The 230686-nt window shown below is 65.8% G+C and carries 191 protein-coding genes and 2 pseudogenes (2 of these 193 only partly in view); 95 read left to right on the forward strand and 98 right to left on the reverse strand.

Going from position 1 to position 230686, the window contains the following annotated elements; all coding sequences use genetic code 11:
• Positions 1 to 333 carry the end of a TetR/AcrR family transcriptional regulator gene (locus HL666_RS06795; protein WP_172113729.1) on the forward strand. 348 nt of this gene lie to the left of the window's left edge, so only the last 333 of its 681 coding nucleotides appear in the window; its start codon lies off the left edge, out of view; the stop codon is at positions 331 to 333.
• 71 nt (positions 334 to 404) lie between these two features.
• Here the strand turns inward: HL666_RS06795 and HL666_RS06800 are convergent, their stop codons facing one another.
• The 4 genes from HL666_RS06800 to HL666_RS06815 all read right to left on the reverse strand — a co-directional run bounded on the left by HL666_RS06800 (position 405) and on the right by HL666_RS06815 (position 4276).
• Positions 405 to 620, reverse strand: a complete 216-nt coding sequence (locus HL666_RS06800; RefSeq protein ID WP_172113728.1) for a hypothetical protein — start codon at positions 618 to 620, stop codon at positions 405 to 407.
• Positions 621 to 658: 38 nt separating this feature from the next.
• Positions 659 to 1771 (reverse strand): DUF2336 domain-containing protein, encoded by a 1113-nt coding sequence (locus HL666_RS06805; protein WP_172113727.1) that lies wholly within the window; start codon positions 1769 to 1771, stop codon positions 659 to 661.
• Between the two features lie 207 nt (positions 1772 to 1978).
• Complete coding sequence (locus tag HL666_RS06810; protein WP_246741479.1) at positions 1979 to 2761, reverse strand: hypothetical protein; 783 nt, start codon at positions 2759 to 2761, stop codon at positions 1979 to 1981.
• 315 nt (positions 2762 to 3076) lie between these two features.
• Positions 3077 to 4276, reverse strand: coding sequence for a TrmJ/YjtD family RNA methyltransferase (locus HL666_RS06815; RefSeq protein ID WP_172180539.1), 1200 nt, complete (start codon positions 4274 to 4276; stop codon positions 3077 to 3079).
• A 292-nt stretch (positions 4277 to 4568) separates the two neighbouring features.
• On the opposite strand from HL666_RS06815, the gene HL666_RS06820 reads away from it, so the two are divergent.
• From HL666_RS06820 to HL666_RS06840, 5 genes are all read left to right on the forward strand, one after another.
• Positions 4569 to 5783 carry an NADP-dependent isocitrate dehydrogenase gene (locus HL666_RS06820; RefSeq protein ID WP_172113724.1) on the forward strand — a complete coding sequence of 405 codons (1215 nt, stop codon included), beginning with the start codon at positions 4569 to 4571 and terminating at the stop codon, positions 5781 to 5783.
• A gap of 347 nt (positions 5784 to 6130) precedes the next feature.
• Positions 6131 to 6640, forward strand: a complete 510-nt coding sequence (locus HL666_RS06825) for a DUF3455 domain-containing protein (RefSeq protein WP_172113723.1) — start codon at positions 6131 to 6133, stop codon at positions 6638 to 6640.
• Positions 6641 to 6739: 99 nt separating this feature from the next.
• The gene (locus tag HL666_RS06830; RefSeq protein ID WP_172131026.1) at positions 6740 to 7513 is read left to right on the forward strand and encodes a hypothetical protein; all 774 of its coding nucleotides are present in this window, start codon (positions 6740 to 6742) and stop codon (positions 7511 to 7513) included.
• A gap of 320 nt (positions 7514 to 7833) precedes the next feature.
• Positions 7834 to 9675, forward strand: a complete 1842-nt coding sequence (gene ilvD / locus HL666_RS06835) for a dihydroxy-acid dehydratase (RefSeq protein ID WP_172180541.1) — start codon at positions 7834 to 7836, stop codon at positions 9673 to 9675.
• Between the two features lie 218 nt (positions 9676 to 9893).
• A complete protein-coding gene (locus HL666_RS06840) occupies positions 9894 to 11618 on the forward strand; it encodes a caspase family protein (protein ID WP_172180543.1) in 1725 nt (574 codons plus the stop codon).
• A gap of 162 nt (positions 11619 to 11780) precedes the next feature.
• Here HL666_RS06840 and HL666_RS06845 read toward each other — a convergent pair whose 3' ends face one another.
• Positions 11781 to 12563 carry a hypothetical protein gene (locus HL666_RS06845; RefSeq protein ID WP_172180544.1) on the reverse strand — a complete coding sequence of 261 codons (783 nt, stop codon included), beginning with the start codon at positions 12561 to 12563 and terminating at the stop codon, positions 11781 to 11783.
• Positions 12564 to 12784: 221 nt separating this feature from the next.
• Between HL666_RS06845 and HL666_RS06850 the strand changes: the two genes are divergently transcribed.
• Positions 12785 to 13072 carry a DUF3303 domain-containing protein gene (locus HL666_RS06850; RefSeq protein WP_172180546.1) on the forward strand — a complete coding sequence of 96 codons (288 nt, stop codon included), beginning with the start codon at positions 12785 to 12787 and terminating at the stop codon, positions 13070 to 13072.
• Between the two features lie 214 nt (positions 13073 to 13286).
• Positions 13287 to 14096 (forward strand): hypothetical protein, encoded by an 810-nt coding sequence (locus tag HL666_RS06855; RefSeq protein ID WP_246741480.1) that lies wholly within the window; start codon positions 13287 to 13289, stop codon positions 14094 to 14096.
• Between the two features lie 46 nt (positions 14097 to 14142).
• Here HL666_RS06855 and HL666_RS06860 read toward each other — a convergent pair whose 3' ends face one another.
• The 6 genes from HL666_RS06860 to HL666_RS06885 form a co-directional block, all read right to left on the reverse strand.
• Positions 14143 to 15342: an adenylate/guanylate cyclase domain-containing protein gene (locus HL666_RS06860; protein ID WP_172180548.1), complete on the reverse strand. Its 1200-nt coding sequence runs from the start codon at positions 15340 to 15342 to the stop codon at positions 14143 to 14145.
• Between the two features lie 191 nt (positions 15343 to 15533).
• Positions 15534 to 16874: a carbohydrate porin gene (locus HL666_RS06865; RefSeq protein ID WP_172113716.1), complete on the reverse strand. Its 1341-nt coding sequence runs from the start codon at positions 16872 to 16874 to the stop codon at positions 15534 to 15536.
• A gap of 1126 nt (positions 16875 to 18000) precedes the next feature.
• Positions 18001 to 20958: a bifunctional [glutamine synthetase] adenylyltransferase/[glutamine synthetase]-adenylyl-L-tyrosine phosphorylase gene (locus tag HL666_RS06870; RefSeq protein ID WP_172180549.1), complete on the reverse strand. Its 2958-nt coding sequence runs from the start codon at positions 20956 to 20958 to the stop codon at positions 18001 to 18003.
• Positions 20955 to 22415 carry a sensor histidine kinase gene (locus HL666_RS06875; protein WP_172113713.1) on the reverse strand — a complete coding sequence of 487 codons (1461 nt, stop codon included), beginning with the start codon at positions 22413 to 22415 and terminating at the stop codon, positions 20955 to 20957. Before HL666_RS06875 ends, HL666_RS06870 begins: the two co-directional genes overlap by 4 nt.
• The gene (locus HL666_RS06880) at positions 22399 to 23079 is read right to left on the reverse strand and encodes a response regulator transcription factor (protein WP_172131114.1); all 681 of its coding nucleotides are present in this window, start codon (positions 23077 to 23079) and stop codon (positions 22399 to 22401) included. Before HL666_RS06880 ends, HL666_RS06875 begins: the two co-directional genes overlap by 17 nt.
• A gap of 258 nt (positions 23080 to 23337) precedes the next feature.
• Positions 23338 to 24918 (reverse strand): Do family serine endopeptidase, encoded by a 1581-nt coding sequence (locus HL666_RS06885; protein WP_172180551.1) that lies wholly within the window; start codon positions 24916 to 24918, stop codon positions 23338 to 23340.
• A 1579-nt stretch (positions 24919 to 26497) separates the two neighbouring features.
• Between HL666_RS06885 and HL666_RS34695 the strand changes: the two are divergent.
• Positions 26498 to 27180 (forward strand): annotated as a pseudogene (locus tag HL666_RS34695) (HD domain-containing protein); the annotation flags it as partial.
• A 36-nt stretch (positions 27181 to 27216) separates the two neighbouring features.
• Positions 27217 to 28941, forward strand: coding sequence for an ATP-binding protein (locus HL666_RS06895; RefSeq protein WP_446471655.1), 1725 nt, complete (start codon positions 27217 to 27219; stop codon positions 28939 to 28941).
• Positions 28942 to 29131: 190 nt separating this feature from the next.
• On the opposite strand, the pseudogene HL666_RS06900 reads toward HL666_RS06895, so the two are convergent.
• From HL666_RS06900 to HL666_RS06950, 11 genes and pseudogenes are all read right to left on the reverse strand, one after another.
• Positions 29132 to 29452: pseudogene (locus HL666_RS06900) on the reverse strand (methyl-accepting chemotaxis protein); the annotation flags it as partial.
• Positions 29453 to 29775: 323 nt separating this feature from the next.
• The gene (locus HL666_RS06905) at positions 29776 to 31119 is read right to left on the reverse strand and encodes a methyl-accepting chemotaxis protein (protein WP_172113711.1); all 1344 of its coding nucleotides are present in this window, start codon (positions 31117 to 31119) and stop codon (positions 29776 to 29778) included.
• A gap of 214 nt (positions 31120 to 31333) precedes the next feature.
• Positions 31334 to 31822: a cytochrome c-type biogenesis protein gene (locus HL666_RS06910; protein WP_172180556.1), complete on the reverse strand. Its 489-nt coding sequence runs from the start codon at positions 31820 to 31822 to the stop codon at positions 31334 to 31336.
• 5 nt (positions 31823 to 31827) lie between these two features.
• A complete protein-coding gene (locus HL666_RS06915) occupies positions 31828 to 33807 on the reverse strand; it encodes a heme lyase CcmF/NrfE family subunit (RefSeq protein WP_172180558.1) in 1980 nt (659 codons plus the stop codon).
• Complete coding sequence (gene ccmE / locus HL666_RS06920) at positions 33804 to 34319, reverse strand: cytochrome c maturation protein CcmE (RefSeq protein WP_172180559.1); 516 nt, start codon at positions 34317 to 34319, stop codon at positions 33804 to 33806. Before ccmE ends, HL666_RS06915 begins: the two co-directional genes overlap by 4 nt.
• A gap of 28 nt (positions 34320 to 34347) precedes the next feature.
• A complete protein-coding gene (gene ccmI / locus HL666_RS06925; protein WP_172180561.1) occupies positions 34348 to 35448 on the reverse strand; it encodes a c-type cytochrome biogenesis protein CcmI in 1101 nt (366 codons plus the stop codon).
• Between the two features lie 156 nt (positions 35449 to 35604).
• Positions 35605 to 35874 carry a hypothetical protein gene (locus tag HL666_RS06930; RefSeq protein ID WP_172113706.1) on the reverse strand — a complete coding sequence of 90 codons (270 nt, stop codon included), beginning with the start codon at positions 35872 to 35874 and terminating at the stop codon, positions 35605 to 35607.
• 109 nt (positions 35875 to 35983) lie between these two features.
• Positions 35984 to 37450: a hypothetical protein gene (locus HL666_RS06935; protein WP_172180563.1), complete on the reverse strand. Its 1467-nt coding sequence runs from the start codon at positions 37448 to 37450 to the stop codon at positions 35984 to 35986.
• A 111-nt stretch (positions 37451 to 37561) separates the two neighbouring features.
• Positions 37562 to 38938, reverse strand: coding sequence for an ATP-binding protein (locus HL666_RS06940; RefSeq protein WP_172131038.1), 1377 nt, complete (start codon positions 38936 to 38938; stop codon positions 37562 to 37564).
• Between the two features lie 61 nt (positions 38939 to 38999).
• Complete coding sequence (locus HL666_RS06945) at positions 39000 to 39674, reverse strand: response regulator transcription factor (RefSeq protein ID WP_172113703.1); 675 nt, start codon at positions 39672 to 39674, stop codon at positions 39000 to 39002.
• Positions 39675 to 39955: 281 nt separating this feature from the next.
• On the reverse strand, positions 39956 to 40108 hold the full coding sequence (locus HL666_RS06950) for a hypothetical protein (protein ID WP_172113702.1): 153 nt from the start codon (positions 40106 to 40108) through the stop codon (positions 39956 to 39958).
• Positions 40109 to 40368: 260 nt separating this feature from the next.
• Between HL666_RS06950 and ku the strand changes: the two genes are divergently transcribed.
• From ku to HL666_RS06965, 3 genes are all read left to right on the forward strand, one after another.
• Complete coding sequence (ku, locus tag HL666_RS06955) at positions 40369 to 41340, forward strand: non-homologous end joining protein Ku (RefSeq protein WP_172180565.1); 972 nt, start codon at positions 40369 to 40371, stop codon at positions 41338 to 41340.
• Positions 41341 to 41740: 400 nt separating this feature from the next.
• Positions 41741 to 42742, forward strand: a complete 1002-nt coding sequence (locus tag HL666_RS06960) for a LysR family transcriptional regulator (protein WP_172180963.1) — start codon at positions 41741 to 41743, stop codon at positions 42740 to 42742.
• A 399-nt stretch (positions 42743 to 43141) separates the two neighbouring features.
• A complete protein-coding gene (locus HL666_RS06965; protein WP_172180567.1) occupies positions 43142 to 44644 on the forward strand; it encodes a porin in 1503 nt (500 codons plus the stop codon).
• Between the two features lie 168 nt (positions 44645 to 44812).
• Here the strand turns inward: HL666_RS06965 and HL666_RS06970 are convergent, their stop codons facing one another.
• Positions 44813 to 44977 (reverse strand): Flp family type IVb pilin, encoded by a 165-nt coding sequence (locus HL666_RS06970; protein WP_172113699.1) that lies wholly within the window; start codon positions 44975 to 44977, stop codon positions 44813 to 44815.
• A gap of 385 nt (positions 44978 to 45362) precedes the next feature.
• Here HL666_RS06970 and HL666_RS06975 point away from each other — a divergent pair, with 385 nt between their 5' ends.
• From HL666_RS06975 to HL666_RS06990, 4 genes are all read left to right on the forward strand, one after another.
• Positions 45363 to 46895, forward strand: a complete 1533-nt coding sequence (locus tag HL666_RS06975) for a thymidine phosphorylase family protein (RefSeq protein ID WP_172180569.1) — start codon at positions 45363 to 45365, stop codon at positions 46893 to 46895.
• A gap of 46 nt (positions 46896 to 46941) precedes the next feature.
• Positions 46942 to 48534, forward strand: coding sequence for an MBL fold metallo-hydrolase (locus HL666_RS06980; protein ID WP_172180571.1), 1593 nt, complete (start codon positions 46942 to 46944; stop codon positions 48532 to 48534).
• 277 nt (positions 48535 to 48811) lie between these two features.
• Positions 48812 to 50929: an OmpA family protein gene (locus tag HL666_RS06985; protein ID WP_172180573.1), complete on the forward strand. Its 2118-nt coding sequence runs from the start codon at positions 48812 to 48814 to the stop codon at positions 50927 to 50929.
• A gap of 12 nt (positions 50930 to 50941) precedes the next feature.
• Positions 50942 to 52501, forward strand: a complete 1560-nt coding sequence (locus HL666_RS06990; RefSeq protein ID WP_172180575.1) for a helix-hairpin-helix domain-containing protein — start codon at positions 50942 to 50944, stop codon at positions 52499 to 52501.
• A gap of 18 nt (positions 52502 to 52519) precedes the next feature.
• On the opposite strand, the gene HL666_RS06995 is transcribed toward HL666_RS06990, so the two are convergent.
• Positions 52520 to 54103, reverse strand: coding sequence for an MDR family MFS transporter (locus tag HL666_RS06995; protein ID WP_172180577.1), 1584 nt, complete (start codon positions 54101 to 54103; stop codon positions 52520 to 52522).
• A 179-nt stretch (positions 54104 to 54282) separates the two neighbouring features.
• Positions 54283 to 54795 carry a YcgN family cysteine cluster protein gene (locus HL666_RS07000; protein ID WP_172112148.1) on the reverse strand — a complete coding sequence of 171 codons (513 nt, stop codon included), beginning with the start codon at positions 54793 to 54795 and terminating at the stop codon, positions 54283 to 54285.
• Between the two features lie 350 nt (positions 54796 to 55145).
• On the opposite strand from HL666_RS07000, the gene HL666_RS07005 reads away from it, so the two are divergent.
• From HL666_RS07005 to scpC, 5 genes are all read left to right on the forward strand, one after another.
• A complete protein-coding gene (locus HL666_RS07005; RefSeq protein ID WP_172131047.1) occupies positions 55146 to 57425 on the forward strand; it encodes a transglycosylase domain-containing protein in 2280 nt (759 codons plus the stop codon).
• 15 nt (positions 57426 to 57440) lie between these two features.
• Positions 57441 to 58022 (forward strand): DUF1214 domain-containing protein, encoded by a 582-nt coding sequence (locus HL666_RS07010; RefSeq protein ID WP_172112146.1) that lies wholly within the window; start codon positions 57441 to 57443, stop codon positions 58020 to 58022.
• Entirely contained in the window at positions 58019 to 58603 is a 585-nt protein-coding gene (locus tag HL666_RS07015) for a DUF1254 domain-containing protein (RefSeq protein WP_172112145.1), read from the forward strand. The genes HL666_RS07010 and HL666_RS07015 overlap by 4 nt, the downstream gene beginning before the upstream one ends.
• Positions 58604 to 58724: 121 nt before the next feature.
• The gene (locus HL666_RS07020; RefSeq protein WP_172131048.1) at positions 58725 to 59228 is read left to right on the forward strand and encodes a CYTH domain-containing protein; all 504 of its coding nucleotides are present in this window, start codon (positions 58725 to 58727) and stop codon (positions 59226 to 59228) included.
• Positions 59229 to 59334: 106 nt separating this feature from the next.
• Positions 59335 to 60825: a succinyl-CoA:acetate CoA-transferase ScpC gene (gene scpC, locus HL666_RS07025; RefSeq protein ID WP_172112144.1), complete on the forward strand. Its 1491-nt coding sequence runs from the start codon at positions 59335 to 59337 to the stop codon at positions 60823 to 60825.
• Here the strand turns inward: scpC and HL666_RS07030 are convergent.
• Complete coding sequence (locus HL666_RS07030) at positions 60803 to 61660, reverse strand: MBL fold metallo-hydrolase (protein WP_172131049.1); 858 nt, start codon at positions 61658 to 61660, stop codon at positions 60803 to 60805. The genes scpC and HL666_RS07030 overlap by 23 nt on opposite strands.
• A gap of 103 nt (positions 61661 to 61763) precedes the next feature.
• Between HL666_RS07030 and HL666_RS07035 the strand changes: the two genes are divergently transcribed.
• Positions 61764 to 62660, forward strand: coding sequence for a LysR family transcriptional regulator (locus HL666_RS07035; protein ID WP_172131050.1), 897 nt, complete (start codon positions 61764 to 61766; stop codon positions 62658 to 62660).
• On the opposite strand, the gene HL666_RS07040 is transcribed toward HL666_RS07035, so the two are convergent.
• Together HL666_RS07040 and HL666_RS07045 are read right to left on the reverse strand one after the other, a co-directional pair.
• Complete coding sequence (locus HL666_RS07040; protein ID WP_172180965.1) at positions 62657 to 63406, reverse strand: hypothetical protein; 750 nt, start codon at positions 63404 to 63406, stop codon at positions 62657 to 62659. The two genes, HL666_RS07035 and HL666_RS07040, sit on opposite strands and share 4 nt — an antisense overlap.
• 29 nt (positions 63407 to 63435) lie before the next feature.
• Complete coding sequence (locus tag HL666_RS07045; RefSeq protein ID WP_172112141.1) at positions 63436 to 63624, reverse strand: hypothetical protein; 189 nt, start codon at positions 63622 to 63624, stop codon at positions 63436 to 63438.
• Positions 63625 to 64020: 396 nt separating this feature from the next.
• Between HL666_RS07045 and HL666_RS07050 the strand changes: the two genes are divergently transcribed.
• On the forward strand, positions 64021 to 64986 hold the full coding sequence (locus HL666_RS07050; RefSeq protein WP_172112140.1) for a DUF2336 domain-containing protein: 966 nt from the start codon (positions 64021 to 64023) through the stop codon (positions 64984 to 64986).
• 4 nt (positions 64987 to 64990) lie between these two features.
• Here the strand turns inward: HL666_RS07050 and HL666_RS07055 are convergent, their stop codons facing one another.
• From HL666_RS07055 to HL666_RS07065, 3 genes are read right to left on the reverse strand one after another with little or no spacing between them, the layout of a single operon-like run.
• The gene (locus HL666_RS07055; RefSeq protein ID WP_172112139.1) at positions 64991 to 65341 is read right to left on the reverse strand and encodes a DUF1491 family protein; all 351 of its coding nucleotides are present in this window, start codon (positions 65339 to 65341) and stop codon (positions 64991 to 64993) included.
• A 50-nt stretch (positions 65342 to 65391) separates the two neighbouring features.
• Complete coding sequence (locus HL666_RS07060) at positions 65392 to 66090, reverse strand: peptidoglycan-binding domain-containing protein (RefSeq protein WP_172180579.1); 699 nt, start codon at positions 66088 to 66090, stop codon at positions 65392 to 65394.
• Positions 66083 to 67843 (reverse strand): PAS domain-containing sensor histidine kinase, encoded by a 1761-nt coding sequence (locus HL666_RS07065; RefSeq protein ID WP_210261773.1) that lies wholly within the window; start codon positions 67841 to 67843, stop codon positions 66083 to 66085. The genes HL666_RS07060 and HL666_RS07065 overlap by 8 nt, the downstream gene beginning before the upstream one ends.
• A 462-nt stretch (positions 67844 to 68305) precedes the next feature.
• Between HL666_RS07065 and HL666_RS07070 the strand changes: the two genes are divergently transcribed.
• Both HL666_RS07070 and HL666_RS07075 read left to right on the forward strand, forming a co-directional pair.
• On the forward strand, positions 68306 to 68767 hold the full coding sequence (locus HL666_RS07070) for a DUF5330 domain-containing protein (protein WP_172180582.1): 462 nt from the start codon (positions 68306 to 68308) through the stop codon (positions 68765 to 68767).
• 73 nt (positions 68768 to 68840) lie between these two features.
• Positions 68841 to 69266 (forward strand): SufE family protein, encoded by a 426-nt coding sequence (locus HL666_RS07075; protein WP_172180584.1) that lies wholly within the window; start codon positions 68841 to 68843, stop codon positions 69264 to 69266.
• Positions 69267 to 69275: 9 nt separating this feature from the next.
• On the opposite strand, the gene HL666_RS07080 is transcribed toward HL666_RS07075, so the two are convergent.
• Both HL666_RS07080 and HL666_RS07085 read right to left on the reverse strand, forming a co-directional pair.
• Positions 69276 to 69692 carry a Ros/MucR family transcriptional regulator gene (locus tag HL666_RS07080; RefSeq protein ID WP_172112134.1) on the reverse strand — a complete coding sequence of 139 codons (417 nt, stop codon included), beginning with the start codon at positions 69690 to 69692 and terminating at the stop codon, positions 69276 to 69278.
• A gap of 200 nt (positions 69693 to 69892) precedes the next feature.
• Positions 69893 to 70813 carry a hypothetical protein gene (locus HL666_RS07085; RefSeq protein ID WP_172180585.1) on the reverse strand — a complete coding sequence of 307 codons (921 nt, stop codon included), beginning with the start codon at positions 70811 to 70813 and terminating at the stop codon, positions 69893 to 69895.
• Positions 70814 to 71256: 443 nt separating this feature from the next.
• Between HL666_RS07085 and HL666_RS07090 the strand changes: the two genes are divergently transcribed.
• Together HL666_RS07090 and HL666_RS07095 are read left to right on the forward strand one after the other, a co-directional pair.
• Positions 71257 to 72909 (forward strand): glycosyltransferase family 39 protein, encoded by a 1653-nt coding sequence (locus HL666_RS07090; protein ID WP_172112132.1) that lies wholly within the window; start codon positions 71257 to 71259, stop codon positions 72907 to 72909.
• A gap of 105 nt (positions 72910 to 73014) precedes the next feature.
• Positions 73015 to 73794, forward strand: a complete 780-nt coding sequence (locus HL666_RS07095) for a class II aldolase/adducin family protein (RefSeq protein ID WP_172112131.1) — start codon at positions 73015 to 73017, stop codon at positions 73792 to 73794.
• 122 nt (positions 73795 to 73916) lie between these two features.
• On the opposite strand, the gene HL666_RS07100 is transcribed toward HL666_RS07095, so the two are convergent.
• The 6 genes from HL666_RS07100 to groES all read right to left on the reverse strand — a co-directional run bounded on the left by HL666_RS07100 (position 73917) and on the right by groES (position 78301).
• The gene (locus tag HL666_RS07100; RefSeq protein ID WP_172112130.1) at positions 73917 to 74381 is read right to left on the reverse strand and encodes a hypothetical protein; all 465 of its coding nucleotides are present in this window, start codon (positions 74379 to 74381) and stop codon (positions 73917 to 73919) included.
• Positions 74382 to 74533: 152 nt separating this feature from the next.
• On the reverse strand, positions 74534 to 75076 hold the full coding sequence (locus HL666_RS07105; protein ID WP_172180587.1) for a hypothetical protein: 543 nt from the start codon (positions 75074 to 75076) through the stop codon (positions 74534 to 74536).
• A gap of 86 nt (positions 75077 to 75162) precedes the next feature.
• On the reverse strand, positions 75163 to 75612 hold the full coding sequence (locus tag HL666_RS07110) for an Hsp20 family protein (protein ID WP_172180589.1): 450 nt from the start codon (positions 75610 to 75612) through the stop codon (positions 75163 to 75165).
• 216 nt (positions 75613 to 75828) lie between these two features.
• A complete protein-coding gene (locus tag HL666_RS07115; RefSeq protein WP_172112127.1) occupies positions 75829 to 76059 on the reverse strand; it encodes a hypothetical protein in 231 nt (76 codons plus the stop codon).
• Between the two features lie 257 nt (positions 76060 to 76316).
• Positions 76317 to 77939: a chaperonin GroEL gene (gene groL / locus HL666_RS07120; protein ID WP_172180591.1), complete on the reverse strand. Its 1623-nt coding sequence runs from the start codon at positions 77937 to 77939 to the stop codon at positions 76317 to 76319.
• Positions 77940 to 77986: 47 nt separating this feature from the next.
• Positions 77987 to 78301: a co-chaperone GroES gene (groES, locus tag HL666_RS07125; RefSeq protein ID WP_172112126.1), complete on the reverse strand. Its 315-nt coding sequence runs from the start codon at positions 78299 to 78301 to the stop codon at positions 77987 to 77989.
• A 219-nt stretch (positions 78302 to 78520) separates the two neighbouring features.
• Between groES and HL666_RS07130 the strand changes: the two genes are divergently transcribed.
• Together HL666_RS07130 and HL666_RS07135 are read left to right on the forward strand one after the other, a co-directional pair.
• A complete protein-coding gene (locus HL666_RS07130; RefSeq protein WP_172180593.1) occupies positions 78521 to 79615 on the forward strand; it encodes a trypsin-like peptidase domain-containing protein in 1095 nt (364 codons plus the stop codon).
• A 150-nt stretch (positions 79616 to 79765) separates the two neighbouring features.
• The gene (locus tag HL666_RS07135; protein ID WP_172180595.1) at positions 79766 to 80983 is read left to right on the forward strand and encodes a GGDEF domain-containing protein; all 1218 of its coding nucleotides are present in this window, start codon (positions 79766 to 79768) and stop codon (positions 80981 to 80983) included.
• A gap of 7 nt (positions 80984 to 80990) precedes the next feature.
• Here HL666_RS07135 and HL666_RS07140 read toward each other — a convergent pair whose 3' ends face one another.
• The 5 genes from HL666_RS07140 to HL666_RS07160 form a co-directional block, all read right to left on the reverse strand.
• Positions 80991 to 81737 carry an SDR family oxidoreductase gene (locus HL666_RS07140; RefSeq protein ID WP_172180597.1) on the reverse strand — a complete coding sequence of 249 codons (747 nt, stop codon included), beginning with the start codon at positions 81735 to 81737 and terminating at the stop codon, positions 80991 to 80993.
• Positions 81738 to 81763: 26 nt separating this feature from the next.
• Positions 81764 to 82600, reverse strand: a complete 837-nt coding sequence (locus tag HL666_RS07145; RefSeq protein WP_172112122.1) for an alpha/beta fold hydrolase — start codon at positions 82598 to 82600, stop codon at positions 81764 to 81766.
• A 123-nt stretch (positions 82601 to 82723) separates the two neighbouring features.
• Complete coding sequence (locus HL666_RS07150; protein ID WP_246739211.1) at positions 82724 to 83671, reverse strand: helix-turn-helix transcriptional regulator; 948 nt, start codon at positions 83669 to 83671, stop codon at positions 82724 to 82726.
• A gap of 154 nt (positions 83672 to 83825) precedes the next feature.
• The gene (locus HL666_RS07155) at positions 83826 to 85229 is read right to left on the reverse strand and encodes a M20/M25/M40 family metallo-hydrolase (protein ID WP_172180599.1); all 1404 of its coding nucleotides are present in this window, start codon (positions 85227 to 85229) and stop codon (positions 83826 to 83828) included.
• 113 nt (positions 85230 to 85342) lie between these two features.
• A complete protein-coding gene (locus HL666_RS07160; protein WP_172112120.1) occupies positions 85343 to 86953 on the reverse strand; it encodes a helicase HerA-like domain-containing protein in 1611 nt (536 codons plus the stop codon).
• A 334-nt stretch (positions 86954 to 87287) separates the two neighbouring features.
• On the opposite strand from HL666_RS07160, the gene HL666_RS07165 reads away from it, so the two are divergent.
• From HL666_RS07165 to HL666_RS07215, 11 genes are all read left to right on the forward strand, one after another.
• The gene (locus tag HL666_RS07165; protein WP_172112119.1) at positions 87288 to 87533 is read left to right on the forward strand and encodes a hypothetical protein; all 246 of its coding nucleotides are present in this window, start codon (positions 87288 to 87290) and stop codon (positions 87531 to 87533) included.
• A gap of 37 nt (positions 87534 to 87570) precedes the next feature.
• Positions 87571 to 87978 (forward strand): DUF4332 domain-containing protein, encoded by a 408-nt coding sequence (locus tag HL666_RS07170; RefSeq protein WP_172112118.1) that lies wholly within the window; start codon positions 87571 to 87573, stop codon positions 87976 to 87978.
• A gap of 79 nt (positions 87979 to 88057) precedes the next feature.
• A complete protein-coding gene (gene folP / locus HL666_RS07175) occupies positions 88058 to 88915 on the forward strand; it encodes a dihydropteroate synthase (protein WP_172180601.1) in 858 nt (285 codons plus the stop codon).
• Positions 88912 to 89280 carry a dihydroneopterin aldolase gene (gene folB / locus HL666_RS07180; protein WP_009028138.1) on the forward strand — a complete coding sequence of 123 codons (369 nt, stop codon included), beginning with the start codon at positions 88912 to 88914 and terminating at the stop codon, positions 89278 to 89280. The genes folP and folB overlap by 4 nt, the downstream gene beginning before the upstream one ends.
• Before the next feature lie 5 nt (positions 89281 to 89285).
• Positions 89286 to 89777 carry a 2-amino-4-hydroxy-6-hydroxymethyldihydropteridine diphosphokinase gene (folK, locus tag HL666_RS07185; protein WP_172180967.1) on the forward strand — a complete coding sequence of 164 codons (492 nt, stop codon included), beginning with the start codon at positions 89286 to 89288 and terminating at the stop codon, positions 89775 to 89777.
• Positions 89778 to 89877: 100 nt separating this feature from the next.
• Positions 89878 to 91740, forward strand: a complete 1863-nt coding sequence (locus HL666_RS07190) for a methylmalonyl-CoA mutase subunit beta (protein ID WP_172180603.1) — start codon at positions 89878 to 89880, stop codon at positions 91738 to 91740.
• 2 nt (positions 91741 to 91742) lie between these two features.
• The gene (locus HL666_RS07195) at positions 91743 to 92207 is read left to right on the forward strand and encodes a GFA family protein (protein ID WP_172112114.1); all 465 of its coding nucleotides are present in this window, start codon (positions 91743 to 91745) and stop codon (positions 92205 to 92207) included.
• A gap of 20 nt (positions 92208 to 92227) precedes the next feature.
• Positions 92228 to 94384: a methylmalonyl-CoA mutase gene (gene scpA / locus HL666_RS07200; RefSeq protein ID WP_172180605.1), complete on the forward strand. Its 2157-nt coding sequence runs from the start codon at positions 92228 to 92230 to the stop codon at positions 94382 to 94384.
• A 201-nt stretch (positions 94385 to 94585) separates the two neighbouring features.
• On the forward strand, positions 94586 to 95359 hold the full coding sequence (locus HL666_RS07205) for an RsiV family protein (protein WP_172112112.1): 774 nt from the start codon (positions 94586 to 94588) through the stop codon (positions 95357 to 95359).
• A 35-nt stretch (positions 95360 to 95394) separates the two neighbouring features.
• On the forward strand, positions 95395 to 96384 hold the full coding sequence (meaB, locus tag HL666_RS07210) for a methylmalonyl Co-A mutase-associated GTPase MeaB (RefSeq protein ID WP_172180607.1): 990 nt from the start codon (positions 95395 to 95397) through the stop codon (positions 96382 to 96384).
• Positions 96381 to 97037, forward strand: a complete 657-nt coding sequence (locus HL666_RS07215; protein ID WP_172180609.1) for a pyroglutamyl-peptidase I — start codon at positions 96381 to 96383, stop codon at positions 97035 to 97037. Before meaB ends, HL666_RS07215 begins: the two co-directional genes overlap by 4 nt.
• A 43-nt stretch (positions 97038 to 97080) precedes the next feature.
• Here the strand turns inward: HL666_RS07215 and HL666_RS07220 are convergent, their stop codons facing one another.
• Positions 97081 to 97368 (reverse strand): GlsB/YeaQ/YmgE family stress response membrane protein, encoded by a 288-nt coding sequence (locus HL666_RS07220; protein ID WP_172112175.1) that lies wholly within the window; start codon positions 97366 to 97368, stop codon positions 97081 to 97083.
• A gap of 227 nt (positions 97369 to 97595) precedes the next feature.
• Between HL666_RS07220 and HL666_RS07225 the strand changes: the two genes are divergently transcribed.
• Positions 97596 to 98972, forward strand: coding sequence for a TIGR03808 family TAT-translocated repetitive protein (locus tag HL666_RS07225; protein ID WP_172180611.1), 1377 nt, complete (start codon positions 97596 to 97598; stop codon positions 98970 to 98972).
• Positions 98973 to 98985: 13 nt separating this feature from the next.
• Here the strand turns inward: HL666_RS07225 and HL666_RS07230 are convergent, their stop codons facing one another.
• The 6 genes from HL666_RS07230 to HL666_RS07255 form a co-directional block, all read right to left on the reverse strand.
• On the reverse strand, positions 98986 to 99852 hold the full coding sequence (locus HL666_RS07230; RefSeq protein WP_172180613.1) for a DMT family transporter: 867 nt from the start codon (positions 99850 to 99852) through the stop codon (positions 98986 to 98988).
• A gap of 70 nt (positions 99853 to 99922) precedes the next feature.
• Complete coding sequence (locus tag HL666_RS07235; RefSeq protein ID WP_172180615.1) at positions 99923 to 100519, reverse strand: TetR/AcrR family transcriptional regulator; 597 nt, start codon at positions 100517 to 100519, stop codon at positions 99923 to 99925.
• A 141-nt stretch (positions 100520 to 100660) separates the two neighbouring features.
• Positions 100661 to 101284 carry a TIGR03809 family protein gene (locus HL666_RS07240; protein ID WP_172180617.1) on the reverse strand — a complete coding sequence of 208 codons (624 nt, stop codon included), beginning with the start codon at positions 101282 to 101284 and terminating at the stop codon, positions 100661 to 100663.
• 486 nt (positions 101285 to 101770) lie between these two features.
• Positions 101771 to 103444 carry a S8 family serine peptidase gene (locus HL666_RS07245; RefSeq protein ID WP_172180619.1) on the reverse strand — a complete coding sequence of 558 codons (1674 nt, stop codon included), beginning with the start codon at positions 103442 to 103444 and terminating at the stop codon, positions 101771 to 101773.
• A gap of 27 nt (positions 103445 to 103471) precedes the next feature.
• Positions 103472 to 104320, reverse strand: coding sequence for a hypothetical protein (locus HL666_RS07250; protein WP_172112105.1), 849 nt, complete (start codon positions 104318 to 104320; stop codon positions 103472 to 103474).
• A complete protein-coding gene (locus HL666_RS07255) occupies positions 104317 to 104886 on the reverse strand; it encodes a sigma-70 family RNA polymerase sigma factor (protein ID WP_008961196.1) in 570 nt (189 codons plus the stop codon). The genes HL666_RS07250 and HL666_RS07255 overlap by 4 nt, the downstream gene beginning before the upstream one ends.
• A gap of 315 nt (positions 104887 to 105201) precedes the next feature.
• On the opposite strand from HL666_RS07255, the gene HL666_RS07260 reads away from it, so the two are divergent.
• The gene (locus tag HL666_RS07260; protein ID WP_172112104.1) at positions 105202 to 106350 is read left to right on the forward strand and encodes a GGDEF domain-containing protein; all 1149 of its coding nucleotides are present in this window, start codon (positions 105202 to 105204) and stop codon (positions 106348 to 106350) included.
• 11 nt (positions 106351 to 106361) lie between these two features.
• Positions 106362 to 107471 carry a DUF2336 domain-containing protein gene (locus tag HL666_RS07265; RefSeq protein WP_172180621.1) on the forward strand — a complete coding sequence of 370 codons (1110 nt, stop codon included), beginning with the start codon at positions 106362 to 106364 and terminating at the stop codon, positions 107469 to 107471.
• A gap of 17 nt (positions 107472 to 107488) precedes the next feature.
• Here the strand turns inward: HL666_RS07265 and HL666_RS07270 are convergent, their stop codons facing one another.
• Positions 107489 to 108127, reverse strand: coding sequence for an NrsF family protein (locus HL666_RS07270; protein ID WP_172112102.1), 639 nt, complete (start codon positions 108125 to 108127; stop codon positions 107489 to 107491).
• A gap of 2 nt (positions 108128 to 108129) precedes the next feature.
• On the reverse strand, positions 108130 to 108675 hold the full coding sequence (locus tag HL666_RS07275; RefSeq protein ID WP_172112101.1) for a sigma-70 family RNA polymerase sigma factor: 546 nt from the start codon (positions 108673 to 108675) through the stop codon (positions 108130 to 108132).
• 335 nt (positions 108676 to 109010) lie between these two features.
• Here HL666_RS07275 and HL666_RS07280 point away from each other — a divergent pair, with 335 nt between their 5' ends.
• The 4 genes from HL666_RS07280 (at position 109011) to HL666_RS07295 (ending at position 113397) form a co-directional block, all read left to right on the forward strand.
• A complete protein-coding gene (locus HL666_RS07280) occupies positions 109011 to 109385 on the forward strand; it encodes a hypothetical protein (protein ID WP_172112173.1) in 375 nt (124 codons plus the stop codon).
• A gap of 74 nt (positions 109386 to 109459) precedes the next feature.
• Positions 109460 to 110239, forward strand: a complete 780-nt coding sequence (locus tag HL666_RS07285) for an enoyl-CoA hydratase (protein WP_172112100.1) — start codon at positions 109460 to 109462, stop codon at positions 110237 to 110239.
• A gap of 318 nt (positions 110240 to 110557) precedes the next feature.
• Positions 110558 to 111976, forward strand: coding sequence for a TolC family outer membrane protein (locus HL666_RS07290; protein WP_172112099.1), 1419 nt, complete (start codon positions 110558 to 110560; stop codon positions 111974 to 111976).
• A gap of 461 nt (positions 111977 to 112437) precedes the next feature.
• A complete protein-coding gene (locus HL666_RS07295) occupies positions 112438 to 113397 on the forward strand; it encodes an amidohydrolase family protein (protein ID WP_172131071.1) in 960 nt (319 codons plus the stop codon).
• Between the two features lie 588 nt (positions 113398 to 113985).
• Here HL666_RS07295 and HL666_RS07300 read toward each other — a convergent pair.
• Complete coding sequence (locus HL666_RS07300; protein ID WP_172112097.1) at positions 113986 to 115065, reverse strand: AI-2E family transporter; 1080 nt, start codon at positions 115063 to 115065, stop codon at positions 113986 to 113988.
• A gap of 1270 nt (positions 115066 to 116335) precedes the next feature.
• On the opposite strand from HL666_RS07300, the gene HL666_RS07305 reads away from it, so the two are divergent.
• From HL666_RS07305 to HL666_RS07335, 7 genes are all read left to right on the forward strand, one after another.
• Positions 116336 to 117511 (forward strand): transporter substrate-binding domain-containing protein, encoded by a 1176-nt coding sequence (locus HL666_RS07305; RefSeq protein WP_172180623.1) that lies wholly within the window; start codon positions 116336 to 116338, stop codon positions 117509 to 117511.
• A 14-nt stretch (positions 117512 to 117525) separates the two neighbouring features.
• On the forward strand, positions 117526 to 118149 hold the full coding sequence (locus HL666_RS07310) for an ANTAR domain-containing response regulator (protein WP_172131072.1): 624 nt from the start codon (positions 117526 to 117528) through the stop codon (positions 118147 to 118149).
• Positions 118150 to 118389: 240 nt separating this feature from the next.
• Positions 118390 to 119265, forward strand: coding sequence for a nitrilase family protein (locus HL666_RS07315; protein WP_283814778.1), 876 nt, complete (start codon positions 118390 to 118392; stop codon positions 119263 to 119265).
• A 47-nt stretch (positions 119266 to 119312) separates the two neighbouring features.
• The gene (locus tag HL666_RS07320; protein ID WP_172180627.1) at positions 119313 to 120473 is read left to right on the forward strand and encodes a substrate-binding protein; all 1161 of its coding nucleotides are present in this window, start codon (positions 119313 to 119315) and stop codon (positions 120471 to 120473) included.
• A 76-nt stretch (positions 120474 to 120549) separates the two neighbouring features.
• On the forward strand, positions 120550 to 121386 hold the full coding sequence (locus HL666_RS07325; protein WP_172180629.1) for a branched-chain amino acid ABC transporter permease: 837 nt from the start codon (positions 120550 to 120552) through the stop codon (positions 121384 to 121386).
• Between the two features lie 46 nt (positions 121387 to 121432).
• Positions 121433 to 123193 (forward strand): branched-chain amino acid ABC transporter ATP-binding protein/permease, encoded by a 1761-nt coding sequence (locus tag HL666_RS07330; RefSeq protein WP_172131076.1) that lies wholly within the window; start codon positions 121433 to 121435, stop codon positions 123191 to 123193.
• Entirely contained in the window at positions 123190 to 123891 is a 702-nt protein-coding gene (locus HL666_RS07335; RefSeq protein WP_172180630.1) for an ABC transporter ATP-binding protein, read from the forward strand. The genes HL666_RS07330 and HL666_RS07335 overlap by 4 nt, the downstream gene beginning before the upstream one ends.
• On the opposite strand, the gene HL666_RS07340 is transcribed toward HL666_RS07335, so the two are convergent.
• The 6 genes from HL666_RS07340 to HL666_RS07365 all read right to left on the reverse strand — a co-directional run bounded on the left by HL666_RS07340 (position 123888) and on the right by HL666_RS07365 (position 136189).
• The gene (locus HL666_RS07340; RefSeq protein WP_172112089.1) at positions 123888 to 127010 is read right to left on the reverse strand and encodes an efflux RND transporter permease subunit; all 3123 of its coding nucleotides are present in this window, start codon (positions 127008 to 127010) and stop codon (positions 123888 to 123890) included. The genes HL666_RS07335 and HL666_RS07340 overlap by 4 nt on opposite strands.
• Positions 127011 to 127051: 41 nt before the next feature.
• Entirely contained in the window at positions 127052 to 128299 is a 1248-nt protein-coding gene (locus tag HL666_RS07345; RefSeq protein ID WP_172180632.1) for an efflux RND transporter periplasmic adaptor subunit, read from the reverse strand.
• A gap of 830 nt (positions 128300 to 129129) precedes the next feature.
• Positions 129130 to 129858 (reverse strand): hypothetical protein, encoded by a 729-nt coding sequence (locus HL666_RS07350; protein WP_246741481.1) that lies wholly within the window; start codon positions 129856 to 129858, stop codon positions 129130 to 129132.
• Positions 129859 to 129959: 101 nt separating this feature from the next.
• Positions 129960 to 133574, reverse strand: a complete 3615-nt coding sequence (locus HL666_RS07355) for an error-prone DNA polymerase (RefSeq protein ID WP_172180634.1) — start codon at positions 133572 to 133574, stop codon at positions 129960 to 129962.
• 337 nt (positions 133575 to 133911) lie between these two features.
• Positions 133912 to 135501, reverse strand: a complete 1590-nt coding sequence (locus HL666_RS07360) for a Y-family DNA polymerase (RefSeq protein ID WP_172180636.1) — start codon at positions 135499 to 135501, stop codon at positions 133912 to 133914.
• Positions 135401 to 136189 (reverse strand): ImuA family protein, encoded by a 789-nt coding sequence (locus HL666_RS07365; RefSeq protein WP_172180637.1) that lies wholly within the window; start codon positions 136187 to 136189, stop codon positions 135401 to 135403. Before HL666_RS07365 ends, HL666_RS07360 begins: the two co-directional genes overlap by 101 nt.
• 184 nt (positions 136190 to 136373) lie before the next feature.
• Between HL666_RS07365 and HL666_RS07370 the strand changes: the two genes are divergently transcribed.
• Positions 136374 to 137612 carry a putative DNA modification/repair radical SAM protein gene (locus HL666_RS07370; RefSeq protein ID WP_172180639.1) on the forward strand — a complete coding sequence of 413 codons (1239 nt, stop codon included), beginning with the start codon at positions 136374 to 136376 and terminating at the stop codon, positions 137610 to 137612.
• 109 nt (positions 137613 to 137721) lie between these two features.
• The gene (locus HL666_RS07375; RefSeq protein ID WP_172180640.1) at positions 137722 to 139200 is read left to right on the forward strand and encodes a UdgX family uracil-DNA binding protein; all 1479 of its coding nucleotides are present in this window, start codon (positions 137722 to 137724) and stop codon (positions 139198 to 139200) included.
• Between the two features lie 68 nt (positions 139201 to 139268).
• Here HL666_RS07375 and HL666_RS07380 read toward each other — a convergent pair whose 3' ends face one another.
• The gene (locus tag HL666_RS07380; protein ID WP_172112082.1) at positions 139269 to 140438 is read right to left on the reverse strand and encodes a M20 aminoacylase family protein; all 1170 of its coding nucleotides are present in this window, start codon (positions 140436 to 140438) and stop codon (positions 139269 to 139271) included.
• A gap of 185 nt (positions 140439 to 140623) precedes the next feature.
• Between HL666_RS07380 and HL666_RS07385 the strand changes: the two genes are divergently transcribed.
• The gene (locus HL666_RS07385) at positions 140624 to 142243 is read left to right on the forward strand and encodes a GMC family oxidoreductase (RefSeq protein ID WP_172131084.1); all 1620 of its coding nucleotides are present in this window, start codon (positions 140624 to 140626) and stop codon (positions 142241 to 142243) included.
• A 436-nt stretch (positions 142244 to 142679) separates the two neighbouring features.
• Here the strand turns inward: HL666_RS07385 and HL666_RS07390 are convergent, their stop codons facing one another.
• Positions 142680 to 143852: an acyltransferase family protein gene (locus tag HL666_RS07390; protein ID WP_172112080.1), complete on the reverse strand. Its 1173-nt coding sequence runs from the start codon at positions 143850 to 143852 to the stop codon at positions 142680 to 142682.
• 223 nt (positions 143853 to 144075) lie between these two features.
• Here HL666_RS07390 and HL666_RS07395 point away from each other — a divergent pair, with 223 nt between their 5' ends.
• The 4 genes from HL666_RS07395 to HL666_RS07410 all read left to right on the forward strand — a co-directional run bounded on the left by HL666_RS07395 (position 144076) and on the right by HL666_RS07410 (position 146789).
• Positions 144076 to 145020, forward strand: coding sequence for a metallophosphoesterase family protein (locus HL666_RS07395; RefSeq protein WP_172112079.1), 945 nt, complete (start codon positions 144076 to 144078; stop codon positions 145018 to 145020).
• Between the two features lie 11 nt (positions 145021 to 145031).
• A complete protein-coding gene (locus tag HL666_RS07400; RefSeq protein ID WP_172112078.1) occupies positions 145032 to 145358 on the forward strand; it encodes a cupredoxin domain-containing protein in 327 nt (108 codons plus the stop codon).
• 97 nt (positions 145359 to 145455) lie between these two features.
• Positions 145456 to 146007, forward strand: coding sequence for a sigma-70 family RNA polymerase sigma factor (locus HL666_RS07405; protein WP_172112077.1), 552 nt, complete (start codon positions 145456 to 145458; stop codon positions 146005 to 146007).
• The gene (locus HL666_RS07410) at positions 146007 to 146789 is read left to right on the forward strand and encodes an anti-sigma factor family protein (RefSeq protein WP_172131118.1); all 783 of its coding nucleotides are present in this window, start codon (positions 146007 to 146009) and stop codon (positions 146787 to 146789) included. The genes HL666_RS07405 and HL666_RS07410 overlap by 1 nt, the downstream gene beginning before the upstream one ends.
• Before the next feature lie 377 nt (positions 146790 to 147166).
• Here the strand turns inward: HL666_RS07410 and hpnO are convergent, their stop codons facing one another.
• Positions 147167 to 148558: an aminobacteriohopanetriol synthase HpnO gene (gene hpnO / locus HL666_RS07415; RefSeq protein ID WP_172112076.1), complete on the reverse strand. Its 1392-nt coding sequence runs from the start codon at positions 148556 to 148558 to the stop codon at positions 147167 to 147169.
• 101 nt (positions 148559 to 148659) lie between these two features.
• Here hpnO and HL666_RS07420 point away from each other — a divergent pair, with 101 nt between their 5' ends.
• Positions 148660 to 149286 (forward strand): DUF2147 domain-containing protein, encoded by a 627-nt coding sequence (locus HL666_RS07420; protein WP_172134228.1) that lies wholly within the window; start codon positions 148660 to 148662, stop codon positions 149284 to 149286.
• Between the two features lie 74 nt (positions 149287 to 149360).
• On the opposite strand, the gene hpnN is transcribed toward HL666_RS07420, so the two are convergent.
• On the reverse strand, positions 149361 to 151952 hold the full coding sequence (hpnN, locus tag HL666_RS07425; RefSeq protein ID WP_172112074.1) for a hopanoid transporter HpnN: 2592 nt from the start codon (positions 151950 to 151952) through the stop codon (positions 149361 to 149363).
• Positions 151953 to 152430: 478 nt separating this feature from the next.
• Between hpnN and ispH the strand changes: the two genes are divergently transcribed.
• Positions 152431 to 153357 carry a 4-hydroxy-3-methylbut-2-enyl diphosphate reductase gene (ispH, locus tag HL666_RS07430; RefSeq protein ID WP_172180642.1) on the forward strand — a complete coding sequence of 309 codons (927 nt, stop codon included), beginning with the start codon at positions 152431 to 152433 and terminating at the stop codon, positions 153355 to 153357.
• 34 nt (positions 153358 to 153391) lie between these two features.
• The gene (gene hpnH / locus HL666_RS07435) at positions 153392 to 154540 is read left to right on the forward strand and encodes an adenosyl-hopene transferase HpnH (protein ID WP_172180643.1); all 1149 of its coding nucleotides are present in this window, start codon (positions 153392 to 153394) and stop codon (positions 154538 to 154540) included.
• A 271-nt stretch (positions 154541 to 154811) separates the two neighbouring features.
• Here the strand turns inward: hpnH and HL666_RS07440 are convergent, their stop codons facing one another.
• The 5 genes from HL666_RS07440 to HL666_RS07460 all read right to left on the reverse strand — a co-directional run bounded on the left by HL666_RS07440 (position 154812) and on the right by HL666_RS07460 (position 159347).
• A complete protein-coding gene (locus tag HL666_RS07440) occupies positions 154812 to 155576 on the reverse strand; it encodes a phosphorylase (RefSeq protein ID WP_376698580.1) in 765 nt (254 codons plus the stop codon).
• Between the two features lie 349 nt (positions 155577 to 155925).
• Positions 155926 to 157176 carry a hydroxysqualene dehydroxylase HpnE gene (gene hpnE, locus HL666_RS07445; RefSeq protein WP_172180645.1) on the reverse strand — a complete coding sequence of 417 codons (1251 nt, stop codon included), beginning with the start codon at positions 157174 to 157176 and terminating at the stop codon, positions 155926 to 155928.
• Positions 157176 to 158015, reverse strand: a complete 840-nt coding sequence (hpnD, locus tag HL666_RS07450) for a presqualene diphosphate synthase HpnD (protein WP_172112069.1) — start codon at positions 158013 to 158015, stop codon at positions 157176 to 157178. Before hpnD ends, hpnE begins: the two co-directional genes overlap by 1 nt.
• Positions 158012 to 158890 (reverse strand): squalene synthase HpnC, encoded by an 879-nt coding sequence (gene hpnC, locus HL666_RS07455; RefSeq protein WP_172112068.1) that lies wholly within the window; start codon positions 158888 to 158890, stop codon positions 158012 to 158014. Before hpnC ends, hpnD begins: the two co-directional genes overlap by 4 nt.
• Before the next feature lie 223 nt (positions 158891 to 159113).
• Positions 159114 to 159347, reverse strand: coding sequence for a hypothetical protein (locus tag HL666_RS07460; protein WP_172112067.1), 234 nt, complete (start codon positions 159345 to 159347; stop codon positions 159114 to 159116).
• 477 nt (positions 159348 to 159824) lie between these two features.
• On the opposite strand from HL666_RS07460, the gene HL666_RS07465 reads away from it, so the two are divergent.
• On the forward strand, positions 159825 to 160319 hold the full coding sequence (locus HL666_RS07465; protein WP_172134224.1) for a hypothetical protein: 495 nt from the start codon (positions 159825 to 159827) through the stop codon (positions 160317 to 160319).
• Positions 160320 to 160600: 281 nt separating this feature from the next.
• Here the strand turns inward: HL666_RS07465 and HL666_RS07470 are convergent, their stop codons facing one another.
• Positions 160601 to 162958, reverse strand: coding sequence for an efflux RND transporter permease subunit (locus tag HL666_RS07470; protein ID WP_172180646.1), 2358 nt, complete (start codon positions 162956 to 162958; stop codon positions 160601 to 160603).
• Positions 162959 to 163349: 391 nt separating this feature from the next.
• Entirely contained in the window at positions 163350 to 164936 is a 1587-nt protein-coding gene (locus HL666_RS07475; protein WP_172112064.1) for a B12-binding domain-containing radical SAM protein, read from the reverse strand.
• A 440-nt stretch (positions 164937 to 165376) separates the two neighbouring features.
• On the opposite strand from HL666_RS07475, the gene HL666_RS07480 reads away from it, so the two are divergent.
• The 10 genes from HL666_RS07480 to lepB all read left to right on the forward strand — a co-directional run bounded on the left by HL666_RS07480 (position 165377) and on the right by lepB (position 177180).
• Entirely contained in the window at positions 165377 to 167113 is a 1737-nt protein-coding gene (locus HL666_RS07480; RefSeq protein WP_172180648.1) for a methyl-accepting chemotaxis protein, read from the forward strand.
• A gap of 105 nt (positions 167114 to 167218) precedes the next feature.
• Positions 167219 to 167839, forward strand: a complete 621-nt coding sequence (folE, locus tag HL666_RS07485; protein ID WP_172112062.1) for a GTP cyclohydrolase I FolE — start codon at positions 167219 to 167221, stop codon at positions 167837 to 167839.
• A 205-nt stretch (positions 167840 to 168044) separates the two neighbouring features.
• Positions 168045 to 168590, forward strand: a complete 546-nt coding sequence (locus HL666_RS07490; protein WP_172112170.1) for a sigma-70 family RNA polymerase sigma factor — start codon at positions 168045 to 168047, stop codon at positions 168588 to 168590.
• The gene (locus tag HL666_RS07495; protein WP_172112061.1) at positions 168587 to 169237 is read left to right on the forward strand and encodes a ChrR family anti-sigma-E factor; all 651 of its coding nucleotides are present in this window, start codon (positions 168587 to 168589) and stop codon (positions 169235 to 169237) included. The genes HL666_RS07490 and HL666_RS07495 overlap by 4 nt, the downstream gene beginning before the upstream one ends.
• Before the next feature lie 158 nt (positions 169238 to 169395).
• Complete coding sequence (locus HL666_RS07500) at positions 169396 to 169998, forward strand: RNA polymerase sigma factor (protein ID WP_172180650.1); 603 nt, start codon at positions 169396 to 169398, stop codon at positions 169996 to 169998.
• A gap of 8 nt (positions 169999 to 170006) precedes the next feature.
• Positions 170007 to 171533 carry a cryptochrome/photolyase family protein gene (locus tag HL666_RS07505; protein WP_172180651.1) on the forward strand — a complete coding sequence of 509 codons (1527 nt, stop codon included), beginning with the start codon at positions 170007 to 170009 and terminating at the stop codon, positions 171531 to 171533.
• Between the two features lie 112 nt (positions 171534 to 171645).
• Positions 171646 to 172929 (forward strand): sodium:proton antiporter NhaD, encoded by a 1284-nt coding sequence (gene nhaD, locus HL666_RS07510; RefSeq protein ID WP_172112058.1) that lies wholly within the window; start codon positions 171646 to 171648, stop codon positions 172927 to 172929.
• A gap of 13 nt (positions 172930 to 172942) precedes the next feature.
• Positions 172943 to 175024, forward strand: a complete 2082-nt coding sequence (locus HL666_RS07515; RefSeq protein ID WP_172134221.1) for a PQQ-dependent sugar dehydrogenase — start codon at positions 172943 to 172945, stop codon at positions 175022 to 175024.
• 319 nt (positions 175025 to 175343) lie between these two features.
• The gene (locus tag HL666_RS07520; protein WP_246741482.1) at positions 175344 to 176231 is read left to right on the forward strand and encodes an SMP-30/gluconolactonase/LRE family protein; all 888 of its coding nucleotides are present in this window, start codon (positions 175344 to 175346) and stop codon (positions 176229 to 176231) included.
• Between the two features lie 148 nt (positions 176232 to 176379).
• Positions 176380 to 177180 (forward strand): signal peptidase I, encoded by an 801-nt coding sequence (lepB, locus tag HL666_RS07525; RefSeq protein ID WP_172112056.1) that lies wholly within the window; start codon positions 176380 to 176382, stop codon positions 177178 to 177180.
• 458 nt (positions 177181 to 177638) lie between these two features.
• On the opposite strand, the gene HL666_RS07530 is transcribed toward lepB, so the two are convergent.
• From HL666_RS07530 to HL666_RS07545, 4 genes are all read right to left on the reverse strand, one after another.
• Positions 177639 to 178019, reverse strand: coding sequence for a hypothetical protein (locus tag HL666_RS07530; protein WP_172112055.1), 381 nt, complete (start codon positions 178017 to 178019; stop codon positions 177639 to 177641).
• A 102-nt stretch (positions 178020 to 178121) separates the two neighbouring features.
• Complete coding sequence (locus HL666_RS07535) at positions 178122 to 179000, reverse strand: transglutaminase family protein (protein ID WP_172112054.1); 879 nt, start codon at positions 178998 to 179000, stop codon at positions 178122 to 178124.
• Positions 178997 to 181528 carry a circularly permuted type 2 ATP-grasp protein gene (locus HL666_RS07540; protein WP_172180653.1) on the reverse strand — a complete coding sequence of 844 codons (2532 nt, stop codon included), beginning with the start codon at positions 181526 to 181528 and terminating at the stop codon, positions 178997 to 178999. Before HL666_RS07540 ends, HL666_RS07535 begins: the two co-directional genes overlap by 4 nt.
• Before the next feature lie 30 nt (positions 181529 to 181558).
• Positions 181559 to 184873: a transglutaminase family protein gene (locus HL666_RS07545; RefSeq protein ID WP_172180654.1), complete on the reverse strand. Its 3315-nt coding sequence runs from the start codon at positions 184871 to 184873 to the stop codon at positions 181559 to 181561.
• Positions 184874 to 185303: 430 nt separating this feature from the next.
• Between HL666_RS07545 and HL666_RS07550 the strand changes: the two genes are divergently transcribed.
• Positions 185304 to 185501, forward strand: coding sequence for a hypothetical protein (locus HL666_RS07550; RefSeq protein WP_008964013.1), 198 nt, complete (start codon positions 185304 to 185306; stop codon positions 185499 to 185501).
• A 184-nt stretch (positions 185502 to 185685) separates the two neighbouring features.
• On the opposite strand, the gene HL666_RS07555 is transcribed toward HL666_RS07550, so the two are convergent.
• The 4 genes from HL666_RS07555 to hpaR all read right to left on the reverse strand — a co-directional run bounded on the left by HL666_RS07555 (position 185686) and on the right by hpaR (position 190001).
• On the reverse strand, positions 185686 to 187209 hold the full coding sequence (locus tag HL666_RS07555) for a D-arabinonate dehydratase (protein ID WP_172180656.1): 1524 nt from the start codon (positions 187207 to 187209) through the stop codon (positions 185686 to 185688).
• 113 nt (positions 187210 to 187322) lie between these two features.
• Entirely contained in the window at positions 187323 to 188102 is a 780-nt protein-coding gene (locus tag HL666_RS07560; RefSeq protein ID WP_172112050.1) for an HpcH/HpaI aldolase family protein, read from the reverse strand.
• Positions 188103 to 188232: 130 nt separating this feature from the next.
• On the reverse strand, positions 188233 to 189318 hold the full coding sequence (locus tag HL666_RS07565) for a malate/lactate/ureidoglycolate dehydrogenase (RefSeq protein WP_172180657.1): 1086 nt from the start codon (positions 189316 to 189318) through the stop codon (positions 188233 to 188235).
• A 167-nt stretch (positions 189319 to 189485) separates the two neighbouring features.
• Positions 189486 to 190001, reverse strand: coding sequence for a homoprotocatechuate degradation operon regulator HpaR (gene hpaR / locus HL666_RS07570; protein ID WP_172112048.1), 516 nt, complete (start codon positions 189999 to 190001; stop codon positions 189486 to 189488).
• Positions 190002 to 190118: 117 nt separating this feature from the next.
• Here hpaR and hpaH point away from each other — a divergent pair, with 117 nt between their 5' ends.
• The 5 genes from hpaH to HL666_RS07595 are packed head-to-tail and all read left to right on the forward strand — an operon-like array spanning position 190119 to position 195431.
• The gene (gene hpaH, locus HL666_RS07575) at positions 190119 to 190925 is read left to right on the forward strand and encodes a 2-oxo-hept-4-ene-1,7-dioate hydratase (RefSeq protein ID WP_172180659.1); all 807 of its coding nucleotides are present in this window, start codon (positions 190119 to 190121) and stop codon (positions 190923 to 190925) included.
• A 24-nt stretch (positions 190926 to 190949) separates the two neighbouring features.
• Positions 190950 to 191342, forward strand: a complete 393-nt coding sequence (locus HL666_RS07580; protein WP_172112046.1) for a 5-carboxymethyl-2-hydroxymuconate Delta-isomerase — start codon at positions 190950 to 190952, stop codon at positions 191340 to 191342.
• Between the two features lie 15 nt (positions 191343 to 191357).
• Entirely contained in the window at positions 191358 to 192896 is a 1539-nt protein-coding gene (gene hpaE, locus HL666_RS07585; RefSeq protein WP_172180660.1) for a 5-carboxymethyl-2-hydroxymuconate semialdehyde dehydrogenase, read from the forward strand.
• Between the two features lie 12 nt (positions 192897 to 192908).
• The gene (locus tag HL666_RS07590; RefSeq protein ID WP_172180662.1) at positions 192909 to 193781 is read left to right on the forward strand and encodes a fumarylacetoacetate hydrolase family protein; all 873 of its coding nucleotides are present in this window, start codon (positions 192909 to 192911) and stop codon (positions 193779 to 193781) included.
• A 15-nt stretch (positions 193782 to 193796) separates the two neighbouring features.
• Positions 193797 to 195431: a thiamine pyrophosphate-dependent enzyme gene (locus HL666_RS07595; RefSeq protein WP_172180663.1), complete on the forward strand. Its 1635-nt coding sequence runs from the start codon at positions 193797 to 193799 to the stop codon at positions 195429 to 195431.
• Between the two features lie 6 nt (positions 195432 to 195437).
• On the opposite strand, the gene HL666_RS07600 is transcribed toward HL666_RS07595, so the two are convergent.
• From HL666_RS07600 to HL666_RS07610, 3 genes are all read right to left on the reverse strand, one after another.
• On the reverse strand, positions 195438 to 196667 hold the full coding sequence (locus tag HL666_RS07600) for an MFS transporter (RefSeq protein WP_172180665.1): 1230 nt from the start codon (positions 196665 to 196667) through the stop codon (positions 195438 to 195440).
• Between the two features lie 74 nt (positions 196668 to 196741).
• A complete protein-coding gene (alkB, locus tag HL666_RS07605) occupies positions 196742 to 197395 on the reverse strand; it encodes a DNA oxidative demethylase AlkB (RefSeq protein WP_172112041.1) in 654 nt (217 codons plus the stop codon).
• A gap of 5 nt (positions 197396 to 197400) precedes the next feature.
• Positions 197401 to 198144 (reverse strand): 2OG-Fe(II) oxygenase, encoded by a 744-nt coding sequence (locus tag HL666_RS07610; RefSeq protein WP_172180667.1) that lies wholly within the window; start codon positions 198142 to 198144, stop codon positions 197401 to 197403.
• A 287-nt stretch (positions 198145 to 198431) separates the two neighbouring features.
• Between HL666_RS07610 and HL666_RS07615 the strand changes: the two genes are divergently transcribed.
• The gene (locus HL666_RS07615; protein ID WP_311975702.1) at positions 198432 to 199133 is read left to right on the forward strand and encodes a transglycosylase domain-containing protein; all 702 of its coding nucleotides are present in this window, start codon (positions 198432 to 198434) and stop codon (positions 199131 to 199133) included.
• 197 nt (positions 199134 to 199330) lie between these two features.
• On the opposite strand, the gene HL666_RS07620 is transcribed toward HL666_RS07615, so the two are convergent.
• On the reverse strand, positions 199331 to 200683 hold the full coding sequence (locus HL666_RS07620; protein ID WP_172180668.1) for an amidase: 1353 nt from the start codon (positions 200681 to 200683) through the stop codon (positions 199331 to 199333).
• Positions 200684 to 200689: 6 nt separating this feature from the next.
• Positions 200690 to 201013, reverse strand: a complete 324-nt coding sequence (locus HL666_RS07625; RefSeq protein WP_172180670.1) for an AtuA-related protein — start codon at positions 201011 to 201013, stop codon at positions 200690 to 200692.
• 191 nt (positions 201014 to 201204) lie between these two features.
• Here HL666_RS07625 and HL666_RS07630 point away from each other — a divergent pair, with 191 nt between their 5' ends.
• From HL666_RS07630 to HL666_RS07650, 5 genes are all read left to right on the forward strand, one after another.
• Entirely contained in the window at positions 201205 to 201618 is a 414-nt protein-coding gene (locus HL666_RS07630; RefSeq protein WP_172180671.1) for a Zn-ribbon domain-containing OB-fold protein, read from the forward strand.
• 4 nt (positions 201619 to 201622) lie between these two features.
• The gene (locus tag HL666_RS07635) at positions 201623 to 202762 is read left to right on the forward strand and encodes a thiolase C-terminal domain-containing protein (RefSeq protein ID WP_172112035.1); all 1140 of its coding nucleotides are present in this window, start codon (positions 201623 to 201625) and stop codon (positions 202760 to 202762) included.
• Positions 202763 to 203041: 279 nt separating this feature from the next.
• On the forward strand, positions 203042 to 203956 hold the full coding sequence (locus HL666_RS07640; protein ID WP_172180673.1) for an SDR family oxidoreductase: 915 nt from the start codon (positions 203042 to 203044) through the stop codon (positions 203954 to 203956).
• A 127-nt stretch (positions 203957 to 204083) separates the two neighbouring features.
• Positions 204084 to 205199 (forward strand): SMP-30/gluconolactonase/LRE family protein, encoded by a 1116-nt coding sequence (locus tag HL666_RS07645; RefSeq protein ID WP_172180674.1) that lies wholly within the window; start codon positions 204084 to 204086, stop codon positions 205197 to 205199.
• 684 nt (positions 205200 to 205883) lie between these two features.
• A complete protein-coding gene (locus tag HL666_RS07650) occupies positions 205884 to 206132 on the forward strand; it encodes a hypothetical protein (RefSeq protein ID WP_172180676.1) in 249 nt (82 codons plus the stop codon).
• A gap of 433 nt (positions 206133 to 206565) precedes the next feature.
• Here HL666_RS07650 and ppc read toward each other — a convergent pair whose 3' ends face one another.
• The 3 genes from ppc to HL666_RS07665 form a co-directional block, all read right to left on the reverse strand.
• Entirely contained in the window at positions 206566 to 209349 is a 2784-nt protein-coding gene (ppc, locus tag HL666_RS07655; protein ID WP_172180678.1) for a phosphoenolpyruvate carboxylase, read from the reverse strand.
• A 138-nt stretch (positions 209350 to 209487) separates the two neighbouring features.
• A complete protein-coding gene (locus HL666_RS07660; RefSeq protein ID WP_172180680.1) occupies positions 209488 to 211032 on the reverse strand; it encodes an acyl-CoA synthetase in 1545 nt (514 codons plus the stop codon).
• A gap of 177 nt (positions 211033 to 211209) precedes the next feature.
• A complete protein-coding gene (locus tag HL666_RS07665; protein WP_172180682.1) occupies positions 211210 to 212019 on the reverse strand; it encodes a crotonase/enoyl-CoA hydratase family protein in 810 nt (269 codons plus the stop codon).
• Positions 212020 to 212121: 102 nt separating this feature from the next.
• Between HL666_RS07665 and HL666_RS07670 the strand changes: the two genes are divergently transcribed.
• A complete protein-coding gene (locus HL666_RS07670) occupies positions 212122 to 212997 on the forward strand; it encodes an SDR family oxidoreductase (RefSeq protein ID WP_172112028.1) in 876 nt (291 codons plus the stop codon).
• 129 nt (positions 212998 to 213126) lie between these two features.
• Positions 213127 to 214707: a fatty acid--CoA ligase gene (locus HL666_RS07675; RefSeq protein WP_172180684.1), complete on the forward strand. Its 1581-nt coding sequence runs from the start codon at positions 213127 to 213129 to the stop codon at positions 214705 to 214707.
• A 313-nt stretch (positions 214708 to 215020) separates the two neighbouring features.
• On the opposite strand, the gene HL666_RS07680 is transcribed toward HL666_RS07675, so the two are convergent.
• Positions 215021 to 216295 (reverse strand): acyl-CoA dehydrogenase family protein, encoded by a 1275-nt coding sequence (locus HL666_RS07680; RefSeq protein WP_172180686.1) that lies wholly within the window; start codon positions 216293 to 216295, stop codon positions 215021 to 215023.
• A gap of 166 nt (positions 216296 to 216461) precedes the next feature.
• Between HL666_RS07680 and HL666_RS07685 the strand changes: the two genes are divergently transcribed.
• Positions 216462 to 217241: an enoyl-CoA hydratase-related protein gene (locus tag HL666_RS07685; protein ID WP_172112025.1), complete on the forward strand. Its 780-nt coding sequence runs from the start codon at positions 216462 to 216464 to the stop codon at positions 217239 to 217241.
• Between the two features lie 247 nt (positions 217242 to 217488).
• On the opposite strand, the gene HL666_RS07690 is transcribed toward HL666_RS07685, so the two are convergent.
• The 3 genes from HL666_RS07690 to HL666_RS07700 are packed head-to-tail and all read right to left on the reverse strand — an operon-like array spanning position 217489 to position 219655.
• Positions 217489 to 217875 carry a DUF6285 domain-containing protein gene (locus HL666_RS07690; RefSeq protein WP_172180688.1) on the reverse strand — a complete coding sequence of 129 codons (387 nt, stop codon included), beginning with the start codon at positions 217873 to 217875 and terminating at the stop codon, positions 217489 to 217491.
• Positions 217875 to 218864: a phosphotransferase family protein gene (locus tag HL666_RS07695; protein WP_172180690.1), complete on the reverse strand. Its 990-nt coding sequence runs from the start codon at positions 218862 to 218864 to the stop codon at positions 217875 to 217877. Before HL666_RS07695 ends, HL666_RS07690 begins: the two co-directional genes overlap by 1 nt.
• Positions 218861 to 219655 (reverse strand): enoyl-CoA hydratase/isomerase, encoded by a 795-nt coding sequence (locus HL666_RS07700; RefSeq protein WP_172112022.1) that lies wholly within the window; start codon positions 219653 to 219655, stop codon positions 218861 to 218863. The genes HL666_RS07695 and HL666_RS07700 overlap by 4 nt, the downstream gene beginning before the upstream one ends.
• A 168-nt stretch (positions 219656 to 219823) precedes the next feature.
• Between HL666_RS07700 and HL666_RS07705 the strand changes: the two genes are divergently transcribed.
• Both HL666_RS07705 and HL666_RS07710 read left to right on the forward strand, forming a co-directional pair.
• A complete protein-coding gene (locus HL666_RS07705) occupies positions 219824 to 220603 on the forward strand; it encodes an SDR family NAD(P)-dependent oxidoreductase (protein WP_172112021.1) in 780 nt (259 codons plus the stop codon).
• A 168-nt stretch (positions 220604 to 220771) separates the two neighbouring features.
• On the forward strand, positions 220772 to 221605 hold the full coding sequence (locus HL666_RS07710) for an alpha/beta fold hydrolase (protein WP_172180692.1): 834 nt from the start codon (positions 220772 to 220774) through the stop codon (positions 221603 to 221605).
• Positions 221606 to 221720: 115 nt separating this feature from the next.
• Here the strand turns inward: HL666_RS07710 and HL666_RS07715 are convergent, their stop codons facing one another.
• Entirely contained in the window at positions 221721 to 222014 is a 294-nt protein-coding gene (locus tag HL666_RS07715) for a hypothetical protein (RefSeq protein WP_172112019.1), read from the reverse strand.
• A gap of 185 nt (positions 222015 to 222199) precedes the next feature.
• On the opposite strand from HL666_RS07715, the gene HL666_RS07720 reads away from it, so the two are divergent.
• On the forward strand, positions 222200 to 222811 hold the full coding sequence (locus HL666_RS07720; RefSeq protein WP_172112018.1) for a flavin reductase family protein: 612 nt from the start codon (positions 222200 to 222202) through the stop codon (positions 222809 to 222811).
• Between the two features lie 232 nt (positions 222812 to 223043).
• Here HL666_RS07720 and yghU read toward each other — a convergent pair whose 3' ends face one another.
• A complete protein-coding gene (gene yghU / locus HL666_RS07725; protein WP_172180694.1) occupies positions 223044 to 223919 on the reverse strand; it encodes a glutathione-dependent disulfide-bond oxidoreductase in 876 nt (291 codons plus the stop codon).
• 181 nt (positions 223920 to 224100) lie between these two features.
• On the opposite strand from yghU, the gene HL666_RS07730 reads away from it, so the two are divergent.
• On the forward strand, positions 224101 to 225612 hold the full coding sequence (locus HL666_RS07730; RefSeq protein ID WP_172180696.1) for an acetyl-CoA acetyltransferase: 1512 nt from the start codon (positions 224101 to 224103) through the stop codon (positions 225610 to 225612).
• A 33-nt stretch (positions 225613 to 225645) separates the two neighbouring features.
• Here HL666_RS07730 and HL666_RS07735 read toward each other — a convergent pair whose 3' ends face one another.
• The 5 genes from HL666_RS07735 to HL666_RS07755 all read right to left on the reverse strand — a co-directional run.
• Positions 225646 to 225984: an antibiotic biosynthesis monooxygenase gene (locus tag HL666_RS07735; protein ID WP_172112015.1), complete on the reverse strand. Its 339-nt coding sequence runs from the start codon at positions 225982 to 225984 to the stop codon at positions 225646 to 225648.
• A gap of 116 nt (positions 225985 to 226100) precedes the next feature.
• Complete coding sequence (locus tag HL666_RS07740) at positions 226101 to 227216, reverse strand: J domain-containing protein (RefSeq protein ID WP_172180698.1); 1116 nt, start codon at positions 227214 to 227216, stop codon at positions 226101 to 226103.
• 39 nt (positions 227217 to 227255) lie between these two features.
• Entirely contained in the window at positions 227256 to 228218 is a 963-nt protein-coding gene (locus tag HL666_RS07745; protein WP_311975703.1) for an MBL fold metallo-hydrolase, read from the reverse strand.
• 303 nt (positions 228219 to 228521) lie between these two features.
• Positions 228522 to 230213, reverse strand: a complete 1692-nt coding sequence (locus tag HL666_RS07750) for a methyl-accepting chemotaxis protein (protein ID WP_172112013.1) — start codon at positions 230211 to 230213, stop codon at positions 228522 to 228524.
• A 251-nt stretch (positions 230214 to 230464) separates the two neighbouring features.
• On the reverse strand, positions 230465 to 230686 hold the 3' portion of the coding sequence (locus HL666_RS07755) for a methyl-accepting chemotaxis protein (protein WP_172180974.1). The gene runs 1407 nt beyond the window's last position; only the last 222 of its 1629 coding nucleotides appear in the window; its start codon lies off the right edge, out of view — the gene reads right to left on this strand; it ends in the stop codon at positions 230465 to 230467.

Consider the following 230686-nt stretch of genomic DNA (forward strand, 5'->3'; position numbering starts at 1 on the left):
AGCGAGGAACGCTTCTACGGCTGCCCCTTCATCAATGCGGTCGGCGAGCATGACAAGGACCAGAAGCAGTTCCGCACCATCGCGATGCGCCACAAGAAGGTAGTGCTGGCGCATATCGAGAAGCTTGCCCGGGACATGGGCGCCGTGGAGCCCGAGAGCTTCGCGCACCAATTGGCGCTTCTGATCGATGGCGCGATCGTCGCGGCGATGGTGTCGCGCAATCCGGAGGTCGCCGACACGGCGGGCCTCGCCGCCAGTGCGCTGTTCGAGCCCGCGAAGCTGAAGGCGGGGAAGCGCGGCAGCAAGACGGATCCGCAGCTCGCCGCCGTCTGAGCAGACTTGCTCTTGCCTACTTCGTCTGCCTACTTCGTCTGCCTATTTCGTTTGCCTGTTTCGTCGTCGCGCTAGCGGAAGTAGTCGATCACCAGCTTCTGGTCGGCGTGGTCCGCGACGGCGCCATTCAGGCTTGCGTCGATCACGCGCCGGCAGGCTGCGACGGTTGCCTCATCGCCGAGCTCATTGGCCGCTTCGAGCACATGCCAGGCCGCATCGACCGCCGCACGGTCCGCAGGCGCATCGCGACGAACGAGCCCTCGCCCACCGCGAGATTGGAATCCCATGCCATTCATCCGCGACCACCTCGTCCTTGGCTTCCCGGTCAATGCGCGAGCGCGCGCTGCTCGCGTCCGCCCTTGGCGGAGTTCTTGCGCGACTGATAGAAATCGATGACGCTGCGCGACGCCTGCACGTCGAGCCGCGCATAGTCGCGCTCCAGGTCCTGCAGCTCGCCCGCCGTGATGCGGTGATCGCGCGCGCCGAGAAAGGCGAGCGCCATCGTCGTGTCCCAGCCGAAATGCAACGCCTTGGCCAGCATCAGCAGCATCTCGCGGTTGCGGTCGAACAGAGCCCGCTCGACGACGTCGACCGGAAGGCCCGACAGCAGCGCGAGGCCGATCGTCACCTCCTCGACCTTGTGCGCGGTCGCATATCCGGCAATGCTGCTCTCGTGCAGATTGCCGAGGCGATGCTGGATCGAGACAGTGCGCTTGGCGACGAAGTAGTTGCGTGAACCCGGGCCGAATTTCGATTGCAGGTCGCCCGCGATGTTGGCCACCGAGCTGTGGATCTCGCCGAGCAGCTCCGGCCGCTCCCCTGCCAGCCGCTTGCCGACGTCGTCCGAAGCCTTGGCGATCAGTTGCTGGAACAGGTGACGCGGGATGTCGAGCCGCCGGCCGAGGTGCTCGGCGAGGATCGAATCGTTCTCTGCCCGCTGCACCATGTGCAGGAAACCGGCACCGGAAAACTGTGCGCCGTGATTGCGCGCCACCGCCGTGGCGACGTCCCGATTGCCGCGCGTCGCCAGCACGTCGGTGACCGCCGGGCTCAGCGTCTTGCGCTCGGCGATGGCGAGCAGATGCTCCTGGCTCTTGGTGCTGGCGTTCTCGACCAGCGTGGCATCGTCGAGACGTTCGGATTCGCGCAGCACCGGGCCGGCGACCCAGATCTCGTCATCGAAGGCGAGCTTGCGGATGACGCTGGCCGGTGAATATTCGATCCTGGCGAGACGATCAGCGAGTTTGGCACGCGCTTCGACCTCGATCTCATCGGCCAGCCGGCCGATGACCTCGCCGAAGGTGGCGATCTCCTCCTCGCAGTACCGTCCCGCGATCAGCAGGTCGGTCGCATGCCAGAGCGCGCGCTCCCGGCTGTCGGCGGTCCCCCGCGCGATCGCATCCTCGAGGTCCCGCAACACCGATCTGGTTTCGTTCATGATGAAAGGCCGCACCGCTGCAAAGATGGAAGGGCAATGCGCAGATCATACCGTTCGAACCCGAGCGTTCCGTAACCCGCGCCGTGCGGATTTGACCGGGCATTTTCACTCAAATGCGCACGCGCGCGTTAAGCATGCGGCCGGCAATCAGGTCGCCGCGGGACTTGCCGGGCCTATTGTTCTTCCCGCGCGAGCGACGCATGACGCTTACGGCATGACACGGAGCGCGCGCGTCTCCGCCTCGGCGACCGACCGTTCGCGCGATGTCCAAGGACATTCGGCGACAGCCCGGTCGATCAATTGCATGGCGTCACGCTCGCGACTCTGGTCGAGCATCAGCTCGCCGGCGAAGAAGCTCGCCTCGCAACGCCGTGCCTTGCGCCTGGCAGGAGCACCGCGATCTGCCGCCGCAAGCACAGCCTCTGCCGTCTCCTGCCCGAGGAAGAGGCGGACGATCGGTGCCGGCCATTTGCTCATGTCGAGCCGCTTCGCGTGGTCGGCGAGCTCGCTCGGCAGGCCGGCGCGGCGGCGGGCCAGATCCAGCCACAGGGCCGCCTCGGCATTGTTGGGATCGATCTCGCTGAGCCATCTGAAGTCGTCCTGCGACTGCTCCAGGAGACCTGCCTGGAAGCTTGCGATGCCCAGCGCGCGATAGGCCTTCGCCCGGTAGCCGTTGCGGCCGAATGCCCGCCCGAAACCCGACCCCGGCTGCGGCTCGCTCTCGCGCAGATCAGGAGCCGCGCGATCGAATGCGGCAAGAAGACCGGCCGAGGACTGCTCGATGACGATCTTGTAGTCGTCGATCGCATGCTCGACATCTCCCTTGCTGAAGTAGGCGCCGGCACGCGCGAAACGGGCTTCGATCACCTGCGGCGTCGCCGGCTTGCCGTGCTCGATCACGACGGTGCATCCAGCGATGCGCTCGTCGGCGCCGAGATCAGCCGCGGTCGTGCAACGCTTCGCGGCCGCTGCGTGGGCGCTTGCCGACAAGCCGAAGACCGAACCGATGATCAACGCACAACACAAAAACGAATGCCATCGTCGCGTAGCCATGAACGCCCCCTTAGATCTTGCTCTTTGTGCTGCGATCTAATCAGAACCGATCGGATGAGCCACAATCTGCAATTGCGTTCACCAAACATCGTTCAGCACGTGTAAACGGGATCGCAGACTCGGGCGAGCGGGCGCGAGATGAAGTTGCCAGGGCCGTGTGAGCCACGCGACAACTCAATCGACGATTGCGCGTGATGGACGGACGCGCGGAGCCCTTGGTAGCCGCCACGCGGCTCGCGATCAGCGGCTCGGCTACTTGGTCTCGGCGATCAGCCCCTGCAACCGCACCAGCTCGGCTTCCAGATTGCTCTCGACATCAGCCGCCTTCACCTCGGTGACGCGATAGTCGCGGCTTTCCAGCCAAGCCCGCCGTGCGCTGCGGTCGGCGACCACGCCCTCGCTCTCGTCACTCCCCACCAGCTCGATCGCGAGGCGGTGGATGAAGGAGACGAAGTCGGGGATGTGGCGGCCGACCGGGGTCTGGCGCTTGAACTGGCCGGCGAAGCGGCGGTCGCGCGACAACGCATGCCACAACGCGCGCTCGGCGTCGGTCGGGTTGCGGCGGAGCAGCCGGGCGAGCCCGCGCAGCGAGCCGCGCGAATCCGGCAGGTTGGCGACCGTGCCCTGCTCGGCGATCAGCGCCCGCAAGCGGGTCGCCTGCTCGCTGTCGAGCACGCCGCCCTTGGCCGGCCCCTTGCGCCCCTCGGCGATCGCCATGATCACACCGTGCAGCGTGTGGATGTCCTGCCGGCTCGGCTCCATGCGGAAGAAGATGTTGCGCAAATTGACCAGCATGGTCTCGCGCTTCTCGGCCGGCCGGAGGAATTCGACCCGATCGAGTTCGCGCACAAGGTTCTCGAAGAACGCCTCCATCTGCCCCTGGCTGGAGCGCTCGGAGCGTTCGGGCATCGCGAACGGCAGCGCGCCCGCGGTCACCAGCTTGAACCATTCGTAGCCCATCAGCAGCACCGCCTGGGCGAGGTTGAGCGAGGCGAAGCCCGGATTGACCGGATAGGTGACGATGCGGTTGGCGCGGGCGACCTCCTCGTTGGTGAGGCCCGCCCGTTCGCGGCCGAACAGGATGCCGGCCCGGCCGCCGGCCGCGATCTGGCCCTGCATCTCCCTCGCGGCCGCCTCCGGCCCCATTACCGGCTTGGCCTGGTCGTGGGAGCGCGCCGTGGTCGCGAATACCAGATCGAGATCGGCGATCGCCTCCGGCAGGGTGTCGAACAGACGGACATGATCGATGATGTGGTCGGCCCCCGCCGCGGCGCGCTGGGCCGCGATGTTCGGCCAGCCGTCGCGGGGATTGACCAGGCGCAGCTCCGACAGCGCGAAATTGCCCATGGCGCGCGCGGCCATCCCGATGTTCTCGCCGAGCTGCGGCTCGACCAGGACCACCACCGGGCCTGCGATCTCAAGTCCCACCTTCGTCTTGTCGGTGCCCGACACGATTGCCCCTCAACTTCCACGTCACGTTAACAGCGCCGGCGTGGCGCCCTGCCCGATCCGTTGGCCCGGCTGCCGGGAATTCTCAAGTAAAATAACTGGCTTAGCCAAGAATTTTACGGTTTGCGCAAAACGGGAGGGGGCGAGGCGTCGATGGCATGGCAGGGCTACGAAAATCGGCACCGGGCGCCTACCGGCTCGGCTTCCGCCCGCGATGCAGCAGTGCTATGACGCGCTTGATTTCACAAGCGCTTTCCATTCCTGGCGCGCTGTTCCCAAGAAGGCCCCATCGATCATGGCAAAAATCAAGGTGACCAACCCGGTCGTCGAGCTCGACGGCGACGAGATGACCCGGATCATCTGGCAGTACATCAAGGACAAGCTGATCAACCCCTTCCTTGACATCGATCTGCAGTATTTCGACCTGGGGATGGAGAGCCGCGACAAGACCAACGACCAGATCACGATCGATGCCGCCAACGCCATCAAGAAGGTCGGCGTCGGCGTCAAGTGCGCCACCATCACCCCGGACGAAGCCCGCGTGAAGGAGTTCGGCCTCAAGGAGATGTGGAAGTCGCCGAACGGCACCATCCGCAACATCCTCGGCGGCGTCGTGTTCCGCGAACCGATCATCTGCAAGAACGTGCCGCGCCTGGTCCCCGGCTGGACCAAGCCGATCATCATCGGCCGCCACGCCTATGGTGACCAGTACCGCGCCACCGACTTCAAGTTCCCCGGCAAGGGCGTGCTGACGATGAAGTTCGTCGGCGACGACGGCACGGTGATCGAGAAGGAAGTCTTCAAGGCTCCCGGCGCCGGCGTGGCGATGGAGATGTACAACCTCGACGAGTCGATCTACGACTTCGCCCGCGCCTCGCTCAACATGGGCCTCGCCAAGAACTATTCGGTCTATCTGTCGACCAAGAACACGATCCTGAAGGTCTATGACGGCCGCTTCAAGGACATCTTCCAGGAAGTGTACGACAAGGAGTTCAAGGACAAGTTCGAGGCCAAGAAGATCACCTATGAGCACCGCCTGATCGACGACATGGTCGCCGCGGCGCTGAAATGGTCGGGCGGCTATGTCTGGGCCTGCAAGAACTATGACGGCGACGTGCAGTCCGACACCGTGGCGCAGGGTTACGGCTCGCTCGGCCTGATGACCTCGGTGCTGATGACGCCGGACGGCCAGACCGTCGAGGCCGAGGCCGCCCACGGCACGGTGACCCGCCACTTCCGCGAGCACCAGAAGGGCAAGGAGACCTCGACCAATTCGATCGCGTCGATCTTCGCCTGGACGCGTGGCCTGTCGCACCGCGCCAAGCTCGACAACAACGCCGAGCTTGCCAGGTTCGCCACCACCCTGGAGAAGGTCTGCGTCGACACCGTCGAGTCCGGCTACATGACCAAGGACCTCGCGCTCCTGGTCGGCGCCGACCAGCGCTGGCTGTCGACCACCGGCTTCCTCGACAAGATCGCCGAGAACCTGACCAAGGCGATGGCGGCGTAAGTTTCGCCACTTTCGCCTTTCGGTTTCACCAATTTGCCACGGGCCGCGCCACAAGCGCGGCCCGTTTTCATGTGCAGGCCCCGAGGACGTGCCATGCAGTCCAAGCCCCGGCGGCAGTGCGCCTCCTCTCCCCGTTCTTCACACCGCAAAGGGCGGGAGGTTGCAGCGCGCTTGCTGACCGAGATTGCCACAATCAACAGCGGCCATCGTCACCGCGGGTATGAGGACATTTTGCCCACGTACACGCGCGTGATCTCACTTCCGCCTTCGCGATCACCAACGATCAGCGAGGCCGTGCCATAAGCGCGACCCGTTTCCGTTTTTGGTTGTCTTTGAGGGAATTCACCATGCGCGAGATCCCGACGGTGTCGCTGTTGTTGCTGCTTTGCGCTCTGGGCGGCGCTGCCCAGGCGGCCGAAACTGCGATCCCCGATGCCCTGATCGCGGCTGGCGAGAAGCCGGCGCTGACGCTGCACGCCGAGGGTGCCCAGGTCTACGAATGCAAGACCGGCCAGGATGGCAAGCTCGCCTGGGCCTTCCGCGAGCCGATCGCCACCCTGTTCGCGGACGGCAAGACCGTCGGCCGCCATTACGCCGGCCCGAGCTGGGAGCATCAGGACGGCTCGATTATCGGCGGCCGTGTGGTAGGGACCGCGGTCGGCGCCAGCGACAACGACATCCACTGGCTGAAGCTCGCCGTGGTCTCGCATCGCGGCGGCAAGGGCGTCCTGTCCGAGATCACCGCGGTGCAGCGGATCAACACCTCGGGCGGCAAGCTCGAGGGCGCCTGCGAGACCGCCGGACAGCTCCGCAGCATCGCCTACGCCGCCGACTACGTCTTGCTGCGCAAGGAGTGAGCGAATGGGACCGCGCCTCGCCGGAAGAGCACGCGCGCATGTCCCAGGTCCGGCGACCCTATGCGCCTCGATCCCGCCGCAAGCCACGGAGGGGGGCTGATGACGTCGCCGCTCACCGACTGGCCGCGTCCGCATTACGTTGCGGGCGGCCCCAATGCCTTCCTCTGCTATGTCGTCTATGGCTGGGTCGACATCGATCGCCCGTTCTCACGGGGGACCTATCGATCGCGCGGCCTCCCCGAGGGCCTCGATCTCATGGGCTACGGCCCGACCGTCCAGCCCATGGTGGTGTCGCGCTTTCGCACCGGCTACGCCTGGGGCAGGCTCGTCGCACAGGATCCTGATCTGGCCGCGGTCGTCGCCGCCCAGGACTTCTGCCTCGTCGTCAGGGGCGACGTCACCGATCCGCCGACGCTGAGCTATTTCCGCGACGTCATCGGTCTCCTGACCTTCTGCCTGGATGCCGGCGGGGTCGCGATTTACGACCCGCAGATCCTGAAATGGTGGAGCCCGGCAGAGTGGCGGGCGCGGGCGTTCGGCGTCGGACATTGCGAGCCGCGGCAGCACGTCGTCACATTCGTCTCGCCGGAGCAGGACGGCAGCGCGTGGTTTCACACCCGCGGCATGCGCAAGTTCGGCCGTCCGGACGTCAGCATCCACGGCGTCCGCGCGGAGCACCGCGCCGCCATCATCGACCTCGTCAACCGCTTCATCGACCTGCTGGCCTTCGGCGGCCTGGTGCACGACGGCCAGGAGATCCGCATGAGCACGCTGCCGGCCGGGATGACCTGCTGGCGTCGGGGCTCGGAGGAAGACCCTTCCTTCAGCAACGAGCATCTCGAGATCGAGTGGCCCGGCGGCAAGAGTTGTTAGCCACGCGCTGCTAGCCCCAACCTCCTCAGCGCGCAGATGCGCGGACGCGGCAATCACCAGGAATAGCAGCGGCCCCAGCTGAAGCGCTCGATCAGCGCCAGCACTCCGATCAGCATGAAGAAGACGCCGGCCAAGCGGCACCTCCGGCAGCGCGACGAGGCCCCCGGCCCTGCCCCCAAGGCATCCCGGAACAGCAAAATTTAGGGTCGAATCGTCAAGGACTTCGCTGTATGCCTCCGGCATCTTTTGCCGCCCGTCCGGCCGTCGCGGCCAGCCGCCCCGCCTGCCGGACCAACGTTGCCAGTCCCGAGGAACCGCCGATGCCCGCCTATCGCTCCCGCACCTCCACCCATGGCCGCAACATGGCCGGCGCCCGCGGCCTGTGGCGGGCCACCGGCATGACCAACGAGGATTTCGGCAAGCCGATCATCGCCGTCGTCAACTCCTTCACCCAGTTCGTGCCGGGTCATGTTCACCTCAAGGACCTCGGCCAACTGGTGGCGCGCGAGATCGAGAAGGCCGGCGGCGTCGCCAAGGAGTTCAACACCATCGCGGTCGATGACGGCATCGCGATGGGCCATGACGGCATGCTGTACAGCCTGCCGTCGCGCGAGCTGATCGCCGACAGCACGGAATACATGGTCAACGCGCATTGCGCCGACGCCATGGTCTGCATCTCCAACTGCGACAAGATCACCCCCGGAATGCTGATGGCCGCGATGCGGCTCAACATCCCCGCCGTGTTCGTCTCGGGCGGACCGATGGAGGCCGGCAAGGTCAACATTCAAGGCAAGCTGCGCAAGGTCGACCTGATCGACGCCATGATCACGGCCGCCGACGACAAGGTCTCGGACGCCGACGTTGAGGTGATGGAACGCTCGGCATGCCCGACCTGCGGCTCCTGCTCGGGCATGTTCACGGCGAACTCGATGAACTGCCTCACCGAGGCGCTCGGCCTGTCGCTGCCCGGCAACGGCTCGGTGCTCGCCACGCATGCCGACCGCAAGGGCCTGTTCGTCGAGGCCGGCCACCTGATCGTCGACCTCGCCCGCCGCTACTACGAGCAGGACGACGCCTCCGTGCTGCCGCGCAACATCGCCAACTTCAAGGCGTTCGAGAACGCGATGAGCATGGACATCGCGATGGGCGGCTCGACCAACACCGTGCTGCATCTGCTCGCCGCCGCGCATGAGGGCGAGATCCCCTTCACCATGACCGACATCGATCGCCTGTCCCGCAAGGTCCCCTGCCTGTGCAAGGTCGCGCCGGCCGTGGCCGACGTGCACATGGAGGACGTGCATCGCGCCGGCGGCGTGATGGGCATCCTCGGCGAGCTCGCCCGCGCCGGCCTGCTGCACACGGAATTGCCGAGCGTGCATTCGGCCTCGCTGGCATCAGCGCTCGAGCGCTGGGACATCCGCAGCACGGCCAGCGAGAGCGTGAAGAACTTCTACATGGCCGCGCCCGGCGGCGTGCCGACCCAGATCGCCTTCAGCCAGGACCGCCGCTATCAGGAGCTCGATCTCGATCGCGAAAAGGGCTGCATCCGCGACATCGACCACGCCTATTCCAAGGACGGCGGCCTCGCCGTGCTGACCGGCAACATCGCGCTGGACGGCTGCATCGTGAAGACCGCCGGCGTCGATGCCTCGATCCTGAAATTCGCAGGCCCCGCGCGCGTGATGGAGAGCCAGGACGCGGCGGTCGAGGCCATCCTGACCAACAAGATCAAGGAAGGCGACATTGTCGTCATCATCTATGAAGGCCCGCGCGGCGGCCCCGGCATGCAGGAGATGCTGTATCCGACGAGCTATCTGAAGTCGAAGGGCCTCGGCAAAGCCTGCGCGCTGATCACCGACGGCCGCTTCTCCGGCGGCACGTCGGGCCTGTCGATCGGCCACGTCTCGCCGGAAGCCGCCGAAGGCGGCCTGGTCGGCCTGGTGCAGGACGGCGACCGCATCGAAATCGACATCCCCAACCGCACCATCCATCTCGCGGTGTCCGACGCCGAGCTGGCCCAGCGCCGCGCCGCGATGGAGGCCAAGGGCGATCGGGCGTGGAAGCCCAGGACGCGCGCCCGCAAGGTCTCGACCGCGCTGAAGGCCTATGCGGCATTCGCCTCCAGCGCCGCCAAGGGCGCGGTGCGTATCGTCAAGGATTGACCACGACTACTTAGTTCCTGACGGAAACGACATCCCCCGGGCGGCGGCCGGGACGAACGCAATCGACGCGAGGAGATGGATACGGACATCTCCTCGCAAGTCTGATCCTCGCAAGTCTTATCCTCGCAAGTCCGAGGCAGCGCATAAGGCGCATCGCTCCGACCTTGCTTTGCCGTCATTGCCGGATAGTCTGAGATTTCAGCGAGTCCGGGGCTATTATGACGGCATTTCGTTACCTATTATTTGTCCTGATCCTCATCGGTAGCGGCAGCACGGCCGCACATGCGGAGAAGCGCCTCGCGCTGATCATCGGCAATTCGGCCTACAAGAGCGTTGCCCGGCTATCGAACCCCGCCAACGACGCGAAGCTCGTCGGCGACATGCTCCGCAACGCCGGCTTCGAGCGCGTCGACGTCAAACTGGATCTCGGCGTGCAGGAGATGCGCCGCGCCTTGCGCGAGTTCGGTGCCCGGGCGCGCGAGGCCGAGGTCGCGCTGATCTACTACGCCGGCCACGGCATCGAGCTCGACGGCGTGAACTACCTGATCCCGACCGACGCCGCGCTGGAGGCGGACAGCGACGTGCTCGACGAGGCGATCGCGCTGGAGCGCGTGCTGTTTGCGATCGAGCCCGCCAAGCAGCTGCGCCTCGTCGTGCTCGATGCCTGTCGCGACAACCCGTTCGCCAAGACGATGAAGCGCAGCGTCGCCTCGCGCAACATCGGCCGCGGCCTCGCCAAAGTCGAGCCGCCGAGCCCGAACACCATGATCGCCTTCTCGGCCAAGGCCGGCTCGACCGCCGCCGACGGCGACGCCAGCAACAGCCCGTTCGCCACCGCGCTGGTGGCGCATCTGCCGAAGCCCGGCCTCGACCTCCGCCGCGCCTTCGGCTTCGTCCGCGACGACGTGCTGAAGGCGACCGGCTATCGCCAGGAGCCGTATGTGTACGGCTCGCTCGGCGGCAACGACATCGCGCTGGTGCCGGCTGCGCCCGCGGCCGCTGCGGCGACCGATCCGGACGCAGCGATGCGGCGTGACTATGAGCTGGCCGAGCGCATCGGCAGCCAGGCGGCGTTCGACGCCTTCCTGGAGAAGTACCCGACCGGTTTCTACGCCGCGCTCGCCAAGGCGCAGCGCGCCAAGCTCTCCACGCCCGTCACCGCCGCTCCTGCGGCCAGGCCCGCCGATCTTCGCGACAAGCCCGCGGACATCGCCCGGGGGCCCGAGCCGCCGGCGGCCGAGGTCACACGCAGCCCGCCGGAGCCGGCGCGGGTGGAGAAGCCGCCCACACCGGAGCCGACGGTGGTGGCGGCACTGCCATTGCCCGCCGAGAAGCCCGCCGCGGCGGTGCAGCCGCCGGACCTGCCGCGCCTGCTCGTCGGCGAGCTGCGCCGCGTCGGCTGCAGCACCGCCGACAGCGACGGCGCTTCGAACGGCAGGTGGGACGGCAATGCGCGCCGCGCGCTGGAGCGCTTCAACAAGCAGGCCGGCACCCGGTTCGACGTCAAGGTCGCCAGCCTCGACGCGCTCGATGCGGTCAAGGCGAGAACGTCGCGCGTCTGTCCCCTGCTCTGCGACAAGGGCCAGCGCGCCGAGGGCGAGAGCTGCGTCGCCATCGCCTGCCCGGCCGGTCAGGCACGCGACGAGGACGGCGACTGCGTCAGGCGCAAGGACGAGCCTGTCGCGCGGAAGCAGACCGAGCCGGTGAAACGCGAGGAGCCGGCGCGAAAGAAGGAGCCGGCGGTGGCGATGCGCACCGAGCCGGAGCCCAAGCGCGTCAGTGGCGACGGCCGCTGCACCAGCATCAGCCAGCGCTGCGCCATCGAGATCGGCGGCCGCTGCGATGCCGCCACCGGCAAGTGGGAATACGGCCGCAACGGCGCCGGCGGCAACACGATGTCGTTCAACAACTGCATCGGTCGGATGATGGCCGGGCGAAGGTGAGCCAGCACATCCGACGTTCGTACCTGCCGCACGATCGCCTGCGGACGACGATGTTGCGGCTCCCGGGAAACGCAACACGTTCTCATCGTTTGAGCATGAATCTCCGCAAACGCCTTTGGCGCCTCATTGCGAGGACGCTGATTTTCGCTTCGGACCGATGCACTAGTGCGGCAAGGCCGCTCTGTAGCGCTCCTGCGCCGCCTGCCACGCCTCCTGGGCTTTCTGCAATTCCGCACTAGCCCCGGCCTTCCTGAGCTCCGCGACACGCGCACCGAGCGCAGAAACCTCAGCCGCGAGCTGCTGGATAAGGGGATCGCCGGCAGGATGGCTGCCGAGCGAGCCCGTTGGAGGACTGCGCTCAACCTTGGGATCGCCAGTCGCGGTGCGATGCGATGCCTCCGGCGGATCGCCGGGCCCGCCCCACTCTTTCCAGCCACCGGGATCGTCGGGCAACTCCTCGGCGAGGATGGCCGACTTCTGCGTCATGGTCCAGACGCCCTGGCCCTCGTTGACGACGACCTGCACGCCCTTGTCCTTGTCGAGATAGATCTTCAGCAGCGCGTGCGCGTACCCCTGCTCGGCATTGGGATCCACGACGGTCGGAACGATCGCCCCGCTGAATTGCGCGACCCAGATGGCGCCGACGTCCTTGTTGTAGACGCGTGTCAGGCCCTCGACCTTGACCCGCACGGAGAAATTCTCATGGCCGAGCTTGGCCCGGCCGAAGCGCCGCTGCGCCACCATGAAACGCTCGATGTAGTCGTCGATGGCGCGCTGTGCCTGCCAGGGCGCCACGCCTTCCACCGCACCAGCGCCTTGCGCCCGCGCGGCGACGATGCCAACGCCGAAGTCGAGAGCCGTCACGCCGCCCAAGAGCAGAGAGACGCCGAACACAGCCCTCGCAAGCCGGTGGCTGAGCCGTTCACTTCCGATGATCGCCGCCATTGTCCCCTCCGTGGATCGACCGTGGCGGCGATATCATTCTAATATTGCGTGCATTTCATTGCGCAAGATCAATGAGCGTGTATCGCAAATGCTCAACCTCTGGCACATCAACGTCCGGACGGGAAGCGGAGCCGTCGGCCATCCCAACATGGGCCGCCAGGCGACTGGATGTCCGCATCAATCCCGCCCAAGATGCGCCGCGACACATTTCGGAGCGACGCATGCTGTTCATGGTGATCGAACGTTTCAAGGACCGCGACCCGATCCCGGTCTACCGCCGCGTCCGCGACCCCGGCATCAAATTTCCCGACGGCCTGACATATCTCGGCAGCTGGATCGAGCCGAATTTCGACCGCTGCTTCCAGCTGATGGAGTGCGACGACGCCCGCCTGCTGCAGCAATGGATCCTGGCCAACGCCCGCGACACCGGCATGACCTTCGAGATCGTCCCGGTGGTGACCAGCGCCGAGACGCGCGAGGTGGTGGCGCCGTATCTCGACCAGGCGTGAGCTGGAAGGAGCAATGGTGGACTGGTTCGAACGACTGACTGGCTTCAAGGAGACCGATTATGCCTCCACGCGAGCCAGGCTGAAGGTCGAGAACGGACGCCTGGCGTCCCTCGTCAACGGCCGGAGCTACGCGACCGGACGGCTCGAGCTCCCGAGCTTGTCGGACTTGCGCCGACAGGCGCGGCAATCACCGTGCAGGCCAGGACGGCTGCGCATGAGTCTCGTCAGCGGTGACATCCGCGAGCTTCATCTGTTTCCGGAGTTCGCCGGCGCCCTGTTCCAGGTCGCCTCGCAGTTCAATCTGCTGGAGATGATGGGACCGCACGCCACCCCCGAAGATGGCGTGACGATCTACCAGCACGATTTGACGCAGGGGCCGGCCTGCGCGATTGCCGCAGGCGCCGCGACGATCTACCGGAACTACTTTGCCCCGGTCGGCGGCCAATCGGGCCAGACCCGCGAGCGTCAGATCGATGCGCTCGCAGATGTCGAGGCGGCTCTGAAGCGCCGCCTGCCGCGCGGCGGCGAACTTTGGGCGATGACCAACGGCTATGCCCTGTGCACGCGCACCGGACTCGACAGCATCACGGCCATCCTCAATGCCAGCGACGACGACGAGATCGACGCGTTGCGCGGACAGCTTCGGATCGGCCTGCATTCCGACGTCGAGCTGACCGACGCCGACGAGCCGCGACCGACGGTGTCGCAGGCCTTCTGCTCTGCGCTTCCCGTGGCCTATTGCTCGCCCGCTCCCCGATATTGGGAGAGCTTCGCTCGCCTGGTCCTGGAGGCCAGCTACGAGGCGACGATCTGGGCGGCCGTGCTGAACGCCACACGCGGCTCGAACATCGTCCTGCTCACCAGCGTCGGCGGCGGCGCATTCGGAAATGAGGACAGCTGGATCGAGGACGCGCTGCGCCGCGCGCTGTTGCTCGCGTCGAGCTTCGAGCTCGACGTCAGGCTCGTCAGCTATGCTCGCCCGACCGAGACGTTCCTGCGGCTTCAGGCGGAATTCGGCCGCTGAGCCATGCCGTGAGCACGGCACAGCTCGTAGATCGCAGCACGATGCCCTACCCTTCGAACGCAAACAGCTCGATCGGGGCGCTGAAACCGCGCACCGGAAATTCGCCGACGCGCTCCAGGGCGAACGGTCCTTCGACGAGCTCAGCGAAGGCGCGTGACATCAGCACCGGGCGGCCGACCTGCTTGGTCAGCGCCTCCATGCGCGAGGCCATGTTGACCGCCGGTCCAATCACCGTGAAATCGAGCCGCGAGCGCGAACCGATGTTGCCGTACATCACGTCGCCGACATGGATGCCGATGCCGTAGCGGAGCGGTGCACGGCCGCTCTCGGCATGGCGGGCGTTCAGCTCCGCCATGGCCTGCCTGGCGCCGGTCACCGCGTGCAACAGGTTGGCGCAAGCGTCGGGCTGGCTGAGCGGAAAAATCGCCAGCAGGCCGTCGCCGATGAATTTCAGGATCTCGCCGCCATGCTGGGTGATCGGCTCCACCATTGCGTCGAAATAGCCGTTGAGCAGATCGATGACGTCGTCACGTGGCCAGTTGTCGGAGATCTTGGTGAAGTCGCGGAGATCGCAGATCATGATCGCGGCGCGCACCGTCTCGCCGCTGCCGCGCCGCGTCGCCCCGGCCAGCACCATCTCGCCGGCATGTGGCCCGACATAGGTCTCGAGCAGGGTCCGCGCCAACCGGTTCTTGATGCGGATCTCGCTGACCAGCGCTAGCACCGGGACGAGCCGGCGCAGCGCATCGATATGGGCATGGTCGAAGCCGCCGTGGCGGTCGGTCGCAAACGTCACGATGTGGCGCTTGCCCAGCGTGTGGTAGATCGGCCAGGCGACATAGTCGGTCAGGCCCATGGCGCGCATGTCGTCATAGACGGCATGCTGGCGACCGAGCTCCGGGTCGCGTGCGAGATTCTCGCGGATCTCCTCGGCGCCGTCGACGATCTCGCTGGCCGGGCTGCCGATATATTCCGACCGCTCGCGCACGTCGTAGTCGACGCGCGCAATCTCCGCCCCCTCCATGCCGTCGCTCCACAGCATGCGGGCGCCGAGCCATTGCGGGTGATTGATCTGGACATGCAGCGAGGCGCGCATCACCGGAATGCCGGCGCGCTGCAGCCTGACGCACATCTGGCCAAAGATGTTGTCGATGAAGCGCTCGTCGCGGGTGCCGTTGGTGAGCCAGTCCACGACCTCGTCGCCCAGGCGCTGGCCCGGAGCGAGGTGGACGTCAGATGCGGTCATGGCAATCTCCTGGGCGGCCTCGGCTGGCGGTGCAGGAGATGTCGTGTCGCAATGCAAAAGAGTCAATCGACATCATCGCCGGGTGCCCTGCCCTGGTGGGCAGGGCTGCGGCCCGCGCGATCGGCCGATGCCCTGCCGCACCGCGAGTGACGGGCGGATGACGCATCCGCCCGCCCCGATTCGTCTCCGGATCAGAAGTGCACCACCGTACGCAAGCCGAGAACAAACGCATTGCCGGTCTTCACGCCGGCCGCGTTGAACCCGCGTCCGCCCGGATTGATCACATACTGCGCGTCGAACTTCAGGTTCATCCAGCCGGTGGCCTGCCAGCCATACCAGGCCTCGATCGGCACTTCGTTGCCGCCGGCATTCGGCGTCAGCGCCGCCGAGTTGACATGCGTGGTGCCGACCGCGAAGCCGACCTCGTCCTCGGGACGGAACGAGAAGGTGCCGGTGTGCTTGATGCCCCAGGAGATCTGGTAGTCCTGATAGGACGTGCGGTGATCGGCGACGCTGGTGTTGAGGAAGGTGTACCAGCCCTGCGCCTTCGGACCCTCGACGGTCAGACGCTGCAGGATCGACTCGTAGAAGCCATAGCGGCCGCGCTGGCTGCTGAGGTTCTGATCACCCACGCCGGGACCGCCGGGAACGACGGCGACGATGCCGGGCAAGCCGCCATCGATCGACGACGCGCTGTCATACCAGCCGCCGAAGCGCCAGGTGCCGTTGAGCGGACCGCTCGGCTCCCACACCACTTCCACCGGCACCAGCACGCCCGCGGCCGGATTCGAGCGCGGAATGCCCGGCGCCAGATAGACGCCGGCGTCCGACGTCGTCAGATAGTTAGGATTGGCGTCGTAGACGCCGACCGACAGTTTCCACTCCTTGGTGAAGTTGTAGTGCACCACGCCGGCCCACTGGCTCACCGGCCAGTTGTAGATGTAGCCACCCTGGATGTTGCCGGGCTGGCCGCCGCAGAAGGTGAGGTTGATGAACTCGCACTGGCCGAAGAAGAAGTCGGAGCCGACCGGAAGACGGCCGCCCTTCAATTCCAAGCGATCGTCGAACAGCTTCTGTGAGTAGTACAGTTCGGTCAGGCGCAGGATGTTGCCGCGGCCGAACACCTCGTTGGTGAGCTGCAGCGCGGGGATGCCGGCCTCGCTGTTGAGGTTCTTGCCGAAGCGATCGACCAGCGTCAGGCCGATCGTGCCGCCGTGGATGCCGGCGAGCTTGGCCATGTCGAACTTGGCCTGAAACCACAACTGCCCCGCATTGGCAGATGTATTTCGCGCGCCGCCCGACAGGTTGGTGACGGCCTCGTCACCCAGCGTGAGCGCGAGCGAGATGCCCTGCTCCTTCAATCGGGTTCGCCCGAGATCGCCGAACAGATACGGCCGCGTCCAGAAATCATCGACCCCGGCATAGGGAATCGGCGCCTTGGTCGGCATATCCGCCGCATACGCCCCACACCCCAACAGAGACAAAGCAACACCCACGCCGCACATGCGTGCGGTCGTCACATAGCCACTCATTTTCCTGCTCCTCGCAGCGCCCCAGGCTCCGGCTGTTGTTCTGTCGCGTCCGGCCCGGAGCCCTCCGTCCCAGCACGCGCTTCCCCTCGGCTCACCCCCGGCCGCCGCCCATTCATTGGGCGAATTCGTCAACCTGAGATTGGACGGGGACCCTAGCAAGCGCCGCGGTGCGCTTGAATAGTCATATTATATTTGAGACTCGGTATAACCGTAACTGTGACATGCGCGTCACATACTGCGCCGCGGAATATACGTGTCGCGCGAAACAGGCGAGGGCTGCAATCAGCACACAGGACGAATGACGCTACGCTGCTCGAGAGCATCATCGGCGTCATCGCGATCGCCGGGGGACAGCGTGCGCGGGGACGGCTGGCGGCTCACTTCACGGACGAAAACCGGTCGCCATGCTGACGCACGTGTAGTCTTGCCAGCCGCTGCGAGACGCAATGATTTGCTCGACGAGCAGCATAGTGACAACAAATGCGGCCCCACGGCCCTCATCCGGCAGTCGACATCTCCTGCCCCAAAAATCTCATTTCGTCATTCGGCTCAATCGCATGGCTGGTTTCAAGAGGATCGGCAAAAATAAACCGCTTCCGAAAATCAGCAACGCATGTCTATTCTGTCCGCGTTCCGGTCCGGATGAGGGGCGTACGCGTCGTCACGACACGTTGGATCGGCAATGCGGTGGACGTGAGGGCATCAGCGCGCTTCAAAGGCGAGGACGAATGATGCGCTTCGCGGACGTGAAGTCGCGTGGTCCTGACACCCCGAAGCTGGTGTCCCGCGCAAGGCGCGCAAGCGCATTGTCGTGAACGGTGGCCAACAAGCCGGCGCACCGGGGAGATCGCGTATAAGCGTTAAAACCATCGCGCAGGGAATGCCGGGTCGAATCGGCTGCACCTGTGGTACCTGCCGCCTGCATTCTTGTTCGCAGGCGGGCCATGGGTGAGGCCTTCACCCGGCATTCCCTGCGCCCTCATCATGGTCGAGGGCGGACGCCTCCCGCAGTCTCCGGGCGCGATCGCGCCGCGGACGCGTTGGCGCTTGCCCGGCTGTTTGAACGGTTGAAGATGATGGATGAAGCGCGCGGCCATGCGCCTGCGCGAGGTTTGCCGCTCCGCGATCAAGGCTCGAGCAGCGCCGTGAACACGCGGCGCACCTCGCTCTGCGTCTCACGGACACGCGCCTCCAGCGCCGAGAAGTCCGGTGCGTCGCCGGCGCGCGCCATGACCCGCAGGAGGTCCTCGCCGGCCTGGTCCGGCTTGAACTTGTCGCTGACGCACAGCCGCAGGATCTGCGTCAGGTCGTGATAGAGCCGCGCGGCCTGGCGCAGGATCACGGCTTCCGCCCGCGGCAGCACGCCGAGGCGCTCGGCATTGTCGAGCACCGCGAGCGAGCTGACGTCGAGGATCTCGGGCGTCGTCGCGGCGTGGATGAGCTGCAGATATTGCGCGACGAAGTCGATGTCGACCATGCCGCCCGCAGCGTGTTTGAGGTCCCACAGATCGGCCTCGCCTTTTTCGGCGGCGATCGCGCGGCGCATGTCGGCGACGTCGCGGGCGATGGCGGCCGGATCGCGCGTGCGCCGGAGCGCGGTCTGGATGATCTGCTCGATGCGGGCACGAAATTCCGGCGACGCCGAGATCACCCGCGCCCGCGTCAGCGCCATGTGCTCCCAGGTCCAGGCCTCCTGCTCCTGATAATGCGCAAAGGAATCGATGTGCGAGGCGAGCGGACCGGCGCGGCCCGACGGCCGCAGCCGCATGTCGATGTCGTAAAGCACCCCGTAATTGGTGCGCGACGTGAAGGCCGAAATCAGCCGCTGGGTGAAGCGGGCGAAATAGTGCGCGCCCTGCAGCGCGCGCTCGCCGTCGGAGTCGGGTGCGTCGGCGTCGAAATCGTACAGCAGGATCAGATCGAGATCCGACGACGCCGTCATCTCGCGGGCGCCGAGCCGGCCCATCGCGACGATCGCAGTCTCCTGCCGCTTAATGCGGCCGTGCTGCGCGGCGAAGCGCTCGGTGACGAGGTCGTGCACGGTGTGCACGATGCCCTCGGCGACGTCGGCGAACGCGGTGCCGGCCTGCTGCGCCGACACGGTGCCGGAGAGAATGCGGGTGCCGATCAGGAACAGGCTCTCCTGGCCGAACTGCCTGAGGCGATCGAGAAACTCCTCATAGGTGCCGGCATCCTGCAGGGTCGCGGCCAGGCGCGCCGACAATTCGCGGCGATCGGGGATGGCGCCGAAGAAGCGCGGATCGATCAGGCCGTCCATCAGCCGCGGCTGCCGCGCCAGCATGTCGCCGAGCCGCGGCGCCGCGCCGAGCACGAGCGCCACCAGCGCGACGAGGTCGCGGTTCTGCCCGAGCAGGGTGACCAGCCGTCCGCCGAGCTGCAGCGCCTGCAGGAAACGGTCGAACGCGACGACCGCGCGATCCGGCTCGTCGGCATGCGCGAGACCATCGATCAGCGCGGGCAGGAAGTCGTTGAAGGCAGCGCGCGTCGCCTCCGCGCGGAACACGCGGTACTCGCCCGCCTGCCATTGCTGCAAGGTTTTCGCGACCATCACCGGATCGCGGAAGCCGAGCCCGGCAAGGTGCTCCATCAGGCGCGGCTCGTCGGGCCCCGCGCCGTAGTTCACGGCCGGCAGGCTGACGGTGCCGGTGGGATCGCCCTCGAACAGCCTCGCATAGTGTCCCTGCACGATGTTGAGGTGGAACAGCAGGTCGACCGCAAAGCGCTCGCGGCTGTCATAGCCGAAGAAGCACGCGAAGCGGCCGACGCCCTCGACGTCGTCCGGCAGGCTGTGGATCTGCTCATCCGCCATCATCTGCAGCCGGTGCTCGACGCGGCGCAGGAACTCATAGGCGACGGTGAGCTCGTCACGCGCCTGCGCGGTGATCCACTTGCTGGTGGTGAGCACGTCGAGCGCCTGCAGGGTCGGGCGCACGCGCAGCTCGGGGTGGCGGCCGCCGGCGATCAGTTGCTGGGTCTGGGCGAAGAACTCGATCTCGCGGATGCCGCCGCGGCCGACCTTGACGTTGTGGCCCTCGACCGCGATCTCGCTGTGGCCGCGATAGACCTGCATCTGCCGCTTCATGTCGTGGACGTCGGTCAGCGCCTGGAAGTCGAGATGCTTGCGCCAGACGAACGGCGACAGCTCGGCCAGCATCGCCTCGCCGGCGGCGATATCGCCGGCGCAGATGCGGGCCTTGATCATCGCGGCGCGCTCCCAGGTGCGGCCCTCGCGCTCGTAGTAATGCAGCGCCGCCTCGGTCGACATCGCCACCTGCGTCGATGCCGGGTCGGGCCGCAGCCGGAGGTCGACGCGGAAGACGTAGCCGTCGGCGGTGCGGCTCTGCAGCAGCCGCGCCAGCGCCTGGGTGACGCGAACGAAGAAGGGCTGCGGCTCGATGTCGCGCGCCAGCGTCGTGGCGTCGGGATCGAAGAACACGATGAGGTCGATGTCGCTGGAGTAGTTCAGCTCGCCGGCGCCCATCTTGCCCATCGCGAGCACGAACAGCCCGCAGCCCTGCTCCGGCTGCGCAACATCCGCAGGCGACAGCCGGCCCCGCGCGGCCTCCTGCCGCAGCAGATAGCGCAGCGCCATCTGCACCGAGGAGACGGCGACATCGGTCAGCCCGGCCGTCACCTGCATGACGGGCCAGACGCCGCCGATGTCGCAGAGCGCGATCAGGAGCGCCGCCTCGGATTTGAGCTGCCGCAGCAGCCGCATGACATCCGCTTCGCTGCTCGCCTCAAACACCTCGCGGCCGGTACGGGCGATCAGCTCGGCGAGATGCGTCTGCGGCTCGCAGCGCAAAAGGCGGTCGAGCCGGTGGCCGTCGACACGGACGAGGTCGAACAGATAGGGCGAGCACTCGGCGATGCCCTGCAAGATCGTCCGCGGCCAACCGTTGGCGAGCAGCGCGCGGAGCGATGCGGCCAAAGGCGGCTCGAGTTCGGCGAGCCACTCGGTGAGGCGTTGTTCGGCTTTGTCGGGCGCACGGACATGCGGGCCGGCGACGAAACGCCCGGCCAGGTTCTGCCCGTCCGCGTTTCCCGGCGCGGAGGAGGTCATGCGGCCTTCTGTGGCACATCCCGCGTCGGCGCCGCAAGCTTGGCGGACAGCCCCGTCCCTGCCGGCAGCACCAGGGTCGCGACCAGCCCCGGCTTGGCGTCGCCGAGGCGCAACTCGCCACCGTGGAGTGTGGCGACGGCGGAGGCGAGGCTCAGGCCAAGGCCGGACCCGGGCAAGGTGCGGCTTGCCTCGAGCCGCACGAAACGCTCGACGGCGTGCTTACGCTCGGCCTCCGGGATGCCCTCGCCGTGATCGGTGACGCTGAGCAGCACCTGGGAGCCCTCGCGCCGCGCCTCGATCAGGATCTCGCGGCTGCTTGCAGCAGCCCCCGACTCGGACGGCACCGCGGCCGGCTTGCCGTATTTGATCGCGTTCTCGACCAAATTGGCGAGCGCCTGGCTGATCAGCTCGCGATTGCCATGCACGGGCGCAGCAGCGGCCTTGACGCGCAGGGTCATCTCGTTGTCCTCCGCGAGCGGCTCGTACAGCTCGTGAATGCCGGCGGCGACATCGGCGACGTCGAACTCGACCATGTCGCCGCGCGCCTGTCCGGACTCCGCACGCGCGATCATCAAGAGTGCGTTGAAGGTGCGGATGAGACCATCGGACTCCTCGATCGTCCGCTCCAGCGCGCCGCGATATTCCTCCTCCGAGCGCGACTTTGCCAGCGCCTCCTCGGCGCGGTTGCGCAGCCGCGTCAGCGGCGTCTTGAGGTCATGGGCGATGTTGTCGGAGACCTCCTTGAGGCCGGTCATCAGCGCCTCGATGCGCTCCAGCATGGCGTTGAGATTTTCCGCCAGACGATCGAGCTCGTCGCCGCTGCGTCCGACCGGCAATCGCCCGGACAGATCGCCATCCATGATCCGCCGCGTCGTGCCGGTCATCGCGTCGATCCGGACCAGCACGCGCCGCGCGACGAAGATGCCGCCGCCGATGCCGAGCACCACGACCACCAGCACCGACCATTGCGCCGCCTTGGCGACGATGCCGAACAGCCGGCGGCGCTCCTCGAGATCGCGGCCGATCAAAAGCCGAAAGCCGCTCGACAGCTGCGTGACATAGACCAGCGCGCGGTGGTTCTGATCGCTGCCGTCGTCGAGCCGGCGGTAGAACGTCTCAGACCACCCCGAGCTGCCCATCACCCCCGGCGCGAGCGCGGCGACGTTGCCGGCGATCTGCTGCCCGGTCGGCGTGGTGATGAGATAGAGGTTGGCGCCGGGCCGCAGCGCGCGGCTCTCGATGTTGAAGACGAGCCCGCGCAGGCCGCGGTGGGAAAAGATGTCGGTCATCTCGCTGATCTCGGCGGTGACCGTGGTCGAGATCTGCTCGGTGATCAGGCGGCGGGTGTTCCAGGCGAAATAGCCGAGCAGCGAGGCGGCGAACAGCGCAAACAACAAAAGATAGACCAGCGTCAGCCGGAACGCCGTGGTGCGGATCAGCTTACCGAAGGCCGTCACGGATCATGTACCCCGCGCCGCGGATGGTGTGGAGCAGCGGGCGGTCGAACCCCTTGTCGATCTTGGAGCGCAGCCGCGAGATGTGGACGTCGATCACGTTGGTCTGCGGATCGAAGTGATAATCCCAGACGTTCTCCAGCAGCATGGTGCGCGTCACCACCTGCCCGGCGTGCTTCATCAGATATTCGAGCAGGCGGAACTCGCGCGGCTGCAGGGTCAGCTCGTCCTTGCCGCGGGCGACGCGATGCGACAGACGGTCGAGCTCGAGGTCGCCGACCTTGTAGGTCGTCTCCTCCGCCGGTCCGCCATGGCGGCGCGACAGCACCTCGACGCGGGCGAGCAACTCGGCGAAGGCATAGGGCTTGGGCAGATAATCGTCGCCGCCGGCGCGCAGGCCCTTGATGCGGTCGTCGACCTGGCCGAGCGCGGACAGGATCAGAACCGGCGTTCGGTTGCCCTTGTCGCGCAGCGCGCCGATCAGCGACAGGCCGTCGCGCTTGGGCAGCATGCGGTCGACCACCAGCACGTCGTAATCCCCGCTGTCGGCCATGGCGAGCCCCTCCTCGCCGTCGCCGGCGAGGTCTGCGACATGTCCGACCTCGCGGAACGCCTTGACCAGATAGTCGGCGGATTCGCGGTCGTCTTCGATGATCAGGAGGCGCATTGCGGAAACGGGGGCGATCACGGTTCGATGTCCATCTACATGGACCGGCCGCCGTTTCCGTGCAAGGCGGCGTGGGCCCGAGGATGATCAACAGGAAAGTGGGCGGCGAGGCTGGGGGACCTCACCGCCCGAGTTCCTTCCGACGGAGGGGGGCGTTGTTCCTACGGAAGGTGTGGAGGGAGCGGGACTTGAAGCCCGCCCCCAGGAAGAACCGCCGACGCGGGGGCACATGCCGGCGATCCTCCATCTCGAATGGCCTTAGCCCTTGGCCAGCGGCACCGCGACGAAGCGCGACTGGCCGCCGCTCTTCACGCGCATCAGCACGCTGTTCTTGTTGTCGGACTTCGCGGCGTTGATGGCCTCGCGCACGTCGCCGGCCGAGGTCACCGACTTGCCTGCGACCTCCAGGATCACGTCGCCTTCCTTGAAGCCGCGATCGGCCGCCGCGCTCTTCGGGTCGACCTCGGTGACGACGACGCCTTCCTTGCCGGCGCCGGCCACGCTCGACGCCGGAGCGACGGTCATGCCGAGCTTCGGCACGTCGGCGCCGCGCGAGGAGCCGCCATTGTCGCCGCCGCTGTCGGCCTTGGCTTCGACCGTGTTCGGCAGCTTGCCAAGCGTCAGGTTGATGGTCTTCTCCTGGCCCTTCGACAGCACGTTGAGCTTGACGGCGGCGCCGGGCGCGATGCCGCCGATGGTGCGGGCGAGCTCACGCGCGTCCTTCACCGGCTCGCCATTGACGGCGGTGATGACGTCGCCGGACTGGATGCCCGCCTTCGCCGCCGGACCATTGGCCTGGGGCTCGGCGACCAGCGCGCCTTCCGCCTTCTTCATGCCGAGGCTGTCGGCAATGTCCTGCGTCACCGGCTGGATCTGCACGCCGATCCAGCCACGGCTGACCGAGCCGTTGTCCTTCAGCTGCGCGATCACGCTCTTCACGGTCGAGGCCGGGATCGAGAACGCGATGCCGACGCTGCCGCCGGACGGCGAGTAGATCGCGGTGTTGACGCCCACGACATTGCCGTCGACGTCGAACGCCGGGCCACCCGAATTGCCCTTGTTCACGGGCGCGTCGATCTGGATGAAGTCGTCATACGGGCCGTTGCCGATGTCGCGGCCGACCGCCGAGACGATGCCCGCGGTCACCGTGCCGCCGAGGCCGAAGGGATTACCGACCGCCAGCACCCAGTCGCCGATGCGCGGCTTGCCGTCGGCGAGCTTTGCGAACGGGAAGCTCGAGCTGCCCTCGACCTTGATCAGCGCGAGATCGGTGCGCTGGTCGGTGCCGATCACCTTGGCGCTGTAGGTCTTGCCGTCGTCGGTCGTCACCTCGACCTTGTCGGCGCCGTCGACCACGTGATTGTTGGTCACCGCATAGCCGTCGGCGGAGATGAAGAAGCCGGAGCCCTGCCCGGTCACCGCGCGACCACCACGGCCGCCGCGCCCGCCCGGCATGCCGGGAATGCCGTTCTCACCGCCGAAGCGGCGGAAGAAGCGCTCCATCGGCGAGCCCGGCTGGAACGGCGTGTCGTCGTCGTTGTCGTTCTTGGCGACCTTCTCGGCGATGTTGACCTTGACCGAAATCACCGACGGCTTCACCCGCTCCACGATGTCGGCAAAGCCGACCGGGCGCGCGACCTTGCTGACCTCGTTGGCGACCTGCGCATGCGCCGCGGTCGAGAACACATCGAGCGGCGCGCCCTGCGGCGACAGGCCATAGGCGGCAATGCCGAGGCCCGCGACCACGGAGGCCATCAGCGCGAGCTTGCGCGCCGAGAACACACGCCGGGGCTGGCGATAGGATGGAAGCGAGGACAGGTCGGTCGGACGGTCAGTCATACGGTTTTCTCCGCAAGCGATTTTGGTCAAGGTCTAAAACTCGTGTCCCGGGCTGTTCGCCCCGTTCGCCAGTGAACATGGGACTTGCCGCCTTACGGCGTGCTGGCTGCGGCGTTAAACTTCTGTAATGGACGGACACGATGACTGCGGCGGAATGGCGCAGATGCCGGATGGCGAAAGAAAAGCCGTTGAGGTTCAATGGCTTCCGAAGGCCCGGCCGCCCGATGGCCGCCATCTCGATGACCATCCCCGCCAAAAGTCGTAATCCCCGCAGGGCGGGTTAGCCGCAGGCGTAACCCGCCGCCTGTCCGACGACGCCGGAGCCAGCCGCCGCACATCCGCCCGCACCGGAGCCAGCCCCGGCGGATTGCGCTGCGCCAATCCGCCCGACCCGTCCGGTGCACCCGGCTGGTCGCGTGTCCCGACCACCGGTCGACTCCAAGTGGACCATCCGGCGCACGCTCCCGCCGCACCTCCACCTGTCATTCCCCGCGAAAGCGGGGAATCCAGTACGCCGCAGCCTGTCTGCTCAACCACGACGGCCGCGGCGTACTGGATCCTCCGCCTTCGCGAGGATGACAGCGGAGTATGAAGGCACGCTGCCCGCGCCAAACTTCGTCATTGCGACCGAAGCAATCCAGAGTCGTGGGCGGGACTCTGGATTGCGTCGCTACGCTCGCAATGACGCAAGCGGCGACGATCCCGATCCACATTGTCAAACAGCACGCGGCGAAAGCAAACAGCAACCCGAGCAGCATCGCCCTCGCGACGCACTCCGCGTCCGAGCCATGCCCGAAATCACACCCTCTCCTAACAGAGGGCGCAGGGAAGACCGGGAGCTTGCCGCCCCCATGGCCCCCGTGCAGACAAAAAGCACGGGGTAGGAACCACAGGTTCGGCTGAGACATCCCGGCCTTCCCTGCGCGATGGTTTTAACATTTATACGTGCTCTCCCCGGGGACCGGCTCATTGACCCCGTCGCCAGCGGATCATCACCACCGGCTTGGCCTCGGCACCGGGAGGCCAGGACGACACGATTTCCTGTCCGCAGTCAGCCGTTCGTCGGCGAGGCCAAAACCCCGCTTGCAGCCGCCCGCATCCATCGCATTCCGCAACCCGCGTCCGTGACGATCGCGATACGCTCCCTCAGCGGTACGGAACGCGGTGGAGGATAAGGGTGATTTGGGGTGGAGCGCAAGAGCGTTTTTGCTTTTTCGGAATCGATAAGCGTTTTTTCCGAATACGACGGGCGATTTGGATGCATGCCGGGCTGAGGAGAGAGGTTTTGCCGATCCAACAATCATCGGCCATTGGACGTGCACAACCACCTTGCACGCCCGCTGTAATTGCGCTTCGATGCATTCTCTACAAAACAGAGAGTCCGATGTTCGAAAATACCTACTTATGGCGATCTACTCTCGCGCCGCAAAACACGGACGAATTTGGACCGCAGCGGGAGCGACTCCGAACCGCATACCTGTCATTGCGCGAGAATGCGAAGCAGTTGGTCAGTTTAATTCCGTCGGACTGCAAGGGTTTGACAGTTCACGATATAACGCACCTCGACGCACTATGGGAAATGGGGTCGCTGATCTGCGGTGAAGGCTTTCAGATCAACCCATCCGAAGCATTCGTTCTTGGCGCTGCAATTCTATTGCATGATGCCGGCATGAGCATTGCCTCTTATCCCGGAGGCATGCCGCAACTACTCGAAACTACCGAATGGCGCGACAACGCAGCGAGCACCTTAAAAAGGCACTCCATTCCCGTATCGCCCGAAACGATTATCAATCCCCCCACAACCTGAGAGGCGAAATTGTCTTTCAAACACTCCGCGACTTGCACGCAAGGCATGCAGAAGAGCTAGTTAGCGTCCAATGGCACGGGCGCGCGGGCGGACAGATCAGGCTAATCGAGGATCAAGAGATTAGAACCGCGTTTGGCTCGTCGATTGGAAGAATCGCACACAGCCACCACTGGCCTATCAACCGGCTTGTCGGCGGGAGCCTCACTCCTCGCTTAGGTGCTCCCTCGTTCGCACCAACAGCCTGGACGGTAAACGAAATAAAGATTGCCTGTATGCTGCGCTGCGCTGACGCTGCACATATGGATAGAAGACGCGCACCATCGTTGACCTACGCGTTGACCCAGCCTCAGGGAGTCTCCGACGATCATTGGCGCTTTCAAAGCAAACTAAACAAGCCGACTACCGAGGACGATTCGATCATCTATGCGACCGGAGAGTCATTCGATTTATCGGAAGCGAGAGCTTGGTGGTTATGTTATGATACACTGACGATGTTGGACAACGAAATTCGCAAATCAAATTCAGTGCTGCGCGACAATGGACTGTCGCCTTTCGCAATTAAACAAGTCGCCGGCACAAGCGATCCGATCGCACTTTCCAATTATATCCGAGTAAGCGGCTGGAAACCAGTTAACGCAGAAATCAGGGTAAGTAATCCAATCCATCTTGCTCAAACATTGGGTGGCCGAAACCTATATGGACCGAATTTTCTCGCGCCCGTACGAGAGCTGCTTCAGAATGCAGTCGACGCAGTTAGGGCTAGGCGAATAGTCAGCCAGCGCTCGAATACCTGGGGCACCGTTCGCCTGCGCATCGAAAAAACATCGTCAGACACGTGGCTTCATGTTGACGACACGGGCATAGGCATGTCGGAAGCCACACTAACTGGGGCCCTCTTGGATTTTGGAAATTCATTCTGGCGAACGCATGCTCTAAGAGATGAATGGCCCGGCTTAGAAAGCAGCGGACTCCAAGTGATCGGAAAGTTCGGGATTGGCTTTTTCTCAGTTTTCCTTCTCGGCGACCGAGTTAAGGTAACTAGCCGACGTTGCGACGCAGGAAAAGTAGATGCGAAAGTGCTTGAATTTGAGAATATAGGATCGCGGCCAATTGTACGACTTCCGAATCCAGAAGAGCTGCTCGAAGACTATGTCACCACTGTAAGCGTTAAGCTTGATGATAAAATAGTCAACAATGAAGACGATGATGTACGATTCTTCTTGCCTAGAGGCCCGCACAAAAAAATTCGGTTAGACGAATGGGTACCTGAGCAGCTAAGCCAAATGATCCGCCTCGTGTCAGGCGTCGACGTCGACATTGTTTTCGAGACACTCAATGCAAAGCATCACCATGCTGCAAATTGGACCGCTGTCGACTCCGGGCAATTTCTTACTGAACTCGCCGGCGACTTTCCGGACACTGATTTTTTGAACGCCCATGCTCCCTTACTACGAGTCCTGAGAGACCAAAACGGCAATATTTTTGGCCGTGCAGCCATTTGTGCATCGATCGACAGGCGCGCTCCCCTACACATTGAACGAAGCACTTCGGGCATTGCCGTTGGAGGGTTCAATGTTGCGGCTGCCGCTGATTGGTGTGTAGGTCTCTTGACAGGCGAAACGTCCGACGCATCTCGCGGCAGGGCGCGGCATAACGTGCCTAAGGACGTTCTAGCGGCATGGGCATCGGAACAGGCCCACTTAATCACCGAGGACAAATTTGGGCTCCAGGAGCGAATAAGGAGTGCAGAGCGGATCGACGCGATAGGCGGCGATCCAGGAGAATTGCCTTTCGTATTTTGTGGCGGCGCCCTTGTAACCAAGACGAAATTCTTGGAAATCGTCGGCCGAGAGCGGAAGGTTCTCTTTCTTCTCAACGCAGGATATGAGGAACGTCTTCATTGGCTGAACATCAACATCATCGGGCTTTCAATCCTGAGCAGACAACTGCTTCCTTACGTTTGTGTCGCGGGCTGGGATGAACATAGCGATCGGGTTTTCAATGACGAAGACAACGAAGAATTGGTCTCCGATCCTCCCAACGAAATTAGCCAGAATCAGCTCAGACTACCGGCCATCAATGCTCGGTTACTGATTCTTCTTTCCGAAGTTTGGCGATCGCCCACCAAGATAAAATTGGACCGGACGCAGGTGTTTACGACTCAGCGTTTCCGCACATCGACCGAGCGTTGGGTGCTTATCGTAGAACCTAAATAGGCCAGCGAGCGTGCCCGGATGAGCGCAGTTACATACGGGTTCACCTCTACAGCCCGTGTGGTCTCAGATGTCGCTATGCGCATCCGGTGTATGCAGAAAATCCCGGCCGATCAGCCGTGGCCTCGGGCAACGCACTGCGCTCATCGACCTTACTTTTCACTTTTCGGTCGAAGCAACACCTCGCCCCACCTCACGCCGCCTGCAACGACCCCAAGAACCTACTCACCTCGCGCTTCAATCGCCCGCTCTCTGCCGACAGCGACCGTGCCGCAGCCAGCACCTGCGACGACGCGGAGCCTGTCTCCGACGCCCCCCGTTGCACGTCGTCGATATTCCGCGAGACGCGCTGGGTGCCGTTGGCGGCGTGCTGGACGTTGCGGGAGATCTCCTGCGTCGCGGCGCCCTGCTCTTCCACGGCGGCGGAGATTTCCGACAGGCGGCCGATGGTGCTGCCGATCTCCTTGATCGAGCCGACCGACTCCTCGGTGGCGGCCTGGATGCCGGAGACCTGCTATACTGGTCCGACAGCCCGCCCCACGACATCTCCCTGTGGTTATGGGTCCCTGCGTTCGCAGGGACGACAGCGGAGGGCTGGGCGACGGCTGTGCGTCATGGCGAGACGACGCTTCCTCCGCCGTCATTCCGGGGCGCGCGACAGCGCGAGCCCGGAATCCATAGCCACGGCTGTCGGTGTTGGAGCGAGATGTAGCGACAGCCCGTCGCCATCATGGCCGCTCGTGGTTATGGATTCCGGGCTCATTCGCGTGCCGCGAATGCCCCGGAATGACGGCGGAGATGATGGCTGGCTGTTGTCGTGTGGCGCAGGTCGCGGGATCAGCTCGCCTTGACGCTGACGATGAACGCATCGACCTCGCGCTTCAGCGTCTCGGCCTGTTGCGACAGCTCGCCGGCGGCGTCGCGGGCGTCGGTGGCGAGGCGGCCGGTTTCGGCGGAGGTGGAGGAGATCTGGGCGATGTGGTTGGAGACGTCGAGGGTGCCGCGGGCGGCTTCCTGGACGCTCTTGGAGATGTCCTGGGTGGCGTTGCGCTGCTGCGAGGTGTCGACCTCGATGCCGGACATGATGGCGCTGATCTCGGACAGCGTGGTCGAGATGCCGTCGATGGCGCCGCGGGTCTCGGCGGTGATGCCCTGGATGCTGGCGACATGGGCCGAGATCTCGTCGGTCGCCTTGCTGGTCTGATTGGCGAGGTTCTTCACCTCCGACGCCACGACCGAGAAGCCCCGGCCGGCTTCGCCGGCGCGGGCGGCCTCGATGGTGGCGTTCAGCGCCAGCAGATTGGTCTGCGCGGCGATCGCCTGCACGAGCTGCACCACGGTGCCGATCTTCTCGGCGGCGTCCGACAGCGAATGAATGGTGTTCTTGCTCTTCTCGGCCTGCGACGCCGCGCCCTCGGCGCGCTGGGTGGCATCGGAGACGCGGCGGCTGATGGTGCCGATCGAGCTCGACATCTCCTCGGCCGAGCCGGCCACGGTCTGCACGCTGCGGTTGGCGTGATTGGCGGCGGCCTCGACCGCATTCGCCTTGGCCGAGGTGTCGTTGGCTGCGCGCGACAAGGTCTCGGCATTGCTCTTCAGCCGCACGGCCGACGCGGCCACGCTGCCGACGACGCTGGCGACGAGCTCGTTGAACGAATGGATGCGGCCGTCGAGATAGCGCGAGCGCTCGCCCTGGCGCTGCGCCTCCTGCAGCTCCCGCTCGGTGAGGCGCTGGCGCTCGATGCCGTTGGTCTTGAACACCTCCAACGCGCCGGCCAACTGGCCGATCTCGTTGGACAGGCCGAGGCCGGGAATGCGGGTGTCGTATTTCTGGTCGGCCACGTCGCGCATGGCGCTGACCATCGCGGCCAGCGGACGCAGGATGCCGTTCTGCACGGCGGCGTAGGTCATCAGGCAGACGGCGCTGGCGAACACGGCGATGGCGACGCAGGCGATCAGGAACCAGGAGAACGCCGACTGCGCCTGCTGATAGGTCAGGGTGGCATGGTCGCGCGCCGGACCGCTGAGGCTGGCGAAGTCCGCCGACAGGCTGGTGATCTGATTGTTGAGATAGAGCACCGCGATGAAGCCGGTGCCGCCGCCGATCGCCAGCAACATGAGGAGAGACGCCACGACGCCTCCCACGAGGAAGCGGATCGTCAGATTGCTGTTGGAGAACATTGGCTTTGCCCGGAACGCGTCACACGGAATGTCCTCCGCACATTTCCAGACAAAGGGTAAAATAAGATGAAAGCGTGGGGGCGCGGCGAGCACGGGGGTTTGCGGGGAATGAGGATCCGGCACGGGACATGCTGGACGGACGGCGCTACGTGCCTCCTCACCATGAGAGGCAGCTCCGCGCCCGGCGCGGCACGTCGGCCATGAGCAGCGCGCTTCACGACGCCGGCGGCTGCTGCTCCGCGGCCATCAGCGCAGCAAGCCGCGCCTCCTCCTCCGCCGTCAGCTTCGGCGTAGCCTCGGCACCGCGCTGGCCGCGGCGGCGGACCTGCCACCACAGCGCGAGGCCGCCGCCGAGCAGGAGCACCGGCGGCAACAGCCAGAGCAGCAGGGTCTGGCGCTCGAAGCGCGGCTTGAGCAGCACGAACTGGCCGTAGCGTGCGACCAGGAAGTCGAGCACCTGACTGTCGCTGTCACCGGCGGCGAGACGCTCGCGCACCAGGAGGCGCAGGTCGCGCGCCAGCGGCGCGTCGGAATCGTCGATCGACTGGTTCTGGCAGACCATGCAGCGCAGCTCGCGCGACAGCGCGCGGGCGCGCTGCTCCTTGGCGGTATCAGACATGACCTCGTCGGGCTGCACCGCCTGCGCCGCGGGGGCCGCGAGCAGCAGCAGCGCGAACGCGAGGGCGCTGAGAACGCGTCGCATCCGCCCTACTCCGCTGGCTGCATCGCGCGCAGGCCGCGCGCGGGCTGCGGCGCGCCGACACGCAGGCGGCGATCCGACAGCGACAGCAGTCCGCCGAACGCCATCAGCACCGGGCCGAACCAGATCAGCAGCACCAGCGGCTTGTGATAGATGCGCACGGCGAGGCCGCCATCGGCGGTGGTGTCGCCGAGCGAGACGTAGAGCTGGCTGACGCCGCGCGTCATCAGCGCCGCTTCCGTCGTCGACATGCCCCTGGTGGCGAAGCTGCGCTTGCTCGGCGTCATTACCGCGAGCTGCCGGCCGTCCTCGCTGATGACGAAGGTGCTGATCACCTCGGCGAAGTTCGGGCCCTGGCGCTGGGTCATGCCGTCGAACTTGATCTGGTAGCCGGCGAGGTTGCGGACGTCGCCCGGATGGAGCGTAGAGATCAGCTCGCTGTTCCAGGTGGTCTCGCAGACGATGCCGAGCAGGGCTATGCCGAGCCCGGCATGCGCGAACGCCGTGCCCCACACCGAGCGCGGCAGGCCACGGGTGCGATGCAGTGCGGTCTTGAACGGCACGCGCGCGAGGCCGCTGCGCTCGACCAGGTCGACCATGGCGCCGGTGATGACGAACACGCCGAGACCGATGCCGAGCGGCGCCAGGGCGCTGCCGCCGCGCGCCCACGCCCAAGCGATCGCGATCGCCACCAGCGCGGTGATGCCGGCCGCGAGCAGCCGCTGCATGGCGGCGACGAGATCGCCGCGCTTCCACGCCAGCATCGGGCCGAACGGCACCATCAGCAAGAGCAGCGCGAACAGCGGGCCGAAGGTGAGATTGTAGAAGGGCGCGCCGACCGAGAGCTTGAAGTCGAGCGCCTCCATGATGACGGGATAGAGCGTGCCGAACAGCACGGTGGCGCAGGACACGGTGAGCAGCAGATTGTTGAGCACCAGCGCGCCCTCGCGCGAGATCGGCGCGAACAGCCCGCCCTGCTTCAGCGCCGTGGCGCGGCCGGCGAACAGCGTGAGGCTGCCGCCGATGAACAGCACGAGGATGCCGAGGATGAACACGCCGCGCGTCGGATCGCTGGCGAAGGCATGCACCGAGGTGATGACGCCGGAGCGCACCAGGAAGGTGCCGAGCAAGGACAGCGAGAAGGTCAGGATCGACAGCAGGATGGTCCAGACCTTGAGCGCGTTGCGCTTCTCCATCACGACGGCGGAGTGCAACAGCGCGGTGCCGGCGAGCCAGGGCATCAGCGAGGCGTTCTCGACGGGGTCCCAGAACCACCAGCCGCCCCAGCCGAGCTCGTAATAGGCCCAGTACGAGCCCATGGCGATGCCGAGCGTCAGGAAGATCCAGGCCATCAGGGTCCACGGCCGCACCCAGCGTGCCCAGGCCGCATCGATGCGGCCCTCGATCAGGGCGGCGATCGCGAACGAGAACGAAATGGAGAAACCGACATAGCCGAGATAGAGCATCGGCGGATGCACGGCGAGGCCGATGTCCTGCAGCACCGGATTGAGGTCGCGGCCCTCGATCGGTGGATTGGCCAGACGGGCAAAGGGATTCGAGGTGGTCAGGATGAACAGATAGAAGGCCGCGGCGACCCAGGCCTGCACCGCGAGCACGCGGGCACGCAAGGACAGCGGCAGGTTGTTGCCGAACAGCGCGACCATCGCGCCGAACAGCGCCAGGATCGACACCCACAGCAGCATCGAGCCTTCATGATTGCCCCAGACGCCGGTGATCTTGTAGAGCAGCGGCTTCATCGAGTGCGAGTTCTCGAACACGTTGGCGACGGAGAAATCCGAGGTCACGTGCAGGGTGATCAGCGCGATGAAGGACAGCCCAGCGAACAGCAGCTGCGCCAGCGCGGCGGAGCGGCCGACATTCATCAGCGCGACGTCGCGTTGGGCGGCGCCGAGCATCGGCACGGTCGACTGGATCAGCGCCAGCGCCAGCGCCAGCACCAGGGCATAATGTCCGCTCTCTGCAATCACTGCGTCGCTCCTGCGGCGGTCTTCTCGCCCTCGCGCATCGACACCGGGCCCGGTTTGGCGCCGGCTTGCGGCTTGCCGTAATCGTCCTTCCAATGGCCCTGCTTCTTCAGGCTGTCGGCGACTTCCTTCGGCATGTAGGTCTCGTCATGCTTGGCCAGCACGGTATCGGCCTTGAACACGCCGGAAGCATCGAGCGCGCCCTCGGCGACGACGCCCTGCCCTTCGCGGAACAGATCCGGCAAGATGCCCTTGTAGGCGACCGGGAGCTTGGCGCCCCCGTCGGCGACTTCGAAGCTGACCGCGAGATCGGCGCCGCGCTTCAGCGAGCCCGGCTGCACCAGGCCGCCCAGGCGGAAGCGCTTGCCGGGCGGAACATGCTTCTCCGCGACCATGGTCGGCGTCGAGAAGAACACGATGGAGTCGCGCAGCGCATTCAGCACCAGTCCGGCTGCGACCGCGAGCACGAACAGCGCACCACCGATGATCGTCAAACGCCTCTGCTTGCGTGTCATCCCAACATCCCCGCGGCGGAAGCGCCGCTCATCCATCCAGCCCGAACGTCTTCACGCTCTCGTTGAGCTGCCGCAACTGCTCCGCGTCCTTTACGGCCTGCCGCGCATCGGACAACGCCGATCTGGCCTTGTCGAGATCACCCATCACGACATAAGCGCGCACCAGCCGCAGCCAGCCCTCGGCGTCGTCGCCATTCTGCTTCAGCCGCGTCGCCAGCCGGTCGACCATGCCGCGGATCATCGCGTCGCGGTCGCCGGCGCTCATGTCCTTGGCGGCCGCCATCGCCTCGCTCGGCAGCGCCGGCACCTCGCCGCCGCCGACGCGGGCGAGCGCGGCGCTGACCAGCGGCCGCCACGGCGCATCCGCCGGGCCCTTGCCCAGCATCCCCCGCCAGATCCCCGCGGCATCGTCCTTGCGGCCATCCTGCTCGGCGGCCAGCCCGAGATAATAATTCGCCTTGGGCTCGTCGGCATCGAGCGCATGGGCGCGCTCGAACTCGGCCTTGGCCTCGGCGGTGACGACGCCGCTGGCCGCGGCCGTGATCATCTCCCCGAGATCGGCGCGCTTGGTGGCGCCGTCGCCAGCATAGGCAATGACGTTGCGATAGGCGCGAATGGCGTCCTCGGTGCGGCCGAGCCGCGCCAACACCGGGGCCAGCACGGTCCAGCCACGGGCGTCGGTCGGGTTCTTCTGCAGGTGCTGCTCGACCTGCGACACCAGCGTCTCCAGCGGCTGCGAGCCGTCGGCCGGCTTGGCGCGGGCGGTCAGCGGAAAATCCGGCAATCGCGGCGAGCCGAGCGGCAGATAGACGGCGAGCGCCACGACCGGCAGGCCGATCAGTGCCAGCACCGCGGCGGCGCGGCGCAGCCCGAGGCTCGGCTTGGCCGAAGCCTCGCTTTCCTGGTCCGCCGCGGCCAGCAGCCGCCGGCCGATCTCGACCCGGGCCGCTTCCGCCTCGACCTTGCCGATCAGCCCGCTTTCGACGTCGCGCTCGATCTCGGCGAGCTGGTCCTTGTAGACGGCGACCTCGCGGCCGTCCGAGGGCGTGCGCGCGCCCATGCCGAGCGGCAGCAGGACGGCGAAGATCGCCGCAGCCGTCATCACGGCGAACACGAACCAGAGAGTCATTGGACCCAACGCGTCATCGGACAGAGTTCCAGTCAGCGCCCACCGGCAGGCGCGCGTCGGGGCCGCTTTTAACCAGCACCGTTCCCGGCGGCAATTCACAATTGCCCCCTGGTAACCCAGCCGGTCGGGCCAAAAAACTCAGGACGATTACGTAACTTAGGACACCTCGAACTCGGCGCTCTTGGCGAGGTAGCTGCCGTGACCGTTGAGGGCGACCAGGAAATAGGTCCCCGGCCTGACACGGTCGGTGAGCCGGATCCGCAACGATCCGACCGGCACCGGCGAGGCGATGGTGGTGATGGGATCAGTCAGCTGTGCCCCGCTCGTCTTGTCGACGAGCACGACCTTGGCCTTGATCATGAGGTTGCGATAGGTCGCGCTGACGACGCGATTCTCGACCTCGACGAAGTTGATTGTCGAAATCATGGTCTTGATGAAATCGTCTGGAACCTGGCGACGGGAACCTATGCGTGGTTCCCGGGTGGGGTCAACCTAAAATTGCGTACGAGAAAACGAGCCCAGGATAGCAAAAGATCTAGCCGGCGCGCGAGGATTTTCGCTCGCCGTTCATGGCGTTTTCGGCCGACCTACTCATCAATTGGGCGTAGTCGTTGCCGAACAGCACGTGGCAGAAGCGGATCGCCGCCGACACCTGCGACTGCCGATAGGCGCGCGCCCGCGCATCGCCCGAACGCAGCGACTGCACCAGAGCCTCGGTCGCCTTTTCGACATACTGCTGCAGATCGGTGTAAGTCCGCAGCGTCACCTCGTTGATCGCGAGCTCGCCGGCATAGTTGCGGCACACCGCGACGAACTCGATCAGCGCCGCCACCTCCTCGACCTCGCCGCCGTCGACTCCGGCGCCGGCCGGAATGTCCTTGTCGGCGCGCTGACGCAGGATTCGGCGCGCGCGGCCGGGCACGCTGTCGATCTCGGATTGCAGCGCGTTGGAGATATCGGCACGGATCGCCGTCAGCTGCTTGCCCCAATTGGATTCGGAGCGCAGGTCGAGCTCGGTGCGCAGGCCGCGGACGCCGTCATGCAGCGTCTTCAGCGTGTCGCCGAGATTGGAGAAGTGCCCGCGGCGAATGTCGGCGCGCAGGCTTGCAGCGAGGTTCGCCAGGTCGTTGAGCGCGATGGTGACGGCGACGCCGAACGGCGTCGCCGCGACGCGGATCTCGTCGTCGGAGGCCGCGATCTTGGTGGCCAGGCGGATGATCTGCCAGGGCGCGGCGAGCCGCTGCATCACCAGCGACAGCGCGAAGGGCAGCATCAAGGGCGTCTGCAGCGACGGCACGTTGATGGCGTCGGTGACGGAGGCGATCTGGGAATCGCCGAGCACGCGGATGATGCCGGGCAGCCGGCCGTTGAGGCCGTCGAGCGCCTCGCGGTTCTGCAGCACCAGCGCGATCGGCAGCAGATCCTCGATCACGCTGGGCGACCCGATGCGGGCGAGCAGGCGCTGGCGGTCGCCGGTGGCGTTGGGGCCGACCAGCTTCATCAGCGCCTCGGCGGCGGCGAGCTGCAGCTTGCGCGCGGCGACCTCGACCTCGCGCGAGCTGTCGCTTCCGGCCGACATCGCGGCATCGAACTCGGCATAGCGCTCAGGCGCGCCTTCGCGGCCGAGCCACTGCCAGACCGCGAGCAGCGAGGCGCGGCGAATCTGGCCGGGACGCAACGGGCCGGTGGAATCGGTGAGGAACGGCTCCAGCGGCCGGAACAGCCGGCGCGGGCCGTCGCCGCTCTGGCGGCGCTCCTCGCGCGCCTGCGGTCGGGCCTCGATGGGTTGTGGCGGACGCGCGGGCGGAGCGGCCGGCGGCGGCGGTGCAACGGCGGCTGCCGGACGGACCACCTTGCGCAGCTGCTCGAGCACCAGGGTCGCCACGGCAACGTCCTGGCCGCGCTCGATGGCGCGCTCGAACTCGCGCATCAGGAGCGACTGCGCGTTCGGCGGCAGCTGCCCGAGATATTCCCTCAATCGCTCGTGAGCTGTCTGACCCATGCGCCGGCGTGCAAATTTCCACGGCGAGAGCGCACATCGCGCACCCCGGCCCCGACCATAACGTCCGCGGTATTAAGAACACCTTTAGGATGGCGAAATTCGCCGCCCCCGTTAAACGCCGGGCAGCCGCAGCTCGGCCCGGAGCCCCCCGACCGGCGCATCGCCCAGGGTCAGCTGCCCGCCATAGAGTGCCGCCAGATCGCTGACGATCGACAGGCCGAGCCCCGATCCCGGCTTGGATTCGTCCAGCCGCTGGCCGCGCCGCAACACCTGGGCGCGTTCGACCGCCGACAGACCCCGCCCATCGTCGTCGACGACGATCCGCAGCATCGAGGTGGCCCCCGCCTGGGCCGGCGGCTGCACCGTGACCTCGACCGAGACCCGCGATGCCGCCCATTTGCAGGCATTGTCGATGAGATTGCCGACCATCTCCTCCAGATCCTGGCGTTCGCCGCGAAACCGGGCGGCGGGATCGGCGGTCGCCTCCACGGTCAGGCTGCGCTCGCGGTAGATCTTCTCCATGGTGCGGCGCAGCGCCTCGATTGCCGGCGCCACCTCGGTGACCGTCGAGACGATGGTGACGCGGGCGGCGATCCGCGCGCGCTCCAGATGGTGGGCGACCTGGTCGCGCATCACGTCCGCCTGCTCCATCACCTTGGCCGCGAACGGATCGGCGGCATGGGTGGTGGCCTCGTTGACGATCACCGAGAGCGGCGTCTTGATGGCGTGGGCGAGATTGCCGACATGGGTCCGCGCCCGCTCGACGATCTCGCGATTGGCGTCGATCAGCGCATTGGTCTCGCGCGCCAGCGGCGCGATCTCGACCGGAAATTCGCCCTCCAGCCGCTCGGCCCGGCCGGAGCGGATATCGGCGATCGCCTCCGAGATGCGCTTCAACGGGGCGAGGCCATAATTGACCTGGAAGACCGTGGTGAGCAGCAGCACGATGCCGAGCGCCGTGAACGTGCCGCCGAGGTAATAGTCGAAGCTGCGGGTCTCGTCGAAGATCTCGGTGGCATCGCCGGCGACGCTGACGAGGAATTTGCCGTCGGAGCCGAGATCGACCGGGCGTTCGACCATGCGCAGATCCTGGTTCTCCGGTCCCTCGACATAGCCGATCCGGATACCGGCGGCGGTCAGCTCGATCCCCTGCTCCTCCAGCTTGGGAAGCTTCTTGTCCCACAGCGAGCGCGACGCCCGCACCTCCGGCTTGTCGGCGTCGGTGCGGGTGATCTGCCAGTACCAGCCGGACAGCGGCAACTCGAACAGCGGCTCGCCGAGCGACTGGAATTGCCGGTCGGGCGGATCGTCGGGGGTGGCGACCTCCGCGATCAGCGTGCGGAGATAAAGATTGAGCCTACGGTCGAACGCACGCTCGGTCGCGTTGCGATAGACCGAGGACAGCACGATGCCCGTGATGGCGAGGATGACCACGAGCCACGCGGTCGCGGACAGGAACAACCGGGTGGCAAGTGAACTCTGGCGCATGACCGCAAACTAGCGAAACGGCCGGCGCCCGGCCACCTCAATGGCAGGCGCCGGACACGGATCAGGCCCCCGCGGCCGGCGGCGGGGTCAGCAGATAGCCGAGTCCGCGCACGGTCTGGATCACGTCGCAGTCGAGCTTCTTCCTGATGCGGCCGACGAAGACCTCGATGGTGTTCGAGTCGCGGTCGAAATCCTGATCGTAGAGATGCTCGACCAGCTCGCTGCGGGAGACGACGCGGCCGGAATGGTGCATCAGATACGACAGCAGGCGGTATTCGTGTGAGGTCATCTTGACGGGATTGCCTGACACGCTGACTTTACCCGTACGGGTATCGAGCGTGACGGGGCCGCAGGTCAATTCGCTCTGGGCATGGCCGGCGGAGCGACGCAGCAGCGCGCGGATGCGCGCCAGCACCTCCTCGAGATGGAATGGCTTGGCGACGTAGTCGTCGGCTCCGGCATCGAAGCCCTGCACCTTGTCGCTCCAGCGATCCCGCGCGGTCAGGATCAGGACCGGCATCGCCCGGCCATTGCGCCGCCAGGCCTCCAGCACCGAGATGCCGTCCATCTTGGGCAGGCCGATGTCGAGCACGACCGCGTCATAGGGCTCACTGTCACCCAGAAAATGCCCCTCCTCACCGTCGAACGCACGGTCCACGACGTAGCCGGCGTCGCTCAGGGCCGTGGTGAGCTGACGGTTGAGATCCGGATCGTCCTCGACAACGAGCAGACGCACGCTTGCCTCCAAAGCTGAACTGCACGATTTCCGCCCTCAAGATGAACCGGAGGGCCGTGAACCGCGCATGAACGGAACCCGACCGACCAAGTTACATTTTGGTCATCTCGATCGGGGCCGCCGGCAAGGCGCCGACAGAATTGGGGCGGATATAAGCTCTGGGGAGTGACGATGAAAAGCCCGGCCATGCGGCCGGGCTGGATCGTAGGGAAGCGGCAGGCTCGGGCGGGGTGACGCGGGCTACGACCGGTCATCCCGCGCCGTCCCCGCTGCGGGTATCATCAGGTGTGGAAGAACACGAACCACACCAGGCCCAGGACCAGCAGCGCCAGCCCGGTGGAGATGGCCAGCATCGCCAGGACTGACGGGCCCGGCTCACCCTGCCTCGCTTCGGTGGGAGTTTCGACGATCTGCGACTGTCGTCTCGTGGCCATGGCGCCCTCAGCTCGCTAATATTCACATTCGAACGCGGTATCGCGCTCTGTTCGTTGCTCCCGTTGGCAACGTCGGCCGCCACATGATGTTCCGGCGACCGGCCCGGCTGCGACCAGTTAACGCCGCTCTCAGAATCTCTGGGCACACTTGTTGAATCCGCAGCCTGCGATGTTATCCTCGCGGCCGCCGCGAGAACTACATGCGCAGCAGCCCGGTCCGGGGAGCACGCCCGTCAGTTTGCAGTTGAGTGGAGTAGATCATGGCCCCGCGCGCCAATTGGAAGGGTTTTCTGCGGCTGTCGCTCGTGACCTGTCCGGTCGCGCTCTATCCGGCGACATCGGAGTCCGAAAAGGTCTCCTTCAACCAGATCAACCGCAAGACCGGCCACCGCATCAAATACAGCAGGGTCGACGCCGAGACCGGCGAGGAAGTCGCCAATGACGACATCGTCAAGGGCTACAAGGTCGACACCGACACCTATATCGAGGTGACCAAGGACGAGCTCGACGACATCGCCCTGGAGTCAACGCACACGATCGAGATCGACGAGTTCGTGCCGCGCACCGATATCGACAGCCGTTATCTGATCCGTCCCTACTACCTCGTGCCCGACGGCAAGGTCGGTCACGATGCATTCGCCGTCATTCGCGAGACCATTCGCAGCATGGACAAGGTCGCGATCGGCCGCGTGGTGCTGACCAACCGCGAGCACATCATCGCACTGGAGCCGCTCGGCAAGGGCCTGATGGGAACGCTGCTGCGCTACCCCTACGAAGTGCGCAACGAGCAGGACTATTTCGACGACATCCAGGACGTGAAGATCACCAGCGACATGCTGGATCTCGCCAAGCACATCGTCGAGAAGAAATCGGCAGACTTCCAGCCGGAGAATTTCGAGGATCACTACGAGGAAGCGCTGATCGAGCTGATCAACAAGAAGCGCAACGGTGTGACCATCACGGCCAAGGCGGCGCCGAAGACGAGCGGCAACGTGATCAACCTGATGGACGCCTTGAAGCGCAGCCTTGCCAGCGAGGGCGACAAGCCGCCCGCCGCCGCCCCTGCGCCGAAGGCGAAGGCCAAGAAGCCGAAGAAGCGCGTCGAGGGGCAGCGCGAGATGCTGCTGCCGATCAGCGGCAAGAAGGCCAAGGACGAGCCGAAGAAGGCGGAAGAGCCGAAAAAGTCCGAGAAGCCGGCCAGAGCGCCGGCCCGCTCGCGCAAGGCGAGCTGAGGCCGGGTCCGTCGAAGACCTCCGGCCCCGTCGAATGGCGCACGAGTTCCCATGGCCTCCCTCGACCTTGGCGCGGCGGGCGAGTTGGCCTCATGCTCACTTCGCACCCGACGCCTGTGTGCATCAGGTGAGTCGAACCGGGAAGTGCCGATCCCACGATCAGGCGCGGATTTGTGATCGCCCAGACAGGGTTTCGATGCTTGCGGAATGAGCAGGACGCGCCTAGCTCTCCGGCGCGGGTAACGATCCGGTATGGCCTCCTGCGGGACAGGGGAAATACTCGATCGATGATGGTGGGATCGACATTGGCGGAGTGGTCCCTTCTGCGCGACATAACGTTCAGGGGGATGTGGATGTTTCAGAACGACGTGAACCGACGCCCGGTGCAGCGCGCCTAGCGATGGCACGGGTTCAGCTGTCTGAGCTCTCCGCGTTCGCGGCCGTCGCGGATTCGTTGAGCTTCACCAAGGCTGCCGCTCACCTCGGCTGCTCCTTGCCCACCATCAGTCAAACCATCAAGAGCCTCGAGGAGAGGCTGGACGTCAGGCTGTTCAACCGCACGACGCGCAGCGTGGCCCTCACGGAAGCCGGCGAACGCCTGCTGGCGGAAATTCAGCCGATCCTCGAACGTGTCGACCAGGCGATCGAGAGCATCAACGCGTTCCGCGACAAGCCGATGGGCACGTTGCGCCTGACCGTATCGCGCGTGTTCGCCCTGCGAGGGCTTGGCCCCTTGATCAGGTCGTTCCTGGCCGAATATCCGGACATCCACCTCGAGCTGGCTGTCGACGACACCAACAGTGACATCGTGCGCAATCGCTTCGATGCCGGCATCCGAGCCGGCCACCGGGTAGAGCGCGACATGAAGGTCATCCGCGTGTTCGACGAGTGCAGCTTCGTCGCGGTTGCCGCGCCGGCCTATCTCGCGTCACGTCCCGCGCCAGCCGTTCCCGAGGATCTCCAGATCCATAATTGCATTCGGCATCGGGTCCCTGCTGACGATACGCTGCAGCCATGGATCTTCGACAAAGGCGGCGAGCGCACCGAAATTGCCGTGGACGGCTCCCTCATCGTCAACGATTTCGATCTCGCCCTGAACGCCGCACTCGACGGCATCGGTGTCGCCTACCTCGTCGAGCCGATGATCGAAGCGCATCTTGCCGAAGGACGGCTGGTGCGGCTGCTGCCCGATTGGGGCTACGCCACGCCCGGGCTGTTTCTGTATCATCCGAGCCGCCGCCAACCGCCGATGCCGCTGCAGGTCTTTCTAGACTTCGTCAAGCGCTGGCGCAGTGGCACCACCCTGGGCGCCATTTCGCGCGCGGCAGAGTACGGCACGAGCGGATTGGTTGCGGCGACGTCCCATCGACCGTCCATCCACGTTGAGCCCAACCGCCGCTAGTTCGTCAGGCGCAACTCGGAAACTCATCGCGCGGCGCCGACGAAGGCGACCGCATGATGACGTCTTGATCGTGAGACCGGGATTATTCGGGATTCCCACCTACCCTATTCACGATTGGCACCATTAACAGATCGACACGCAGAGGCCAAAACGAAAGCGTGCCCGAGGCGGAGTCGGGTCGAGCGAGAGCGCGTTAACGACGATCGCCCGGAGCACGCGCAAACCAGAGCACATTCATCAAATTGAAATCGGCTCATGCACACTTTGTTCAATCGTTCCGCGCGCCGAGCCGATCGGCCGGAAATCAGATGCAGGTGTGAGAGCAGCAGCGATCTGGCGAAGCCAGAGGCGACACGCGGCGGGGACCGTGTGAATCGTCGATCAACCGGAGAAACGGACATGAAGACGTTGAGGGGCCTGCTACTCGGATCGGGAGCAGTGATACTGTCCGCCGTGGCGGCTCAGGCCGCAGACCTTCCCTTGAAGGCCAAGGCTGTCGAATATGTGAAGGTGTGCTCGCTGTACGGCACGGGCTTCTATTACATTCCGGGCACCGACACCTGCATCAAGCTCGGCGGCTATCTGCGCGCCGAGACCGCGATGTGGACGAACAGCAACTATGGCGGCGCCTATAGCGGCGTGGCCGGCGCCGACAATCGCCTGAGCAACCGCTATCAGACCCGCGCACGCCAGGACGTCAACATCGATACGCGCACCGCGACCGAATACGGCGTGGTGCGCACCTATTTCGATGCCGTCTTCAGCTGGACGTCGGGTTCCGCTGCGGGAACCGGCTCCGGCACCGGCGCAACCTCCTACACGGGCGACGCCATCTCGGGCGGCATCGTCGGCGTCTACTACGCCTTCATTCAGTTCGCCGGCTTCACGATGGGCAAGGCGGTGTCGACCTTCGACGCTCCCTGGACCAACTATCCCGGCAACAATTTCGACGGCCTCGTCGGCGGTAGCGGCTCCAATAACGGCGTCAACCAGCTCACCTACACGGCCGATCTCGGTCAGGGCATCACCGCCGCGGTCTCGCTGGAGGACCAGACGCAGTTCTTCACCACCAACATCTGGAACACGTCCGGCATCACCGCCTCCGGCGTGCTCGGCGGCAACTACGGCTCGAGCGCGTTCGGCGGCACTGTCGCGCCCGACATCATCGGCATGGTTCGTGTCGACCAGGCGTGGGGCCTGTTCCAGGCGTCATTCGCCGCACATGACAATCATGCCGCCTATTACGGTGCGGCCGAGACCTCGGGTCACCCCTCCGACAAGTGGGGCTGGGCCGCGCAACTGGCGTTGTCGATCAAGAACATCCCGACCGGTCCGGGCGACATCATCAACCTGCAGGCGGTCTATACCGATGGCGCGAGCCGCTACAACTTCCAGAGCCTCGCCAACACGACCTACGCGATGTATGGCGGCACCAACGTGGCCGGCGCCTATCAGAGCATCGGCTTCGCCGGCGTCGGCGACGCAGTGTTCGGCGCCGGCACGGGCCTGTCGACCGTGCAGACCTGGGGCATGCGCGGTGCCTTCACCCACAATTGGGATCCGCGCTGGAATTCGGCGTTGTACGGCGCCTACGCCCAGGTGCGCTATGGACAGACGGGATCGAGCCTCATCTGCGCCGGCATCGCCGCGACCGCGATGCTGACTGCCGGTTCCACCTGCAATCCTGACTTCAATCTCGGACAGATCGGCGTCATCACCCGCTGGACTCCGGTGAAGGGCCTGACCTTCTCGGCCGACGTGACCTACAGCCATCTCGACCAGAAATATTCGGGCGCGGTGATCGCTCCGGCCGTCGCCAGCACGGCCAAGCCGGCTGCGATCTACCAGCTCAAGGACCAGGACACGGTGAGCATGCTGCTGCGCGCCCAGCGCAACTGGTGACGCCGACCTCGACCCCTTGACTGCTGCCACGAGCTTCCGGCGATGCCCCCGCCGGAAGCGTCGTACGTTGCAGCAGACGACACGTGGCACAATGGGACGGGCGCAGTGCAGCAGGCGCCGTGCGGGATCACGACACCCGAGACCTGACTGGCCGCTTTGAAGAGCCTGCTACTTGATCGAGCTGTTGATCGAGCCGAACTTGCTGCTCAGGCCGGAGCCGAGACCATTCACGGCCGCAAGGATCACGATGCTCAATCCACCGGCAATGATGGCGTATTCGATCGAGGTCGCGCCAGCCTGATTCTTCAGGAAGCTCGCAATCAACTGCCGCATCTACCACTCCGGTCGGGCTCGATCAGCGGACACGCCGGACGGCGCGCGCAAAGGCCGGGACGGACGCCCCACGGAAACCCTGGGCCATCGGCTTGAACAATCGGTTAACCCGATCAGGGAGCCGCACAGCCCGGATTCGGACGCCGTAGAAGAATGCGCGCCTGCTCCGACGCTCAGCCGTTTTGGCCGAAGCAGACCGCAACACACTGAGTTCGCTACTTTTTGCTGTTTGCGGCCATCCGGCCGGCCCCCCTCGGACGGATGCGCCGCAGCTGAATTTCCGCCTGACACATTCAGAAAAAATTCGGCTTGTCCGGCAGATGGCGCGGCATGATCTGGGTCAACCGTCCTGGCAACGGCCGGCATAAGCTCTATCGTGCCGACCATGATCATTGCAGATTCTGCCCGCCCTCAGCTCAAGATCCGCAGCGTTGCGCTCGATACGGGCCGCGAGAACGTGGTCGTGATCTCGCGCCGTTCCAAGGCGTTGCGTCCCGAAGTGTTCCGCGGCTTCAGCCGGGTCGAGCTGCGCTGCAACTCGCGAACGCTGCTGGCGACCCTTCTGATCACCGACGACGACGCGCTGGTCGGTCCCGACGAGATCGGCCTGTCGGAGCCGGCGATGCGCCGCTTCGCGGAAGCTCCCGGCACGCTGGCGACGGTGTCGCCGGCCACCCCGCCCGAAAGCCTGGAAGCGGTGCGCGCCAAGATCCGCGGCGAGACGTTGAGCGACCAGGCGATCGCGGCCGTGATCGAGGATCTCGCCCACTACCGCTACTCCGACATGGAGATCGCCGCCTTCCTGATCGGATCGGCCAGCTTCATGAGCTCGGGCGAGTTGCTGGCGCTGACCCGCGCGATGGCCAATGCGGGCACACAACTGAAATGGCCCGATCCGGTCGTGGTCGACAAGCACTGCATCGGCGGCATCCCCGGCAACCGCACCTCGATGGTGGTGGTGCCGATCGTCGCCGCCCACGGCCTCACCATTCCAAAAACCTCCTCGCGCGCGATCACCTCGCCGGCCGGCACCGCCGATACGATGGAGGTGCTGGCGCGGGTGAATGTCGGCGCCGACGAGATGAAGTCGATCGTTGCGGCCTGCAATGGCTGCGTGATCTGGGGCGGCCACGTCAATCTGTCGCCGGCCGACGACATCCTGATCTCGGTCGAACGTCCGCTCAGCCTCGACACCCGCGAGCAGATGGTCGCCTCGATCATCTCGAAGAAGCTTGCCGCCGGCTCGACGCATCTGCTGCTCGACCTGCCGGTCGGCCCGACCGCCAAGCTCACCAGCGGCGCGGAGGCGATGCGCCTGCGCAAGCTGTTCGAGTTCGTCGGCGACCGCTTCGGCCTGAAGGTCGAGGTGATCACGACCGACGGCCGCCAGCCGATCGGCAACGGCATCGGCCCGGTGCTGGAGGCGCGCGACGTGATGGCGGTGCTGGGCAACGAGCCGTCGGCGCCCGCAGACCTGCGCGAGAAGTCGCTGCGACTCGCCGCGCATCTGCTCGACTACGACCCGAAGCTGCGCGGCGGCGCCGGCTATGACAGGGCGCGCGAGCTGCTCGACAGCGGCGCCGCGCTCAAGCAGATGCTGAAGATCATCGATGCCCAGGGCCCGCCGGAATGCCGCAGCGAGCTCGGCGATCTCGCCTTCGACGTCAAGGCCGAGCACGACGGCATCGTCTCCGCGATCGATTGCCTGCGGCTGAACAGGCTGGCGCGCACCGCCGGCGCCCCCGTCAACAAGGGCTCCGGCATCAGGCTGTTCAAGAAGATCGGCGACCGCGTCGACCAGGGTGAGCCACTTTATCGCGTGTTCACCTGCGACCCGTCGGAGCATGATCTGGCCGCGGCGGCAGCCGGCGCCAATCACGGCTATTCCTTCGCCGGCGTGGCAAACGGTCCTCCGTGATCGGCCATTGCCGCACATCGATGCATCGTTCATGGGAGACCGCCGCATGAGTGTGACCGTTCGCTTCTGCGGTGCCGCGCACACCGTCACCGGGTCCTGCTATCTGGTGCGCACCGACAAGGGCCAGTTCCTGATCGATTGCGGCCTGTTCCAGGGCCAGAAGACGCTGAAGGAGCTCAACTATAGTGACTTCCCGTTCCGCCCTGAAGACATCGACGCGGTGCTGCTGACGCATGCGCATATCGACCATAGCGGTCTGCTGCCGAAGCTCGTTCGCATGGGCTTCGACGGCAAGATCTTCGCCACGCGCGGGACCATCGATCTCTGCTCATGGATGCTGCCCGATGCCGGCAACATCCAGGAGCAGGAGGTGCTGGCGCTGAACCGCCGCAACATCGCGCGCGGACGCGACGAGGTCAGCCCGATCTACACCCAGGCCGACGCGATCGCATCGCTGCAATATTTTCAAGCTGTTCCCTACGAGACCTGGACCGACATCATCCCCGGCGTTCGCGCCCGCTATTGGAATGCCGGCCATCTGCTGGGCTCGGCGTCGATCGAGATCGAATTCGCCGGCCAAGGCGCCGATGGCGCCCCGCTGCGGCTGCTGGCCTCCGGGGATGTCGGGCCCGATGCCAAGCTGCTGCAGCCGGACCCGAAAGCGCCGGAAGGCTTCGACTACGTGATCTCGGAGGCGACCTATGGCGACCGCATTCGCGAGCCGACCACGCCGGAGCTGCGCCGCAGCCGTCTCGCCGGCGAGGTGCGCGACGCGGCTTCCGCCAAGGGCGCGCTGCTGATCCCGGCCTTTGCGGTCGAGCGGACGCAGGAGCTGATCGTCGATCTCGTCGGCCTGATGGAGAAGGGCGAGATTCCGGCCGCGCCGGTGTTCCTCGACTCGCCGCTCGCCATCCACGCCACCGAGGTGTTTCGCGCGCACACCGAGAGCCTCGATGGCGGCAGCGATGTCGGCCGCCTGTTGTCGTCGCCGCATCTGAGGTTCACCGAGACCGTCGACGAGAGCAAGGCGATCGCCAAGCTGACCGGCTTTCACATCATCATCGCGGCCAGCGGCATGTGCGATGCCGGCCGCATCCGCCATCATCTCAAGCGCTGGCTGTGGAACAACCGCGCCACCGTGCTGCTGGTCGGCTACCAGGCCAACGGCACGCTGGGGCGCTTCCTGCAGGACGGCGTCAAGGCGGTGCGCATCCAGGGCGAGGAGATCAAGGTCGCGGCGCGCATCCGCATGATCGACGACTATTCCGGCCATGCCGATGGCGCCGAGATCGCGCGCTGGATCGCGGCCCGCCGTCCCATCGCACGCGGGCTATTCCTGTCGCATGGCGAGGAGGCGGCAATTGCGGCACTGGCCGAGCGCGTCGCCGAGCGCATCGTGCCGGCTGCAAAGGTGTTCTCGCCCCTGCTCGACGACGTCTATGAGCTCACGCAGGCCGTGCCGACGCCGCTCGACGTGGCACGCCGGCGGCGGCTCGCACCGGAAGCCGTGACGCGGCTCGACTGGCACAACGACATGTCGGGCCTGCTGCTCGACATTCACGCGCGTATCGAGCAGGCGGCCGACGACCGCGCCCGCGGCGTCATCATCCGCCGGCTGAAGCGGGCGCTCGAGGAGTGAGGAGACCGACGTCCCACGCAAAGCGACGTGACGTCGCGTCCGCCGTCGTCGAACGGTCACACTTTGATCCCAACCTCGACGGATCGGCCATCTGCCGGAAGGCGACCCGAGGAGCACGGCTGCCGAAAATGGCGCCATCTCCGCTTGTGCATAGTCAAGGACACAACGCGCAGACGGCTGGTCTCCAAAGGTGATTCTGTTACGCTCGATCTTGCGGTTCGCGGTGACTGATCGATCCGGGTGAACCGGGCGCAGGTGGGGAAACAGGGGCTCTCACATGCATCAACCATCGAAATGGTGGACGGGACTGATCGCCGTGGCCGTGCTGTGGCTCGTCGCCATCGGCTTCAAGACAACGAGTGTCGAAGAGGATATTGCACCGCGAGCGCGCGCTGCGGTCGCTGCCGCCGCACCCGATACCGCCGCGGCGCTGAAGGTCTCCGTTGCCGGCCGCGACGTTCGCATCGAAGGACCGGAGTTCGGGCCCGACCAGTCCGACCGGCTGGATGAGGCGGCAGCCGTGGACGGCGTGCGGCTGGTCGACGGCAGCTACGACAAGCTGCCGACACCGAAGCCCTACGCATTCCGGGCTGCCCGAAACGCCACGCAGCTGGTGCTCGAAGGCGGCGTGCCGACACCGGCCGCGCGCGATGCACTGCTCAAGGCGGCCCGGGCTGCATCGGCCGGCGAGGTCGTCGACCGGCTCGGCTATGCGCTGGGGGCGCCTGCGGACTTCGCTGCCATCGCGGGGCATGGCTTGGCGCAGGCCGGCAAGCTCAATGGCGGCACGTTCTCGCTCGCGGACAAGGCCTACTCGATTGCAGGCGCCGCGGCATCTTCGGACATCTATGAGGCGGCCATCGCCGCGACGCGACAGCTGCCCGGCGGCGCCGTGCTCGACAAGGTGGCCATTCTTCCACCCGAGGCGAAGCCCTTCATCTGGAGCGCGGTGCGCGACGGCAAATCGGTCGTGATGTCCGGCGTCGTTCCGACCGACGAGATCCGGCGCGCGCTCGAAGCGGCCGCGGCCAAAGCGTCGCCTGGCACGCCGGTGATGCATCACATGCAGATCGCGCGTGGTGCGCCGGCGGGCGATTTCAACGCCTACACCGCCTACGCGCTGGCCGAGCTGGCCCGGCTGACCACCGGTCGCGTCATCATTTCGGACGCGACCTACACGATTGCGGGCGAAGCGCCCTCCTCGGCCGCCTATGACGAGGCGATGGCAGCCATCGGCAAGCTGCCCGCGGGCCTGACCTTGGCGAAAGCCGACATCCTGCCGCCGGAGATCAAGCCCTATCGCTGGTCGGCAGAGTTCGACGGCACCGGCCTGGGCCTTTCGGGTCTCGCGCCCAGCACGGCCGCGCGCGAGGCGATCCTGGGCGCGGCGGGCGGACAATTCGACGGCAAGCCGATCAAGGGCCAGATCGGCATCGCACGCGGTGCGCCCGACGGCGACGTGGCGAAGGTGGGCGCGGGTCTGCTGCAGCAGCTCGCCAGGCTTGCGAAGGGGCGCGCCGAGATCAACGACACGAAGGTCTCGATCAGCGGCGTCGGGCTTGCCAACGTCACCGGCGCCTCGGTGCGTGAGACGCTGGCCGGCGCGCTCCCCGCGCCGTTTGCGCTCGCGGCCGTCGACGTGCGCGACGGCCCGGTCTCGCCTTACGCGTTCGCCCTGCAGAAGCAGGACGGCCGCGTCCGGCTGAGCGGCTACGTCCCCGACGACGCGGCGCGCCGCGATCTCGTCGGCGCGGCCAATGCGGCCTTCGTCACCGAGACGGTCGAGGACGGGCTGAAGATCGCGGACGGCGCGCCCAACGATTTCGTCAAGTCGCTGAAGGCGACGTTTCCGGCGCTGGCGCGACTGTGGTCGGCATCGCTGACCGCAAAGGACGCGACCATCTCGATCGACGCGCTCGCCATCTACGACAAATCCGCAGAGCAGGTGCGCAAGGAGCTTGCCGACGCGGCCGGCGATCTCAAGCTCGATGCGGTCAGGATCGGGCTCAAGCCCGAGAGCCCGCCTCTGCCCGTCTCAGAATGCCAGCCGGCGTTCGAAGGCCTGCTCGCCAAGGGCCGCATCCGCTTCGGCACCGGCAGCGCCGAGCTCAGCCGCGAGTCGCTGGCGCTGCTCGACCACATCGTCGACGTGGCGCAGCGCTGCAAGGAGGCGGAGATCGCGATCGAAGGCCACACCGACAATGTCGGCAACGAAGAGGACAACATGGACCTCTCGAAGCGGCGCGCGGCGGCGGTGGTCAGCTATATCAGCGAGGCCGGCATCGACACCTCGCGCATGACCTCGGAAGGCTACGGCCAGACCAAGCCTGTCGTCACCAACGACACGCCTGAAGGCCGCGCTCAGAACCGCCGCATCGAATTCGTCGTGAAGTGAGGCGCTGACATCATGATGTACGACCTGACGACGTTCCTGTTCTGGATCCTCCTCTCGCTCGTGATCGGCGGCGTCGTCGGCTGGAGCACCTGGTCGAATGCCAAGCGCCCGGACTGGCTGCGGAGCTGGCTGTTGCCGGCCACGCTGGCCTTCGCGATCGGCGCGCTGATGGCGATGCTGAGCGTGCTGCCCGGCCGCGCCGGACTATGGCTCGAGGTCGCGCTGCTGATGGTCGGCGCCTATGTGCTCGGCTGCCTGGCCGGCGGCCAGCTGAAGGAATATGCCGGGCTGGGTGATACCAGCGCGATGTCGCCGGGAGGCCCTGGAAACAGCGTCGCCTTCGCCGGCGCGACCGCGGCGGCGAGACCTTGGGCCGACAGCCCGTCGCCGGCTGCGCAAGCCGCGGCCAGCATCGAGGCTGATCGCCTCGCTGCCGAAGCCGCCGCAAAGGCCGAGGCCGAGCGGCTCGCCGCCGAAGCGGCCGCGAAGGCCGAGGCCGATCGCCTCGCCGCAGAAGCCGCCGCAAAGGCCGAGGCCGATCGCCTCGCCGCGGAAGCTGCCGCAAAGGCCGAGGCCGATCGCCTCGCCGCGGAAGCTGCCGCGAAGGCCGAGGCCGATCGCCTCGCTGCCGAAGCCGCAGCGAAGGCCGAGGCCGAGCGGCTTGCCGCAGAAGCGGTCGCGAAAGCAGAAGCGGAGGCCGCCCGCCTGGCGGCTGAGGCCACCGCGAAGGCCGAAGCCGAACGTCTGGCCGCAGAAGCCGCGGCGAATGCCGAGGCTGATCGCCTGGCCGCGGAGGTCGCCGCCGTCGTCGCGGAGCCTGCGTCGGAATCGACCGCTGCCGAGGATGGGCGTCCGCCGGCCCTTCCCGCCCCCGACGGCGCCGCTGACGATCTCAAGCTGATCAAGGGCATCGGACCGAAGAACGAGGCCATCCTCAACGACATCGGCGTGCATCATTTCAGCCAGATCGCGGATTGGTCGCCGGCCCATGCCGGCTGGGTCGGCCATCACATGGCGTTCCCGGGCCGCATCGAGCGCGAGCATTGGATCGCCCAGGCGAAGCTGCTCGCAGCCGGAGTTGATACCGTGCATTCGACCGCGGTGAAGTCGGGCGCGCTCACGATCGACGATCGGGCCGACACGCCCCTGAGCGAGCATGAGGCGAACGATCTCATGGCGCAGCTGCCCACGCTGATGCCTGCGGTCGAGAACGAGGAGGCCCACGCTGGCAGCCGGCCGCTCGGCCTGGCTTCCCCGCGCGGCGGGCAAGCCGACGATCTCAAGATGATCAAGGGCATCGGCAAGCAGAACGAGGCACGGCTGCATGGCCTCGGCATCTGGCACTTCGCGCAGATCGCAGCATGGAGCCCCGAGCACGCCAAATGGGTCGGCTCCTATCTGGCGTTCGCCGGCCGGATCGAGCGCGAGCAATGGATCTCGCAGGCGAAGGAGCTGGCGAGCGGCGGCAGCACCGAATTCGCCCGCCGCGTCGAGGCCGGACTCGTCAAGTCATCGCTCGACGACGGCTCGCATGGCCAAGACAATGTCGAGGTGGTGCAGCCGCGGGACTAGACGGATGCCTGCGGAGCCCTATTCAGCCAGCTCGACCGTCTTGTCGCGCGACGGCCCCGCGAGCGGACGCTCCTCCATCAGGATCATGCTGACCGCGGCAACGGCCAGCATCACGGTGGCCGCGCCGTAGACGTAGCGGAAGGCATGGATCATGTCCGCTTCGGCGATGCCGCTGACCGCGCCATGGGCGCCTTCGACGAACGAGACGTCCGTCCCGAGCGCCATCAGCAGGATGGCGCTGAAGGCCGCAACGGCGAAAGATGACATCATCGAGCGGAAGAAGTTCATGGCCCCGGTGATGGTGCCGATCTGGGCGCGGTCCACGGCGTTCTGCAGCGACACCACCGAAATCGGGAACGCCGTTCCGAGGCCGATACCGAACACGCAGAGCAACAGCAGCAGCACCCACAGCGACGGCGTCGTCACGGTCATCGCGACTGAGGCGATGGTGCCGATGATGGTCCCGGCGATGGCGACACGCTTGTAGTGCTTGACCCGGGCCATGGTCCGGCCGGCGAGCGCGGCGCCAAAGGTCGAGATCGCCGCGAGCGGAATGAGGCCGAGCCCGGCCTGGCTCGGCGTGAGGTGATAGACCACCTCGTAATAGAGCGGCAGGTGGACGGTCAGCCCGATCATGGCGCCGAGCGCGCAGCCGCCGGCGAGCATGCCGTAGGGCACGACCGTGCCGCCGATCAGCGCCAGCGGCAGGAACGGCTCGTCCGCCCGCCTGGCGTGCCAGACGAAGGCGAGCCCGAGCGCCACGGCGCTGCCGATCATCGCCAGGATGGTCGGCGACAGCCAGGCCAGCTTGTGGCCGCCCCAGGTCAGCACCAGCATGAACACGACGGCGGAGGCCATCAGCAGCAGGCCCCCGGCCCAGTCGACCTTGCGCAGCCGGTGAAAGACCGGCAGCCGGCCCATCTTGGGCAGCAGCAGCGCCAAGGCTGCGACCGCCAGCGGAACGTTGATCCAGAAGATCATCGACCAGTGCAGATGATCGGCGAAGAAGCCGCCGATCACGGGCCCGAGCAGGCCGGCGAGCAGCCACACGCCGCTGAAATAGGCCTGGTATTGGCCGCGCTCGCGCGGGCTGACCACGTCGGAGATCACGGTCTGCACCACCGGCATGATTCCGCCGCCGCCAAGCCCCTGCAGTCCGCGGGCGAGGATCAGCACCGGCATGCTCGGGGCGAGCGCGCACAGCACGGAGCCGGCCACGAACAGGCTGAGCGCCGCAATGATCATCGAACGCCGGCCATAGATGTCGCACAGCGTGCCGAATACCGGCGCCACCGCGGTGGAGGCCAGAAGGTAGGCGGTGATGACCCAGGAGAGATTGGTGACGTCCTGAAACTCGCGGCCGATGGTCGGCAGCGCCGTCGCGACGATGGTCTGGTCGAGCGCGGCCAGGAACATCGTCAGCAGCAGGCTCATCAGGATGGTGCGCACCTCGGCCGGGGTCAGCGGCACCGGTGGCGCCATCGCAGGCGCATCCTCGATCGCCTGCACCTGCGGCGGGATCGCCGGCAGCTCGGCGGCAATCTCTTCGGGCAAGGATTGGGACACGGCAGGGTAATGGCTCTGCCGATCAAACTTGTTCATGGGAATATTGCTGTGCCGGGCGCGACGCATGCCGCGCGGATTCGCTGAGTAGCGAACTACTTAAGGCAAAATTTTCCCTCGCGGCAGCGGGTCCGGCGCATGGGTGCATCCCGACAGCGCCAGACCCGTCGCGCCGAATTGAGTTGCTGCGAGCGCGAAGTGATCGGAGCCGGCAGCGCCTATTTCGGCCGCCGCTTGAGCTTGGCGCGCCTCGGCAGCAGCACCGGCCATTGCACGATGTGATCCTCGAGCTGATCATCCGGCACGTCGTCCTCGGTGCCCTCGACCCGGCCGCGCACCGAAACGCCGGCTTCATGCACCGTCTGAGGATCGCCCGAAATCAGCGGATGCCACCAATAGAGATCGCGTCCTTCGGCCACCAGGCGGTAGCCGCAGCTCGGCGGCAGCCAGGTCAGGGTGCGCACGTTCTCAGGCGTCAGGCGCACGCAATCCGATACTTGGTCCGAGCGGTTCGGATAGTCCTTGCAGGCACATAGGCCGGCATCCAGAAGCTTGCAGGAAATGTGGGTGAAATAGATGTCGCCGGTATCCTCGTCCTCGAGCTTCTCCAGGCAGCAGCGCCCGCAGCCGTCGCACAGGCTCTCCCATTCCGCCTCCGACATCTGCTCCAAGGTCTTGGTTTTCCAGAACAATCCCTCCTGGCCCGAGGGACGTTTGAGCGGTGCTGTCATGCTTCGAATCCCATCGGGGGCGGCGTGGCTGCCATCTAGGTGCCCGGCCCCGAGCGGCGCAAGGGGCGTCGCGCCGGCGGCACCGGCACGTTAGCTTTGTGCATCAAATTGTGAGCGGAACCATTGGTTTGTGGCCCCCGCTCGGCTAGATAGGTGAGTGAGTCACTGCGGCGCCGGCAACGCGGGTTGGGTGCAGGCATCTCCGGTCGAGATGCCCGAAACCTAGCAGTGTCCACTTTGCGGTGCCTTGGGTTTGCCGCAACAATCGCGCAAGACCCTTCGATGGCCCAGCCCGCGTGCTGAGTGCTTTCGAAGCCCGCTGACACGCTTTCGAAACGACCAGGGTTCCCGTGCGGCAGATCATTCCAGACGATTGGAAGAAGCGGATCAACAATTTCCGCCTGGATCTCGACGCCCGCTTCGATTCGGCGCTGTTCTCCTCGCTGCGCGGCACCCGCGAACTCTACGAGCGCTATTCGGCCTTCATGGACCGCTTCTATGTCGGCGGCTGGAAGCGCTGGGTGTTCGTCGAGCCGTTGTCAGAGGCGGCCACGATCGGCCTCGGCGGTCTGGTGCTGATGCTGGCGCTCGCGATCCCCGCATTCCGGGAAACCGCCGACGAGGACTGGCTGAAGAAGTCCGACCTCGCCGTCACCTTTCTCGACCGCTACGGCAACCCGATCGGCAGCCGCGGCATCAAGCACAACGACTCGATCCCGCTGGAAGACTTTCCGGACAACCTGATCAAGGCGACGCTCGCCACCGAGGACCGCCGCTTCTACGACCATTTCGGCATCGACATCGCCGGCACCGCGCGCGCCCTCGTCACCAACGCCCAGGCCGGCGGCGTCCGCCAGGGCGGCTCCTCGATCAGCCAGCAGCTCGCCAAGAACCTGTTCCTCTCGAACGAGCGCACCATCGAGCGCAAGGTCAACGAGGCATTCCTGGCGATCTGGCTCGAAACCCGGCTGACCAAGAACGAGATCCTCAAGCTCTATCTCGACCGCGCCTATATGGGCGGCGGCACCTTCGGCGTCGACGGCGCGGCGCATTTCTACTTCAACAAGTCGGTGCGCGACATCAATCTGTCGGAGGCCGCGATGCTGGCCGGCCTTTTCAAGGCCCCGACCAAGTTCGCCCCGCACATCAACCTGCCCGCCGCCCGCGCCCGCGCCAACGTCGTGCTGGACAACCTGGTCGATGCCGGCTTCATGACCGAGGGCCAAGTGTTCGGCGCTCGCCGCAACCCGGCGTTCGCGGTCGACCGCCGCGACGAGAGCTCGCCGAACTACTTCCTCGACTACGCCTTCGACGAGATGCGCAAGCTGGTCGACACGTTCCCGAAGTCCTACACCGAGCGCGTGTTCGTGGTGCGGACCTCGATCGACATGAACGTGCAGCACGCCGCCGACGAGGCGGTCGAGAATCAGCTGCGCCAGTTCGGCCGCGACTATCACGCGACCCAGGCCGCGACCGTTGTCTCCGATCTCGACGGCGGCATCCGCGCGATGGTCGGCGGCCGCGACTACGGCGCCAGCCAGTTCAACCGGGCGACCGACGCCTATCGGCAGCCCGGCTCGTCGTTCAAGCCCTACGTCTACACCACCGCCTTGCTGAACGGCTACAAGCCGACCTCGATCGTGGTCGACGGCCCGGTCTGCATCGGCAATTGGTGCCCTCAGAATTATGGCCATTCCTATTCCGGCTCGGTGACGCTGACCCAGGCGATCACGCGCTCGATCAACGTCGTTCCGGTGAAGCTGTCGATCGCGCTCGGCGGCAAGGACGGCCCGAAGGCCGGCCGCGCCAAGATCGTCGAAGTCGCCCGCCGTTTCGGCCTCAAGGCACCGCTGCCCGACACCCCTTCGATGCCGATCGGCTCGGACGAAGTGACGGTGCTGGAGCACGCCGTCGCCTATGCGACCTTCCCCAACAAGGGCAAGGCGGTGACGCCACATTCCGTGCTGGAGGTCCGCACTGGCGCCGGCGATCTGGTCTGGCGCTGGGACCGCGACGGGCCGAAGCCGAGGCAGGCCATTCCCGCTTCCGTCGCCGCCGACATGGCGGGCATGATGAGCCACGTCGTCAGCGAGGGTACCGCCCGGCGTGCCGCGCTCGACGGCATTCCGACCGCCGGCAAGACCGGCACCACCAATGCCTACCGCGACGCCTGGTTCGTCGGCTACACCGGTAACTTCACCTGTGCGGTCTGGTACGGCAATGACGACTACTCGCCGACCAACCGCATGACGGGCGGCTCGCTGCCTGCACAGACATGGCACGACATCATGCTCGCCGCGCATCAAGGCGTCGAAGTCAAGGAGCTGCCCGGCGTCGGCATGGGCGAGAAGCTGCCGCAGGCGGCGAATGCGGCCATGGCGCAGGCCGGCCAGCCGAAGACGCTCGAGATCAAGCCGGGACCGCCGCCGATCCTGACCCGCCGTGGCGCCGAGGTCCTGGTCCAGGTCGAGAAGATGCTCGACGAGGCCGCGCGCGTCGCCGAGAAGGCCGCGCCCGCCGACCCACGCAAGCCGGGCAAGCCGGTATCGTCCAGCGCGCTGGCTTTCCCCGAGAACTACGCCGCGGCAACGGCCGATGGCGTGGCCACCCCTGCCCTGCGCAAGAACTGACGACAGCGATTTCCCGTGCGGCTGCTCTTCATCACAATGGTCACGCTCCTGATCGCCACCGGCGTCGGCATCGGCGCGACCTGGATGACCACGACGCGCGGCACCGAATTCGGGACGCTCACGATCGGCGCCTGGACCGCGCGGCCGAAAACCGGTACGGCCGACGTCGACCCCTACGCGCGCGCCACCATCACCCGCAATGGCGAGCTGCCGATCGGCACCGGCGACGGCGTCGCCTTCACCGCCACCACGGACGACAAGAAGAAGCCGCTCGACGGCCGCTGCGACATCCTCGTCAGCGGCGTCACGCCGCCGGCCCGGTTCTGGACGCTCACGCTGTACGACCGCAAAGGCCATCTCGTCGCCAACTCGCTGCAGCGCTACGGCTTCACCAGTCAGGAACTGGTGCGCGGCGCCGACGGCTCGTTCGAAATTCGCGTGGCCGCGCGCTCGCGTGCGGGCAACTGGCTGCCGACCGGCGGCATCGAGCGTTATGCGCTGATGCTCCGGCTCTACGACACGCCGGTGGGCGTCGCGACCCGCACCCAGCGTGATGCACCGATGCCCTCGATCTCGACCGTGGGCTGTCCATCATGATCCGGCTGTTGTTCACCGTGGTCGTCGGCGTGCTGCTCGGCGGCGTGGTCCACCTCGTCAGCGTGCTGGCGCTGCCGCGGATCTCGACGCAGGACGCCTATTCGCGGCTGGCGCCGATGACCAAGCTCAACGCGGTCACGCCGCTGCCGCTGGCCGACCCCGGCAACTCGCCGATGCCGTTCATGGACCCGGCCTTCGCGATGGCGATCTGCCGCTACGATCTGTCCGAGGGCCCGCTGAAGCTCACGGTCCCCGTCAGCCAGGCCTATACGTCGGTGTCGTTCTACACGCGCAACGAGATCGCCTATTACGCCATCAATGATCGCTCCGCGGGCAAGCGCGTGATCGAGCTCGACCTGATGACCGAAACCCAGCACGAGGATCTGCCCGAGGACGAAGAGGTCACGGCTGCCGACCGGCTCATCATCGATTCGCCGACGACGACCGGCTTGATCGTCTTGAAGGCGCTGGCCGCCGAGCCGGGCCTCATGCCGCAGGCGCAGGCCACCCTTGCGGCAGCCAGTTGCGGCTTGCAGGCCGAGACGCCGGCAAAGTCGGAGAAGCCGCGGAGCAAGCGGTAAGTCGCTACGAACCGTTTGGACGAGTTCGACAATGCTCTCTTCATCCTTCGTGGCATAGTAGTTGTCTCGCGCCGCTGCTATTGACGTAACAGGACGTCGGAGCTTCGCTCAACATCAGGTCATGCCCCTCGAAATCGAACGGAAGTTTCTCGTCAGGACCGATGCCTGGCGGGATCAGACGACGCACTCTGAACGGCTGCGCGACGGCCTCGTCGCACGTCAGGACGGACTCAAGGTGCGCGTCCGCTGCTACGGCAACCGCACGACGCTTTGCGTGAAGAGCGCCCGTCGCGGCCTGACGCGGGACGAGTTCGAATACGAGATTCCTGCCGATCATGCGGAGGCGATCTTCGCGCATTGCGAGGGGCGCATCCTCGAGAAGACCCGTCACTACGTGCCGGGAGACAGCGGCATCTGGGAGGTCGACGTCTACCACGGCGCGCTCGAAGGCGTCGTCATCGCGGAGATCGAAGTGCCGACCGAGACGACGAGCGTGACGCTTCCCGACTGGGTCGGCGACGAGGTCACCAGCGATCCGCGCTACAGCAAGGCCAACATGCTGACGGAGCGCTCGCGTGCGGCGACGGTGCGGGAGCTGCGACGCGCCCGTCTTGCAGGCCTGTGATGCGCAGGGTGCGCCGATTGACCCGTGTCAAACCGGCGCGGCAAAGCCCATCTTAAACAGCGCGGGCTTTGGCGGGTCGAAACGGTCCGCGCATGGAGTTGGCGGAATGAGCTCATCACAGGTGATGTCGCAGGCGCTGCGCGCCAAGATCATGTCGGCGGATGATGCCGCCGCGCTGGTCGAGCCCGGCAGCCACGTCGGCATGAGCGGCTTCACCGGCTCGGGCTATCCCAAGGCGGTGCCGATGGCGCTGGCGCGCCGCATCGAAGCCGCGCATGCGCGCGGCGAGCCGTTCCGCATCGGCGTGTGGACCGGCGCATCGACGGCACCCGAGCTGGACGGTGCGCTCGCCAAGGCCAATGGCATCGATCTGCGCCTGCCCTATCAGTCCGATCCGACGACGCGCCAGCGCATCAATGCCGGCAGCATCGAGTACATCGACCTGCATCTCAGCCATGTCGCGCAATTCGTTTGGTTTGGCTTCCTAGGTCATCTCGACGTCGCCGTCATCGAATGCGCCGGCATCCTGCCCGATGGGCGGTTGATCCCCTCGACCTCGATCGGCAACAACAAGACCTGGCTCGACCAGGCCGACCGCGTCATCATCGAGGTCAATTCGTGGATGAACCCGGCGCTGCTCGGCATGCACGATGTCTATTACGGCACGCGGCTGCCGCCGCATCGCACGCCGATCCCGATCGTCGCGGCCGGCGACCGCATCGGCGAGACCACCTATCGCTGCAACCCCGACAAGGTCATCGCCATCGTCGAGACCCATGCGCCGGATCGCAACACGACCTTCGCCGCGCCGGACGAGGTCTCCGGCGCGATCGCCGGTCACATCCTGGAGTTCTTCGAACACGAGGTGAAGCAGGGCCGCCTGCCGCGCAATCTCCTGCCGCTGCAGTCCGGCGTCGGCAATGTCGCCAATGCCGTCATGGCCGGGCTCGACGAAGGTCCCTTCCCGCATCTGACCGCCTACACCGAGGTCCTGCAGGACGGCATGCTCAATCTCATCCGGTCGGGACGGATGGATCTCGCTTCCGCCACCGCACTCTCGCTGAGTTCGGAGGCTGCGCTCGAATTCAACCGCGAGATCGAGTTCCTGCGCGACCGCATCGTGCTCAGGCCGCAGGAGATCTCCAACCATCCCGAGGTGATCCGAAGGCTCGGCGTCATCGCGATGAACGGCCTGATCGAGGCCGACATCTACGGCAACGTCAATTCGACCCATGTCCGCGGCAGCAGCATCATGAACGGCATCGGCGGCTCCGGCGACTTCGCCCGCAACGCCTATCTGTCGATCTTCATGACGCCATCGACGGCCAAGAACGGCACGATCTCCAGCATCGTGCCGATGGTGACGCATGTCGACCACACCGAGCACGACGTTCAGATCCTGGTGACCGAACGCGGCCTCGCCGATTTGCGCGGCCTGTCGCCGAAGCAGCGCGCCCGCATCATCATCGAGAAGGCCGCGCATCCGCGCTTCCGCCCGGCCCTGGCTGACTATTTCGAGCGTGCTTGTCGCGATGCGACCGGCAAGCATACGCCGCATCTGCTCGAGGAGGCGTTCAACGTCGTCCGGCCGGACTGAGAGAGGCGGGCTGCAGACCGCAGCGGCACTTCTCGTAGTCGACGGGATCGTGGCTGTTCACGATCGTGACCTGGTCGCCATGATCGCATTTGAGGCGCCGCAGCCGCGCCTGGTTGGCCAAGCGCGTCGCACGATCGAGGTCGCCCTTGCGCTGAAACAGGCCCAGCAGCAGCGGCATGCGCGGCCGCGCGTCGAGCTGGCCGTGGAAGAAATAGGCGTCGCCCGCGTGCAGCAGCCATGTGTCGCCCCGACGCACGGCAATGCCGCAATGTCCGGGCGTGTGGCCGGGCAGCGGAATGACCAGGATATCGCCGCTGCGCCCGACGGCCGCGCGAACGCCACGGAAGCCGAACCAGTCCTCGCCATCATCGTCGTAATGCTGCCAGTCGGGGCGATGTCGCCATTGACTTGTCACGTAGCGGCCGCGCGGCGGTGGCGGAGCCCCGTCGACGGCCATCGCGTGCTCCGCACGATGAACGTGCACCTTGGCCTTCGGGAAGTCGCCGATGCCGCCGGCGTGATCACGGTCGAGGTGGGTCAGCAGGATGTGCCTGACGTCGTCGGGCGAGAACCCCAGCGCCCTCACCTGCTGTAGCGCCGTTTCAGCCAGATCGAGTTGCGGCGCGGCCTGCCTCACCCAGTTCGGACCCAATCTTGCGGGATCGGCGATGTCGGCGCTGCCGATGCCGGTATCGACCAGCACCAGCCCGTCTTCGTCCTCGATCAGCAGGCAATGGCAGACCAGCCGGGCGCGTGCAAATAGGCTGCCGCTGCCGCTGACCAGCCGGCCTCCTCGCGGGCACATCGTGCCGGTGTTGATGTGGTGGACGCGCATCGATCTCCTCCCAGGCCTCAAGCTGCAACATCCTGCGCATGCTTGCGTGCGGGCCTGCGATAAGTAAAATATTGTTCGGTGATACTTGAGATAGGCTTCGCCTATGGATATCCGCGAGCTTCGCTACTTCTCCGCCGTATTCGAGGAACGCAGCCTGACCCGGGCCGCGGCGCGGTGCTACGTCTCGCAGCCGTCGATCTCGCTGGCGATCGCCAATCTCGAGACCGAGCTAGGCGCCGAGCTGTTCCTGCGTCACCGCAAGGGTGTCGTGCCGCTGGAAGCAGCCGAACGTCTGCAGCCGATCGCGCGCCGGATCGTCGACGAGGCCGACGCGGCCCGCAACCTGTTCCGGCATGGCGCACCCAAGCAGGTGCTCAAGCTCGGACTGATGCGCACTCTTGACGGCCGGCGCGTGACGGCGCTGCTCAAGCCACTCACGGCGCGCGAGGATCTCAGGCTGCACATCGTCGGTCCGACCGAACAGGCCGACGCGCGCATCATCGCGAGAAGCCTCGCCGGCGACGCCGAGCATTTCCTGTCGCTGTGGAGCGAGCGCTACGTCGCGGCCCTGCCCCTCGCTCATCCGCTCACCTTGAAGCCGCGCCTGCGGGCGGCCGATCTCGCCGACGTCGCGATGATCGACCGCTGTCATTGCGAGCACAGCGTGCTGGCCGGCCGCAGCGGCAAGCCGCGCGAGATCGCCGCCATCGCCGAGACGGAAGATTGGGCCCTGGCGCTGGTTGCCGCCGGCGTCGGCGTGGCGATCGTTCCCGAAGGCGAGGTTCGGGACCGACGCGACGTTGCCGTCCGCGAGATCGAGATGACGTTGAAACGGCAGGTCGGACTGGCTTACCCGGCGTCACGCGCGCCGACCGAGGCGCTGAGGACGCTGATCGCGACGTTGAGAGCGTCGGCGCTGCCGAGGCCGCGTGGGGCGACAACACCGCCGAAACGAACAGCGGCCAAGCCGGGCCGGCGTCGCAAGGTCGCGCCGGGCTAGCCCCGCGTCGTCAGCGGCCGCTCGATGAAGGGCCGCGCCGCCACCGGCGGATTGGCGGTCTGCGAGGCCAGCTCCGTGATCAGGCGATCGGCCTCGGCGGCCATCCCGTCGGGCGCCTGCAGCACCAGGCGCTCCAGCGCCCAGCGATAGGACGAGACGCGCTGCTCCAGGCTGATCTGCACCCATTGCACGATCAGCGAATTCTCCTGCATGCGCGCGACCGCGTCGGCCTTCTCGCGCGGCGAGAGCTCCGTCATGTATTTCATACTGGCGTCGCGCTTGCGGTCGAGATCGATGACGCGGATCGCGGAGGCGAAGAACGGCTCGAAGCGCGTGATGTCGTCACGCACGTCGTCGATCAGCTGCGCATAGCGCGAGGCATGCGAACGGTGCGGCTCGTCGATCAGGGCGCGACCATAGGCGGTGCGGTCGAACGCCACCTTCTGGCGCCACGGCGACGGCGACGGCTGATAGTCGCCGAACACCGCCTTCCAGGCGGGGCGCGAATGCGGCGGCTCGATCAGCGGATAAGCGAGGTCGCGCAGCTGGCGCTCATTGTCGGTCAGCTGGAACTGCGATGGCCTGACGCCGACGCTGGCCGTGGCTTCCGCCCCGATCCATTTGTGCATGTCGTCGTTGCGCATGTCGGCGCGCGTGCGGCCGAAATCCCCGCCGCTGCAGGCGCCGAGCAGCCCGCCTGCGATCAACAATGTCAAGATCGGCGCGGCACGCCGGACCGGAAGCATCATGGCCGGCATTCCCATTCCCCTGAATGTCAGCGGCGACGGCGGCGGCGGCTTGGAGCTGCGCCCTCGCGGGGGCCGCGATCGTCGGTCGTGCTCTCGCGCTCGATCCGAACGACGGGAAGAATCAGGATCGTTCCCATGCCCTCCTGCGGCGCGCCGGTCGCGGCAGGCCGCGCGCGACGCGCAACGTCCGCCGGGAATTCAATGATGGTCGCCATGTCTACTCTCTTTCGTGCCCGAAGTTCTTACCCCCTCAAACTCCCCATCGCCCGAACTTCGCAGGCAAGAGAGCACGCAAAACTGACGATCACGGATGCCCATCGCAACGACAGACGAAGCGGCATCCAACGCGGCGAGGATCAGGCCGGCGGCGTGACGAGGCCAAGGCGAGATCATCGAACGGATCGATTAAGATCAGGACGTGGTTAAGAGGATATTAATGCGCCGCACCGGAACACGGATGACGTGCATTCGCGGGGGAAAAGGCAAGCCAGCGTTGCGCCTTTGTCTCACCGGGAAAATTCGGCCGATCTTCACCGATTGTTTTCCTTAACGGCCCATTAAAACAGTTGGTCTCTAATCGGCTCAACGATTGCCGAAGTTGCGTACCCGACATGACAAGATCATCGCTGTTCCCCGGCTTCGACGGGCTGCTGACGCTCTCGCGCCGCGAGGGCGTCGACATAAAGCCGACCTTGCTGCGCGTCCTCACCGATCTCTACGTTCAAGCGAGCACACATTCTGCGGACGAGGAGCGGCAGTTCGTCGAGCTGGTTTCACGACTGGTCGATGACGTCGACGACACGACGCGTGCCGCCGTGCGCGCACGCCTCGCCATCTATCCGGGCACGCCGATCGAGATCCTGAACAAGCTCGGGCTGCGGCCGGCGCAGGATGCGCCGATGCCGCCGCTCGCAGGCCTCATTCCGCCAGCGCTCCGCTCGCCATCAGCGAAGGCGCCAGCGCGGGACGATTCGGCCATCGTGGGACTGGCGATGCAGCCGAAGGATGCGGCCGAGCTCGCCGAGATGTTCCTGCGCGCCGGTGCGAAAGAGCGCATCGCAATCCTGCAGAACCTGGCCACGGCGCCGCTCAAGCCAGCCGCGCCGACGCCGCAGCATCGCGCGGCGCAGGCCATCGAGGCGCTGGAGATGGCCGCGTTCAACGCCGACGCCGAGACCTTCACGATCGAGATCGGCGAAAGCCTGATCCTGCCCGCGCGCATCACCCAGGATGTCATGAACGACGAGAGTGGCGAGTTGCTCGCCTGCGCCGCCAAGGCGCTGGGCATGCCGGCACCGGTGTTCGAGCGCGTGCTGCTGTTCCTCAAGCCGGAGATGGGCCAGTCGGTCCACACGGTGTTTCGGCTGTCCCGCTTCTACGAGCGCCTCAGCGAGCGCGCGGCACTGATCATGCTGGCGGCTTGGCGCGGCTCGGCGATGGCGGCGATCCGGGCGAAGCATCGCACGGCGCTGTACGACGACGAACGCCAGCACGTCCGGGGCAGCACCGCGCGGGTCGGCACGCCGGGCTCGTCGAAGCCGATCGTGCGCACCGGGACCGACGGCTTCAAGCGGTGACGCCTCAAGGCTGCTCGCGCGCGAGGTCGAGGAAGTGGCGGCCCTGCTTGTCCTCGGTCTCGACGATCCAGGCATCGGGGTCGAAGCGCAGCTCCTTGCGGAGACGCTCGTCGACCTCGAATTCAGCGATCGGCTGCGGCCAGGCGGAAACGAAGAGACGTTCGAATGGCCGGCTGTCGTCGTAGACGGCTTGCGGCGCCGGGACGTAGAGCTGGGCGGTGCGATCCATCAGCGCGACCTTGATGAAGACCGCGCCGGCCTCCTCCGCACCGCGGTGGCTGATCGCGCCGAACACGCCGGCCGACTGGCAGCGGCGCAGGTAGGCGCTGACCCAGATGCTCGTCTTCAGTCGCATGATGTTCAGGCCAGATGAAAGCGCGCTGCAAGGGCAGCCGACGGCCTGCTCTATTCGATCGGGTGACCGATGACAATTGCAAGCTCGCGGACCAGCCGATCCGACACCTGCCCCGTCACCGGCAGCTTGCGCTCGCGCTCGAACTTCTGGATCGCGGTCTGGGTGTCGGAGCCGATCATTCCCGTCGGCTTCAATTGACCGTAGCCATATTCGGTCAGCGCACGCTGAACCGCGGCGACACGACGCGCATTGCCGCCCTGCTGCGTCGGCTGCGGACGCGGCGTGTTGCTCTGGCCGCCACTGACGGACCTGACGAGATCAGCCAGCGGGTCGGCATATTTCTGATCCGAGCGCGCATCGGCCGCACGCGGCTCGGTCACCCGCGGCTCGGTGGCGCGCGTCTCCGGCGGCCGGGTCTCGATCACTTTCGGATCGAACGGAGAAATGCCCGCGTCCAGCGGACGTGGCCGCGGCAGAGGATTGGAACTGGCGAGCACCGGCGGGATGGTGACGATGGAACCGAACATCGGCGCCGGGTGCGGCCCCGATTGCAGGAACACGGCGTTGACGATGATCGCGCTTCCGGCAGCGCAGGCCAGCAGGCCGGCAAGCAGATCCTTCGGGCTGTAGAGCATCGCGCGCATCAGCCAGCCGCGCTCGTCGGCCGCTTCGACGACGGCGGCAGCCGCAGTGGCGCGCTTGCGACGGCGCGGCGGCGCCGGATCATCGTCTGCAACTCGTCTAGGCACTCTTCTTCACCTGGATCATCTGCCCCGGCTGGGCGGACCGCGAAGGCGACAGCGGCGTGATCGTGGCGCCCGTCGCCTCGGCGACGTAATTGATCGGCAGCGCGACCGAGACCGTCGTCCCCTCGTCGAGCTTGCTTTCTATCGACATTTCGCCGCCGTGCAAGTTCACGAGGCTCTTGACAATCGAGAGACCGAGTCCGGTTCCCTCATGCCGACGCTGATAGGTCTTGCCCGCCTGGAAGAACGGATCGCCGATCCGCTTGAGATCGTCGGCGGCGATGCCGACTCCATTATCGGTGATTCGCATCAGGAGACGCTGACCATCGACGCCGGCCGACACCGTGACCCGGCCGCCACGCTCGGTGAACTTGATGGCGTTGGAGACGAGGTTGAGCACGATCTGCTTGAAGGCGCGCGGATCGCCGGTGATGACGGGCAGATCATGCGGCGCATCGGCCGACAGATCGACACCGTTCTCGCGCGCACGCAGCGCCAGCAGGTTGCAGCAATTGAACAGCGCCGCGCGCGGCGCGAACGGCTCCGGCGTGATTTCGAAATTGCCGGACTCCATCTTCGACATGTCGAGGATGCCGTTCACCACCGACAACAGATGCTGACCGGAATCGTGGATGAGTTGCGCGTATTCGCGACGCCGGGCCGCGTTCAACACCAGCACCTGCTCCTGCATCAGCATTTCCGAGAAGCCGATGATCGCATTCAACGGCGTGCGCAGCTCGTGGCTCATGGTGGCAAGGAACCGCGTCTTGGCCGCGTCGGCGCGCTCCGCCGCGTTGCGCGCCAGTTCGAGCGCCTGCTCCTGCAGCTTGCGATCAGTGACGTCGCGCATGACCGCGACCACCTCCTGCTCCGATCCCGCAGGCGTCAGACCGGCCCGGTCGAGCGGCCGGCAGCGCATCTCGACCCAGATGAAGTCGCCCGGATGCTGCGCTCCGCGAACCTCGCCCGCCCCATCGCGCCGCAGGCGGAACTCGACGCTCGACGCCTCGCTGCCGCCGGCCGCCTCGGAGAGCGCCGTGAGATAGGCCGGACGGTCTGCGACGTGCACGCGTTCGAACAGGCCATGCCCCTGCAGCTGGGCAACCGAGGCTCCGAGCAACGTCTCGGCCGCAGGAGAGATGAACATGACGGCGCCGTTGCGGCGGTGACGGGAGATCACGTCGCTCATGTTGCGCGCGAGCAGACGATAGCGCTCCTCCTCCATCGACAGCAGCGTCACGCTGGTGCGCGCCAGCGTGTCGGCGGCGAAGGCCAGCACGGCGGCGTAGAGCGTGGCGGAGGCGACACCGAAGGCGAGCAGGCCGGTGCGCAATGCCGGATTCGTCTCCGGCTTCGGCAGCCAGCCGAGATGACCGATCAGGATCAGCAGCAGCGCGCAGGACAGCGCAAGCGCGGCGGAGAACACGACGACGCGGCGCGAGGCGGAGAACGCGGCCTCCAGAGGAACGACGATCAGCCACACCGCGGCGAAGGACTCGATGCCGCCGGTCTCGACCGACACGGCCATGATCAGCGCCGACAACGCCAGCGACGACAGCGCGCAGGCGCTCTCGTAGCGGCCGGTGCGCGACAAATACCAGGACAGCAGGATCGGCGCGATCAGCCACGCCAGCGCGCCGACCTCGAGCGCGCTCGGCGCGCCGCGCATCGCGAGATAGGCCGGGAACACGGCGAAGGCGGCAAGGCTGCCGAGCAGGCGTGGCGCGATGAAGGCGCGATGGCGCGCGCGCGTCATCGCATCAGTTCGAGCCGATGGATGCAGCAACGCATCAAGACAATCGCGGATGATACTCAACACACTCACGGCTCTCGCGCCTCGGCCTGTCGGTCGTTCTCAACAAAGAGAGAGAACGCGCCGGGACGCCCCCTGTCGTCGCTAGTCACCGTGTCAGACTCGCATTAAGCGAACGCTAAGGGCCGGACTGCGGCGAAGAGCCCATTCGGCCGGGATGGTGAATGCATCGTTTCCAGCCGCGCCTTCGTTTGCGAAAGCGTCGCGATCTACAGCCGGTTGCAAGCGGCATTCGTTGCGCGCCAATAGAAAATTTACGCCAAAAAAAGTTCGAGGGTCCGGTTCGGGAATTCTCAACCAATTAAGCCCAATGCAAGCAGTCGCGACGTAGAACAAAGCAGCTGCGATCCCGGTTGCGCGATCAGGGACAGAACGCGGGATCAGCAGCACGGTCGGGGTTGCGTGATGTTCTTTCTGCTTCGGATGGCATTCTGGCTCGGGCTCGTGCTTGTGCTGCTGCCGCGTGAAAAGAGCCCTGACACGGACAAGCTGCCGCAGATCAATGCGCACGAAGCGGTGCAGGCCGCGACCGCCGCCGTCTCCGACATGAGCCAGTTCTGCAAGCGCCAGCCGCAGGCCTGCGAGGTCGGCGGCCAGGCCGCGACCGTGATCGGTCACCGCGCCCAGGAAGGCGCCCGCAAGATCTATCAGATCATCACCGACAAGCCGGAGGCGGCCGAGAAGCCGAATGCGTCGGACAAGCTCATCGGCCCGGTGAAGCCCGCCAGCCTCGACAAGCGCGGCAACGATCATACCGGCTCGATCGACGCCCCCGTGCTCGAGGAGGTTCCAACCAGCGAAGCGCCTGTCGATACGCTCTCGGCCGACGATCTCGCGGCCGAATGGCAGTTGCCGCCGACCCCGTGATGGCGCGGAACCGGCTGTCGCTTTCGTCGCGCCGAACCCCTATATGAGGGTTCGGACGGGACTGAAGAGCATCATGACGATCGACGAGATTCGCGACAATTTTGCCCTGCTGGACGATTGGGACGACCGCTACCGCTACGTCATCGAGCTCGGCCGCATGCTGGCGCCGATGCCCGAGGACGAGCACTCCGCCGCCAACAAGGTCCAAGGCTGCGCCAGCCAGGTCTGGCTGTCCAAGCATGCCGATCACAGTGGCGCCGTTCCGGTGCTGAACTATCTCGGCGACAGCGACGCGCACATCGTCCGCGGCCTGATCGCGATCCTGCTGACGCTGTATTCCGGCCGCACGCCGCAGGAGATCCTCACCATCGATGCACCCGCGGTGTTCGACGAGCTCGGATTCCGCGAGCATCTCACGCCGCAGCGCTCCAACGGCCTGCGCTCGATGGTCGAGCGCATCCGCTCGGACGCGCGCGAAGCGCTCACTTCGGCGTCCTGACCGTCTCAGCTACTTCTCGCGCTCTGGGCGCTGCTGCCCCAGGCCCATCTTCTTGGCGAGCTGCGAGCGGGTCACCGCGTAGTTCGGCGCCACCATCGGATAGTCCGGTGGCAGGTTCCATTTGTCGCGGTACTGCTCCGGCGTCATGTTGTACTGCGTGCGCAGATGCCGCCGCAGCGACTTGAAGCGCTTGCCGTCCTCGAGACAGACCAGATAGTCCGGATGGATCGACTTCTTCACCGGCACCGCCGGGCGCGCCGGCTCGGGTGCGGGCTCGCTGCGTCCGGCCGCGACCCGGGTCAGCGCCGCATGCACCTGGCTGATGAGGGATGGAATCTCGGCTGCAGGCGTCGGGTTGTTGCTCAGATAGGCCGAGACGATGTCGGCGGTCAGATCGATAAAGCTCTTGCCGGCCGCTTCTGTCATCGAAAACCCACCCCGCCCCCAACCACTGACTTTCCGTCGCAAGTATCACCCAAACCGGGTGAACGCGTCATCTGTCATTTCTCCAAGCAATATGGGCGAATGACTGGCAAAATGACAATAAGGTGAGGACTTCTTCTTGAGAAGTCTGCCCTCGCCTCAGTACTGTGTACCGTATGCCAGTCTTCCGGATCGCAAGCGCGTCAGGCGCGGCCTTCGAGGTGCGTGCGCAGCTCGTCGATCGATGCAAAACGCATCATCCCTTCCGGCATCTGCGCTTCGATCGAGCCATCCGAATAGAGCGAGTAGGCCATCCCGTCGACGACGCCCGACTTGATGATGGTCGCTGCCGGCGGCTCAATGTCCTGCGGCTCCGGAGCCGGTGTCGGCTCGGGCTCGACGAAGGCCGGCGCGGCGCGCGCCAGCCGGCGAGGGAACGGCGGCCGCAGCGATTCGGAAGGGCGCGCCCGCTCGGGCCGCGACCAGCTGTCCTCCAGACCCGGAGAAGCGGGCTCGGACGCCGGCTCATCGAGCGGCACGGCCGGCGGCTCGCTGAGCGGCGGCGACCGAAAATCCGTCGGCATCGGCTCGGCCGCGCGCTTTTCAGCGCGCTCGCGCTCACGTCGCGACGACGAGGCGAACAGCAGGTTCCGCCGCGGCCGCTCGGCAGGCTCCGCAGCCGGCTCGTCCATCTCCTGCTCAGGGAGGGGATTACGCAAGGACGAGGGCAACGGAGGCGACAGCGGCGCAGAGGTCGACGACAAGGGCGAGGACAGGTCCGGCATCCGCGGCCGGGGCCGCAGTGAGCCGCCCTCACGCCACATATCTTCTGCGGGCGGGACCGGAGACGAGTCGAGCTCGGCCTTGCTGCCGGCGCCCGGCAGTTGCAGGGTCCTGACCTCGGTCTCCGCTGCCGTGCGCGTTCGCAGCCGGTGGGAAATGACCTTCAGCTCGCTCAGGAGCGCGGACAGCCCAAACAGGATGAGCCCGCTGCACACGCCGAGAGTTCCCGACAGGATCAGCGTGTTGCCCACGCTGAACTCCTTCACAGGAATTCCCCAAGCGATCGCTCCAAGCCCGGCCAGGACGGCCAAGGCTCCAGCGGCCAACATAGCACTCATCATTCGAACCTATCCCCTAATGCGTCGGTTCCGGACGGCGTCCCACCGATATCACACTAGTTAGCTGGGGGTGCCCTGCGTCCCTTGAATCGCGGTTCTAGTCGAAATCCGCGACAATTTGCAGCAGAAGTTCGGCCGAAGCCGTTTCCTGCCCCGGCAGAGAAGCTCGACGCGCCACGATCGAGCCACATTTGCTCCCGCCAACCCACGGAACCGTCTCGGGTTCCTCCGGGTTCTTGCGGGGCCTCCCGGTTCAGGACGCGTTCATGTCACTGTGCCAATATGGCGCCAAGCAGCCGAAAATCGGGCTCCTGCTGCACTGCGATGGTCGTGGGACGTTCATATTTCCAACACCTCGGAAACCGTGACGCGCTATACGCAAACGGGGAAAGCAGGCCTGAAGCGCGGAAGCGGGGTCGTTAGGGGACGCCGGGTCACCATCAGCCATGACATCGATAACCACTTCGGTCCTCGAGACGCCGATCCGGCGAACATTCGAACGGACTTGTGACGATCTTGCCATGTTCGTGCTCGCCGCCGTCGCGGTTGTGGCCGGACTGACATTCCGGGATTATGGCCTCGGCTGGGATGACTACACCCATGCCGAATATGCCGATCTGTTGCTGCGCATGTACGGTTCCGGGTTCAGGGACCAGGCGGCGCTGTCGTTCGCCAATCTCTATATGTACGGCGGCGGGTTCGACATGGTTGCAGCCCTGCTGCACAAGATCCTGCCACTGGAATTGTTCGAAACCCGGCGGCTGGTCGGCGCCCTGGTCGGCCTGATCGGGCTGGCCGTGACCTGGCGCCTGGCCCGCCGCATCGGCGGGGCGGTCGCCGGCCTGTCGGCCCTGCTGCTGCTGGCGCTGTGCCCGATCTTCTACGGCCACATGTTCATGAACCCGAAGGATGCCCCCTTCGCGGTCGCCATGGTCGTGCTGCTGATGGGTCTGGTCCGGCTCGCCGATGAATACCCCTACCCCTCGCCGCGCACCATCCTGATCCTCGGCCTCGGCGCCGGTTTCTCGATCGGCTCGCGCATCCTGGGCGGCATGGCGGTGGTTTACGCCATGGTCGGCTTCATGCCGCTGTTCATGGAGGAATACCGCACGCAAGGCACCCGCGAGGCGGTCCGCCGCTTCGCCTCAGTGCTCTATATGCTGATCCCCGGCCTGATCCTGGGCTACCTGATCATGGGTCTGATCTGGCCGTGGTCGATCATCGAGCCCGCCAACCCGTTCCGGGCCCTGACCTACTTCTCGCACTTCTTCGAGAAGCCGTGGAAGGAGATGTTCGACGGCGCGCTGGTTTCGGTACCGGACATGCCGTGGTCCTACCTGCCGACGCTGTTCGCGCTGCAGCTGCCCGAGCTGTTGATCGCGTTGTTCGTGGCCGGCGCCGTCGCCTCGATCATGTCACTGTCGCGGCCCGACATGCCGGCCCGGCAGAAGAGCATCCTGCTGATGCTGACCTTGGCGGCGACGCTGCCGATCCTGATCGCGATCGTCAAGCGTCCCGCGCTGTACAACGGCATCCGCCACTTCGTCTTCGTGATCCCGCCGATGGCCCTGCTCGGCGGCGTCGCATTCTCCTGGTTGCTGTCCTGGCTCAACAACGACGAGCGCCGCAGCTGGCAGCCGGTGGCGATCGCGGCCTTCTGCTTCGGCCTGCTGCTGCCGCTGGCGGAGATGATCCGGCTCCATCCCTATCAATACACCCACTTCAACTACATCGCCGGCACGGTGCGCGAGGCCGATACCCGCTTCATGCTGGACTATTGGGGACTGGCGCTGAAGCAGGCCTCGGACGGCCTGAAGGAACAGCTCGACGAGCGCCAGGAGGTGCCGCCGATCGGCCACAAGTGGAAGGTCGCGGTGTGCGGCCCGCAGCGCCCGGCCCAGGTCGCGCTCGGCCCGGACTTCACCATCGGCTGGGACAGCCATGCGGCCGACTTCGCGATGACGCTCGGCGAGTTCTACTGCAAGGGACTGACCGCCCCCGTGATGGTCGAGATCAAGCGCGACGACGTCGTGTTCGCCCGGGTCTACGACATCCGCGGCCGCAGCATCTCGAGCCTGTTGTCGATCCCGGCGCCCTGAGGCGCCGGCTCAGCCAAACGACATGACAGCCTCCCCGCCCCCGCGCCTTGTCGCGCGGTGGCGGGCCGCTTAGTCTCCGACCAACCCACGCCGTCGGAGATTGCCATGTCGCCAGCCGAAGCACGCCTCAAGGAAGTGCCGTCCAACATGACCGAGGCCGAATGGTCTCAGCGCGTCAACCTCGCCGCCGCCTACCGGCTCGTCGCGATGTTCGGCTGGGACGACCTGGTCGACACCCACATCTCGGCCCGCGTGCCCGGCCCCGAACATCACTTCCTCATCAACCCCTACGGCCTGCTGTTCGAGGAGATCACCGCCTCCAGCCTGATCAAGGTCGACCTCTACGGCAACCAGCTGTCCGAGAGCGAGTACAGCATCAATCCTGCCGGCTTCACCATCCATTCCGCGATCCACGAGGTCCGCGAGGATGCCGGCTGCGTCATCCATCTGCACACGCTGGACGGCGTCGCGGTGTCGAGCTGTGCCGATGGCCTGCTGCCGCTGAACCAGATCGCGCAATACGTCACCCACGACCTCGCCTATCACGACTATGAAGGCGTCGCGCTGGACCATGACGAGCGGCCGCGGCTGCAGCGTGATCTCGGCAGCAAGAACCACATGCTGCTGCGCAATCATGGCACGCTGACGGTCGGCCGCTCGGTCGCCTCCGCCTTCGAGCGGATGTATCATCTGGAGCGTGCCTGCTCGATCCAGGTCCGCACCCGCACGCTCGGCCCGTCGGCCTATCCGGTCCGCGAGGAGGTCATCGACAAGAACGCCAAGCTGTTCGACAACGACGAGCGCGTCGAGCTCCGCTCGACGCAGCTGGTCTGGCCGCCGCTGCTGCGCCGGCTCGATCGCGTCAATCCAGGCTACCGGAATTGATCTTCACGGGCTGATGAGCTAAACAGAAGCCATCATCCTCTACGCTATCGTGAATGAAACGCCGTCCAATTCCGGGCGGCGTTTTTGCGTTCGGGGTCGTGCCGAAGGAAGGAAGCGCGGCGTCAGTCGGCGCTGCATTCGATCTTGCCCTGCACCTCCCGCTTCGTGCCTGCCTCGTCCGGCAGATGAGCCACGAGCTGGTACTGCCCGCGGTAAGGCGAATCGTCGCCGCGGACGCGACGAGTCTTGATGATCAGGGTCACTTCGGGCGAAGGCTCCTTGCCGTCCTTGATCCAGCTGACGGCGAGCCTGATCTCGCGATCATCGTACCAGGTCTGGGTCAGGTGCTCGGCTTCGAAGGTGACGCGACGCGCGGCCGGCGGCATCCAGGGCATCTTGAATTCAGCCTCGCCACCGAACGCGCCGATCGCGCTGCCGACGGAGCGCCCGGCAGATCCATGCAATTCCACGTCGATGGCCTTGTCCTTGGCGTAGCAGACCACGGTGCTGCTCGCCTGCGCCGAGACGCTCAAAAGGCAGGTCAGCGCCGCGAGAGTGACGCTCACTCTCCCTGTCGTGATGGCCATCAACGTGTTCTCCGTCCGGTCGACCCAATGCTCGGCATTGGTCGCCTGACGGGCGCATCTGGTTTGATGGTGAGGAGGACACCAGCCGATGAAGAACGCCGCCCGGCTCGGGCGGCGTCGGGGACGTGCGGGCCTGTGATCCGTCGCTCCGCTCACACCAGGCTCGCGCGCGCCCCTTCGGGCCACTCGCGCGCCGCGCCGAGCCCTTGCAGCTCCGCCGCCAACCGCCGCTCGACGAAACGGCGCTCATGGTCGGAGAGCTTGGTCGCCAGCAACCGACGATAACGCCGCACATTCGCCTCGCGAGAAAACCGCATGCGAGCGGCAGGCCGCATCCGGATCCCTGCTCCCCCGAGTGCATGATCGGTTGCGGCACCGTCCGCCTCCACGTCGATCCGCGGAACGACGCGCATCGCGGCGCCGCCGCGCGGGCGCGGCGGCTGATCCTCGCGATCGAGCTGCCGCAGCGCGCCGAGAATGTCGGCGAGATAGAGCGTCCTGGAGAGGCCCGGAATCTTGCGCAGACCGGGCTGTGACTCGACGGCATACATATCCGACGCCCAGGACGACAGGATCAGCCGCTTCTCGGCCCTGCACAGCTTGCCGTCGTTCAGCAGGTCGGCCGGCGATTCGTAATGCGAGACCGGGTGGAAGCCGGCACTCCCCGCTGTGATCGAAACACGATGCTCGCTCATGGCGTGTCTCCTCCTACGCTCCTTTCACGAGAGACAGATGATGCATGGACGCGGGCACAGACGGCCCGCGTCGCGTATCGAACAACTCAGGCGGCCTTCTGCTGCGCAATCTGCTCCACCGGCTCGGCGCTGATGGCGATGCGGCGCGGCTTCATGGCCTCGGGAATCTCGCGCACCAGCTCGATCCGCAACAGGCCGTTGTCGAACGAGGCGTTCGTCACCTGCACGTAGTCGGCCAGGTTGAACTGCCGCTTGAACGGCCGCGACGAGATGCCCTGATACAGGTACTCGCGGGTCTCCTTGTCGGCCTTGCGGCCTTCCACCGTGAGCACGTTGTGCTCGGCCGTGATGTTGAGCTCGTCCGGTGCGAAGCCGGCCAGCGCCAGCGAGATCTGATAGCGGTCGTCGCCGAGCCGCTCGATGTTGCAGGGGGGATAGTTGTCCTCGACGGCACGCTGGGTCTCGTCGAGCAGACTGAACAGCCGGTCGAAGCCGATGGTCGAACGCCACAGCGGGCTGAAATCATACGTCCTCATAGCCAAGTCCTCCAAAGAGCAAGATGGATACGAAGGAGCGCCGGGCCGATGCAGGACACCTCGGGGACCAGACAACCGGTCAGCGCCCAGAGTACAGCCGGGCCCCAAGAGCACCCGGCACCGCCAGAGCGGCGACAAACGACTTAGAAAAACGCAGGCCCGTTTCAAGAGCCTGCTACGAATTTTTCTCACGCGACGAACGGCCCTGCCAAGGCGTCATGCTGCCACGGCGGACAGCCGTTGCAGCCGCATGGTCGCCTCACGCAAGACGCTGACCAGCCGCTCGCGCTCGCGCGGGTCGATGTCGCCCCGCGACAGCACGGCCTGGCAATGCGCAACGACACGCTGCTCGCTCTCGATGAGGAAACGCGTCAGCCGTCTTGGATCAGCAACGGCCATGACGGATACCGGGTTGGGCGGAGGATGATGATACTGCCAGGCAGGCATGGATGCCCCTGCATACGCGCGCTGCGCTGCATCGAGACCGGGCGGCGCGACAGCGCCCAACCGCACCTCCCGTCGACCATCGGCCCGTCGGCAGGCCGATCGCTCGCACGATTGTGGCCGGCTCTGGACGGACTGCGGTCGTAGTTCGGATTGATAGCTGCGCGTTGTGGCCGATCCACGGCCGCGGGCCACGGCAACTAACTTTCTTTTGAAGAGCCGTGGCGGGCCGGCCTCGCCGGTCCGCCACGGCAAGGCGATCAGAAGTCCATCGACGGGGCCGCAGCAGCGGGCTCTGCCTTCTTCGGCTTGTCGGCCACCAGCGCCTCGGTCGTAATCAGCAGCGAGGCGACCGAGGCCGCATCCTGCAGCGCGGTGCGGACCACCTTGGCCGGGTCGATGACGCCGGCCTGCACCAGATCTTGGTACTCGCCTGTCGCGGCGTTGAAGCCCCAGCTGTAGGTGTCCTTCTCCAGGAGCTTGCCGACCACCAGCGAGCCGTCCTCGCCGGCGTTCTGCACGATCTGCCGCACCGGCACCTGGATGGCGCGGCGGACGATGTCGACGCCGGCCTTCTGGTCGGAGTTGGCCGTCTTGACGCCGTCGAGCACCTTGGTGGCGCGCAAGAGCGCCACACCGCCGCCGGGCAGGATGCCCTCCTCCACCGCAGCGCGGGTCGCATGCAGCGCATCATCGACGCGGTCCTTGCGCTCCTTCACCTCGACCTCGGTGGCGCCGCCGACGCGGATCACCGCAACGCCGCCGGCGAGTTTCGCCAGCCGCTCCTGCAGCTTCTCGCGGTCGTAGTCGGAGGTCGTCTCCTCGATCTGCAGCTTGATCTGCTGCGCCCGCGCCTCGATGTCCTTCCTGGCGCCGGCGCCGTCGACGATCGTGGTGTTCTCCTTGTCGATGACGACCTTCTTGGCGCGGCCGAGCATCGACAAGGTCACGTTCTCCAGCTTGATGCCAAGATCCTCTGAGATCGTGGTGCCGCCGGTGAGGATCGCAATGTCCTCCAGCAATTTCTTGCGGCGATCGCCGAAGCCCGGCGCCTTGACGGCCGCGATCTTCAGCCCGCCGCGCAGCTTGTTGACGACCAGGGTCGCCAATGCCTCGCCCTCGACATCCTCGGCGACGATCAAGAGCGGCTTGCCGGACTGCACCACGGCTTCGAGCAGCGGCAGCATGGTCTGCAGACCAGACAGCTTCTTCTCGTGGATCAGGACGTAGGGATCCTCGAGCTCGACCCGCATCTTCTCGGAGTTGGTGACGAAATACGGCGAGACATAGCCGCGGTCGAACTGCATGCCCTCGACCACTTCGAGCTCGGTATCGAGGCTCTTGGCCTCCTCCACCGTGATCACGCCCTCATTGCCGACCTTCTGCATGGCCTCGGCAAGGAAGCGGCCGATCTCGTTGTCGCCATTGGCCGAGATGGTGCCGACCTGTGCGATCTCGTCGTTGCTGGTGATCTTCCTGGCGTGCGACTTCAAGTCCTTCACGATCGCGTCGACCGCCAGATCGATACCGCGCTTCAGGTCCATCGGGTTCATGCCTGCGGCGACGGACTTGGCGCCTTCCTTGACGATGGCCTGGGCGAGCACGGTGGCGGTGGTGGTGCCGTCGCCGGCGAGATCGGCGGTCTTCGAGGCCACTTCGCGCACCATCTGCGCGCCCATGTTCTCGAACTTGTCCTCCAGCTCGATCTCCTTGGCGACCGTCACGCCGTCCTTGGTGATACGCGGCGCGCCGAACGATTTCTCGATCACGACGTTGCGGCCCTTGGGACCGAGCGTGACCCTCACGGCATTGGCGAGGATGTCGACGCCGCGCAGCATGCGGTCGCGCGCGTCGGTGGAAAACTTCACGTCCTTGGCAGCCATGTTCGTCGTCTCCTTTCCTTTCGATGACTGTCAGTTTTGGCCGATGATCAGGCAGCCTTCTTCGCCACGACCGGCGTGTCGATGATGCCGAGCAGGTCGCTCTCCTTCATGATGAGAAGATCCTTGCCGTCGATCTTGACCTCGGTGCCCGACCACTTGCCGAACAGCACGCGATCGCCCGGCTTCACGTCGAGCGGCACCAGATGCCCTTGATCGTTCCGCGCACCGGGGCCCGCGGCGACGATCTCGCCCTCCTGCGGCTTCTCCTTCGCGGTGTCGGGAATGATGATGCCGCCCTTGGTCTTCTCATCGGCATCGATACGGCGCACGAGCACGCGGTCGTGCAACGGACGGAAATGCATGCACATCCTCCTTTACAGATCAGCGATGTCATAGGACCCGGGTCCCATGAGGCCCCCGGGCGAGCAACGACCTAGGAAAGCCGAACTTTTCGTTCAAGAGGGTCATGAAAAATTTTTGGCACTCGCTGGGAACGATTGCCAAGCCTGCTCTTGAACGGGGCCGGCCGCTTCCCAGCTCTCTGGTCGCCAAAAATCTGATCGCGCTTGTTGGGGATCACCATGCAGCTTCCGCCTACGCTCCGGGCCATCCTGGCGCCAGCCGTTCTGTTTTGTCTGATCGCCGGGCCTGCCTTGGCCCAGATTCCGGATCTCAAGCTCGGCCGGGTGCCGACGCTGGCGCCACTGGTGAAGGAAGTGACGCCGGCCGTCGTCAACATCTCGGTCGAGGGCAAGGTCCGGCAGGACAATCCGCTCTACCAGGATCCACTGTTCCGCGAGTTCTTCGACGTGCCCAAGCAGGTCGAGAAGCAGATCAGCGCCACCGGCTCGGGCGTCATCGTCGATGCGCAGCGCGGCTATGTGTTGACGGCCAACCACGTGGTCGAGCACGTCAATGGCGCGCAGATCCGGACCAAGGACGGCCGCAAATTCTCCGCCCGCCTGGTCGGACGTGATCCCGCCACCGACATCGCGCTGTTGCAGATCAAGGATCCCAACGAGCTCAGGGCCATTTCGCTCGGCGACAGCGACGCATTGGAAGTCGGCGACTTCGTGATTGCCGTCGGTAACCCGTTTGGCCTCGGACAGACCGTCACATCTGGGCTCGTCAGCGCGCTCGGCCGCACCGGGCTCGGCAAGCAGGGCTATGAGGATTTCATCCAGACGGATGCCGCGATCAATCCCGGCAATTCCGGCGGCGCGCTGATCAACCTGCGCGGCGAGTTGGTCGGCATCAACACCGCGATCATCTCGCCCGGCGGCGGCAATGTCGGCATCGGTTTCGCCGTGCCGATCAACATGGCGCGGCGGGTGATGGAGCAGCTGGTTGCCAACGGCCGGGTCGATCGCGGCCGCATCGGCGTCACCCTGCTCGATCTGGACTCGCCGGCGGATGGCCGCGTCGTCGGGGCGCGCGTCGCCGACGTGACTGCGGGCTCTCCGGCCGAGCGGGCGGGCCTGCGCAGGGGCGACGTTATCGTGAAGGCCAATGACATGCCCGTGCGCAGCGCGACGCAGGTCCGCAACCTCATCGGCTTGACGCCGGTCGGCCAGCGCGTGCGCCTGATCTTCGAGCGCGACCGCGCGCTCGGCAATGCCACCGTCGAGGTCGCGCCGGTGACGGAAGAGCGCGCGCGGGCGCGCACGTCCGGATGATCGCCGGATTCAACCTGCGTTCGCTGTCAGGCGCCCGCGCCACGTAGAGTAAATTTTTACCGTCCGTCAATCATGGAACTAGACTAAAATACCGCTCTAAAGTCCTGTTAAGTGTCATCCCGCTTAGTGCAACCCCGCGGAGGTAGTGCAATGCGGGATGATGGTCTGGCGTTCAGTTTGCCACGTTGGCGCGTGACGCGCTGGCTGGCGAACCCTGGATATCCGGTATCTGCGGACATCCGCCTCGCGCTGGTCGGCGAGCTCTATGGCTGCTGGTCGGTGTTCGCCGGCGGTGCCATCAACACCATCGCCGTTGCCGCCGCACTCGCACTACGCACTCCGACCGCCCTCTTCATCAGCTGGTTCGTGATGGAGGTCGTGATCTGCCTGTCGCGGCTGATCGTGATGATCATCTCCTACCGCCGCGCCCGCGCGCAGCTGACGACGCCGACCGACATCCACATTTTGCTGTCGGTGGCCTGGAGCGCCAGCGTCGGCTTCGGCGTCGGCATCAGCCTGGGATCCGGCGACTGGATCGCAGCGTCGCTGACCTGCATCTCATCGGCGGCCATGGTCGGCGGCATCTGCTTCCGAAACTTCAGCGCGCCGCGCCTCGTCGGCACGATGATCCTGTGCAGCATCGGCCCCGTGATCCCGGGCGTCGCTCTGTCCCGTGAGCCGCTGTTGTTTGCGATGTATCTGCAGATGCCCGTGTACTTCCTCGCGATGACCGGCGCCGCCTTCCGCCTGAACAAGATGCTGGTGGCGGTCATGCACGCCAAGCGCGAGAGCGACGAGCGGGCGCAACGCGATCCGCTCACCAGTCTCAACAATCGCGCCGGCCTGATCGACGCGCTGCACAGCAGGCTCACGGGCAAGTCCGGTGATCACCGCGGCTTCGCGGTCCTCTATCTCGATCTCGACGGCTTCAAGCCGGTGAACGACACCTTCGGTCATGCGGCAGGCGATGAACTGCTGATGATCGTGGGCCGGACGCTCAAGGAGATCGTCGCGCCGTCCGACGTCATCGCCCGGATCGGCGGCGATGAGTTCGTCGTAATTTCCACCGATCCCGCGCTTGATCATGCGCTGGCGCTCGGCGATCGCATCATCGAGGTGATGACCACGCCCTTCGTCCTCCCGAACGGCGCCCACGTTCATGTCGGCATGAGCATCGGCATCGCCGCGGCGCCCGATCACGGCACCGATCCGGAGGCGCTGCTGTTTGCGGCGGACGCAGCCCTGTATGAAGCCAAGGCGAGCGGCAAATCGTGCTGGAGATTGGCCTCCGCCGAGGCCAATCTCGCAGCGCTGCGCAAGGTCGCAGGCGACCGGCTCACGACGAGGCCGGTCGTGACGGCGGCCTGACTCAGGCCTAGGCGGCCGAGGCGAGCCAACTGTCGAAATCGATCGCGCCCAGCCGTGCCTGCCCAAGCGGTGTCAGCGACTGGTCGTCGATGACGGCACCGAAATAGCCGGCCTTGGGATCGGCGACCACCTCGCGGCCATCGCCCGCAGCCCGCAGACGTCGCGAGACGAAGCTGGCAAAGGGCTGCTTGTCGGGACCGGCAATGTCGATCGTCGCATTCAGCGGCGTCCGAACGGCGACGTCGGCAAGCGCCGCGGCGACATCATCGGCCGCGATCGGCTGGAACAACGCCGCGGGCACGACGACCTTTCCGTCGACCGCGCCGGCATCGGCGATGCTGCGGACGAACTCGAAGAACTGCGTCGCCCGCACGATCGTGTACGGCAGGCCGGACGTCTTGATCACCTGCTCCTGCGCAACCTTGGCGTGGAAATACGCGAGATCGGCCATCCTGTCGGTGCCGACGATCGACAGCGCGACATGGTGCTTGATACCTGCGGCCTTGCCCGCGGCGACCAGATTGCGGCTCGAGCGCTCGAAGAAGTCGAGCACCGCCGCCGGGCTCCAATCCGGCGCATTCGAGACGTCGACGACCACGTCGGCGCCGTCGAGCGCGGCGCCAAGGCCCTCGCCCGTCACGCTGTTCACGCCGGACTTCGGTGACGCCGGCACGGCGTCATGACCTTGCGCGGCAAGCCGCGCCACCAGCTTCGATCCGATCAGTCCGGTGCCGCCAATCACGACGATCTTCATGGCTTCGTCTCCTATGAGCTCGAGTCTCACGCCCGCACAAAGGCGAGCAGGTCAGGATTGATCACCTCGTGATGGGTGGTGCACATGCCGTGGGGAAACGTCTCGTAGACCTTGAGCCTGCCGCGCTTCAGAAGCTTGACCGACAGCCGGGCAGACGCATCGATCGGCACGATCTGATCGTCGTCGCCATGCATCACCAGCGTGGGCAAATCGATCTTCGACAGATCGTCGCTGAAGTCGGTTTCGGAGAACGCCTTGATCCCATCGTGGTGGGCCTTGGCGCCGCCCATCATGCCCTGGCGCCACCAGTTCTGAATGACGCTTTGCGACAGCGTCGCGCCCGGCCGGTTGAAGCTGTAGAACGGACCGGAGGGAAATTCGGTGTAGAACTGTGTTCTGTTGTCGGCGAGCGCCTTGCGCAGTCCGTCGAACACCTCGATCGGCAATCCTCCGGGATTGCCGGCGGTCTTGACCATGATCGGCGGCACCGCCCCGATCAGCACGAGCTTGGCCACACGGCCTTGCGGCTGACCATGACGCGCGACATAGCGCGTCGCCTCACCGCCGCCCGTCGAATGACCGATATGGACGGCGTCGCGCAGATCCAGGTGTTCGACCACGGCAGCCGCGTCGGCCGCATAATGGTCCATGTCGTGTCCGTCGCCGACCTGCGCGGAGCGCCCATGGCCGCGGCGGTCGATCCCGATGACGCGGTAGCCGCTCGCGAGGAAGAACAGCATCTGATTGTCCCAATCATCGGAGCACAGCGGCCAGCCGTGATGGAACACGATCGGCTGCGCCGTCTTCGGTCCCCAATCCTTGAAAAAGATGTCGACGCCGTCCTTGGTCGTCACAAATGCCATCGTCGCTCTCCTGACATGATCAGCGGGGCGCCCGACATCGGGCGCGACGACGGTATTGTTGCTTGGACGCCGCTGGTGCTCTTGCTTCGGACCGGCGCGAATTGTCGAAAACCGGCCTGACGGTCAGTGATTGTCCTGCGCCGGGGCGCGTCTGTTCGTCGCTCCCTCCTTCGTCCGGCGCCAGCGGTCCGGACTGGTCCCGACCAGCTTCGTGAAAGTCCGGGTGAAGTGGCTCTGGTCAGCGAAGCCGACCTCGAGCGCGATCATTCCCAGAGTGAGTTCGCCCTGCAAAAGCAGATCGCGGGCCCGCGCGACCCGGCGCTGCAACAGCCATTGATGCGGAGCCACACCGACCGACTTCTTGAAGGCGCGCGCGAAGTAGCTCGGCGACAGGTCGAACTCCGAAGCGATGTCCTGGAGCAGGATGTTGCCGGAGATCCTGGCCTCGATCAGGTCGCAGGCACGGCGCACCTGCCAGGCGGCAAGCCCGCCCGGCAACAGCGGCGCCGGTTCGCCGCAGCCGCCATATGTTCGCACCACATGGGCAGCGATCGTCATCGACAGGTGATCGACAAACAGCCGGTTGGCCTCTTCAGGTCGTCCCAACGCCTCGCTCATCGCATGGCTGAGATGCCGCATGATCGGGTCGTCGACGCCCACCGCCGGCTCGTAGGACAGTTCGCCGACGGATGCCATGAACATCTCGCGGGCCGTGACGTCGATGACCTCGCGTGACAGACGATAGAAGATCGAATGAAACGGCTTGTCGATGACGTAACAGGGCGCGCGCTTCATGTCGTAAAGATAGGTGCCGCCGGCGAAGATGTCCTTCTTGGCCACGGCTCGCCCGTTCTCCCAACATTCGCAATCCGGATAGTCGCGAAACTTCACGCTGACCATGTAGGCATCGTCCGGCGGCAGCGGAGTGGACAGGCCCTTCTGCGGATTGTCCGACCGGCATTCTGCGGCCGCCAGCGCGCTGTCGGCGAACGCCCTTGTGACGAGCGTGGGCGCTTGTTCGAGCCGCAGACCCGCCTTCAATCGCTTGCCAAAGATCTCGGTTTCGACCATGACCCCTTTCCTGCCGATCAGGGTTGCATGGTACCCCGATCGGACCGGAAGGAGCTTCTCTGTCGCAGCGCCATCGCTCACAACATCGTCAGCGGCGGACGAACTCGTTGTCGCAGCGGCCGCATTTGGGAGACGCGGCCGCCGGGTTCCATGGCTACCGCGGCATCTCCGCGAGCGCTGCGAGGATGCGGGCCCAGGAGCGGATGCCCTTGTGGTAGCTCTTGAGGTCGTACTTCTCGTTCGGCGAATGGATGTTGTCGTCGTCGAGGCCGAAGCCGACCAGGAGCGAGTCCAGACCAAGCGTCTTCTTGAAGTCGGTGACGATCGGGATCGAGGCGCCCGAGCCCATCAGGATGGTCTCCCTGCCCCACTCATCGGTCAGCGCCTGCTTGGCGGCCGCGAGCGGCTTCATGGTCCAGTCGAGCGCGATCGCAGCACCGGCCGAGTGATCCCCGAATTCCACCGAGCAGTCGCCGGGAATGCGCGCCGAGACGTAGTCGCGGAAGGCCTTGCGGATCTTCAACGGGTCCTGTCCCTCGACGAGGCGGAACGAGACCTTCGCATGGGCCAGCGACGGGATCACCGTCTTGGAGCCTTCGCCGATATAGCCGCCCCAGATGCCGTTGATGTCGCAGGTCGGCCGCGACGAGATCTGCTCGATCAGCAGGCGGTCCTTCTCGCCGGCCGGAATCGAAAGACCGATCGGCTTCAAAAAACTCTCCGGCGTGAGGTTCAGCTTCTTCCACTGCTCCAGGACTTCCGGCGGCACGTCCTTCACGCCGTCATAGAAGCCCGGAATGGTGATGCGACCGTCGGCATCGAACAGGCCGCCGAGCACCTCGGTCAGCACCCGGATCGGATTGCGCGCGCCGCCGCCGAACACGCCCGAATGCAGGTCGCGATTGGCCGCCTTGATCTTCACTTCTTCATAGAGGAGACCGCGCAGCGAGGTCGTGATCGCCGGCGTGTTCGGATCCCACATGCCGGTGTCGCAGACCAATGCGAAGTCGGCCTTGAACTCGTCCTTGTTCTCTTCCAGGAACGGCACGAAGTTCTTCGAGCCGACCTCCTCCTCGCCCTCGATCAGCACGGTGATGTCGAGCGGCAGCGAACCCGTCACCTTCTTCCAGGCGCGGCAGGCCTCGACGAAGGTCATCAACTGGCCCTTGTCGTCCTCGGCGCCGCGCGCCACGATGATCTTGCGGCCATCGGCATGGTCGGCGACGACGGGCTCGAAGGGCGGACGGTGCCACAGGTCGAGCGGATCGACCGGCTGCACGTCGTAATGGCCATAGAACAGCACGTGCGGCTTGGCCGCGCCATGGCCGTTGCTCTTGCCGACCACGGCCGGATGGCCGGCGGTCGGCCGCACCTCGGTCGCGAACCCGAGCGTTGCGAGATCCTTGGCGAGATGGTTCGCCGCCGCCTTGCAATCCTCCGCGAACGCCGGATCGGCCGAGATCGACTTGATGCGGATCAGCTGAAACAGCCGGTCCAGGCTGTTGTCGAAATCGGCATCGATGTGATCGAGAACGGATTGAAGCTGCGCGTTGGCCATGGCCACGAGTTCCCTCAAGCAAGTGAAGCTGTCGACCGCTTGTAGCTCCGTTGCGAGGAACGGGCCAGCGTCATGCGCGACGGCATCGCGCCGGCCCTCGATGGTGGCAGGCATCAACGCCGCAGCAATCCTCCGAGTGCGCCGCGCACCAAGGTCCGGCCGATCGAGCTGCCGAGGGAGCCGCCGACCTGCTTGCCGAGATCGGCGGCAATGCCGCCGACGACCTTGTCGGTGACGGTGCGCGCGACATTGCGGGCGATCACCTGGGTGGTCGAGAGCTGGCCGCGCTTGACGTTGGTGCCGAAGATCGACGCTGCGAGATTGCCGATCGTACCCAGCACGCCGCCGGACGCGCTCTCGGTGGTCACCGCCTTTCCGACGATCCGCTTCTGCAGCAGCTCATAGGCGGATTCGGCATCAATCTCGGTGTCGTATTTGCCCTTGACCGGGCTCGCTGCGATGATGGCCTTGCGCTCCTCCGGCGTCACCGGCCCGATGCGCGCCGACGGCGGCCGGATCAGGACGCGCTCCACCATCGACGGCGTGCCGTTGCCTTCGAGGAACGACACCAGCGCCTCGCCCTTGCCGAGTTCGGTGATCACCTTGGCGGTGTCGAGCTTCGGGTTGGGACGGAACGTGTCGGCGGCGGCCGCGACGGCCTTCTGATCGCGCGGCGTGAACGCGCGCAACGCATGCTGCACGCGATTGCCCAATTGCCCGAGCACGCGATCGGGGACGTCGAGCGGGTTCTGCGTGACGAAATAGACGCCGACACCCTTGGAGCGGATCAGCCGCACTACCTGTTCGATCTTGTCCATCAGCGCCTTCGGCGCATCGTTGAACAACAGATGGGCCTCGTCGAAGAAGAACACGAGCTTCGGCTTGGCGAGATCGCCCACCTCCGGCAGTTCCTCGAACAGCTCGGACAGCATCCACAGCAGGAAGGTCGCATAAAGCCTGGGGTTCTGCAGCAGCTTGTCGGCGACGAGGATGTTGATCATGCCGCGACCGTCGCGGTCGGTCTTCATGAAGTCCGTCAGCGAAAGCGCCGGCTCGCCGAAGAATTTCGTGCCGCCCTGGTTCTCGAGCACGAGCAACTGACGCTGGATTGTGCCGACGGTCGCGCGGGTGACGTTGCCAAACGACTGCGCCGCCTTGCGGATCGGGGCCAACGGATCTTCTGCCGCATCCGTGCCCTTCTTGCCCGCTTCCGGAATGATCGCGTCGAGCAGCGCGCGCAGATCCTTCATGTCGATCAGCGCGAGGCCGTTCTCGTCGGCGACGCGGAAGGCCACGTTGAGGACACCTTCCTGGACGTCGTTCAAGTCCAGCATCCGCGCCAGCAGCAGCGGCCCCATCTCGGTGACGGTGGCGCGCACGGGATGGCCCTGCTCGCCGAACACATCCCAAAATACCGTCGAGAACTGATCAGGCTGATAGGTAAGTCCGAGCTCGCTCGCGCGCTTGAGAATGAAGTCCTTGGCTTCGCCGGTCTGCGAGATGCCGGAAAGATCTCCCTTGATGTCGGAGGCGAAGACCGGAACACCGGCGCGGGCGAAGCCTTCGGCCATTACCTGCAGCGACACCGTCTTGCCGGTGCCGGTTGCTCCGGTCACGAGGCCATGGCGGTTGGCAAGCGCAAGCGTCAACCAGGCCGGCTGCTCGCCGGCACCTACGAGGATCTTGTCGCCGGTATCAGCCAGGGATTTTCCGGATGGTGCCATGTTGATCCGTCTTTCGAGAATGAGTGTTGCGCATCGCACGTCGTGAAGAAACATTCGTGCGGTAACATACTTTAGTTTCGCAGGCTGGAACCAGCGTCAGGGTGCCTCATCTCTTCGCAACTTGCGCATCGTCCATACCATTGGTGCTGCGCGATGCGCAGGTTTCATCCGTAGATTCAACATCTGGTCTTGCATGGCTGCAACAGTTCATCATCGATCGCGAATCGATTCGCGCACCAAGCGCGCTCGTCGCTTGTAATTCACGGATCGTCCGATCAAGATGAAATCAGCGAGGACGTCCGGTCTTGGGGGACCGGATGACGACGGGGTTCACATGAACAAGCTGATTGAGCCGCTGGCCAGAATGGCCGGCATCGATATCGCTGTGGCTGAAGAGATTTGGCTGACGAGCCCAGACATTTCCTTTCCGACGTCCTTTGCAACAACGCGCCGCGATAGCAGTTGGGTGGTCCGCCAGCCGCGACCGATCAATGGCCTGCCCTTGAACTTTCCGACTTCGGCAACGACCAAATCGGAACAGACCGGATGGGCACGATGCGGTTGGGCACGCGAGGCCTGAACCAGTTCGCCTGAAGCACCTTCGCGCGCCGAGTATCATGACATATTCGATCTCCGAACTGGAAGGCATGACGACCTTCTATGCCTCCAAGCTGAAAGCTTTGGGCATCCGGACCACCGACGCATTTCTCGAAGCTGCGCGCACCGTCAAGGGACGCAAGATGCTCGCCGCCAAGACCGGCATCAGCGAGCAGCAATTGCTCGAATGGGCCAACGTCGCCGACTACATGCGCATCCCCGGCATGGGCAAGGCCAAGGTTTGCCTGGTCCGGGCGGCGGGCGTTCCCACGGTCCGTGAGCTGGCCCATCGCAATCCCGCCCGGCTGGCACAGAACATCAAGGAAGTGAACACGCGCCGTCAGCTGGTCCGCATCCTGCCGTCGGAGAAGTCGGTCGGCCAGCTCATCGAAAAGGCGCGCCGGCTGGAGCCCAAGATCAGCTACTGACCGGCCTGTCATGGACTGCGCGCCGCTTGTGCGGCGCGGCATCTTGACTCGCTCGTGGCAACCGCGCAAAGCGGCGCGCATGAGCGCCAATTCGCCGCACTCCGCCTCGGACCTCACGTCGAGCCACCCGCTGCTGCGGGCGTGGCTGGCGCGTCCGTTTCCGGCTGTGATGGGAATCTTGAACGTCACGCCGGATTCCTTCTCCGACGGCGGCCGCTTCGATGCGCCGGAACGCGCCATCGCGCAGGCCAAGAGCATGATTGCGGCGGGCGCTGACATCATCGACATCGGCGCCGAATCCACCCGCCCCTACAAGGGTGCGCAGCCGGTGACGGCCGAGGAGGAACTGGCGCGCCTGCGGCCCGTTCTCCCCGCCATCGTCGCACTCGGTGTGCCCGTGTCGATCGACAGCATGAAATCTCAAGTTGTGGCCCACGCTTTGGAACAGGGCGCGGCCGTTGCGAACGATGTCTGGGGTCTGCAGCGCGACCCGGCGATGGCGGAGACCGTTGCCGCCCATGGTGCGCCGGTCGTCGTGATGCACAACCGGACCGAGGTCGACCCGGAGATCGACATCATCGCCGACATGCTCGGCTTCTTCGAACGCTCGCTCGGCATCGCCGCGAAGGCCGGCATTCCCGCCGGCAACATCGTGCTCGACCCCGGCATCGGCTTCGGCAAGACCGCCGAGCAGAGCATGACGGCGCTGGCACGGCTCGACGCATTCGCGTGCTTCGGGCTGCCGCTCTTGGTCGGCGCCTCGCGCAAGCGTTTCATCAGCACCGTGGTGGCGTCGGAGCCGCAGGAGCGGCTCGGCGGATCGATCGCGGCGCATCTGATCGCGGCTCAGCGAGGGACGGCGATCATCCGGGCGCATGACGTCGCCGAGACGGTTCAGGCGGTGCGCGTGGCAGCGGCAATCGAGGCACAGAGATGACCGATACCATTTTCATCAAAGGCGTCCTCATTCACGCCCGTCACGGCGTCATGGAGCATGAGAGCGAGGTCGGCCAGCGCTTCGTCATCGATCTCGAACTCTATACAGATCTGTCCGACTCCTCGCGCAGCGACCGGCTCGCGGACACCGTGTCCTACTCCGACGTGGTCGAGACGGCGACGGCGGCCTTCAAGGACGTCAACTACCGCCTGCTCGAACGCGCCGCCGGCGCGGTCGCCGACGCGATCCTCTCGACCTTCGCCCGCATCCGCGCCGTCAAAGTCACCGTGCACAAGCCGCATGCGCCGATCGCCGCGATCTTCGAGGATGTCGGCGTGGTGCTGACGCGCTCGCGGCATCCGTGATGGCGATGGCCAGCGCGCTGATCGCTCTCGGCGGCAATGTCGGCGACGTCAGGTCGACATTTCAGCATGCCATTCCCGAGATCGTGCGGCGCGCGCAGGCCACGCTCGTGGTGCGCTCCTCCGACTACATCACCCCGCCCTGGGGCGAGGAGCAGCAGCCGCCTTTCATCAATGCCTGCATTGCGATCGACACCGCTGTTGCGCCGCGCGCGCTGCTCGCCACCCTGCACGAGGTCGAGCGGATGTTCGGCCGCAACCGGGCGCAGGAGACGCGCTGGGGTCCGCGCACGCTCGATCTCGATCTCCTCGCCTATGACGATGTGAGCCTCGACACCCCCGATCTGACCCTGCCACATCCGCGCTTGTTCGAACGCGGCTTCGTGCTGGTGCCGCTGGCGGAGATCGCCGGGGATCGCCGGATCTCCGGCCGCCGGGTCGACGAGGCGTTGCGCGCGGTTTCGCGCGACGGAATCCGGCCGCTCCCCTCAGCCGAATAGCTGACATTCCCGGCCAAACAACCGTTTGGCTTCGCGTTCCCGACGTGGCATTTTGCGCCACAATAATCGCGATAACAGACGCCCGGGAGATGCGAGCCGCATGACGACCGACACCGACAATCTGCGCCTGGCCGCCGACTTCGCGCCGGCCAGCGAAGCGGACTGGCGCAAGCTGGTCGATGGCGTGCTGAAGGGCGCCGCCTTCGAGAAGCTGGTCGGCAAGACCTATGACGGGCTCAAGATCCAGCCGCTCTACCCGCGCGCCAAGGATGCTGCGCTCGTGGCCGGCCGCGCGCCGGCCGCATCCTGGCAGATCATGCAGCGCGTCGATCATCCGGACGCCGCGAAGGCCAATGCGCAGGCGCTGGTCGACCTCGAAAACGGCGCTACCGGGCTGACGCTGGTGTTCGCCGGATCGAATGCGGCGCATGGCTTCGGCCTAGCGGCCTCGGCCGACGCGCTCGCCCGCGCGCTCGACAGCGTGCATCTCGACGCTGCGATTGCCATCGAATTGCAGCTTGGTGAATCGTCCGCGCCCGCCGCGTCTCTCGCCGACTACGTCAAGCAGCGCGGCTTCAAGCCCGAGGCCTGCGACATCCGCTTCGGCCTCGACCCGATCGGCGATGCGGCCAGCCGCGGCGCCAGCGCCCATGATGCATCGACGCTCGGCGGCAACTCGGGCTCGCTCGTCAAGCAGCTGCACGACGCCGGCTTCAAAGGCCCGTTCCTGGCCGCCGACGGCCGGGTCGTGCACGATGCCGGCGGATCGGAAGCGCAGGAGCTCGCCTTCGTGCTCGCCTCCGGCATCGCCTACCTGCGTGCGCTCGAAGCCGGCGGCATGGCGCTGGAGACCGCGCGCGACATGATCTACGCGCGGCTCGCGGCCGACACCGATCAGTTCCTCACTTTGGCGAAATTCCGCAGCCTGCGCCGGCTGTGGGCGCGCATCGAGCAGGCCTGCGGTCTGCAGCCGAGGCCGCTCTTCATCTCCGGCGAGACGGCGTGGCGCATGCTGACCCGGCGCGATCCCTATGTGAACATGCTGCGTGCCACCATCGCGACCTTTGCGGCCGGCCTCGGCGGCGCCAACGCAGTCACGGTCCTTCCACACACCGCGGCGCTGGGCCTGCCCGATGCCTTTGCGCGCCGCGTCGCGCGCAACACGCAACTGGTGCTGTTGGAGGAAAGCAATCTCGCTCGCGTCGCCGATCCCGCCGCCGGCGCCGGCGGCATCGAGGCGCTGACGACCGAGCTTTGCAGCACCGCCTGGGCGCTATTCCAGGAGATCGAGAAGGCCGGCGGCGTCGTTGCGGCGCTGCAGGCCGGGCTGATCCAGACCAAGGTCACGGCGGTGAAGCAGGCGCGCGATGCCAACATTGCCAAGCGCCGCGACGTGCTCACCGGCGCGAGTGAGTTTCCAAATCTCAACGAGGCCGAAGTGGCTGTCGAGCCGGTGGCGCCGTTGACCCCGCCGCCGGCGCCCACGGCCGCGCTCCGCTTCGCGCCGCTGACGCCGATCCGTCTTGCCGACGCGTTCGAGCGGCTGCGCGATCGTTCCGACAGCCTGCTCGAGAGCAAGGGCCAGCGTCCTTCCGTGTTCCTCGCCAATCTCGGCACCGCCGCCGACTTCACAGCACGCGCGACCTTCGCCCGCAGCTTCTTCGAAGCCGGCGGCATCGCTGCGGTCGATGGCCAGGGCAGCTCCGATCCGGCCGCGCTCGCCGAGGCCTATCGCGCCTCCGGCGCCGGCATCGTCTGCCTGTGCTCCTCGGACAAGGTCTATGCCGACGCCGCGGTTCCCGCGGCCCGGGCCCTGCAAGCGGCCGGCGCGCGCCATATCTATCTCGCAGGCCGCGGCGGCGAGCAGGAAGCAGCCTTGCGCGAGGCCGGGATCGGCAGCTTCGTGTTCGCCGGCGGCGACGCGCTGAAGACGCTCGAAGACGCCTATACGCATCTGGAGTGAGCATGACCGAGGCCAGCAAACCCGTCCTCACCGGCGGCTGCCAATGCGGCGCGATCCGCTACGCGCTGATGTCGGCGCCGACGCGCGTCAGCATCTGCCATTGCCGGATGTGCCAGAAGGCGTCGGGCGCGCCGTTCGCCTCCTTCGCCGACGTCAATCGCGAGAACTTCGTCTGGACGCGCGGCACGCCGGGAACGTTCCGTTCCTCCTCGATCGCCGACCGCTATTTCTGCGCCGCCTGCGGCACGCCGCTCGGCTTCGGCGCCATCGACGGGCCGCGGATCGAGATCATGACCGGCACCTTCGACCGGCCCGACCGCGTCGTGCCGACGCGGCAGTTCGGCTCGGAATCCCGGCTCGGCTGGGTGGTCGCGATCGCCAATCTTCCGAGCCAGACCACGCAGCAGAATTACGGACCGGACAAGATGGCAACCATCGTCAGCCATCAGCATCCGGATCATGACTAACGCGATGAGGACACGAGGCCATGAGCCGCATTCCTGATTTCAGCACCATCGCATTCGAACCGGTTGCCGCTCCCACGCCCGCAGGCGCCGCCGAGCCGTGGCTGACGCCGGAGGGCATCCCGGTGAAGCCGACATATGGCGAGGCCGATCTCGCCGGCATCGACTTCCTCGACACTTGGCCGGGCATTGCGCCGTTCATGCGCGGTCCCTACCCGACGATGTATGTCAATCAGCCCTGGACCGTCCGGCAATATGCCGGCTTCTCCACGGCGGAGGATTCCAACGCGTTCTATCGGCGCAACCTCGCCGCGGGACAGAAGGGCCTCTCCGTCGCGTTCGATCTCGCCACTCATCGCGGCTATGATTCCGATCATCCGCGCGTCGGCGGCGATGTCGGCATGGCCGGCGTGGCGATCGATTCGATCTACGACATGCGCACCTTGTTCGCCGGTATCCCGCTCGACCAGATGAGCGTGTCGATGACCATGAACGGCGCGGTGCTGCCGATCCTCGCTTTGTTCGTCGTTGCGGCGGAAGAGCAAGGCGTGCCGCCGGAGAAGCTGTCGGGCACCATTCAGAACGACATTCTGAAAGAGTTCATGGTGCGCAACACCTACATCTATCCGCCATCGCCCTCGATGCGGATCATCTCCGACATCTTCGCCTTCACCTCGCAGCGGATGCCGAAGTTCAATTCCATCTCGATCTCCGGCTATCACATGCAGGAGGCCGGCGCGACGCAGGACCTCGAGCTCGCCTACACCTTGGCCGACGGCGTCGAATACTTACGCGCCGGCATCGCCGCGGGCCTCGATGTCGACCGCTTCGCGCCGCGGCTGTCGTTCTTCTGGGCGATCGGCATGAACTTCTTCATGGAGGTCGCCAAGCTGCGCGCCGCGCGGCTGCTGTGGGCGAAGCTGCTGAAGCCATTCAATCCGAAGGACCCGCGCTCGCTGTCCTTGCGCACGCACAGCCAGACCTCCGGCTGGTCGCTGACCGCGCAGGATGTCTACAACAACGTGGTTCGTACGGCCGTGGAGGCGATGGCGGCGACGCAAGGCCATACGCAGTCGCTGCACACCAACGCGCTCGACGAGGCGCTCGCGCTGCCAACCGATTTCTCGGCGCGCATCGCCCGCAACACGCAATTGTTCCTGCAGCAGGAGAGCGGCACCACCCGGATCATCGATCCCTGGGGCGGCTCGTACTACGTCGAGCGCCTCACCCGCGACCTCGCCGCCAAGGCCTGGGGCCATATCCAGGAGATCGAGGAGCTCGGTGGCATGGCCAAGGCGATCGAGGCCGGCGTGCCGAAGCTGCGTATCGAGGAGGCCTCGGCCAAGACCCAGGCTCGCATCGACACCGGCCGGCAGTCGGTGATCGGCGTCAACAAGTACAAGCCGACCGACGAGCCGCCGCTCGACGTGCTCAAGGTCGACAATTCCACCGTGCGCCGGCTGCAGATCGACAAGCTGTCGCGGCTGAAGTCCGACCGTAAGCAGGCCGAGGTCGATGCCGCCTTGGCCGCGCTGACGCGCTCGGCCGGCGACGGCAACGGCAATCTGCTGGCGCTGGCGATCGACGCGGCGCGCGCCAAGGCGACCGTCGGCGAGATCTCCGACGCGCTGGAGAAGGTGTTCGGCCGCCATCGCGCCGAGATCAAGTCCATCACCGGCGTCTACAAGCGGGAGATCGCCGCCATGTCCGGCAAGGCCGAGAAGCTGCAGGCGCTGATCGAGGCGTTCGAGGAGGCCGAGGGCCGCCGTCCCCGCATCCTGGTCGCCAAGATCGGCCAGGACGGCCACGACCGCGGCCAGAAGGTGATCGCCTCGGCGTTTGCCGACATCGGCTTCGACGTCGACATCGGGCCGCTGTTCGCCACCGCGGACGAAGCTGCGCGGCAGGCGGTCGAGAACGACGTCCACATTCTCGGCGTGTCGTCGCTGGCGGCCGCGCATCTCACCGCGGTGCCGGAGCTGAAGGCCGCGCTTAAGAAGCAGGGCCGCGAGGACATCATGATCATCGTCGGCGGCGTGGTGCCGCCGCAGGATTACGATGCGCTCTACAAGGCCGGCGCCGAGGCGATCTTCCCGCCGGGCACCGTGATCGCCGACGCCGCCGAGGAGCTGATCCACAAGCTCAACGCGCGGCTCGGCCACAGCGAGGCGGCGGAATAGTCCGACCGCGCCACACCCCACCGTCATTCCGGGGCAAGGCCGAAGGCCTTGAACCCGGAATCCCGGCATTGTCTTGCGTTCATTCCTGACAGCGTCGAGCTATTGACGCGCTGTAATCAATCGCCGCGCGTTCGATCTGGGCACGATCGAACCTTTGCTGTACGTGCACGCACAGACAACCAGACCCGGATCACAAGCCTCATGTCTTCTACCAAACTGCTTGTCGCCGCCCTGTTCGGCCTGCTCACCCTCTCGCCGGCGATCGCCGCCGAGGCCAAGCCCGATGCGTCGATCAAGACCAAGGCCGCCGAGGCCAGCGTCACGCTGAGTGCCGACATCAAGGCCGATCCGGCGCTCGCCGCGAATTGCCTCGCCGAAGGCCGCAAGTGGATGGACAAGCAGGCTGCGGACGCCGCCAAGGACTACAAGGAGGATAAGGCGCTGTTCCGCGACGGCCCCTACTCCTACGGCCGCGATTATTCGGTGCGCTCGATCGTCGCCGACCGCTATGTCAGCGTGCTGCGCAACGACTACATGGACACCCACGCCGCCCATCCCAACAGAGACGTCGACACCATCCTCTGGGACAAGGCTGCCGCCAAGCGCATCTCGATCCGCCCGTTCTTCAACGAGACCGCCGACAACGGTCCGACCATGACCGCGATGAGCAAGGCGATCATCGCCTCGCTGCGAGCAGAGAAGAAGGCGCGCGACGCCGGCGACACTGACGAGTGGTGGTTGAAGAGCATCGCGCCGAAGCTGCTCGGCATTGGCGCCGTCACGCTCGCGCCCTCGACGCTGGCCGGCAAGAGCTCTGGCCTCACCTTCCACTATCCGCCCTACGCCGTCGGCGCCTACGCGGAGGGCGACTATGTCGCCTTCGTGCCCTGGGAAACGCTGAAGCCCTATCTCAGCGCGGAGGGGCAGGCGATCTTCGGCGGCGCGAGGCCGAAGGGGGATGCCGAGGAGAACTAGCTGGCCGGGCCGCTCGCATCCGCTATAACGGGCGCATGTCCTCTCGTTCTCCTTCGCCAAATACCGCGGCCTTGACCGACGATATCAGCGCCGGCAGCCGCGCGGCGCTGGCGCGCGCGATCACGCTGGTCGAGAGCCGCCGCGCCGACCATCAGGCCGCCGCGCGCGAGCTCGTGCAGGTGCTGCTGCCGCGGACCGGAAACGCAGTCCGCGTCGGCATCACCGGCTCGCCGGGCGTCGGCAAGTCGACCACCATCGACGCGCTCGGCATGTACCTGATCGAGCAGAGCCACAAAGTCGCTGTGCTCGCGGTGGATCCCTCCTCGGCCCGCACTGGAGGTTCCATCCTCGGCGACAAGACTCGGATGGCGCGGCTGTCGCATGACACCAACGCCTTCATCCGCCCCTCGCCTTCCTCCGGCACGCTCGGCGGCGTCGCCGCCAAGACGCGGGAGGCGATGCTGCTGTGCGAAGCCGCCGGCTTCGACGTGATCCTGGTCGAGACCGTGGGCATCGGCCAGTCAGAGACCGCCGTCTGCGACATGACCGATTTCTTCCTTGCGCTTATGCTGCCCGGCGGCGGCGACGAATTGCAGGGCATCAAGAAGGGCCTGGTCGAGCTCGCCGACATGATCGCGATCAACAAGGCCGACGGTGACAACATCAAGCGCGCCAACATCACCGCCGCCGACTATCGCGGAGCGCTGCATCTCCTCAGCCCGCGCTCCGAGCACTGGCATCCGCCGGTCGTGACCTATTCTGCGATATCAGGCACGGGCATCGCCGAGTTGTGGCAGAAGGTGCTCGACCATCGCAGGGCGATGATCGCCTCGGGCGAGTTCGCCGCACGCCGCCGCGACCAGCAGGTGAAATGGATGTGGACGATGCTGGAGCAGCATCTGATGGCCCGGCTGCGCACCGATCCCTCCATCCGCACGAAAGTGAAGAAGCTCGAGACCGACGTCGCCGAGGGCCGCGTCGCGCCGGCGCTCGCCGCCGAGCAACTCGCGGAGATGCTGACATGAGCGAGCGGCCGCGCATCCTGATCACCGGATTCGGCCCGTTTCCCGGCGCGCCGTCCAATCCGACCATGCCGCTGGTGAAGCGGTTGTCTGAGCTGCGGCGGCCAGCGCTGGATGACGTCGGCATCAGCAGCCACATTTTTCACGTGACCTATGCGACCGTGGATCGCGAGCTGCCCGCGCTGATCGCCGAGCGGCGCCCGCATGCGCTGATGATGTTCGGCCTCGCCGGGCGAACGTCCTATCTGCGGATCGAGACGCGCGCCCGCAACGCGATCACCACGACCTTCCCGGATGCCGACCGCCACGTCGCGCGCAAGGGCGTGATCGTCCCGGGTGCACATCCGATGCCGTTCGGGCCGCACATGGCGCGGCTGCTGCGCGCGGCGCGCGCCACCGGCATCGATGCGCGAGCTTCGCGCGATGCCGGCAGCTATCTCTGCAATTATCTGAGCTGGCGCGCGATCGAGGCGACCAAGGCCGCCGAAGGGCCGCGGCTCGCCGCCTTCATCCACATTCCTCCCTTGCCGCGTGCCGGCACGGCGTTGCCGCACGGCAGTTCGCGCATCACGCTGGAGGGGCTCGTCGATGCCGGCGAAGCGATGCTGACGGAGCTGGTCAAGCTCGTGCGACAGGCGTCCTGTCGCACGAGCTGACGCGCCGCTGGTGGTATGTCCGCTGACGGGTCAGCGCGGGATATCAGACGCTCCAGCGGCGTCGACCGCCGAATCCGCCGCCGATCAGGCGCAGGATGAGCAGCAGGACCACGGCGCCGATGAAGGCGTTGACAATCGCGGCGACCAATCCGACACCCAGATGAAGGCCGAGCTGCGGCAACAGCCAGTTGCCGATGAAGGCGCCGAGGAGGCCGACGATCAGGTCGCCGATCAGGCCGAAGCCGCCACCTTCCATGACGCGGCCCGCGAGCCAGCCCGCGACGATGCCGACGAACAGAATAACCAGTAGACTCTCATTTGACAGATGCATGACCTTCTCCTCGCCGATCCATTGCGGGAACAATGTGCGCGAGTCCCATTGGTTCCCTCGGGAGAGGCTCACCGGTTCGACGGGCAACCCACGCCGGCGGCAATCTGACGTGAAGATTTAACCCTACCGCCAACAATCCAGGGCGCAGGCGCTCATCCTAAGCATCAGCATTGAGGCTTTCAGCTTAAGTCGTGGCCGCACATCATCTTTTGCGTGAGACGCTGACCATGGATGTCAATCGCCGCCGCATTTTGGCTGGATCGGCTGCCGGCGCCGCCGGGGCATTGGCCCTGCCGGCGGATGCCGCACAGGCCGCCCCCTTGATCTCCACACTCGGCCGCGATGCCACACAGTATGGCGTCAAGCCCAACAGTCCCGACGACCAGACCCGCGCGCTGCAGCGTGCGATCGACGAGGCCGCCCGCGCGCAGGCGCCGCTGGCGCTGCCGCCAGGCACCTACCGCACCTCGATGCTGCGCCTTGCCAAGGGCAGTCAGCTGGTCGGCGTGCGCGGCGCCACCAAGCTCGTTTTCACCGGCGGCGGGCCGTCCCTGCTCTCAGCAGAAGGCGCGGACGGTCTGGGTGTATCAGGCGTCTCGCTCGACGGCGGCCGTGTCGCCCTGCCCCAGCGCCGCGGTCTGCTCCATGTTGCCGCCGGCAACGATGTCAGGATCGTCGATTGCGAGATCACCCGCTCCGGCGGCAGTGGCCTCTGGCTCGAGCAGGTCTCCGGCGACGTCAGCGGCAACGTCCTCACCGATATCGCGGTCACGGCGATCGTGTCGTTCGATGCGCTCGGGCTGATCGTGTCGCGCAACACCATCACGGGCACGCGCGACAACGGCATCGAGATCCTGCGCACCGCGATCGGCGACGACGGCACGATGGTGCTCGACAACAGAATCGAGGACATCAAGGCCGGCCCCGGCGGCTCCGGCCAGTACGGCAACGCCATCAACGCCTTTCGCGCCGGCAACGTCATCGTCAGAGGCAACCGCATCAGGAATTGCGACTACTCGGCGGTGCGCGGTAATTCGGCCTCGAACATCCAGATCACAGGCAACAGCGTGACCGACGTCCGCGAGGTCGCGCTGTATTCGGAGTTCTCCTTCGAGGGCGCGGTCATCAGCGGCAACACGGTCGACGGCGCCGCCTTCGGCGTGTCCGTCTGCAACTTCAACGAAGGCGGCCGCATCGCCGTGGTCCACGGCAACATCATCCGGAACCTGATTCCGAAGCGCCCGATCGGCACCGCGCCCGATGACGACGCCGGCATCGGCATCTATGTCGAGGCGGACTCGGCCGTGACCGGCAACGTGGTCGAGAACGCGCCATCCTACGGCATCGTCGCCGGCTGGGGCCGCTATCTCCGCGACGTCGTGATTTCCGGCAATGTCATCCGCAACGTGCTGGCGGGCGTCGGCGTGTCCGTCGTCCCGGGCGCGGGCGCCGCCCTCATCAGCAACAACATGATCTCGGGCACGCCCGGTGGCGCCGTGATCGGGCTCGATCACATCAAGCCGGTCACCTCAGACCTGACCCAGGACGGCGCGCAGCGATTTGCGCAGCTCCTGGTCAGCGGCAACGCCGTGCGTCGAAGCTGAGCCTGCCCTCCGCTCAGGCGCGCATTGGTCGAAGGCCGGGCCTGACTTGCGTCAGGGCGACGCCGATGATTGCGAGCAGCCCACCCGCAATCAACTGGGGGGTCACGAGGTCGTCAAGGAACAGAACGCTCGAGCCGACGGCAAACACTGGAAGCAACAGGCCAAAGGGCGCCACGCGGCTCATCGAGCAGCGCTCTATCAACCAGAACCAAAGTCCGAACCCGACAATTCCTCCAATGAATATCGTGTAGGCGAGCGCCAGCCAGCCGCGCCCATCCGCTGCGACAAGGCTGCCCAATTGCCCATGTTCGACGACCAACGACATCAGCATCACCTGCGGCACCGTGAGCAGCGACGACCATCCCGTCAGCATCAGAGGGTCAAAAGGGCCGTGGCGCTTGGTCAGCACATTGGACACTGCGAATGCGAAGGCTGCTCCAACCACCAGCAGCAGCGGAAGCACGTTGGCCGACAGCCCCGGCCCTGCGGCCAACACGACCACGCCGACGAAGGCAAGCACGACTCCAGCGGACGTGGTGAGAGACGGCCTCTCCGCGAGCAGCGGCCAGGCCAGCAGCACGGTGAAGGGCGTCGCGAGTTGATACGCAACGGCCGACATGCTGCCCGAGCCGAGCCCGAGGCCGACATAGAACAGCCCGAAATTCAGTCCGCCGAGAAAGAGGGAAATCGCCGCGATATGACCGAGCTGTCGACGTGTGGGCGTCTTGACGAAGGGGACGAGCAGCAGCGCGATCGCCAGAAAGCGAAGCGCGAGAAAGAACAGCGGCGGAAACTCCGTCACGCCGACCTTGATGACCACGAACTGATACCCCCAGAGCAAGGGAACGGCTACGGCGCAGACGATCTGAATGGCAGACATGGAATTCTTCCTTTCAAGACCAATCGGTCCAGATATCGACGCACTCATTGCCGAGGCCACAATCTGTGATCTAGCTGATGAAACGGTCGATTAGCGCGTCGACGGTGGCTTGCGATGTGGTGGGTGTCGGACCCGGCTTCGCAACCACGCGCAGCCCCTCGACGAAACAGACTAGGATGCGAGCGGCGCTTGAAGGCTCGACCCCATTGGCCAGCCTGCCCGCCGCCTTCGCCCGGGACAATGCATCCGCCACCTTGATTTCCATGGCTTTGAAAAAGCCTGCGATGCGTCGGCCAACTTCGGCATCCTGGCCGGCAAGCTCCATGGCCGTGGCGACCAGCAGGCAGCCGCGCCGGCCATTGGTGCCGCGCGTGCGTTCGACGTAGCCGGTCAGGTAGGCCCGCAGGCCGTCGACGGGGTCTCTGCCGGGGGCGAGCTCGCTCTCCATCCGTGTCAGGGCATCGGCGATGTAGCGATCGAGTGCGAGCAGGAACAGCGAGTGCTTGTCACCGAAAGCGGCGTAAAGGCTGCCACGCGACAGCTTCGTCGCCCGAAGCAGATCAGGCAGCGACGTGGCGTGATAGCCACGCGACCAGAACACACCCATGGCCCGTTCGACGGCAGTGTCCACGGCGAAACTTCGCGGGCGGCCACGTTGCAACTGCATCGGGGGTCGGCGGCTCATGGACGATATATAGACCGATCGGTCCTTAAATCGCAAGCAGCTTCTGCGCTACGAACTCGCCGGAGATGAATGGTGCGCCATCAAGCAGCACCGCAGAACACGACGGCGTCCGAGGTCCGTTGCCTAGAACGCAACCGCCAGCGCCGGATAGCGGCGCTCGATGGCATCGAGATCGACCGCCGGCTCGTCATATTCCGCGTCGGCCTCGATGCCGATGCTCAAGGCCTGCTCGAGCGCTGATAGATCGATGCGCTGCGCAGCACCGAGGGGCTCCAGTGCGATGTCCTCTTCGACCACATAGTCGGGCTCGATGACGTCGTCGGGCTCGATGTCATCCCCTGCCAGCTCGATCTCGGGCTCGACGACGATCTCGGACTCCGCAAGGATGGTCTCGAGCGAGCGCGGCAGCTCGATCGGGCGATGCTCGATGAGCCGGTGCTCGGCGGGATGGTCCTGGATGAGACGGAGCTCGATCGGCTCCGGCGCCGCGAGGCGCAGCGGAGCTGGCGGCGCCGCCACCATCGGCACCGGCCTCTGGCTCGGCACGATGCTCACCTGCTCGGGCTCGACGCGGGATAGCGCCTGCCAAGTCTGGACCGCAGCCTTGGCGTGCCGGAGGTCGTCCAGGAACGATTGCTCGGTGTAGTATCGGCGCCAGCGGCCGCTATCGAACAGCTCGGTGAGATGATCGAGGCGCCGTTCGGCAAGCGCGCACCAGCGCGCGGCCAGTTCGCGGCTGCAAGCCACGTCCGGTCGATGTGTCATAGATAAGCCCGTGAAAAAGGGGGACGGACGCACTCGGCACGAATCAACGCAACGTGACGTGAATATTTTGTGGAAAAGGTTAACAAAGTCTAGCTAACGCCATGTTCTTTGGCGGCCAAACCGTAGTCGTGCGGAAATTTCGTCCGCGTTCGATCGAGCCGTGGCCGCATCCGACAACGCAGGCTTGATCGCTCAGCTGATCCAGCAACCCGGGCGTGCAGCGCTGCCAGTCAACGACACGGGCGGTCGGACGCCGCTGCGCGAGCGCATCGCTTGAAAATGAAAGAGCCGTCCGGGGGGACAACCGGACGGCTCGAGCCATATGGGCGCTTGGGGTGGATGGGCGCTCGCGCCGTATATAGCCTTGGGGAGGGGATCACCGCTCCCACATACCTTCTGTCGTGATCGCCCGAACACACGTTCAAAATGAAGGTAGGAATTTTCAGGCATTCACGAAAACGTTGACGTCTATTGCTGCGCCGGCCGAACGCCGCCTTCGGCCGGAGAGTCCCCGGTTGCCATCGCTGCGGCGGAGGCCGGGCGGAGCTCGCGCACGGGCGCTGCGTGCTGCTCCTCATCCCGCGGCAGTCCGGCCGCGGGCGCCGCCGAGACCGTTGGCCCGTCCTGGGGCGACGCCACGGCCTGGACCGCAGCCAACGCATCCGCCTGCCCTGCCCCATACAGCTCGTCCTGTCCGGGCGCGCCGAGATCGCGCGCGGTCCTGGTCAGCACCGTGCGCACCGTCTCCGGCTTCAGCGCGGGGTTGCGCTCCAGCACCAGCGCTGCGAGGCCGCTGACATAGGCCGCCGAGAACGACGTGCCTGAAATGATCTGATACTTGCCGTCCGGCGCCGGCAGGAAGATGTCGGCGCCGGGGGCCGCAAGCGCGACGTAGTTGCCGCGGTTCGACGCCGGCAGCAGCTGATCCCTGGTGTCGGTCGCACTGACGGCGATGACGTTCGGATTGGCGGCTGGATAGAGCGGCGGCGATTTCGCGCCGGCATTGCCGGCCGCGGCGATCATCACGACGTCCTTCGCCGCGACGGCCGCGATCGCCCGCTCGATCACCGCATCCTTCGGACCGGCGAAGCTCATATTGACGATCTGCGCGCCGTGCAGCGCCGCGTAGTCCAGCGCCTTGAGGATGACATAGGAGCTGCTCTCCGGGCCGCCGCCCTTCTTGGCCACGCCGAACGCGCGGATCGCGATGATCCGCGCATAGGGCGCGCTGCCCATCAGCCGCTTGTGCGACACGATCACGCCGGCGATGCCGGTGCCATGGACATGCGGCATTTCATCTCCGCCGAGCGCGTCGAACGCATCGAAGGCGGCGTCGGCGAATTCCGGATGCTTGAGGTCTACTCCGGAATCGATCACGGCGATGGTGACGTTCGAGCCCTGGGCCAGCCTGTGCGCCTCGGGCAGCCGCAGCTTCGTCAGCGCATATTGCGCCGGATCGCCTTCGGCGGGCGGCGCGCTCTGCTGCAGCGTGTAGCGATAGTTCGGCTGCACCGAACGGACGCTGCGATCGGCGGCAAGACGGCGGCTGACCGCCGCGATCGAGCTTCGGTCGGTGATCCGGAACAGCCCGACGGTGGCGCCGATCAGGGGAAAGCTCTGCGAGCTGATGCGCTGCAGGCCGTGACGGCGCGCCAGCGCGTCGGCCTGGTCCGGCGAGAGATTGCCGTCGAGCTCGGCGACCAGCTCGCCGGCAATGATGTTGAGGCCTGCGGCCGCCGTGGCCTGAGGCGCGCGGCGCTGCGCGGCCTTGACGGATTTCGGCTTGCCCGACCGTCCGCCGTTCGACGTCTCCCTGTCAGGGCCGCCATCGGCTGTCTGAGGCGGCCGCCTCAGACATTCACCCGACGCGCTGCGGTCGGGCGGGCTGCAGGATGTCTGCAGGTTCGGCGAGAAGCGCGCAGTCGGCAGCGCCGGCCGCAGGCCGATGCCGGAGCCGGGCCCCGGCGTGCGCATGGCCGCGCCCGGATTGAGGGTCGGTACGCGGCTCGGCATGTTGATGGTGGGGGAGCGCATCATCGCCTGCGCCGACGCGCTGATGGCTCCGCTCACGAGAGCGAGGGCCACGGCAGCGCTCAGTGCGGCGGGACGACGTGCGGAACGCAGCAACGCGCTGAACGACATGGAGCCTCCGATGGACGCCTCGGACGGCTATTGAGCAGCCACCGCAAGGTTGACGATCTTCTCCCGCGCAAGGCGGCCGATCAGCCCATCGGCGTCGGCCTTCGACAGCGGCTGGCCGCCGAGCTGCAACTTGAACAGCCCGCCCTTGGCGCCCTCGACGATCGAGGCCTGGTAGCTGTCGAGCAGCGCGGTGATATCGGCCATCCGCGCATCCGGCGCGAACCGCACAAGCGCATAGACGGGCGCCGTCGAACCGGCGACCTGCGGTCCGAGGCCGCGGATCAGCGGCGCAGCCGGTGCCGGGGCCTCGGCCATGCGCGACGACGCCATGCGCTCGGGCGCCCGCTCGACCGGAGCCGGGGCCGCGGCGCTGGGCGGCGGCGGAGCCGGCATCGGCTTGCTCGCAGGCTCGGGAGCGGCACTCTTGTCCTGGAGAACCGAAGCGGTCTGGTAGGTCGCAATCTGCGAGCGCATCAGCACGGTGCCGATGATGCCGGCCTGCGCTACGACGAGCAGCGCGCCCAGGCTCACGGTCCACACCAGCGTGCGCGGCGACAGGCTCTCGAAGAACGCCATGACGCGCGCGCCGACGCCGGGCGCTGCCTTGGGCGCCTGCTCCGGCTCGGCCTCGATCGCGGCGAACAGCTTTTGCATCGCACGCATCGACGGCGCGCCGAGACTTTCGTTCAGCGCGATGGTCTCGGCATATTCCTTCTGGATTTCCGCATATTGCCGGGCGAGATCCGCGTCCTGCGCCAGCGCCTCCTCGACGCGCCGCATGTCGCGCGCATTGAGCGTGCCGGCGGCGTACCACGGCAACAGCAACTCGACGTCACCGGGCTCTTGCTCCAGCATCTTCTTGCTCAAAGCCATCATGGCCAGCCTCTTTCAATGCCGGCCGCCTTCAGGAGTTCGGCCAATTTCTTGCGCGCATAGAACAGGCGCGTCTTGACGGTATTTTCCGGAATTCCGACGATCTCGGCCACCTCCTCCACGGACTTCTCGTGGTAGTAGACGAGATCGACGATCTCCCGGTGATCAGGCGAAAGCGCCGTCAGGCACTTGCGCAGGGCTTCGCCGGTATTCTTCTTCTGGACCGCCACCTCCGGATCGTCGGACGTGTCCTCGATCGCGTTGGCAGCTTCGTCCTCCAGCTCAACGTCCTTGCGGCGCCGAAGTGCCGAGAGGGCCTTGAACCGCGTGATGGCCAGCAGCCAGGTGGAGACGGCAGAACGGCCCTCGAACTTGCCGGCCTGACGCCACACGTCGAGAAAGACCTCACTGATGAGATCCTCCGCGACCTGTTCGTCCCGCACGAGCCGGAGCCCGAAGCGGTACACCCTGACATGATGCCGTCCGTACAGCACCTGCATGGCGAGCCGGTCGCCTTGAGCGATCCGGGCAATCAGGGTTTCATCTGACGCCGCTGCTGTCACGCTCAATGGCCGTCTCGCAAAGTTGGTCTGGAGGAACGAGCTTGCGGTTCGAATACAACCGCAAAATTCTTGAAAATACCGGAAAGATACGTCCCCACGTGTGAGCTGGCGCACAGACACGCGAATTTTGCTGCACCGCTCGGGGCGATCGCGCCCTGCCGGTTCCCGGCTGCCATGCTACGCCCTACCCTCACCAACTGCCCCCAAAGCCGTGAACTCCCTGTCGCGGCACGACACCGGCGCGACCGTCGTCCCAGTTCCATAGATACCAAAGCTAAAGGCTTTCCCACGTAGATTTTTCGACGATCGATCAGCGAACAGATGGGCATTATGGCACCACCAGTTTCGATACCGCTCGTTGGCGAGACGGGTGGCTCGAAGTCGTCCCCGTCGGGCGACCTGCGCGTGCGCCGGGCCGGCCGCCGCCGCCAGATGCTGGCCCTGATCGCCGGTTGCTACCTGATCGACGCCGTCATCCTGCTGATTTACGCCCAGGCCGGAACCGTGCCGGTCACGATCGCGCCATCTTATGCCGCGATCGGCATTCTCACCGTCGCGCTGTGGACCGCCTTGTCGGAGAGCGGTTTCAACGACCGCTTCCGCGATCACTATCTCGTGGTGCCGCAATCGCTGGTCAGCATGATGGTGACGGTGGCCTTCTGCTACATCGCGCCTGAAGTCAGCATCCTGTTCCTGTGCACGCTGTACATCGTCGTCGCCTTCGCCTCGCTGCGCGCCACCCCGCGGCAGAGCGCGATCTGCTGGACGTTCCTGGCGCTCGGGCTCGCCGCCTTGTTCCTGCTCACCGACAAGCCGCTCGGCATGCCGCATGACAGCGGGTTGGAGCGGCTCGCGACGCTGCTGGTGTTCCTGCTGACGATCGCCGGCTGCATGTTCCTCGGAATCTTCTCCAGCGCGCTGCGCGAGACGCTGTATCAGCGCGGCCTGAAGCTGACGGAGGCCTATCGCCGCATCGAGGAGCTCGCCGAGCTCGACGAGCTCACCGGCGCGCTGAACCGGCGCTCCATCATGCACGTGCTGGACGAGGAGATGGCGCGATCGCGCCAGGCCGGCAAGCCGTGCTCGGTCGTGCTGATCGACCTCGACTGGTTCAAGCGCATCAACGACAGCCATGGTCATCCGACCGGCGACGACGTGCTGCGCACCTTCGCCATCACGATGTTCGCCAACATTCGCGGCAGCGACCGCTTCGGCCGCTATGGCGGCGAGGAATTCCTGCTGGTGCTGCCCGGCGCGCCGGCGGAGCCCGCGGCGCGGCTCGCCGAGCGCCTGCGCCGGATCGTCGCCGAGCTCGAATGGAGCGCGTTCTCGACCGGCCTGCAGGTCACGTTCTCGGCCGGCGTCGCGACCGCGCGTGGCGACGAAACCGCCGATTCGCTGCTCGCCCGGGCCGATCGCGCGCTCTATGACTCCAAGGCGCAGGGACGCAACCGCGTCACCAGCGCCTGAGCGATCCCAAGATGTCCGCGAAACCCGCCCGCAAACAAGGCCTGCTGGAGGAGCTGGAGGACACCCTCGCGCACGGCACCGTGGCGCGCCGGGTCGAGACCCTGCGCAAGGTGACCGACCTGTTCGTCGACGGCGCAGCCGACTTTGCCGACGACCAGGTCGCGCTGTTCGACGACGTGTTCGAATGCCTGATCGACCATATCGAGGTCTCGGCCCGTGCCCTGCTCGCGCGACGGCTCGCGCCGCTCGCGTCGGCGCCGCCGCGAACGCTGCACCGGCTGGCCGACGACGACGCCATCGAGGTCGCCGGTCCCGTGCTGTCGAAATCCGAGCGGCTCGACGACGCGGCCCTGATCCGGACCGCGGAGACGAAGAGCCAGGCACACCTGCTGGCGATCTCGATCCGCCGCGTGCTCAGCCGCGCCGTCACCGACATTCTGCTCCGGCGCGGCAATGACGAGGTCGTTCACAGCACCGTCAGCAATCCCGGCGCCGACCTGTCGGACAGCAGCTACGACACGCTGCTCGACCGCGCCGCGCTGGACGAGAACCTCGCCGCATGCCTCGCGATGCGGCCCAATCTGCCCCGCCACCACTATCTGAAGCTCGTCGCCAAGGCCTCGGCCACGGTGCGCGCACGGCTGGAAGCGGCCAATCCCAAGCTGGCGCAGGAGGTCTCGTCCGCGGTGCGGACCGCAGGCCGGCGCGCGCGATCGAGCGCCGTGGCGCTCACCAGCCAGACCGAGATCGCCCATGCCCTGGTGCGCTCGCTGCATGCCGATGGCCGGCTCGACGACCGTCTCGTCGTGCAGTTCACCGAGCAGCGCAAGTTCGACGAGGCCAATGCGGCGGTCGCCGCCCTGGCCAACGTTCCGGTCGCGATTGCCGAGAGCATCATGATCGAAAGCCGCGCCGAGGGCGTGATGATCCTCGCCAAGGTCGCAGGCCTGTCATGGCCGGCGGTCGAGTCGATCATCCGGATGCGCGACGAGCTGGCTGGCTCCGCGCCGACCGACCTGATCGCCTGCAAGGCGACCTATGCGCAGCTGCGGCGCTCCACGGCGCAGCAGGTGCTGCGCTTTCATCGCGTGCAGGACACCGCGACCGCGCCGCAGGCCTGATCGATCCTGCCGTCACCTCAGTAGCGCAGCACGCGTGCCCCGATGGCGGCGCCGAGCCCGGCGACGATCAGCGCTGCGGCCGTATACCAGGTGGCGACGAACAGGGGTGAGTCGTCGTTGCAGTGCGCGGCGTAGAGCGTGGCCGCAACGCCCGCCGAGACCAGTCCGGCAATGGCGCCCGCAACCGCCGGGCGCGCCGGCGCGCCGTGGCGCAGCCCGAACAGCGCGGCCGCCAGGACCGGCAGCGACAGCGCGGGAATCGCGGCCATGCACAGCATCGAATTATGCCCCATCAGTCGCGTCATCATCGGCTCCCGCTGCGGCAGCATCATCTCGGCGGCGATGCCGCCGATCAGAACCACGATCGGCGCGATCAGCAGCCAGCTCCAGCCATGCAGCGACGCTTCGGGCCGCGACAGATGCAGGCTGAGGATCAACGCCGGGATCGCCAGCGCCGTGGTGACGATGAACTTCAGGTCGAAGAACGGATTTCGGACCGCGATCCAGATGTCCGGCCGGACGCCGAGGCCGACCAGCAGCATCGCTGTCGACACCGGCGTCGCCGCCATCAGCGCCAACGCCATGACGATGCCGACGGGCTGCGCGCGCTGCCCGTTGTCTGCGGCCAAAGTGCGGATGAGCTGATCGGTGTCCATGATCAATTGTCCCGTAGCTTGGCCGTGAGGGTTGAGAGCGCCCGGTGCAGCGCCACCCGCACCGCGCCCTCGCTCATTGAAAATTTCTGTGCCGTCTGCTTGATCGAGGCGGCCTCGACCGCGATCGACTGCAGCACGTCGCGCTGGCGCTGGGGCAGCGTCTTCAGCTGCGCCTCGACCTCGCCGGCGGAAACGCTCGGCGCCGGCGGCTCGTCGGCCAGCGTCTCCGAGAAATCGTCGATGTCGACGAACACCCGCCGGCCGCGCCGGCGCAGCATGTCGATCAGCTTGTTGCGCGCGATCGCAAACAGCCAGGGCGCGAACGGCGCGCTCGTGTCCCAGGTGTGCCGCTTCAGATGAACCGCCAACAGAATTTCCTGCACGATGTCCTCGGCCTGATCGGGGGGCTGACCGGCGCGCGACAGCCCGCGCCGTGATGCTGCGCGCAACACCGGCGTGATCGCCTTCAGCAGACGATGATAGGCTTCGTCGTCTCCGGCGACGGCCTGGCGCATCCAGGCTGTCCACTCGTCGTCACGCTCGCGCACCTACGCTCCCACCCCGATAGTTCGCCTCGGCCTGGAGTTTGTTACGTCACGGGGCCCGGTGATCACAAATTCGTGATCAATCGTTTAGCCTCCGAACGATCCGAGTTGCGCCACACGGAGAGCACGCAACCGGGCAAATCTCGGAACCGCTCCATAGCACTGAATCGGTCCGCGCAGGATCGGTTTGTGAGCCGTGCCGCAGAGGCCGTCGACCCGGTTCGACGCCGCCTCGCTTTTGCCGTGAGCGGCAGGAAGATACCCATTTTCTGCCCCGTTCTCGACATCTGTCGGGGTCCAACTCCGTCATGGGCTGGCAGGATGGGGAGAAGGCCAATATGACGATCCAAGCCAGTGGACGTTCAGCAGTCATCATCGCCGCCGCGTTCGTCCTGAGCCTCGCCGGCACTGGATTGGTGCGCGCGGCCGAAACGCAGACCTACAGTCCCTTCCTGCCGGTGGGGTCGGACAGCGCGCCCGCCGCCAAGCAGGACGTGTTCCCGGCGCCGCAGGCCGAGGCACAGGCGCAGCCGCAACCGGCCGACCCCGCAGCAGGCGATTCGGAGCAGACCGAGCCCACGACCGTGAACATGGTCACCGTCAGCAATGACGACGGCTCCGGCTGGGACAAGGCTTCGATCATCGGCAAGATCTTCATCGCCTGCGGCACCCTGCTCACCTTGGGCTCGGCGGCGCGGATGTTCATGATCTGAGGCGCTGCGGCTACTTGATGCGCACCCCTGCAGCGGGCAGATTGCCCGCTGTTTGATTTTGCGGGGGTCGAATCATGAGCGTTTACGAGCACATCATCGTCGAGGGCAAAGGCGCGGTCGGTGTCATCACCTTGAACCGGCCGAAGATGCTCAACGCGCTGTCGTTCGGCGTCTTCCGCGAGCTCGCCGCGGCGATCGACGATCTCGAGGCGGACGACGCCATCGGCTGCATCGTCATCACCGGCAGCGAGAAGGCGTTCGCCGCGGGCGCCGACATCAAGGAGATGCAGCCCAAGAGCTTCATCGACATGTTCTCGAGCGACTTCACCGCGATCGGCGGCGACCGCGTCGCGCGCTGCCGCAAGCCGACGATCGCCGCCGTGTCCGGCTATGCGCTCGGCGGCGGCTGCGAGCTGGCGATGATGTGCGACTTCATCATCTGCTCCGACACCGCCAGGTTCGGCCAGCCCGAGATCACGCTCGGCACCATTCCGGGCATCGGCGGCACGCAGCGTCTGACCCGCGCGATCGGCAAGGCCAAGGCGATGGACCTCTGTCTCACCGGCCGGATGATGGATGCGGCGGAGGCCGAGCGCGCCGGCTTGGTCAGCCGCATCGTGCCGGCCGACAAGCTGATGGAAGAGACCATGGCCGCGGCCGAGAAGATCGCCGCGATGTCGCGTCCCGCCGCAGCGATGGCCAAGGAGGCGGTCAACCGCGCCTTCGAAACCCCGCTCTCCGAAGGCATGAACGTCGAGCGCAACCTCTTCCACGCGACCTTTGCGCTGGAGGACCGCGCCGAGGGCATGGCCGCGTTCATCGAGAAGCGCAAGCCGGTGAACAAGAACCGGTGAGTTGGACGCGCACAGTCCAGGTATTGCTCTGAAGCCGTTCGAGCGCGGGGCAAGGCGGACCGAGCCAGCCGTGAGACCAAGCGAATAGCTCGCAAGTGACTGAGTTGATTCGCGGCGCACGCCTGCGCCCCCTCTCCGCTCACGCACCCGCCTACCGCGCGGTCATGCCGCAGCACCGCGGCGTTTGGTCTGTGGCGGGACCGCCACAACAATCCATGGAAAAGCCTGCGGGATTCCACATCCGCGGTTTGTGTGTGGCCGCCCTCCGGCTTAAACAGGTAAACGACTGGTTAAGACAGTGGGACGCGGCGGAGTCGGATGGTGGGTCGAGCCAAGGAAATTGGCATCGGCAGCGTGCGTGCACGACGGGGTGGCCTCGGGCTGATTCTCGCCGTCAGCTTTGCTGCCGTCTGCTCGCCGGTGCACGCCGAGGATCTCGCGGCAGCGCTGGCGAAAGCCTATCAGACCAATCCCGCGCTCAACGCCGAACGTGCCCGGCAGCGCGCCACCGACGAGAACGTGCCGCAGGCGCTTGCCGGCTACCGCCCGCAGCTCATCGCCAGCCTCGGCGCCGGCCTGCAGGCCGTCCGCAATCTCCTGCCCGCCAACACCGTCCAGACCGCGACCCTGAAGCCGTGGACCATCGGCGTGACCGTGACGCAGACGCTGTTCAACGGCTTCCGCACCGCCAATAGCGTGCGCGTGGCCGAGTTGCAGGTGCAGTCCGGCCGCGAGGCGCTGCGCAATGTCGGCCAGGGCATCCTGCTCGACGCCGTCACCGCCTACACCAACGTGCTCGCCAACCAGTCGCTGGTCGAGGCGCAGCGCTCCAACGTCGCCTTCCTGCGCGAGACCCTGTCGGTGACGCAGCGCCGCCTCAACGCCGGCGACGTCACGCCGACCGATGCGGCCCAGGCCGAAGCGCGGCTGTCGCGCGGGCTGTCCGATCTCAACGCCGCCGAGGTCAACCTCGCCATCAGCCAGGCCACCTATGCACAGGTCATCGGCATGGCTCCGGGTCAGCTTCGCACCGCTGATCCCATCGATCGCCTGCTGCCGCGCTCGCGCGAAGACGCGATCGCGCTTGCCAACAGGGAAAATCCGGCCGTGGCGGCGGCAAGCTTCGACGTCGACGTCGCCTCGACCGCGATCAAGGTCGCCGAGGGCGCGCTGCTGCCGAGCGTGACGCTGCAGGGCAGTGTCAGCCGCAGCCGCGATTCGGATCAGACGCTCGGCACCTTCGGCACCGACCAGGCTTCGATCGTCGGCAGCGTCACCGCGCCGATCTATGACGGCGGCACCGCGGCGTCGCAGACCCGGCAATCCAAGGAGCTTGCGGCGCAGAGCCGGCTCGTGCTCGACCAGGTCCGCAATCAGGCCCGCACCGCCGTGGTCAGCGCCTGGGTCGCCAATGAGGGCGCCAAGGTCGCCGTCAGCGCCTCCGAGTCCGAGGTGAAGGCAGCCACCGTCGCGCTGCAAGGCGTCTCGCGCGAGGCGCAGGGCGGCCAGCGCACCACGGTCGACGTCCTCAACTCGCAATCCGACCTGATCCAGGCCAAGGCCCGGCTGATCGGCGCCCAGCGCGACCGCGTCATCGCTTCCTACACCTTGCTCAGCGCCGTCGGCCGGCTCGACGTCAAGAACCTCAATCTGAACACGCCGGACTACCTGCCCGAGGTTCACTACCATCAGGTCCGCGACGCCTGGCACGGCCTGCGCACACCGTCGGGGCAGTAGGCACGGTGGGCCGGCGTGAAGGCCGGATTCGGCCGAGACGATCAGGATAACGCGGGCAAAGCGTTTACTCGCCGTGTAGATGCTCTCTCTCTGTCAGCTCGTGCGCCTATCTCGCCACACACTCCGCGCTCACCCTCCCCTGGAGGGGGAGGGTCGCTCGAGCGCGAAGCGGTCGAGCGGGGTGGGGTGATCTCTCCTCGGGCACAGGCGCTCGTGGAGAGATCACCCCACCCCGCCTCACGTTTCGCTTCGCTCCTCGTGAGGCGACCCTCCCCCTCCAGGGGAGGGTGGCACCGTCTCCTTGGTTGCTCGCCCGGAGTCAGAGGCATGGTTTGGATCAACGGCAGCGCGAGCCGTTCGGCTGTTCGCTCTTGCCCCCTGCCCCGCGCCGGTTCACGCTCATCCCACGACACCACGCGCGTCACGCTCAACGCACGCGCGGCATCCGGGGAAGGACCACCATGTTGACCCGCCGCAGCCTGCTGCTGGCCTCGCTCGCCGCCGGAGTGACGATGACGACAGCCCGCGCCAACCCCTCGCAGCCCGCCACCCCGGTCGACTTCGACGTGCCCGCCGATGCCTGCGACTGCCACACCCACATCCACGGCGATCCCGACAAGTTCCCGTTTGCGGCGACCCGCGTCTACACGCCCGAGCCGGCCTCGCCCGAGGAGATGGCCGCCCTGCACAAGGCGCTGCACATCAAGCGCGTGGTCATCGTGACGCCGAGCGTCTACGGCACCGACAATTCCGCGACCCTGTTCGGCATGAAGGCCAGAGGCAACGACGCCCGCGGCGTCGCCGTGATCGACGACAAGACCACCGAAGCGCAGCTCGATCAGATGAATGCCGACGGCTTCCGCGGCATCCGCCTCAATCTCGCGACCGGCGGCATCAACGATCCCAATGTCGGCCGCGCCCGCTTCGAGGCCGCCGTCGAGCGCATGAAGGCGCGCGGCTGGCACGTCCAGCTCTACACGACGCCTTCGATGATCGCCGCGATCAAGGACCTCGTGATGCAATCGCCAGTGCCCGCCGTGTTCGATCATTTCGGCGGCGCGCAGGCCGAGCTCGGCCTCGAGCAGCCCGGCTTCTCCGACCTCGTCGAACTCGTCCGCAGCGGCAAGGCCTACGTGAAAATCTCCGGCGCCTACCGCGCCTCGACGAAGGGACCGGACTACACGGATGTCATTCCGTTTGCGCAAGCGCTGATCGCCGCCAACCCCGACCGCGTCGTCTGGGGCACCGACTGGCCGCATCCGGACTCTTCGCCCCATCCCGAGCTGAAGGTGACCGACGTCAGGCCGTTCTATCCGATCGACGACGGCCGCCTGATGAACCAGCTGCCGGTCTGGGCACCGGACGCCGCGATCCGGAAGAAGATCCTGGTCGACAACCCGGCAAGGCTGTACGTGTTTTGAGCCGAGACCGCGGCCTCAATCCCCGTCATTGCGAGGAGCGAAGCGACGAAGCAATCCAGTTTTGTGGACGGGACTCTGGATTGCTTCCGCCGCCGCCCTTGGGGCTATGGCGGACACGTCGCTCCGCTCGCAATGACGGTTTGGCAAGCAGCCCGCGCCACTCTCCGCCGTCATCGTCCGCGAAGGCGGACGATCCAGTACGCCGGGACGGTCGTGATCATACCGATACGCCGAGGCGTACTGGATGCCCGCCTACGCGGGCATGATACCGAGTTTTTGCCGCGCACGCTTTGCCGTAGCCCGCATGAGCGCAGTGACATGCGGGTTGTCACGTGCTGTGCCGGAGAACCCAGGGGCGCTTAGTTCGCCCGGGCTACGCACCTTTCGTCATTCCGGGGCGCGCGTAGCGCGAGCCCGGAATCCATAGCCACAACTGTCGCGATCGAAGCGCGATGGATGTGGCCAAAACTCGTACAACGGTCACCATTCGTGGTTATGGATTCCGGGCTCAGCCGCTCACGCGGCTGCCCGGAATGACGACCGTTTGCTTGACAACGAGCTTGGCTCACGAAAGCGGATTACGCTGCGCTAATCCGCCCGACGCGTCACGTCAGCGACCGCGCGATCTTCGTGCCGCACTGCCGTGAACATCTCCCACACCGCGATGAACATCGCCGCGATGACCGGGCCGATGATGAAGCCATTCAATCCGAACACCTCGATGCCTCCCAAGGTCGAGATCAGCACCACATAGTCCGGCATCTTGGTATCCTGTCCGACCAGGATCGGGCGCAGCAGATTGTCGACGAGGCCGATCACCAGCGCGCCATAGGCGATCAGGATCACGCCGTGCCAGATCGAGCCGGTGGCCAGCAGATAGAGCGCGACCGGAAACCACACGATGCCCGCGCCCACCGCGGGGAGCAGCGACATGAACGCCATCACCACCGCCCACAGCAGCGGCGCGGTGATACCGAGGAACCAGAAGATCAGTCCGCCCAGCGCGCCCTGCGCCAGGGCGACGACCAGATTGCCCTTCACCGTCGCGCGGATGACGATGATGAATTTCGAAAGCAGCGCGTCGCGTTGCTCGTCGCGCAGCGGGATGGCGTCGGCGATCCGTCGCGACAAGGGCAGCTCATCGCGTAGCAGGAAGAACAGCAGATACAGCATCAAAAACAGGCTGACGAAGAACTCGAACGTGCCCTGCCCGATGTTCAGCGCCTGGCCTGCGATCACCTGGCTGCCTCGCAACAGCAGCGCCGACAGCCGGTCCTTCAGCCCAGCCAGGCTGCCGAGGCCGAAGCGGTTCAGCAGATCGACGATCCAACTGGGCAGCGCGTCCAGCATCTTCTGGAAATACTGGGTGACGTCCAACTGGCCGCCCTGCACCTGCCCGTACACGCCGGCCGCCTGTTGCGCCAGCGCCGCTGCGATCAGCGAGAATGGAATGATGATGATCAGAATGACCAGCAGCACGACGGTGGCCGCCGCCAGCCCGTCACGACCGTGCATTGACTGCGACACCCGGCGGTGCAGCGGCGCGAACACGATCGCGCCGACCACGCCCCACAGCAGCGCGCCATAGAACGGCAGCAGGATCCAGCCGAGCGCGAGCGTGATCACGGCGAGCAGGAACAGCAGGACTCGGTCTTCGAAACTGCGCATATCAATCTTTCGTCTGGCGGCGACGTCCGGTCACGCGCCCATGTTTCAGGGAGACTCGTGAGCCGGACATCGCTGCATTCATTACCGTCAACGCGCGAATGCGCCAATCGGGCTCCAACCTCGTCGCGGGATCAAGCGACCCAGCGGGAGATATCCACGATCGGCGCGCAGCTCATATCACCCTCGGCATGGGGACACACGCCGCCTCCCCATCGTCATTCCGGGGCGCGCGCAGCGCGAGCCCGGCATCCATAACCACGACCGTCCAAGAGGAAGCGAGCTGCACGTGGCCCGATCCCGCCGGCAACGGCAGTTCGGGAGTATGGCTTCCGGGCTCAGCCGCTGTGCGGCTGCCCCGGAATGACGGCGGAACACGAGGTAAAGCCTTGCACTAGATTGGCCCAGGGACTGCACGGCGAGCAAAACAACATCAAGGAGGCGCGCTCCTCGCCGCGGTCATTCCGGGGCGCGCGCAGCGCGAGCCCGGAATCCATAGCCACGACTGTCCGAGAGGGAGCGAGCTGCGCGTGGCAGCCGCTTCGCCCCGCACTGCAGTTCGTGAGTATGGATTCCGGGCTCAGCCGCTGCGCGGCTGCCCGGAATGACGGCTGAGCAAGTGGCATGGAGTGCGCCAAAAGACTGATTTTACCAGCGCTGACAACAACAAAGCCCGTTTCAAGAGCCCCCGCGAAAAATAAACCACTTCCGAAAATCAGCAAATCATGCCTATAACATCTGCGTTCCGGTCCGGATGAGGGGCGTACGCGTCGTCACGACACGTTGGGCCGGCAATGCGGTGGACGTGAGGGCATCGGCGCGCATCATGTGCGGACGAGCGATGCGCTGACGTACGTGAAGTCGCGTGGTCCTGGCCTCCCGGTGCTGAGGTCAAGGCTTGCGGAGGTCCGACGAGCTCCGCGGCCGACGGGGTCAATCAGCCGGTCCCCGAGGAGAGCGCGTATAAGCGTGAAGCCCACCGCGCAGGGAATGCCGGGATGTCTCGGCTGACCTGTGGTGACTGCCGCCTGCTTTTTTCTTGCAGGCGGGCCATGGGTGCGGCCAGCGCCCGGCATTCCCTGCGCCCTCATCATCGTCGAGGGCCCAAACACCGCATGATCCGGACGCGCTCTGCGTCGCGGCGATGCTGCGGCTCGTCTGACACCTGGAACCTGACCTGCCGATTCGCCCCCGTTGCCAACCGCGCGCCGAGTGGCAATAGTCCGCGCTTTCCGAGCCGGCCCCGCCGGCCCGTCGACCTGGAGGCATGATGATGACGACGAGACCGGCCGCAAAATCATCCGTCAAGGATGTCTGGCGTGTCGGCGTGCTGTTCTCGCGCAGCGGCCTGATGCAGGTCACGGAGTCCGAGCACTTCTTCGGCACGGCACTCGCGATCCAGGAGATCAACACCGCCGGCGGCGTGCTCGGCCGCGAGATCGAGGTCATCGCCTATGATCCGGGCTCGCAGCCGGAAACCTTCCGCAAGCTCGCCGATCGCCTGCTGACCGAGGATGGCGCCTCCGTGATCTTCGGCTGCTCGACCTCCGCGGAGCGCAAGGCGGTGCTGCCGGCGATCGAGCGCCGCAACGGCCTGCTCTGGTATCCCTCGCTCTACGAAGGTTTCGAATACTCCGCGAACGTGATCTACACCGGGCCGGCGCCGAACCAGAACGCGTTCCAGCTCGCCGAATACATCGTGCGCAAGCACGGCCCGCGCGTCTACCTGATCGGCTCCGACTACATCTACCCGCGCGAATCCAACCGCATCATGCGCGACCTCGTCGAGTCCTATTCCGGCCGCGTCGTCGGCGAGCAATATGTGACGATGGAGGCGACCGACGCCGAGTTGACGCGCGGTCTCGATGCCATCCGGGACGCCGCCCCCGACGTCGTATTCTCGACCATCGTCGGCCGCACCGCGCAGCGCTTCTATCGGATGTATACGCAGGCCGGTTTCGACCCGAAGCGGCTGCCGATCGCCAGCCTCACCATGGCCGAGGGCGAGGTTCGCGCCATCGGCGCCGAGCACTGCGTCGGCCACCTGACTGCCGCAAGCTATTTCGGCACCTTGGCGCGCGACAGCAATGATCGCTTCAAGGCGGCCTTCGCGGCGACGTTCGGCGCGGAGACGCCGGTCAGCATGTGGAGCGCGTCGGCCTACGCGCAGATCAAGCTGTTCGCGCGGGCGCTCGAACAGGCCGGCAGCCTCGATACGCAGAAGCTGGTGGAGGCCGCGCTCGGCCTCAGCCTCGAAGCGCCGGAGGGACCGATCCGGATCGATCCCGACAACAACCACGTCTGGACCACGCCGCGCATCGGCCGCGTCCGCGCCGATGGCCAGTTCGACATCGTCTGGGAGAGCAAGAGCCCGATCAAGCCCGACCCGTATCTTTCGGTCTCGCCGATCGGCGGCCGCTGGCTCAGCGAAGAGGCGCTGTCAGCATGAGGCCGGATGACCGCATGAAACCCGGCGTGCGCCGCCTGATCGAGGAGCTGCGCGGCGCCCGCGTGCTGGTGATCCATCCGCGCGACGCCGAAGGCGATGCGCTGATCGATCAACTCAAGCGCATCGGCTGCAACGTGCGCGGCGTCTGGCCGCCACCCGCCGCGATCCCGCACGACATCGACACGGTGTTCCAGCTGATCGAGACCTCCGAGGAGATGATCTTTCCCGAAGGCACCAGCGAGCATCCGCTTACCTTCATCGCCATTGTCGACTACGAGAATCCGACGATCCTCAAGCGCCTGCTCGACAGCAATGCGCATGGCGTCGTCAACAAGCCGATCCGCTCGTTCGGCATCCTCTCCTCGCTGGTGCTGGCGCGCTCGCTGCGCGGCTATACGCGCCGTCTCGAAGGCAAGGTGCAGAAGCTCGAGGAGACGTTGAAGGCGCGGCGCGACGTCGACAAGGCGGTGAAGATCCTGATGGGGTTGAAGCAGGTCGGCGAGGTCGAGGCCTATGAGCTGATCCGCGCGCAGGCGACGCAGAAGCGCGTCGCCATGGCCGACATCGCGATCTCGATCATCAACGCACAGGAGACATTGGGCGGACTGGGGGTGCTCGATGCGCCGGCCTCGCGCTGAAGCTGTGGCTACGCGCCCACACGTTGGGCAGCGGCGGCCTCAAATTTTTGCAAGCGACGGCGTTGACTTCGCTTCGCGCATTTGAGTTACTTGAAACCGTTGCGGACATCGGATGTCCGCCAATGGCCGGTCGGCCATTTCACATCAGGCTATGCAGCCCTCGTATTGCGCCGCAAGGCGCAGTCGGGGGCTTTTTGTTTGGCGCGCGCGACCCTCGCGAACGCAACGGAGACTCGTGCCTTGACGACGGATGACGACAGCAAACTGCGGATCGCCTGCATCCAGATGCAGCCGATGGTCGGCGAGTTGGCCACCAACCTCGCCCACAGCCTCGACCTGATCCAACAGGCGGTGGCGCAAGGCGCCAAGCTCGTGGTGCTCCCCGAGCTCGCCTCCTCCGGCTACGTGTTCAAATCCCGCGAGGAGGCCTTCGCCGCCTCCGAGACCATTCCCGGCGGCCCCGCGGTGACCGCGTGGAGCGAGATCGCAGCGAAGCACGGCCTGCATCTCGTCGCCGGCATCTGCGAGCGCGAGGGCGACCGGCTCTACAATAGCGCGGTGCTGATCGGCCCGAAGGGCTACATCGGCACGTTCCGCAAGGTGCATCTGTGGAACGAGGAGAACCTGTATTTCGAGCCCGGCAATCTCGGCTTCCCCGTCTACCACACCGAGATCGGCCGCATCGGCATGGCGATCTGCTACGACGGCTGGTTCCCGGAGAGCTACCGCCTCAACGCGCTGCAGGGCGCCGACATCGTCTGCGTGCCGACCAACTGGGTTCCGATCCCCGGCCAGGCGCCGGGACGCGAGGCGATGGCCAACATCCTGGCGATGGCGGCCGCCCATTCCAACTCCATCTTCATCGCCTGCGCCGATCGCGTCGGCGTCGAGCGCGGCCAGCCGTTCGAGGGCCAGAGCCTGATCGTCAGCTACACCGGCTGGCCAGTCGCCGGCCCCGCGAGCCGCGACAAGGAGGAGATCGTGATCGCCGACGTGGCGCTCGGCGAGGCCCGCCGCGCCCGCAACTGGAACGCCTTCAACCAGGTCCTGCGCGACCGCCGCTCCGACGTCTACGACGAGATGCTCGGCAGCGACGTCAAGCGCGGCTGGTACTGACATCTTCACAACGGTTTCCATTTTCGACCATTCACGGAGGACAATCGATGAACTCACGTTTGCTGACCACCTCGCTGGCGCTCGCCCTCGCGGCGACGACGCTCTCGCCTGCCTTTGCCGCCGATCCGATCAAGATCGGCGTCCCCGTCGGCCTGTCCGGCGCCAACTCCGTCGTCGCCCCGTCGGTGGTCCAATCCGCCGAGCTCGCGGTCGAGGAAATCAACGCGAAGGGCGGCGTGCTCGGCCGCAAGCTCGAGCTCGAGGTCGCCGATGACGCCTCGGGCGCCGCCGGCGCCCAGAAGGCGTTCGACGCCCTGATCTTCCAGAAGAAGGTCAACGTGCTGATCTCCATGGAGACCAGCGCGGCCCGCAATGCCGGCCTGCCGATCGTCGCCCGCGGCAAGACGCCCTACATCTACACCTCGTTCTACGAGGGCAAGTCCTGCAGCCCCTATCTCTATGTCAACGCCTGGGTGCCGGACCAGCAGGTGCCGCCGATCGTCGACTATTTCAACAAAGAGAAGAAGGCGAAGAACTACTTCTTGATCGGCTCCGACTACGCCTTCGGCCGCGGCATGCTCGCGTTCACGAAGATGTACATCGAGAAGACCGGTGGCAAAGTCGTCGGCGAGGAATATTTGCCGATGGACGGCTCCGACTGGACCTCGATCATCTCCAAGCTCAAGGCGTCCGGCGCCGACGCGCTGATTACCTCCACCGCAGGCGGCGCGCCGAACGTCACCCTGACCAAGCAGCTGCGCGCCGCCGGTGTAAGCCTGCCCTATGGCAACCTCGCCGTCGACGAGGGTACCGCCAAGGGCATGGGCGCGGATGCCGCCGGCATCTATCTGTCCGCCTCCTATGTCACCGGCATCGATACGCCGGCCAACAAGACCTTCCTGGCCTCGATGGCCAAGAAGTTCGGCGCCGAGTTGAAGACCCCGAACGATCTCTCGGTCCCGCAATATGAGGCCGTCTACGCCTACAAGGCTGCAGTCGAGAAGGCCGGCAGCACCGACCAGGACAAGGTGCTGAAGGCGCTCGCCGAGGTCTCGGTCGATGGTCCGCGCGGCACGATCAAGATGGATAAGCAGCGCCACGCGCCGCTGACGATGTATCTCGGCCAGGTCCAGCCCGACGGCAGCGTCAAGGTCATCCAGAGCTTCAAGGACGTCGATCCCGGCGCGCAGTGCCCGGGCAAATCCTGACCAATTAGATCCTGATCGCGTATGATCCCGCGGGGCGGACGACAGCCCGCCCCGCTTCTCTCAAGTGGAAGTCACCATGCTGACCGTCGCCCTCGATGCCGTCACGACGGCCGCCATGCTCTTCATCATCGCCGCCGGTCTGCTGATCGTGTTCGGCGTGATGAAGATCATCAATTTCGCGCACGCCGCCTTCCTGACCGTCGGCGCCTATGCCGCGCTGGTCGGCGCCCACCTGAACCTGCCTTGGTTCCTTGTTCTGCCGCTAGCTTTCGTCGCCGGCGCTCTCTGTGGCGGCGTCACGGAGATCGTGATCGTCCGCCGTCTCTACAAGCGCCCGCTCGATGCGATCCTCGCCACCTGGGGCCTCGGCATCGTGCTGGGACAGCTGATCACGCTGATGTTCGGCCGCGAAGTCCAGTTCGTGCAGGCGCCGATTTCAGGCACGGTGCACCTGTTCGGCGCCGACTATTCAGCGTATCGGCTCGTGATGATCGTCGCAGCGGTCATTCTCGGTTTGCTCTTCACCGGCCTGCTCAATGGCACACGGCTGGGTCTGTCGACCAAGGCCGTGATCATGAACGAGATGCTGGCGCAAGGCCTCGGCGTCGACTCTTCGCGCGTCCGTCTCATCACATTCGCACTTGGCAGCGGACTGGCGGCGTTGTCCGGTGCGCTGATCACGCCTCTGTCGAGCGTCGATCCGAACATGGGCGTACCCTGGCTGATCGGCGCCTTCATGCTGGTCATGGTGTCCGGCGGATCGCTGCTCGCGCTGGCCGGCTCCTGCGCCGTGCTGGGGACGTTGCAAGTGCTGGTCTCGACCTTCGTCAATCCCATTCTCGGTGGGCTCACGATTGCGATCTGCGCCGCCATCGTGCTGCGGATCCGGCCGGAGGGTTTTGCCCGTGCCTGATGCGCGTCCCCTCGCCTCTTCCACGACGTCTTCAACGAGCCGCGCGATGCCGCCGCTGATCGTCCCTGCCTTGCTGGTGGCGCTCGCCGCCGCGGTGATCCTCGTCGCGCCGCTGCTGCTCGACACCTATCTCGTGAATATCCTGGTGCGCGCCTGCTTCGTCGCGATCGCGGCGATCACCGTCGATATCATGTGGGGCTATTGCGGCACGCTGACTTTCGGCCAGTCCGCCTTCTTCGGCATCGGCGCCTACGCGCTCGCGATCATGTTCACCGAATATGGCTTCGGCACCTGGCAGATTTTTGCTGCGATCGGCGCCGCGGTCGCCGTTGCTGCGGCCGTTGCCGCCTTCACCGGCTGGCTGTCGTTCTATCCCGGCTCGACGCCGCTCTACGCCTCGGTGATCTCGCTGGTGGTGCCGATCGTGCTGGTGCAGATCCTCTACTCCGGCGGCACGTTCACCGGCTCGTCGAGCGGCCTGGTCGGGTTCGAGAGCTTCGATCTGGAGATCGAGACTTGGCTGCGCCTCGCCGGCCTCGGACTGCTCGCGACCGCGGTGCTCGCCCTGGTCGTGATGCGCAGCGACACCGGCCGGCTGTTGTCGGCGCTGCGCGACAACGACTCGCGCTGCACCTATCTCGGCATCGATACATCGCGCCTGCGCATCGTCGTGCTGGTCCTGTCAGCGATCGTGTCCGCGCTGGCCGGTTTCTTCTATGCCGGCTTCGGCGCGGTCGCCGCGCCGGAGAATGCCAGCTTCGCCTTCGGCACCAACCTCGTGATCATGGTCGCGCTCGGCGGCCGCGGCACGGTGATCGGCCCTGTCATCGGCGCGCTGTGCATCGAGGTCGCCAGCGCCTATCTCGCCAACAGCCTGCCTTACGTCTGGGAGCTGATCGTCGGCCTCGCGCTGATCATTGTGATTTTGGTCTTCCCCGATGGCCTGCTCGGCGCGGTCATGCGCCTGGTCAAGCGCGGGCGTTCGGCAGTCGCGACGACGATCCTGCAGCCCGCTATAGCCGCCACTGCTGTCAGCAATCCCGACGCCGTCGCCATCGAAGTGCGCGCGCTCGGCAAGCATTACGGCAGTCTTGCCGTGCTGGACGGCGTGCAGTTCACGGCGTATCGCGGCGAACTGCTGAGCCTGGTCGGTCCCAACGGCGCCGGCAAGACCACCTTGATCCGCTGTTTGTCCGACGGCCGTGAGCGCTCGACCGGCAACGTCGCGATCGCCGGCCACGACATCGCCCGACTGCCGCCGGATCGCGTCGTGCGTTTCGGCCTGGGGCGCAAGTTTCAGACAGCATCGGTGTTCGAGACGCTAACGGTCGCCGAATGCCTGCGGGTGGCGCGGACGCATGCCGATCCGCCGGCGCTGACATCGCGCTCCGCCACGCTGGCGCTGCCGCCCGCGGCGATGTCGGTCGTCGAACGCTCCGGGCTCGGCGAACGGCTCGACGAAGAAGCGCGCAATCTCAGCCATGGGCTGAAGCAGGCGCTCGAGCTCGCGATGGTGTTGTCGCTCGAGCCCGACGTGCTGTTGCTCGACGAGCCGACCGCCGGCCTGACCCGCGCCGAGCGGCAGGGGTTTGCCGACATCCTGACCACCCTCGCCCGCCGCGACCGCCTCTGCATTCTCCTGGTCGAGCACGATCTCGATTTCGTCCGCGAGATCTCCTCGCGCATCATCGTCTTGCACCAGGGCCGGCTCGCGCTCGACGGCTCGGTTGACGAGGTGGTCAACAGCGAGCTCGTCCGCGAGATCTACACCGGCCAGCACGTGTCGCATGCGGAGGTGCCGGCATGAGCACGATGCTGGAAGTCAAAGAACTCGCGAGCGGCTATGGCTCCTCAGAGGTCATCAGCAATGTCGGTTTCGCGCTGGCGAAGGCGGAGACGCTGGCCATCGTCGGCAAGAACGGCATGGGCAAGACGTCGCTGCTCAAGGCCATTCTCGGCTTCCTGCCGGCCTGGCGCGGCAGCGTGAGGCTCGCCGGCAAGGACGTGACGCGGGTGGCCCCGCATCTGAAGCGCAAGATGGGGCTCGTCTACGTGCCGCAGGAGCATGCGCTGTTCCAGGACTTGTCGGTGCGCGACAATCTCAGGCTCGGGCTGCTGTCGGACAAGGACATCGACGCCCGCTTCGAGCAGGTCGGCGGCTGGTTTCCTGTGCTGACCAAGCGGCTCGGCCAGCGCGCGGGAACATTGTCGGGCGGCGAGCAGAAGATGCTGATCGTGGCCCGCGCGCTGATGGCGAAGCCCGGCGTGCTGCTGCTGGACGAGGTCACCGAAGGCTTGCAGCCCTCCGTGGTCGACCGTTTGTCCGAGGTGCTGGTCCGCGTCCGCCGCGAGATCGGCACCTCCATGATCGTCGTCGAGCAGCATCTGCCATTCGCGCTTTCGATCAGCGATCGCTACCTCGTGTTCAAGCGCGGCGAGATCGTCGACGCCGCCAATGTCGATACCGATGCCGCGGCGCGGATCGACGAGCATATGCGCATCTAGCGGACCCTCCGGCGGGAGAATTGCGAGATCAGGACCGGCAGCGTGATCAGGATGACGACAGGCGCCAGCATCATGCCGGTCACGACGACAATCGCGAGCGGCTTCTGCACCTGCGAGCCGATGCCGGTCGACAGCGCCGCCGGCAACAGGCCGATGCCGGCGACCACGCAGGTCATCAGCACCGGCCGCAGCTGCAGCTCTCCGGTGCGGATGACGGCTTCGATGCGGTCGACGCCCTCGTCGATCAGCTGGTTGAACTGCGACAGGATGATGATGCCGTCCATGACGGCGATGCCGAACAGCGCGATGAAGCCGATCGCCGCTGACACGCTGAAGGGAATGCCGGAGAGCACCAGTCCGACGACGCCGCCGAAGATCGCCATCGGGATCACGCTCATGGCGAGCAAGGTGTCGGCCATCGAGCCGAAATTGAACCACAGGAGCACGCCGATCAACGCGAGGCTGATCGGCACCACGATCGAGAGCCGCTTGATCGCGTCCTGGAGGTTGCCGAACTCGCCGACCCACTCCACGCGCGAGCCGGCCGGCAGCTGCACCTGGTCGGCGACCTTCTGCTGCGCCTCCTGGATGGCGCTGCCGAGATCGCGCTCGCGCACCGAGAACTTGATGGGGAGATAGCGCTCCTGCTGCTCGCGATAGATGTAGGCCGCGCCCGACACCAGCTTGATGGTCGCGACCTCGCTGAGCGGAATCTGCGTGATGCCGTTCGGTCCCTGCGCGCCGATGCGCAGGTTCTCGATCGCCTCGGCGCTCTTGCGATATTCCGGCGCCAGCCGAACGATGATCGGGAAATGCCGGTCGCTGCCCGGCTCGTAGAGATCGCCGGCGGTGTCGCCGCCGATCGCGACCTTGATGGTGGCGTTGATGTCACCGGGCGCGAGCCCGTAGCGCGCGGCCTTGGCGCGATCGATGTCGATCTGCACCGTCGGCTGTCCGAGCGAGGTGAACACCGCGAGATCGGTGACGCCCTGCACCGTCGAAAGAACCTGCTTGATCTTGTTGGCGGTGTCGGTCAGCGCCTGCAGGTCGTTGCCGTAGAGCTTGATCGAGTTCTCGCCCTTCACGCCGGACACGGCCTCGGAGACGTTGTCCTGCAGATATTGCGAGAAGTTGAACTCCACGCCGGGGAAGCGATCGTCGAGCTGCTTCAAGAGCTCGGCGGTGAGCTGATCCTTGTCCTTGGTGCCCGGCCAGTCCTTCACCGGCTTCAGGGGCGCGAAGAATTCGGCATTGAAGAAGCCGGCGGCATCGGTGCCGTCGTCGGGGCGGCCGTGCTGCGAGACCACGGACTCGACCTCCGGCCGGGCACGGATGATCTTGCGCATCTCATTGACGTAGGCGTTGCCTTCCTGCAGCGAGATCGTCGGCGGCAGGGTGGCGCGGATCCAGAGATTGCCCTCTTCGAGCTTGGGCAGGAATTCCAGGCCGAGCAGCCGGCCGACGACCACGGTCAGAAGCACGAGACCGATCGCGCCGGTCATTACCAGATTGCGGTTGCCGACGGCCCAGCGCAGCACCGGCCCGTAGATCGCATGCAACAGGCGCATCAGCCGCGTCTCGGTCTCCTCGACATGCGACGGCAGAATGATGGCGCTCAGCGCCGGGGTCACCGTGAAGGTCGCGAGCAGGCCACCGGCGAGCGCATAGGCATAGGTGCGCGCCATCGGTCCGAAGATGTTGCCCTCGACGCCGCTCAGGGTGAACAGCGGCAGGAAGGCGGCGATGATGATGGCCGCGGCAAAGAAGATCGAGCGCGACACGTCGGCCGCGGCCGAGAGGATCGCGTGGCTCTTCATGCCCATCATCGTTTCCGGCGAGATGTGGCTCTCCTCCGCCGCAGACAACGGCGTGGTCTGGGTCAACCGTCGGAAGATCGCCTCGACCATGATCACGGTCGCATCGACGATCAGGCCGAAATCGATCGCGCCGACCGACAGCAGGTTGGCGGACTCGCCGCGCAGCACCAGGATGATGACGGCGAAGAACAGCGCGAACGGAATCGTCGCGCCGACGATCAGCGCGCTCCTGAGATTGCCGAGGAAAATCCATTGCAGCAGCACGATCAGGCCGATGCCGACCACCATGTTGTGCAGCACGGTGTGGGTCGTGGTGTCGATCAGATCCTTGCGGTCGTAGATGCGCTCGATGCGCACGCCCGGCGGCAGGATGGTCGAGCTGTTGATCTGCTCGACCAGTTGCTCGACGCGGGCGATGGTCGGCGAGCTCTGCTCGCCGCGCCGCATCAGCACGATGCCCTGGACGATGTCGTCATTGTTGTTGAGGCCGGCGATGCCAAGCCGCGGCTTCTCGGCCACCGTGACGTTGGCGACGTCCTTCACCAGCACCGGATTGCCGCCGCTCTGCGACACCATGGTGTTGGCAAGGTCGTCCATCGAACGGATCAGACCGACGCCGCGCACCACCGCGGACTGCGTGCCGATCTCGACCGTGTTGCCGCCGACATTGATGTTGGAGTTGCCGACCGCCTGCAAGAGCTGCGGCAGGGTCAGGCCGTTCGCGACCAGCTTGTTGAAATCGACCTGGATCTCATAGGTCTTGGTCTTGCCGCCCCAGCCGGTGACGTCGATCACGCCAGGCACGGCGCGGAAGCGTCGCTGCAGCACCCAATCCTGCAAGGTCTTGAGGTCGAGCACGCTGTATCCGGGCGGACCGCGCAGCCGGTAGCGGTAGATCTCGCCGACCGCGCTCAAGGGGGAGATCTGCGGCTGGACATTACCCGGCAGCGGCGACAGCTGCGACAGCCGGTTCAGCACCTGCTGCAAGGCTTCGTCGTAGGTGTAGTCAAAGGAGAATTGCAGTTTGACGTCCGACAGGCCGTACAGCGAAATCGTTCTGATCGTGCGCAGGTTCTTGATGCCGGCGACCTGGGTCTCGATCGGGATGGTGATGTAGCGCTCGATCTCCTCCGCCGAGAGCCCCGGGCTCTGGGTCACGATGTCGACCATCGGCGGCGTCGGATCGGGATAGGCCTCGATGTTGAGCTGGCGGAAGGCGATCAGGCCGCCGATCAGGATGGCCACGAATAGTCCAACCATCAGGAAGCGCCGCTGGACGGCGATGGCGACGAGGCGATCCATCAGGTCGGAACTTTCAGAACGTCGGGCGGGCGGATGGCATCTCAGCTGCCCGACGCGGCACGGTCGATGAACAGGCTGCCTTTGGTCACGATCTGCTCGCCCGCGCTCAAATTGCTTTCGACCGCGACCTGGTCGCCATTGATCAAGCCGACCTTGATCTTGCGAAGCTCGATCGACTTGTCGGGCCGGGCGACCCAGACGCGAACCTGGTTGCCTTCATAGATCAGCGCCTGCCGGGGAACCGCGACGGCTGGCTGCTCGCCAGGCGAATAGATCGTGACGTTGGCGAACATCTCGGGCTTCAGCAGGCCGTCCTTGTTATCGATGGTGGCACGCACCAGAAGTCGCCGCGTCGCAGGATCGATCGAGGTGGCCACATAGTTGATGCTGGCCTTCAGCGGACGGCCGGGCAGCGCCAGCACGTTGACGAGAATCTCCTCGCCGATGTTCACCAGCGCCGCATCGCTCTCGCGGACGAAGGCGGTCAGCCACACCGTCGAGAGATCGCCGATGACGAACACCGGATCGCTCGCGCCGGAGTTGACGTACTGACCGGGACCGACCTTGCGCTGCACGACCGTGCCGCCGATCGGCGCGTGGATCGTGATCTCCCGGTCGATCGCGCCCTTGCTCTGAAAGTCGGTGATCGCGGCATCGGTGAAGCCGAGAATGCGCAACTTGTTGCGCGCGGCCTCGAGCGCCGTTTGCGACGACCGCATGTCGTTCTGAGCCTGAACGGATGTCGCCTCGGCCTGCTGGAAATCCTTCAGCGGAATTGCCCGGCCTTCGAACAGGTCCTTGGCCCGCTTGTACTGGATGTCGGCGAGATCGAGGGCGGACTTCGCCTTGTTCATCGCCGTGATGGCGGCCATGAAATCGTTCTGGGCCTGCACGGTGTCGGCGGCCTCGATCACGAACAGCGGCTGGCCCTGGCGCACGGTCTCACCGGGCCGGGCGAGCAGCTTGGTGACGCGGCCGGCATAGGGAGAGAACACCGGCGTCGAGCGATCTTCGTCGACGGCAACCTTGCCCTCGGTGATGTGCTCGGCGCGGAATATCTTTTCGCAGACCGGCTCGATCGTCAGCGTCGCCCATTCGGCCGCCGACGGGGTGAAGGTGGTGCCGTTGCGCTTGGACTGGCTGGAGAGCTCGATGTTGTCCTTCGCCGGCGAGGAGCCCAGCTTTGTGTAGCCATAGCCGCCTGCTCCGGCGATCGCCAGAGTGGCCAAGCCCATCACCAGCCGCTTGGTGCTGATCATCTGCGGAAGTGGGTTCGTGTCAGACGCCATGGCTCGTTTGATCCGTCGACGATTCCGGCATTGGCGGGCTCATCGTTGCGCTAATAGTGCGGAACTGGAGCTTTAAACAACCTAAAAATCGCCCAACTCGCCTCTGTTTTGCTTTAAAAATTTGAAACTTCAATGATGGCCGTTCAGCTTGCATTCAGCTCGTTCTTGGCAATCGCTGATTTCTTCGCGACGCACCATGATGTCATCCCGCTGTCATGAATCCCGCGGACGATGTCGGGGCTTCACAAGCCAACCGTTGCGGGTAAGCGCCTACTCCTGGGCTCGAACCACGTTCCCCACCTGCCGCGTCTCCGAGCGATCGCAATCCTCGAGACATTCGAACGCAGCCTCGCGGCGCGGATGCGCCCGAGTTGTGCGGATCGTTTCACCCTCTCGTGAGGAGGGCGCAGGGAAGGCCAGGCGTCGACTGACGCCTGCGGCCCGCCTGCGAAAAGAATGCAGGCGGCAGGTACCACAGGTGCAGCCGAGATCACCCGGCCTTCCCTGCGCGATGGTTTTCACGCTTATGGCGCGCTCTCCCCGGTGTCCGGCTCGTTAGCCACCGTCGTCCTGCGGGATCATCACCCGCGGACTTGGCGCCAGCATCGGGGCGCCAGGACCACGCGCTTTCGCGTCCGCGTCATGCCGTTCGTCCACGCAGCCAGGCTACGCTGCGGCATGTACACAGCCATCGCTCCCCGCCCCGCGTGTCGTGACGATCGCGCGCTACGCCCCTTCTCGATGGAGCGGGATACGCAGGAATAGATCACAAATTCTGAAAAAAAGAAAGTCTTTTTTTTTTGCGAGAGCGCGGTCGGGCCGACGGCACGTCATGCTGCCGGCGTCAGCGACCTCACCGAAAGCTCACTGCGCGCCGTCGGCTCGCTGACGTATCGCCCGATGGCTTGCGCAAGGAGCGTGGCATCCATCAGGTACTGCTGGGCCGGAATGGCGATGTGAGCTCCGAGGAGAGCTTCGGATCTGGCGATCTGCTTGAGAGCATCGACATGCTTTTCGGGCGGCGTCACCACGACGATGTCGGGTTGATGCAGCCGGATGCACAGGAAGGGATTGCGGTTCATCTCGGCCACGGCCAGCCCCGCAATGTTGTCGAACGCCACGACATAAGAAAATCCGCGATGACCGAACGTGATCCCGGACGCGTCGAACTGGATGTAGGTGCTCGGCAGCCAGCCGACCAGCACGGCGGCCAGCAGGTAGCATCCGAAGATCAGGGACGCGATCGACAGACCTCGAAACACGATACCGTAGGACCAGCCGAACACCGTCAATATCACGCCGAGAGCTGCAAGCCAGGCTCCGAGACCGCCGATCAGCATGCGCGAGGGGCGAATGGGAACGCCGCCGGAAATCATGACCCGCTCGGCCTTCGGCGCGGAGCGCCATTTGCGCAGGATGACGCTGCCCGCGAAGACGGCGCCAGATCCGAAAAACGCGATCGTGACGATTCCGACGTCGGGCTTGGAGGGCAGCATGAGCACGCCAATGACGACGAACGCCATGTTCAGCAGGAAGAGAGACCGGTCGGAAAGCTGCATGGTGAAAGCTTGGTCGCGGAGGAAAGGAACGACGAAGTGATAGCCCGACGATGAAGGCCGCAAGATGTCGTCGGCCCCGTTGCGGACTGCCTCGGGAAACGTCAGTGAAAATCCCTGGAACGCGGCAGGATGCGGACGTTGCGGGGGTGGCTGACGCGCTGGGAGGGGTTTTCGGGGTGGTCGCGGCGGTCGTCGTTCAAGGGCTCGGCCGGCATCTGACCTTGCGGGATGGCGCCGAGGCGGTCGTCCGATAGCAGCGCGAGATCGGCGGTGCGGTCGACCAGGCGCTCGGCGACGAGATGCACGACCTTCTCGGGGCTGCTCTGGATGCGGCCCTCGACCAGCACCAGGCGCGCGCCCATCACCTCCTTGCGGAAGGTCTCCATCACCTTCGGCCACACCACGATGTTGGCGATGCCGGTTTCGTCCTCCAGGGTCATGAACACGACGCCCTTGGCGCTGCCCGGCCGCTGCCGTACCAGCACCACGCCAGCGCAGCGGATGCGGCGACGGTCGTTGGCATCGTTGACGTCGCGGCAGGCCAGCACGCCTTCGGCCGTGAAGCGCCGGCGCAAAAATTCCATCGGGTGGCCCTTCAACGACAGGCGGATGGTCTGATAGTCCGCGACGACATGCTCCGGCAGCGGCATCTCCGGCAGCGGCTTGGCGCCCTCGTCGGGCTGCTCGCGGGCGATCGCCGCCTCGAACAACGGCAGCGGCACATCGTCGGGCAGCCGGCGCACGGCCCACAGCGCGGCGCGGCGGTCGAGCCCGAGCGAGCGGAACGCGTCGGCATCGGCCAGCAGCAGCAGCGCGCGCTTGGGGAGCGCGGTGTCGCGGGCGAAGTCCTCGAGCGAGGTGAAGGGGCGGCGCTCGCGCGCCCGGATGATGCGGTCGGCCCAGTCGTCTTCGCGGTCGGCATCCGACAGCAACATGTGAGTTTGTTCGTTGTCATTCCAGGGCAACGCATTTGCGTCGTGCTCTCGAAACGCATCTGCTGATTGTAAGTTGGACACGCCTCCATCCGCGCCGTCATTCCGGGGCGCCCGGAGGGCGAGCCCGGAATCCATACTCACGATCGTGGTTATGGATTCCGGGCTCGCGCTGCGCGCGCACCGGAATGACACCGAGGGGATAGCTGGCAATGAATGTGTGGAAGCAGCCTGCGCCTCCCTTCGCGCCGCCTCCGACAACTTCCTGATCCGCTCCTCGTCGCGGTCGATCCAGCGGAAGCCGTCGATCTGGCGGAAGCCGAGGCGAACGGCGCAGTATTTGCCATCCGTGTTCTCCAGCGTGTTGTCGGCAAAGCTGTGGGAGACGTCGATGTCGCGGATCTCGACGCCGTTCTTGCGGGCGTCGCCGACGATCTGGGCCGGCGCGTAGAAGCCCATCGGCTGCGAGTTCAACAGCGCGCAGCAGAACGCGTCGGGATGGAAGTATTTCAGCCAGGACGAGATGTAGACGAGCTGCGCGAAGCTCGCGGCATGGCTCTCCGGAAAGCCGTAGGAGCCAAAGCCCTTGATCTGGTCGAAGCAGCTCTTGGCGAAGGCCGGGTCATAGCCGCGCGCGATCATGTTCGAGACCATCTTCTCCTCATAGGAACCGATGGTGCCGACATTGCGGAACGTCGCCATCGCGCGGCGCAGGCCATTGGCCTCCTCGGGCGAAAACTTCGCGGCCTCGATCGCGATCCGCATCGCCTGCTCCTGGAACAGCGGCACGCCCAGCGTCTTGTGCAGCACCTTGTAGAGCTCGTCGGCCGGACCGTGATCCGGCGACGGCGAGGGATAAGTGACCTTCTCCAGCTTGTTGCGACGGCGCAAGTATGGATGCACCATGTCGCCTTGGATCGGGCCGGGACGGACGATCGCGACCTCGATGACGAGATCGTAGAAGGTGCGCGGCTTGAGCCGCGGCAGCATGTTCATCTGTGCGCGGCTCTCGACCTGGAACACGCCGAGCGACTCGCCCCGCTGCAGCATCTGGTAGACTTCATTGTCGTCTTCCGACTTGATATCGGAGAGCACGTAACGCCTGCCCTTGTGATCGGCGATCAGGTCAAAGCTTTTGCGGATGCAGGTCAGCATGCCCAGCGCGAGCACGTCGACCTTCATCATGCTGAGCGCGTCGACATCGTCCTTGTCCCACTCGATGAAGGTGCGGTCGTCCATCGCGGCGTTGCCGATCGGGACGTAGCTGTCGAGCCGGTCCTGCGTCAGCACGTAGCCGCCGACATGCTGCGAGAGGTGGCGCGGAAAGGTGATCAGCTCCGAGGCGAGCTCCACCGCGCGACGGATCATCGGATTATGGGGATCGAGCCCGGCCTGGCGCACCTGCATGTCCGAGAGGCCGTCGCCCCAGCTGCCCCACACGGTGTCGGCGAGCACCGAGGTGACGTCCTCGGTCAGGCCCAGCGCCTTGCCGACATCGCGGATGGCGCTGCGCGGGCGATAATGGATGACGGTGGCGATGATCGCGGCGCGGTGGCGGCCGTAGCGGCGATAGACATATTGCATCACCTCCTCGCGCCGCGAATGCTCGAAATCGACGTCGATATCCGGCGGCTCCAGCCGCTCCTTGGAGATGAAGCGCTCGAACAGCAGATCGATCTTGGTCGGGTCGACCGAGGTGATGCCGAGCAAATAGCACACCGCGGAATTCGCCGCCGAGCCGCGGCCTTGGCACAGGATGCCCTGGCTGCGGGCATAGCGGACGATGTCGTAAACGGTGAGGAAATAATGCGCGTAGTTGAGCTCGGCGATCAGCGCCAGCTCCTTGTTCAGCACGGCCCGGAGCTTGTCGTCGAGGTCATCGCCGAAACAGGTCTTCGCACCGGCCCAGGTCAAATCCTCCAGATGGCCCTGCGCGGTCTTGCCGGGCGGCACCGGCTCGTCGGGATATTGGTATTTGAGCTGGTCGAGCGAGAAGCTGATCCGGTCGGTGAAGCGGATGGTCTCGGTCACAGCATCGGGGTGATCGCGGAACAGCCGCGCCATCTCGTAGCCCGGCTTGAGATGGCGCTCGGCATTGGCCTGCAGCCTTCGTCCGATGCTCTCGATCGAGGCCTTCTCGCGGATGCAGGTCAACACGTCCTGCAGCATGCGCTGCTGCGGATGGTGATAGAGCACGTCGTTGGTGGCGATCAGCGGCACTTTGGCGGAAGCCGCCAGACGCGCGAGCCGCGCCAGCCGGCGGCGGTCGTCGCCGCGATACAGGAGACTGCCGGCCAGCCATACGCCTTCAGCGGGGCTGTCCTTGAGCCGCGCCAGGATTTTGCCGAGGGCGTCCTCGTCGAAGCGATGCGGCGGCATCAGCACCAGGAGCTGGCCTTCGATGAAGTCGAACAGATCCTCGAAGCTCAAACGACAGTCGCCCTTGGCGACCTTGTCGAGATCGCTGCCGCGCTTGCCTTGGGTCAGCAACTGGCACAGCCGGCCATACGCCGCGCGATCGCGCGGATAGACCAGGATATCCGGCGTGCCGCAGGTGAAGACGAGCCGCGTGCCGTAGAGCAGTTTCGGCTTGCAGCTCAGCTGGTCGTTATTCAGCTCGCTATAGGCGCGGACAATGCCGGCCAGCGTGTTGTGATCGGCGATGCCGATGGCGGTGAGGCCGTAATCCGCGGCCTGGTGCACATAGGCCTGCGGATGCGAGCCGCCGTGCAGGAAGGAGAAATTGGTGGTGACGCCGATCTCGGCGTAGGGGACGGGGGTCATGGGGCGGCCGCCGCGAATGCTGGGTCGGCGACAATGCGATCCATCCATACAGGTGATTTGTCCCGCCGCAGCGGCCTGCACAAGCGCTGTCGTTCCGGGGCGCGCGGAGCTTGAGGCCGACGCATGTCGGCCTCAAGTCGGAGCGCGAGCCCGGAACCCATACCCACAGGATGCCGTGTAAGGCACACTGGTGGTGGGCATCTCGCGTTACGACACCGTCCTGTGGCTATGGATTCCGGGCTCATTCGCGCTGCTCCCAAATGGCTTCGCCATTTTGCGCGCGAATGCCCCGGAATGACGCAGCCATGAAGACTGTCAGCGCGGCGGTCCCCTGCCCTCATGCGAATAGCCCGTGCATGTACCAGAGAGGCTGCACCAGCGGGCCATTCTCCGGCTGCTCCAATTCACGGTCGTACAGACCATCGCGGTACAGCCAGAAGCGGAGGCCGTGTTCGTCCTCGACGCGGAAATAGTCGCGGGTGAGGCCCTGGCCGTCGGGGCGCCACCATTCCATCGCGATGCGCTCGGGGCCTTCGGCGCGGACCACCGCATGGGCGGCGCGGCGCCAGACGAAGCGGGCGGGCGGGCCGTCGGGGACGCCGGCGATGACCTGGATGGCCTCGGGGCGTGCGAACAGCCGCAACGGGCGCAGCGGCGGCTCGCCGTCGTGGCGGGCGGGCCAATTGGCGGTGCTGGTGGCTGCGAGATTGTGCTGGGCGGGCAGCGGCAGCGCCGCGCGTTCGGGGACGTGCGTGTCGACCGGCAGGTGCACGACGACGCGTTTGCCGCCGATGCGCGCGGCGATGCGGTCGATCAGGGCCGACAGCTCGTCATTGTCGTGGACATGGGCGTCGAGATCGCGCTGCTGCTGCACCACGATCTCGCTGCGGCCGGCGGCGAGCCGGATCATGTCGAAGCCGAAGCCGGGATCGAGCGGATCGCTCAGCGCCTCCAGGCGTTCGCGGAACAGACGGTCGATAACGGCGGCGTCCGTCACCGGCTGGCCGGTGTCCACCGCGATGATGCGCACCAAGCCGTCGGTGCGGAAGAAGCAGGCCTCCAGCCGCCGCGCGCCCTTGCCCTGCTGCGCCATCGCCGCCACCAGCATCGCGGCCAAGCTGGAGAGACTCGCCGCGATCACGGTGTCGGTCGCGATCGGCTCGGCAAAGCGCTTGTCGACGATGTAGTCCGGCGGGACCTTGCGCGGGTTGATCGGCGCATCGGCCTCGCCCAGCGCCTGCGCCAGCACGCGGGTGAAGGCGGCGCCGAAGCGGGCGGTGATCTCGTTGCGGCCACGCGAGGCGACATCGCCGATCGTCTTGAGGCCGGCGCGGCGCAGGCCGAGCGTGATGGCGTCGCTGCCGCCGAGGGCGGCCACCGGCAGGGCTGAGACCGCCGCCGCCTCCTCGCCGTCGGGCACGATGCGGCCATGCACCTGCCGGTTCAGGGTCCGCGCGCACACTGCGTTGGAGGCGATCGCCGCCGATACGGTCAGGCCATGCGCGGTCAGCGCATCGCAGACCGACTGCATGAGCTTCGTCTCGCCGCCGAACAGATGCACGCAGCCGGTGATGTCGAGCGACAGCCCGTCCGGCGGATCGAGCGCCACCAGTGGCGTGAAGCGGTCGCACCAGTCAGCGATGCTCTCCAGCAGCCTGGCGTCAGCCGTGAGATCGGCCTCGTGCGCAACGAGATCGGGACAGACCGCGCGGGCATTCGCCAAGGGCTGGCCGAGCGACACGCCATGGCGCGCCGCCGCCTCGTCGAGCGAATGGATCGAGAGCGCATTGGCGTCCTTGATGACGACGACCTGCGGCTTGCCTTGCTCAAGCGGATCGGCGCCGCGGCTCCGCTTGATGCGCTCGATGGGCAGGCGCGGCAGCCACAGGCTGAGGATCCGCCGCCGGTTCGCTGAAACGGCACGCATCGGGCATCCACTCCATGATCCATCGTCCGGTCTGGCCGTGACGGTTGCGAATGAGTTCGGCATCGAGACGCGGCGCGCCCCACGCCATCCATGGCGCCACCACCGGCGACGGCGCGGTCCGCACCATCCAGCGCGTCTCCGCAGTCGACGGCTCTGGCGTCGCGGCGACGCGCAGCAGCAGCGCGGTCACGCCGGATTCCTGCGCCGCCAAGGTCAGCTTGCGGCTGGCGACGAGATCGAGCTTCTGCGTCTCGCCCCACACCTCCAGCATCACGCCGCCCAGCGCATCGCAGGCGAGCGCATCGGCGGCGGTGCGCAGGGCGTGATCGAGATCGGGCGCGCGCACGACCACAAGACGGCACGGATCCAGGCCGAGCTCGGCGAGCCCGCTCATCGACAAAGCGCCGGCCTCGCGCTCGGCAAAGTCCTGCCGGATCCAGATCAGCGGCCGGCGCGCAGCCACACGCGCAGCCAAGCCGCACACGAAGCCGGTCGCGGCCGCGGCCTGGCGGCCGGCTTCGGCAAACACCTCGTGCAGCGCGCCGGTGGCGAGCCCGCCCTGCAGCACCGCGTCGGCCTCGTCGTGGCCGAGCGCGACCCGGCGCAGATCATGCGCGCCATTGGCCGCTTCGAGACGGGCAATGCGGCCGCGCAGACGCGCGAGCGTATCCATGCGTGCGCCGGTCATCCGTCGCCGCTCCTTTCAATCCATCGTGCGGGTGCTGCCGTTCTCTTTTTGAACGCAGGCAGTGAACCCGCGACGACCCTCTTTGTTCATGATACGTTCTAATATAAAGCTAACGCCTTCGAGAGAGTCAATCGGGATTGACCCGGGTGTGATTCAGCGAATGGAATCAAAGGGATTCAAAAGCATGGAGCTGCTGCGCAAACTGGAGATCCTGGCCGATGCCGCCAAGTACGACGCGTCCTGCGCCTCCAGCGGTACGGAGATGCGGGATTCCCGCGACGGCAAGGGTCTCGGCTCGACCGCGCCTGGCATGGGCATCTGCCACTCCTATGCGCCGGACGGACGCTGCATCTCGCTGCTCAAGATCCTGCTGACCAACGCCTGCAACTTCGACTGCCTGTATTGCGTCAACCGCGCCTCCTCCAACGTCGCCCGCGCGCGCTTCACGGTCGACGAGGTGGTGAAGCTGACGATCGACTTCTATCGCCGCAACTACATCGAAGGGCTGTTTCTCTCGTCGGGCATCATCCGCAGCCCCGACTACACGATGGAGCAGGTCGTCAGCGTCGCGCGCAAATTGCGCGAGGAGCATCGCTTCCGCGGCTACATCCATCTGAAGACGATTCCGGAGGCCGACGAGGCGCTGATCGCGGAGGCCGGCAGATATGCCGACCGGCTCAGCATCAACATCGAGACGCCGCTCGAGGACAGCCTGACGAAGCTGGCGCCGGAAAAGGACCAGCGCGCGATCCGCCTCACCATGGGCCGCCTCCGGCTCAAGCTCGACGAGACGGCGGAGGCCAAGAAGACGGTGCGCCGCGCCAGGCCGCCGCGCTTCGCGCCGGCCGGCCAGAGCACGCAGATGATCGTCGGCGCCGATGCCGCCAATGACCGGACCATCCTGTCGACCTCGGCCAATCTCTACGGCGCCTACAAGCTCAAGCGGGTGTATTACTCGGCCTTCAGCCCGATCCCCGACGCCAGCCGCGCGCTGCCGCTGCAGGCCCCGCCCCTCGTCCGCGAGCACCGGCTGTACCAGGCCGACTGGCTGATGCGGTTCTACGGCTTCGATGCGGAGGAGATCGTCGAGGAAGGCGAAGGCATGCTGCCGCTCGACATCGACCCCAAGCTCGCCTGGGCGCTGCGCCACCGCGACCGCTTCCCGCTCGACATCAACACAGCCAGCCGCGAGGAGATGCTGCGCGTGCCCGGCTTCGGCACCCGCACCGTGCAGCGCATCCTCGCGACCCGCCGCACCACCACCATTCGCTTTGCGGATCTGGCCCAGCTCAACGTCATCCGGAACAAGGCGCTGCCGTTCATCGTTCTCTCCGACCACCGGCCGTCACCGTCCTTGCTCGACGGCGCCAGCCTGAGAGCCCGGCTGCGGCCGAAACCGCAGCAGCTGGGATTTGGATTCTAATTGACCCGTCATGGCCGGGCTTGTCCCGGCCATCCACGTCTTTGTTAAGGGCAAGACGAGGATGCCCGGCACGGGGGCCGGGCATGACGACGCGGAGAGTGTGTGCCAAATGCACGTCGTAACCCTCGACAGCGACACCGATTTCGACGGCTGGCGTCGGGCGGCGCGGGCGCTGGCGATGAACGACGTCAGGGCCGCGGATGTGAGCTGGCGGGTCAAGGGCGCGGCGGCGGACCTGTTCGACGATCAGTCGGAGACACGGCTGCCCGACGTGCCCAAGGGCGCATTCTCGGTCCCCGCGAGCTTCATGGAGCTGGCCGAGAGCGCGATCCTGCACCGCGATCCCAACCGCTTCGCCCTGCTCTACCGGCTGCTGTGGCGTCTCCGCACCAACCACGACCTGATGGACATCGCGACCGATCCCGATGTCGCCCAGGCCAACGCGCTGGCGCGCGCCGTCCGCCGTGACGTTCACAAGATGCATGCTTTCGTCCGCTTCCGCGAGGTCGGCCGCGAGCGCGAGGCGCGCTATGTCGCCTGGTTCGAGCCGGAGCATCACATCGTCGAACGCGCCGCGCCGTTCTTCGCCCGCCGCTTCGCCGACATGCCCTGGTCGATCCTGACGCCCGAACTCTGCGCCCATTGGGACGGCAGCCGGGTCTCCTTCACGCCCGGTGTGAGCAAGGCTGAAGCCCCGACTGAAGACCGGCTCGAAGAGGTGTGGCTGCGCTATTACGCCAGCATTTTCAATCCGGCACGGCTGAAAGTGAAGGCGATGGAAAAGGAGATGCCGAAGAAATATTGGCAGAACCTGCCCGAGGCGAAGCTGATCCAGCCGCTGATCGCGGCGGCCTCCCGGCGCACCACGGAGATGATCGCCGATGAAGGCACCGACCCGCACAAGCCGCAGAAGCGCGTCGAGGAGACCGCGATGACCCGCAAGCCGAAAGCCCCCGCCGCTGCTGAGACCTCACGTGAAATGGCAGTGACCGATCTTCAGACCTTGCGTGAAGAAGCCGCCGCCTGCCGCGCCTGCCCGCTGTGGAAGGACGCGACGCAAACCGTATTCGGCGAAGGCCCGGAGCACGCGCCCTTGATGCTGGTCGGCGAGCAGCCCGGCGACAAGGAGGACCTCGCCGGCCATCCCTTCGTCGGCCCGGCCGGCCAGATGCTCGACCGCGCGCTTGCAGAAGCCGGCATCGACCGGTCCAAGGTCTACGTCACCAATGCGGTGAAGCACTTCAAGTTCGTTCCCCGCGGCAAGATCCGGCTGCACCAGAAGCCGGCGACGCCGGAGATCAAGGCCTGCCGTCCCTGGTACGAGCGCGAGCTCGCCACCGTGCGTCCAGCCCTGGTCGTGGCGATGGGCGCGACCGCCGCGCAGGCGGTGTTCGGCAAGATCACCCAGGTCACCAAGAACCGCGGCCACATCGTCGACCTGCCCGAAGGTCCCCAGGCGATGATCACCGTGCACCCGTCCTATCTCTTGCGGCTGCCCGACGCCGACGCCAAGGCGCGGGAATACGCGCTGTTCGTGAAAGACCTGAAGATCGCCGCGGCCGCTCTCAAGCGCGCCGACGCGGCCTGACGCTACGGCGAAAACGCAAATGGCCGGGTCGAACCCGGCCATTCGAGGAGAGCGTTCCTGGCCGAAGCTCACGCCGCCAGCGTATTCTCCACCACCTTGATGAAGAACGAGGTGCCGTAGACGATCGCCTCGTCGTTGAAGTTGTAGGCGGGGTGATGCAGGCCGGCGCTGTCGCCGTTACCGACGAAGATGAAGGCGCCGGGGCGGGCTTCGAGCATGTAGGCAAAATCCTCGCCGCCCATCATCGGCGGCATCTCATGCACATTGGCGTCGCCCGCAACCTCCTTGGCGGCGCGGATGGCGATGTCGGTCTGCTCGGCGTGGTTCATGACCACGGGATAACCGCGCGCATAATTCAGGTCGATCTTGGCGCCGGTCATCTGGGCAACGCCGGTGACGACCTCACGCACCCGCTTCTCCATCAGCTCGCGCACCTTCGGCGTCAGCGTGCGCACCGTACCGCGCAGCACCGCGCTCTGCGGGATGACGTTGCGCGCATTGCCGGCGTGAAACTCGCAGATCGAGAGAACGGCAGCTTCCAGCGGATCGACGCTGCGCGAGACGATCTGCTGCAAGGCGGTAACGAGCTGGGCGCCGACCAGCAGCGAGTCGATGCAGTTGTGCGGCTTGGCCGCGTGGCCGCCATGGCCCTCGATGGTGATGTCGACCGCATCGGTCGAGGCCATCAGCGGCCCCTGGCGGATCGCGAAGGCGCCAACCGGCAGGCCCGGACCGTTGTGCATGCCGTAGACCTGGTCGATCTTGAAGCGGTCGATCAGGCCGTCCTTGATCATCGCCTCGGCGCCGGCCCCGCCCTCCTCGGCCGGCTGGAAGATCACGGCGACCTCGCCGGCGAAGTTGCGGGTCTCGGCGAGATAGCGAGCGGCGCCGAGCAGCATCGCGGTGTGGCCGTCATGGCCGCAGGCATGCATCATGCCCGGAGTCTTGGAGGCATAAGGCAGCCCGGTCGCCTCCTCGATCGGCAGCGCGTCCATGTCGGCACGCAGGCCGAGCACCTTGACCTCGCCATTGCCGGGCTTGCGGCCCTTGATGACGCCGACCACGCCGGTCTTGCCGAGCCCCGTCACCACCTCGTCGCAGCCGAATTCGCGCAGCCGGTCGGCCACGAAGGCCGCAGTCCGGTGCACTTCATAGAGCAGTTCGGGATGGGAATGGATATCCCGCCGCCAGGCCTGGATATCGGGCTGCAGATCGGCGACGCGGTTGACGATGGGCATGGGAAATCTCGTAACTCCAGAAGGGATTTGAGCCTTTCTAGCATGCAAAAGTCGCACCGCCCAAGATCTGAGCATGATCTGGGCTGCGCCCGTCTCATGGCTCGGTCAACCAGCCATGAACGTGGCGCTTGTCCGTCCCCGCCCCCGCTGACTAAAAGCCTCCCAAAGATGGGAAGGGAATGCCGATGGGACGCCAGCTCGCGGGGGATTACGACTACATCGTGGTGGGTGCCGGCACCGCCGGCTGCATCCTCGCCAACCGGCTGTCGGCCGATCCGAACACCCGTGTCCTCATCCTCGAGGCCGGCGGCAACGACAACTGGATCTGGTTCCATATTCCGGTCGGCTACCTCTTCGCGATCGGCAATCCCCGCTCAGACTGGATGTTTCGCACCGAGGCCGAGCCGGGCCTGAACGGCCGTTCGCTGGCCTATCCCCGCGGCAAGGTGATCGGCGGCTGCTCGGCGATCAATGCGATGATCTCGATGCGCGGCCAGGCCGCCGACTACGACCATTGGCGCCAGCTCGGGCTTTCCGGCTGGTCGTATTCCGACGTGCTGCCGGTGTTCCGGCGGCTGGAGGACCATTTCCTGGGCGAGAGCGAGCACCATGGCGTGGGCGGCGGCTGGCGGATCGAGGCGCCCAGGCTGTCCTGGGCGGTTCTGGATGCGGTCGGCGACGCGGCCGAGCAGATGGGCATCCGCCGCATCCCCGATTTCAATACCGGCGACAATGAGGGCATCAGCTATTTCCACGTCAACCAGAAGCGCGGCCGGCGCTGGTCGTCGGCGCGGGGCTTTCTCAAGCCGGCGCTGAACCGGCAGAACCTGCGGCTCGAAACCCACGTCCATGTCGATCGCCTGATCGTCGAGAACGGCCGCGCAGTCGGCGTGCGCTTCCGGCAGAACGGCGAGACCATCGAGGCGCGCACCAAGGGCGAGGTGATTCTGAGCGCCGGCTCGATCGGCTCGGTGCAGGTGCTGCAGCGATCGGGCGTCGGGCCCGCCGAATGGCTCGGCGAACTCGGTATTGATGTCGTCCTCGACAAGCCGGGCGTCGGGCGCAATCTGCAGGACCACCTGCAGCAGCGCGCGATCTACAAGGTCACCGGCGTGAAGACGCTGAACGAGACCTACTACTCGCTGATGCGGCGCGGCCTGATGGGTCTCGACTATGCCTTCCGCCGGCGTGGTCCGCTGACCATGGCGCCGTCGCAGCTCGGCATCTTCACGCGCTCGGATCCCCGGCGCGACCGCGCCAACATTCAATTCCACGTGCAGCCGCTATCGCTCGACAAGTTCGGCGATCCGCTGCATCGCTTTCCCGCCATCACCGTCAGCGCCTGCAATCTGCGGCCGACCTCGCGCGGCACTGTGCGGATCAGATCCGCCAAGATCGACGAGGCGCCGTCGATCGCGCCGAACTATCTGGCGACCGAGGACGACCGACAGGTCGCGGCCGATGCGATCCGCGTCACCCGGCGGCTGATGAAGCAGAACGCGCTGTCGTCCTACAAGCCGGAGGAATATCTGCCGGGCCCGGCCGTCGGCGACGACGACGCCGCGCTCGCCAAGGCCGCCGGCGACATCGGCACCACGATCTTCCATCCGGTCGGCACGGCGAAGATGGGCACCGCTGATGATCCGATGGCGGTGGTCGACGAACGGCTGCGCTTCCGTGGCCTCGACGGCCTGCGCATCGCCGACGCCTCGATCATGCCAACGATCACCTCCGGCAACACCAACACGCCGACCGCGATGATCGCGGAGAAAGCAGCGTCGATGATCCTGGAAGATGGGCGCTGACGACCTCCATGCCGCTCGCCTGCAGCGAGCAGCATGACGCGAGATCGAACTCCTGACGCTGGGCTGTACGCTTACGCCGCGCGAACCGGTAGCGGTTTATCGCCCCAAGCTGACACTTCTCTGACAGCGCGCGACCATCGGACGCGATGCAGGACAGCGGGAATAACGTCTAAGCCGTCATCCGCCTGTCGTGACTTCATGCCGCGACAACGTAGGGTTGGCAAAGCGACGCCGAAAGGCGGCGCGTGCCCATCATCGTGCGGCAGACGATGGCCAGGGCGACGAAACGCCGGACGCATTCAACAGTCGCGTCCGTGGCCCCTGGATCGCGTCGCTACGCTCGCGATGACGGCGTTCGTGGCGGCGCTCGGTGCCCGCCACAATCGTCATTGCGAGCGAAGCGAAGCAATCCAGGGCCCAACCTAGCTCTCTGCTTTCAAATGATCCGCGCCACCAGCGGCACTCGCCGCAACAGCGCGGCCGCTCCCCAGCTCACGAACAGCGTGCCCACCAGCACGATCGCGAACTTCACCGCGGCCGGCCACGCCGGATCGAACACCAGATATTGCAGCCAGAGCAACGGCAGGAAGTGCAGGAGATAAATGCCGTAGGCCGAGGGCTGCATGCGGTCCATCAGCGACAGCGTCGCCCTCGCCCAGCGCAGGAAGAAGGTCGGCACGCCGAACGCCATCGACGCGCAGAAGCTCGCGACCGTGCACCCGTAGGCGGCCCGCCACCACAGCGGCGGCGAGTCGAAATCGGCGATCCAGTTGTGGTGGGCGTAGGCGAGCAGCAGGATCAGGCCGTAGCAGCCATAAGACAGGCCGAACCACACCGCCCAGCGCTGCACCAGCGCGCCGTCCTGCGAGAACGGTCCGGTGCGCAGGCCGGCGGCGCCGATCGCAATGCCGGCGATGAAGAACGTCGGATAGAGCAGCGCACGGCTGGCCTGCAACGGCAGCGGGAAATGGCCCGGCATGAACCACAGCCCATCGCCGAAGCCGAGATGCGGCGGCAGATAGGCGGCGTTGGCGAGCACGAGGAAAACGGCAAAGCCCGTGAGTGGCGCGCGCAGCAGCGTGCCGGCCAAGCGGCCGAGCGCCGGGATTGTCCGCGGCGCCAGAGTCCATGCGAGGGCAGCGAACAGGTCGAAGATCAGCAGCACGCCGAGAAACCATGCCGAGCCCGACGGCCATGGGCCTGTGGTGATCATGCGCTCCCACACCGTCGTGAATTGGTCCTCCGCGACATAGTAGCGATAATAGGCGATCGGCATGATGACGAAGATCGAGACGATGTAGGGCACGCCGAGCCGCAGCGCGCGGCGCCCGAGATATCCGGACGCGCCCCTTCTCGCCAGGCTCGCGGGCACGAACAGGCCGGAAATGAAGAACATGCACGACATGAAATAGCTGTCGTTGAAAAGCGCGACGAGATCGAAACCGAGCCAGTGCATGCGGTCGCCGCCCTGGCCGAAATAGGTGTAGTTGATCGCGGCGTGATACAGCACGACCGAGAGCGTGATAAAAGTCCGGGCCCGGTCGAGCGGGACGATGCGCTCGCCCGCCGTCTCGGCCTGCTGCAGGTTCGGGTTCACGCGGTCATGCATGGGTCCAGCTTCAGTCCATCAGACGCGATCATCGGCATCAACCTTCAATATACGTCGCGCCGCGCCTGGCCGATATCATGCTCGAGTATGCGAGCCGTGTGCCAACACGGGGCTCATCACGAACGCGTCATCGCAGATCCGACAGCGGACGGCTGGGAATAAACCGCCGGCTTCTCCGCTCTCCTCACCCGCAAGCCTCGAGTGAGGGCAACGGGAGAGCACGATGAGCTTCGATGATCACGACGAGCGCGGCCTCAGCCGCCGCCGGGTTTTGGAATGCATGACCTGGGCCGGCACCGGCGTGCTCTGGACCTTGTCGGGCGGCGTGCCGCGCTCGCTGGGCCTGATCGACGCGGCGCAGGCGGCCGAACAACAGGCCTCTGGCCTCACCTTCCTGCAGATCAGCGACAGCCATGTCGGCTTCGACAAGCCGGCCAATCCCAACGCGATCGGGACGCTGGAGGAAGCCGTCAACAGGATCAAGGCGATGCCGAAGAAGCCGGCCTTCATGATCCACACCGGCGACATCTCGCATCTGTCGAAGGCGGCGGAGTTCGACGACGCCGACCGCATCATCTCGCAGACCCGGCTCGACGTGCATTACGTGCCGGGCGAGCATGATTTCCTCGACGAGGACGTCAAGCTCTACAAGGAGCGCTACGGCAAGGGCACGCGCGGCGCCGGCTGGTATTCGTTCGACGCCAACGGCGTGCATTTCATCGGGCTCGTCAACGTCGTCGATCTCAAGGCCGGCGGGCTCGGCAATCTCGGTGCTGAACAGTTGGCCTGGCTGGAGCAGGACCTGAAGGGCCGCTCGAAATCGACGCCGATCGTGGTGTTCGCGCACATCCCGCTGTGGACGGTGTATCCACAATGGGGCTGGGGCACCGAGGATGGTGGCCGCGCGCTGGATGTCCTGAAGGGCTTCGGCTCGGTGACGGTGCTGAATGGCCACATCCACCAAGTGATGCAGAAGGTCGAAGGCAACGTGACCTTCCACACCGCGCGCTCGACCGCCTTCCCGCAGCCGGCGCCGGGCACCGCGCCCTCGCCCGGCCCGATGAAGGTCGAGGATGCCAAGCTGCGCAGCCTGCTCGGCATCGCCAGCATCGACTTCAAGGTCGGCGTCGAGCGGCTCGCGATCATCGACACACCGCTGGCGGGCTGAGGATCGATCGCATGACGATATCAGTATCGCTCGGGCGAAGCATCCGCCTCGCCCTCACCGCCGCCGTGCTCGGCATCGCGCCGCTGCACGCCGAGACCATCAAGGTCACGATCGACAACTTCACCTTCGCGCCGGCAGAGGTGACGGTGAAGGTCGGCGACACCGTCACCTGGACCAATCACGACGACATTCCACATACGGTGGTGTCGGCGGGCAAGTACCGCTCGAAGACACTCGATACCGATGACAGCTTCTCGTTCACTTTCGTGTCCCGCGGCGACTACAAGTACTTCTGCTCGCTGCATCCGCACATGACTGGGATGGTCAAGGTTGAGTAGCGTCACGAACCAGGGCATGAGAACAGCATCAGGACCGGGCCGGCAGCGAACTGCCGCCCCGGCCGTGACGTCGCGAACCGAACCGGAAAGGACGCCGGTGCCCCCATCGCCTGACGATTCCGAGCGAGCACGGCGCTTTCGAGAGGCGGCGCTGCCCTGTCTGGACGACGTCTACACGCTGGCGCGCTATCTGCTGCGCAATCCCGCAGACGCTGAGGACGCCGTGCAGGAATGCTATCTGCGCGCGCTGAAGCACTTCGACACCTATCGCGGCCCGGCGATGAAGCCGTGGCTGTTCGCGATCCTGCGCAACGTCTGCCACGCCGAGTTTGCCCGCCGCGCCGTCGCGCCGGTCAAGGCACTGGACGATGCGCCCGAGGCTGTCGAGCAGGCGCCAATCTGGCAGGAAATCGCCGAGACGCCGGAAGGCGCCGTGTTGCGTGAGCGCAACGCGTCGGCAATTCAACGGATGATCGAGACGCTCGCCGAGCCGTTTCGCGAGACCTTCGTGCTGCGCGAGATCAACAATCTGTCCTATCGCGAGATCGCGGAGGCCGCCGGCGTGCCGGTCGGCACCGTGATGTCGCGCCTCGCCCGCGCCCGCGCGATGCTGCGCGCCGCCTGGCTCGCGCAGGAGGAGCCACAATGATGACCTGCGATGAAGCCGAGATCCTGATCCACGCGCTCGCCGACGGCGAGCTCGACGCCGGCCACGCGCGCGAGGTCGAGGCCCATGTGGCGAACTGCCCGCGTTGCGCTTCGGAATTCGCGGCCATCAACGAAATGAAGCGGGCACTGGCCGGCACTGACCTGATTTACAAGGCGCCCGCCGCCTTGCGCCAGCGGATCGAGGCCGAATTGCCGCCCGCGCAGCCTTCCAACGTGACGCCGCTCGCCGGGGCGCCGAGCCGCCGCTCGTTGCTGAAAGGCTTTGCCATCGGCTCAGCCGTGTCGGCGCTGGCCGCCACCGGCCTCGTTGCCATCGTGCTGCGCAACGATGACCAGCAGCGCATCGAGGCTGAGATCGTCTCGGCGCATCTGCGCTCGCTGCAAGCCGGCCACCTCACCGACGTGGTCTCGACCGATCAGCACACGGTGAAACCGTGGTTCAACGGCAAGCTCGATGTCGCGCCACCGGTGATCGATCTCACGGCGCAGGGCTTCACACTGGTCGGCGGTCGTCTCGACTACGTCGATGCGCGCGCGATCGGCGCGGTCGTCTATCGCCGCCGCCAGCACGTGATCAATTTGTTCGTAGCGCAGACGTCCTCGACCGAGCGTCGCGCGGCAAAGCTGGATACGCTGCAAGGCTTCAACATCCGCTCGTGGCGCGACCGCGGCCTGAGCTACTGGGCGGTGAGTGACATCAATGTCGAGGAGCTCAACGAGTTCGGCGAACGGTTCGAGCGGGCGATGGGTGGGAGCAGCTGACTCTCTCGCGTCGTCATTGCGAGCGCAGCGAAGCAATCCAGAGTCCTTGCGCAGCCCTGGATTGCTTCGCTGCGCTCGCAATGACGGAGATTTTATCTGAAACCGTAGGGTGGGCAAAGCGAAGGGTGCCCACCGCGAACGAACGAGCAATCAGATGGTGGGCACGGCGCTCCCCGCCTTTGCCTCTCCTTCGCAGCCGCATCCCCCGCTGTCATGCCCACGCAGGCGGGCAGCCAGTACGCCGCGGCCCATCGAGCTGATCACAACTGTCTCGGCGTACTGGATCGCCCGGTCAAGCCGGGTGATGACAGCGAGTATGCCGCGAGGGCGCCTCTTTGTACTGACCAGCCGCTCGTTGTACTTACAAGCCGCTCGGCTCACGCCGACTTGCGGATGGCGTTGTCGACCAGGGTCTTGCCGAGCGACCAGATCGCGCCGGGGACCTTGTGGCTCTGGGCGATGACGTCATCGAAGGCGCGCTCGATCCAGGTGCAGTCCTCTTCCGTGATCGTCAACGGCGGCAGCAGCTTGATGGTGTGCAGGCCGTGGCCGGCGACCTGGGTCAGGATCTTGTGATCCTTGAACAGCGGCACCGTGATCAGCTGGCAGAACAGGCCCTTGTTGGCGCTTTCCAGCATGGTCCAGGACGCCTTGAGGCGCAGCGATTTCGGCGGACCGAACTCGACGCCGATCATCAGCCCCTTGCCGCGCACTTCCTTGAGCAGCTCGTAGCCGGGCACCATCCGCGTCAGCGCCAGCCGCAGCTCGGCGCCACGCTTGGCGGCGGCCTCGACCAGCTTCTCCGCCTTCATCACCTCGAGGGTCGCGATGCCCGCGGCCATGGCCAGATCGTTCTTGGCGAAGGTCGAGCCATGCACGACCGCGCGATCCATGCGGTTGAAGATCTTGTCGAAGATCTGCTTGCGCGTGAGCAGCGCGCCGACCGGAACGTGACCGCCCGACAGTGCCTTCGACAGCAGCACCATGTCAGGCTCGACATTCCAGTGTTCCACCGCGAGGAACCGACCGGTCCGGCCCATCCCCGTCTGGATCTCGTCGGCGATGAAGATGGTGCCGTATTTCTTGCAGAGCGCGGCGGCGCCGGGCAGGAACTCGTCGGAGGGCATGTTGACGCCCTTGCCCTGGATGGGCTCGACGATGAAGGCGGCGATCTCGCGGGACGACAGCGCCTGCTCGAGCGCAGCGAGATCGTTGAACGGAACCGCCGTGCAGCCCGGCAGCAGCGGCTCGAATCCGTTGCGGAAGTTCGGATCCTCGGTCAGCGACAGCGCGCCATAGGTCAGGCCATGATAGGAGTGCCCGCAATAGACGATGCCAGGCCGTCCCGTCGCGCCCCGCGCGAATTTGATTGCGGCTTCGACGGTCTCGGCACCCGAATTCGCGAAGAACACCTTGTCCAGGTACGGGACATATTCCAGCAGCCGCTCGGCAAGAACGCCCGCGAGCGTGGAGACATCGAGCTGGACGAGGTTCGGCAGGTCGCTGTCGAGAACGCTCTTCAGCGCGTCACGGAGAGTCGGATGGTTGCGCCCGATGGCGAAGACACCAAAACCGCTGAGCAGGTCAAGATAGCGGGCCCCGTCACGATCGTAGAGATACTGCCCTTGTCCCTTCTGGAACCCGACATCATATCCAATCGTTTTGAGAACCCGGACCAGTTGCTCGTTCAGATGCCGAGAGTGCATCGTGCTGCGCTGCGCTTGGCGCTCCACAAACATCTCGGAAACGTCTAGATTGGGTTTTAGCATCGGCTACATACTTCGGTTGATGGACGTGACGTCAACTGAAAACGCGCAATGCGGCGTTTTGCCCTCATTCGCACCATCAAAGCAAGCACGGGTTTCTGCCAATGTTGCATCGCCTTAGATCTCTCATGTCGACAACGATAGCATACTCCGCAGTGGTGTTCGCAGCAGGAATTTCTTCTGCGCTCGCGGCTGATCCCACAGGCGACTGGCGGGTCGCCGACGGCGTCGCCAACATCCGAGTCGCACAATGTAATGGCAGCATGTGGGGCGTGGTGGCCTGGGAAAAGACCCCGGGCGGCCGGGACGCCAACAATCCCGATCCCGCCCGGCAAAGCCGGCCGACGCTCGGCATGCCGATCCTGATCGACATGAAGAAGAAGCCGGGCGCCGAGGCGTGGGAAGGCCAAGTCTACAACGCCAAGGACGGCCAGCTCTACAGTTCGACGATCACGCCGACCGACGCCGATCATCTGGAAATCAAGGGCTGTGTGCTCGGCTTCCTGTGCGGCGGCGAGACCTGGACGCGGGTCGGCCCGCCGATCCCGTCGAGCCCCGTCAACAGCATGGCCAAAGGTACACAGAAACCAATTGCGCCCGCCCCTGCTCCGGCTCCGAAAGCGGCAGCCGGCCACAGTAGCGGCACGGTTGCCGCGGCCAGACCGGCGCCGAAGCCCGCCGATCAAATCGGCGACATCTGCCTGCTGCCCGACGTGGCACGGCCCCGCTAAGTCGTCCGATACCCATCAATAAAAAAGCGGCCGAGGGCATCGGCCGCTTTTTCCTTTTTGCGACTCGCTCGCCTTTATTGTTCGTGGACCTCGCGGGGCTTGCCCATCAAGGCCGGCTGGAACAGCAGCACCGCAGCGAGCGTGGTGACGAGCGACAACGCCAGCAGCTTGCCCATGCTGGATGTGCCGGGATGGCTCGACAGCCACAGGCTGCCGAAAGCGGTCGCCGTCGTCAGCGCACTGAAGAAGATCGCCCGGGTCAGGCTGGTCTGCAGCAAATTGGTGCGGCCGCCACGCCACGCCACCACGTAGTAGATCTTGAACGCGACACCGATGCCGAGCAGCAGCGGCAGCGCGACGATATTGGCGAAGTTCAGCGGCAGCTTGATCAGGACGCAGATCTCGAGCGTGACGGCGCCGGCAACCAGGAGAGGTACCAGCGTCATCAGCACGTCGGAGAAGCGCTTCAGGGTGACCCACAACAGCAGGCTGATCACGACCAGCGAGTAGATGCCGGCGTGGATGAACGCCTTCACGATCGTGTCACCCGACTTCAGGATCGACACCGGGCCGCCGATCGCATTGGGCTCCGCCGTCAGCACGGCATTCGCGAACCGCCTGAGATTGTCGTTGTCGTTCGGATCGCCCTTGGGCTGCGCCTCGACGCGAATCAGGCCGTCCTTGCTCTTCCACTGCGACACGAGCTCAGGCGGCAGATTGGCCAAGGTGACCGGCTGCGCCTGTAGCGTGGCGCTGAGTTGCTCAAGCGTGATCTTCCACGGCTCGACGAACACGGACTGGGCCTTGCTCCGCACCGCTTCGCTCGCGCCCGCGAGCTTGGCAAGCGCGTCCGCGAGGCGCCGCGCCGCCGCAGCGCCGGGTCCCTTGTCTTCCCCGGCCGTGCGCCGAAGATTGTCGACGGTCGAGTTCAGCGCCTCGATGTTCTCCTTGTCGCTCGGTGCGGCATCGACCTGATCGGGATTGAGTGCCGGTCCCAGCACCTTGGCGCCCTGGGCGATCAGCTTCAGCTTGGCCGGCTGGTCCTGGGGCACGAAGCTGTCGAGCGACATCACGCGCGCCACTTCCGGCAGCTTCTCGAGCTTGGCCTCGATCGCCTTCGCTTCGCTCTCCGAGCGGGTCAGCACGTCGATCGCGTTCGCCCCGGTGTTCGGATCCTTTCGCAGATCGAGATAGGTCGCAATCGACTCGGCGTGGGGATTGCGCAGGTTCATCGGGTTGAAGTCGAACTTCATGTAGTAGAGCAGCGGCAGACCGGCGATGACGAGGCCGAGGGTGCCGACGATGATCGGCACGCGGTGTTTCTCGAGGAATTCATCGACCGGTGCCAGGAAGGCGTAGCCGACCGGCTCCTTCTCGCCGGGCGGATTGAGGATCTTGAGCAGCGCCGGCAGCACCGTGATCGAGGACAGGAAGGCGATGATCATGCCGGCGCCTGCGATGGCGCCGAGCTCGGAAATACCCTTGTAGTCGGTCGGCAGGAAGCACAGGAAGCCGGCAGCCGTCGCCATCGCCGCGAGCGACAGCGGCACCGCGGAGCGCCGCGCGGCTTCGGCGAGCGCCTCGGGCAGGTCGTCATTCTTGAAGCGTTCGGAGCGATAGCGCACGCTGAACTGGATGCCGAAATCGACGCCGAGTCCGATGAACAGCACGGCGAAGGCGACCGACAGCAGATTGAGCGATCCGACCATCATCAGGCCGACCGCCGTGGTGATGGCAAGGCCGATGAACAGGTTGACGAACACCGCCGAGATGATCTTGGCCGAATGCAGCGCCAGCCACAGGATGATCAGCACGACCACCACGGTGCCGATGCCGTTGACGACGGCGCCCTCCTGCACGGTGGCGTATTCCTCGTTGGCGATCGGCACCGGCCCGGTCAGGCGCACGCGGGCGTGAAAGCGGTTAGGGAAATCGAGCTCGGCCGCGGCTTGGCGGATCGCATCGGTCGCCGCCTTGCCGGGCTCCAATGCCTGGTAGTCGAGGATCGGCTTGAACTGGATGAAGGCGCGCTTGTCGCTGTCATCGAGCGGCTTGTCGGAGATCAGCTGACGCCAGGAGAAGGTCGCATCGCCCTTGTCGAGCACGGTCTCGACGGTCTGCGAGATGTAGTCGAACGGACGCGCGGCATTGTCGAGCTTGACCTGGCCGCGCTTGACGCCCGCAAGGCCGGTCTCGAGCGCGCCGGTCAGACCGCGGATCGATGGATCGCCGGCCATGATCTCGACCAGCGGCGCCGCCGCGGTGAACTGCTCGGTGAGCTGCTTGACCTCCTCCGTCGGCAGGAACAGCAGGCCATTCCGGGCGAAGAACTCGCCGCCGCCGAGCAGCTCCACGGACGAGAAGTTGGCGGTGTCGCCCTTGAGCTTCTTGGCGAGCGCGTCAGCCGCCACACCGGTCAGCTCGGGGGTCGCGGCCTCGACCACGCCCAGGATCATGCGGTCGCGATCGAACGCCTGCTCATACTGCTGGTCGCGCTTGCGCCAGTCGAGCTCCGGGGAGATCAGCTTGTTGATGTCGGTGTTGATCGAAAAATGACGCGCCGTGTAGACGCCCGCGCCCACCGACAAGAGAAGGCCTGCAATCAATGTCGGCCATGCGAACCGGGTGCAGGCCTTGACGATCGAGACGACAAACGTGGTCAGCACTTCGTGACTTTCTAAGGTTTAAAGAGCTGGGCGGAAACGTCCGCTTCATGGCGGAGTTCCCTGGCCAGCGCCAGCTCGGAGCAAGCCCCTGGCCGGGTCTGGCCCAGCCTTCGGCGAGGAGGATGGGTCCCTGGACGGCGGATCAGGTCGAACGATGCGCGGAACCGTCGGGGCGGCTGATATAGCGGCTGTTCTCGGCGGTAAAGTGACGAACGAGTGAGAGTATAAGTAGCTCAGTTGATTGAATTAATTTATAATTACTTAGATACCGTTGAGAATTGCATCGCTGTGTGTCGGCGGTCACATGCGATCGAGTTGCAAACCGGCTTTCCTCTCTGCTCGATTTTTGACACAAAGCCCTGCGCTTCCATGGTCATGCGGGCAAATTGGGGCATTCGCCTGGTGCGGATATTGCACCCCACTCGCACGCACGGAGGTGGCAGGTCGAAAGTGAGGCAACGTGGCTGACGGACGTCCCTTGCAGGTGTATCTCGCGCAACCGCGCGGTTTTTGTGCTGGCGTCGTGCGCGCGATCGAGATTGTCGAGCGCGCGCTGGAGAAGTACGGCCCGCCGGTCTATGTGCGTCACGAGATCGTGCACAACAAGCACGTGGTCGAGAGCTTGAAGGCCAAGGGCGCTGTTTTCGTCGAGGATCTATGCGAGGTGCCGCCGCGCGCCGTCACCGTGTTCAGCGCCCATGGCGTGGCGCGGACGGTCGAGGAGGAAGCTGCGGCCCGCGGGCTGCCCGTGCTCAACGCCACCTGCCCGCTGGTGACCAAGGTCCACAATCAGGGCAAGCGCTACATGGCCAAGGGCCGTACCCTGGTGTTGATTGGCCATGCCGGACATCCGGAGGTTGAGGGAACGATGGGACAAGTCCCCGGACCAGTGTACCTGGTGCAGAACACCGCCGATGTGGCGGCCCTGCCCCTGCCGCTGGACACCCCGATGGCCTATATCACCCAGACAACGCTGAGCGTGGACGACACCAAGGACATCATTTCAGCCCTCCAGGCCCGCTTTACAGACCTTCAAGGTCCCGATATCCGGGATATCTGCTATGCGACACAGAACCGGCAATCTGCGGTAAGGGACTTGGGCAAGCTGGTGGACGTCATCCTGGTGGTGGGCGCCGCCAACAGCTCCAACTCGAACAGACTGCGCGAGATCGGCACCGAGGCCGGGATCGCGAGCTATCTGATCGCAGACGGGAGCGAGCTGAATCCGGTTTGGCTGAAGGACGCCAAGGCCGTCGGCATCACCGCCGGCGCCTCGGCCCCTGAAGTGCTCGTCGACGACGTGATACAGGCTTTGCGGCGCATCGGACCGGTTGAGGTCGCGGTGGTCCCGGGGCGGGAAGAAAACATCGAATTCCGCCTGCCGGCCGAGCTGGTCGCGGGCTGATCGGTCCTCGTTTGGTCCAGAAAGAAGAGACGTAATGGCAATCCCCTTCCATAAGGAACTGCGTATCGGGGCCTATCTGATGAAGCAGAAGCTTCTCGGCCGCAAACGCTATCCGCTCGTGCTGATGCTGGAGCCGCTGTTCCGCTGCAACCTGGCCTGCGCCGGCTGCGGCAAGATCGACTATCCCGATGCGATCCTCAACCGCCGCATGAGCGCGCAGGAGTGCTGGGACGCGGCCGACGAGTGCGGCGCGCCGATGGTGGCGATCCCCGGCGGCGAGCCGCTGATCCACAAGGAGATCGGCGAGATCGTCCGCGGCCTGGTCGCCCGCAAGAAATTCGTCTCGCTCTGCACCAACGCGCTGCTGCTCGAGAAGAAGCTCGATCTGTTCGAGCCGTCGCCGTATCTGTTCTTCTCGGTGCATCTCGACGGCCTGCGCGAGCATCACGACAAGGCGGTGTCGCAGAAGGGCGTGTTCGACCGCGCCGTCTCCGCGATCAAGGCCGCCAAGGCGCGCGGCTTCACGGTCAACGTCAACGCCACCGTGTTCGACGGCCACCCGGCCGAAGAGATCGCGAAATTCCTGGACTTCACCACCGAGCTCGGCGTCGGCGTCACCATGTCGCCCGGCTATGCCTATGAGCGCGCGCCGGACCAGGAGCACTTCCTGAACCGCACCAAGACCAAGCAGCTGTTCCGCGATGTCTTCAAGCTCGGCAAGGGCAAGAAGTGGAACTTCATGCATTCCGGCCTGTTCCTGGACTTCCTCGCCGGCAACCAGGAGTTCGAGTGCACCCCCTGGGGCATGCCCGCGCGCAACATCTTCGGCTGGCAGAAGCCCTGCTATCTGCTCGGCGAAGGCTTCACCAAGACCTTCAAGGAGCTGATGGAGACCACCGACTGGGACTCCTACGGCACCGGCAAGTACGAGAAGTGCGCCGACTGCATGGCGCATTGCGGCTACGAGGCCACCGCAGCGAACGCTGCGCTGAGCAACCCGATCAAGGCGATGGCCGTGTCGCTGCGCGGCATCCGCACCGAGGGCCCGATGGCGCCGGAGATCGACCTCTCCAAGCAGCGCCCGGCGCAGTACGTGTTCTCCTCCGAGGTGCAGAAGCGTCTCTCCGAGATCCGCCGCGACGAGGCCGTCGAGGCGCAGCAGAAGGCGTCGACCGCGGCTTGAGCCGCCCGACCATCAGACCACAGCGAAACGGCCGCCGGGGCAACCGGCGGCCGTTTTCGTTGAGGTGCTATGGGCTCGTAGGCGCGCCCAGTCCCAGTGCAGGCATTGCGCCTCTGAGCGAAGCTCTCTCCACACGTCATTGCGAGCGCAGCGAAGCAATCCAGGTTCCGCACACCACTCTGGATTGCTTCGCTGCGCTCACAAGGACGGAGCAAGCGGGATTATCGGGGCCTTAGCCGATAAAGCCGACGATCATTCGCCAGCCGGAGCCCTACGCCTCGGCGGCGGCCAAGGTCTCGGACTCGAGGAAATGCTCGGCCGCGAGCAGACCGCTCAGCAGCAGGTCCCGGGCGCCGCGGAGCGAGCGGAGGGCGCGGTTGAACTCGATGCCCGTCGACACCAGGCCGCCCAGCACGGTCGGATTGCGGGCGAGGCCGCGCAGGATCATCGGCAGGTCGATGTCGCCGTTCGGCTTGATGGCGTCCTTGGCGAGCGACGGCAGCGTGCGATGGGCGGGATCGGAGATCACGCGCAACGCGGCGAAGGGCAGCCCGTATTCGGCGGCATAGGCGGCGGCGATGTGGCTCTCCATGTCGACGGCGGCCGCACCGGTCTTCATGCGCAGCGCGGCCTTGCGGGCCTGCGCCACCACCACCTCTTCGGCGCCGGCAAGCACGCCGCGCACGACACGGCGCTTCTTCAGGGCGGCGCGGGCAATATGCTCCTCGCGCAGCGACAGGCCGGAGAGCCAGCGGGCGTCACCGGCGGTCACTTCGGTCGCGACGACGATGTCGCCGGCCTTCAGGCTCGGATCGAGGCCGCCGGCCACGCCGAAGCTCACGACGCCGCGGATCGAGGTGGGATCGAACACGGTGAGCAGCGAGCGCAATTGCTTGGGATCGCTCGAGCTGCAGATGACCATCATGCCGGGCCCGGCCGCAATGCGGGCCTCCTGCACCAATCCCGTCACGACCAAGACCGGCCGCGGATCAATCGGGCGATCCGCGGACGTTTCGTCCCCCATCCCCAACTTCACAATCCGACCCCTGACACCTTATTCGACATCACTTGCCGACGTCGCTTCGTCATTGTTCCAAGCCCCAATCGCGGTGGCGCCAGAGCGGAAAGACCTTAACAAACCGAGGATTACGCAGAAAAAATCCGCGAGGAAACCCTGTTTGCGCCGCACTGCACCCGCACACCACGCGTTTTTTGCCCGGTGTTGCCATTTGGTCCCGCTCTCGCTGTTCCGCCCTGGAACAGGCCAGCGCCGGCTCAAACCGCTCAGGGAACTCTAAGCAAAAACTACGCCACGAAAATGTGAGAATCGCGACGCGGGCGGCATGGCCGTGCGGCCCAGATTCGGCATGAAGCCGGCCTGCTGGTCAGCCGCGCCCGAGCAGCAGGTCCGCGGCGCGATCGCCGGAGCGCACCGAGCCCTCGATCGTGGCCGGCAGGCCGGTGTCGGTCCAGTCGCCAGCCAGTGCGAGGTTGCCGAATGGCGTCTTCACGCCCGGGCGCAGCGCGTTCTGCTCCGGCGTCGCCTCGAAGGTGGCCCGGCGCTCACGCACGATCTGCCACGGCGGCAGCTCGCCCGAGATCCCGGCGGCCTTGCAGACGTCCGCCCAGATGGCGGCCGCGAGCTCCTCTCTGGGCATGTCGACCAGACGGTCGCCATTGCTGATGGTGACGGAGAGCCGCTGCGGGAAGGCGAACAGCCATTCGACCAGGCCGCCGACGACGCCGAGCAGTGGCGGCGAATCCTTCGGCGGCGTGATGCGGAAATGGGCATTGACGATGGCGCGATACTTGGTCGGCCCGGTCAGTCCCGGCAGCAGTGCCATGGCGGGTCGCGGTGGCACCGCCAGCACGACGACATCGGACGACCCGAGCGCGACGGTCTCGTCGCCGCCGAACTTGAGGCCGGTCACACGGCCGGCCTCACTCTCCAGCCCGCGCAACTCGCGGCCGATCCGGACGCTGCCGCCCTTGCCCTCCAGAAATTTGACCGCGGGGTCGATCAGCACGCCCGACAGGCCGTCGCGCGCGATCAGGGGACGACAGGCCTGCCCTCCCGCGAGCAAGGTCTCGCGGACGATGGCGCCGGCAAGCCCCGCCGAGCCTTCCGGCGGATCGCAGTTCAGCGCCGCCAGCAGCAGCGGCTGCACCAGCCGATCATACAGCGTGCCCTTGCAGGGAATGGTGCTGCCGATCGTCTTGTCGGTGCCGGCCCAGATCAGCGGCGACAGCGCGAGATAATCGCCGAGCCCGGTGTCAGGCACGCGGCGGCTCTCGTCGAACACCCACAGCGGCAGCCGGCCATTGCCGAGATCGAGCAGCCAGCGCTGCCCGGTCTTGACATCGACGAAGGCGAACTGCGCCTTCTCCGGCCCGACCAGCCCGGCCTCCGAGCCGATCGCGCGGGCATAGGACAGCACATGGTGATTGGCCGACAGCAGCAGATGATTGCCGTTGTCGATCACGAGATCAGTCGCGGCGTCGTAATAGGAGCGGCAGCGGCCGCCGAGCTGCTGCGTCGCCTCGTGGACATGGACGATGTAGCCCGCATTGGCGAGCCGCACGCCGGCGGAAAGGCCGGACACGCCGGCGCCGATGATGTGAGCTGTCTTCTGCATCAGATGATTGCGTAGCGGAGGATGATGCCGATCTTCGTGAGCTTGCTCACGCGGACGGGCTCGCGCGGCAGCGCGAAGCCTCGTTCGAGCAAGAGATCGAACACGGCACGATAATATTTCGACATGATCCGCGGCGCCCGCACGGCGCGCCGGCGATTTCGCCGCATGATCTCGTCGGCCTTCTCGAAATGCGTCTTCGCCCTGACCGCAACCGAGTTGCAGACCTTGGGCAGCGCGCGCTCCTGCATGACCTTGACCGGATCGTCGCCGGTGATGCCGGCGAACAGCAGCGCTTCGCGCGGCAGATAGAGCCGGCCGATCCCGGCATCCTCGTCGATGTCGCGCAGGATGTTGGTGAGCTGCAGCGCGCGGCCGAGATGGTGGGCGAGCAGGATGCCGTCCTCCTCGGGCATGCCGAAGATGCGCACCGAGAGACGGCCGACCGCGCTCGCGACGCGGTCGCAATAGAGGTCGAGCGTCGCGAGATCCGGCGCGCGGATCTCCTGCGGCACGTCCATCTCCATGCCGTCGATGATGGCGAGGAAGTCCTCGCGCTTCAGCCCGAACGTCTTCACAGAACCGGCATAGTCGCGCAGCCGCGGCGGCGGGTTGCCCTGGTACAGCGCATCGATGTCGTCGCGCCATTTCTGCAGCGCCGCCAGCCGCTCGGGCCGCGGGCCGTCGGAATCGGCGATGTCGTCGACCTCGCGGCAGAAGCTGTAGACCTGGAACATCGCATCGCGCTGGGCGCGCGGCAGGATGCGCATGGCGGCATAGAACGAGCTGCCGGACGCGGCGGTGCCGTGATCGACGTTGTCTGCAGTCGCCTCGAGGGTCATGCGCCGGCCGCCGATTTGCTGACGGGATGACGACCGGCCACGCGGCGGCCGATCTCACCCATGACCGACGTGAAGGTGAGGCCGAGCATGCCCGCAGGCGAAAGATGCACGCGCTGGCTGAGCGGATCGCGCACCTGGAGCAGCGCCACGATGCGGTCGGCGAAAGCCTGGATCACGGCAATCTCCAGTCCGAAGCGGAAATCCTTGACGCCGCTGTTGAGGTCCCTGCCCTCCTCGAGCAGCGCCGCGTTGCGGACGGCGAGCCTCTGCAGGCAGGTCAGCAGCGGCGGCGGCGACTTGGCCTCGCCGAGCATCTCGACCGTGGCGCCGGCCTCGGCCAGCGCATCGCGCGGGAGATACACGCGGTTGAGCGCCTTGTAGTCCTTGCCGCAGTCCTGCAGGTGGTTGTTGATCTGCAAGCCGGCGCAGATCGCGTCCGACGCCGGCCAGGTCGCGGTCGACTCACCGTGCACATCCAGCATGAAGCGGCCGACCGGCATCGCCGAATAACGGCAGTAGTGGATCACTTCGTCCCAGTTCTCGTAGCGCAGCTTGGTCACGTCCATGCGGAAGGCGACCAGGAGATCGAGCGCGTGGCGCGGCGACATTCCGCGCGTGGCCAGCGCGCGACGCAAATTGACGGCGACGTCCTGGGTCTCGCCTGCCCCGGTGAGCTCGGCTTCCAGCAGATCGAGCAACCGCAACTTCTCGTCGCCCGGCAGACTCGGATGATCGGCGATGTCGTCGGCCGTGCGCACGAAATTGTAGAAGGCGAGGATCAGCCCTCGATGCTCCGGACGGATGATCCAGGAGGCCACCGGAAAGTTCTCGTCCCGGTGTGTCTTGCCGGATCGCAAATCGCTCGCGGTGGTCATGGACGAAACAGCTATCAGGTTGAAAGGGGCTTACGGAAAACAATGCCCGCCGCTTCGCTGATGCGAACGGATTGCTGGCCTCCATATAGGCGAAGATCCGGCCAAAACCAATGCAATCGATATCGGACAACCCATACGGCCCGGCCGCCGCTTCCCCTGACGGGGCGAGCCGGCGGCCGTTAACCAAGACAGATCGGAAGCAACGGCTCCGAACGGCAACCGCTTACTGGTTGTGGGTCTTCAGCACCTTGTCGCAATCCGCGCTGATCTTGGAGCGGTTCTCCTTCAGGCACGCCAGGATGGTGAAGTCACCCTGATCGATCACAGCACGGCAGAACTTCTGAACGTCACGCGTGCACGCCGCCTGCTCCTCGGCGGTCCCACGCGCGCCTTGCGCGAAGGCCCCGGTGGAAACGGTCAGCGACAGCAGGGAAAGTGCCAGGAAAATCTTACGCATCGTGTTCCTTCATTTTGACAGCAGAGGTCACCTCCCGGATCGCCGTCGCTGCCCGGGAAAAACCTGTTTGGTTTGGCAAGGACCGCAAGCCCCCCAGCGCCGGAGGTACGCTGCCAAATGCGGCCAAATTCGCGCCCTATGGTCCGAGCAGCTCAAGCTCGGCCATCACAGCTTTGGCACAAACAAGGCGTTGATACTAGGGCATTATTCTGAGGCCGCGTTTTTCGCATTTGGCTGTTGCAAGCATGCCGCGGCCACCGTTAGATGCGGCGGCCGCCGGGGGCTGCGGTTGCAGCGGTTTTGCGACGAAAGGCCTTTGGCCCGACCCATCGCACTGCAGGCGTGTTGACATCATGGCATCCGGTCGCACCGCCCGACCGGCCGTCATTTGAACCTAACCTTCGGCGAGAACACCAAAGTGTTCGAAGCGGCGTCACACGCCGGCACAACGGTGTCATTTTGGATGGGAAACTCGATATGAAACTGTTCGGCTCACCTTTCTCCGGGCGCCTCGTCAAGGCCGCCGGTCTCGGCGCAGCGCTGGTCATCTCGGCGACCGCCGTCCATGCGCAGTCGGGCCCGTTCGCCGGCTTCGACGGATCGTGGTCGGGCAACGGCACGGTCGCGCTGTCCGACGGCACCACCGAGCGCATCCGCTGCAAAGCCAGCTACAAGGTGGCCGGCGCCAATCTGAAGCAGAGTCTGCAATGCGCCAGCGACAGCTACAAGTTCCTGCTGTCCAGCGACGTCACCAGCCAGGGCGACCGCATCTCCGGAAACTGGAGCGAATCGAGCCGCAACGTGAACGGCGAACTGCAGGGCACCGCCGGCAACGGCCAGATCGACGTGTTCGTTCAGGCCGCCGGTTTCGCCGCCAGCATCACCCTGAAGACCAGCGGCAACAAGCAGGTCGTGCAGATCTCCTCGAAGGGCGAGATCCGCGGCGTCAACATCACGATGTCGAAGACCTGAGCCGCTTTATCAGCAGCTGAATACGCCAACGGCCCTGACGATGTCAGGGCCGTTTTGTTTTGTTGGCTGAAGCGTCGATGGAGGCTCGGAGTTCAAGCCCCGCTGTCATCGCCCGGCTTGACCGGGCGATCCAGTATTCCAGAGGCGGTCGTGATGGAGCCGATGGGCCGCGGCGTACTGAATCGCCCGGTCAAGCCGGGCGATGACAGTTGTGTGTGGATCTACAGCGCCGACCTCGCGGGCGATCACGGTATGCGCCGGGTTTGACCAAGCCCCTCGCCTCACACCGGCTTGCGCTTCAGCTTCTGCGACAGGTTGATCAGGAACATCGCCGTCGGGCGGAGGATGAAGAGATCCGCGAACAGCGCAGCCACCATCGAGAACGCGCTCAGCCAACCGAACAGCCGCAGCGACGGCAGGTCCGAGAACACGGTGACGACGAGGCCGCAGGCCAGCACCACCGTGGTGAGGATCAGCGCCGGACCGACCAGCACGGTGGCGCGCTCCACCGCGACGGCCGCGCTCACGCCCGGCGCGCTCTCCATCCGCAGACGGTTGAGGAAGTGAATGGTCGCCGACAGGCCGAGGCCGAAGGAGACCGTCAGCGCGACGACGCTGGCGAATTGCAGCCCCTCCCCCATCGCCCATAGCAGCGTTCCTGACATCACGACCGGGAAGATCCCCGGCAGGATACAGGCGAGCATCACCACCCAGGACCGGAAGGCGAGACCGATGAACATCGCCACCAGCGCGAACTCGATGGTGAGCCCGTGGTTCAGCTTCTGGATCATGCTGGCGGAGTTGCGCGCGGCGATCGCGGCAAGGCCGGTGACCGCGACCTCATAGCCGGGGTGCTTCTTGCGCACCGCGTCGAGTTCGTGATCGAGCTTGTCGACCACCGGCAGCAGCTGGCTGGAATCGAGGTCCGGCACGCGGCCGGCAACGACCACGGCGTCCTGCTCCTTGTCGATGAAGCGGCGCACCAGATGCTCGGGGATCAAGTTGACGTATTCCTGCAGGGTCGCGGTATCCGACGAGCCGGCCTTCTCTGCCAGCCAGCGCCGGAGCGTTTCCACCGACCACACGTTGCCGACGCCCGCCGTCTTCTCGACCGTGGCGTGAACGTCGGCGATCGTCTGCAACGTCTCCGGCGAATACAGGGAGGCGCCCTTGGGGAACTGGATCAGCACGTTGACCGGGTTGGCGCCGGTCAGCTTGGCGTCGAGACGATTGCTCGCCGCTACGGCCTGCTGCTTGTCCGGCACTTGGTCGGCGAGACGGTAGCGCGGCTCCAGGCTCGCATAGACCACCGCCAGACCGCCGACGAACACCACCGCGATCAGGCTGAACAGCCCGGGCCGGCCGACCATGCGTACCGCGATCCAGTAGCAGAAATTGCGCAGCGCCTGGACGCCGGCATCGGCGCCCTGGAATTTGACGGCGAACGTCTTTTCGTTGCGCACCAGCAGCACGCCGAAAACCGGCACCAGCGACAGCACCGCGATCAGCGCGATGATGGTGGCGGCGAGCCCCGCCTCACCGAACTTCCGGATCAGGTCGCTGTCGGAGAACTGCAGGGCGATGAAGGAAATGCCGGCTGTGGCGTGGGTCAGCACGCAGGCCGGGCCGACGACCAGCACGGCGTTCTTGAACGCCGTCACCTTGTCCTGCCCGGCGATCAGGCGGTCGCGGGCGGCGAAGGTGAGCTGCATCGAATCGGAGAAGCTGATGACCATGATGAGCGGCGTCATCACGTTCAGGAACATGTTGAGGTTGAAATTGGCCCAGCCGAGCGCGCCGAGCGCGAGCAGGATCGCGATCAGCGGCGGAAACGCCGCCGCGATCATGAAGGACACCTTGCGGAAGAAGATGATGGCAATGATACAGCCGGCGAGAATGCCGAGCACGTTGTAGGTCAGCCCGTCGCGCTCGACCGCGTTGCGGATCTCGAGCTGCATGACCGGCACGCCGGACAGCTGCACGTTGAGCCCGGTACTGGCGAGGTCGTCGGCCATCAGCTTTCTGATCTCGCCGACCACCTTGCCGAGGTCGTTCGAGGCGACCACCTTCGGCTCCAGCGACAAGACGATCAAAGCGAGCGTCCCGTCCTCCGACAACAGCTTGCCGCGGATGATCTCGTTGGATTTCACCGTCTCGATGAACTTGTCATAGGCCTCGCCCTCAGGGAGATCCGACGGGAAGAGCGCGGCCGGAAGCTTGCCGGGCGCCGGCGCCTGGCGGGCCGAGAACAGCGAGACCAGTCCGCGCGTCCCCTCGACCAGTTGCAGGTCGGTCACGAAGTCGCGAAGCTTCTCGAGGTTGGGCCGGGCGAGCAGGGTCTTGCCTTCGACCACGACGAGGACGTCGAACTCCTCGGCCGGGAACTTCTTCGTGACCTCTTCGTACTGGTGGAATTCCTTGCTGTCGGAGCGGAAAAGCTGGCTGAGCGAATCGTCGATCTGGATTCGCTTGATGCCGAAGACCGCGGCCACGATCAGGACCAGGAGGACGATGCAGGAGAGGATCGGCACCTTGACTGCGAGCAGGCCGACGCGCTCGATCCCAAAGGCGATGCTGTCGGCCGGCCGGTGCTCGACCTTCTCGACATGGACTTCGTTGTCGTGCCTGACTTCCAGCATGCGGGGTCCAGTGAGTTACGGCGTGGCCCAATTCGGGAGGCCTGAGCGCATAGGGCAGAAATAAGGCCGCTCAGCGAAGCAGAGATGACCGCATTGTGGCCCGCAGCCGAAGCTAATCCTTGAAAACACGTGAAAATTTGTCGGAGCCGGGTCTAGCAGGGTTCACGCCCCGGCCGCAACCATGCGCAGCCACACAACACGGCGAGCCGGCATCTGCCGCCGATCACGCCACGATTCTGCCGCGCTTGAAAAGACCCCACGCGCGGGCCGTCGTCGCAAGTCCCAGGCCGATGCCTGACTTGCTCACTCAATCGACGTCACGTCGCCTGCTGCATGGCACTGCCGGGGCAGCCCGCGCCAACCGGGCTTCCTCCGGCCGACGGGATGACCGTCATCCTGCCGGAACCGCCGCCTCGCGGAGCCGGATCGAGTAGTTCGACGCGTTCTGATGGCCGCGCGAGGCGGCGCGCGCGAACATGATCAGATGGTGCGCGATCATGGTCACCGCGATGAAGTTCTCGACGTTGCCCCGGCTCAGCTGGCCCCAGGCGAAGCGCCAGAATGGCCGCCTGTAGTCTCCGAGCACGCCGACCTTCCAGATGATCTTCCCCAGCATCACGAGCCCGCGCCTGATGTTCGGCCAGCTCTTCATCTCGTCGCTGACTGGGACCTTGATGCGGTTGGCATAGGTATGGTCGCATTGATGCTGGTAGCGCGCATAGAGCCGCTCCGGCTCATAGGCCACGTCCATGCAACGCCGCCACGCCGCCACCACCTCGTCATACGGCATCAGGAATTTGACGTTCGAATCGCGGCCGTCGTCATGAACGAGCCTCGCCTCGCGCTCGAGGCGATCCCACAGCGGCGTCTTCGGCAGCGCCTGCAGCAGATTGATGGTGAGCAGCGGAATCCGGCTTTCCTCGACGAATTGCAGCAGCGCATCCGCCGTCTGCGGCGTATCCGTGTCCAGTCCCATGATGATACCGGAGACGACCTCCATGCCGTAGCTGTTGATGGTCCTGATCCCCTCCAGGATCGGCACCATCATGTTATGGTCCTTCTGCATCGCCGTCAGCGCATCCGGATCGGGCGTCTCGATGCCGCAGAAGATGGTGATGAAATAGGCCTCGCGCATCTTCTCCAGGATCTCGGGGCGCTTGGCGATGTTGAGCGTGGCCTCGCAGGCGAGCCGCATCACATAGCCGGTGCGCTTCTGCCATTCGATCAGATGCGGCAGCAACTCCATCGTGGCCTTGCGGTTGCCGATGAAGTTGTCGTCGACGAAATAGACCGAGCCGGTGACGCCGCATTCCCTGAGCTTGTCGAGTTCGGCGATGATCTGCTGCGGCGTCTTGATGCGCGGGTTGCGGCCGTAAAGGCCCGGGATGTCGCAGAACTCGCATTGATAGGGACAGCCGCTGGAATATTGGATGCTGCCCAGGAAGTACTTGCTGACCTCGGCCAGCTCATAGGCCGGCACCGGGAAGTCGGTCATCGCAACGCGCTCTCCGGTGCGCAGCACGATCTGGCTCGCAGGCCGCGAGACATCCTCGGCCAGGCGCGCGATGAGCGCATCGGTCGCATCGCCGAGTTCGCCAACATGCAGATAGTCGAAGTCGGGATAGTAGTCCGGACAAGCACTCACCGACGGGCCGCCGAGCGCGACCGGCAGATCGAACTCATGCGCCCGCCGGCAGATGTCGTTCATCTGCTGGCGCTGGATGTGCATGCCGCTGACGAACACCGCTTCCGCCCAGTCAAAGTCTTCAGGCTGCGCGGGGCGGATGTTCTCGTCGATGAAGCGCACCTCCCAGGCGCTGGGCAGATAGGCTGCGATCAGCAGCAGCCCCTGCGGCGGCATGAAGGCCTGGATACCGTCCGTGAGCGGATAGGCGTGCTCGAAGGTTCCGAACGAGGAGGTGTAGCGCGGAAACACACAAAGGATGCGGCGCTTCGTTTCAATGTGTGCGAATCTCATCGACTGTCCTCGCAACAAACTGTTATCCCGTTACCTTACGGCGACAGACACAGCTTCGCCACCCCTTCCGGAAAAGTTGAGCCGCAGTCACGCCTTGCGCCGAGGACGGTCGGCGCAAATGCCGGCGGCGCTGTAAAGTTCCACTCAGTTCCACGAGCGATCGAGAACCCGGAGATTTGCTCACCGGGCACCAGTTGCAATGCGTTTGCAAGGTAACGGAACACTGGAAGACGGCATCCCTCCTCCGTAGTCGACCGGATACGGCAGTGCTCCAACCGCGCTGCGAAGCACCTACTAATCGATTGAAATATCAGACGAAGTGCGCGTGGGTTGCATCGTACTGACAGCGTCCACTTAACGCTTTCTCCATGAAGCTTTTGCATAACTACTAATAATCAAGCGTTCCGGCGTAGTTGCCCAACCCTGCGGTATTCGCTCTCATGACCCCACGTCCGACGTCAACGAGGACGGCCACGCGCCAGTCCATCGCAGTCAAGCTCTACGCCATCTTCGCATTGTTTGCCCTGCTGACCGCTGCGATCACCTGGCTGTCCGACTACAATTCGCGGCGGGCCACGGAGCTCATCAAAGCGATCGAGACGGCCAATCTCGCCGCTCACAACGTTCAGCTCGTCAACGGCCTCGTCTACGCCGTCGTCATGGAGTCGCGCGGCGTCTATATGTCGACGGACCCGGCCATCGTGAAACAATACGGCAACGGCCTGCTGAAGTTCAATGCCGAGATTCTGAAGGTCGTCGACAAATGGAAGACGATCGTCCAGGCCGACGACGCCCAGCAATTCGCAACCTTCAAGAAGCGGATCGAGCAATTCGTCGAATTCCGCGCCGAACTGGTGCGCCGTGCCAATGAAATCAGCCCGGCTGCGGGACGCGAGTGGGGCGACAACGACGCCAATCGCTCGGTGCGCAAGGCACTCAACAGCGACCTCGAAGCGCTGTCCAAGGTCTATGTCGAGCGCGCAGCGAAGATCGCCGAAGAAACGGCGCTGAACAACAAGCTCTCGCTCATGCTGACCGGACTTGGCGGCTTGATGTTGATTCTGGTCGCAGCCGGCGTGGTGATCATCGCCCGTCTGATCGCTCGGCCGCTGTCGCAGATCACCGATACGATCCGCCGGGTCGCCACCGGCGCCGAGAACGTCGAAGTGCCCTATGCTGGGCGCGCCGACGAGGTCGGCGAGCTGGCCCGCGCCATCGGCGTGTTCCAGCAGGCGATGGCCCATAACCGCGACCTCAATGTCCAGGTCTCGCAAGACTCCGAAATCCGCGAAGCCCGAGCCCGCCACATCGAGAGCGCGGTCGAGGAATTTCGCACTGCCATCGGCGGCGTGATGCGGACCGTCACCGAGAACGCCGCGGCGATGCGCAGCACCGCCGAGGCCATCACGCGGCTGACCGCCAACGCCAACGAGCGTGCGGACACCGCGGCCGGCGCCACCTCGCAAGCGTCGACCAACGTCTCCGCCGTCGCCAGCGCGGCCGAGGAGCTCTCGGCCTCGGTCGAGGAGATCGGCCGCCAGATCCGACAGTCGGCCGGTGCCGTCGAGCAGACCGGCCAGCGCACCGAGAAGTCGATCACCGAGATCGAAGGCCTCGCCGCCGCCACCCAGCGCATCGACGGCGTGCTGACGCTGATCCAGACCATCGCCGAGCAGACCAACCTGCTCGCCCTGAACGCGACCATCGAAGCCGCGCGCGCCGGCGAGGCCGGCCGCGGCTTTGCGGTGGTCGCCCACGAGGTGAAGGCGCTGGCCGGACAGACCGCCAAGGCGACCGAGGAGATCAGCCAGAACGTCGGCCTGATCCAGGCCTCGACCAAGACCGCGGTCGATGCCGTCCGCGAGATCGGCCAGGCGGTGCGCGGCATCAACGAGATCACCTCCAACATCTCCAACGCCATCCAGCAGCAGGATCAGGCGACCCGGGAGATCTCGGCCAACGCCCAATCCACTGCCCATGGCAACCAGACGCTGGTCATGAACATCGGCTCACTGCGCGACGCGATCGGAGAGACCTCGACCGCCGCCTCCTCCGTTCTGTCGGCCTCCGGCGACCTCAACTCGACCGCACAGACGCTCGCCCGCGAGGTCGAGAAGTTCTTCCAGAACCTGCGCTCGGGTCCCTCCGGGCAAGAGGGCCTTCGCAAGGCCGGTTGATCGGCGGGCGGCCGGGGCGGCCGAGGCTGCACCGCCGCCCGCAATCGACGGCACGGGTGATCCGGTCGGGAACGGGAACCGTTTCCTGATTTTCGGAGAGCCCCCGTGCGCAACACAGCCAAGAAACTCCCCTTCGCCTGCGACCCGGTCCCCGTCACTCAGGATGATGTCGAGGACGCCATCCGCACCATCCTGACCTGGATTGGTGAGGACCCGTCGCGCGAAGGCCTCTCCGAGACGCCGGCCCGCGTCGCCCGCGCCTACAAGAGCTACTTCGCCGGCTACGACCAGAACCCGGAAGATTATCTGCGCAAGACGTTCGAGGAGACCGCGGGCTACGACGAGATGGTGCTGCTGCGGAACATCCCGTTCCAGAGCCACTGCGAGCACCACATGGCGCCGATCATCGGCCGAGCCTGGGTGGGCTACGTCCCGCAAAGCCGCGTCGTCGGCATCTCCAAGCTCGCGCGCGTCGTCGAGGCCTTTGCCAGCCGGCTGCAGATCCAGGAGCGCATGACGGCGGAGATCGCCAACATCATCGACGAGGTGCTGCAGCCGCAGGGCGTGGCCGTCGTCATTAAGGCCGCGCATCACTGCATCAGCTCCCGCGGGGTCAAGAAGCACGGGGTCGACCTCACCACCAGCCGCATGCTGGGCTGCTTCCGCACCGATCCGATGAGCCGGCAGGAGTTCCTGGCGATGGTCAATTCCGACCTGAAGGATTGAGGTCGCGAAAAAGGAGCCCCCGCCTGTGATCCAGCCCGCCATCGCCGGCGTTTTGCGGCATGGACGATATATGCCGGGAACCATGACCACGCGATCGAGAGCGGCTAGATTAGCGCCATGGAACGTGGCATCGTCCCGGCAGAGACTTGCACGGGCATCCGGTGCCCGTTCTCCGATGAATGCGAGCAGAGGGCCAAAGGCGATTGTGGACTGGGCGGATTTGATCGGACGCGTCGCCGCGCGCGGCGATCGCGAGGCGTTCAAGGCCCTCTTCGCGCATTTCGCGCCGCGCATCAAAGGCTTCCTGATCAAGACCGGCAGCAATGCTGACGACGCCGAGGAAATCGCCCAATCCACGATGGTGGCGGTCTGGACCAAGGCCGGCCAGTTCGACCCGTCGACGGCGGGTGTTGCAGCCTGGATCTTCACCATCGCGCGCAACCAGCGCATCGATGCCGCCCGCAAGGCGATCCGTGAGGGGCGTCTGAGCAAGGAGGTCGTCCTCGACGAAGAGGCCGATCCGACGCTCGCCGCCGACCAGATCATGTCGCGTGTCGAGGATGCCACACGCGTGGCCGCGGCGATCGAAAGATTGTCGGTGGAGCAATCCACCGTGATCCGCTTGTCGTTCATCGAGGAACGACCGCATTCGGAAATCGCGGCAGTGCTCGGCCTGCCGCTCGGTACGGTAAAATCACGAATCAGACTGGCGATGAATCGCCTGAGAGACCTGTTGGACGACGCGACATGACGATCAGCCATCACCCGCCGGAAGACCTGCTGGCCGACTTCGCCACTGGGACGCTCGATGAGGCCGAGCGTCTCGTCGTCGGCGTCCACGTCGCCGGCTGCGGCCGCTGCCGTCGCTTCGTGCGCGCGGTCGAGCAGCTGGCCGGCGCCTCGCTCGATCAGGCCGAGCCGGTCGCGATGGGCACGGACGCTTTCGACGCCGTCATGGCGCGCATCGACCGCCGCCCGCAGGACGCCCCTGTTGTCAGCGAGGTGGCCGAGATCGACCCGGAGCTCGCCGACCTGCCCGAGATGGTCAAGCGGTGCAAGATCGGCAAGCGCCGGCGCGTCGCGCCGGGCATCAGCATGCGCCCGATCATGCTCTCCGGCGACGGCAAGTCGCGCGCCTTCCTGCTGCGCTCGGAGCCCGGCGCGCGGATGCTGGAGCATACGCATTCCGGCAATGAGCTGACTTGCGTGTTGAAGGGAAGCTTCAGTCATCTCGGCGGCTATTACGGTCCCGGCGATTTCGACTATGGCGACGACGAGGTCGACCATCGTCCAGTGGTCGGCGACGAGGGCCCCTGCCTGTGCCTCGTGGCCATGACCGGCGATCTGCGCATGCACGGCCTGCTTGGCCGCCTGATCAGCCCGTTCGTTCGGCTCTGAGCATCTCGGCACGTCATTGCGTCGGGTGCAGTCATCCCGAGAGGCCCGATCGTCTGGATGATTTGCCACTTGCCTCGCCGCGATGACGACCGCACGATAGCGGTGATCCGCATCCGACTCTGACCCGTTTCCGCTCACAAGGCGCACGGAGAAGAATGATGCGATCAGCACGCGCGGATCAGAAGTCTTACGTCACGCATCTCAGCTGCCTGCTGGCCCGCGCCGGACGCAATGATGAGCAAGCCTTCGCCGAACTCCATGCTGCAACGGTCGTGAAGATGCGGAAGACGGTCCGCGTCCTGCTGCCGTCGGCGGCCGATCTCGATGATATCCTGCAGGACGGCTATCTCAAGATCTGGCGTCACGCGGCGAGCTTCGATCCGGCGCGCGCGTCGCCCATCACCTGGATGTGCACGATCATGCGCAACACCGCCATCGACGCGCTGCGTACGACCGGCATTCCGACATCGGAACTCGACGAAGCGCTGGCGATCCCTGATCCCGCCGACCGCGCCGCCGACGACGAGTTCGACTACGCACAGGCGGAGCCGATTGCCCGCGAGGCGCTCAAGCGGCTACCGGAGGAGCGCCGGCAACTGCTTGCGCTCGCCTATCTCGAGGGCGAAAGCCGGACGCGGCTGTCTGAGCGCTTTGGCGTACCGGTCGGCACGATCAAGACCTGGCTGCATCGCAGCCTGGCCGCGGTGCGCAAGGACTGCGCCGGCCACGCCCACAACATTGTCACGGCCGCGGCGGCGTGATCGATCGCATGGCTCGCACGCGTCAGGTCAGACATCTCGTCGTCGTGCTGGGCGACCAGCTCGACGCCGATTCGGCTGCATTCGACGGCTTCGATCCGGAGCAGGACGCCGTGCTGCAGATGGAGGTCACCGACGAAGCGACCTATGTCCCGCAGCACAAGATGCGCATCGCCTTCTTCTTCGCGGCCATGCGCCACTTCCGTGCCGATCTCGAGAGCCGCGGCCGCGTCGTCCACTACGTGCGGCTCGACGATCCCGCCAACACCGGCGCGCTCGACAGCGAGGTCGCGCGCCATCAGGCCGCGCTGCAGCCGCAGGCCACGATCGTGCTCGAGCCCGGCGACTGGCGCGTGCGCGAGGGCTTGCGCAAGCTGCCGCAGCAACTCGAATTCCGCGCCGACCGTCACTTTCTGTGCACGGCGGACGAATTCGACGCCTTCACCGAGCGCCATCCCCGCCCCATCATGGAGACGTTCTATCGCGCGATGCGGCGCAAGACCGGTCTTCTGCTCGACGAGAGCGGCCGGCCGGTCGGCGGCAGCTGGAATTTCGACGCCGAGAACCGCAAGGGTTTTGGCAAGTCGCGTCCGCCGATTCCGGTCGCACGGTCCTACGCGCCCGACGCGATCACGCGAGATGTGCTCAAGCTTGTGTCGGCACGCTTCTCCAACAGCCCCGGCAAGCTCGACCGCTTCGACCTTCCGGTATCACGCGTCGACGCTCTGACCGAGCTGTCGGATTTCGTCACCTGGCGGCTGTCGCTGTTCGGTACCTATCAGGACGCGATGCTGACCGACGAGCCCTTCCTGTATCATTCGCGGCTGTCGGGCGCGCTGAACCTGCACATGCTCGATCCACGCGAGGTGGTCCAGGCCGCGCTCGCGAACCGCAACGCGCCGCTGAACGCGCTGGAAGGCTTCGTGCGCCAGATCATCGGCTGGCGCGAATTCGTGCGCGGCATCTACTGGCAGCGCATGCCTGACTACGCCGATGCGAACGCGCTCGACGCCAATCTGCCGATGCCGCGCTTCTACTGGACCGGGGAGACCGACATGCGCTGCCTGGCGCAGGCGATCGGCCACACCATCGATCATGCCTACGCCCATCACATCGAGCGGCTGATGGTGCTCGGCCTGTTCGCGATGCTGCTCGGCGTGCGCCCCTATGACGTGCATCAGTGGCATATGTCGATGTTCCATGACGCCATCGACTGGGTGTCGCTGCCCAACACGCTCGGCATGAGCCAGCATGGCGACGGCGGCGTCGTCGGCACCAAGCCCTATGCGGCGTCGGGCCACTATATCGACCGCATGAGCGACCATTGCCGCAACTGCCGCTACGACCCGAAGCAGGCGACCGGCGACAAGGCCTGCCCGTTCACGACGCTGTATTGGAGCTTCCTTGCCAAGCACCGCCGCCGCTTTGCGAACAACGGCCGGATGCGCAACCAGTACGCCAATCTGGAACGCCGCAGCGCCGCGGAAATCCGCGCCATCCGCAGCCACGCGGACACCATCGCCGCCGCGATGCTGTGATCCGCCCCTTCCCGCCCTGAACAGCGCTCACGGCTTGCTGGAGGGCGGGCGATCGGTCATATCTTGGGCAGTTCCTTCCTGCCCCGCCGATCCAGCCCGGAATACCCCGCAAATGACCGCTGCCATCGTTGCCGTCTTCACGCTCGCTTATGCCGTGGTGGCGCTCGAACATCCGTTCCGGATCAACAAGGCAGCGACCGCTCTGGTCGGGGCCGGGCTGATGTGGACCATCTATGCCGTGATGGGCGCCACGGCTCCGGCAGTGGCGGCCGAGCTCAACGAGTCCGTAGCCTCGACCGCACAGATCATCTTCTTCCTGATCGGAGCCATGACCATCGTCGAGGTCATCGATGCCCATAACGGCTTCGAGGTCGTGACCTCGCTGATCGGCACCCGCAACCAGGTCGCCCTGGTCTGGCTGGTCGGCTTCGTCACCTTCTTCCTCAGCGCCATGCTCGACAATCTCACCACCACGATCGTGATGGTATCGCTGATGAAGAAGCTGTCCGGCCGCGACGAGGACCGTCTGGTCTTCGCCTCGATCATCGTCATCGCCGCCAATGCCGGCGGCGCCTGGTCGGCGATCGGCGACGTCACAACGACCATGCTGTGGATCGGCGGCCAGATCACGCCGCTTGCGATCATGAAGTCCGTCTTCGTTCCGTCGCTGCTGAATCTCGTGGTGCCGCTCGCCGTCGTCGGCTTCACCCTGCGCGGCAAGCAGCTCGTGCCGCCGGCAAGCGCGGGCCTGGCCTCGATCAGCCCGATCCTGCCGTTCGAGCGCAATCTGATGTTCTTCATGGGCCTCGGCATCCTGGTCGCGGTGCCGGTCTTCAAGGCGGTGACACATCTGCCGCCGTTCATGGGCATCCTGTTCGGCCTCGGCCTGTTGTGGATGGTCGGCGAGATCATCCATCGCGAGAAGGCCTCCGAGCAGAAGCAGCGCCTGACGCTCGTCCACGCGCTGACGCGCATCGACATGCCCTCGATCGTGTTCTTCATCGGCATCCTGCTGGCCGTTGCCGCGCTCGAGCACACCCATATCCTGCAGGCGCTGGCGCAATGGCTCGACCGCACCGTCGGTCGGCTCGACCTGATCGTGATCGTTCTCGGGCTCGCCAGCGCCGTGATCGACAACGTGCCGCTGGTGGCGGCCTCGATGGGCATGTACAGCCTGAGCCAGTTTCCGCCGGACAGCTTCCTGTGGGAGTTCATCGCCTATTGCGCCGGCACCGGCGGCTCGATCCTGATCATCGGCTCGGCGGCGGGTGTCGCCGCGATGGGGCTCGAGAACATCCATTTCTTCTGGTACGTGCGCCGCATCAGCGGCATCGCGCTGCTCGGCTATTTCGCCGGTGCCGCGGCGTATATCGTCCAGTACAATCTGCTGCATTGAGCGGATTGATCGCATGCGACGGTCGTGGCGCATCCCTGCAAACGTCGCGACCGTCCTGCTCGGCGCAATTGTCCTGCTCGGTGCAATCGTTCTGCTCGGCGCAAGCCTGGGCCGCGCCGACGACGGGGCGATCCGAAGCGGCTACGCGCTGAGCTCCGCCGGCTGCGGCGAAGGGTCCCTCGCCTTTCCGCGCCTGCAGATCGACATGAAGGCCGGCTTTTGCGCCGGCCTCGTCGCCAGCCGCGACGACGGCCTGAAATTTCCGCGCAACATCGTGCAGATTCCCGGCAAGCCGCTGTTCGTGGTCGCCGACATGGGCGGCTGGGGCCATGACGACGGCCGGCTGCTGATCCTCGATCCCGCAGCACCCGCCGGCCAGCGCGTTCGCGAGGCGCTCACGCGGCTGTCCTATCCGTTCGGTCTCGCGGTTGGTCCTGATGGAAAGATCTACGCCTCGACCGACACCTCGATCTTCCGCGTCGATCCGCTCGCCCCCAATCCAAGAGCGACGGTCGAGACCATCATCCGCGACCTGCCCGGACGCAAGCTCACCTCGCCGGACGGCACCAGGGTCACTGAGAGCGCCCATCCGCTGAAGGCCTTTGCCTTCGATCGCACCGGCCGCCTGTTCGTGAACATCGGCTCGCACAACGACAACTGCTTCTCGCCGGCGCCGATCACGCGGCCTTGCGCCGCGGGCGAAGGCGACTCTCCGCTGGCCGCGATCTGGCTGTTCACACCCCCCACCGGCGGCGTCTTTCCGGCGTTGAAATCCGGCGTGCCCGATCCGCCGCATCAGGTGTTCGCGCGCGGCCTGCGCAACTCGATGGCGCTGGCGCTGCATCCGCGCTTTCCCGATCCGGGCATGGCCTTCCTGCAGGGCGAGAACGCGCGCGATCTCCAGGACGTCTTCGCACCGAACGAGGAGATCAACGCGATCGAGCAAGGCCGTCACTATGGCTGGCCCTATTGCTACGATCTCGCCACCCAGAGCCCCGAGTTCAAGCGCGTGCTGCAGTCGGGTCCATTGAAGAACCTCTGCAACGACAGCGCGCTCTACAAGCAGCCCTGGTCGCTGCTGCCGCCGCATGGCGCACCGCTCGGCATGCTCTACTACACCGGCGACCGCTTTCAGGACCTCAAGGGCAAGCTGCTCGTCGGCCTGCACGGCTACCGGCCGACCGGCAGCCGGCTGCTCGCCTATGACGTCGACGAGAACGGCTTGCCGAAAGTGAGCCCGGCGCCGGTGCGCTATCACGTCAGCTGCGCGGCCGAGCCGACCCGCGCCTTCCAGACGGCGTCGGGCCCCGCGCCTGCTGCCGCCTTCGACGAGATCATCTCCGGCTGGCACCGCGTCAACGGCATCCGGCCGCAGGGCGCGCCCGTCGGCTTGACGATCGCCAGCGACGGCGCGCTCTGGCTGGTCGAGGACAAGAACCAGACCGTGATCCGCATCGACCGCTCCAGCGCGGCGGCGCCGGCGCCGCTGCCGTGCGAGACCAGGAGCGATCAACTGATCGATCGGCTGGCAGCCCTCGTCATCGACAATGCCGCGAGCCGCGCGCGGCTGACGACGGTTCGCAAGGATCTGGTCGAGAAACACTGCAGCGGGTGCCATTCGGATTTCGGTCTCGAGGCCGGCCAATCCGAAGCCGAGAAGGACAAGGCCCTGCTGCGCTTCCTGCTGGCGCAGGATGGCTGGATCTATCCCGGCGATCCCGACGCCGGCCGGCTGCGGCAGCGCCTGCGCGGCCTTGGCAGCGAGCGGCAGATGCCGCCGGGCGCAAATCTCGTCAAGACGGAACCAGGCTACGCCAAGCTGCTTGATGTCGCCGACGATCTCGTCGCCCGCATGGTTCCGGGCATCCGGATGCGCGTCAAGCCGGGCGGCCCGCCGCACCGCAAGTTCGTTGCCGCCGACGGCCGCGAATGCGGCGACATTCCGTTCGGCAAGGTCGTCGTGGTGACGGAGCGCTTCGCCGTCAATAAGCCCGGCTTCAGCCGTTTCTTCCGGCCGGCCGACACCCATCTCAACGGCGCCTGCACGGACGACAATGGCTATTACATCCAACAGCAGTTTCTGGTGCCGCTCTGAAAGCAAGCAGCGGCCGTTTCCGCCGCGGCCCATCCTTCGAGACGCCCGCCTCCGGCGGGCTCCTCAGGATGAAGGTGTCGCGCGCGGCGCCTCTGATGATCCTCATGGTGAGGAGCGCCGCGCGCGGCGCGTCTCGAACCATGAGGCCACCGATCGTAGGGTGGGCAAAGCGACCGCCACCGGCGGCGCGTGCGAACCGGCCGCGAACGTCGCCGGTCCTGATGGTGGGCAGGCCGTGCAGGAGACCGCGTTTGGACGCTGGATGCGTCGTCTTGCGTCTTTGCCCACCCTACGCATCTCGCGTTGGGTGTTGATCGCAATGCTCACCGTTGCGCCCGCCCTCGCCGCCCCCAAGCTGTTCGAGAGCAGCCAGCTCACGCCGTCAGGCGAATACACCTTCGGCATCGAAGGCCCCGCTGTCGATCGCGACGGCAATCTCTACGTCGTTAATCTTGGGAAGGCCGGCACTATCGGCCGGCTCGCACCGGAAGCGACCGCGTCGGAAACATTCACCGAGCTGCCCGAGGGCAGCATCGGCAACGCGATCCGCATCGACGCCACCGGCACGATGTTCATCGCCGACTACAAGAAGCACAACATCTTCGCCATCGCGCCCGGCACCACCGAACCCCGCCTCGTCTTCCATGCCGACGAGATGAGCCAACCGAACGACATCACGCTGGCGCGCAACGGCACGATCTATGCGAGCGACCCGAGCTGGAAGTCGCGCAGCGGCCGCATCTGGCGGATCGCGAAGGGGCCCGATGGAACGATGCAAGGCGTCGCGATGACGTCACCACGCGCCATGGGCACCACCAACGGCATCGATCTCAGCCCCGACGGCCGCACGCTCTATGTCGGCGAATCCAACAGCGGTGAGATCTGGTCATATGCGATGCAAAACGATGCGCTGGCCCAGCCCAGGCTGATCGCGAAATTCGAGCCGAACACCATCGACGGCCTGCGCACCGACGCCAACGGCCGACTGTTCGTCGCGCGCATCCTGAAGGGCACGATCGCCGTGCTCGCGCCAGACGGCCGCATGGTCCGGGATATTGCGCTGAAAGCCAAGGAGCCGACCAACCTCGCCTTCGGCGGCAGCGACGGCAAGACGGTGTATGTGACGCAGCGCCAGGGCGGCTTCATCGAGTCGTTCCGGACTGATGTCGAGGGACGTGAGCATTGTTTGCAGATGCGGAAGTGCTGACTGGTCCTAAGCTCATACGACCTGCGAAGGACCAAACCTTCATCCGCGACATCTACGCGTAGGCCGAACTTCACGCTTGCCCGAACAATCAGGACATCGCTACATTTGCTTGGCAACTGACGACATTTCGTCGGCGATGGAGGCACAGGTGGCGAAGAACGTTGTGCTGCCGGCAATCGTTCTTGCGATCATAGGCATCGCTCTCGTTGTGCTTGCTGTCGTCGCCATCTCCCTGTTTGCCTTACCAGGCTGGATCGGACTTGTCGCACTCGGCGCGTGGCTGATCATCGCTTGCATCTATGTCCTGCTCGTTCCCAAACCCGAACAGAACACCGACCCTCTGGCAGGGATCCTGGATGACCCGGCCGAGAGATCGCCGGTCATCGACCGGCTGCTGGCCGTTGCTCTCAGCATCGTGCTCTTCCTGGCGTTTCGAAGCTTGGCTTTTCAAGCGGAAGTCGTCGCAGGTCATTCGATGCTTCCGGGATTTCGGGACGGGCAGGTATTCGTCATTTCGAAATTCGCCTATGGCTACGGCCGATACTCCTTTCCGCTCGGCCTCGTCGACTTCGAAGGTCGGCTTCTCGGAAAAACGCCGGGGCTGGGCGACGTCATCGTCTACCGCAATGTCGAAACTGACCAGGACGCGATAAGTCGGGTGATGGGAAAAGAAAACGACCAGATCGAACTGTCGAACGGGACGCTCCGGATCAACGGCAAGCCGGCCCAGGTTGAAGACGGCGAACAAATGAACCCGAACGTTCGGCGAGAAACATTACCAAACGGCGTCGACTACCCTATCCGGTCCAACCCGAGCCTATCGAATGGCCGTACATACCGTGTACCAGCAGGAAACGTCCTGGTGATGGGCGACAATCGCCAGCTTGCCGCACCAACCGTCGTGCCGCTCAAGACCGTCATCGGAAGAGTAGCGTTTCAACTCAGATGAACTCGGGCTTGTTTCCGACCTAATGCATCGCGGCCTTACTGCTCTTTGTTCGCAGGCGGACCATGGGTGATCACCCGGCATTCCCTGCGCCCTCTTGCCATCAAGAAGGTCGAGCTCATCAGCATGACTCCGACACATCGTGTCGCGAGACTGCACCTGCATATCCACGATCAGCCATCAGGAACAGACGTGCAAAAAACTCGCTGCCATCCCGGACAAGCTGTGCCAACGCGACAGCGTTGGTGCGGCGCCGACCCTGGTTCCATACTCACAGGCCGCGGCGCGAGGCACAGTCTTGGTCAGCCAGCGCGCTCAATGACGGACGTCGGTGGTGATCGGTCCCGGCTTTCGCCGGGACGACACCCATTGTGAGGCAGGCCGCTCGCCCCTCGCCGGCACGAATCGTCCATCGCATGCGTGCTGACGAGGACGACGGGCCGAGCGTCACCGTGAAACGACTACCGCCCGTACACCACCGGCGCTCGTTGGACGATCAGCGGCGGCGGCAGGTCGCGCTGCCAGACGCGGCCGTCATCGAACTGGATGCGCATGCCGTCGGGCGAATACACCGCACTCTCGTCACGCGCGTCGATCCACAGCCGGCTGTTGGGCGCATTCCAGTCCGGCCAGGCCTGGAGGGACTCGCCGGTCTCTGTGGTCAGGTTCACCGAATCGCCGTTCTGCGTCACGAAGGCCGGCGCGCCGATCATGCCGTCGCGGCACATCTGGATGCAGCGGTAGGTGCCGGTGAGATTGGCGCTCGGCTGGGCCGAGGCAGAGCCGGCGACGCAGGCGCCGACGAGGCCAATGAGGATTGCAACGCGTTTCATCTCGATCACTCCATCGCTCGAAAGGGTCAGCCAGCCCCCATTCGGGCCCCTCGGCCGGATCAAGTGCGATGCGAGAAGAAAGTTCCGGATATTCCCGGCGGGGGAACTGCCCTACTCGACCAGCACGACGTCGACGGCGACGCCCAGCTTCTGCTTTGGCGAGCCGACGATGATGCCGTCGACCGGCGAGACGTCGGAGAAGTCACGGCCCATGCCGAGGATGATGTGATCGTTGCCGACGACGAGGTCGTTGGTCGGATCGAAGCCGATCCAGCCGAGCGCCTCGCCGCACCAAAGCGACACCCAGGCGTGGGTGGCATCGGCGCCCTGCAGCTGCTTCTCGCCCTCCGGGGGAATCGTCCTCAGATAGCCGCTGACATAGGCCGCCGGCAGACCGAGGCCCCGCAGGCCCGCGATCATGACATGGGCAAAATCCTGGCAGACGCCGTGACGATTGTCGAACACCTCGCGCAGCGGCGTCGAGATCACCGTCGCCTTCGGGTCGTATTTGAACTCGTTGCGGATGCGCCGCATCAGGTCGGCGGCACCCGCCACGATGCCGGTCTCCGCCTTGAAGCTCGCGGCTGCATAGTCGGTCACCGGCTGGAGCACCGGGACCAGCGCACTGGCGAACACGTAGCCGATCGGCGAGGACGGGCCGAGGCTGGTCGCCTCGAAGGCATCGTCGCGAACGCTTTCCCAGCTCGCGCAGGGCGCGTCGCGCTCGGGCGGTGTGCGCATCAGCTTGACCCGCGAGCGCGAGTCGATGCGCAAATGGCGGTGCTGGGTGTCGATCACGACGCTCTCGGTCAGCGTGCCGAAGAAGTCGCGGCGCGCCGTTCGCTCCGATGGGCGGGGCCGGATGTCGACGCTGTGCGAGATCAGCTCCTGGCCGTCGCCGCTGAGCGGCTCCAGCCGGAGAGAGCAGCGCGCGAAGCTGACCGCGCTTTCATACTCATAGGTGGTGACATGCCGGATGTCGTAGATCACGCGAGGCCCGTGAGCTTTTCCGGCCGCGTCGCATTCGGGCCGTGCGGGAAATAATGCTGTCCGATCGCTTCTGCCAGATTGAGCAGGTCCTGCTCCAGCGCAAACAAGGTGCGACCATCGAGATGGGCGGCCTCCGCGGCCGTGAGCCGCGCGCCGAGCGAGATGGCGAGCCGCTGCGGCCGTTCGATCAGGCCGTTCTCCTTCAGCACAGGCAGCCCCGCGATGTGCTCGTTCAGCACCTCGATCTGGAACGCGACCGATCGCGGATTGTAGAGGTCGAGGACGACGAGATCACGGATCGGCGCCAGCGACGGGCCGATCAGATAGCGCGAGCGGTAGGTGATCTGGCAGTCGACCAATGTGAGCAGGACGTCGAGATCCTCGGGCGTTGCCTCGTCATAGCCGAACTGGCGCGCAAAGCGCGCGGTGTTGATGGCGCGCTCGGCGCGGCGGCCCATGTCGAGGAAGCGCCAGCCGGCGGCGCGGTTCATGTTCTCCTGGGCGAGGCCGGCTAAGCTCGCGAGCTTCTCGAGCAGCAACTCGGCCGTGCTGACGACAGCGTCGTCATCATCGATGTCCTGGGCGAGCTGGTTCGACATCTCGGTGATGACCTGCCAAGCATCGGGCGACAACCGCTCGCGCAGCGAGATCGCGGTGCGCTGCGCCGATTTCAGCAGCGACAGCGCCGAGCCGAATTGATCTTCCGCCTGCAGCGCCTCGTCGGCGACGCGCGCTCCCTGCGTGCGCGAGGTCTGCGCGATCGCGCCCCAGGCCAGCAGCAGCCGTTGGATGCGCTCGGCCGTGTTGAGCTGCGCCGGCGACCCCTTGCCGGGATCGCGGTGCTGGGCGGCAAGCGCGCGGATCAATCGCAGCGTCGCCTCGGCGCGCTCGAGATAGCGGCCGAGCCAGAACAGATTGTCGGCGGCGCGGCTCGGCAGCACGCCGGCGATGCGGCGGATCCGGACGTTGTCGGAGCCCGGCAACAGCGTTCGCGCGGCCACCGCCTTGTCGGCGACGACCCAGACGTCGGCCGCCCGCGCACCGTCGCCCATCGACACCGCGCGCGCATCGAGCTTGTCGGCGATACGACAGAAGCCGCCGGGCATCACGGTCCAGCCATCGGGCGTGGCGGCGGCGAACACGCGCAGCACGAACGGCCGCGGCGCGATCTTGCCATCCTCCCACACCGGCGTGGTCGACAGCCGCACCACCTCCTGGCCGACATAGTCGATGCCGCGCTGGCTGATCGCCGCCCGCAGCCGCTCGCGCTCGGGGGCCGAGAGCTCACTGGCCAGCACCGGGCCGCTTGCAGCGAAGCCCGGGACGGCGCGGCCATAGGCGCCTTCGATGGCAAACTCGTCGAGCCGCGACAGCACCTCGTCGCGCGCCGATTTCTGGCCGCACCACCAGGTCGCGATGTGCGGAATCTTGAGATCCTCGCCGAGCACACGCCGGCACAGGCTCGGCAGGAAACCGAGCAGCGCGCGCGCCTCGAGCACGCCGGAGCCCGGCATGTTGGCGAGCACCACGCCGCCCTTGCGCACGACGTCCATCAGCCCGGCGACGCCGAGCCGCGAGGCCGCGTCGAGCTCGAGCGGATCGAGCGAGTTGGAATCCAACCGCCGCAGCAGCACGTCGACGCGCTTCAAGCCGGCGACGGTGCGGATGTGCACGCGGTCGCCGCTGACGGCGAGGTCGTCGCCTTCGACCAGCAGGAAGCCGAGATAGCGGGCCAACGTCGCGTGCTCGAAATAGGTCTCGCTGAACGTGCCCGGCGTCAGCACGCCGATGCGCGGCTCGTCGCGATCGGCGCTGGCCCGCAGCGCATCGCGGAACGCCTCGAAGAACGGCGCGAGCCGCTCGACGTTCATCGACTTGTAGATCGAGGAGAAGGCGCGCGACTGCACCAGCCGGTTCTCCAGCGCATAGCCCATGCCGGACGGCGCCTGGGTGCGATCGCTGAGCACCCACCAGCGGCCATCGGGACCGCGGCCGATGTCGGCGGCGTAGATGCTGAGAAAGCGGCCGCCCGGCGGTTTGACGCCGCAGACCGGGCGCAGATATTCGCTGGAGCCGGCGACCGCCGCGGCCGGCAGCGCGCCGCTCGCCACCAGCCGGCCCGCGCCGTAGATGTCCTGCAGCACGCGTTCGAGCAGCTCAGCGCGCTGAACGATCCCCTGAGACAGCTGCGTCCACTCGGTCTCGTCGATCAGCAGCGGCAGGTGGCTCAGCGGCCAGGAGCGCTCGGCATTGTCGCCCGGCGACCGGTAAGTGACGCCGGCCTCGCGCAGATGACGATCGGCCGAGGCAAAGCGGCGGTCGATGTCGGTCGGCGCGAGCGCGGCGAACGTATCGGCAAAGCGATTCCAGACCGGGCGCGGCTCGCCGTCGGCGCCGATGAACTCATCCGGAATTCCGGGCAGCCGGGCATAGTCGCGGGCCCAGTGCGCGGCCCGGCGCAGAGGAGGACGTGCCGCCGGCCGACCGGCGGCGCTCGCTCTCTGGTCCTGGCCACTCGGGCCGTCCATACCCTGGTCCTCCGCACCAACTCCGTTTCATCAATGCAGGAGCGGCCTGCGCAAGTCGAGGGTCATCGGGAATTCATTTGTGCGTTCCTCGGGCGGCATGGCGATTCGTCCGGGAGTGTGGCCGTGATCCTGGAATCGGGCCAGCCGCCGGGCCTCCGCCTCATAGGAGTTGATCGGCTTGGTGTCGTAGTTGCGCCCGCCGGGATGGGCCACGTGATAGACGCAGCCGCCCAGTGAACGGCCGTTCCAGGTGTCGATCAGGTCGAAGGTGAGCGGCGAATGCACGGGAATGGTGGGGTGCAGGCCGGAGGCCGGCTGCCACGCCTTGAAACGAACCGCGGCGACCGCCTCGGCAGACCGGCCCGTCGCCGTCATCGGCATCCTCCTACCATTGCAGGTGATGAGATGGCGGCCTTCGATGAAGCCGTCAGCTTTCACTTGAAGTCGCTCGACCGAGGAATCGACGTAGCGGACGGTGCCGCCGGCGGCGCCCTCCTCGCCCAGCACGTGCCATGGCTCCAGCGCCTGCCGCAGCTCCAGCGTCACCCCACCATGCTGCACACGGCCGAATGTCGGAAAACGGAACTCGAGCTGCGCCTGATACCAGTCCGGCGAGAAGTCGTAGCCGGACGACCGGAGCTCATCCAGCACATCAAGAAAGTCTTCCCAGATGAAGTGAGGCAACATGAAGCGGTCATGCAGCGCCGTGCCCCAGCGCACGAACTTGCCCTCCTGCGGCTCGCGCCACAATTTCGCGATCAGCGCGCGGATCAGCAGTTGCTGCGCCAGCGACATGCGCGGATCGGGCGGCATTTCGAGCGCGCGGAATTCGACGAGGCCGAGACGGCCCGTGGGCCCTTCCGGCGAATACAGCTTGTCGATGCAGATTTCGGAGCGGTGGGTGTTGCCGGTGATGTCGACCAGCAGGTGACGGAAGAGCCGGTCGACCAGCCACAGCGGCACGCTCTGCCCGACATGGGGCACATTGGCCAGCGCGATCTCCAGCTCATAAAGGCTGTCATGCCGCGCCTCGTCGATGCGCGGGGCCTGGCTGGTCGGTCCGATGAACATGCCCGAGAACAGATAGGACAGCGCCGGATGCCGCTGCCAATAGAGCACGAGGCTCTTCAACAGATCCGGGCGGCGCAGGAATGGCGAATCCGGCGGCGAAGAGCCGCCGACCACGACGTGATTGCCGCCGCCGGTGCCGGTGTGGCGGCCGTCGATCAGGAAGCGGTTGGCGCCGAGCCGCACCTTGGCAGCATCCTCATAGAGTCCGAAGGTGATGTCGACGGATTGCCGCCAGCTCGTGGCCGGCTGAATGTTGACCTCGATCACGCCCGGATCGGGCGTCACCTTGATCACGTCGATGCGCGGATCGAACGGCGGTGCATAGCCTTCGACATGAACCTTGATCTGCATCGCCTCGGCCGTCGCTTCGACGGATGCAATCAGCTCGAGATAGTCCTCGATGGTTTCGACCGGCGGCATGAACACGCAGAGAATGCCGTCGCGGATCTCGACCGACATCGCGGTGCGCACGCCGAGCCCGCCCCAGTACTGATACTGCACATCCTGCTGCGGTTGCGGCGGCCGGTCGAGCGCCTTCAGCGGCGGGACCTGCGGCACGATGACCGGACGCCCCTGCGTGTAGGCCGGCAACGGGCCGCGCGGCTCCATCGGATCCTGCTCGTGGACATAAGGGAAATCTTCCGGCGGAATGTAGACCAGGGAGCCGATCGGCAGCCGGAGCCCGAGCGGCGAGTCGCCGGGAATCAAGAACAGCCGCTTGCGCCGCAGCCCCCAGCGCTCGCTGCGCCAGCGCCGCGGCTGTGCATTCCAGCGCTGGATCGGCAGGACGAAGCCGCGCGGGATGTGCAGCCCTTCGTCGAACACCCTTGCCATGCGCGCACGCTCCTCGGGATCGGCGAGCTTGGAATCGAGCGCGTCGACGTTCTCGGGCAGCGCGGCTTCCTTCTGCAGCCAGTGCGCGGGGTCTTCGAAGGCCGGCATCACGTAGTCGGGCTCGAGCCCGAGCGTCTCCGCCGTGGTGTCGAGGAAACGCTGGGCGTCCGCGATCGTCGCCATGCGCGGACCATCGACGCTGGCGATCAGCTCCGGATTGCGCCAGATCGGCTCGCCATCCTTGCGCCAATACAGCCCGAACGCCCAGCGCGGCAGGCTTTCGCCGGGATACCATTTGCCCTGGCCGTAATGCAGCAGACCGCCCGGCGCGAACCGCGCGCGCAGCCGCCTGATCAGGCTGTCGGCAAGACCGCGCTTGGCCGGACCCACCGCGGCCGTATTCCACTCTGCCGATTCCATGTCGTCGATCGACACGAAGGTCGGCTCGCCCCCCATCGTCAGTCGCACGTCGTGAGCGGCGAGATCGGCGTCGACGGCTTCGCCGAGCTGATCGAGCTTGTCCCAGGATTCATCGGAAAAAGGCCGGGTGATGCGCGGCGCCTCGCGGATGCGCCGCACATTCATCTCGAAGGCGAACTCGACCTCGGCAATCCCGGCACTGCCGCTGATCGGCGCGGCCGAGTGATAGTGCGGCGTCGCCGCCACCGGGATATGCCCCTCGCCCGCGAGCATGCCGGAGGTCACATCGAAGCCGATCCAGCCGGCGCCAGGCAGATAGACTTCGGCCCAGGCATGCAGATCGGTGAAGTCGCTCTCGACCTCCACCGGGCCCTCGACCGGATCGATGTCGGGACGGAGCTGTATCAAATAGCCGGAGACGAACCGAGCGGCGAGGCCGAGATGACGCAACGTCTGGATCAGTAGCCACGCCGAGTCGCGGCAGGAGCCGGCCCCGGACGACAGCGTCTCCTCCGGAGTCTGAACGCCGGGCTCCATCCGAATGATATAACGAATCTTTTTCTGCAACTGTGCATTGAGCTCGACGAGATAGTTGACGGTGTTGTCGGCCTCGCGGGGAATCGACTTCAAGTATTCCGCGAACAACGGCCCCGGATCGATCGTTTCCAGATAAGGCGCCAGTTCCACCTTGAGACTGTCGGGGTAAGCGAACGGAAAACTGTCGGCATAAGGCTCGACGAAGAAGTCGAACGGGTTGATCACGGTCATCTGCGCCGTGAAATCGACCTCGATTTTAAGTTCGTTCACCTTCTCCGGGAAAACATAGCGCGCTAGCCAATTTCCCTGCGGGTCCTGCTGCCAGTTTACGAAGTGGTTGGGCGGCGTGACCTTGAGCGAATAGCTCAGCACCGGCGTCCTGGTATGTGGTGCAGGGCGCAGGCGGATGGTCTGCGGGCCCAGCTCGACCGGACGATCATATTTGTAATGGGTGACGTGATGTAATGCGACGTAGATTGACACGTGTTCGGCGCTCCAGCAACTTTTTTAAGCAGACCATTGCCATGCCCAGGGATCAAGCACTAACAAAGGGCAGAGCTGCCTATTGAACCATCCTGAGCCGGAAACGCGGCATTCAGGACGCACCCGGTCCTATCAGGCGTCGATCATGTGTCTCACCTGCACGCACCGGTCGCTTTTCCGGCGGCCGTACGCCCCAATTCCAGCTCGCGTGAAGAACGAGAGAGGAACAAACAACCCGCGACAGCGGCATTCCCCATACTTGTCCACAGGCGAGCGCCGCAGGCTCACGGAAGATTGACCAGTTCGTCAAAGAAGGGATTAACCCCCAATGATGAACTAACAAGAACTAATAGCGTTGCATTTGCCGCAATCGCTTGATAGCTCGACTACACGTGCTATTTAGAGCCCACATTGCCAAAAGGAGAATCAAGTGGCGAAGACAGCTAAGAAGGCAGCTACCAAGAAGTTGGCGCGGAAACCCTATACGCCCGCCGACATCAAGCTGCTGAAGCAGCACTCGAAGTCCAAGACCCCGGTTGCCAAGATCGCCAAGGCGATGAAGCGGACTGAAGGCTCGCTCCGTCAGAAGGCCCTGGCGCTCGGCATCGGCCTGGGCCACCAGCGGTAAATTGTTCGGCGCCGCTGTCGCGCGCGCGTCAGCGCGGCCAGCCCACGGCGGCGCTCCCGACCTGTCATCTGATCTCAGTTGCGATCCAGTCTCAGCACGGTGACGATCTCAGCTGCGATCAGATGCCGGCACGGAAACGTCCGGCAACACGATGCAAAGCAGCTGAATAGCTGAACGATGCCGGCTACATCGTTGCGCCGAGCACCCAGGGGGCGAACTCCGCCCCACCAAAATCGAAGCTTTCGCTCTTGGTCGGCTGCCCCGAGGCGGTCTTCAGCATCAGCTCGAAGATGCGCTGCCCGCACTCCTGCACCGTCTCCTCGCCGTCGAGGATGGTGCCGCAGTTGACGTCCATGTCGTCTTCCATCCGCTTGTACATCGGCGTGTTGGTCGCGAGCTTGATCGACGGCGCCGGCTTGCAGCCGAACACGCTGCCACGTCCGGTGGTGAAGCAGACGAGATTGGCGCCGCCGGCCACCTGCCCGGTCGCTGCTACCGGGTCGTAGCCGGGCGTATCCATGAACACGAAGCCCTTCTTGGTGACGGCTTCGGCATAATGCAGCACATCCACCAGATTGGTGCTGCCGGCCTTGGCCATCGCGCCGAGCGACTTCTCGAGAATCGTCGTCAGGCCGCCGGCCTTGTTGCCGGGGCTGGGATTGGCGTTCATCTCCGCGCCCTCGCGCGCCGTATACTCCTCCCACCAGCGCATCAGGGAGACGAGCTTCTCGCCGACGTCGCGGCTGACGGCGCGGCGCGTGAGCAGATGCTCGGCGCCGTAGGTCTCGGGCGTTTCCGACAGGATCACCGTGCCACCATGCCGCACCAGGAGATCGCTGGCGGCACCGAGCGCTGGATTGGCAGAGATGCCGGAATAGCCGTCGGAGCCGCCGCATTGCAGAGCGACCGTCAACTCGCTGGCCGGAACCGTCTCGCGTCTGACCTTGTTGGCATCCGTCAGCGCCTCCTTCACGAAGGCGATGCCAGCCTCGACGGTCTTGCGGGTACCGCCGACCTCCTGAATGTCCATGGCGCGCAGGCGGCCGGCGAGCTTCTGCTCCTCCATCAATCCGCCGATCTGATTGGCCTCGCAGCCGAGGCCAAGGACGATCACCGCAGAAAAGTTCGCGTGCCGCGCGTAGCCGCCGAGCGTTCGCCGCAACAGTTTGAGTGGCTCGTCGAGCGTCATGCCGCAGCCGGTCTTGTGCGTCAGCGCGACGACGCCGTCGACATGGGGGTAGTCGGCCAGCGGATCGTCGCCGGTGAACGGATTCCGCTTGAAGACGTCGGCCACCAGGCTCGCGACATGCGCGCTGCAATTCACCGAGGTCAGCAGCCCGATATAGTTGCGGGTCGCGACCCGGCCGTCGGGGCGACGAATACCCTCGAAGGTGGCGGGGAGATCGAAGTTCGGCGTCGGCTTGACGTCGACGCCATAGGCGTAGTCCTTGGCGAAATCGCCCATGCCGCAGTTCTGTGTATGAACGTGCTGTCCAGGCGCGATGGGCGCGGTGGCGAAGCCGATGATCTGGCCATAGCGGCGGATCGGCTCACCCTGTGCGATCGGCCGCACCGCGACCTTATGCCCCGCCGGAATCCTGTCGACCGTCATCACCCCATCGGCAACCGCGAGCCCCGGCGGCAGGCTCGCGCGCGCGATCAGCACGCTATCCTCGGGATGAAGCCGGATGACGGGGGCGGGAGCCATGGCAGTCTCTCTCGTTTGGATAGATCGGTCGCAACCGGAAACGCGAATAGCGAATAGCGAATAGCGAATGGAATGAATCCCCCTATTCGCCACTCCCTATCCGCAATTCGCCCTCAGGCCTTGCCGCCGGATTCGTTGCGCGTCTGCGCGACCTGCTGGCGGGCATAGACCTGCATCAAGCCGACCTCGTTCGACAGCGTGACCAGCTTGAAGCCCATGTTGATGGCGCGGACCGCGCCTTCGGCGCCGCTGCAATGGATGCCGGGATTGAGGCCGCGCTTGCCGCATTCCTTCACGATCTTCTCATAGATCTTGAGGATCTCCGGCTCGTCACGGTCGAGCTTCGGCACCAGGCCATAGGAGAAGCCGAGGTCGGACGGGCCGATATAGACGCCGTCGATGCCCTCGACGTCGAGGATGGCCTCCATGTTCTCGACCGCCGTCCGCGTCTCCATCATCGGCAGCAGCACGATCTCGTCATTGGCCGTCTTCTGGTACTCGCCGGCGCCGCCATACATGCCCGAGCGGATCGGGCCGTTGGAGCGAACGCCCTTCGGCGGATATTTGGAATAGGAGACGAGGTTGCGTGCTTCCTGCGCCGTGTTGACCATCGGGCAGATGACGCCATAGGCGCCGCCGTCGAGCACCTTGCCGATGATGCCGGGCTCGTTCCACGGCACGCGCACCATCGGGGTCACGGGATGAGCGTGCATCGCCTGGAAGCACTGCACCATCGACAGATAGTCCTGCACGCCATGCTGCATGTCCACGGTGACGCTGTCGAAGCCGCACTGCGCCACGACCTCAGCGGAGAATCCCGAGGGGATCGCGAGCCAGGCATTCACCACCGTCTTGCCTTCGGCCCAGAGCTGCTTGACCTTGTTGTTCGCCACGACTGCGTTTCCTTCCCTTGTTGTTCAATCGATCTGTGTTGTTGAAGTCGTTCTCGCCGATCGTGCAGCACGATGCAATCCCGAACGTCCGGCTCCGGATTGCATCACGTCGTCGGCAATCACACCGCCATCACGATGTCGCCCGCTGGATGCTCGTTTCGCTGACGCCGACCTCGCGGGCCGTACTCACGATGGCCGCCCACGTGTCGTCGGGCAAGGGCACGCCGTTGGCGGTCCGCTCGGCCCGCATCTTGCGCTCGGGGTCGCCCGGCACCAGCACCTGATCGACGCCCGATACGGGTTTCGTCTCCCGGATGAAATCGGTGTAGCGCGTGATCTCGCCATCGAAGAAATTGGCAGGATCGACCACCTTGGGATCGATGTAGATCGCGAGCATGCCGTTGGCGAAGCGCCGGCCCGCCGAGGTCGCTCCTGTGCCGGTCAAGGCGCCGCCCAGCAGCTCGCAGATGAAGGCAAGGCCCGAGCCCTTGTGCTCGCCGAAAGCGCGGATCGCGCCGGTCCCCTTGGTATGGTCGCGTGTGCCCTCCGCCTCGTAGGGACCATAGAGCACCGTCGGATCTTCGCTGAGCGCGCCGTCGGCATCGATCAACGCCCCCTTGGGCAGCTTCTTGCCGCCGCGGCTCGCCACCAGAACCTTGCCTTCGGCGACGATCGAGGTCGCGAAATCGAGCACGATCGGATCCTGTCCCTGGCGCGGGATACCGACGCAATAAGGCGCGGTCGAAAACCGCTTCTCGACACCACCATAGGGCGCAACCAGCAGCGAACCCGCGGCCGTGACGAAATGGATCGAGACGAGGCCTTCTGCCGCAGCCATCTCGGCCCAATCGCCGACGCGGCCGAGATGGCCGGAATTGCGCAGCGCCATCGCCGCGAGCCCACTCCTCTTGCAGCGTTCGAGGCCGATCTTCACCGCCTGCGGCGTCACCGTCTGGCCGTAGCCGAACTTGCCGTCGACCACGACCAATGACGGCGTATCGACGACGATCTCTGCGGTCTGGTTGGGCACGATCGAACCCATTTTCTGCCAGCGAATGTAGACCGGGACCCTGATCACGCCATGGCTGTCGTGCCCGGTCAGGTTGGCCGTGGTGAGATAGGTTGCGATCCGGCGCGCCTCCTCGGGCGAGGAGTGGGCATGCTCGAAGACGTCGGCGACGAAATCGATGAGGTGCGCAACCTTGATAGTGACCATGACAACTCGCGGGTTAGATCAGCATGCGAAAACAGAGTTAGCATGGTTTGCCATGCCTGCGACGCACGCCATCTCCGCTCCATTGCATCGCTTCTTATCAAACTGTCGAACAGCCTGCCAAGCAGGACGGCCGCATCAGGACGAAATTGCGCGGTGTTTGCACCATCTCATTCGTCGGTATCGCCGCCGAACGCGACATCACTTCCCATGCTGCGCTCCAGCTCATCCAGCATTTTGTGCAACGCGGCAAGCTTGCGTGCGCCAAAGCGCCGCGCAATCGACGCGTAGATCGCCTCCGAGTTCGGCGCAACCTGCGCAATCAGCTTCAAACCCTTCGTGGAGATCGACAGGACCCCTCTGCGCAGGTCGCGGGCGTCGGCCTCGCGCTGGATCAGACCGCGTGCCTCGAGATCGCGCAGAATACGCGACAGGCTCGGACCGAGCAGGAAGGCAACTCGCGCCAACTCCGTCACTTCGATGGCATCGACCGCTGCCAGCGCACGCAGGATACGCCATTGCTGCTCGGTCAAGCCATGCTGCCGCAGGCTCGGCCGGAATTGCCGCATGACCGCCTCGCGCGCCCGCAACAGCGCCATGGGCAACGATTGCGAGAAGTCGCGCATCGGCACCTGCCGCGCCTCCCTGGCGACCGGCTTCACGGTCCTGGCCTTGCGTTGGCTCATAGCGGCGCCCGTGCTCCCCACCCGGATATTCGCACTGCAGCAAATCTGCTTTCGATTTGCCCGCAAAAACTTAACATGTTAATCATTCGCCGCCATCCCTTTTCGCACGGTTTGTTCATGCCCCTGTCGAGCGACCAAATCAGCAGCTGCGCCCAACGCCTGGATCAGGCTGAGAAGAGCCGCCGCCAGATCAGGCAGATCTCCCAGGAGCATCCGGACATCACGATCGCGGATGCCTATGCGATTCAGAAGGCCTGGATCGACATCAAGGTCCGCGAGGGACGCATCATCAAGGGGCACAAGATCGGGCTGACGTCGAAGGCCATGCAGAGCGCGCTCAACATCGACGAGCCGGATTCGGGCGTGCTGCTCGACGACATGTTCTTTGCGGATGGCGGGCTCGTTCCATCCGATCGCTTCATCGCGACACGGATCGAGGCGGAGCTGGCCTTCGTCATGAAGCAGCGCCTGTCGGGGCCGGACTGCACGCTGTTCGACGTGCTCAACGCAACCGACTTCGTGGTGCCCGCGCTGGAAATCCTGGATACGCGGATCGAGCGGGTGGATCCCGCGACCAAGGCGACACGCAAGATCTTCGACACGATCGCGGACAATGCGGCCAATGCCGGCATCGTGCTCGGCGGGCGGCCATTGCGACCGCTCGACGCCGACCTGCGTTGGATCGGCGCACTCTGCCATAAGAACGGCCAGTTGGAAGAGACTGGTCTGGCTGCCGGCGTTCTGAACAACCCGGCGACAGCCGTTGCCTGGCTCGCCAACAAGATCGCCGCCCACGGGCTTGCGCTCGAATCAGGCCAGGTGGTCCTCGCCGGCTCGTTCATCCGGCCGATCGAGGCGCGCAAGGGCGACACCATCCAGGCCGACTACGGCCCGTATGGAACGGTGAGCTGCTACTTCGCCTGACGCCTGCACCGGAGCTGTCGCACCATGCCGCATTTCAGCATCGAATACTCCGCCAATCTCGACGGCTTTGTCAGGATGGACAACGTCTGCGAGGTGGTCCGCCAGGCCGCCAGCGAGACCGGGATCTTTCCGATCGGCGGCATCCGCGTGCGCGCGATCCGCTGCGAGCACTACGCGATTGCCGACGGCAAGCCCGACGCCGCCTTCCTCGCCATGCTGCTGCGGCTCGGCGAAGGCCGCGACCTTCCGGCGCGGCAGAAGGCCGGCGAGCACGTGTTCAAGGCGCTCTCGGACTACCTCGATCCGGTGTTCGCCAGCAGCAAGTTCGCGCTGTCCTTCGACATGCAGATCAACGACGCCGCGACCAGCTGGAAACGCAACAACATCCACGACGCCCTGAAAGCCACAACGCCCTGAAAGCGGAGGCATCCCATGGATAAGGCCACCCCCAAAGCCGATATCTACAAGGCCAATCTCGACCGTGCCGCGCCCCTGCTCGCGAAGCTGAAGGAGGCGGGCATCGGCCACTTCATCGACGGCAAGGTGGTGCCGGCCATCTCGGGTGCGACGTTCGAGACGAAGTCGCCGATCGACAATGCCGTGCTGGCCAAGGTCGCCCGCGGCAATGCCGAGGATATCGACCGCGCCGCGACGTCGGCCGCGCTCGCCTTCAAATCCTGGCGCGACATGGCGCCTTCGATGCGGCGCAAGCTGCTGCATCGGGTGGCCGACGCGATCGAGGCTCATGCCGACGACATCGCCGTGCTCGAATGCGTCGATACCGGGCAGGCCTACCGCTTCATGGCCAAGGCCGCGATCCGCGCCGCCGAGAATTTCCGCTTCTTCGCCGACAAATGCACCGAGGCCCGCGACGGCCAGAGCACGCCGAGCGATGAGCATTGGAACATCTCGACGCGGGTGCCGATCGGCCCGGTCGGCGTGATCACGCCCTGGAATACGCCGTTCATGCTGTCGACCTGGAAGATCGCCCCGGCGCTCGCGGTCGGCTGCACGGTCGTGCACAAGCCGGCGGAATGGTCGCCGGTCACGGCGCAGTGGCTGGCCAAGCTCGCCAAGGACGCCGGCATTCCCGACGGCGTGCTCAACACGGTCCATGGCTTCGGCGAAGAGGCCGGCAAGGCGCTGACCGAGCATTCCGCGATCAAGGCGATCGGCTTCGTCGGCGAGAGCTCGACCGGCTCCGCCATCATGGCGCAGGGCGCACCGACCCTGAAGCGCGTGCATTTCGAACTCGGCGGCAAGAACCCGGTGATCGTGTTCGACGACGCCGACCTCGACCGCGCGCTCGATGCCGTCGTGTTCATGATCTACTCGCTCAACGGCGAGCGCTGCACGTCGTCGAGCCGTCTGCTGGTGCAGCAGAGCATCGCCGAGACATTTACGGCCAAGCTCGCCGCGCGCGTGCGTGCGCTGAAAGTGGGTCATCCGCTCGATCCGGCGACCGAGATCGGGCCGCTGATCCATGAGCGGCATCTCGCGAAGGTGTGCTCTTACGTCGACATCGCGCGCCAGGACGGCGCGATCATCGCCGTGGGCGGCAAGCGGTTCGAGGGCCCCGGCGGCGGACATTACGTCGAGCCGACGCTGGTGACCGGCGCGAGTCAGACGATGCGTGTGGCGCAGGAGGAGGTGTTCGGGCCGTTCCTGACGGTGATCCCGTTCCGCGACGAGGCCGACGCCATCGCGATCGCCAACGACGTACAGTATGGCCTGACCGGCTATGTCTGGACCGGCGACATGGGCCGCGCGCTGCGCGTGGCGGATGCGCTGGAGGCCGGCATGATCTGGCTGAACTCGGAGAACGTCCGCCATCTGCCGACGCCGTTCGGCGGCATGAAGGCCTCCGGCATCGGCCGCGACGGCGGCGACTATTCGTTCGACTTCTACATGGAGACCAAGCACGTCTCGCTCGCGCGCGGCACCCACAAGATCCAGCGGCTCGGCGTCTAAGGAGAACCGCCCATGACCTCCCCTCGCCTCGCCACCTACGCCGTCAATGGCTCGGTCCGCTACGGGCTCGTGACCGACGAGGGCCTCGTCGATCTCTCCGCGCGCTTTGCCAAGGATTATCCGACGCTGCGCGAAGTGATTGCCGCCGCCGCCCTGCCCCGGCTGGTCGATGCCGCAGCCGGCCTGTCGCCGGATCACGGCCTAGACACGATCACCTGGCAGCCACCAGTCCCCTCGCCGGAGAAGATCATCTGCATCGGCGTCAACTATCCCGATCGCAACGCCGAATATAAAGACGGCCAGGATGCGCCGAAATATCCGTCGATGTTCATGCGCACGCCGCGCTCCTTCGTCGGGCACGAGACGCCGTTGGTGCGGCCGCGTGCCTCGCCGCAGCTCGACTATGAAGGCGAGCTGGTCATCATCATCGGCAAGGCCGGCCGGCACATTCCGGAAGCCAGCGCGCTCGACCACATCGCCGCGCTGACTCTGTGCAACGAGGGCACGATCCGGGACTGGGTGCGGCACGCCAAGTTCAACGTCACCCAGGGCAAGAACTTCGATTCGACCGGAAGCCTCGGGCCATGGATCGTGCCCTATACCAGCGAGGGCCAGATCGCCGACATCCGGCTGACGACGCACGTCAATGGCGAGCTGCGTCAGGACGACCGCACGTCGCGGCTGATGTTCGGCTTCCGCTATCTCATCAACTACATCTCGACCTTCACGACGCTCGTGCCCGGTGACGTGATCGTGACGGGCACGCCGACCGGCGCCGGTGCGCGGTTCGATCCGCCGCGCTATCTCAAGCCCGGCGACGTCATCGAGATCGAGGCCGAGGGCGTCGGCCTGTTGCGCAACGGCGTCATCGACGAAGCAGAGTAGAAACGGAAGAACAGCATGACCACCATGACCGGCGGCGAAGCCATCGTCAGCGGGCTCGTCGCCCACGGCGTCGACACCGTGTTCGGCCTGCCCGGCGCGCAGGTCTACGGCCTGTTCGACGCCTTCCATCAGGCGCAGCTCAAGGTCGTCGGCGCTCGCCACGAGCAGGCCTGCGGCTACATGGCATTCGGCTATGCCCGCGCCAGCGGCAAGCCCGGCGTGTTCAGCGTCGTCCCCGGCCCCGGCGTACTCAACGCCGGCGCGGCGCTGCTGACCGCCTTCGGCTGCAACGAGCCGGTGCTGTGCCTCACGGGACAGGTGCCGACCGATTATCTCGGCCGCGGCCGCGGCCATCTGCACGAGATGCCGGACCAGCTCGCGACCCTGCGCACCTTCGTCAAATGGGCCGAGCGCATCGAATATCCCGACAGCGCGCCGACGCTTGTCGCGCGCGGCTTCCAGGAGATGCTCTCCGGTCGCCGCGGCCCGGCCGCGCTGGAAATGCCGTGGGACGTGTTCACGCAGAGGGCCGAGACGTCAGCAGCAAAGCCGCTGGCCCCGTTCACGCCGCCGCAGCCCGATCCCGACCGCATCGCCAAGGCGGCCGCGCTGATCACGGGCGCCAAGGCGCCGATGATCTTCGTCGGCTCCGGCGCGATCGAGGCGCGCGCGGAGATCCTCGAACTGGCCGAGATGATCGATGCGCCGGTGGTCGCGTTCCGCTCGGGGCGCGGCATCGTCTCCAATGCGCATGAGCTCGGGCTCACCATGGCCGCGGCCTACAAGCTCTGGCCGACCACCGATCTGATGATCGGCATCGGCACGCGCATGGAGCTGCCGACGACCTTCCGGTGGCCGTTCAAGCCGGACGGATTGAAGTCGATCCGCATCGACATCGATCCCGCGGAGATGCGGCGCCTGATCGTCGATGCCGGCATCGTCGGCGATGCCAAGGCCGGGACGGCTGCACTCGCTGCGGCAGTGAGCAAGACCGGCTATCGCAAGATCTCGGGACGCCGCGCGACCATTCGCGAGGCGACCGCGGCCACCTTGCAGGAGATCCAGAAGGTGCAGCCGCAGATGGCCTATCTGAACGTGCTGCGCGAGGTGCTGCCGCACGACGCCATCGTCACCGACGAGCTGTCCCAGGTCGGCTTCGCCTCCTGGTACGGTTTCCCGGTCTACGATCCCCGCACCTTCATCACCTCGGGCTATCAGGGCACGCTCGGCGCCGGCTTCCCGACTGCGCTCGGCGCCAAGGTGGCGCATCCCGACAAGCCCGTCGTCGCGATAACAGGCGACGGCGGCTTCATGTTCGCCGTGCAGGAGCTGGCGACCGCCGTGCAGTACAACATCGGCGTGGTCACCCTGGTGTTCAATAACAACTCCTACGGCAATGTCCGGCGCGACCAGCGCGAGCGCTTCGACGGCCGCGTCGTCGCCTCCGATCTGGTCAATCCGGATTTCGTCAAACTGGCTGAATCCTTCGGCGTGGCCGCAGCCAAGGTCACGTCACCCGATCAGTTCAAATCCGCGCTGGAGACGGCGCTGGCGCATGGCGGGCCGTATCTGATCGACATCGAGGTGCCCCGCGATTCCGAGGTCTCGCCCTGGGCCTTCATCCATCCGGCGAAGCCTGAGGGGGTCTGACCGGTCTCAGGGCGGGGACGCGCGGCGTCCCTGCAATCCCGCCGCGGCCATCGCGAGCAGGCCGGCGCCGGCGACGAGCCAGCAGGCGACCGGCGCCCACTGCACCAGCGGCGCATAGTCGGGCAGCTTCTGCAGGCCGCCGGCCACGGCGGCAATCCGCGCGAACGTGGCCAGCGCGAGCGCCGAGAACACCAGCCCCGTCACCTTGCCTTCGGCGCCGGTCGATCCGATCGCAAGCGCCGCCGAGATCGCGCTCATCATCATGCAGCCCCAGGCCGCGCCGGCGATGAATTGCGCCACGATCAGCACATTCAGTGCGCCGGCAAACTCCGCGATGACGATCGCGAGCGCGCCGAGCAGGCCGGCGACGCCCATCACGATCAGCCCGCCGCGATGCTTCACGACCACGCTCGCCGGAAACAGCACGAGATTGAAGCCGATCCAGAACACCGGCATCAGCCACGGCAGATCCTCCGGCTTGGCGAAGCGGAGGTAGAAGGCGGAGCTGTTGATGCTGAAATGCAGCTGATAGCCGAGCGCCAGGATCACCATGGCGCCGATGAACAAGAGCGGCAGTCCCCGCAGCGGCTTGGGCTCGGCAGCCGCGGCGACGACCTGCTTCGCCGGCAAAACGCCGTCCTGCGCGATTCGCGACAGGCCGAGCGCCGTCAGCAGCAGCACGGCTGAGGAGATGATGAACGGCAGCCGCGGATCATAGTCGCGCATGACCACGCCGAGATACGGCGACACCGCGCCCGCCACGCCGTAGCCGAGCATCACCAGCGCCGTGAGAAACGGCACGGTGGGTCGCGCCGCGTGGCGCCCGAGCAGGGTCAAAGGCGGCGCCCGCAGCACCGAGGAGGTCAGCGCCCAGATCGCGATCAGTGCGATGAAGACGGCCGGGCTGACCGATCCGGCCACGAACGGCAGCGCGACGAACGCGCAACAGGAGAGCGCCGTCACCAGAGCGATGAAAATGCCGAAGCGGCCTGCGATCCGCCCGAGCCGGTCGGCGGCGATTCCCATGGCCGTGTCCGAGAGCGTGAAGATCGCCTGGTCCAGCATCAGGATCAGAATGACGGCCGAAGGCGCGATGCCGGCCTGGGCCGCGAGTTTGGGCAGATAGATCACATAGGTGGTCCACAGCAGGCTGAACACCAGCTGCAGCAGCGCCAGATGAAGTCCCAGTCGCGTCGCCGCCGGCGCCCGCTCGTCTGCAAGTTCGACTGTGCTCATGACCCTCTCCCAGAGGGCAGCATAGAGCGAGTGATGCCCGTTGCAAAATGACGGAGATCACACAGCGGGCTGGACTACCGCGCGCGACGGAACGTCAGGTTGATACGCTGACGGCCGAGCAGACCGTGCTCGCCATCGGCGAGCGGCGCCACGCCGTGAAAGGCGAGCCGCGCCGGGCCGCCCCAGACGACGACGTCGCCATGGGCCAGCCGATAACGCTGCGTCTTGTCGGTGCGTTTCAGGCCGCCGAACAGGAAGGTCGCGGGCAGGCCCAGCGACACCGAAACGATCGGCGCGCCAATGTCGCGCTCGTCGCGATCCTGATGCAGCGACATCTTTGCACCGGGCTCATAGCGGTTGATCAGGCAGGCATCCGGCGCGAAGTCGGCAAAGCCTGCCTCGCTCGCCGCCTGCTCGGCGAGCCGTCGCAACAGCGGCGGCATCGCCGGCCATGGCCGGCCGGTGTCCGGATCACACGCATCGTAACGATAGCCGCTGCGGTCCGTCACCCAGCCAAGCGAGCCGCAACTCGTCATCGCCACCGACATCTGGTGGCCGCCCGGAGTGACCATGCGGCGGAACGGCGCCTGCGCGGCGATCGCCTCGATCGCCGTAATCAGCTCGTTGTCGTAGGGCCGCGCGAAGCCGCGCAGCAGCACCGCGCCCGGCGCGAGCGGCTCGCGCGCCGGTCCCGCGACGTCGAGTCCATCGAACAGATCAGCCGTCATACCCCTCACTTCGCATCATGAAAGATCACCCCGAGCGTATGCCGCCGGCCGGAACGTAGCCGGCTGACGCCGTGCCGCATGGTGACGCGGTAGCTGCCGCGCGTGCCCTGCACGGGCCGATTGTGGACCGCGAACACCACGGCATCGCCCTGCCGCAGCGGCACCACCTCGGCGCGCGACTGCATGCGCGGCCGCTGCTCCGTCAGCACGAACTCGCCGCCCGCGAAGTCACGCCCCGGCTCCGACAGCAGGATCGCGACCTGCAGCGGAAACACGTGCTCGCCGTAGAGGTCCTGGTGCAGGCAGTTGTAGTCGCCCTCGACATATTGCAGCAGCAGCGGCGTCGGCCGCGTCTGCCCGGCATCATGGCAGCGGGTGAGAAAATCGGCATGCGCGTCGGGGTAACGAACGGCGATGCCCATCGTCGCGTTCCAGCGGTTGGCGATCGGCACCAGCTGCGCATACAGCACAGGCCGCAGCCGCGCGATCAGATCCGGCAACGGATAGCTGAAATATTTGTACTCGCCGCGCCCGAAGCCGTGCCGCGCCATGATCACGCGGCTGCGGAAACGGCTGTCGTCCGAATACAACGATGCCAGCGTGCGGCACGCGTCGGCCGAGAGCAGTTGCGGCAACACGACGCAGCCGCTGGCGTCGAGGTCGCGTTCAGCCACCGCCCAGTCGATCGCATCGATCCCGGTCGCGACGGCCGGATTGAGGTCGGGCACTGCCTGCTCGAGTCTGGCCATAAACTTGATCCCAGCTGTCATTCCGGGGCGGCGCGCAGCGACGAGCCCGGAATCCATACTCACGATGGTGGTTATGGATTCCGGGCCTGCGCGCAAGGGCGCGCATCCCGGAATGACGAGGATGCGACAGAAGGGCCAGCGTCAGCCACCCGTTTCCTGGACGCTTCGGGTCATCGCGCCGGAACGCCCGGATGAACCGAAACGCTTCGGGCGGAACCAATCTTCCGACGATGCAACGTCCACGCACCCGGCGCTTCCTCATCCTGCTCGGCAAGTCGATCCTGGCCGTGCTCTCGCTCGCCGTCGTGCCGCTGCTCTACGCCGAAGGCTACGCGATATGGTACGCCGAATATCATCTTGGCCTCCCCACTGAAGCCGAGATCGCAGCGCTTCCTGCCACCGGCCATCTTTGTCCGCTCGAAGCGGGATCGCCCTACGTCGCGCTGGCCGACATGCCCCTGCTGCTGCGCCAGGCCGTCATCGCGTCGGCTGGCGCCGACTTTCAGACGCGGCCCAATCTCGTTCTGCCGGCGATGGCGGCAGCCATTGTCAAAGGTGACGGACGGCCCGATACGAGGATCACGTTTGCGGTCACCCGCCATTGCCTGCATGCCTTGGCTCCAGACTGTTGCCGCGGCCTGGATTGGCACATCGGAAGCACGGTCTTCATGGGCCGTCTGGAACGAACCTTGTCGCGTGAGCGTATCCTGGACGCGTACCTGAACGACAGCTATCTCGGCCGCAACGCCTATGGTGTCGCGGCGGCGGCGCCAGCGCATTTCGGAAAGCCCCTGACGGGCCTCGACGTCGGCGAGATCGCCCTGCTCATCGCGCGTTTCCAGACGCCAAGCCCCTCAGAGCGCGACAGCGCGCGACGCAGTTACATCCTCGACAGGATGCTCACCGCCGGTCTGATCGATCAGGCCCAGGCAACAGCTGCCAGGGCCGCGCCGCTGCCCCCGATCGATGGCGCGCCGCGCAAGCCCTGAGCGCTCTCACGCCCAGCCAAGCCTATCGCATTCACGATCGCTATTTTTGACCCGTTTTTCTCACCATCGTCATGGCCGGGCTTGTCCCGGCCATCCACGTCATCCGGCATGCTGAGAACGACGTGGATGCCCGGGACGAGCCCGGGCATGACGGAGTGACTAAAGGCGCGCATCTTCATATGCGCTAGCCTTGTGGCTCAGCCCCGCACCACGCCCTCGACCCCCGCCGCGATCTCCAGCAGCTTGCGGTCCTGGCCGCCGGACTGCGCCAGCATCAGGCCGACCGGGACATCGCCATGGCGATGCGCCGGCAGCGAGATCGCGCAGCCGTCGATCATGTTGATGAAGGTGCAGTTGCGGAGCGCGCGGATGTTCTCGCGGGCGAAGGCCTGGTCGTCGGCGAGATCGGCGATTTTGGGCGGCGCGTTTGCCGTGGTCGGCATTACCAGCGCATCGTACGGCGCGATCCGCGCGGCCGCGCGCGTGACCAGCGAGCGGCGGGCGTTGAGCATCTCGATGTAGTCGGGCACCGTGATCGCCTCGCCGCGCATGATGCGGACGGACACGCGCGGATCGTAGACGTCGCCCTTGGCCGTCAGCAGGAAGCGGTGCCAGGCGTAGCTCTCGGCGGCGGCGAAGCCGCCCTTCATGCCGATGATGCCGACGTCGAGAAATTCCGGGAATTCGATGCGCGCGATCAGCGCACCCTGCCGCGCCAGCGTCTCCAGCGCGCGCTCGAACGTTGCGGCGACCTCCGCGTCGAGCTCGTCGAGCACGACGGTGGTCGGCACCGCGAGCCGCAGCCCCTTCACCGGGCGCGAGACCAGCAGCCGGATCGGCTCGTCGGCCAGCACGGAATCGAGCACCGCGCAGCAGGCGACCGTGTTGGCCAGCGGGCCAAAACTGTCGAGCGTCGTCGACAGCGGCACGCCGCCGTCGAGCGGCACGCGCGCCTGCGTCGGCTTGTAGCCCGTGATGCCGTTGAAGGCGGCGGGGATGCGGCAGGAGCCGCCGGTGTCGGTGCCGAGCGCGCCATAGGCCATGCGGTCGACGACGGACACCGCCGCGCCCGACGACGAGCCGCCGGGCACGTGGCCGATGTCGCGCTTCCAGGCGCTCTTCGGCGTGCCGTAATGCGGATTGATGCCGATGCCGGAATAGGCGAACTCGGTCATGTTGGTGCGGCCGATCACGACGAAGCCGGCCCGGCGCAGCCGCGCCACCGCCGGCGCATCGGCCTCGGCCGGAGCGGAGTCGTCGAGCGCACGCGAGCCGGCGCGGGTGACCTGGCCCTTGATGTCGAACAGGTCCTTGATCGAGACCGGAATGCCGGCATAGGGCGACGGCGCGGCGCCCGCCTTGCGCAGCGCGTCCATGCCGTCGGCGGCCGCCAGCGCCGCCTCCTTGTCGACATGGATGAAGGCGCGCTGGCCCTCGCCGGCAGGGTCGGCAATACGGGCGAGGCAGTCCTCGACCAGCTTGCGGGAGGTGGTGCGGCCGGTGGCGAGATCATCGGCCAGCGCGGCGAGGGTCGGATTGGCAGCGGTCATGGCATCCTATCGATGGTCAGCGGCGTCAGCCGAAATATCGAGATCGAGCAGCGCGGAACTCAGCGACTTGCCGTGCGCGTCCAACGCCAGCGAGCGGGTCACCCCGCCGCCGAGCGCCCGGCTCATCACGAAATTCAGCGCCGCAATGTTGGGCAGCTCATAGCGGACCACCTCACCCTGGACAATGCCGGCAAAGTGCGCCCTGACCCGCTCCGCCGTCACCTCCGCGAGCAGCAGCGGGTAGTGCCTGGGATCATAAGCAATGACCGAGATGTTCGAGGTGTCCCCTTTGTCGCCGGTCCTGGAATGGGCGATATCACGCAGCTTCATCTCGTCTCCGATCATCTCGACAGCATCAAAGACCAATTTTCATCAGGCGGCAATTGCTGCGTCCCGCACCTCTGCGCCTGCTGGAGAGCCGTATGCGCGGCGAGACGGACCGTTGACGCCTCTCGGTCAAATGGCGCATCACCTCTGCAAAGGAACGGGCGACGGAGCCCGTCGCAGGGAGGATCACCGGGATGGCCGAGCCGATGCGCGCACGCCCCAAGCCGACGCCGGAGACGCAGCATTTCTGGGACGGCACCCGCGCCGGCGAATTGCGCCTGCAGCGCTGCGACGCCTGCGCTCACGTGTATTTTCCGCCGCGCCCGTTCTGTCCGTCCTGCGCCAGCCGCAAGGTCAGCATTTTCAAGGCGTCCGGCAAGGGCACGCTCTACAGCTACGTCATCAACCACCGCCCCGCCGCCCCCGGCTTCACGCCGCCCTACGCGATCGCCGTCGTCGCGCTGGAGGAAGGCCCGCGCATGATGAGCAACATCACCGGCTGCCCGCAGACACCGGAGGCGCTCGAGCTCGACATGCCGCTTGAAGTCACCTTCGAGCCGCTCGACGCGCAGATCACCCTGCCCCTGTTCCGACCGGCGAAGGGATAGCGCCATGCGGAGAAACCAGGTTGCCGTCGTCGGCGCGGCCGAGACCACCGAGCTCGGCGTCATTCCCAACATGTCGCAGATCCAGCTGCATGCGGACGCCGCGCTGAACGCGATCGCCGATGCCGGACTCAAGCTGTCCGACATCGACGGCTTCGCCACCGCGGTCGAGACGCCGCAGCAGATGTGCCACTATCTCGGCATCACCCCGACCTGGGTCGACGGCACCTCGGTCGGCGGCTGCTCGTTCATGCTGCATGTCCGCCACGCCGCGGCGGCGATCGAGGCCGGGCTGTGCAAGACCGTGCTGATCACCCATGCCGAGAGCGGCAAGTCGATGATCGGCAAGCTGCCGCGCTCGATTCCCGCCGACAGCCTGCAAGGCCAGTTCGAGGCGCCGTTCGGCGTGTACGGTCCGCCCAGCATGTTCCCGATTCCCGTGCTGCGCTACATGAAGACCTACGGCATCACCCATGAGCAACTCGCGATGGTCGCCGTCGTGCAGCGCGAATGGGCGGCGAAAAATCCGCGCGCGATGATGAAGGACCCGATCACGGTCGACGACGTCCTGAATTCGCGCATGATCGCCTACCCGTTCCGGCTGCTGCAATGCTGCCTCGTCACCGATGGCGGCGGCGCGCTGATCCTGACCTCGGCCGATCGCGCGAAGGATTTTCCGCGCAAGCCCGTATACATTCTCGGCACCGGCGAAAGCGTGGAGACGCCGATGGTCAGCCAGATGGAGACGTTCACCTCGTCGCGCGCCTTCAAGGTCGCGGGCCCCCTCGCCTTCAAGGAGGCCGGCATCACGCATGCCGATGTGGACCATCTCATGATCTACGATGCATTCGCGCATCTGCCGCTGTTCGGGCTCGGCGATCTCGGCTTCATGCCGCATGAGGAGACCGGGCCGTTCATCGCCGCCGGACACACCCGGCCCGGCGGCAAGCTGCCACTCAACACCAATGGCGGCGGCCTGTCCTACATGCATTCCGGCATGTACGGCATGTATGCGCTACAGGAAAGCGTGCGCCAGATGCGCGGCATCGCGCCGGCGCAGGTGCCGGGAGCCAAGATCTCGGTGTGTCACGGCGTCGGCGGCATGTTCGCCGCGTCGGGCACGATCATCTTTACGAACGAGAGGTAGTGACATCTGCCATTCCAGAGCACTCTCCCTCGCTCCGTTCCTCCTCCAAGGCAATCGCATGTGATGGTGCAGAGTTGAGTTCGGCTTTCTCCACGCGGTCATGGCCGGGCTTGTCCCGGCCATCCACGTCGGCCGGCATACTGGGACGGACGTGGATGCCCGGGACAAGCCCGGGCATGACGACGTAGAGGCAGCGTCGCGAAAGACTCAGATCCTCACATGCGGTTGCCAGCGGCCAACGGACGAACCAGATTCCCACATCAAGCCAAGGACACCATCATGACCAAATCACTCCAGGACAAAGTCGTCATCGTCACCGGCGCCGGCCGCGGTATTGGCCGCGAGATCGCGCTGCTGTGCGCCGCCGAAGGGGCCAAGGTCGTGGTCAACGACCCCGGCGTCGCCTCCGACGGTTCGGGCACCAGCGCGGCGCCGGCGGAGGAAGTGGTCGAGGAGATCCGCAAGGCCGGCGGCACCGCCGTCGCGAATTTCGAGAGCGTTTCCGAGGCGATCCCCGCCAGCAAGATCGTGAAGGCCGCGACCGACCATTTCGGCCGGCTCGACGGCGTCGTGAACAATGCCGGCATCCTGCGCGACATGATCTTCCACAAGATGAGCATCGAGGCGTTCGAGGCCGTCATCAAGGTGCATCTGATGGGCTCGTTCTATGTGTCGCACTCCGCGGCGCGGCTGTTCCGCGAGCAGGAGAGCGGCTCCTTCGTGCACTTCACCTCGACCTCCGGCCTGATCGGCAATTATGGCCAGGCCAACTACGCGGCCGCCAAGCTCGGCATCGTCGGCCTGTCGAAGTCGATCGCGCTCGACATGGGCCGCTTCAACGTCCGCTCCAACTGCGTCTCGCCGTTCGCCTGGAGCCGCATGATCGGCACCATTCCAGCGGAGACCGAGGCCGAGAAGGAGCGCGTCGAGCGCATGAAGCGGATGGGCCCGGAAAAGATCGCGCCGGTCGTCGCCTATCTGCTGGGCGATGTCTCCAAGGACGTCACCGGCCAGATCTTCGCTGTCCGCATGAATGAGATCTTCCTGATGGGCCAGTCGCGTCCGCTGCGCTCGGTGCATCGCGGCGAAGGCTGGACGCCGCAGACCATCGCCGAGCACGGCATGCCGGCGCTGAAGCCGTCGTTCTACAAGCTCGATCGCTCCGCCGACGTGTTCGGCTGGGATCCGATTTGAGATTTGCAGCGCGCAAAATCGTCTCGCAGCGCAAACTATCTCAAGTTGTTTTTTATCCGAACAACCCGCTGAAAGCCACGATTCCGTCGTATGGTCGCCTCCCAACAAAAAACGTTTGGAGGAAACCATGACGAATTCACGACACGATCTCATCAAGGACGTGCCGGCCGAAGCCGATCGCTTCGACCGGCGCACGCTCCTCAAAGGCGTCGCAGGCTTTGCCGCTGCTGCAGCAGCGGTCTCGCCGGCGATCGCGCGGGATTTCGGACCGGGGGCGCAGCCGCAGCGCTATCCCGATCCCGACATCGTCGTGATCGACGAGAAGCGCTTCAAGGCCAAGGTCGGCAACACCGTCATCAAGCGCCTGTTCACCGGCTGCCTCTGGGCGGAAGGACCGGCGTGGAACACGCAGGGCCAGTACCTCGTCTGGAGCGACATCCCGAACAACCGGCAACTGCGCTATCTCGACGACGACGGCCACATCTCCCAACAGTTTCGAAAACCCTCGAACGAATCCAACGGCAACACCTTCGACTACGAGGGACGGCAGATCACCGCGGAACGCACCCGCCTCGTCCGCTTCGAGCACAATGGCACGGTCACGGTTCTCGCCGAGAAGGCCAACGACAAGCCGCTCAATGGCCCGAACGACATGGTCGTCAATCCCGCCGACAAGTCGATCTGGTTCACCGATCCCGGCTACGGATCGATCAATCTCTATGAAGGCCAGAATGTCCGCAACGGCTCCAACCAGCCGTTCCAGAAGGAAGCCGTCTACCGCGTCGACGCGCAGTCCGGCGCGGTTACCAAGGTCGCGGACGAGCCGTTCAAGCCGAACGGCATCGCCTTCAGCCACGACTACAAGAAGCTCTATGTCTGCGACACCGGCATCACCCACTATCCGAACGCCAAGAACGTCGTCTGGCAGTACGACATCAACGGCGACAAGCTGTCGAACCCCAAGGCGTTCATCGACATGACGCTCGACGGCAAGTCGGGCTTCCCGGACGGCTTGCGGGTCGACATCGACGGCAACATCTGGGTCGGTGCCGGCTGGGTCGGCGAGGGCTATGACGGCGTCCACATCTTCGCGCCGGACGGCCAGCGCATCGGCCAGATCAAGCTGCCCGAGATCTGCGCCAACGTCTGCTTCGGCGGCAAGAAGCGCAACCGCCTGTTCATGACCGCCAGCCAGTCGCTGTATGCGGTGTATGTGGAGACACAGGGCGCACATATTTGTTAGCCTGATCGATGCGCAGCTTCGGGGTCGGCGCTCAGCCCTCACCATGAACACGCTGACGCGTGTTCATGGTCCGGCAGTCAGCGCCCCCTCGGCTCCCGACCCTCATGGTGAGGAGCGCCGGAAGGCGCGTCTCGAACCATGAGGCCCGAGTAGCGGGCCTCACCCTTCGAGACGCCGTCCGCGGCGGCTCCTCAGGGTGAGGGTCGCGGGTCTTGAGCGGAGCAGGCATCCTGCAGCGAAGCCGGGACTCTCGCCTCGCTCCTTGAACACGCGGATCGAGGCGCGAACGCTCAGAAATCCACTCAAACGATTCTCAAAAAAGAAAACGTATTGCTATTTTTCAGAAGTTATGCTTTTCTCCCGCCATCCCGCCTCGAGCAAGGGGCGTAGCGCGCGATCGTCACGACACGCGAGGCGGGGATGCGATGGCCGCGATGGAGCCGCAGCGTGTCTTCACGGATGCGCGGACGAACGGCTTCGTTGCGGACGCGAAATCGCGTGGTCCTGGCGCCCCGAAGCAGGCGTCAAGTCCGTTGTGATGCCCAGCATCCTGCGGGCGACGGTGTCTACGAGCCGGCACACCGGGGAGATCGCGTATAAGCGTGAAGACATCGCGCGGGGAATGCCGGATGTTCGGCTGAACCTGTGGTGACTGCCGCCTGCTAATTTTTCTGCAGGCGGGCCATGGGTGAGGCCTTCACCCGGCATTCCCCGCGCCCTTGCATGTTTGCGAGGGACGAACTGATCGCAAGCTCGGGCGTGATGCGCCGCGAGAACTTCAACTTACGTCCCCGTTTTTCCGACCGCTGTTTCAGCCGTGAATCCGCCGCATCCACCGTCGTCGTCCCGGACAAGCCGCGACGCGCGAAGCGCGGCGTGGCGCCGATCCGGGACCCATACGCCGCAGCGGTCATGTTGGGCAAAGGCCAATGACCAGCGTGCCTCAATCCGCTCCCTGGGGGTCTGGGTCCCGGCGTTCGCCGGGACGACGGCGGTGTTTGTAGCTACCGGTGGTGCTTGTAACTGCCGTAGGGTGGGCAAAGGCGCGCCACCGAACCTGCGCCCGCAAGCCGCGCTCTCTCGCGCGCCGTGCCCACCATTATCCCCGAACGTGCAGCATCACGGTGGGCACGCAGCCGCCCTGCGGGCGGCCGCTTTGCCCACCCTGCGGCAGCTACAAACCCCGCCGTCGTCCCGGACAAGCCGTGCCGCGCGCCAGCGTGGCATAGCGCCGATCCGGGACCCATACGCCGCGGCGATCGTGGTGGGCAAAAGGCCAACGACCAGCGTGCCTCAAACTCCTCCCTGTGGGTCTGGGTCCCGGCGTTCGCCGGGACGACAGGGAGTGTGTAGCCGCAGGCTCGGGCTACCCCGTATTCCTCAAGCCCGCCGAGATGCCGTTGATGGTCAGCTGAATCCCGCGCAGCACCTGCTCGTCCGGGTTCTGGGCGCGGTGCGCCTTCAACAGCTCGACTTGCACATGGTTGAGCGGGTCGAGATACGGAAAGCGGTTGCGTACCGAGCGCTCCAGCAGCGGGTTGCCTTGCAGCAGGCGCTCTTGTCCGGTGATGTCGAGCAGCGTCTCGATCACCAGATTCCATTCCCGCCGGATGCGGCCGAAGATCTTTTCGCGCAAGACTTCGTCGGGCACCAGCTCGGCATAGCGCGAGGCAATCGCGATCGAGCTCTTGGCGAGCACCATGTCCATGTTCGACAGCAGCATGCGGAAGAACGGCCATTCGCGATTGAGCTCGCGCAGGAACGGCATGCCCTGCTCTGGGTTCTCCGCGATCCAGGTCTCGACCGCGCTGCCGAAGCCGTACCAACCCGGCAGCATCAGCCGGCACTGCGCCCAGGAGAACACCCAGGGAATCGCGCGGAGGTCCTCGATCGCACGGGTCTTCTTGCGCGAGGCCGGACGGCTGCCGATGTTCAAGGTCGCGATCTCGTTGATGACGGTCGAGGCCCAGAAATAATCGACGAAGCCGTCGGTCTCATAGACCAGGCCGCGATAGGCCTTGAACGCAAGCTCGGAGAGCCGGTCCATCGCGGTGAGATATTCGCGCTTCGGCGCCGGCTGCCGCGGATGCAGCAAGCTGGCCTCGAGCGTTGCCGCCGCGAGAATCTCGAGGTTGTTGCGGCCGACTTCAGCGTTGGAATATTTGCTGGAGATGATCTCACCCTGCTCGGTGATGCGGATCTGACCGTTCACGGCGCCGCCGGGCTGCGCGATGATGGCGTCATAGCTCGGGCCGCCGCCGCGGCCGACCGAACCGCCGCGGCCATGGAACAGCCGCAGCCTGACGTTATGGCGCTCGAAGATTTCGACGAGATGGATCTCGGCCTTGTAGAGTTCCCAGCCCGAGGTGACGAATCCGCCATCCTTGTTGCTGTCGGAATAGCCGAGCATCACCTCCTGCACGGCGCCGCGGCTATCGACCAGGCGGCGATAATCGTGCAGCGCCAGCATCCGGTCCATGATGCCGCTGGACGCCTGCAGATCCTCGATGGTCTCGAACAGCGGCACGATGTTGACGCCGCAGCGACCGGAGGGGTCGATCAGGCCGACCTCCTTCAAGAGCAGCGCGACCTCGAGCATGTCCGACATGCCCTTGCACATCGAGATGATGCACTGGGTGATCACGTCGGCGCCGAAGGTGGCGTGCGCCTCGGCCGCGGCGCGGAACAGCGCGAGCTCCCCGACGGTCTCGTCACTGTATTTCACGAACTGCGACACCAGCGGGCGGGTGTTGCGCAGCTCGCTCACGAGCAGGCCGACGCGGGCGTCCTCGCTCAGCGCCATGTAGGACATGCCGGGCATCGCGGTGTCGATCAGCTCGGCCACGGTGCGCTCATGCACCGCCGAGTTCTGGCGAATGTCGAGCCGCGCCAGATGGAAGCCGAAGCAGTCCACGGCGCGCCGGAGCATCCGCAGCCGGCCGCGCGCGATCACCTCGGCATTGTTGGCGATCAGCGAGCGATGCAGCACGTCGAGATCGTCTTGCAGCTGCTTGACGCTGTCGTAAGGCGCGACCGCCGCCACCGGCAGGCGGCTGATCTGGATGCCGAGCTTCTTTGCGGTGGCCGCGAGGCGCGCATAGATGCCGGAGACCGCCAGCCGATACGGTTCGCCGCTGCGGTGTGGGGAGGTGTCGGGCGAGCGCTCGGCGAGCACGCGCAGCTCTTCGGAGACGTCGGCGAGATGGGCTGCAATGGACAGCTCACTGCCGAGCAGATGCAGCTCCTCGAGATAATAGTGCAAAGCCAGGCTGGATTGCAGCTTCAGCGTTCCCCGCATCACCTCGGCAGTCACGAACGGGTTGCCGTCGCGGTCGCCGCCGATCCAGCTGCCCATGCGCAGGAACGACGCGAGGTCACCTGCGACCTCGGCGCCGTCGTTGAGCCGATCCTCCAGCGCGCACAACAGCCGGGGCACCTCGCGCAGGAAGGTGTAGTCGTAGAACGACAGCCCGTTGGTGACCTCGTCGAGCACCGTGAGCTTGGTCCGGCGCAGCAGGTTGGTCTGCCACAGGGTCAACACGGCGCGGCGCAGCGCCTCGTCATTGGCCTCGCGCTCGTCCGGCGTCAGCTGCATCCGCTCGCGGCGGTCGAGCAGCATCGCGATCTCCATCTCGCGATCCATCGTACTCTTGCGCCGCACTTCCGTCGGATGGGCGGTGAGGACCGGGCTGACCAGTGCGGTGGAAAAGAACTTGCGCAGCTCCGCCGCCTCGAAGCCAGCCGACTTGGCATGTGCGAGCGTCGCCGCCAGCATGCCGGCGCCGCCGTTGGCATCGCTCTTGGCACGCATGCGACGTATGTTGTTCTGGTCCTCGGCAATGTTGGCGAGGTGGGAGAAATAGCTGAAGGCGCGGACGATGCGGACGGTCTCCGCGGTCGACATGCCGTCGAGGATCTGCTCGAGCTCGTGCCGTGCCTGCCGATCCTCGTCGCGATGGAAACGCACCGAGGTCTGGCGGATGCGCTCGACAAGGTCGAACAATTCGGCGCCCTCCTGGTCCCGGACGGTGTCGCCGAGGATGCGGCCGAGCAGCCGGATATCGTCCCGGAGCCGCGCGTCCTCCTCCATGGCCTGCGCCTCGGCGGCGCGATTGGGACGGATTTCCTCTGGTATGGCTTGCGGCGACATGGATGCGCTCTCCAGCAGCTGCCCATTTACGGGTCAGTCTGCCGTATCTGCATTGCAGCGCAAGATCAAGAAAGAGGCGTCGCCTGCCCTATTCGATGCGGGTTTCGTCTCCGCTCGCCACCGAATGCCGCCTTTGCACTAGATCTTCCGTCCGGCCCGCTCCCAATACGGGTCGCGCAGCCGCCGTTTGAAGATCTTGCCGGAATCCTCGCGCGGCAGTTTGTCGTGGATTTCGATCTGCCTGGGCACCTTGTAGTCGGCCAGCGAGGTTTTCAGCCGCGCCTTGATCTCGCCCGTATCCAACGTCACGCCGGGCTGCGGTTCGACCACGGCCATCAGCGCCTCGCCGAATTCGGCGTCTGGAATGCCGAACACAGCGCAATCATGCACGCCGGGCACCGCGTGAAGCACCGCCTCGATTTCGGCCGGATAGATGTTGACGCCGCCGGAGATCACCATGTCGCGCTTGCGGTCACACAGGAAGACGTAGCCCTCGGCGTCCATGTAGCCGACGTCGCCGGAGGTGATGAAGCCGTCGCGATCGATCTCGGCGCGCTTCTCCGGCTTGTTGTGATAGGTGAAGTCCGGGTTGCCCGCGATGCGCGAATAGATTTCGCCGACCTCGCCCTGCGGCAGCACGCGACCGTCCTCACCGAGAAACCGAAGCTCGGCGCCGGGCGAGACCTTGCCGACGGTGCCGGGCTTTTTCAGCGCGTCCTCCGAGGTCGCGAAGGTCACCGCGCCGGATTCGGTCGAGCCGTAGAACTCGTAGATGACAGGCCCCCACCATTCGATCATCGCGCGCTTGACGTCGGCGGGGCACGGTGCGGCGGCGTGGATGACATGGCGCAGCGACGACACGTCGTAGCCGCGGCGCACCTCCTCGGGCAACTTCATCAGCCGGATGAACATGGTCGGGACCATGAAGATGGTATCGATCCGCTCCGCCTGAAGGATGGCGAGAAACTCCAACGGCTCGAACCGCGGCATCAGCACCAGGGCGCCACCGAGCCGGCCGGCCCGCAAGCCGAAGGCGTTCGGCGCCGAATGGTACAGCGGCCCCGGCAACAGCGCCCGCGCGCCCGGCTGCAGGCCATAGATCAGCGCCCGCATCCGCTCGGCCGAGGCCGCCTGCTCGATCGTCGGCGCGTTGCGACGCACGCCCTTCGGGTGGCCGGTCGTGCCCGAGGTGTAGATCATGTTCTGCGGCTGCGGCACCTGCGGCCCTTCGTAAGGGCTCTGCCGGGCGAGCCAATCCTCCAGCGCGACGGCGAGGTCGGGCGTTTCGAGCAGATCGGAATCGATCTTGTAGTTGGACAGGATTTCGGGCGGCGTCGGGACGCTGATCACGGTGACGCCGGATGGGATCAGACCGCGCAACTGGTGCAGGAGATCGGCGTGACCGATCAGCACCCGCGTTGCGGAGTCCTTGAGGATGTAGTCGATCTCCTCCGGCTTGAAGTGCCAGTTCACCGGCACGCCATAGGCGCCCAGCCGCATCGCGCCATAGGCCGCCTCGATGAAGGCGATGTCGTTGCGCATCAGCATGCAGACGCAATCGCCCTGGCGCACGCCGAGCTGTGCAAGACCGCTCGCGATCCGCGCGGCGCGGTCGACGATCTCGGAGTGGCTGCGCCGGCGATCGCCGGAGATGATGCCGCAGAACAGGGAGGACGTTTCCATTATTGTTGCCTTGTCCGATCTGACGTCGGTTCGCGTGTTGTCGTCATTCCGAGGCGATGCGCGCGACAAAACTGTGGAGACGTTTTGCGCGGAGCATCGAACTATGGTGCGCGCTTGCGCACCGGAGAATCTCAAGAGTCCGGGTCTGCTCCTTCGGAGCATCCCAGAATGACTGCGTCAGTCCGCGAACTTCGGCGCACGCTTCTCGATGTTCGCCCGCACCGATTCCAACTGGTTCGGGCTGCCGATCAGCTTCTGCTGCTCGACCGATTCCGCCAGCAACGCCGGGCCCGGATCGACGGAGAGGTTGTTCAGCATCCGCTTCGCGGCGCGGATCGCATCGGGGTTCTTGCCGGCGATCTCACGCGCCGTCTCCAGCGCCGCCGCGCGCGGATCGGCGCAGATGCGGGTGACGAGACCGTAAGCCTGCCCCTCCTCCGGCGAGAACACCCGACCGGTATAGGTCAGCTCGCGCAGGATATCGTCGCGCATCAAGGTCGCGAGGATCGGCGTGCCGGCCATATCGGGCACGAGGCCCCATTTGATCTCCATGATCGACAGCTTGGTCTCCGGCGCGACGTAGCGCATGTCGGCGCCGAGCGCGAGCTGGAAGCCGCCGCCATAGGCCACGCCATGCACCGCAGCAATCACCGGCACCGGCAGTTGCCGCCAGCCCCATACCGCCTGCTGGGCGAAGTTCGCCTTGCCGTGGGTGCGAACGGTCAGATCGCGCTTCTCGCCCCCGGGTATGCCGTTGCCGCCGGACTCCTTCATCGCCGCGAAGCGTCCCATGTCGAGCCCGGCGCAGAACGCGCGGCCCTCGCCGGACAGCACCACGGCGCGCACGCCCTTTTCGTTGGACAGCCGATCGGTCGCGGCCACCAGCGCCGAAAACATCTCCATGTCCAACGCATTCATCTTGTCGGCCCGGACCAGGCGGACATCGGCGACGCCGTCCTTGATCTCGATCGCAATGCGGTTGTCCATCGGGCAGTCTCCTCACGATTGTCTTTGTGACTTTACAGAAGGCTGTCGGAGCAGTTTAGTCAATCGACCAATTAACTCACAACATGTCAGGCGGAAACTTCCATGTTCAAGGACAATCTGCTCGAAGGTCGACGCATTCTGGTGACCGGCGGCGGCACCGGCCTCGGCAAGGCGATGGCCGCCCGCTTCCTCCAGCTCGGCGCGGAAGTCCATATTTGCGGCCGACGGAAAATCGTCTGCGACGAGACCGCGACCGAATTGATGGACCTCTATGGCGGCCGCGTCACCAGCCACGGCGTCGACATCCGCAATGCGATGGCGGTCGAAGAGATGATCGAGGCGATCTTCCAGGAAGGCGGCCTCACCGATCTCATCAACAACGCCGCCGGCAATTTCATTTCCCGCACCGAGGAATTGAGTCCGCGCGGATTCGACGCGGTGGCCAACATCGTCATGCACGGCACCTTCTACGTGACGCATGCCGTCGGCAAGCGCTGGATCGCGGCGAAACAGCCGGGCAACGTGGTGTCGATCACGGTGACCTGGGTGCGCAACGGCTCGCCCTATGTGGTGCCGTCGGCGATGAGCAAGTCGGCGATCCATGCCATGACGATGTCGCTCGCGACCGAATGGGGCCGCTACGGCATCCGCCTCAACACCATCGCCCCCGGCGAAATCCCGACCGAGGGCATGAGCAAGCGCATCAAGCCGGGCGACGAGGCGGGCGCGCGCACCAAGGCGATGAACCCGATGGGCCGCGTCGGGACCATGGAGGAATTGCAGAACCTCGCCGTGTTCCTGATCTCCGGCGGCTGCAACTGGATCAATGGCGAGACCATCGCGATGGATGGCGCCCAAGCGCTGGCGATGGGCGGCAATTTCTATCAGCTGCGCGACTGGAGCGACGACGACTGGACCAAGGCCAAGGAATCGATCAAGGCGCAGAACGAGAAGGACCGCGCGACGCGCTCGAGCTGACGGGCCGACCACGCTGTTGATCGGCAGGCCACGACCTGTAGACTGATCGAACGATGCTCGCCCTGGACGCAATCCGGGGCGAGATGACCAAACATAAAACGAAGAACACGGCACAATCGGAGGGGAAACATGTCCGTCACGACGGCAGCGTCGACGCTCGTCGACGTCGTGCGCAGCCAAGCGCAGGCACTCGGCTCCGCCACCGCCTATGAGTTCGAAGGCCGCATCACCAGCTTTGCCGAATTCGACCGCAAGACCAACCAGGTCGCCAATGCGCTGAAGGCGCTGGGCCTCAAGCCGGGTGAGCGGATCGCCTATTTCGGCAAGAACAGCGACTTCTATTTCGAGCTGCTGGTCGGCGCCATGAAGGCCAACGTCGTGATGGCGCCGGTGAACTGGCGGCTGGCCGGTCCTGAGGTCGCGTTCATCGTCGAGGACTGCAGGGCCCCTGCCCTGTTCGTCGGGCCCGAATTCATCACGTTGATCCGACAGATCCGCGACCAGTTGCCGAGCGTGCGGCACATCATCACCACGGAGGGCGGCGCGCCGGAATGGCAGGACTACACCGCCTGGCGCGACGCACAGAGCGCCGATGATCCCGACGTCGCAATCACGCCGAAGGATATCGCGCTGCAGCTCTACACCTCCGGCACGACGGGCAAGCCGAAAGGCGCGATGCTGTCGCACGCGAACTTCCTCAATCTCGTCAACACCGGCAATCCGGACGAAAAGCCGGACTGGAACAAATGGTCGACCGACGACGTCTCACTGATTGCGATGCCGATATTCCACATCGGCGGCTCCGGCTGGGGCCTGATGAGCCTCTATCACGGCGCCCGCGGCGTCATCGCGCGCGAGTTCGATCCGACCAAGATCCTCGATTTCTTCGAGCAGTCCGGCATCACCAAACTGTTCATGGTGCCCGCCGCGATGCAGTTCGTGGTGCGGCAGCCGCGCGCGCGGCAGGTCGATTTCTCGCGGCTCAAATACATGCTCTACGGCGCCTCGCCGATTCCGGCAGCGCTGCTCAAGGAATGCATCGACGTGTTCAAATGCGGCTTCGTGCAGATGTACGGGATGACCGAGACCACCGGCACCATCATCGCGCTGCCGCCGGAGGACCATGTCGAGGGCCTCGAGCGGATGCGCTCGGCCGGCAAGCCACTGCCCGGCATCGAGGTCGCGATCATCGATGTCAACGGCAATCCGCTGCCGCCGCGCGAAGTCGGCGAGATCGCCACGCGCTCCGGCTCCAACATGGCCGGCTACTGGAACCTGCCTGAGGCAACCGCGCGCACGCTCGACAAGGACGGCTGGCTGCGCACCGGTGACGCCGGCTACATGGACGAGGACGGCTACGTCTATATCCACGACCGCATCAAGGACATGATCATCTCCGGCGGCGAGAACATCTATCCGGCCGAGGTCGAAAGCGCGATCTGCGACCATCCCGATGTTGCCGAGGCCGCCGTGATCGGCATTCCCGACGACCAATGGGGCGAGGCCGTCAAGGCGGTCGTCGTGATGAAGCCGGGCAAGCAGGTGACTGCGACCGACATCATCAATTTCACCCGCACCCGCATCGCCGGCTTCAAGACGCCGAAGACCGTCGACTTCCTCGACGCATTGCCGCGCAATCCCTCGGGCAAGATCCTGCGGCGGAATCTGCGCGATCCGTATTGGGCGGGAAAGGACCGGCAGGTGAATTGACTATTGGCGGACGGGGAGCGTGCCCGCTCCACGAGTCATTCCGGGGCGCGCCGCGCAGCGGGGCGAACCCGGAATCCATACTCATGAAACCGGGTGGGGCGCGATCTGGTTGTGGCGCTGGTCTTCGTCACGCGGGCGGTCGTGGTTATGGATTCCGGGCTCGTGCTGCGCACGCCCCGGAATGACGGCGGAGAGAGTTTGCGCGCTCTCCCCACCCTCATTGCGAGGCGCCCTTGCGCCGAAGCAATCCAGGGGCCAAGTGACAGGTCTGGATTGCTGCGCTGACGCTCACGATGGCTGAACTACGACGAACTCACCTCTTGTTCACCCCCATATACCCGAACAGGAAGCCCGCCACCTTCCGCATCTGGATCTCCTCGCTGCCCTCGGTGATGCGGTAGCGGCGGTGGTGGCGGTAGATGTGCTCGAACGGCTTGTGGCGCGAATAGCCCATCCCGCCATGGACCTGGATGGCGCGGTCGGCGGCCTCGCAGCACAGGCGGTTAGCCCAGTAGTTGCACATCGAGACCTTGTCGGACAGCGTATGCTCGACCTGCGCCTGGGTGAGCTGGTCCATCTCCCAGGCGGTCTTGCGGATCAGGAGCCGCAGCATCTCCGCCTGCGTCGCCAGCTCAACCAGCGGCCACTGGATCGCCTGGTTCTCGGCCAGCGCCTTGCCGAACGGCTTCCGCTCCCGCGCGTAAGTGACGCTCTCATTGATACAGAACACCGCGGCGCCGAGCGAGCTCGCTGCCTGCCGGATGCGGTTTTCGTGCACGAAGCATTGCGCCAGCGACAGCCCGCGCCCGACCTCGCCGAACAGCGCATCCTCCGGCACGAACACGTCGGTGAAGCTGACGCGGGGATGATCCGTCGGCATGTTGAAGGTCCAGAGATACTCCTCGACCTTCACGCCCTCGGTCTTCGCCGGCACCAGGAAGCAGGTGATGCCGCGGGCATCGCCGTCATTGCCCGATGTGCGCGCGAACAGAGCGCAGTGGGTGGCGACGTGCATGCCCGTCGTCCACATCTTCTCGCCATTGATCAGCCAGCCCTTGACGTTGTCGCGGGTCGCCGGGACAGCCTTCGTTTCCATATGGGTCGCATCCGAGCCGTGGTGCGGTTCGGTGAGGCCGAAAGTGATGCGATATTTGCCGGTGATCGAGCCGTCGATCATCGCCTTCTGATCGTCGCGGCCATAGCGGTCGAGCATGGTGACGATCGGCAGATTGCCGACTATCGAATGCTCGTTCTGCAGGTCGTTGTGCAGGCCGAGCCCCTTCGAGGCGAAATGCTCCCGGATCACGGCCATCCAGAGGTTGGAGCCGTCCTTGCCGCCATAGCGCTTCGGAATCGCGAAGCGCAGGTGCCCCGCTGCGTCGGCGCGGTCCTTGGCCTTGCGCAGCAGCTGCTCCCACTCATGCCGCGGCAGGCCGCCATGCTCGAAATCGGTGCGCGCCCATTCGCGGCGATGATCGAAGAAGCGGATATTGTCGTCGGCCTCCTCGAGCGGCTTGATCTCAGCGGCGATGAAGCGGTCGAGCTCGTCGAGATAGGCGACCAGTTCCTTCGGCAAGGAAAAATCCATGGCGTGTCTCCCAGTGCGTGTCGTTGTTGTTCTTGATTGTGGTCGGGCCGGCTCTCCGCCGCGTGCTTGTGGCGCGCAGCGCGGTTGCGTATTTGGATGATTGCCAACGCAGTGAAGGCGCTAAGCTCGCGCAACGTTGCCAATCAGAAACCAGGAGGAACGGCCGATGGAGCTGAAATTCTCGAAGATCACGCGCAAGGGACCCGTCACGATCGTGACCCTCGCCCGCCCCGAGGTCTACAACGCGCTGCATACCGACGCACACTACGAGCTCGAGGCGGTGTTCGACGGCTTCGCTGCTGATCCCGAACAATGGGTCGCGATCGTCACCGGCGAGGGCGACAAGGCGTTCTGCGCCGGCAACGACCTGAAATGGCAGGCGGCCGGCGGCAAGCGCGGCTGGGGCCGAAGCGGATTCGGTGGTCTCACCTCGCGCTTCGACTGCGACAAGCCGCTGATCGCGGCCGTCAACGGCGTTGCGATGGGCGGCGGCTTCGAGATCGCGCTGGCCTGCGACCTGATCATCGCCTCCGAGAATGCAACCTTCGCCCTGCCCGAGCCGCGCGTCGGCCTTGCCGCGCTGGCCGGCGGCCTGCAGCGGCTGCCGCGCCAGATCGGCATGAAGCGCGCGATGGGCATGATCCTGACCGGCCGCCATGTCGGCGCCCGCGAGGGGCACGAGCTCGGCTTCGTCAACGAGGTGGTGCCGCAGGGCGAGGCGCTGGCCGCCGCGGAACGCTGGGCCGAGACGATCGCCAAGAACTCGCCGATGTCGATCCGCGCCTCGAAGCAGGCGATCGAGAAGGGCCTGGCCGTGTCGCTGGAGCAGGCCATCACCGAGCAGCGCGACTATCCGGCGGTGCAGGCGATGATCCATTCGCAGGACTACATCGAGGGTCCGAAGGCATTCTCGGAGAAGCGGCCGCCGAACTGGCTGGGGCGGTGACTCCTCGCTAAGCTCGTCATTCCGGGGCGCGACACAGTCGCGAGCCCGGAATCCATAACCACGATCGGGAGTATGGATTCCGGGCCTGCGCCTTACGGCGGATCCCGGAATGACAGCTGAGGTGGTGGACGGACCTGTTCCGCTCTCACCACCGTCATTGCGAGCGAAGCGCAGCAATCCAGACGGCCTCTGCAGAAACAGTCTGGATTGCTTCGTCGCTGACGCTGCTTGCAATGACGACGGAGAGTTAGGCGCCATCTTGGCCTCTCCCTGCCTCGCGCTTGTAGGAGGCATAGTTGGGCTGGTCGACAGCGAGCTTGTCGAGCGTGGTCTGCCAGAGGTGCTCCTTCAGCCCCGGCGTCGCGAGGTCGAGGGCACCGCTCGCGATCTGCTCCGCAAGCACGCGATTGAGATCGATCAACGCGCCGTCCTGTCCGAGCAGTCGCTTCAGCCGCGCATACTCCGCCGCGTCCGCCGCTGTCGCCTGGGTCAACTGCCGCACAACGAGATCCAGCGCGTTGATGCCGACGCGGAGCTTGAACGCCTGGTGACCGGAGATCAGCGGGGCGATGTCATGGCGCAGGAAATCCGCCACGGCCTGCACCAGCTCGGTCGGCGTCGGTTCGTCCTGCATCAGCCCTCCCCTCGCGGCGCCAGCAGCCGCAGCAGATCGATTTCCGTTTCCGAGGCGCGGCGGCCAATCATGGCGCGCTCCATCGAATGGTCGGGACCTTGGCGGAACCGCTGCATCATGCCGCAGCACATCACGCCCCAGCGCAAGGTGCCCATGACCTCCCAGAATTTCACCCGGTCTGCGTCCACCTTGCGGCCCGCGGCCTCGTAGCCGGCGAACAGCTCCTCGCGCGGGCCGAAGCCGCCGACGGGCTTATCGATCTCGCCGAAGCGCCAGGAGTTGACGCAGATCCAGCCGAGGTCCTCCATGGGATCGCCGAGATGGGCGAGCTCCCAGTCGAGCACGGCGAGCACCCCGTCAGTGCCGATGATGAGATTGCCGTTGCGGAAATCGCCGTGCACCAGAGACACCTCCGCAGAGGGCCCGGGATCATTCTGCGCCAGCCAGCGCAGCGCCAGATCGAATACCGGCCGCGGCCAGTCGAAGCTGCGATATTCGCGCGCGAGCTCCGCGATTTCCTTGGTCGTGCTCATCTCCCGCAAGGCCGGCAGCGCCGCGCGCGAAATGCCGTGGATGCCGGCGGCGATGCCGCCGAGCTGACGCGCCAGCCGCGGCCGTGCTTGCGCGTACTGCGGATCGCGCAGGATCTTGCGCGCAATGGTCTCACCCTCGACGCGGCGCATGATGAAGCCGGTGCCGAGATCATTCTCAGGGCTCAGCACGTGCAGCACCTCGGGCGACGGCACGCCGGCGGCGTGTGCGAGCCGCATCAAGGTGGCCTCGTTGTCGAGCCCGGCAGCGCGGCCGGGCGCCGCGCCATATCCCTTCGGCGAGCGGCGCAGGATGGCGCCGACATCGCCGTCGGGATGGACGATGTCGAAGCGCCACGTCTCCTGGCTGGCGCCGCCGGAGAGCTTTGCGGCGCCACGCACGCCGGTCGCCCCCGCCATGAACGAGGCGACGCAGCGGGACAGCTCGGTCTCGATCATTGGCCCTTGAACTTGGCGGGACGCTTCTCGAGGAACGCGCTCACACCTTCCTTGAAATCGGCGGTGCTGCCGGCGATCCGCTGCGATTGGAATTCCGCGTTGAGTTGCTCCTCGAACGAGTTCTCCGGGCTGTCCCAATACAGCCCGCGGATCTGCGCCAGCGCCACGGTCGGCCCGTTGGCGAGCTCATGGGCGAGCTTCATCGTCTCCTCCTTCAGCGCCGCGTCGTCATAGACGCGGTTGACGAGTCCCCATTGCAGCGCCGTCTCCGCCGGCAGCTTCTCGCCGAGCAGCGACAGCTCGATCGCCCGGGCCTTGCCGACGAGGCGCGGCAGCAGCCAGGTCGAGCCGCAATCCGGCACCAGGCCGATGCGGCGGAACGCCTGCAGGAAGTAGGCGGATTTCGCGCACAGGATCATGTCGCCCATCAGCGCGAAGCTCATGCCGGCGCCGGCGGCCGGGCCGTTCACCGATGTGACGATCGGGCAATGCAAATTGCGCAGCCGGCGCAGGAAGGGATGGAAGGCGGTCTCGAGCGCCGCGCCGGCATTGCTGCGGCCGGGCTTGGCCTGTGCGTTGCGCCCCTGGAGGTTGGCGCCGGTGCAGAACGCGCGTCCCGCGCCGGTGACGACGAGACAACGCACCTCGGCCTTCTTCTCCTCGATCTCGTCGAGGGCCTCGGCGAGCCCGCCGAGCATGTCCATCGAGACCGCGTTCATCACCTCCTGATGATCGAGCGTGAGGATGGCGACGGGCCCGTCGAAATCGAGCGTGACGTGCTTGAACTGCATGGTTTCCTCTCAAGAGCTTTTCGAAGGCGGCATTCTTCGCGGCGGAAATTTCGAAGCGTCGCCCGGTTCGTGCAGCATATTTGATTTTTGCGCCTCGCTTGTCCATGGTTGCGACATCCGAACAATCGAAGCGACGTACAGCGTCCTCACATCATCACGGAAACGCTCATGACCATGTTCGATCTCACCGGCCGTGTCGCCGTCGTCACCGGCGGCAATGGAGGCATAGGCCTCGGCATCGCCCAGGCACTTGCGTCCAGTGGCTGCAACGTCTCGATCTGGGGCCGCAACGCCGAGAAGAACAAGGCCGCCGCGGCGTCGATGGCCGCAGGTCCCGGCAAGGTCGACACCCAGATCTGCGACGTGACCAGCCCCGCTTCCGTCGCCGAGGCGATGCAGGCGACGCTCGATACGTTCGGCCGCGTCGACGGCTGCTTCGCCAATGCGGGCATCGGCGGTGGCGGCCGCAAGCCCTTCATCGAGCGCACCGAGGAGGAATGGCGCACGATGTTCGCGACCAATCTCGATGGCGTCTTCCACGCCTTCCAGGCCGCCGCGCGGCACATGACGGCGCGGGCGGAGGCCGGCGATGCATTCGGCCGGCTGGTTGCAACCTCGAGCCTCGCCTCGCTGTTCGGCACGGCGCGCAACGAGCACTATGCCGGGACGAAGGCCGCCCTCAATGCGCTGTGCCGCGCGCTCGCGGTCGAGCTTGCCCGCTACGGCGTCACCGCCAATGCAATCCTGCCGGGCTGGATCAAGAGCGACATGACGGCGGGCATCATGGGCAACGAGAAGTTCGTCGCCAACGTCATGCCGCGCATTCCTGTGCGCCGGTTTGGCGAACCGTCCGACTTCGGCGGCATTGCCGTGTACCTGATGAGCAAGGCGTCGTCCTATCACACCGCCGACTGCTTCGTGATCGACGGCGGCTACACGGCGTTCTGACCTCTTCAGGCGAGCGGTGAACCGGTACGCCGGTTCGCTGCCTGCAACTTTGTTCCCGTTCCGCGCTGCAAGATTTCCGAAATTTAATCCGGCCTCGGCTGCCACGCCCCCGTGACTATGGCGTTATCCCTCATCACATGACGGGGAGACTTCCAAGGGAAGGACGCCATGAAGCGCGGTGTGACGGTTTTGGCCTGTGTGTCGGCTCTGGCTGTTGCCGGCTACTTTGCGATGGCCAAATGGGGCATTCAGCACGAGAGCCGCGAGTTCTTCGACGCAGCGCGGCAGCGACCCATCAATGTCGACGTCGCCGTGCGCAAGGACTATGAAATGAAGGCCAATGCCGGGCTGTGGCGCCTGCCGGTCGCCATCATCAGCAACGGCAACACGGTGAAGAACACCGAGTACTCGTTCCTCGCCAACGTCTTTGCGGCTCGCGGCTATCTCGTCGCCAGCGTGCAGCAGGACCTGCCGACCGACCCGCCGCTCGTCACCAAGGTCGGGATGCCCTATGTCGGCCGCCTCGACGTCTACAAGAAGGGCGAAGCCAACATCCTTTGCGTGCTTGACGAGATGAAGAAGCGTCACCCGAATGCCGACTATGATCATCTGACGCTGGTCGGTCATTCCAACGGTGGCGACACTGCGATGTATTTCGCCCAGCAGCATCCGAACCTGGTCACGCAGGTGGTGACCCTCGACAATCTGCGCGTTCCCTTTGTCATCAGAGACAAGCTGAAGATCCTGTCGTTCCGTTCCGACGATCCCGAGTTCAAGACCGACCCGGGCGTGCTGCCCGCGCATGTCGACGACAAGAGCCGCATCGACATCATCAAGACCGAGTTCCAGCATACCTGGATGAGCGACCGCGGCCCCTATACGGCGCGGGAGCGGATCCAGGCGACGCTCGACAAATATCTCGGCGGCGAATCGACCAGTCAGCTGGCGCCGGCGGACACGGACAATCTGATCGTCACCAACGGAGCGGCCGCGCTGCCGTGACACGATCGAGCTGAACCTTGCTTACGACGATTGGCCCGCGGAGATCGTCGAATAGCCACGGCACAAGAAGGGGGGGCGGCTGCGCAAGCGCGCGGCCGTCCCCGTCCATTCACGATCAGTCCTGCGGCTTCTTGGCAGGCGGGCCATTCTTGTTGCCCGGCATGCCCTTGATGTTCGACGGATCCTGCGCGCTGACGTCCGGATTCTGCCGGTTGATGGTCGAGGACGAGCCGACCGTGCCGGTGTCGGTCGCCGACGGTCCGTTCTTGTTGCCGGGCGCCCCCTGGATGCCGGCTCCGGAATTCTGCGCGCTCGGCGGGGACGTGGTCTGCTGCTGCGTGCCCTGGGCCAGGGCTGACGTGGCCGAAACGATGAACGCACATGCGATCAGACTGACGATGGGTTTCATGGCGTGACCTCCTTTTGTCGCTGTTGTGCTGTTCGAACGTGGCGTCGTCGGAGCCGTTCCAGGAAACACCGAATTTCGCGGAGTGCGCCGCCGCAGCAGCACGCAGCGCTGCCCGCTTTATCGGCTTTCGCGTTGCATCACGTCCAACTACGCTGCCGTGCCCAACCGCAACAAAGGCCGCGACAATGGAATACCTCTCGACCGATCTCAGCCCGCGCGAGCGCTACAAGATCCTGACCTCCTTCGTGCTGCCGCGGCCGATCGCCTGGGTGACCACGAGAGGCGAGAATGGGGTCGTCAATGCCGCGCCATTCTCGTTCTTCAACGTGCTCGGCGAGGACCCGCCGCTCTGCGTGTTCGCAATCAATCTGCGGCCGGACGGCCGGGTCAAGGACACGCTGGTCAACATCCGCCGCAGCGGCGAATTCGTGGTGCACATCACCGACGAGCCGCTGGCCCAGGCGATGCACGAGACCGGCGGCGACTTTCCGCCTGACGTCAGCGAGCCGGATCATCTCGGCCTGAAGCTGACGCCATCGCGGACGATCGGCGTGCCGCGGCTGTCCGAGGCGCCGTTCGCCATGGAGTGCAAGATCTGGCAGCTGATCGACGTCAACGGCGACCGCGTGCTGGTGTTGGGCGAAGGCCTCGCATTTCACATCCGCGACGAGCTCTGGGACACCGAGAAGATGCGGGTGGAGATGGAGCTGTTCCACCCGGTCGGCCGCATGTTCGCCGACCGCTACTGCCGTACCAATGACCGGATGGATTTCCCGCCGGCAAAGGGACTCGGCTGAGGACCTTTTCGTCATTGCGAGCGAAGCGACTTGTCCGCCGAAGCTCGATGAGCGAAGGCGGACACAATCCAGAGCGGAGCGCGAAAGACTGTGTTCGCCGAGACGGCTGTGGGGCGCGATTTGCTCACCAGCTGTAGCGCGGATGAGCGTAGCGATATCCGGGGTATCTCGTGCTGCGTCGGTGAACCCGGATGTCGCTGCGCTCATCCGGGCTGCCAGGCTATGACAACAACTACGTGCTCTGGCCGGCCTTATCCTGCGTCTTGGTGTCGAAATCGCCGGCGTCGTGGCGCTCGTGGAGCTGGCTCTTGGGATCGCCGGAGACGCGGTTGACCATGCGGCCGCGCTTCACGGGGACACGTTGCGCGATCTGGTCGGTCCAGCGCTGCACGTTCTTGTAGTCCTGCACCGAGAGGAACTCGCCGCCTTCGTACAGCAGACCCTTGGCAAGCGCGCCGTACCACGGCCACACCGCGATGTCGGCGATGGTGTAGTCGGGGCCGGCGAGATACTCGCTGTCGGCAAGACGGCGATCGAGCACGTCGAGCTGGCGCTTCACCTCCATCGCGAAACGGTCGATGGCGTATTCGATCTTGGTCGGCGCATAGGCATAGAAGTGGCCGAAGCCGCCGCCGAGATAGGGCGCAGCGCCCATCTGCCAGAACAGCCAGGACAGGCATTCGGCGCGCTTGGCCGGCTCGGTCGGCAGCAAGGCGCCAAACTTCTCGGCGAGATAGACCAGGATCGCGCCGGACTCGAACACGCGGATCGGCTCCGGTCCGCTGCGGTCCAAGAGCGCCGGGATCTTCGAGTTCGGATTGATCGCCACGAATCCGGAGCCGAACTGGTCGCCCTCGCCGATGCGGATCAGCCATGCGTCGTACTCGGCGCCGGCGTGACCGAGCGCCAGCAGCTCCTCCAGCATCACGGTAACCTTCACGCCGTTGGGCGTTCCCAGCGAATAGAGCTGCAAGGGATGACGGCCGACAGGCAATTCCTTGTCATGCGTGGGACCTGCGATCGGCCGGTTGATATTGGCGAAGCGACCGCCGCTGGCCTTGTTCCAGGTCCAGACCTTGGGCGGGACGTAGCTGTTCTGTTCGGACACGAGAAACTCCGGCATGAGCGGCAAGGGAATGAAGGTTCTAGGCGCATATGCCGTGAAGCGGAAGCCATGCCGCGCGCGGGCGCCATCCGCATTTTCTGCATTGCGCGGTCGAACCTGCGATGACAGAACGGAGACAAGACAACAATGACGGTCCGTGGCGGGCCGGCCTCTGGAAACGCCGATGACTGCAAGTGCCCTGCCCCCGGACCGCATTCCCGTCATCGTCGGCGTGGGCGAGATCGTCGATCGCCCGAAGGAGATCCGCGACGGCCTCGAGCCGCTGGCGCTGCTCGAACAGGCGATCCGCCGCGCGGAAAACGACGCCGGCGCCAGGCTGATTCACGACGCCGGCTCGCTCGACGTCGTCAACTTCCTGAGCTGGCGCTATCGCGATCCGGAGCGGCTGCTCGCGCAGCGGCTCGGCATCAGCCCGTCGCATTGTCACTACGGGCCGGTCGGCGGCGAGAGCCCGATCCGGTTCCTGCACGAGGCAGCCCTGCGCATCGCGCGCGGCGAATGCCAGGTTGCCGTGGTCTGCGGCGCGGAGGCGCAGTCCACCGCAACCAAGGCCGAGCGCGCGGGCGTACAGCTGCCATGGACTCCATTCGCCCATGACGTCGAGGAGCCGAAGCGCGGCGCCGCGTTCCAGAAGCCGCTCGCGGTGAAGCTCGGCGTGTTTCGCCCGGTCTCGGTCTATCCGTTCTACGAGGTCGCGAGCGCCGCCAGATGGGGCCAGACGCCGCGGCAGGCGCTCGCCGAATCCGGCGAGCTGTGGTCGCGCTTCTCGGCGGTCGCGGCCTACAATCCGAATGCCTGGCTGAAGCGGCACTTTGCGCCCGAGGAGATCACGACGGCGTCGGTGGACAACCGCCCGATCGCCTGGCCCTACACCAAGCTGATGGTGGCCAATCCCATGGTCAACATGGGCGCGGCGCTGATCCTCACCAGCCTTGCGAAGGCCCGCGCCGCCGGCATTGCCGACAACCGGATGATCTATCCGCTCGGCGGCGCGTCGGCCGAGGATCCGCGGGACTATCTCACTCGTGATCAGTTCGCCGAGAGCCATCCGCAGAACGCGGTGCTGCAGGCGGCGATGAACCTGGTCGGCGGCACAGGCGCGGCGTTCGACGTCATCGAGCTCTACAGCTGCTTTCCCTGCGTGCCGAAGATGGCGCGGCGAACCCTCGGACTCGGCGCCGACGTCGAGCCGACCGTCACCGGCGGCCTGACCTTCTTCGGCGCGCCGCTCAACACCTACATGACCCACGCCGCCTGCGCGATGGTGCGGCGGCTCCGCGGCGGCGCCAGGCGCGGCCTGCTGTACGGCCAGGGCGGCTTCGTCACCAAGCATCATGCACTGGTGATCTCGCGCGAGCCGCCCTCGTCGCTGTCGCAGGAGGTGAGCGTGCAGGCGGAGGCCGATCGTCACCGCAGCGCCGCGCCGGAGTTCGTCAGCGAGGCTGGCGGCAACGCCAAGGTCGAGAGCTTCACCGCGCTTCATGGTCGCAACGGCGAGGTCGAGCATGGCGTGGTGATGTTACGCACGGAGCAGGACAAGCGCACGCTCGCGCGCGTATCGGCACAGGACGAGGCGACGCTCGTGCGGCTGATGGATCTGGACAGAACGCCCGTCGGCACGGTCGGCACCATCACCATGGCTGCCGATGGCGTCCCGCAGTGGCGCGCGAATTAGCACCGCCTCCGTCATCCGCCGTCAGATTGCAGTTCACACCTCCCGCGCCTCGCGCTGCCAGCGAGCGTAAGCCGTGTCCCAATCGGGTTCGGTATCAGCTGCAAAACCGAGCGTCCTGCCGCCGCCGAGATCGCGGAAGCCGAGCATGGCGCGACGATGCGCGCCGCTTCTCACATAGGCGCGCATGCTGGCCTCGTCGGTCCAGACCGTCAGCGTGTGATAGACGCCATCGACCGGGCGCAGCACGACACCCAGATTGCCGGGCGCGCTGCGCGCCTGCCGCACGGCACGCAGCGTGTGCCACCAGAACCGCGCCAGGCGCAGCAGCCCGCGGTGTGGACGGAAGCCGGTGACGGAGACATAGACGCCCATCGCGCGCTCCTGGATCGCGAGCCGCCGCGCAGCTCGATCTGTCCGGGCGGCGTGTCATGGACCAAACGATGCTCGGCGCGGATTGGATGCCTCGGCCTGGTCAGCAGCGCGCCGGCTCAGCGCCGCGCGGCAGCCGGAGCGGATCTCGGCGCCGCGTCGGCGGGCAACGCGCCGGTCGTCTCGGGGCCGGGCTGCCGCGGATCGCTGTCGCCGGCGAGTTGCTGGTCGCGCCGACGCGCGAGCGCATCGTTGCGGCGAGCCACGGCGGTCGCAAGCTCCGGGTTCAGCTTCAGGGCCTGGTTGAAATCGGCGAGCGCACGATCGTAGCGCCCCTTGGCGAGCCAGACCGCGCCGCGGTCGCTATACAACTCGGCGTCGCTGAAGCTCATGCGCACGGCCCGATCGAGATCCACCAGCGCCTCATCGAGCTCGCCCGTCCGCTGCAGCGCCAGCGCGCGATCGTGAAGCAGCGCCGGATTGTTCGGATCGAGCCGGATCGCCCGCTCATAGTCGGCCACGGCGCGGTCCCACCGCCCCCTGCGGCCAAGGTCCCTGGCGCGATAGCGGTAGAGGTCGGCATTTCGCGGTGCGAGCCGGATTGCCTCGTCCAAATCGGCAATGGCGCCGTCGAGATCACCTTGCTGGCTGCGCTCCAGCCCGCGCCTGACGAAGCCTGCGGCAGTGGTCGGAGACGCCGGCAAGACCCGCTCTTCTGAGGTGGCCTCCGTTGCCGGCGCCGGCGCCGGCGCCGGGCTGCTCGCGGCCACCGGCGGCGATGCCGGCAGCACCGCGCCGGTTGCGTCCTGCGCCGCGGACGCCGCATCGAGAAGCGGCTCCGATCGGGATTGAGGGGGCGGCTGCAGTGCGACGGAGCGCGTGGCCTCCGGTCGACTCGTCCAATCGGCGAGCGATGGAAACAGCAGGATCTCGATCCCGATCAGGATCGCGCTGAGCACCGTGGTCGCGGCAATGAACTGCAGGACCGCGTCCCAGCGCTCGCGGCGGATGCGCGCGCGCTCTGAGGCAAGGTCATCGTCATAATCGGCGCGCAGACCCGGGTCGCTCAGGATCTTGTAGGCAAGGATGATGATCTTGAGCTGGTGCTCCGACGCCGCATCGCCACCTCCTCTGAGATCGGGATGATGGGCCTTCGCGGCCTGTCGGAACGCGCGCTTGATCGTACCGAGATCGGCGCGCGGCGAAACCCCGAGCACCTCGTAATGCGTTTTCATAATTCAGCCTCGCGGCCCCCTCCCGCACTCCGTTCGGAATCATGCGGACAGCATGTCGAGCGCATAATGGGCGCCATCGCGAACGAGCCGGCCAAATCCGGGCCATGGAAAATGCGAGCCGCAGATCAGCATGCTGTCTGCGACCACCCTGTCGAGCAATCTGCGCCGGCTGACCTCGGCAGCCGGACCGTCCTGGTCATAGGCCCCGTGCCATCCGGGATGGCGCAGGCTGAGCGCCGGCACATAGGCCGTGTCGCCCGAGATCATCAGTTGCTCCTGGCCGGAGCTGAGATGAAAGGCGGTATGTCCCGGCGTGTGGCCGGGGACGCTGACGAAATGAATGCCGGGCACCACCTCGTCCTGCCCCTCGACCGGCAGCACGTTCTTCCAGCCGGGGATGACGCTCTGGATGCGCCGGGCGAGCGCCTGGCGCCACGGCGGCAGGCGACTGGTCAGCGACGGATCGGTCCAGAACTTGTACTCGGCCGCAGCCACGATGATCTCCGCATTGGGAAATACGGGCGCATTGCTGTCCTCGCCGAGCAGTCCGAAAATATGATCGGGATGGAAATGCGAAATCAGGATGGTGTCGATGTCCTGGGGACGAAGGCCGGCCGCTTTCAGATTGTCCAGCATGCGGCCCGACACGAAGATCGAGTCCGAATTGTAGCCCTGTACCTGCCCGCCGCCGCCGGCGTCACACAGCACGGTCTTGCCCTTCAGCCGCACCACATAGGTGCAGATCGGAACGGGGACGAAGGCGGGGCTGAGGCCGGCCGCGCGCAGCGCCGCCTTGACGTCATTGACGCCGGCATTGCTGAGGAAGCCCGCCTCGTGCGGCTTCTCCCAGATGCCGTCATAGAGTGCGATCACCTCGGCATCGCCGATGGCGATCCGGCGAAAGCCACGCTCCGGATCCTGGGTGCGGCGTCGTGGCTTCGCGGCGACGGCGAGCGGCGCATCGAGACCGAAGGCCGCGGCGGCGATCGCAGCCGACAGCACCAAAGTCCTGCGCGAGGGTTCGCACGCGATCACATTGCCCGCCACGTATTTGCACCGCTGGTTGAACAAACCTCGGATGCAAGGAACCTTTGCACCTTAGCGGGATTATGGCGCGATGACGGCGTTTGTGGCCGGTCGGTTCTGTGTGAGGTGTTTGCAACGGTGCAGTGCAAACAGACCGTGTCAGACGTTGCGACTGATTTGCAGATCCGTAGCAGCGCCGAGGTCAACGCCTCGTTCGAGCATCGAACGTAAACAGCGGCCGTTGCCGGCCGCTGTCATTAGCTGAGCGAGCGCGCCCGATCAGGCGGCGCGCACCGATTGCAGGAAACGGCTCACCTCCTGCTTCAGCTTCTGGCTGTCGCCCGACAGCTGGCGGGCGGCGGTGAGAACCTGCCCGGATGTATCGCCGGTCTCGCTGGCGCCGCGCTGGACGTCGGTGATGTTCGACGAGACCTGCTGGGTGCCGGTCGCAGCGTGCTGAATGTTGCGCGAGATCTCGGAGGTCGCCGCACCCTGCTCCTCCACGGCGGCGGCGACGGTGGCCGAAATTTCCGACAGCCGTTCGATCGTGACCGAGATCTCCCTGATCGCCGTCACCGACTCCTGGGTCGCGCTCTGGATACTGCCGATCTGCTGGCCAATCTCACCAGTCGCCTTGGCGGTCTGCTCGGCCAGCGCCTTCACCTCGGAGGCGACGACCGCGAAGCCGCGGCCGGCTTCACCGGCGCGCGCCGCTTCGATGGTGGCGTTGAGCGCCAGCAGGTTAGTCTGGCCGGCGATGGTGTTAATCAGCTCGACCACGTCGCCGATGCGGGTGGCGGCCTTGGACAGTTCGCCGACACGATCGTTGGTGCGGCGTGCCTGCTCGACCGCATCGGAGGCGATGCGCGCCGATTCCTGCACCTGGCGGCTGATCTCCCTGACCGACGAAGTCAGCTCCTCGGTCGCCGAGGCGACGGCCTGAACGTTCGCGGAGGCTTCCTCCGAGGCCGCGGCCACCGTGGTCGAAAGCTCCTGCCCGCGCGTCGCGGTGCCCGACAACGAGTTGGCCGAGCTCTCCAGTTCGCTCGATGCCGAGGAGACGGTCTCGACGATGTTGCCGACCGCGCTTTCGAAGCTGTCAGCGAGCCGCGACATCTCCTGCTTGCGCGAGATGGCGGCGCGCTTCTCCTGCTCCATGAGCTCGCGCGCATTGAAGCGCACCATCGTCTGCACGGTCTGCAGATTGCGCAAGGCGCGGCCGATCTCGTCGTCGCGCTCGATACGCATCCGGGTGTCGAGCTTGCCCTGCGTGATGCTCTCCATGGTCTCGTTGACATGATCGAGCGGACCCACGATGACATGCATCGTTCGCAAACCGACCAGGCCGCAGAGCAGCACGCCGGCGGCCGCGATGCCCGCGCCGGTCATGCCGGCGAGCCCGCCGCCGCCGAACGACATCACGCCGAGCACGATCAGGAACAGGGTCTGCAGACCCAGCAGCGTCCGCAGCCGGGACGCAATCGTCCCGGTGAACATTGCGAGATGATCGAACACCGAGCGGCGGCGGACGATGCCGTCATCGATCTTGTAGCCATGCGGCTTCTTATCGCGGATCGCCGCGTAGACCTGCTCGGCCTCGGCGCGCTGATCGGACGGCAGCTTGGTGCGCACCGACGTGTAGCCGACGACCTGGCCGTCCTTGCGGATCGGCGACGCCGTCGCCAGCACCCAGTAATAGTCCCCGTTCTTGCGGCGGTTCTTGACCGCGCCGACCCAGGGCCGCCCCGCCTTCAGCGTGGTCCAGAGATTGTCGAACGCCTCGGGCGGCATGTCGGGATGACGGACGATGTTGTGCGGCTGTCCCATCAGCTCGGCCTCGGTGAAGCCGGCGGCGTCGACAAAGTCCTGGTTGAAGAATGTCAGCTTCCCCTTCGCGTCGGTCTTCGACACGATCAGGGTGTCATCCGTGATCGGATATTCGACATTGGTAACGGGCAGGTTCTTACGCATGGCGCGGCTTCCAATTTGTAATGATGGCCAGGAGGTCATGCCCGCACTGGCATGATTAATTGTTCAGCAATCGATCTACAGATTGTCGCAGCCGCTGATTAACCCAAGATAAAATGATACAACCGCGAAACTACGGTTCTTCGGGTATGTGCTCCCAGGTTGAGTAAGCGCCCAGTCGCCACGAGGGGCCAGCAAACGAAAACGGCGGCAACCATGTTGCCGCCGTGAGCCGAATGGGCTGCTACCGTGAATCAGGCCGCGCGAACCGTTTGCAGGAAGCGCGAGACTTCGGCCTTCAGGCGATTGCTGTCAGACGACAGCGCCTGTGCGGCGGACAGAACCTCCGACGAGGCCGAGCCGGTCTCGTTGGCGCCGCGCTGAACCTCGATGATGTTGGTGGACACGTCCTTGGTGCCCTGCGAGGCGTGCTGGACGTTGCGCGAGATCTCCTGCGTGGCCGCGCCCTGCTGCTC

Source organism: Bradyrhizobium aeschynomenes (assembly GCF_013178945.1).
GTDB classification, from domain to species: Bacteria; Pseudomonadota; Alphaproteobacteria; order Rhizobiales; family Xanthobacteraceae; genus Bradyrhizobium; species Bradyrhizobium aeschynomenes.

Coding starts and splice junctions, on each gene's coding strand:
- HL666_RS06800 (WP_172113728.1), bottom strand. CDS start 620: ATGGGATTCCAATCTCGCGGTGGGCGAGGGCTCGTTCGTCGCGATGCG.
- HL666_RS06805 (WP_172113727.1), bottom strand. CDS start 1,771: ATGAACGAAACCAGATCGGTGTTGCGGGACCTCGAGGATGCGATCGCG.
- HL666_RS06820 (WP_172113724.1), top strand. CDS start 4,569: ATGGCAAAAATCAAGGTGACCAACCCGGTCGTCGAGCTCGACGGCGAC.
- HL666_RS06825 (WP_172113723.1), top strand. CDS start 6,131: ATGCGCGAGATCCCGACGGTGTCGCTGTTGTTGCTGCTTTGCGCTCTG.
- HL666_RS06830 (WP_172131026.1), top strand. CDS start 6,740: ATGACGTCGCCGCTCACCGACTGGCCGCGTCCGCATTACGTTGCGGGC.
- ilvD (WP_172180541.1), top strand. CDS start 7,834: ATGCCCGCCTATCGCTCCCGCACCTCCACCCATGGCCGCAACATGGCC.
- HL666_RS06840 (WP_172180543.1), top strand. CDS start 9,894: ATGACGGCATTTCGTTACCTATTATTTGTCCTGATCCTCATCGGTAGC.
- HL666_RS06845 (WP_172180544.1), bottom strand. CDS start 12,563: ATGGCGGCGATCATCGGAAGTGAACGGCTCAGCCACCGGCTTGCGAGG.
- HL666_RS06850 (WP_172180546.1), top strand. CDS start 12,785: ATGCTGTTCATGGTGATCGAACGTTTCAAGGACCGCGACCCGATCCCG.
- HL666_RS06855 (WP_246741480.1), top strand. CDS start 13,287: ATGAGTCTCGTCAGCGGTGACATCCGCGAGCTTCATCTGTTTCCGGAG.
- HL666_RS06860 (WP_172180548.1), bottom strand. CDS start 15,342: ATGACCGCATCTGACGTCCACCTCGCTCCGGGCCAGCGCCTGGGCGAC.
- HL666_RS06865 (WP_172113716.1), bottom strand. CDS start 16,874: ATGAGTGGCTATGTGACGACCGCACGCATGTGCGGCGTGGGTGTTGCT.
- HL666_RS06870 (WP_172180549.1), bottom strand. CDS start 20,958: ATGACCTCCTCCGCGCCGGGAAACGCGGACGGGCAGAACCTGGCCGGG.
- HL666_RS06880 (WP_172131114.1), bottom strand. CDS start 23,079: ATGCGCCTCCTGATCATCGAAGACGACCGCGAATCCGCCGACTATCTG.
- HL666_RS06885 (WP_172180551.1), bottom strand. CDS start 24,918: ATGACTGACCGTCCGACCGACCTGTCCTCGCTTCCATCCTATCGCCAG.
- HL666_RS06895 (WP_446471655.1), top strand. CDS start 27,217: ATGTTGGACAACGAAATTCGCAAATCAAATTCAGTGCTGCGCGACAAT.
- HL666_RS06905 (WP_172113711.1), bottom strand. CDS start 31,119: ATGTTCTCCAACAGCAATCTGACGATCCGCTTCCTCGTGGGAGGCGTC.
- HL666_RS06910 (WP_172180556.1), bottom strand. CDS start 31,822: ATGCGACGCGTTCTCAGCGCCCTCGCGTTCGCGCTGCTGCTGCTCGCG.
- ccmE (WP_172180559.1), bottom strand. CDS start 34,319: ATGACACGCAAGCAGAGGCGTTTGACGATCATCGGTGGTGCGCTGTTC.
- ccmI (WP_172180561.1), bottom strand. CDS start 35,448: ATGACTCTCTGGTTCGTGTTCGCCGTGATGACGGCTGCGGCGATCTTC.
- HL666_RS06930 (WP_172113706.1), bottom strand. CDS start 35,874: ATGATTTCGACAATCAACTTCGTCGAGGTCGAGAATCGCGTCGTCAGC.
- HL666_RS06935 (WP_172180563.1), bottom strand. CDS start 37,450: ATGGGTCAGACAGCTCACGAGCGATTGAGGGAATATCTCGGGCAGCTG.
- HL666_RS06940 (WP_172131038.1), bottom strand. CDS start 38,938: ATGCGCCAGAGTTCACTTGCCACCCGGTTGTTCCTGTCCGCGACCGCG.
- HL666_RS06950 (WP_172113702.1), bottom strand. CDS start 40,108: ATGGCCACGAGACGACAGTCGCAGATCGTCGAAACTCCCACCGAAGCG.
- ku (WP_172180565.1), top strand. CDS start 40,369: ATGGCCCCGCGCGCCAATTGGAAGGGTTTTCTGCGGCTGTCGCTCGTG.
- HL666_RS06960 (WP_172180963.1), top strand. CDS start 41,741: ATGGCACGGGTTCAGCTGTCTGAGCTCTCCGCGTTCGCGGCCGTCGCG.
- HL666_RS06965 (WP_172180567.1), top strand. CDS start 43,142: ATGAAGACGTTGAGGGGCCTGCTACTCGGATCGGGAGCAGTGATACTG.
- HL666_RS06970 (WP_172113699.1), bottom strand. CDS start 44,977: ATGCGGCAGTTGATTGCGAGCTTCCTGAAGAATCAGGCTGGCGCGACC.
- HL666_RS06975 (WP_172180569.1), top strand. CDS start 45,363: ATGATCATTGCAGATTCTGCCCGCCCTCAGCTCAAGATCCGCAGCGTT.
- HL666_RS06980 (WP_172180571.1), top strand. CDS start 46,942: ATGAGTGTGACCGTTCGCTTCTGCGGTGCCGCGCACACCGTCACCGGG.
- HL666_RS06985 (WP_172180573.1), top strand. CDS start 48,812: ATGCATCAACCATCGAAATGGTGGACGGGACTGATCGCCGTGGCCGTG.
- HL666_RS06990 (WP_172180575.1), top strand. CDS start 50,942: ATGATGTACGACCTGACGACGTTCCTGTTCTGGATCCTCCTCTCGCTC.
- HL666_RS06995 (WP_172180577.1), bottom strand. CDS start 54,103: ATGAACAAGTTTGATCGGCAGAGCCATTACCCTGCCGTGTCCCAATCC.
- HL666_RS07000 (WP_172112148.1), bottom strand. CDS start 54,795: ATGACAGCACCGCTCAAACGTCCCTCGGGCCAGGAGGGATTGTTCTGG.
- HL666_RS07015 (WP_172112145.1), top strand. CDS start 58,019: ATGATCCGGCTGTTGTTCACCGTGGTCGTCGGCGTGCTGCTCGGCGGC.
- HL666_RS07020 (WP_172131048.1), top strand. CDS start 58,725: ATGCCCCTCGAAATCGAACGGAAGTTTCTCGTCAGGACCGATGCCTGG.
- scpC (WP_172112144.1), top strand. CDS start 59,335: ATGAGCTCATCACAGGTGATGTCGCAGGCGCTGCGCGCCAAGATCATG.
- HL666_RS07030 (WP_172131049.1), bottom strand. CDS start 61,660: ATGCGCGTCCACCACATCAACACCGGCACGATGTGCCCGCGAGGAGGC.
- HL666_RS07035 (WP_172131050.1), top strand. CDS start 61,764: ATGGATATCCGCGAGCTTCGCTACTTCTCCGCCGTATTCGAGGAACGC.
- HL666_RS07040 (WP_172180965.1), bottom strand. CDS start 63,406: ATGCTTCCGGTCCGGCGTGCCGCGCCGATCTTGACATTGTTGATCGCA.
- HL666_RS07045 (WP_172112141.1), bottom strand. CDS start 63,624: ATGGCGACCATCATTGAATTCCCGGCGGACGTTGCGCGTCGCGCGCGG.
- HL666_RS07050 (WP_172112140.1), top strand. CDS start 64,021: ATGACAAGATCATCGCTGTTCCCCGGCTTCGACGGGCTGCTGACGCTC.
- HL666_RS07055 (WP_172112139.1), bottom strand. CDS start 65,341: ATGCGACTGAAGACGAGCATCTGGGTCAGCGCCTACCTGCGCCGCTGC.
- HL666_RS07065 (WP_210261773.1), bottom strand. CDS start 67,843: ATGACGCGCGCGCGCCATCGCGCCTTCATCGCGCCACGCCTGCTCGGC.
- HL666_RS07070 (WP_172180582.1), top strand. CDS start 68,306: ATGTTCTTTCTGCTTCGGATGGCATTCTGGCTCGGGCTCGTGCTTGTG.
- HL666_RS07075 (WP_172180584.1), top strand. CDS start 68,841: ATGACGATCGACGAGATTCGCGACAATTTTGCCCTGCTGGACGATTGG.
- HL666_RS07080 (WP_172112134.1), bottom strand. CDS start 69,692: ATGACAGAAGCGGCCGGCAAGAGCTTTATCGATCTGACCGCCGACATC.
- HL666_RS07085 (WP_172180585.1), bottom strand. CDS start 70,813: ATGATGAGTGCTATGTTGGCCGCTGGAGCCTTGGCCGTCCTGGCCGGG.
- HL666_RS07090 (WP_172112132.1), top strand. CDS start 71,257: ATGACATCGATAACCACTTCGGTCCTCGAGACGCCGATCCGGCGAACA.
- HL666_RS07095 (WP_172112131.1), top strand. CDS start 73,015: ATGTCGCCAGCCGAAGCACGCCTCAAGGAAGTGCCGTCCAACATGACC.
- HL666_RS07100 (WP_172112130.1), bottom strand. CDS start 74,381: ATGGCCATCACGACAGGGAGAGTGAGCGTCACTCTCGCGGCGCTGACC.
- HL666_RS07105 (WP_172180587.1), bottom strand. CDS start 75,076: ATGAGCGAGCATCGTGTTTCGATCACAGCGGGGAGTGCCGGCTTCCAC.
- HL666_RS07110 (WP_172180589.1), bottom strand. CDS start 75,612: ATGAGGACGTATGATTTCAGCCCGCTGTGGCGTTCGACCATCGGCTTC.
- HL666_RS07115 (WP_172112127.1), bottom strand. CDS start 76,059: ATGCCTGCCTGGCAGTATCATCATCCTCCGCCCAACCCGGTATCCGTC.
- groL (WP_172180591.1), bottom strand. CDS start 77,939: ATGGCTGCCAAGGACGTGAAGTTTTCCACCGACGCGCGCGACCGCATG.
- groES (WP_172112126.1), bottom strand. CDS start 78,301: ATGCATTTCCGTCCGTTGCACGACCGCGTGCTCGTGCGCCGTATCGAT.
- HL666_RS07130 (WP_172180593.1), top strand. CDS start 78,521: ATGCAGCTTCCGCCTACGCTCCGGGCCATCCTGGCGCCAGCCGTTCTG.
- HL666_RS07135 (WP_172180595.1), top strand. CDS start 79,766: ATGCGGGATGATGGTCTGGCGTTCAGTTTGCCACGTTGGCGCGTGACG.
- HL666_RS07140 (WP_172180597.1), bottom strand. CDS start 81,737: ATGAAGATCGTCGTGATTGGCGGCACCGGACTGATCGGATCGAAGCTG.
- HL666_RS07145 (WP_172112122.1), bottom strand. CDS start 82,600: ATGGCATTTGTGACGACCAAGGACGGCGTCGACATCTTTTTCAAGGAT.
- HL666_RS07150 (WP_246739211.1), bottom strand. CDS start 83,671: ATGGTCGAAACCGAGATCTTTGGCAAGCGATTGAAGGCGGGTCTGCGG.
- HL666_RS07155 (WP_172180599.1), bottom strand. CDS start 85,229: ATGGCCAACGCGCAGCTTCAATCCGTTCTCGATCACATCGATGCCGAT.
- HL666_RS07160 (WP_172112120.1), bottom strand. CDS start 86,953: ATGGCACCATCCGGAAAATCCCTGGCTGATACCGGCGACAAGATCCTC.
- HL666_RS07165 (WP_172112119.1), top strand. CDS start 87,288: ATGAACAAGCTGATTGAGCCGCTGGCCAGAATGGCCGGCATCGATATC.
- HL666_RS07170 (WP_172112118.1), top strand. CDS start 87,571: ATGACATATTCGATCTCCGAACTGGAAGGCATGACGACCTTCTATGCC.
- folP (WP_172180601.1), top strand. CDS start 88,058: ATGAGCGCCAATTCGCCGCACTCCGCCTCGGACCTCACGTCGAGCCAC.
- folB (WP_009028138.1), top strand. CDS start 88,912: ATGACCGATACCATTTTCATCAAAGGCGTCCTCATTCACGCCCGTCAC.
- folK (WP_172180967.1), top strand. CDS start 89,286: ATGGCCAGCGCGCTGATCGCTCTCGGCGGCAATGTCGGCGACGTCAGG.
- HL666_RS07190 (WP_172180603.1), top strand. CDS start 89,878: ATGACGACCGACACCGACAATCTGCGCCTGGCCGCCGACTTCGCGCCG.
- HL666_RS07195 (WP_172112114.1), top strand. CDS start 91,743: ATGACCGAGGCCAGCAAACCCGTCCTCACCGGCGGCTGCCAATGCGGC.
- scpA (WP_172180605.1), top strand. CDS start 92,228: ATGAGCCGCATTCCTGATTTCAGCACCATCGCATTCGAACCGGTTGCC.
- HL666_RS07205 (WP_172112112.1), top strand. CDS start 94,586: ATGTCTTCTACCAAACTGCTTGTCGCCGCCCTGTTCGGCCTGCTCACC.
- meaB (WP_172180607.1), top strand. CDS start 95,395: ATGTCCTCTCGTTCTCCTTCGCCAAATACCGCGGCCTTGACCGACGAT.
- HL666_RS07215 (WP_172180609.1), top strand. CDS start 96,381: ATGAGCGAGCGGCCGCGCATCCTGATCACCGGATTCGGCCCGTTTCCC.
- HL666_RS07220 (WP_172112175.1), bottom strand. CDS start 97,368: ATGCATCTGTCAAATGAGAGTCTACTGGTTATTCTGTTCGTCGGCATC.
- HL666_RS07225 (WP_172180611.1), top strand. CDS start 97,596: ATGGATGTCAATCGCCGCCGCATTTTGGCTGGATCGGCTGCCGGCGCC.
- HL666_RS07230 (WP_172180613.1), bottom strand. CDS start 99,852: ATGTCTGCCATTCAGATCGTCTGCGCCGTAGCCGTTCCCTTGCTCTGG.
- HL666_RS07235 (WP_172180615.1), bottom strand. CDS start 100,519: ATGCAGTTGCAACGTGGCCGCCCGCGAAGTTTCGCCGTGGACACTGCC.
- HL666_RS07245 (WP_172180619.1), bottom strand. CDS start 103,444: ATGTCGTTCAGCGCGTTGCTGCGTTCCGCACGTCGTCCCGCCGCACTG.
- HL666_RS07250 (WP_172112105.1), bottom strand. CDS start 104,320: ATGATGGCTTTGAGCAAGAAGATGCTGGAGCAAGAGCCCGGTGACGTC.
- HL666_RS07260 (WP_172112104.1), top strand. CDS start 105,202: ATGGGCATTATGGCACCACCAGTTTCGATACCGCTCGTTGGCGAGACG.
- HL666_RS07265 (WP_172180621.1), top strand. CDS start 106,362: ATGTCCGCGAAACCCGCCCGCAAACAAGGCCTGCTGGAGGAGCTGGAG.
- HL666_RS07270 (WP_172112102.1), bottom strand. CDS start 108,127: ATGGACACCGATCAGCTCATCCGCACTTTGGCCGCAGACAACGGGCAG.
- HL666_RS07280 (WP_172112173.1), top strand. CDS start 109,011: ATGACGATCCAAGCCAGTGGACGTTCAGCAGTCATCATCGCCGCCGCG.
- HL666_RS07285 (WP_172112100.1), top strand. CDS start 109,460: ATGAGCGTTTACGAGCACATCATCGTCGAGGGCAAAGGCGCGGTCGGT.
- HL666_RS07290 (WP_172112099.1), top strand. CDS start 110,558: ATGGTGGGTCGAGCCAAGGAAATTGGCATCGGCAGCGTGCGTGCACGA.
- HL666_RS07295 (WP_172131071.1), top strand. CDS start 112,438: ATGTTGACCCGCCGCAGCCTGCTGCTGGCCTCGCTCGCCGCCGGAGTG.
- HL666_RS07300 (WP_172112097.1), bottom strand. CDS start 115,065: ATGCGCAGTTTCGAAGACCGAGTCCTGCTGTTCCTGCTCGCCGTGATC.
- HL666_RS07305 (WP_172180623.1), top strand. CDS start 116,336: ATGACGACGAGACCGGCCGCAAAATCATCCGTCAAGGATGTCTGGCGT.
- HL666_RS07310 (WP_172131072.1), top strand. CDS start 117,526: ATGAAACCCGGCGTGCGCCGCCTGATCGAGGAGCTGCGCGGCGCCCGC.
- HL666_RS07320 (WP_172180627.1), top strand. CDS start 119,313: ATGAACTCACGTTTGCTGACCACCTCGCTGGCGCTCGCCCTCGCGGCG.
- HL666_RS07325 (WP_172180629.1), top strand. CDS start 120,550: ATGCTGACCGTCGCCCTCGATGCCGTCACGACGGCCGCCATGCTCTTC.
- HL666_RS07330 (WP_172131076.1), top strand. CDS start 121,433: ATGCCGCCGCTGATCGTCCCTGCCTTGCTGGTGGCGCTCGCCGCCGCG.
- HL666_RS07335 (WP_172180630.1), top strand. CDS start 123,190: ATGAGCACGATGCTGGAAGTCAAAGAACTCGCGAGCGGCTATGGCTCC.
- HL666_RS07340 (WP_172112089.1), bottom strand. CDS start 127,010: ATGGATCGCCTCGTCGCCATCGCCGTCCAGCGGCGCTTCCTGATGGTT.
- HL666_RS07345 (WP_172180632.1), bottom strand. CDS start 128,299: ATGGCGTCTGACACGAACCCACTTCCGCAGATGATCAGCACCAAGCGG.
- HL666_RS07350 (WP_246741481.1), bottom strand. CDS start 129,858: ATGCAGCTTTCCGACCGGTCTCTCTTCCTGCTGAACATGGCGTTCGTC.
- HL666_RS07355 (WP_172180634.1), bottom strand. CDS start 133,574: ATGACCCCCGTCCCCTACGCCGAGATCGGCGTCACCACCAATTTCTCC.
- HL666_RS07360 (WP_172180636.1), bottom strand. CDS start 135,501: ATGCGTGCCGTTTCAGCGAACCGGCGGCGGATCCTCAGCCTGTGGCTG.
- HL666_RS07365 (WP_172180637.1), bottom strand. CDS start 136,189: ATGACCGGCGCACGCATGGATACGCTCGCGCGTCTGCGCGGCCGCATT.
- HL666_RS07370 (WP_172180639.1), top strand. CDS start 136,374: ATGGAGCTGCTGCGCAAACTGGAGATCCTGGCCGATGCCGCCAAGTAC.
- HL666_RS07375 (WP_172180640.1), top strand. CDS start 137,722: ATGCACGTCGTAACCCTCGACAGCGACACCGATTTCGACGGCTGGCGT.
- HL666_RS07380 (WP_172112082.1), bottom strand. CDS start 140,438: ATGCCCATCGTCAACCGCGTCGCCGATCTGCAGCCCGATATCCAGGCC.
- HL666_RS07385 (WP_172131084.1), top strand. CDS start 140,624: ATGGGACGCCAGCTCGCGGGGGATTACGACTACATCGTGGTGGGTGCC.
- HL666_RS07390 (WP_172112080.1), bottom strand. CDS start 143,852: ATGCATGACCGCGTGAACCCGAACCTGCAGCAGGCCGAGACGGCGGGC.
- HL666_RS07395 (WP_172112079.1), top strand. CDS start 144,076: ATGAGCTTCGATGATCACGACGAGCGCGGCCTCAGCCGCCGCCGGGTT.
- HL666_RS07400 (WP_172112078.1), top strand. CDS start 145,032: ATGACGATATCAGTATCGCTCGGGCGAAGCATCCGCCTCGCCCTCACC.
- HL666_RS07410 (WP_172131118.1), top strand. CDS start 146,007: ATGACCTGCGATGAAGCCGAGATCCTGATCCACGCGCTCGCCGACGGC.
- hpnO (WP_172112076.1), bottom strand. CDS start 148,558: ATGCTAAAACCCAATCTAGACGTTTCCGAGATGTTTGTGGAGCGCCAA.
- HL666_RS07420 (WP_172134228.1), top strand. CDS start 148,660: ATGTTGCATCGCCTTAGATCTCTCATGTCGACAACGATAGCATACTCC.
- hpnH (WP_172180643.1), top strand. CDS start 153,392: ATGGCAATCCCCTTCCATAAGGAACTGCGTATCGGGGCCTATCTGATG.
- hpnE (WP_172180645.1), bottom strand. CDS start 157,176: ATGCAGAAGACAGCTCACATCATCGGCGCCGGCGTGTCCGGCCTTTCC.
- hpnD (WP_172112069.1), bottom strand. CDS start 158,015: ATGACCCTCGAGGCGACTGCAGACAACGTCGATCACGGCACCGCCGCG.
- hpnC (WP_172112068.1), bottom strand. CDS start 158,890: ATGACCACCGCGAGCGATTTGCGATCCGGCAAGACACACCGGGACGAG.
- HL666_RS07460 (WP_172112067.1), bottom strand. CDS start 159,347: ATGCGTAAGATTTTCCTGGCACTTTCCCTGCTGTCGCTGACCGTTTCC.
- HL666_RS07465 (WP_172134224.1), top strand. CDS start 159,825: ATGAAACTGTTCGGCTCACCTTTCTCCGGGCGCCTCGTCAAGGCCGCC.
- HL666_RS07470 (WP_172180646.1), bottom strand. CDS start 162,958: ATGCTGGAAGTCAGGCACGACAACGAAGTCCATGTCGAGAAGGTCGAG.
- HL666_RS07475 (WP_172112064.1), bottom strand. CDS start 164,936: ATGAGATTCGCACACATTGAAACGAAGCGCCGCATCCTTTGTGTGTTT.
- HL666_RS07480 (WP_172180648.1), top strand. CDS start 165,377: ATGACCCCACGTCCGACGTCAACGAGGACGGCCACGCGCCAGTCCATC.
- HL666_RS07495 (WP_172112061.1), top strand. CDS start 168,587: ATGACGATCAGCCATCACCCGCCGGAAGACCTGCTGGCCGACTTCGCC.
- HL666_RS07500 (WP_172180650.1), top strand. CDS start 169,396: ATGCGATCAGCACGCGCGGATCAGAAGTCTTACGTCACGCATCTCAGC.
- HL666_RS07505 (WP_172180651.1), top strand. CDS start 170,007: ATGGCTCGCACGCGTCAGGTCAGACATCTCGTCGTCGTGCTGGGCGAC.
- nhaD (WP_172112058.1), top strand. CDS start 171,646: ATGACCGCTGCCATCGTTGCCGTCTTCACGCTCGCTTATGCCGTGGTG.
- HL666_RS07515 (WP_172134221.1), top strand. CDS start 172,943: ATGCGACGGTCGTGGCGCATCCCTGCAAACGTCGCGACCGTCCTGCTC.
- HL666_RS07520 (WP_246741482.1), top strand. CDS start 175,344: ATGCTCACCGTTGCGCCCGCCCTCGCCGCCCCCAAGCTGTTCGAGAGC.
- HL666_RS07540 (WP_172180653.1), bottom strand. CDS start 181,528: ATGGACGGCCCGAGTGGCCAGGACCAGAGAGCGAGCGCCGCCGGTCGG.
- HL666_RS07555 (WP_172180656.1), bottom strand. CDS start 187,209: ATGGCTCCCGCCCCCGTCATCCGGCTTCATCCCGAGGATAGCGTGCTG.
- HL666_RS07565 (WP_172180657.1), bottom strand. CDS start 189,318: ATGGTCACTATCAAGGTTGCGCACCTCATCGATTTCGTCGCCGACGTC.
- hpaR (WP_172112048.1), bottom strand. CDS start 190,001: ATGAGCCAACGCAAGGCCAGGACCGTGAAGCCGGTCGCCAGGGAGGCG.
- hpaH (WP_172180659.1), top strand. CDS start 190,119: ATGCCCCTGTCGAGCGACCAAATCAGCAGCTGCGCCCAACGCCTGGAT.
- HL666_RS07580 (WP_172112046.1), top strand. CDS start 190,950: ATGCCGCATTTCAGCATCGAATACTCCGCCAATCTCGACGGCTTTGTC.
- hpaE (WP_172180660.1), top strand. CDS start 191,358: ATGGATAAGGCCACCCCCAAAGCCGATATCTACAAGGCCAATCTCGAC.
- HL666_RS07590 (WP_172180662.1), top strand. CDS start 192,909: ATGACCTCCCCTCGCCTCGCCACCTACGCCGTCAATGGCTCGGTCCGC.
- HL666_RS07595 (WP_172180663.1), top strand. CDS start 193,797: ATGACCACCATGACCGGCGGCGAAGCCATCGTCAGCGGGCTCGTCGCC.
- HL666_RS07600 (WP_172180665.1), bottom strand. CDS start 196,667: ATGAGCACAGTCGAACTTGCAGACGAGCGGGCGCCGGCGGCGACGCGA.
- alkB (WP_172112041.1), bottom strand. CDS start 197,395: ATGACGGCTGATCTGTTCGATGGACTCGACGTCGCGGGACCGGCGCGC.
- HL666_RS07610 (WP_172180667.1), bottom strand. CDS start 198,144: ATGGCCAGACTCGAGCAGGCAGTGCCCGACCTCAATCCGGCCGTCGCG.
- HL666_RS07620 (WP_172180668.1), bottom strand. CDS start 200,683: ATGACCGCTGCCAATCCGACCCTCGCCGCGCTGGCCGATGATCTCGCC.
- HL666_RS07625 (WP_172180670.1), bottom strand. CDS start 201,013: ATGAAGCTGCGTGATATCGCCCATTCCAGGACCGGCGACAAAGGGGAC.
- HL666_RS07630 (WP_172180671.1), top strand. CDS start 201,205: ATGGCCGAGCCGATGCGCGCACGCCCCAAGCCGACGCCGGAGACGCAG.
- HL666_RS07635 (WP_172112035.1), top strand. CDS start 201,623: ATGCGGAGAAACCAGGTTGCCGTCGTCGGCGCGGCCGAGACCACCGAG.
- HL666_RS07640 (WP_172180673.1), top strand. CDS start 203,042: ATGACCAAATCACTCCAGGACAAAGTCGTCATCGTCACCGGCGCCGGC.
- HL666_RS07645 (WP_172180674.1), top strand. CDS start 204,084: ATGACGAATTCACGACACGATCTCATCAAGGACGTGCCGGCCGAAGCC.
- HL666_RS07650 (WP_172180676.1), top strand. CDS start 205,884: ATGGGTGAGGCCTTCACCCGGCATTCCCCGCGCCCTTGCATGTTTGCG.
- ppc (WP_172180678.1), bottom strand. CDS start 209,349: ATGTCGCCGCAAGCCATACCAGAGGAAATCCGTCCCAATCGCGCCGCC.
- HL666_RS07660 (WP_172180680.1), bottom strand. CDS start 211,032: ATGGAAACGTCCTCCCTGTTCTGCGGCATCATCTCCGGCGATCGCCGG.
- HL666_RS07665 (WP_172180682.1), bottom strand. CDS start 212,019: ATGGACAACCGCATTGCGATCGAGATCAAGGACGGCGTCGCCGATGTC.
- HL666_RS07670 (WP_172112028.1), top strand. CDS start 212,122: ATGTTCAAGGACAATCTGCTCGAAGGTCGACGCATTCTGGTGACCGGC.
- HL666_RS07675 (WP_172180684.1), top strand. CDS start 213,127: ATGTCCGTCACGACGGCAGCGTCGACGCTCGTCGACGTCGTGCGCAGC.
- HL666_RS07680 (WP_172180686.1), bottom strand. CDS start 216,295: ATGGATTTTTCCTTGCCGAAGGAACTGGTCGCCTATCTCGACGAGCTC.
- HL666_RS07685 (WP_172112025.1), top strand. CDS start 216,462: ATGGAGCTGAAATTCTCGAAGATCACGCGCAAGGGACCCGTCACGATC.
- HL666_RS07690 (WP_172180688.1), bottom strand. CDS start 217,875: ATGCAGGACGAACCGACGCCGACCGAGCTGGTGCAGGCCGTGGCGGAT.
- HL666_RS07695 (WP_172180690.1), bottom strand. CDS start 218,864: ATGATCGAGACCGAGCTGTCCCGCTGCGTCGCCTCGTTCATGGCGGGG.
- HL666_RS07700 (WP_172112022.1), bottom strand. CDS start 219,655: ATGCAGTTCAAGCACGTCACGCTCGATTTCGACGGGCCCGTCGCCATC.
- HL666_RS07705 (WP_172112021.1), top strand. CDS start 219,824: ATGACCATGTTCGATCTCACCGGCCGTGTCGCCGTCGTCACCGGCGGC.
- HL666_RS07710 (WP_172180692.1), top strand. CDS start 220,772: ATGAAGCGCGGTGTGACGGTTTTGGCCTGTGTGTCGGCTCTGGCTGTT.
- HL666_RS07715 (WP_172112019.1), bottom strand. CDS start 222,014: ATGAAACCCATCGTCAGTCTGATCGCATGTGCGTTCATCGTTTCGGCC.
- HL666_RS07720 (WP_172112018.1), top strand. CDS start 222,200: ATGGAATACCTCTCGACCGATCTCAGCCCGCGCGAGCGCTACAAGATC.
- HL666_RS07730 (WP_172180696.1), top strand. CDS start 224,101: ATGACTGCAAGTGCCCTGCCCCCGGACCGCATTCCCGTCATCGTCGGC.
- HL666_RS07735 (WP_172112015.1), bottom strand. CDS start 225,984: ATGGGCGTCTATGTCTCCGTCACCGGCTTCCGTCCACACCGCGGGCTG.
- HL666_RS07740 (WP_172180698.1), bottom strand. CDS start 227,216: ATGAAAACGCATTACGAGGTGCTCGGGGTTTCGCCGCGCGCCGATCTC.
- HL666_RS07750 (WP_172112013.1), bottom strand. CDS start 230,213: ATGCGTAAGAACCTGCCCGTTACCAATGTCGAATATCCGATCACGGAT.